Origin of the sequence: Streptomyces vinaceus, from assembly GCF_008704935.1 — a bacterium.
GTDB lineage: Bacteria > Actinomycetota > Actinomycetes > Streptomycetales > Streptomycetaceae > Streptomyces > Streptomyces vinaceus.
On record NZ_CP023692.1, the window covers coordinates 6,574,301 to 6,801,294 of the forward strand.

Annotated in this window: 200 protein-coding genes and 3 pseudogenes (2 of these 203 running past the window's edge); 114 read left to right on the forward strand and 89 right to left on the reverse strand. The window is 73.8% G+C overall.

What is annotated here, in order from left to right:
* On the forward strand, nt 1-402 hold the 3' portion of the coding sequence (locus CP980_RS29645; protein ID WP_150529472.1) for a LysR family transcriptional regulator. Its footprint begins 531 nt before the window's first position; only the last 402 of its 933 coding nucleotides appear in the window; the start codon falls outside the window, past its left edge; the stop codon is at nt 400-402.
* Nucleotides 403-509: 107 nt separating this feature from the next.
* Entirely contained in the window at nt 510-1,385 is an 876-nt protein-coding gene (locus CP980_RS29650; protein ID WP_150529473.1) for a class I SAM-dependent methyltransferase, read from the forward strand.
* An 84-nt stretch (nt 1,386-1,469) separates the two neighbouring features.
* On the opposite strand, the gene CP980_RS29655 is transcribed toward CP980_RS29650, so the two are convergent.
* Nucleotides 1,470-2,378, reverse strand: coding sequence for an alpha/beta hydrolase fold domain-containing protein (locus CP980_RS29655; RefSeq protein ID WP_167535897.1), 909 nt, complete (start codon nt 2,376-2,378; stop codon nt 1,470-1,472).
* A 215-nt stretch (nt 2,379-2,593) separates the two neighbouring features.
* Here CP980_RS29655 and tdh point away from each other — a divergent pair, with 215 nt between their 5' ends.
* The 3 genes from tdh to CP980_RS29670 all read left to right on the forward strand — a co-directional run bounded on the left by tdh (nt 2,594) and on the right by CP980_RS29670 (nt 5,939).
* Entirely contained in the window at nt 2,594-3,622 is a 1,029-nt protein-coding gene (tdh, locus tag CP980_RS29660; RefSeq protein ID WP_132758898.1) for an L-threonine 3-dehydrogenase, read from the forward strand.
* 119 nt (nt 3,623-3,741) lie between these two features.
* Complete coding sequence (locus tag CP980_RS29665) at nt 3,742-4,950, forward strand: glycine C-acetyltransferase (protein WP_150529475.1); 1,209 nt, start codon at nt 3,742-3,744, stop codon at nt 4,948-4,950.
* Nucleotides 4,951-5,024: 74 nt separating this feature from the next.
* Nucleotides 5,025-5,939 carry a LysR family transcriptional regulator gene (locus tag CP980_RS29670; protein ID WP_132758900.1) on the forward strand — a complete coding sequence of 305 codons (915 nt, stop codon included), beginning with the start codon at nt 5,025-5,027 and terminating at the stop codon, nt 5,937-5,939.
* Between the two features lie 29 nt (nt 5,940-5,968).
* On the opposite strand, the gene CP980_RS29675 is transcribed toward CP980_RS29670, so the two are convergent.
* A complete protein-coding gene (locus tag CP980_RS29675) occupies nt 5,969-6,748 on the reverse strand; it encodes a DeoR/GlpR family DNA-binding transcription regulator (RefSeq protein WP_150530404.1) in 780 nt (259 codons plus the stop codon).
* A gap of 159 nt (nt 6,749-6,907) precedes the next feature.
* On the opposite strand from CP980_RS29675, the gene CP980_RS29680 reads away from it, so the two are divergent.
* A complete protein-coding gene (locus CP980_RS29680) occupies nt 6,908-7,810 on the forward strand; it encodes an SIS domain-containing protein (protein ID WP_150529476.1) in 903 nt (300 codons plus the stop codon).
* Nucleotides 7,807-8,643: a class II fructose-bisphosphate aldolase gene (locus CP980_RS29685; protein ID WP_150529477.1), complete on the forward strand. Its 837-nt coding sequence runs from the start codon at nt 7,807-7,809 to the stop codon at nt 8,641-8,643. Before CP980_RS29680 ends, CP980_RS29685 begins: the two co-directional genes overlap by 4 nt.
* Before the next feature lie 21 nt (nt 8,644-8,664).
* On the opposite strand, the gene CP980_RS29690 is transcribed toward CP980_RS29685, so the two are convergent.
* Nucleotides 8,665-9,495, reverse strand: a complete 831-nt coding sequence (locus tag CP980_RS29690) for a hypothetical protein (RefSeq protein WP_150529478.1) — start codon at nt 9,493-9,495, stop codon at nt 8,665-8,667.
* A gap of 179 nt (nt 9,496-9,674) precedes the next feature.
* Between CP980_RS29690 and CP980_RS29695 the strand changes: the two genes are divergently transcribed.
* Entirely contained in the window at nt 9,675-10,865 is a 1,191-nt protein-coding gene (locus tag CP980_RS29695) for an acyl-CoA dehydrogenase family protein (RefSeq protein ID WP_099894132.1), read from the forward strand.
* 75 nt (nt 10,866-10,940) lie between these two features.
* Here CP980_RS29695 and CP980_RS29700 read toward each other — a convergent pair whose 3' ends face one another.
* Nucleotides 10,941-12,119: an agmatine deiminase family protein gene (locus CP980_RS29700; RefSeq protein ID WP_150529479.1), complete on the reverse strand. Its 1,179-nt coding sequence runs from the start codon at nt 12,117-12,119 to the stop codon at nt 10,941-10,943.
* 175 nt (nt 12,120-12,294) lie between these two features.
* Between CP980_RS29700 and CP980_RS29705 the strand changes: the two genes are divergently transcribed.
* Nucleotides 12,295-12,951: a TetR/AcrR family transcriptional regulator gene (locus tag CP980_RS29705; protein WP_150529480.1), complete on the forward strand. Its 657-nt coding sequence runs from the start codon at nt 12,295-12,297 to the stop codon at nt 12,949-12,951.
* 15 nt (nt 12,952-12,966) lie between these two features.
* Here CP980_RS29705 and CP980_RS29710 read toward each other — a convergent pair whose 3' ends face one another.
* From CP980_RS29710 to CP980_RS29735, 6 genes are read right to left on the reverse strand one after another with little or no spacing between them, the layout of a single operon-like run.
* Complete coding sequence (locus tag CP980_RS29710; RefSeq protein ID WP_150529481.1) at nt 12,967-13,770, reverse strand: ABC transporter ATP-binding protein; 804 nt, start codon at nt 13,768-13,770, stop codon at nt 12,967-12,969.
* Nucleotides 13,767-14,807 carry an ABC transporter ATP-binding protein gene (locus tag CP980_RS29715; RefSeq protein WP_150529482.1) on the reverse strand — a complete coding sequence of 347 codons (1,041 nt, stop codon included), beginning with the start codon at nt 14,805-14,807 and terminating at the stop codon, nt 13,767-13,769. Before CP980_RS29715 ends, CP980_RS29710 begins: the two co-directional genes overlap by 4 nt.
* Nucleotides 14,804-15,664 carry an ABC transporter permease gene (locus CP980_RS29720; protein WP_150529483.1) on the reverse strand — a complete coding sequence of 287 codons (861 nt, stop codon included), beginning with the start codon at nt 15,662-15,664 and terminating at the stop codon, nt 14,804-14,806. Before CP980_RS29720 ends, CP980_RS29715 begins: the two co-directional genes overlap by 4 nt.
* Entirely contained in the window at nt 15,661-16,620 is a 960-nt protein-coding gene (locus tag CP980_RS29725; RefSeq protein WP_150529484.1) for an ABC transporter permease, read from the reverse strand. The genes CP980_RS29720 and CP980_RS29725 overlap by 4 nt, the downstream gene beginning before the upstream one ends.
* Nucleotides 16,617-18,281 carry an ABC transporter substrate-binding protein gene (locus CP980_RS29730; RefSeq protein ID WP_150529485.1) on the reverse strand — a complete coding sequence of 555 codons (1,665 nt, stop codon included), beginning with the start codon at nt 18,279-18,281 and terminating at the stop codon, nt 16,617-16,619. Before CP980_RS29730 ends, CP980_RS29725 begins: the two co-directional genes overlap by 4 nt.
* A 27-nt stretch (nt 18,282-18,308) precedes the next feature.
* Complete coding sequence (locus CP980_RS29735; RefSeq protein WP_132758938.1) at nt 18,309-19,331, reverse strand: agmatine deiminase family protein; 1,023 nt, start codon at nt 19,329-19,331, stop codon at nt 18,309-18,311.
* Nucleotides 19,332-19,601: 270 nt separating this feature from the next.
* Between CP980_RS29735 and CP980_RS29740 the strand changes: the two genes are divergently transcribed.
* Nucleotides 19,602-20,174 carry a TetR/AcrR family transcriptional regulator gene (locus CP980_RS29740; RefSeq protein WP_132758939.1) on the forward strand — a complete coding sequence of 191 codons (573 nt, stop codon included), beginning with the start codon at nt 19,602-19,604 and terminating at the stop codon, nt 20,172-20,174.
* A 25-nt stretch (nt 20,175-20,199) separates the two neighbouring features.
* On the opposite strand, the gene CP980_RS29745 is transcribed toward CP980_RS29740, so the two are convergent.
* The 4 genes from CP980_RS29745 to CP980_RS29760 all read right to left on the reverse strand — a co-directional run bounded on the left by CP980_RS29745 (nt 20,200) and on the right by CP980_RS29760 (nt 24,527).
* Complete coding sequence (locus tag CP980_RS29745) at nt 20,200-21,963, reverse strand: urease subunit alpha (protein WP_229906989.1); 1,764 nt, start codon at nt 21,961-21,963, stop codon at nt 20,200-20,202.
* Nucleotides 21,960-22,661: an urease subunit gamma gene (gene ureA / locus CP980_RS29750; RefSeq protein ID WP_132758940.1), complete on the reverse strand. Its 702-nt coding sequence runs from the start codon at nt 22,659-22,661 to the stop codon at nt 21,960-21,962. The genes CP980_RS29745 and ureA overlap by 4 nt, the downstream gene beginning before the upstream one ends.
* Nucleotides 22,662-22,688: 27 nt before the next feature.
* On the reverse strand, nt 22,689-23,855 hold the full coding sequence (locus CP980_RS29755; RefSeq protein WP_132758941.1) for an agmatine deiminase family protein: 1,167 nt from the start codon (nt 23,853-23,855) through the stop codon (nt 22,689-22,691).
* A gap of 108 nt (nt 23,856-23,963) precedes the next feature.
* Nucleotides 23,964-24,527: a TetR/AcrR family transcriptional regulator gene (locus CP980_RS29760; RefSeq protein WP_123515795.1), complete on the reverse strand. Its 564-nt coding sequence runs from the start codon at nt 24,525-24,527 to the stop codon at nt 23,964-23,966.
* Between the two features lie 392 nt (nt 24,528-24,919).
* Between CP980_RS29760 and CP980_RS29765 the strand changes: the two genes are divergently transcribed.
* The 5 genes from CP980_RS29765 to CP980_RS29785 all read left to right on the forward strand — a co-directional run bounded on the left by CP980_RS29765 (nt 24,920) and on the right by CP980_RS29785 (nt 31,322).
* Nucleotides 24,920-26,095: an agmatine deiminase family protein gene (locus tag CP980_RS29765; protein WP_150529486.1), complete on the forward strand. Its 1,176-nt coding sequence runs from the start codon at nt 24,920-24,922 to the stop codon at nt 26,093-26,095.
* Nucleotides 26,096-26,256: 161 nt separating this feature from the next.
* A complete protein-coding gene (locus tag CP980_RS29770) occupies nt 26,257-26,622 on the forward strand; it encodes a hypothetical protein (protein WP_150529487.1) in 366 nt (121 codons plus the stop codon).
* A 105-nt stretch (nt 26,623-26,727) separates the two neighbouring features.
* Nucleotides 26,728-27,648 carry an oxygenase MpaB family protein gene (locus tag CP980_RS29775; RefSeq protein WP_150529488.1) on the forward strand — a complete coding sequence of 307 codons (921 nt, stop codon included), beginning with the start codon at nt 26,728-26,730 and terminating at the stop codon, nt 27,646-27,648.
* Nucleotides 27,649-27,681: 33 nt separating this feature from the next.
* Nucleotides 27,682-29,757 carry a serine/threonine-protein kinase gene (locus CP980_RS29780; protein ID WP_150529489.1) on the forward strand — a complete coding sequence of 692 codons (2,076 nt, stop codon included), beginning with the start codon at nt 27,682-27,684 and terminating at the stop codon, nt 29,755-29,757.
* Nucleotides 29,754-31,322 (forward strand): phytoene desaturase family protein, encoded by a 1,569-nt coding sequence (locus tag CP980_RS29785; protein ID WP_150529490.1) that lies wholly within the window; start codon nt 29,754-29,756, stop codon nt 31,320-31,322. The genes CP980_RS29780 and CP980_RS29785 overlap by 4 nt, the downstream gene beginning before the upstream one ends.
* A 6-nt stretch (nt 31,323-31,328) precedes the next feature.
* On the opposite strand, the gene CP980_RS29790 is transcribed toward CP980_RS29785, so the two are convergent.
* The gene (locus CP980_RS29790; protein WP_099894171.1) at nt 31,329-31,790 is read right to left on the reverse strand and encodes a nitroreductase family deazaflavin-dependent oxidoreductase; all 462 of its coding nucleotides are present in this window, start codon (nt 31,788-31,790) and stop codon (nt 31,329-31,331) included.
* Nucleotides 31,791-31,894: 104 nt separating this feature from the next.
* On the opposite strand from CP980_RS29790, the gene CP980_RS29795 reads away from it, so the two are divergent.
* Nucleotides 31,895-32,281 carry a VOC family protein gene (locus CP980_RS29795; RefSeq protein WP_132758947.1) on the forward strand — a complete coding sequence of 129 codons (387 nt, stop codon included), beginning with the start codon at nt 31,895-31,897 and terminating at the stop codon, nt 32,279-32,281.
* A gap of 49 nt (nt 32,282-32,330) precedes the next feature.
* Here CP980_RS29795 and CP980_RS29800 read toward each other — a convergent pair whose 3' ends face one another.
* A complete protein-coding gene (locus CP980_RS29800) occupies nt 32,331-34,160 on the reverse strand; it encodes a serine hydrolase domain-containing protein (protein ID WP_150529491.1) in 1,830 nt (609 codons plus the stop codon).
* Between the two features lie 144 nt (nt 34,161-34,304).
* Between CP980_RS29800 and CP980_RS29805 the strand changes: the two genes are divergently transcribed.
* The 3 genes from CP980_RS29805 to CP980_RS29815 all read left to right on the forward strand — a co-directional run bounded on the left by CP980_RS29805 (nt 34,305) and on the right by CP980_RS29815 (nt 38,332).
* Entirely contained in the window at nt 34,305-35,411 is a 1,107-nt protein-coding gene (locus CP980_RS29805; RefSeq protein WP_132758949.1) for a nitronate monooxygenase, read from the forward strand.
* Between the two features lie 14 nt (nt 35,412-35,425).
* Nucleotides 35,426-36,988 (forward strand): acyl-CoA synthetase, encoded by a 1,563-nt coding sequence (locus tag CP980_RS29810; RefSeq protein ID WP_150529492.1) that lies wholly within the window; start codon nt 35,426-35,428, stop codon nt 36,986-36,988.
* 192 nt (nt 36,989-37,180) lie between these two features.
* On the forward strand, nt 37,181-38,332 hold the full coding sequence (locus tag CP980_RS29815; protein WP_132758951.1) for a calcium:cation antiporter: 1,152 nt from the start codon (nt 37,181-37,183) through the stop codon (nt 38,330-38,332).
* 53 nt (nt 38,333-38,385) lie between these two features.
* Here the strand turns inward: CP980_RS29815 and CP980_RS29820 are convergent, their stop codons facing one another.
* A complete protein-coding gene (locus tag CP980_RS29820) occupies nt 38,386-40,833 on the reverse strand; it encodes a penicillin acylase family protein (RefSeq protein WP_308439353.1) in 2,448 nt (815 codons plus the stop codon).
* 175 nt (nt 40,834-41,008) lie between these two features.
* Between CP980_RS29820 and CP980_RS29825 the strand changes: the two genes are divergently transcribed.
* Entirely contained in the window at nt 41,009-42,526 is a 1,518-nt protein-coding gene (locus tag CP980_RS29825) for a fatty acyl-CoA synthetase (RefSeq protein ID WP_150529494.1), read from the forward strand.
* Nucleotides 42,527-42,701: 175 nt separating this feature from the next.
* Here CP980_RS29825 and CP980_RS29830 read toward each other — a convergent pair whose 3' ends face one another.
* The gene (locus tag CP980_RS29830; RefSeq protein WP_132758954.1) at nt 42,702-43,520 is read right to left on the reverse strand and encodes a YhjD/YihY/BrkB family envelope integrity protein; all 819 of its coding nucleotides are present in this window, start codon (nt 43,518-43,520) and stop codon (nt 42,702-42,704) included.
* An 87-nt stretch (nt 43,521-43,607) separates the two neighbouring features.
* On the reverse strand, nt 43,608-44,909 hold the full coding sequence (paaK, locus tag CP980_RS29835) for a phenylacetate--CoA ligase PaaK (RefSeq protein WP_132758955.1): 1,302 nt from the start codon (nt 44,907-44,909) through the stop codon (nt 43,608-43,610).
* A gap of 129 nt (nt 44,910-45,038) precedes the next feature.
* On the opposite strand from paaK, the gene CP980_RS29840 reads away from it, so the two are divergent.
* Complete coding sequence (locus CP980_RS29840) at nt 45,039-45,902, forward strand: alpha/beta fold hydrolase (RefSeq protein WP_150529495.1); 864 nt, start codon at nt 45,039-45,041, stop codon at nt 45,900-45,902.
* Between the two features lie 120 nt (nt 45,903-46,022).
* On the opposite strand, the gene CP980_RS29845 is transcribed toward CP980_RS29840, so the two are convergent.
* Nucleotides 46,023-47,654 carry an acyl-CoA synthetase gene (locus tag CP980_RS29845; protein WP_150529496.1) on the reverse strand — a complete coding sequence of 544 codons (1,632 nt, stop codon included), beginning with the start codon at nt 47,652-47,654 and terminating at the stop codon, nt 46,023-46,025.
* 189 nt (nt 47,655-47,843) lie between these two features.
* Here CP980_RS29845 and CP980_RS29850 point away from each other — a divergent pair, with 189 nt between their 5' ends.
* From CP980_RS29850 to CP980_RS29870, 5 genes are all read left to right on the forward strand, one after another.
* Nucleotides 47,844-48,644, forward strand: coding sequence for a crotonase/enoyl-CoA hydratase family protein (locus CP980_RS29850; RefSeq protein ID WP_132758958.1), 801 nt, complete (start codon nt 47,844-47,846; stop codon nt 48,642-48,644).
* Between the two features lie 81 nt (nt 48,645-48,725).
* Nucleotides 48,726-49,688 carry an OB-fold nucleic acid binding domain-containing protein gene (locus CP980_RS29855; RefSeq protein ID WP_150529497.1) on the forward strand — a complete coding sequence of 321 codons (963 nt, stop codon included), beginning with the start codon at nt 48,726-48,728 and terminating at the stop codon, nt 49,686-49,688.
* On the forward strand, nt 49,688-50,761 hold the full coding sequence (locus CP980_RS29860) for a thiolase domain-containing protein (protein ID WP_150529498.1): 1,074 nt from the start codon (nt 49,688-49,690) through the stop codon (nt 50,759-50,761). The genes CP980_RS29855 and CP980_RS29860 overlap by 1 nt, the downstream gene beginning before the upstream one ends.
* Nucleotides 50,758-51,933, forward strand: coding sequence for a thiolase domain-containing protein (locus tag CP980_RS29865; protein WP_132758961.1), 1,176 nt, complete (start codon nt 50,758-50,760; stop codon nt 51,931-51,933). The genes CP980_RS29860 and CP980_RS29865 overlap by 4 nt, the downstream gene beginning before the upstream one ends.
* A gap of 175 nt (nt 51,934-52,108) precedes the next feature.
* Nucleotides 52,109-52,339 carry a DUF397 domain-containing protein gene (locus CP980_RS29870; protein ID WP_099896005.1) on the forward strand — a complete coding sequence of 77 codons (231 nt, stop codon included), beginning with the start codon at nt 52,109-52,111 and terminating at the stop codon, nt 52,337-52,339.
* Nucleotides 52,340-52,484: 145 nt separating this feature from the next.
* Here the strand turns inward: CP980_RS29870 and CP980_RS29875 are convergent, their stop codons facing one another.
* The gene (locus CP980_RS29875) at nt 52,485-53,684 is read right to left on the reverse strand and encodes a low temperature requirement protein A (protein WP_150529499.1); all 1,200 of its coding nucleotides are present in this window, start codon (nt 53,682-53,684) and stop codon (nt 52,485-52,487) included.
* Between the two features lie 26 nt (nt 53,685-53,710).
* On the opposite strand from CP980_RS29875, the gene CP980_RS29880 reads away from it, so the two are divergent.
* From CP980_RS29880 to CP980_RS29895, 4 genes are all read left to right on the forward strand, one after another.
* Nucleotides 53,711-54,115: an ACT domain-containing protein gene (locus CP980_RS29880; protein ID WP_150529500.1), complete on the forward strand. Its 405-nt coding sequence runs from the start codon at nt 53,711-53,713 to the stop codon at nt 54,113-54,115.
* A 160-nt stretch (nt 54,116-54,275) separates the two neighbouring features.
* Nucleotides 54,276-57,098 (forward strand): ATP-binding protein, encoded by a 2,823-nt coding sequence (locus CP980_RS29885; RefSeq protein ID WP_229906991.1) that lies wholly within the window; start codon nt 54,276-54,278, stop codon nt 57,096-57,098.
* 34 nt (nt 57,099-57,132) lie between these two features.
* On the forward strand, nt 57,133-57,966 hold the full coding sequence (locus CP980_RS29890) for a maleylpyruvate isomerase N-terminal domain-containing protein (RefSeq protein WP_150529502.1): 834 nt from the start codon (nt 57,133-57,135) through the stop codon (nt 57,964-57,966).
* Nucleotides 57,967-58,124: 158 nt separating this feature from the next.
* Complete coding sequence (locus CP980_RS29895) at nt 58,125-58,625, forward strand: hypothetical protein (protein ID WP_132758966.1); 501 nt, start codon at nt 58,125-58,127, stop codon at nt 58,623-58,625.
* A gap of 44 nt (nt 58,626-58,669) precedes the next feature.
* Here the strand turns inward: CP980_RS29895 and kstD are convergent, their stop codons facing one another.
* Both kstD and CP980_RS29905 read right to left on the reverse strand, forming a co-directional pair.
* Nucleotides 58,670-60,394, reverse strand: coding sequence for a 3-oxosteroid 1-dehydrogenase (gene kstD, locus CP980_RS29900; RefSeq protein ID WP_208834823.1), 1,725 nt, complete (start codon nt 60,392-60,394; stop codon nt 58,670-58,672).
* A gap of 309 nt (nt 60,395-60,703) precedes the next feature.
* Nucleotides 60,704-61,828 carry an aminoglycoside phosphotransferase family protein gene (locus CP980_RS29905; protein ID WP_132758968.1) on the reverse strand — a complete coding sequence of 375 codons (1,125 nt, stop codon included), beginning with the start codon at nt 61,826-61,828 and terminating at the stop codon, nt 60,704-60,706.
* A gap of 231 nt (nt 61,829-62,059) precedes the next feature.
* On the opposite strand from CP980_RS29905, the gene CP980_RS29910 reads away from it, so the two are divergent.
* On the forward strand, nt 62,060-63,541 hold the full coding sequence (locus tag CP980_RS29910; protein ID WP_150529504.1) for a DNA-binding protein NsdB: 1,482 nt from the start codon (nt 62,060-62,062) through the stop codon (nt 63,539-63,541).
* 96 nt (nt 63,542-63,637) lie between these two features.
* Here CP980_RS29910 and CP980_RS29915 read toward each other — a convergent pair whose 3' ends face one another.
* Together CP980_RS29915 and CP980_RS29920 are read right to left on the reverse strand one after the other, a co-directional pair.
* Nucleotides 63,638-65,077: a PP2C family protein-serine/threonine phosphatase gene (locus CP980_RS29915; protein ID WP_150529505.1), complete on the reverse strand. Its 1,440-nt coding sequence runs from the start codon at nt 65,075-65,077 to the stop codon at nt 63,638-63,640.
* Nucleotides 65,078-65,285: 208 nt separating this feature from the next.
* Nucleotides 65,286-65,534: an SCO4226 family nickel-binding protein gene (locus tag CP980_RS29920; RefSeq protein WP_132758971.1), complete on the reverse strand. Its 249-nt coding sequence runs from the start codon at nt 65,532-65,534 to the stop codon at nt 65,286-65,288.
* A gap of 291 nt (nt 65,535-65,825) precedes the next feature.
* Here CP980_RS29920 and CP980_RS29925 point away from each other — a divergent pair, with 291 nt between their 5' ends.
* The 4 genes from CP980_RS29925 (at nt 65,826) to CP980_RS29940 (ending at nt 72,233) form a co-directional block, all read left to right on the forward strand.
* Nucleotides 65,826-68,036, forward strand: coding sequence for a xanthine dehydrogenase family protein molybdopterin-binding subunit (locus CP980_RS29925; RefSeq protein ID WP_150529506.1), 2,211 nt, complete (start codon nt 65,826-65,828; stop codon nt 68,034-68,036).
* A 40-nt stretch (nt 68,037-68,076) separates the two neighbouring features.
* Complete coding sequence (locus tag CP980_RS29930) at nt 68,077-68,532, forward strand: (2Fe-2S)-binding protein (RefSeq protein ID WP_132758973.1); 456 nt, start codon at nt 68,077-68,079, stop codon at nt 68,530-68,532.
* A gap of 263 nt (nt 68,533-68,795) precedes the next feature.
* Entirely contained in the window at nt 68,796-70,232 is a 1,437-nt protein-coding gene (locus CP980_RS29935) for a helix-turn-helix domain-containing protein (RefSeq protein ID WP_150529507.1), read from the forward strand.
* A 51-nt stretch (nt 70,233-70,283) separates the two neighbouring features.
* The gene (locus tag CP980_RS29940) at nt 70,284-72,233 is read left to right on the forward strand and encodes an APC family permease (protein ID WP_132758975.1); all 1,950 of its coding nucleotides are present in this window, start codon (nt 70,284-70,286) and stop codon (nt 72,231-72,233) included.
* Here the strand turns inward: CP980_RS29940 and CP980_RS29945 are convergent.
* Both CP980_RS29945 and CP980_RS29950 read right to left on the reverse strand, forming a co-directional pair.
* Nucleotides 72,142-73,422: a helix-turn-helix domain-containing protein gene (locus CP980_RS29945; RefSeq protein WP_150529508.1), complete on the reverse strand. Its 1,281-nt coding sequence runs from the start codon at nt 73,420-73,422 to the stop codon at nt 72,142-72,144. The genes CP980_RS29940 and CP980_RS29945 overlap by 92 nt on opposite strands.
* A 130-nt stretch (nt 73,423-73,552) precedes the next feature.
* Nucleotides 73,553-74,857, reverse strand: a complete 1,305-nt coding sequence (locus CP980_RS29950; RefSeq protein WP_150529509.1) for a M48 family metallopeptidase — start codon at nt 74,855-74,857, stop codon at nt 73,553-73,555.
* A gap of 214 nt (nt 74,858-75,071) precedes the next feature.
* Between CP980_RS29950 and CP980_RS36430 the strand changes: the two are divergent.
* From CP980_RS36430 to CP980_RS29985, 7 genes and pseudogenes are all read left to right on the forward strand, one after another.
* A pseudogene (locus CP980_RS36430) lies at nt 75,072-75,320 on the forward strand (helix-turn-helix domain-containing protein); the annotation flags it as partial.
* A 268-nt stretch (nt 75,321-75,588) separates the two neighbouring features.
* A complete protein-coding gene (locus tag CP980_RS29960; protein ID WP_132758978.1) occupies nt 75,589-76,008 on the forward strand; it encodes a hypothetical protein in 420 nt (139 codons plus the stop codon).
* Nucleotides 76,005-76,796, forward strand: coding sequence for a transcriptional regulator (locus CP980_RS29965; RefSeq protein WP_150529510.1), 792 nt, complete (start codon nt 76,005-76,007; stop codon nt 76,794-76,796). Before CP980_RS29960 ends, CP980_RS29965 begins: the two co-directional genes overlap by 4 nt.
* Before the next feature lie 80 nt (nt 76,797-76,876).
* A complete protein-coding gene (locus CP980_RS29970) occupies nt 76,877-77,323 on the forward strand; it encodes a roadblock/LC7 domain-containing protein (protein ID WP_229906992.1) in 447 nt (148 codons plus the stop codon).
* Nucleotides 77,324-77,433: 110 nt separating this feature from the next.
* Nucleotides 77,434-77,808: a hypothetical protein gene (locus tag CP980_RS29975; RefSeq protein ID WP_132758980.1), complete on the forward strand. Its 375-nt coding sequence runs from the start codon at nt 77,434-77,436 to the stop codon at nt 77,806-77,808.
* A gap of 179 nt (nt 77,809-77,987) precedes the next feature.
* On the forward strand, nt 77,988-81,578 hold the full coding sequence (locus tag CP980_RS29980) for a bifunctional glycosyltransferase/CDP-glycerol:glycerophosphate glycerophosphotransferase (RefSeq protein WP_150529511.1): 3,591 nt from the start codon (nt 77,988-77,990) through the stop codon (nt 81,576-81,578).
* Nucleotides 81,579-81,715: 137 nt separating this feature from the next.
* Nucleotides 81,716-82,198 (forward strand): VOC family protein, encoded by a 483-nt coding sequence (locus CP980_RS29985; protein WP_132758982.1) that lies wholly within the window; start codon nt 81,716-81,718, stop codon nt 82,196-82,198.
* A gap of 22 nt (nt 82,199-82,220) precedes the next feature.
* On the opposite strand, the gene CP980_RS29990 is transcribed toward CP980_RS29985, so the two are convergent.
* Complete coding sequence (locus tag CP980_RS29990) at nt 82,221-82,958, reverse strand: SIR2 family NAD-dependent protein deacylase (protein ID WP_150529512.1); 738 nt, start codon at nt 82,956-82,958, stop codon at nt 82,221-82,223.
* 166 nt (nt 82,959-83,124) lie between these two features.
* Here CP980_RS29990 and CP980_RS29995 point away from each other — a divergent pair, with 166 nt between their 5' ends.
* Both CP980_RS29995 and CP980_RS30000 read left to right on the forward strand, forming a co-directional pair.
* A complete protein-coding gene (locus CP980_RS29995) occupies nt 83,125-83,556 on the forward strand; it encodes a hypothetical protein (protein WP_150529513.1) in 432 nt (143 codons plus the stop codon).
* Between the two features lie 33 nt (nt 83,557-83,589).
* Nucleotides 83,590-84,465, forward strand: a complete 876-nt coding sequence (locus CP980_RS30000) for a GNAT family N-acetyltransferase (RefSeq protein ID WP_132758985.1) — start codon at nt 83,590-83,592, stop codon at nt 84,463-84,465.
* 124 nt (nt 84,466-84,589) lie between these two features.
* Here CP980_RS30000 and CP980_RS30005 read toward each other — a convergent pair whose 3' ends face one another.
* From CP980_RS30005 to CP980_RS30015, 3 genes are all read right to left on the reverse strand, one after another.
* Nucleotides 84,590-85,033: a subtilase-type protease inhibitor gene (locus tag CP980_RS30005; protein ID WP_150529514.1), complete on the reverse strand. Its 444-nt coding sequence runs from the start codon at nt 85,031-85,033 to the stop codon at nt 84,590-84,592.
* A 236-nt stretch (nt 85,034-85,269) separates the two neighbouring features.
* Nucleotides 85,270-85,728: a cyclic nucleotide-binding domain-containing protein gene (locus CP980_RS30010; RefSeq protein ID WP_189998524.1), complete on the reverse strand. Its 459-nt coding sequence runs from the start codon at nt 85,726-85,728 to the stop codon at nt 85,270-85,272.
* Between the two features lie 169 nt (nt 85,729-85,897).
* Entirely contained in the window at nt 85,898-86,200 is a 303-nt protein-coding gene (locus tag CP980_RS30015; protein WP_048478609.1) for a hypothetical protein, read from the reverse strand.
* 218 nt (nt 86,201-86,418) lie between these two features.
* Here CP980_RS30015 and CP980_RS30020 point away from each other — a divergent pair, with 218 nt between their 5' ends.
* The gene (locus CP980_RS30020) at nt 86,419-88,356 is read left to right on the forward strand and encodes a glycoside hydrolase family 5 protein (RefSeq protein WP_150529515.1); all 1,938 of its coding nucleotides are present in this window, start codon (nt 86,419-86,421) and stop codon (nt 88,354-88,356) included.
* Nucleotides 88,357-88,579: 223 nt separating this feature from the next.
* Nucleotides 88,580-91,312 carry a DNRLRE domain-containing protein gene (locus CP980_RS30025; RefSeq protein ID WP_150529516.1) on the forward strand — a complete coding sequence of 911 codons (2,733 nt, stop codon included), beginning with the start codon at nt 88,580-88,582 and terminating at the stop codon, nt 91,310-91,312.
* A 68-nt stretch (nt 91,313-91,380) separates the two neighbouring features.
* On the opposite strand, the gene CP980_RS30030 is transcribed toward CP980_RS30025, so the two are convergent.
* On the reverse strand, nt 91,381-91,785 hold the full coding sequence (locus CP980_RS30030; RefSeq protein WP_132759829.1) for a DUF3224 domain-containing protein: 405 nt from the start codon (nt 91,783-91,785) through the stop codon (nt 91,381-91,383).
* 115 nt (nt 91,786-91,900) lie between these two features.
* Here CP980_RS30030 and CP980_RS30035 point away from each other — a divergent pair, with 115 nt between their 5' ends.
* Nucleotides 91,901-92,881 carry a helix-turn-helix transcriptional regulator gene (locus CP980_RS30035; RefSeq protein WP_150529517.1) on the forward strand — a complete coding sequence of 327 codons (981 nt, stop codon included), beginning with the start codon at nt 91,901-91,903 and terminating at the stop codon, nt 92,879-92,881.
* Nucleotides 92,882-92,888: 7 nt separating this feature from the next.
* Here the strand turns inward: CP980_RS30035 and CP980_RS36590 are convergent, their stop codons facing one another.
* Together CP980_RS36590 and CP980_RS30050 are read right to left on the reverse strand one after the other, a co-directional pair.
* Nucleotides 92,889-93,767, reverse strand: a complete 879-nt coding sequence (locus CP980_RS36590) for a GNAT family N-acetyltransferase (RefSeq protein ID WP_308439354.1) — start codon at nt 93,765-93,767, stop codon at nt 92,889-92,891.
* 52 nt (nt 93,768-93,819) lie between these two features.
* A complete protein-coding gene (locus CP980_RS30050; RefSeq protein WP_150529518.1) occupies nt 93,820-94,266 on the reverse strand; it encodes a hypothetical protein in 447 nt (148 codons plus the stop codon).
* Nucleotides 94,267-94,372: 106 nt separating this feature from the next.
* Between CP980_RS30050 and CP980_RS30055 the strand changes: the two genes are divergently transcribed.
* Nucleotides 94,373-94,675, forward strand: a complete 303-nt coding sequence (locus CP980_RS30055; protein ID WP_099894213.1) for a hypothetical protein — start codon at nt 94,373-94,375, stop codon at nt 94,673-94,675.
* Between the two features lie 27 nt (nt 94,676-94,702).
* Here CP980_RS30055 and CP980_RS30060 read toward each other — a convergent pair whose 3' ends face one another.
* Nucleotides 94,703-95,542: a MerR family transcriptional regulator gene (locus CP980_RS30060; RefSeq protein ID WP_132760096.1), complete on the reverse strand. Its 840-nt coding sequence runs from the start codon at nt 95,540-95,542 to the stop codon at nt 94,703-94,705.
* A 62-nt stretch (nt 95,543-95,604) separates the two neighbouring features.
* On the reverse strand, nt 95,605-96,051 hold the full coding sequence (locus CP980_RS35300; protein ID WP_132759832.1) for a hypothetical protein: 447 nt from the start codon (nt 96,049-96,051) through the stop codon (nt 95,605-95,607).
* Between the two features lie 460 nt (nt 96,052-96,511).
* On the opposite strand from CP980_RS35300, the gene CP980_RS30065 reads away from it, so the two are divergent.
* Nucleotides 96,512-97,255: a peptidoglycan-binding domain-containing protein gene (locus CP980_RS30065; RefSeq protein WP_150529519.1), complete on the forward strand. Its 744-nt coding sequence runs from the start codon at nt 96,512-96,514 to the stop codon at nt 97,253-97,255.
* A 26-nt stretch (nt 97,256-97,281) separates the two neighbouring features.
* Here the strand turns inward: CP980_RS30065 and CP980_RS30070 are convergent, their stop codons facing one another.
* On the reverse strand, nt 97,282-98,025 hold the full coding sequence (locus CP980_RS30070; RefSeq protein ID WP_150529520.1) for an SDR family NAD(P)-dependent oxidoreductase: 744 nt from the start codon (nt 98,023-98,025) through the stop codon (nt 97,282-97,284).
* A gap of 175 nt (nt 98,026-98,200) precedes the next feature.
* On the opposite strand from CP980_RS30070, the gene CP980_RS30075 reads away from it, so the two are divergent.
* Nucleotides 98,201-99,277, forward strand: coding sequence for an RNA ligase (ATP) (locus CP980_RS30075; RefSeq protein WP_150529521.1), 1,077 nt, complete (start codon nt 98,201-98,203; stop codon nt 99,275-99,277).
* Between the two features lie 54 nt (nt 99,278-99,331).
* Here CP980_RS30075 and CP980_RS30080 read toward each other — a convergent pair whose 3' ends face one another.
* Both CP980_RS30080 and CP980_RS30085 read right to left on the reverse strand, forming a co-directional pair.
* On the reverse strand, nt 99,332-99,760 hold the full coding sequence (locus CP980_RS30080; protein ID WP_150529522.1) for a cupin domain-containing protein: 429 nt from the start codon (nt 99,758-99,760) through the stop codon (nt 99,332-99,334).
* Nucleotides 99,744-100,481, reverse strand: coding sequence for an SDR family oxidoreductase (locus CP980_RS30085; protein ID WP_150529523.1), 738 nt, complete (start codon nt 100,479-100,481; stop codon nt 99,744-99,746). Before CP980_RS30085 ends, CP980_RS30080 begins: the two co-directional genes overlap by 17 nt.
* 125 nt (nt 100,482-100,606) lie before the next feature.
* Between CP980_RS30085 and CP980_RS30090 the strand changes: the two genes are divergently transcribed.
* Nucleotides 100,607-101,485, forward strand: coding sequence for a LysR family transcriptional regulator (locus tag CP980_RS30090; RefSeq protein ID WP_132759838.1), 879 nt, complete (start codon nt 100,607-100,609; stop codon nt 101,483-101,485).
* Between the two features lie 19 nt (nt 101,486-101,504).
* On the opposite strand, the gene CP980_RS30095 is transcribed toward CP980_RS30090, so the two are convergent.
* Nucleotides 101,505-102,815 (reverse strand): ROK family transcriptional regulator, encoded by a 1,311-nt coding sequence (locus CP980_RS30095; protein ID WP_150529524.1) that lies wholly within the window; start codon nt 102,813-102,815, stop codon nt 101,505-101,507.
* Between the two features lie 215 nt (nt 102,816-103,030).
* Here CP980_RS30095 and CP980_RS30100 point away from each other — a divergent pair, with 215 nt between their 5' ends.
* From CP980_RS30100 to CP980_RS30120, 5 genes are all read left to right on the forward strand, one after another.
* Entirely contained in the window at nt 103,031-104,350 is a 1,320-nt protein-coding gene (locus CP980_RS30100) for an ABC transporter substrate-binding protein (protein WP_150529525.1), read from the forward strand.
* 10 nt (nt 104,351-104,360) lie between these two features.
* Nucleotides 104,361-105,308: a carbohydrate ABC transporter permease gene (locus CP980_RS30105; RefSeq protein WP_150529526.1), complete on the forward strand. Its 948-nt coding sequence runs from the start codon at nt 104,361-104,363 to the stop codon at nt 105,306-105,308.
* On the forward strand, nt 105,301-106,185 hold the full coding sequence (locus CP980_RS30110) for a carbohydrate ABC transporter permease (RefSeq protein WP_150529527.1): 885 nt from the start codon (nt 105,301-105,303) through the stop codon (nt 106,183-106,185). Before CP980_RS30105 ends, CP980_RS30110 begins: the two co-directional genes overlap by 8 nt.
* Before the next feature lie 19 nt (nt 106,186-106,204).
* Complete coding sequence (locus tag CP980_RS30115; RefSeq protein ID WP_150529528.1) at nt 106,205-107,602, forward strand: GH1 family beta-glucosidase; 1,398 nt, start codon at nt 106,205-106,207, stop codon at nt 107,600-107,602.
* Nucleotides 107,603-107,759: 157 nt separating this feature from the next.
* Nucleotides 107,760-108,677 carry an NADP-dependent oxidoreductase gene (locus CP980_RS30120; protein ID WP_132760097.1) on the forward strand — a complete coding sequence of 306 codons (918 nt, stop codon included), beginning with the start codon at nt 107,760-107,762 and terminating at the stop codon, nt 108,675-108,677.
* Between the two features lie 77 nt (nt 108,678-108,754).
* On the opposite strand, the gene CP980_RS30125 is transcribed toward CP980_RS30120, so the two are convergent.
* The 4 genes from CP980_RS30125 to CP980_RS30140 form a co-directional block, all read right to left on the reverse strand.
* Complete coding sequence (locus tag CP980_RS30125) at nt 108,755-110,911, reverse strand: discoidin domain-containing protein (RefSeq protein ID WP_150529529.1); 2,157 nt, start codon at nt 110,909-110,911, stop codon at nt 108,755-108,757.
* Nucleotides 110,912-111,257: 346 nt separating this feature from the next.
* Nucleotides 111,258-114,179 (reverse strand): poly(A) polymerase, encoded by a 2,922-nt coding sequence (locus tag CP980_RS30130; RefSeq protein WP_150529530.1) that lies wholly within the window; start codon nt 114,177-114,179, stop codon nt 111,258-111,260.
* Nucleotides 114,179-116,053, reverse strand: a complete 1,875-nt coding sequence (locus CP980_RS30135) for an RNA ligase family protein (RefSeq protein ID WP_150529531.1) — start codon at nt 116,051-116,053, stop codon at nt 114,179-114,181. The genes CP980_RS30130 and CP980_RS30135 overlap by 1 nt, the downstream gene beginning before the upstream one ends.
* Nucleotides 116,054-116,139: 86 nt before the next feature.
* The gene (locus tag CP980_RS30140; protein ID WP_132759847.1) at nt 116,140-116,778 is read right to left on the reverse strand and encodes a TIGR03086 family metal-binding protein; all 639 of its coding nucleotides are present in this window, start codon (nt 116,776-116,778) and stop codon (nt 116,140-116,142) included.
* A gap of 99 nt (nt 116,779-116,877) precedes the next feature.
* On the opposite strand from CP980_RS30140, the gene CP980_RS30145 reads away from it, so the two are divergent.
* A complete protein-coding gene (locus tag CP980_RS30145; RefSeq protein ID WP_150529532.1) occupies nt 116,878-117,849 on the forward strand; it encodes a helix-turn-helix transcriptional regulator in 972 nt (323 codons plus the stop codon).
* On the opposite strand, the gene CP980_RS30150 is transcribed toward CP980_RS30145, so the two are convergent.
* The 4 genes from CP980_RS30150 to CP980_RS30165 all read right to left on the reverse strand — a co-directional run bounded on the left by CP980_RS30150 (nt 117,843) and on the right by CP980_RS30165 (nt 122,182).
* A complete protein-coding gene (locus CP980_RS30150) occupies nt 117,843-118,493 on the reverse strand; it encodes an NAD(P)-dependent oxidoreductase (protein WP_150529533.1) in 651 nt (216 codons plus the stop codon). The genes CP980_RS30145 and CP980_RS30150 overlap by 7 nt on opposite strands.
* A gap of 124 nt (nt 118,494-118,617) precedes the next feature.
* Nucleotides 118,618-119,061, reverse strand: coding sequence for a hypothetical protein (locus tag CP980_RS30155; protein WP_150529534.1), 444 nt, complete (start codon nt 119,059-119,061; stop codon nt 118,618-118,620).
* A gap of 167 nt (nt 119,062-119,228) precedes the next feature.
* Complete coding sequence (locus CP980_RS30160) at nt 119,229-120,425, reverse strand: DUF418 domain-containing protein (RefSeq protein WP_150529535.1); 1,197 nt, start codon at nt 120,423-120,425, stop codon at nt 119,229-119,231.
* Complete coding sequence (locus CP980_RS30165) at nt 120,422-122,182, reverse strand: VanW family protein (protein WP_150529536.1); 1,761 nt, start codon at nt 122,180-122,182, stop codon at nt 120,422-120,424. The genes CP980_RS30160 and CP980_RS30165 overlap by 4 nt, the downstream gene beginning before the upstream one ends.
* A gap of 254 nt (nt 122,183-122,436) precedes the next feature.
* Here CP980_RS30165 and CP980_RS30170 point away from each other — a divergent pair, with 254 nt between their 5' ends.
* From CP980_RS30170 to CP980_RS30195, 6 genes are all read left to right on the forward strand, one after another.
* Nucleotides 122,437-123,462 carry an NUDIX domain-containing protein gene (locus tag CP980_RS30170; protein WP_229906994.1) on the forward strand — a complete coding sequence of 342 codons (1,026 nt, stop codon included), beginning with the start codon at nt 122,437-122,439 and terminating at the stop codon, nt 123,460-123,462.
* A 126-nt stretch (nt 123,463-123,588) separates the two neighbouring features.
* On the forward strand, nt 123,589-124,341 hold the full coding sequence (locus CP980_RS30175; RefSeq protein ID WP_150529537.1) for a VOC family protein: 753 nt from the start codon (nt 123,589-123,591) through the stop codon (nt 124,339-124,341).
* Between the two features lie 98 nt (nt 124,342-124,439).
* A complete protein-coding gene (locus CP980_RS30180) occupies nt 124,440-125,027 on the forward strand; it encodes an SDR family NAD(P)-dependent oxidoreductase (protein ID WP_150529538.1) in 588 nt (195 codons plus the stop codon).
* 21 nt (nt 125,028-125,048) lie between these two features.
* Complete coding sequence (locus CP980_RS30185; protein WP_150529539.1) at nt 125,049-125,705, forward strand: GNAT family protein; 657 nt, start codon at nt 125,049-125,051, stop codon at nt 125,703-125,705.
* A 48-nt stretch (nt 125,706-125,753) separates the two neighbouring features.
* The gene (locus tag CP980_RS30190) at nt 125,754-126,251 is read left to right on the forward strand and encodes a hypothetical protein (protein ID WP_150529540.1); all 498 of its coding nucleotides are present in this window, start codon (nt 125,754-125,756) and stop codon (nt 126,249-126,251) included.
* A 155-nt stretch (nt 126,252-126,406) separates the two neighbouring features.
* Nucleotides 126,407-127,345, forward strand: coding sequence for a class I SAM-dependent methyltransferase (locus tag CP980_RS30195; RefSeq protein ID WP_373312862.1), 939 nt, complete (start codon nt 126,407-126,409; stop codon nt 127,343-127,345).
* 77 nt (nt 127,346-127,422) lie between these two features.
* On the opposite strand, the gene CP980_RS30200 is transcribed toward CP980_RS30195, so the two are convergent.
* Both CP980_RS30200 and CP980_RS30205 read right to left on the reverse strand, forming a co-directional pair.
* On the reverse strand, nt 127,423-128,922 hold the full coding sequence (locus CP980_RS30200; RefSeq protein ID WP_132759858.1) for a DEAD/DEAH box helicase: 1,500 nt from the start codon (nt 128,920-128,922) through the stop codon (nt 127,423-127,425).
* A gap of 112 nt (nt 128,923-129,034) precedes the next feature.
* Nucleotides 129,035-129,529: a MarR family winged helix-turn-helix transcriptional regulator gene (locus CP980_RS30205; RefSeq protein WP_132759859.1), complete on the reverse strand. Its 495-nt coding sequence runs from the start codon at nt 129,527-129,529 to the stop codon at nt 129,035-129,037.
* 108 nt (nt 129,530-129,637) lie between these two features.
* Between CP980_RS30205 and CP980_RS30210 the strand changes: the two genes are divergently transcribed.
* Both CP980_RS30210 and CP980_RS30215 read left to right on the forward strand, forming a co-directional pair.
* Complete coding sequence (locus CP980_RS30210; protein WP_132759860.1) at nt 129,638-130,021, forward strand: HGxxPAAW family protein; 384 nt, start codon at nt 129,638-129,640, stop codon at nt 130,019-130,021.
* A gap of 87 nt (nt 130,022-130,108) precedes the next feature.
* Nucleotides 130,109-130,315, forward strand: a complete 207-nt coding sequence (locus tag CP980_RS30215) for a cold-shock protein (RefSeq protein ID WP_132759861.1) — start codon at nt 130,109-130,111, stop codon at nt 130,313-130,315.
* 91 nt (nt 130,316-130,406) lie between these two features.
* Here the strand turns inward: CP980_RS30215 and CP980_RS30220 are convergent, their stop codons facing one another.
* Both CP980_RS30220 and CP980_RS30225 read right to left on the reverse strand, forming a co-directional pair.
* A complete protein-coding gene (locus tag CP980_RS30220) occupies nt 130,407-130,988 on the reverse strand; it encodes a TetR/AcrR family transcriptional regulator (RefSeq protein ID WP_132759862.1) in 582 nt (193 codons plus the stop codon).
* Entirely contained in the window at nt 130,985-131,338 is a 354-nt protein-coding gene (locus tag CP980_RS30225; RefSeq protein ID WP_132759863.1) for a DUF1304 domain-containing protein, read from the reverse strand. Before CP980_RS30225 ends, CP980_RS30220 begins: the two co-directional genes overlap by 4 nt.
* 87 nt (nt 131,339-131,425) lie before the next feature.
* On the opposite strand from CP980_RS30225, the gene CP980_RS30230 reads away from it, so the two are divergent.
* Nucleotides 131,426-132,421, forward strand: coding sequence for a BtrH N-terminal domain-containing protein (locus CP980_RS30230; protein WP_132759864.1), 996 nt, complete (start codon nt 131,426-131,428; stop codon nt 132,419-132,421).
* 42 nt (nt 132,422-132,463) lie between these two features.
* Here CP980_RS30230 and CP980_RS30235 read toward each other — a convergent pair whose 3' ends face one another.
* The 3 genes from CP980_RS30235 to CP980_RS30245 all read right to left on the reverse strand — a co-directional run bounded on the left by CP980_RS30235 (nt 132,464) and on the right by CP980_RS30245 (nt 134,335).
* Nucleotides 132,464-132,667: a ferredoxin gene (locus CP980_RS30235; protein ID WP_132759865.1), complete on the reverse strand. Its 204-nt coding sequence runs from the start codon at nt 132,665-132,667 to the stop codon at nt 132,464-132,466.
* Nucleotides 132,668-132,672: 5 nt separating this feature from the next.
* Complete coding sequence (locus tag CP980_RS30240) at nt 132,673-133,860, reverse strand: cytochrome P450 (RefSeq protein ID WP_150529541.1); 1,188 nt, start codon at nt 133,858-133,860, stop codon at nt 132,673-132,675.
* Between the two features lie 136 nt (nt 133,861-133,996).
* Entirely contained in the window at nt 133,997-134,335 is a 339-nt protein-coding gene (locus CP980_RS30245) for a thioredoxin family protein (RefSeq protein WP_132759867.1), read from the reverse strand.
* Between the two features lie 286 nt (nt 134,336-134,621).
* Between CP980_RS30245 and CP980_RS30250 the strand changes: the two genes are divergently transcribed.
* Genes CP980_RS30250 through CP980_RS30260 form a run of 3 tightly spaced genes read left to right on the forward strand, consistent with a single transcriptional unit; the run spans nt 134,622 to nt 136,854 of the window.
* Nucleotides 134,622-135,248, forward strand: coding sequence for a molybdopterin-dependent oxidoreductase (locus CP980_RS30250; protein ID WP_167535898.1), 627 nt, complete (start codon nt 134,622-134,624; stop codon nt 135,246-135,248).
* Between the two features lie 2 nt (nt 135,249-135,250).
* Entirely contained in the window at nt 135,251-136,534 is a 1,284-nt protein-coding gene (locus tag CP980_RS30255) for a Dyp-type peroxidase (RefSeq protein ID WP_229907039.1), read from the forward strand.
* A gap of 50 nt (nt 136,535-136,584) precedes the next feature.
* A complete protein-coding gene (locus CP980_RS30260) occupies nt 136,585-136,854 on the forward strand; it encodes a hypothetical protein (protein ID WP_150529544.1) in 270 nt (89 codons plus the stop codon).
* A 17-nt stretch (nt 136,855-136,871) separates the two neighbouring features.
* Here CP980_RS30260 and CP980_RS30265 read toward each other — a convergent pair whose 3' ends face one another.
* On the reverse strand, nt 136,872-137,246 hold the full coding sequence (locus CP980_RS30265; RefSeq protein WP_150529545.1) for a DoxX family protein: 375 nt from the start codon (nt 137,244-137,246) through the stop codon (nt 136,872-136,874).
* A gap of 175 nt (nt 137,247-137,421) precedes the next feature.
* On the opposite strand from CP980_RS30265, the gene CP980_RS30270 reads away from it, so the two are divergent.
* Together CP980_RS30270 and CP980_RS30275 are read left to right on the forward strand one after the other, a co-directional pair.
* Nucleotides 137,422-137,781, forward strand: coding sequence for a YciI family protein (locus CP980_RS30270; RefSeq protein ID WP_099894254.1), 360 nt, complete (start codon nt 137,422-137,424; stop codon nt 137,779-137,781).
* 57 nt (nt 137,782-137,838) lie between these two features.
* Nucleotides 137,839-139,059, forward strand: a complete 1,221-nt coding sequence (locus CP980_RS30275; protein ID WP_132760098.1) for an RNA polymerase sigma factor — start codon at nt 137,839-137,841, stop codon at nt 139,057-139,059.
* Nucleotides 139,060-139,078: 19 nt separating this feature from the next.
* Here the strand turns inward: CP980_RS30275 and CP980_RS30280 are convergent, their stop codons facing one another.
* The 4 genes from CP980_RS30280 to CP980_RS30295 all read right to left on the reverse strand — a co-directional run bounded on the left by CP980_RS30280 (nt 139,079) and on the right by CP980_RS30295 (nt 147,759).
* Nucleotides 139,079-140,617 carry a condensation domain-containing protein gene (locus CP980_RS30280; RefSeq protein WP_150529546.1) on the reverse strand — a complete coding sequence of 513 codons (1,539 nt, stop codon included), beginning with the start codon at nt 140,615-140,617 and terminating at the stop codon, nt 139,079-139,081.
* A gap of 97 nt (nt 140,618-140,714) precedes the next feature.
* Nucleotides 140,715-141,683, reverse strand: coding sequence for an ABC transporter ATP-binding protein (locus CP980_RS30285; RefSeq protein WP_150530406.1), 969 nt, complete (start codon nt 141,681-141,683; stop codon nt 140,715-140,717).
* 2 nt (nt 141,684-141,685) lie between these two features.
* Nucleotides 141,686-144,469 (reverse strand): FtsX-like permease family protein, encoded by a 2,784-nt coding sequence (locus tag CP980_RS30290; RefSeq protein WP_150529547.1) that lies wholly within the window; start codon nt 144,467-144,469, stop codon nt 141,686-141,688.
* Nucleotides 144,466-147,759 (reverse strand): FtsX-like permease family protein, encoded by a 3,294-nt coding sequence (locus CP980_RS30295; protein ID WP_150529548.1) that lies wholly within the window; start codon nt 147,757-147,759, stop codon nt 144,466-144,468. Before CP980_RS30295 ends, CP980_RS30290 begins: the two co-directional genes overlap by 4 nt.
* Before the next feature lie 212 nt (nt 147,760-147,971).
* On the opposite strand from CP980_RS30295, the gene CP980_RS30300 reads away from it, so the two are divergent.
* Nucleotides 147,972-148,685, forward strand: coding sequence for an ABC transporter ATP-binding protein (locus CP980_RS30300; RefSeq protein WP_132759876.1), 714 nt, complete (start codon nt 147,972-147,974; stop codon nt 148,683-148,685).
* 64 nt (nt 148,686-148,749) lie between these two features.
* Here CP980_RS30300 and CP980_RS30305 read toward each other — a convergent pair whose 3' ends face one another.
* Nucleotides 148,750-149,496 (reverse strand): GntR family transcriptional regulator, encoded by a 747-nt coding sequence (locus CP980_RS30305; protein ID WP_132759877.1) that lies wholly within the window; start codon nt 149,494-149,496, stop codon nt 148,750-148,752.
* A 257-nt stretch (nt 149,497-149,753) separates the two neighbouring features.
* On the opposite strand from CP980_RS30305, the gene CP980_RS30310 reads away from it, so the two are divergent.
* The 5 genes from CP980_RS30310 to CP980_RS30330 are packed head-to-tail and all read left to right on the forward strand — an operon-like array spanning nt 149,754 to nt 154,609.
* The gene (locus CP980_RS30310) at nt 149,754-150,917 is read left to right on the forward strand and encodes an ABC transporter substrate-binding protein (RefSeq protein WP_150529549.1); all 1,164 of its coding nucleotides are present in this window, start codon (nt 149,754-149,756) and stop codon (nt 150,915-150,917) included.
* Nucleotides 150,917-151,828 (forward strand): ABC transporter permease, encoded by a 912-nt coding sequence (locus CP980_RS30315; RefSeq protein ID WP_132759879.1) that lies wholly within the window; start codon nt 150,917-150,919, stop codon nt 151,826-151,828. Before CP980_RS30310 ends, CP980_RS30315 begins: the two co-directional genes overlap by 1 nt.
* Nucleotides 151,825-152,775, forward strand: a complete 951-nt coding sequence (locus tag CP980_RS30320) for an ABC transporter permease (protein ID WP_132760100.1) — start codon at nt 151,825-151,827, stop codon at nt 152,773-152,775. The genes CP980_RS30315 and CP980_RS30320 overlap by 4 nt, the downstream gene beginning before the upstream one ends.
* Before the next feature lie 5 nt (nt 152,776-152,780).
* Nucleotides 152,781-153,890 (forward strand): ABC transporter ATP-binding protein, encoded by a 1,110-nt coding sequence (locus CP980_RS30325; protein WP_150529550.1) that lies wholly within the window; start codon nt 152,781-152,783, stop codon nt 153,888-153,890.
* Entirely contained in the window at nt 153,887-154,609 is a 723-nt protein-coding gene (locus CP980_RS30330) for an HAD family hydrolase (protein WP_268257413.1), read from the forward strand. Before CP980_RS30325 ends, CP980_RS30330 begins: the two co-directional genes overlap by 4 nt.
* Here the strand turns inward: CP980_RS30330 and CP980_RS30335 are convergent.
* Nucleotides 154,567-155,049, reverse strand: a complete 483-nt coding sequence (locus CP980_RS30335) for a hypothetical protein (protein WP_132759882.1) — start codon at nt 155,047-155,049, stop codon at nt 154,567-154,569. The two genes, CP980_RS30330 and CP980_RS30335, sit on opposite strands and share 43 nt — an antisense overlap.
* Before the next feature lie 139 nt (nt 155,050-155,188).
* On the opposite strand from CP980_RS30335, the gene CP980_RS30340 reads away from it, so the two are divergent.
* Both CP980_RS30340 and CP980_RS30345 read left to right on the forward strand, forming a co-directional pair.
* Entirely contained in the window at nt 155,189-156,259 is a 1,071-nt protein-coding gene (locus CP980_RS30340; RefSeq protein WP_132759883.1) for a DUF2330 domain-containing protein, read from the forward strand.
* Nucleotides 156,260-156,378: 119 nt separating this feature from the next.
* Entirely contained in the window at nt 156,379-157,119 is a 741-nt protein-coding gene (locus CP980_RS30345) for a class I SAM-dependent methyltransferase (RefSeq protein WP_150529551.1), read from the forward strand.
* Between the two features lie 94 nt (nt 157,120-157,213).
* On the opposite strand, the gene CP980_RS30350 is transcribed toward CP980_RS30345, so the two are convergent.
* The 3 genes from CP980_RS30350 to CP980_RS30360 form a co-directional block, all read right to left on the reverse strand.
* Complete coding sequence (locus CP980_RS30350; RefSeq protein ID WP_167535899.1) at nt 157,214-158,824, reverse strand: carboxylesterase/lipase family protein; 1,611 nt, start codon at nt 158,822-158,824, stop codon at nt 157,214-157,216.
* Complete coding sequence (gene surE / locus CP980_RS30355; RefSeq protein ID WP_167535900.1) at nt 158,821-159,753, reverse strand: 5'/3'-nucleotidase SurE; 933 nt, start codon at nt 159,751-159,753, stop codon at nt 158,821-158,823. Before surE ends, CP980_RS30350 begins: the two co-directional genes overlap by 4 nt.
* A 192-nt stretch (nt 159,754-159,945) precedes the next feature.
* Nucleotides 159,946-161,193: an MFS transporter gene (locus CP980_RS30360; RefSeq protein WP_150529554.1), complete on the reverse strand. Its 1,248-nt coding sequence runs from the start codon at nt 161,191-161,193 to the stop codon at nt 159,946-159,948.
* 725 nt (nt 161,194-161,918) lie between these two features.
* Between CP980_RS30360 and CP980_RS30365 the strand changes: the two genes are divergently transcribed.
* The 4 genes from CP980_RS30365 (at nt 161,919) to CP980_RS30380 (ending at nt 166,340) form a co-directional block, all read left to right on the forward strand.
* Nucleotides 161,919-162,650, forward strand: coding sequence for a phosphatase PAP2 family protein (locus CP980_RS30365; RefSeq protein ID WP_150529555.1), 732 nt, complete (start codon nt 161,919-161,921; stop codon nt 162,648-162,650).
* A gap of 126 nt (nt 162,651-162,776) precedes the next feature.
* Nucleotides 162,777-164,357 carry a carboxylesterase/lipase family protein gene (locus CP980_RS30370; protein ID WP_150529556.1) on the forward strand — a complete coding sequence of 527 codons (1,581 nt, stop codon included), beginning with the start codon at nt 162,777-162,779 and terminating at the stop codon, nt 164,355-164,357.
* Nucleotides 164,358-164,466: 109 nt separating this feature from the next.
* Complete coding sequence (locus CP980_RS30375; RefSeq protein WP_229906995.1) at nt 164,467-165,450, forward strand: LacI family DNA-binding transcriptional regulator; 984 nt, start codon at nt 164,467-164,469, stop codon at nt 165,448-165,450.
* A gap of 404 nt (nt 165,451-165,854) precedes the next feature.
* Nucleotides 165,855-166,340, forward strand: coding sequence for a hypothetical protein (locus tag CP980_RS30380; RefSeq protein ID WP_150529558.1), 486 nt, complete (start codon nt 165,855-165,857; stop codon nt 166,338-166,340).
* Between the two features lie 112 nt (nt 166,341-166,452).
* On the opposite strand, the gene CP980_RS30385 is transcribed toward CP980_RS30380, so the two are convergent.
* Nucleotides 166,453-167,175 (reverse strand): phosphatase PAP2 family protein, encoded by a 723-nt coding sequence (locus CP980_RS30385; RefSeq protein ID WP_150529559.1) that lies wholly within the window; start codon nt 167,173-167,175, stop codon nt 166,453-166,455.
* 79 nt (nt 167,176-167,254) lie between these two features.
* Nucleotides 167,255-168,217, reverse strand: a complete 963-nt coding sequence (locus CP980_RS30390) for an alpha/beta hydrolase (protein ID WP_150529560.1) — start codon at nt 168,215-168,217, stop codon at nt 167,255-167,257.
* A gap of 244 nt (nt 168,218-168,461) precedes the next feature.
* On the opposite strand from CP980_RS30390, the gene CP980_RS30395 reads away from it, so the two are divergent.
* The 10 genes and pseudogenes from CP980_RS30395 (at nt 168,462) to CP980_RS30435 (ending at nt 179,317) form a co-directional block, all read left to right on the forward strand.
* Nucleotides 168,462-168,989 (forward strand): ATP-binding protein, encoded by a 528-nt coding sequence (locus CP980_RS30395; protein WP_150529561.1) that lies wholly within the window; start codon nt 168,462-168,464, stop codon nt 168,987-168,989.
* Nucleotides 168,990-169,151: 162 nt separating this feature from the next.
* A pseudogene (locus CP980_RS30400) lies at nt 169,152-170,795 on the forward strand (benzoate-CoA ligase family protein); the annotation flags it as partial.
* Between the two features lie 75 nt (nt 170,796-170,870).
* Nucleotides 170,871-171,272: pseudogene (locus CP980_RS36025) on the forward strand (acyl-CoA thioesterase); the annotation flags it as partial.
* Nucleotides 171,273-171,324: 52 nt separating this feature from the next.
* A complete protein-coding gene (locus CP980_RS30405; RefSeq protein WP_150529562.1) occupies nt 171,325-173,634 on the forward strand; it encodes an oxidoreductase in 2,310 nt (769 codons plus the stop codon).
* A 10-nt stretch (nt 173,635-173,644) separates the two neighbouring features.
* Nucleotides 173,645-174,748: a carbon-nitrogen hydrolase family protein gene (locus CP980_RS30410; RefSeq protein WP_229906996.1), complete on the forward strand. Its 1,104-nt coding sequence runs from the start codon at nt 173,645-173,647 to the stop codon at nt 174,746-174,748.
* On the forward strand, nt 174,745-175,926 hold the full coding sequence (locus CP980_RS30415) for a cupin domain-containing protein (protein ID WP_189998528.1): 1,182 nt from the start codon (nt 174,745-174,747) through the stop codon (nt 175,924-175,926). Before CP980_RS30410 ends, CP980_RS30415 begins: the two co-directional genes overlap by 4 nt.
* A gap of 17 nt (nt 175,927-175,943) precedes the next feature.
* Nucleotides 175,944-176,858 (forward strand): fumarylacetoacetate hydrolase family protein, encoded by a 915-nt coding sequence (locus CP980_RS30420; RefSeq protein WP_150529563.1) that lies wholly within the window; start codon nt 175,944-175,946, stop codon nt 176,856-176,858.
* Nucleotides 176,859-176,997: 139 nt separating this feature from the next.
* The gene (locus CP980_RS30425; protein WP_123517273.1) at nt 176,998-177,723 is read left to right on the forward strand and encodes a maleate cis-trans isomerase family protein; all 726 of its coding nucleotides are present in this window, start codon (nt 176,998-177,000) and stop codon (nt 177,721-177,723) included.
* Nucleotides 177,724-177,775: 52 nt separating this feature from the next.
* Nucleotides 177,776-178,606: a PaaX family transcriptional regulator gene (locus CP980_RS30430; RefSeq protein WP_132759899.1), complete on the forward strand. Its 831-nt coding sequence runs from the start codon at nt 177,776-177,778 to the stop codon at nt 178,604-178,606.
* A 177-nt stretch (nt 178,607-178,783) separates the two neighbouring features.
* Nucleotides 178,784-179,317 (forward strand): DUF3291 domain-containing protein, encoded by a 534-nt coding sequence (locus CP980_RS30435; RefSeq protein ID WP_132759900.1) that lies wholly within the window; start codon nt 178,784-178,786, stop codon nt 179,315-179,317.
* On the opposite strand, the gene CP980_RS30440 is transcribed toward CP980_RS30435, so the two are convergent.
* The 6 genes from CP980_RS30440 to CP980_RS30465 form a co-directional block, all read right to left on the reverse strand.
* A complete protein-coding gene (locus tag CP980_RS30440; protein WP_132759901.1) occupies nt 179,314-180,168 on the reverse strand; it encodes a DMT family transporter in 855 nt (284 codons plus the stop codon). The two genes, CP980_RS30435 and CP980_RS30440, sit on opposite strands and share 4 nt — an antisense overlap.
* A gap of 90 nt (nt 180,169-180,258) precedes the next feature.
* The gene (locus CP980_RS30445) at nt 180,259-181,062 is read right to left on the reverse strand and encodes an ATP-grasp domain-containing protein (protein WP_150529564.1); all 804 of its coding nucleotides are present in this window, start codon (nt 181,060-181,062) and stop codon (nt 180,259-180,261) included.
* Nucleotides 181,059-182,012, reverse strand: a complete 954-nt coding sequence (locus CP980_RS30450) for an ATP-grasp domain-containing protein (RefSeq protein WP_132759903.1) — start codon at nt 182,010-182,012, stop codon at nt 181,059-181,061. Before CP980_RS30450 ends, CP980_RS30445 begins: the two co-directional genes overlap by 4 nt.
* A gap of 320 nt (nt 182,013-182,332) precedes the next feature.
* The gene (locus CP980_RS30455) at nt 182,333-183,064 is read right to left on the reverse strand and encodes a zf-HC2 domain-containing protein (RefSeq protein WP_150529565.1); all 732 of its coding nucleotides are present in this window, start codon (nt 183,062-183,064) and stop codon (nt 182,333-182,335) included.
* Nucleotides 183,061-183,666, reverse strand: coding sequence for a sigma-70 family RNA polymerase sigma factor (locus CP980_RS30460; RefSeq protein ID WP_099894280.1), 606 nt, complete (start codon nt 183,664-183,666; stop codon nt 183,061-183,063). Before CP980_RS30460 ends, CP980_RS30455 begins: the two co-directional genes overlap by 4 nt.
* A gap of 106 nt (nt 183,667-183,772) precedes the next feature.
* Entirely contained in the window at nt 183,773-184,765 is a 993-nt protein-coding gene (locus tag CP980_RS30465; RefSeq protein WP_132759905.1) for a DUF1996 domain-containing protein, read from the reverse strand.
* A 124-nt stretch (nt 184,766-184,889) separates the two neighbouring features.
* Between CP980_RS30465 and CP980_RS30470 the strand changes: the two genes are divergently transcribed.
* From CP980_RS30470 to CP980_RS30480, 3 genes are all read left to right on the forward strand, one after another.
* On the forward strand, nt 184,890-185,624 hold the full coding sequence (locus CP980_RS30470) for a DUF1838 family protein (protein ID WP_132759906.1): 735 nt from the start codon (nt 184,890-184,892) through the stop codon (nt 185,622-185,624).
* Between the two features lie 514 nt (nt 185,625-186,138).
* Nucleotides 186,139-187,923, forward strand: coding sequence for a S8 family peptidase (locus tag CP980_RS30475; RefSeq protein ID WP_150530409.1), 1,785 nt, complete (start codon nt 186,139-186,141; stop codon nt 187,921-187,923).
* Between the two features lie 197 nt (nt 187,924-188,120).
* The gene (locus tag CP980_RS30480) at nt 188,121-190,922 is read left to right on the forward strand and encodes a LuxR family transcriptional regulator (protein ID WP_229906997.1); all 2,802 of its coding nucleotides are present in this window, start codon (nt 188,121-188,123) and stop codon (nt 190,920-190,922) included.
* A gap of 37 nt (nt 190,923-190,959) precedes the next feature.
* Here the strand turns inward: CP980_RS30480 and CP980_RS30485 are convergent, their stop codons facing one another.
* The 5 genes from CP980_RS30485 to CP980_RS30505 all read right to left on the reverse strand — a co-directional run bounded on the left by CP980_RS30485 (nt 190,960) and on the right by CP980_RS30505 (nt 194,781).
* A complete protein-coding gene (locus CP980_RS30485; RefSeq protein ID WP_132759907.1) occupies nt 190,960-191,877 on the reverse strand; it encodes a glycoside hydrolase family 19 protein in 918 nt (305 codons plus the stop codon).
* Nucleotides 191,878-192,083: 206 nt separating this feature from the next.
* Nucleotides 192,084-192,497, reverse strand: a complete 414-nt coding sequence (locus CP980_RS30490) for a rodlin (RefSeq protein ID WP_132759908.1) — start codon at nt 192,495-192,497, stop codon at nt 192,084-192,086.
* 243 nt (nt 192,498-192,740) lie between these two features.
* The gene (locus CP980_RS30495) at nt 192,741-192,932 is read right to left on the reverse strand and encodes a DUF5302 domain-containing protein (protein WP_030160954.1); all 192 of its coding nucleotides are present in this window, start codon (nt 192,930-192,932) and stop codon (nt 192,741-192,743) included.
* Nucleotides 192,933-193,171: 239 nt separating this feature from the next.
* Complete coding sequence (locus CP980_RS30500) at nt 193,172-193,543, reverse strand: hypothetical protein (protein ID WP_132759909.1); 372 nt, start codon at nt 193,541-193,543, stop codon at nt 193,172-193,174.
* 317 nt (nt 193,544-193,860) lie between these two features.
* Nucleotides 193,861-194,781 (reverse strand): MurR/RpiR family transcriptional regulator, encoded by a 921-nt coding sequence (locus CP980_RS30505; protein WP_030160961.1) that lies wholly within the window; start codon nt 194,779-194,781, stop codon nt 193,861-193,863.
* Nucleotides 194,782-195,016: 235 nt separating this feature from the next.
* On the opposite strand from CP980_RS30505, the gene CP980_RS30510 reads away from it, so the two are divergent.
* Nucleotides 195,017-195,850, forward strand: coding sequence for a PP2C family protein-serine/threonine phosphatase (locus CP980_RS30510; protein ID WP_132759911.1), 834 nt, complete (start codon nt 195,017-195,019; stop codon nt 195,848-195,850).
* Between the two features lie 44 nt (nt 195,851-195,894).
* Nucleotides 195,895-196,848, forward strand: a complete 954-nt coding sequence (locus CP980_RS30515; protein ID WP_132759912.1) for an MASE1 domain-containing protein — start codon at nt 195,895-195,897, stop codon at nt 196,846-196,848.
* Nucleotides 196,849-197,168: 320 nt separating this feature from the next.
* Here CP980_RS30515 and CP980_RS30520 read toward each other — a convergent pair whose 3' ends face one another.
* On the reverse strand, nt 197,169-197,819 hold the full coding sequence (locus CP980_RS30520) for an RDD family protein (RefSeq protein WP_132759913.1): 651 nt from the start codon (nt 197,817-197,819) through the stop codon (nt 197,169-197,171).
* Between the two features lie 309 nt (nt 197,820-198,128).
* Here CP980_RS30520 and CP980_RS30525 point away from each other — a divergent pair, with 309 nt between their 5' ends.
* Complete coding sequence (locus CP980_RS30525) at nt 198,129-199,787, forward strand: phospholipase D-like domain-containing protein (RefSeq protein WP_229906998.1); 1,659 nt, start codon at nt 198,129-198,131, stop codon at nt 199,785-199,787.
* Nucleotides 199,788-199,980: 193 nt separating this feature from the next.
* On the forward strand, nt 199,981-200,823 hold the full coding sequence (ddaH, locus tag CP980_RS30530; protein WP_132759914.1) for a dimethylargininase: 843 nt from the start codon (nt 199,981-199,983) through the stop codon (nt 200,821-200,823).
* Between the two features lie 79 nt (nt 200,824-200,902).
* Here ddaH and CP980_RS30535 read toward each other — a convergent pair whose 3' ends face one another.
* The gene (locus tag CP980_RS30535; RefSeq protein WP_132759915.1) at nt 200,903-201,403 is read right to left on the reverse strand and encodes a hypothetical protein; all 501 of its coding nucleotides are present in this window, start codon (nt 201,401-201,403) and stop codon (nt 200,903-200,905) included.
* Nucleotides 201,404-201,772: 369 nt separating this feature from the next.
* Between CP980_RS30535 and CP980_RS30540 the strand changes: the two genes are divergently transcribed.
* The 3 genes from CP980_RS30540 (at nt 201,773) to CP980_RS30550 (ending at nt 204,015) form a co-directional block, all read left to right on the forward strand.
* Complete coding sequence (locus CP980_RS30540; protein WP_150529566.1) at nt 201,773-202,885, forward strand: alpha/beta hydrolase; 1,113 nt, start codon at nt 201,773-201,775, stop codon at nt 202,883-202,885.
* A 90-nt stretch (nt 202,886-202,975) separates the two neighbouring features.
* A complete protein-coding gene (locus CP980_RS30545) occupies nt 202,976-203,224 on the forward strand; it encodes a hypothetical protein (protein WP_150529567.1) in 249 nt (82 codons plus the stop codon).
* Nucleotides 203,225-203,322: 98 nt separating this feature from the next.
* Nucleotides 203,323-204,015: an RraA family protein gene (locus CP980_RS30550; protein ID WP_132759918.1), complete on the forward strand. Its 693-nt coding sequence runs from the start codon at nt 203,323-203,325 to the stop codon at nt 204,013-204,015.
* 43 nt (nt 204,016-204,058) lie between these two features.
* Here CP980_RS30550 and CP980_RS30555 read toward each other — a convergent pair whose 3' ends face one another.
* Nucleotides 204,059-205,624 carry an alpha/beta hydrolase gene (locus tag CP980_RS30555; RefSeq protein WP_150529568.1) on the reverse strand — a complete coding sequence of 522 codons (1,566 nt, stop codon included), beginning with the start codon at nt 205,622-205,624 and terminating at the stop codon, nt 204,059-204,061.
* Between the two features lie 264 nt (nt 205,625-205,888).
* Between CP980_RS30555 and CP980_RS36435 the strand changes: the two genes are divergently transcribed.
* Complete coding sequence (locus tag CP980_RS36435) at nt 205,889-207,733, forward strand: chromosomal replication initiator protein DnaA (protein WP_150529569.1); 1,845 nt, start codon at nt 205,889-205,891, stop codon at nt 207,731-207,733.
* Nucleotides 207,734-207,821: 88 nt separating this feature from the next.
* Nucleotides 207,822-209,462, forward strand: a complete 1,641-nt coding sequence (locus CP980_RS30565; protein ID WP_150529570.1) for an AMP-binding protein — start codon at nt 207,822-207,824, stop codon at nt 209,460-209,462.
* 24 nt (nt 209,463-209,486) lie between these two features.
* Here CP980_RS30565 and CP980_RS30570 read toward each other — a convergent pair whose 3' ends face one another.
* Together CP980_RS30570 and CP980_RS30575 are read right to left on the reverse strand one after the other, a co-directional pair.
* A complete protein-coding gene (locus tag CP980_RS30570; protein ID WP_099896049.1) occupies nt 209,487-209,813 on the reverse strand; it encodes a putative quinol monooxygenase in 327 nt (108 codons plus the stop codon).
* A gap of 41 nt (nt 209,814-209,854) precedes the next feature.
* Nucleotides 209,855-210,661, reverse strand: coding sequence for an IclR family transcriptional regulator (locus tag CP980_RS30575; RefSeq protein ID WP_132759922.1), 807 nt, complete (start codon nt 210,659-210,661; stop codon nt 209,855-209,857).
* A 123-nt stretch (nt 210,662-210,784) separates the two neighbouring features.
* Here CP980_RS30575 and CP980_RS30580 point away from each other — a divergent pair, with 123 nt between their 5' ends.
* The gene (locus CP980_RS30580) at nt 210,785-211,477 is read left to right on the forward strand and encodes a hemerythrin domain-containing protein (protein WP_150529571.1); all 693 of its coding nucleotides are present in this window, start codon (nt 210,785-210,787) and stop codon (nt 211,475-211,477) included.
* 10 nt (nt 211,478-211,487) lie between these two features.
* Here CP980_RS30580 and cynR read toward each other — a convergent pair whose 3' ends face one another.
* Nucleotides 211,488-212,375, reverse strand: coding sequence for a transcriptional regulator CynR (gene cynR, locus CP980_RS30585; protein ID WP_132759924.1), 888 nt, complete (start codon nt 212,373-212,375; stop codon nt 211,488-211,490).
* A 124-nt stretch (nt 212,376-212,499) separates the two neighbouring features.
* Between cynR and CP980_RS30590 the strand changes: the two genes are divergently transcribed.
* Nucleotides 212,500-213,084, forward strand: a complete 585-nt coding sequence (locus CP980_RS30590) for a carbonic anhydrase (RefSeq protein WP_132759925.1) — start codon at nt 212,500-212,502, stop codon at nt 213,082-213,084.
* A 56-nt stretch (nt 213,085-213,140) separates the two neighbouring features.
* Nucleotides 213,141-213,611 carry a cyanase gene (gene cynS / locus CP980_RS30595; protein WP_189998530.1) on the forward strand — a complete coding sequence of 157 codons (471 nt, stop codon included), beginning with the start codon at nt 213,141-213,143 and terminating at the stop codon, nt 213,609-213,611.
* Between the two features lie 446 nt (nt 213,612-214,057).
* Here the strand turns inward: cynS and CP980_RS35305 are convergent, their stop codons facing one another.
* A complete protein-coding gene (locus tag CP980_RS35305; protein WP_167535901.1) occupies nt 214,058-214,705 on the reverse strand; it encodes a hypothetical protein in 648 nt (215 codons plus the stop codon).
* 132 nt (nt 214,706-214,837) lie between these two features.
* On the opposite strand from CP980_RS35305, the gene CP980_RS30605 reads away from it, so the two are divergent.
* The 5 genes from CP980_RS30605 (at nt 214,838) to CP980_RS30625 (ending at nt 219,096) form a co-directional block, all read left to right on the forward strand.
* Nucleotides 214,838-215,515 carry a response regulator transcription factor gene (locus CP980_RS30605; RefSeq protein WP_048479473.1) on the forward strand — a complete coding sequence of 226 codons (678 nt, stop codon included), beginning with the start codon at nt 214,838-214,840 and terminating at the stop codon, nt 215,513-215,515.
* A gap of 133 nt (nt 215,516-215,648) precedes the next feature.
* A complete protein-coding gene (locus tag CP980_RS30610) occupies nt 215,649-217,022 on the forward strand; it encodes a sensor histidine kinase (protein ID WP_132760107.1) in 1,374 nt (457 codons plus the stop codon).
* A gap of 145 nt (nt 217,023-217,167) precedes the next feature.
* Nucleotides 217,168-217,395: a hypothetical protein gene (locus CP980_RS30615; RefSeq protein WP_132759927.1), complete on the forward strand. Its 228-nt coding sequence runs from the start codon at nt 217,168-217,170 to the stop codon at nt 217,393-217,395.
* On the forward strand, nt 217,392-218,318 hold the full coding sequence (locus tag CP980_RS30620; RefSeq protein ID WP_132759928.1) for a sigma-70 family RNA polymerase sigma factor: 927 nt from the start codon (nt 217,392-217,394) through the stop codon (nt 218,316-218,318). Before CP980_RS30615 ends, CP980_RS30620 begins: the two co-directional genes overlap by 4 nt.
* Nucleotides 218,302-219,096, forward strand: coding sequence for a hypothetical protein (locus CP980_RS30625; protein ID WP_132759929.1), 795 nt, complete (start codon nt 218,302-218,304; stop codon nt 219,094-219,096). The genes CP980_RS30620 and CP980_RS30625 overlap by 17 nt, the downstream gene beginning before the upstream one ends.
* A gap of 132 nt (nt 219,097-219,228) precedes the next feature.
* Here the strand turns inward: CP980_RS30625 and CP980_RS30630 are convergent, their stop codons facing one another.
* The 4 genes from CP980_RS30630 to CP980_RS30640 all read right to left on the reverse strand — a co-directional run bounded on the left by CP980_RS30630 (nt 219,229) and on the right by CP980_RS30640 (nt 225,120).
* Nucleotides 219,229-220,512, reverse strand: a complete 1,284-nt coding sequence (locus CP980_RS30630; RefSeq protein ID WP_189998550.1) for a serine hydrolase domain-containing protein — start codon at nt 220,510-220,512, stop codon at nt 219,229-219,231.
* A 136-nt stretch (nt 220,513-220,648) separates the two neighbouring features.
* Nucleotides 220,649-221,941 (reverse strand): WD40 repeat domain-containing protein, encoded by a 1,293-nt coding sequence (locus tag CP980_RS36050; RefSeq protein ID WP_244328236.1) that lies wholly within the window; start codon nt 221,939-221,941, stop codon nt 220,649-220,651.
* Entirely contained in the window at nt 221,842-224,580 is a 2,739-nt protein-coding gene (locus CP980_RS30635) for an nSTAND1 domain-containing NTPase (protein WP_244328237.1), read from the reverse strand. Before CP980_RS30635 ends, CP980_RS36050 begins: the two co-directional genes overlap by 100 nt.
* A gap of 174 nt (nt 224,581-224,754) precedes the next feature.
* Nucleotides 224,755-225,120, reverse strand: coding sequence for a hypothetical protein (locus tag CP980_RS30640; RefSeq protein ID WP_132759931.1), 366 nt, complete (start codon nt 225,118-225,120; stop codon nt 224,755-224,757).
* A 347-nt stretch (nt 225,121-225,467) separates the two neighbouring features.
* Between CP980_RS30640 and CP980_RS30645 the strand changes: the two genes are divergently transcribed.
* Nucleotides 225,468-226,994, forward strand: the 5' portion of a protein-coding gene (locus CP980_RS30645) for a SpoIIE family protein phosphatase (protein WP_150529572.1). It continues 588 nt past the right edge of the window; only the first 1,527 of its 2,115 coding nucleotides appear in the window; its start codon is at nt 225,468-225,470; the stop codon falls past the right edge of the window.

Here is a 226,994-nt window from a genome sequence, read left to right on the forward strand (position 1 = left end):
GCGGACCACCCGCTGCTGGAGGGCCCGATGACCGCCCGCCGGTTCGCGGCCGCCGAGCACCTCATCGTCTCCCGGCGCGGCCGGCTGGAGGGGCCCGTGGACGCGGCCCTCGCCCGGCAGGGGCTGTCCCGGCGGGTGGCGGGCAGCGTCGGCTCCTACCCCGCCTCCCTGTTCCTGCTGCGCGAGAGCGATCTCGTCGGCCTGATCGCCACCCAGGCCGTTCCGCTCGCCACCGAGCTGGGGCTGCGGGTCTTCGAGGTGCCCCTCGACCTGCCGGTGCTCCCTTTCGGCCTCGCCTGGCACCCGCGCCACGACGCCGACCCGGCGCACGCCTGGCTGCGGGGCTGCGCCCGCGAACTGCTCCCGGCGGTCGCCGGGCGGCCCGTACGCCCTGCGCACTGACCCGAACGCCTCCCCCGTCCGGGGGACGGGCCGCCGCTCCCCGTCCTGGCCGGGGGCGCTGCGGGGAACGATACGCACGCGTCCCACCCCGCCACGGAAGGCAGAGCATGCGGTTCCAGTACGACACCATCGGCGAGCGCTTCGTGGAGTCGAAGACCACGGCGGCCTTTGCCGCCGCCGACACCCACACCCTGCTCGGGGCGCTCGACGCGCTCGGCGGGGTGCACGGGCTCGACACCCTCGACCTGGCCTGCGGATACGGCTACAACACGCGGCTGCTGGCGCGCGGCGGGGCCCGGCGGGCCGTCGGCGTGGACATCTCGGAGGAGATGATCCGGCTGGCCCGCGCGCACGGGGTCATCGGCGGGGACGGCGTCGGCGCCCTGGAGGGAGCGGTGGGAGCCGTACGTCCGTCGGGCGCTGCGGCGGCGGCCGGGACGGCGGGTACGGAGGGCACGGCGGTTACCGAGACCACGGCCCGGGGAGCGGGCGGGGGCACCGCGACGGCCCCCGCCGTGGAGTACGTCGTCGCCGACGCGACCAAGCTGCCGCAGATGGGCCCCTTCGACCTGGCCACCGCCGTGTACCTGTTCAACCACGCCGCCGACCGGTCCGCCCTGCACGCCATGTTCCGGTCGATCCGCGCCAACCTGCGCGACGGCGGTCGGCTGCTGGCCATCGTGCCGAACGCCGGCGCCTACCCGCACGTCGACTGGTCGCCGTACGGCGTCCGCATCGTCGACCGCGTCGTGGAGGGCGACGCGCCGCTGCTCAAGGCCCAGTTCCTGACCAAGCCGCCGGCCGACTTCGAGTTCCGCGAGTGGTCGCACGCCGACTTCGCCGAAGCCGCCGTCGAGGCGGGCTTCTCCACGGTCGGCTGGCAGCCGAACCGGACCCCGCCCGCCGAGGGCGCGCGCGACGAGGAGTACTGGTCGGCCTACCGCGCCTGGCCGATCAGCTCGCTGATGACCTGCACGGCATGACGGCGCGCACGGTCTGGACGGCCCAAACGACAACGACGGGCCGCACGACAACGACGGCCCCCGCCGCGGCCCGGCGGCCCGAGGTCACTCCTCGGCGGCGGACCTGATCAGGTCGACGATCCGGTCCCGGGCCGCGCGCCCCTCCGGCACCGGCAGCAGCGGGTACCCGTGCGGCAGTCCCGGCTCCTCGTGGAACTCCACCTCGACCCCGTCCGCACGGGCCCGGCGCAGCAGCTCCCGGCTGTCGGTGGTCAGCACGTCCCGGGTGCCGGTGAACACCGTCATCGGCGCCAGCGCCGCGAACGAACCGTGCAGGGGGCTCACCCGCGGGTCGTCGGTGGCCAGGGTGCCCGCGTACAGCCGCCCCGCCTCCAGCAGCCCCGACCGGGCCTGGAACGGGTCGGCCGCCTCGATCGCCGCCTGGTCGGGGTGGCTCATGGTCAGGTCCAGCCAGGGCGAGATCAGTACGATCCGCGAGGGCTGGTCGCCCGTACGGTCGCGCAGGCGCTGGGCCGCGGCCAGCGCCAGCCCGGCTCCCGCGGCGTCCCCGATGAGCACCGTGCCGCCGGCCCCGCCGCTCGCGATCAGCCCGCTGAGCAGGTCCGCGGCGACCGGAACCGTCCGGTCGGCCGTCCCGCGCGGGGCCAGTATGTACGCCGGGACGACGACGCGGGCCCGCGCCTGCGTGACCAGGGTCCGGATCATCGACCAGTGCGGGCGGACCAGCTCGTCGATGTACCCGCCGCCGTGCACGTACAGCACCTGGGCCGCGGGCTCGATCCCGCGCGGCGAGGCGTCGTACACCGGCCAGGCGCCGACGAAGGTGCGGGAGACGTCGGCGACGCGTCCCAGCGAGCGCGGCGGCAAGTGCGAGGCCGGCCGGCGGGCCGTCTCCGCCACCCGTGCGCGTACCGCCTCGGCACTCGCGAACCGTCTTCGCCGCCCCGCCGCGATCAGCGCGACCGAAAGCGCTCTGCTGCGCAGACTCGGCACGCCCCTCACCTCCCCATTCCCTGCCCCGGCCGCGGGCCCCTGCCCAGGCCACAGCCCTTCACGTGAGGAGCATAGGCGTGAAGCTGGGCTGTCGACCCGCTTAAGAAATCCTCGATGGACTGATCACCTCCGCGCTCGGCAGATTGGTGCCTGTCGATACGTCGCACCCGCACCAGTGGTTGCCGCGTCCCCTCCGCATGCCTGGAGCCACGCCCATGAAGGCACTCGTCAAGCACAAGGCCGAGCCCGGGCTGTGGCTCATGGACGTCCCCGAGCCCGAGTACGGCCCCGGCGACGTGCTGATCAAGGTGCTGCGCACCGGCATCTGCGGCACGGACCTGCACATCCGCTCCTGGGACGGCTGGGCGCAGGGCGCCGTCAAGACCCCGCTCGTGCTCGGCCACGAGTTCGTGGGCGAAGTCGCCGCGGTCGGCGCTGACGTACGGGACATCGAGCTCGGCGCGCTGGTCAGCGGCGAGGGCCACCTGGTGTGCGGCAAGTGCCGCAACTGCCTGGCCGGGCGCCGCCACCTGTGCCGCAGCACGGTCGGCCTCGGCGTCGGGCGCGACGGCGCCTTCGCCGAGTACGTGGTGCTGCCGGCGCAGAACGTGTGGGTGCACCGGACCGCCGTGGACCTGGACGTGGCGGCGATCTTCGACCCGTTCGGCAACGCCGTGCACACGGCACTGTCGTTCCCGCTGGTCGGCGAGGACGTCCTGATCACGGGCGCTGGCCCGATCGGCATCATGGCGGCGGCCGTGGCCAAGCACGCCGGCGCGCGCAACGTGGTCATCACCGACGTCAGCCCCGAGCGTCTGGAGATCGCCCGCAAGGCCGGCGCCACGCTCGCGCTCGACGTCTCGAAGGCGACGATCGCCGACGCCCAGGCGCAGCTGGGCCTGCGCGAGGGCTTCGACATCGGCCTGGAGATGTCCGGCCGCGCCGAGGCCATGCGCGACATGATCGACAACATGACGCACGGCGGCCGGATCGCCATGCTGGGCCTGCCCGCGCAGGAGTTCCCGGTGGACTGGGCGAAGGTCGTCACCTCGATGATCACGATCAAGGGCATCTACGGCCGCGAGATGTTCGAGACCTGGTACGCGATGACGGTGCTGCTGGAGGGCGGGCTCGACCTCAGCCCGGTCATCACCGGCCGCTACTCGCACCGGGACTTCGAGGCCGCGTTCGACGAGGCGGCCACCGCCCGCAGCGGCAAGATCATCCTGGACTGGACGGCATAAGGGCGCTCCGCCCGCCTCCGTCCCACCGAACCATCTCCCTCCGGCCGGGCCCCGCCCACCCTCCCCCCTCCGCGGGGCCCGGCCCCCTTCGTCCGCCGCACAAGGAGAAGCCGAAGCCCATGTTCGAGTCCGTACGCGAAGACCTCCGCACCACCCTCGACGAGATCCGCGCCGCGGGCCTGCACAAGCCCGAGCGTGTCATCGGCACCCCGCAGAACGCGGCCGTGGCGGTCACCGCCGGCGGCGCCCCCGGCGAGGTCCTCAACTTCTGCGCCAACAACTACCTGGGCCTGGCCGACCACCCCGAGGTCGTCGCCGCGGCGAAGGACGCGCTCGACCGCTGGGGCTACGGCATGGCCTCGGTCCGCTTCATCTGCGGTACGCAGGAGGTGCACAAGGAGCTGGAGGCGCGCCTGTCCTCGTTCCTCGGCCAGGAGGACACGATCCTCTACTCCTCCTGCTTCGACGCCAACGGCGGCGTCTTCGAGACCCTGCTCGGCGCCGAGGACGCGGTGATCTCCGACGCCCTCAACCACGCGTCGATCATCGACGGCATCCGCCTCTCCAAGGCCCGCCGCTTCCGCTACGCCAACCGCGACATGGCCGAGCTCGAAGCCCGTCTGAAGGAGGCCACCGAGGGCGGGGCGCGGCGCAAGCTGATCGTCACCGACGGCGTCTTCTCGATGGACGGCTACGTGGCCCCGCTCGCCGAGATCTGCGACCTGGCCGAGCGCTACGACGCCATGGTCATGGTCGACGACTCGCACGCGGTGGGCTTCGTCGGCCCCGGCGGGCGCGGCACGCCGGAGCTGCACGGGGTCATGGACCGCGTCGACATCATCACCGGCACCCTCGGCAAGGCCCTCGGCGGCGCCTCCGGCGGCTACGTCGCGGCCCGCGCCGAGATCGTCGCGCTGCTGCGCCAGCGCTCGCGCCCGTACCTCTTCTCGAACTCCCTCGCCCCGGTCATCGCCGCCGCCTCCCTGAAGGTCCTGGACCTGCTGGAGTCGGCGGGCGACCTGCGCGAGCGGCTCGCCGCCAACACCGCGCTCTTCCGCACCAAGATGACCGAGGCCGGCTTCGAGATCCTCCCCGGCGACCACGCGATCGCGCCGGTGATGATCGGCGACGCGGCGGAGGCGGCGAAGATGGCGGAGCTGCTGCTGGAGCGCGGCGTGTACGTGATCGGCTTCTCGTACCCGGTGGTCCCGATGGGCGCGGCCCGCATCCGGGTCCAGCTCTCGGCGGCCCACTCGACGGCGGACGTGGAGCGCGCGGTCGCCGCCTTCACCGACGCCCGCGCGGCGCTGGTGGCGGCGCAGGCCTGAGGGCCGCACGGGCCGGCGGGAGCCGGCCGCCCCTGCGGGCCGGGGGGACTCGCTCCACCTGCGAGAATGGTGAGGTGATCGACCCCCGCCGGCTGCGCATCCTGCGGGCCGTGGCGGACCACCGTACGGTGACCGCCGCGGCCGCAGCCCTGTACCTCACCCCCTCCGCCGTCTCCCAGCAGCTCGCGGCGCTGGAACAGGAGACCGGGCACGCGCTGCTGACCCGCAGCGGTCGCGGCGTACGCCTGACGGCGGCGGGCGAGATCCTGCTCGTCCACGCCCACGAGGTCCTCGCCCAGCTGGAGCGCGCCGAGGCCGAACTCGCGGCCTACGCGGGAGGCGCGGCGGGCGAGGTGACGGTGGCCGCGTTCGCGACCGGCATCGCCGAGGTCCTCGCCCCCGCGATCGCCCGGCTGGCCCGCGAACGCCCGGGCATCCGCCTGCGCGTACGGGACGCGGAGGGCGACCAGAGCCTGCCGCTGCTGCTCGACGGCGAGGCCGACCTCGCGCTGGCCGTCGAGTACCGCGGCGCCCCGGGGGCGGACGACGGCCGGCTGTCGGTGCTCCCGCTGTACGCGGAGCCCTTCGACGCGGTGCTCCCCTCGGGACACCCGCTGGCCGACCTCCCCGAGGTCCCGCTGGCGGACCTCTCCGACGCGGACTGGGTGGGGCAGTACCCCGGTAACCCGTGCCACGACGTGACCCTGCTCGCCTGCGAACTGGCGGGCTTCCAGCCCCGGTTCGTGCACTCCTCGGACGATTTCCGCGCCGTGACCGCCCTCGTGGGCGCCGGGGCGGGAGTGGCCCTGGTCCCGCGCTCGGCGCTGCGCGGCATGGACCTCAAGGAGGTCCAGGTCCGCCCGGTCTCGGGCTCCACCCCCACCCGGAGGGTCTTCGCGGCCACCCGCCGCGGCGCGGAATCCCACCCCCTGATCGCCCCGATCCTGGCGGCCCTGTCGCGCGAGGCGGGGCGCCTGCCCACGCACTGACGCCTGCCCATGCACCGACGGGGCGGTCGTCACACCCTGCGCACGTCCACGCCCGCCGCGTCGAACTCGGCCGCGACCGCGTCCGACAGCGCCGTGTCCGTGACCAGGACGTCCACCGACCGGGTCGGGCAGATGCGGGCGAAGGCCCGCACCCCGAGTTTGCTGGAGTCCGCCGCGATCACCACCCGGCGGGCCCGCTCGCACAGCAGGCGGTTCATCGCGGCCTCGTCCTCGTGGCGGGTCGCCGCGCCGTCCGCCGGGTCGAACGCGTCCACGCCGACCACCGCCGTGTCCATCGTCAGCTGGCCCAGCACCTGCTGCGCCAGCGGGCCCGTCAGCTCGTACGACTGGGGGCGGGCGACCCCGCCCGTCAGGACGATCTTGAACTGCGGTCTGATGACGAGCTCGCCCGCGATGTTGAGCGCGTTGGTCACCACCGTCAGCGCGGGCGAGCCCGCCGCGAGGTCGGGGCGGCCGGCCAGCGCCCGGGCCACCTCCGTGGTCGTCGTACCGCCCGTCAGGCCGATCACCTCGCCGGGGGCGATCAGCTGCGCCACCGCCTCGCTGATCCGGTGCTTCTCGGCGGCGCGGCGCGAGGTGCGGTAGCGCAGCGGGAGTTCGTAACTGACGCCGTGCACCACCGCTCCGCCGCGCGTGCGGACCAGCAGCTGCTGCTCGGCCAGCTGGTCGAGGTCGCGGCGGATGGTCGCGGCGGAGACGCCGAGGGCCTCCGCCGTCGGCTCGACCTCCAGCTCGCCCCGCTCCACCAGCAGATCCAGCAGCGTCTGCCAGCGCTCCTTGCGGGTCATGGACCCCACGGCGATCGACCCCCTCGGGTGTGCTCCAACGGCCTACGCGTCGACATTAACCCAAGAGATCAACCCCTCTGGGTGCTTGAAGTTGCGTGAAAAGGGCCGCTACCTTGCAAGAAACTGCACCGATTGCACCCACCACGCCAGGGAGCCGGCATGAGCCACGTCGCGTACGAGTTGGGCACGCAGCCCGAGTGCTGGGAGCGGGCCGCCGAACTGGCCCCGTCCCACAGGGCGTTGCTGCCGCGGCCGGGGGAGCGTACCGCGATCGTCGGGTGCGGGACCTCGTACTACATGGCGCAGGCCGCCGCGGCCCTGCGCGAGGAGATGGGCCAGGGCGAGACCGACGCCTTCCCCGCCTCCGAGTTCCCCCTGCACCGGCGCTACGACCGGGTCGTCGCCCTCACCCGGTCCGGCACCACCACCGAGGTGCTCGACCTGCTGTCCGGGCTGCGGGACACGGGGGTGCGCACGACCGCCGTCATCGGGGATCCGGCGACCCCGGTGATGACCCTCGCCGACGAGCTCGTCGTACTCGACTTCGCCGACGAACAGTCCGTCGTGCAGACCCGCTTCGCGACCACCGCCCTGACCCTGCTGCGCGCCCACTTCGGCCTCCACACCCCCTCCGTCGTCGCCGACGCCCGCACCGCGCTCACCGAACCGCTGCCCGAACAGGCGGCGAGCCGGGGCCAGTTCACCTTCCTCGGCCGCGGCTGGAGCGTGGGTCTGGCGCACGAGGCCGCGCTGAAGATGCGCGAGGCCTCCCTGTCCTGGTCCGAGTCGTACCCCGCGATGGAGTACCGGCACGGGCCGATCAGCGTCACCGGGCCCGGCACCCTCACCTGGTCGCTCGGCGAGACCCCGGCAGGACTCGCCGAGCAGGTGCGGGCGACCGGCGGCCAGTGGGTGGGCGGGCACCTCGACCCGCTCGCCGAGCTCGTACGGGTGCACCGGCTGGCGATCGCCGTCGCGGCCCACCAAGGCCTCGATCCGGACCAGCCGCGGAACCTGACCCGCTCGGTGATCCTGACCGCCGGTGAGGAGGCGGTCCGATGAGCCTGGTCCCCGCCGGGACGCTCGTCCTCGACGCGGCCGCCGCGGGCCGCGCCGTCGCCGCGTTCAACATCATCACGCTGGAGCACGCCGAAGCCGTCGTCGCCGGGGCGGAGCGGGCGGGCCTGCCGGTCATCCTCCAACTGAGTGAGAACGCGGTGAAGTTCCGCGGCGGCCGGCTGCTGCCGATCTCGCGCGCCGCCGCCGCGTGCGCGGAGGCCGCCGGGGTCCCGGTCGGCCTGCACCTGGACCACGTCAAGAGCCCCGACCTGCTCCGGCAGGCCGCGGACGCCGGGTTCAGCTCGGTGATGTACGACGCCGCGCAGCTCCCCTACGCGGAGAACCTGGAGGCCACCCGCTCCGCGGCCGACTGGGCGCACGCCAACGGGCTGTGGATCGAGGCGGAGCTCGGCGAGGTGGGCGGCAAGAACGGCGCCGCGCCGCTGGACCCGCACGCGCCGGGGGCCCGTACGGATCCGGACGAGGCCCGGCGCTTCGTCGCCGACTCGGGGGTCGACGCGCTGGCCGTGGCGGTGGGCAGCAGTCATGCGATGACCAGCCGCACCGCCGAGCTGGACCACGCGCTGCTGGCGCGGCTGGCCAAGACGGTGGACGTACCGCTGGTGCTGCACGGCTCCTCGGGGCTGCCGGACGCGGAGCTGGCGGCGGCGGTCGCGGGCGGCATCCGGAAGGTCAACATCGGCACGGCGCTGAACCTGGCGATGACGGAGGCGATCCGCACCCACCTGACCCCGGCGGACCCCCGCCCGTACCTGACGGCGGCCCGTACGGCGATGACGGCGACGGCCGCGGCGATGATCGCGGCGCTGAACTGACCGCAGCCGGCGCCGCCGCCCTCAGCGGGGGGTGAGCCGGGCCCGGTGGCACGTGATCGCGTGCCACCGGGCCCGGTCCGGTGTCGCGCCCCGGTCCAGGGTGCGGCGGGCCTCGACCGCGGTGACGTGGCGGTCCGTGGACAGGCACAGGAGGACGAACAGGTCGGTGTGCCCGGGCTCGGCGGTCTCCTCGTAGTACCACTCGGCCGTGACCGCCCGCGGGCCGGCCAGGAAGGGGCGCTGGAGGAAGTCCTGTACGTCGAGGGGGAAGTGCCCGAGCACCCCTTGCGCATCCGGCGGGTCCAGGACCAGCCGCTCCACGGGTGCGCCGGGCCGGCCGGGCGCGGCCGCGCCGCCGCTGCCCGCCCCGCCCGTCTGCCGAGGCCGCCCGTCGAAGGAGCGGCTCACCAGCGATCCGGGCTCCACCCGGGCCCGCTCGCCCCGGTGCTCCGCCGCCCTGCCGTCCCGGTACACCGGCTCGACCCGGCACAGCCCCCGGTCTCCCAGCACCAGCGCGAACGGGGCGCGGTCGGTGTAGACCCTGGCCCACCACAGGAGGGTCCGGCCCGCCTTCTCCAGCGTCTTGGCGCGCACCTCCTGCGGCAGCAACTCCCAGGCCGCCTGGCGCAGGGGGAACGCGGGATCGACGGGCAGCGCGCCCGGCTCGTGGATCTGCGTCACGCCGGCGGGGCCCTCGTCCTGGCCGGCGGGCAGCCGGTCCCCGGGCAGCCGGTCCCCGGGCAGCCGGTCACGGGCGGCGGGGAGCTGCTCCCGGGGCCCCGGCGACCGGTCCCGGTGCTCCGGCGTCCGGTCCCGCCCGGCGAATTCCCGCTCCCAGGCCTGCTCGTCCACGTATCCCCCCGGATCCCCGAACTCTCCTGCGCCGAAGGCCCATTGTGGGTCACGAACCGCAGTCCCGCCGCCGGTCGGCGCAAACGGCGGCCCGCGAGCCTTCCCCCTTCTTGGAACACGTTCTACTCTGTGCGCCGCCACCACAGCGACCGGCTGACCGCGAGATACCCGGAGGGGCCGTGCACCTCGAATACACGCCTGAGCAGCAGCAGTTGCGCACCGAGCTGCGCGCCTACTTCGCCGAGCTGGTGCCGCAGGACGTCTACGCCCGCTACGAGGACCCCGCCGCCCAGAAGCGCTTCTACCGGGAGACCATCCGCAAGCTGGGCTCGGACGGCTGGCTCGGGGTCGGCTGGCCCAAGGAGTACGGCGGCCGGGGCATGTCGCCCATGGACCAGTTCATCTTCTTCGACGAGGCCGCGCAGGCCGTCGTACCGCTGCCGCTGATGGCGCTCAACACCGTCGGGCCGACCCTCATGCAGTTCGGCACGGACGAGCAGAAGGCGTACTTCCTCCCGCGCATCCTCGCGGGCGAGATCGACTTCGCCATCGGCTACAGCGAGCCGGACGCCGGTACCGACCTGGCCGCCCTCAAGTGCAAGGCCGTCCGCGAGGGCGACGAGGAGAGCGGCACGTACGTGGTCAACGGCCAGAAGATCTGGACCACGAACGGGGACACCGCCGACTGGGTCTGGCTCGCCGTCCGCACCGACCCGGACGCCCCCGCGCACAAGGGCATCACCATGCTCCTCGTGCCGACCGCCGACCCCGGTTACTCCTGCACCCTCATCAACACCCTCGCCTCGCACGACACCACCGCCAGCTACTACGAGGACATCCGCGTCCCGGCGAGCCGCCGCGTCGGCCAGGAGAACAAGGGCTGGCGCCTGATCACCAACCAGCTCAACCATGAGCGCGTCACCCTCGCCGCCCACGGCACCATGGCCATCCGGGCCCTGCACGACGTCCAGCGCTGGGCCGCCGCGACCAAGCTGGCCGACGGCCGCCGCGTCATCGACCTGAACTGGGTCCGCGGCCGCCTGGCCCGCACCCATGCCCGCCTCGACGCGATGAAGCTGCTCAACTGGCAGATGGTGGGTGCCGTCAAGGACGGCACGCTCACCCCCCAGGACGCCTCCGCCGTCAAGGTCTACGGCTCGGAGGCCCGCCGCGACGCGTACGCCTGGCTGATGGAGATCGTCGGCGCGGCCGGCTCCCTCAAGGACGGCTCGGCGGGCGCGGTCCTGCACGGAGAACTCGAACGCGGCTACCGCAGCGCGGTCATCTTCACCTTCGGCGGCGGCAACAACGAGATCCAGCGCGAGATCATCTCCTGGATCGGCCTGGGCATGCCCCGCGTCCGCCGCTGAGGCCGCGGGAGGCTCCTGTGGGGGAACGCAGCGGCCGGGGGCCGGTGGCGGTCCGACCGCTGCGCTTGGGGGTGGTTACGGGACGGGCTGCTGCTGGGTGACGCAGTGGATCCCGCCGCCGCCCGCGCCGAGGCTGTCGATGTCGAGCTGTTCGACCGTGCGGCCCGGGAAGAGGCGCTGGAGGGTGGACCCGGCCGCGGCGTCGGCGCGGGAGTCGCCGAACTGCGGGGCGATGACCGCGCCGTTGCACACGTAGTAGTTGGCGTACGCGGCGACGAAGTCGGGGTTCGTGGAACGGATCAGCCCGTAGTCGGGGCCCTGGAGCTTGGTGACCGAGACGGGATTGCCCTGGGCCCCGGTGGAGGTGGACAGGATCTGGTACTGCTGTCGCGCGTCGTTCGACCAGGGGTCGGTGTCGCCCGCGAGCGGCATCTGGACCAGCCCCTGGCCCGGGGCCAGGAAGCGGGACGTGGCGTCGACGTGGTCGTCGGTGATGTCCCGGCCGAGCACCCCCTTGAACCAGATCACCTTGGACGCGCCGAAGGCGGCGCACATGGCCGCCTCGATCTGTGACTGCGTCAGGCCGGGGTTGCGGTCCGGGTTGATGATGCTGCTGCGGGTGGCCATGAGGGTGCCGGCGCCGTCCGTCTCCACCGCGCCGCCCTCGCCCACGAAGGCGGCGGTGGAGAACGGGACTCCGGTGTAGGCGGCGATCCGCGAGGCGACCAGGGCGTCCTTGGCGTGGGTCTGCTGATTGCCCCAGCCGTTGAAGTTGAGGCCGACCGTGTCGAGTCCGCCCGCGCCGTTCGTACGGAACACCGGGCCGCTGTCGCGCATCCAGCAGTCGTCGACGGGGATCGACCCGATCACGGTGACGGCCGAGCCGCAGGCGCTCTTCGCCTTCGAGACGCTCGCGGAGTTGGCGCACATGGCGACCGGCTCGTACTTGGCGATGGTCTTCGCGATGAGCGCGATGTTGGCCTGGACGCCCGCCAGTTGGCGCCCCCAGATGGCCGAGCTGTCCGGCCAGGCCATCCAGGTACGGGTGTGCCGGACGGTGTCGAGCGGGACGGCGAAGCCGCCGGCGGACGCGGGCCGCGCCAAGGGGCGGGCGGCCGCGAAGGCCTCGCCGCCCACCGCCGCCAGTGCGGCGCCGGCGGCCGTGAGACCTGCCGCCGTCAGGAAGCCCCGCCGGTCCAGGGCCCGTCGTGGCGGTCTGCCGGACGGGCCCTGGGGTGCAGCGTGATCGTTCATCACTCTTCTCCGATCGGCCAGGGGTGGATCGCTCCACCGATTGGCCGGGAACGTATTACTGACCGAGCGCTCGGTCAATAATCTGAGTTACATCAACTTCCTTGTTACAGAAGGGTGTTGGCGCCACTTGATCGTTCTTGCGGCGCCGTTGACGAGGGCTCGTTAGAGTGGCGCCGTGGCAGCAGAACTGGCAGTACCAGCCGAGGACGGGCGGCCGCCGGCTCCGTCCCGTACCGCCCGGACCGCCCGTACGTCGGCGAAGGGCGAGCAGACCCGCGCGCGGCTGATCGCCGCCGCCCGCACCCTGCTCGCCGGGGAGGGCTTCGCCCGCTTCAGCACCCGCAACGTGGCCGCGCTCTGCGGGATCTCGCACGGGATGTGCCACTACCACTTCCAGGACCGATCCGCCCTGATCGTCGCCGTCGTCGAGGACATCGGCCCCGAGTGGATCGGCCCGATGGAAGCCGCGGTCGACCGCCCCGGCTCCTTCACCGAGCGCGCCGAGCGCGTGATCGCACTGCTCACGCAGCCCGAGGGCCCGGACCTCTCACGCCTGCACTCCGCCCTCCACTGGTTCGCGCTGAACGACGAACGGGTCCGGGCAGCGGTCGAAGGGGAGTACCGCCGCTGGCGGGAGTGTTTCGTACGGCTGTTCCAGGTGCTGGCCGACGAGCAGGCCGGCGCCTTCGACCCCGTTCCGCCCGCCACGGCGCTGGCCGCCGCCGCCGACGGGCTCGCCGCCCTCCAGTCCCTGGACTCCCGGGTCGACCCCGAGGCGACCGTACGCATCCTCGTCACGGGCCTCGCCGAGGCTGCCGTACGCCGCCCCTGAGCCCCCGCACGCGCCTCAGAGGGCCCGGCGGGCCGCCGCGATGCCCCGCGGATCCCAGCCCGGCCGGGGGACGGACTCCAGCAGCAGCCGGGTGTACGGATGTTCCGGCGCGGCCAGGACCTGAGCGGTCGGGCCGGCCTCGACGATCCGGCCGCGTCGCATGACCACGACGTCGTCGGTCACGCAGCGCACGACGCCGAGGTCATGGGTGATGAACAGATAGCCGATCCCGGTCTGTTCGCGGATGCCGGCGAGCAGGTTCAGGATCTGCGCCTGTACCGACACGTCCAGGGCGGCCACCGCCTCGTCGAGCACCAGAACGGCGGGCTCCACCGCCAGCGCCCGGGCGATCGCGACGCGCTGGCGCTGCCCGCCCGACAGCTGCCGGGGCAGTGCGTCCGCCTCCCGGGCCCCCAGACCCACCTGGTCGAGCAACTCGGCGATGCGCCGGCCGTGATCGGCGTCGGGGAAGTGCAGCCGCAGGGTCTCGCGCAGCGCCCCGCCCACGGTCGTGCGCGGGTCCAGGGACAGGAACGGGTCCTGGAAGACCATCTGCACCTGGCGGGCCCGCGCGAGGCGCCCGGCCTTGCCGCGCGGGCCCGCGCGGTCGCCCCGGTCCCGGCCGTGCACGAGGACCCGGCCGCCGTCCGCGTGCTCCAGGCCCACCACGATGCGGGCGGTGGTCGTCTTTCCCGAGCCCGATTCGCCGACGATGCCGAGCGAACCGCCTTCGGCCAGCCGGAACGAGACGTCGTCCACCGCCTGTACGGGGCCGTAGGCCCGCCGCAGGCCGACGGCCTCCAGCACGGTCTTCCTCATCGGTGGCCCTCCTTCGGGGCGGGGGACCGGCCGTGCTCACCCGGCGCACCGCCGAGCCGGTCGGTGTGGTGGCACGACGCGAGATGGCCCGGCAGGCCCCCCGCCGGCGGCAGCAGGGCCGGTGCCTCGCGGCCGCACAGATCGGTGGCGTACGCGCACCGCGCCGCGAACGGGCACCCCGCCACCTCCTCGCGCAGGCTCGGCGGACGCCCCTCGATCGCGGCGAGCCGCCCCCGCGGCGCGTCCAGGCGCGGGGTCGAGTCGAGCAGCGCCGCCGTGTACGGGTGGCGCGGGCGCGCGAACAGCTCCCCGGCGGGGCCCGTTTCGGCGATCCGGCCCGCGTACATGACGTACACCCGGTCGCTGATGGCCGCGGCGAGCCCGAGGTCGTGGGTGACGAAGAGCAGGCCGGTGCCGAAGCTCTCGCGCAGCTCGCCGAGGAGCGCCACCACCTCGGCCTGCGTCGTGACGTCGAGCGCCGTGGTGGGCTCGTCGGCCAGGATCAGCGCCGGATCGCCCATCAGCGCCGCCGCGATCATGACCCGTTGGAGCATGCCCCCGGAGAGCTGCCCCGGGTACTTCCGCAGTGCGGCCGCCGAGAGGCCGACCGCCTCCAGCATCCGGACCGCCCGGGCCTCCGCGGCCCCCTTCTTCATCCGGGCGTTCAGACGCAGGCTCTCGGTGAGGAAGTCCCCGACGCGGCGCAGGGGGTTGATGGCGGCCCGGGGGTCCTGGAAGATCATGGCCGCCGTGCTCGTACGCAGGATCCGCAGCCGGGCGGGGCTCATGGCGAGGACGTCGTCGCCCACCACCCGCACCGTCCCCTCCGCTTCGGCACCCGCCGGCAGCAGCCCGAGCACGCTGCGGGAGGTGAGGGTCTTGCCGGAGCCGGATTCGCCGACCAGGGCCACGGTCTCCCGCGCCTCGACGGTGAGGTCGACACCGTCGAGGACGGGCCTGGCGCTCTCCGGGAGCCGCAGCCGCAGCCCCCGGATGTCGAGGGTGGCCGGCGTGTCCGGGGCATCGGAAAGGTTCAACGGTCCCTCCTGGCGACCTTGTCGGCCTGGCGCTCGCCGACCACGTTGAAGGCGACCACGGTCAGGATGACGGCCGCGCACGGCACGATCGCCGAGAGCGGGTAGCCGGACTGGATGGCGGTCTTGCCGTCGAAGACCATGCGGCCCCAGTCGGGCGTCAGGGCGGGTACGCCCAAGCCGAGGAAGGACAGGCCGGCCAGGTCGATCAGGGCGTAGCCGAAGTTGACCGTGGACTGGGCGAGGACGACCGGGGCCACCGCGGGCACGACGTGGCGCAGGCAGATCTGGAGCCCCGAGTGCCCCTGCACCCGGTAGGCCTCCACGTACGGGCGCTCGCGCTCGGCGAGGACGAGGGAGCGGGTGAGCCGGCTGACGTACGGGAGGTACGCGATCGCCAGCGCGATCACCGGCGCCATCAGCCCCTCCCCGTAGACCGAGACGATCAGGATCGCCAGCAGCATGCCGGGGAAGGCGAAGACGAGCTCGGTACTGCGGGACAGGACGGAGTCAAGCCAGCCGCCCCGCCAGGCGGCGGCCGTCCCGACGGCCACCCCGGCCAGGGTGGAGAAGACGACCACGCCGAGCGGGCCCAGGAGCGAGGTGCGGGCACCCAGGACCAGCCGGGAGAGGGTGTCGCGCCCGGAGGCGTCGACCCCGAGGAGGTGGTCGGCGGACGGCCCGGCCAGGGCGTTGCCCAGGTCGACGGCGTTCGGATCGTACGGGGCGATGAAGGGGGCGAGCAGGGCGACGAGGACGACCACGGCGACGAAGCCCAGGCAGAGGGCGGACAGGGGTGCGCCGGCGCCGCGGATCCGGGCGAGGCCGGGCCGGCGCAGCAGGGCGGTGGCGGCGCTCATGCGGCCTGCTTCCGCGGGCCGAGGGCGACCCGGGGGTCGACCAGCGGATGGAGGAGGTCGACGCAGAGGTTCACGGTCATGAACAGGGCGACCATGATGAGGGAGATGGCCTGCACCGTGGGGAAGTCCTTGGTGGTGGTGGACAGTTCGAGCAGCTGGCCGATGCCGCCGACGCTGAACGCGGACTCGACCAGGACGGTGGTGACCAGCAGCGTGGACACGATGAGCCCGCCCGTGGTGAGCACGGTGCCCAGGGAGTTGCGGAACACGTGCCGCCGGACCACCAGGTGTTCGGCGACCCCGCGACTGCGAGCCACGGTGACGTGCTCCTGCCCCAGGACTTCGAGCATCGCGGCCCGGGTGACGCGGGCGAGCATTCCGATCAGGTAGAGCGCCAGTGCGACGGCGGGCAGCGTCAGGTGCCACAGCATCTGTCCGAGGCCCTCGCCGGTGCCCCCGGTGGGGAACCAGTGCAGTTTCACCGCGAACAGGCCCTGGAGCAGGACCGCGGCCACGAAGGACGGGGTGCCGATCGCGAAGGTGGTCGTGACCAGGATGGTGGAGTCGGCGGCGCCGCCGCGGACCGCGCCGATCCAGCCCAGCAGCAGGCCCGCCGCCAGGACCAGGACGAGCGCCATGGAGATGAGCAGCAGGGTGCTGGGCAGCCGGTCCGCCAGCAGCCGGGACACGTCGGTGCGGTACGTGATCGAGCGGCCGAAGTCGCCGTGGACCACTTGGCCGAGCCAGCGCCGGTACTGCACCGCGAACGGCTCGTCCAGGTGGTACTGGGCGTTGATCGCCCGCAGCGCCTCCGGGGAGGCCGACCGTCCGGCGAGCAGGAAGCTCGCCGGATTGCCGGGCGCCAGGTACATGGCGCCGAAGATGACGAACGAGGCGCCGAACAGGGTGGCCGCCATCTCGGCCAGCCGCCGCAGGGCGAATCTCAGGAAGCTCATCGCGCGGCCGCCCCGACGTCGGCCGCCCACGGGGAGTACAGGTACGAGATGGTGGTGGGCGCCCCGGTGATCCTCTTGTTCAGGAAGACCGCCGTGGGCCATTCGGCCACGGGGATCCACAGGACCTCGTCGGCGGCCTTCTTCTGCAGCTGGGCCGCCGCCGCCATCCGGCGGGCCGGGTCGTACTCCGCCCGGGCCTTGGTGGCGAGCTCGTCGTACGCCGCATCGCTGTACCCGGCGTAGTTCTGGAACGCCCCGGTCTGGAAGTTGCTCAGCAGGTCCATCGGGTCGGTGATGGAGTCGTAGTACGTCTCGGGGAACATGTCCAGGCCCTCGCGCGCCTGGGGGTCGGTGAACAGCGCGGTGAAGGCGTTGGGGGCGATGGTCTTCAGCCGGACGTCCAGCCCGATCCTGCTCCCCGCCGCCTGGACCGCGGTGGCCAGCAGCGATACGTCCTGGCCGATCGCGCTGGTGGCGATGGTCACCGTCTTGCCGGTGGCGCCCGCCTCCTTGATCAGCGCCTTGGCCTGCTCGATGTCCTGCTCGGGTGACGGCAGCGCGTCGAAGGCGGCCTTGCGGACGTCCTCCGGGGCCGCGGCCCAGACGGCCCTGGTGGTGAGGGAGTTGGTGGCGGTGCCCGCGCCGGCCAGGCCCGCCTTGACGAACCCGCGGCGGTCCAGCGCCATGGACAGGGCCCGGCGCACCCGTACGTCGCCGAGCGCCCCCTTCATGCTGGTGACGTTGACGTTGACCGTGCTGAGTCCCTCGCCGAAGTAGAGGGTGCCCGCGCCGCTCCTGCTCAGCCGGTCGTAGCTCTCCGTGGGGATCAGGTACCCGCCGTCGGCCTCGCCGCTCAGCATGGCGTTGGTACGGGCGGAGGGGTCGGTCAGGAAGGTGAAGACCGCCTTCGCCGACTTCGCCCGGGTGCCCCAGTAACCGTCGAAGCGCTGGAGCTCGATCGACTGGCCCTTGTTCCACGTGCCCAGCTTGAAGGGGCCGGTGCAGTCGAGGCTGCCCGAAGTGCCGTAGTCCTTGCCCGCCTTCTCGACCCCGGCCTTCGAGGCCACGACCCCGGCGGCGGTCGCCATGTACTGGGGGAACTGCGCATCGGGCTGCTTCAGCTTGACCGTGACCTGGAGCGGACCCGTCTTGGTGATCGCTTCGACGTTGGCGAAGTCGCTGTTCCAGGCCGAACCGCCCTCCGGGTCGGCCTGCCGGCCGAGGCTGAAGACCACGTCGTCGGCGGTCATCACACCGCCGTCGTGGAACTTCACGCCCGCGCGCAGGTCGTAGACCCAGGTGTTCGGATCGGGGTTGGTGGCCTTCTCGGCCAGGCCCGGAGCCATGGTGAGCTGCGGGGTCCACCGCATCAGGGACTCGCAGACGTTGGAGACGATGGTGTTCTGCGGGTAGTCGAAGGCGGAGACGTAGTCGAGCGTGGGCGGTTCGGCGTACAGCGCCCAGGTGAAGGAGTCCAGTTCGCCGGCGGCGGCCGGGGTGCCCGCGGAGAGTTGGAACGCGGCGCTCCCGGGGGCCGGTCCGCCTTTGGGCGGGCCGGAACAGGCGGCGGCCAGGGAGACGGCGGCGAGGGCGGTGAGGGCGGCGGCCGTGCGGGAGGCGACCGCGGTTCGGGCGGCGGGCCGGGTCAGGGATCTCGGCATCGGTGCTCTCTCTTCCTTGCTCGGCGCTCAGCGGGAGGCGGCGACGGGCACCGGGGAGGGCACCTGCTGGGTGATGCAGTGGACGCCGCCGCCCCCGTAAGCGATCACGCGGGTGCGGACGCCGACGACCTTGCGGCCGGGCAGCGCGGAGGCGATGACGGCGAGCGCACCCTCGTCCTCCGGGACCCCCGCGACGGGGACGACGACCCCGCCGTTGGCGATGTAGAAGTTCAGGTAGCCCACCTCGGTCTCGCGGCCGGCCACCTCGACGAAGGCGCTCTGCGGCAGGTCGACGATCTCCAGGCGGCGCCCGGCGGCGTCGGTGGCCTCCTCCAGGACGGCGCGGTTGACCCGCATCCGCTCGTGGTCGGGATGGAGCGGGTCGCTCGGCAACTGGACGACCACCTTGCCGGGGGCGACGAACGCGCAGACCCCGTCCACGTGCCCGTCGGTCTCGGTGTCCAGCAGACCCCCGTACGGCAGCCAGATCACCTTCGTGACGCCGAGGCGGGCGATCAGCTCGGCCTCGATCTCCTCCTTGCTCATCCCCGGGTTGCGGTTGGGGTGCAGCAGGCACTGCTCGGTGGTGATCAGGGTGCCCTCGCCGTCGACGGTGATCGCCCCGCCTTCGAGGATCATCGGGGAGGCGATGCGCTCCACGTCCAGGTGCTCCAGCAGGGCGCCCGCTATCTTGTCGTCGGTGTCGTACGGGTGGTGCTTGCCGCCCCAGGCGTTGAAGCGGAAGTCCACGCCCGCCCGGCGTCCGTCGGGCCCGAGCACGAAGATGGGCCCGGAGTCCCGGAACCAGGAGTCGTCGAGGGGCAGTTCCACGACCGTGACGCCCTCCCCGCACCGCTCCTGGGCCTCGGGTCCCGAGCCGGGCAGCGCCACCATGGTCACCGGTTCGAACTGCGCGATGGCGTCCGCGACCTGTGCGTACTCCGCCTTCACCTCGTCGAAGACCTCGCCCCACAGCTCCTGCCGGGTCGGCCAGGCCATCAGGCAGCCCTCGTGCTCGGTCCACTCGGCCGGCATCCGGAAATCCGTCATGGTCGCTCCTGTGTGTGAAGGGAGGGGAGGGGCGTGTGCCCCGCATCCTCCTCCGTACTGAAAATTCAGTCAATGCTTCTGGCCAAGTGCACGCTGATTCGGCCAGCCGTGTGCCCCGTGCGGGGTTCGCGGGCCCGGTCGTGCGGGGATGCGGGGGCCATCCGGGCGTTTGACCAGCGAGTATGGTCGGCCACGGAGCCGGGAAAGTGCCTGACTTTCCGATCAGGAAATGGCCCCAGGTGACCGGCTCGGCGGGTAGAGTGACACCTCGTGTCAGACCGTCGAACGGAAATACTCAGGGCCGCCACGCGGGTGATCGCGCGCCGCGGTGTACGCGGACTGCGCGTGGGAGAGCTCGCGGCCGAAGCGGGGGTGTCCACCTCGCTGATCTACTACCACTTCACCGATCGCGCCGGAATCCTGCGCCGGACCCTGGAGTTCATCAGCGACCGCGCCGACCGCTACACCGCGGAACGCGAGCCCGGGGAGGACCGCGCGGACCCGAGGGCCGAACTGTCGCAGGTGCTGCTCCTGGAACTCCAGGACACCCCGGAGGTGCGGGAGAACAGCACCGCGTGGGGAGAACTCAGAGCCAGTGCCGTCTTCGACGCCGAACTGCGCGAGGACGTGGCCAAGGCCACGCACACCTGGGTGCACGAGATCGCCGACCTGCTCGCGCACGCCCGGCCCATGGGGACCGCCCCGGCGCACGCGGCCGCGGCCGAGCGTCTGACGGCCCTGCTGGAGGGTCTCAGCGTCCGCTGGCTCAGCGGCTCGCTGCCCCTGGAACACGCCCGGCGGCTCCTCATGGACGCCATCGAGGTGGAACTGGACCACCGCTGAAGCCTGCGGTGCCCCGAGCGGCCGGCTACAGGAAGTAGAGGCGGCTGAGCGAGACCGAATCGGCGGGTGCCGAGACGAGGGGCTCGCCGTCGAGGGAGACCAGGCCCGTGCCGGGGTGCACGTCGACCGTGCCGGTACGGGCATTGCGGAGCATGTTCCCCGGCCCGATGCCCCGGGTCCCGCGGACCGCCACGCGGCGCCGGCGCGTCGGCATCCGATCGCCGTTCTGCACGGCGGCCTCCGCGACGAACGCGACCGAGATGTCGGCCGCCGTCGCCCCGTGCGCCCCGAACTGCGGTCCCAGGACCAGTGGTTCGCACCGGTCGGTGGAGGCGTTCGGATCGCCGGTGACCCCGTACGCGGGGAAACCGGACTTGAGGACCAGCTGCGGTTTGGCGCCGAAGTACTGCGGCCACCACAGCACGATGTCGGCCAGCTTGCCGACCTCGATCGAGCCGACCTCGTGCGCGAAACCGTGCGCGATGGCGGGGTTGATCGTCAGCTTGGCCATGTAGCGCAGGACGCGCTCGTTGTCGTCGCCGGCCGCCGCCGTGCCGCAGGAGCCCTCGCCGTCCAGCGGGCCGAGCTCGGCCTTCATCTTCCCGGCCATGGCGAAGGTACGGCGTACCGTTTCGCCGGCGCGGCCCATGCCCTGGGCGTCGGAGGAGGTGATGCCGATGACCCCGAGGTCGTGCAGGACGTCCTCGGCGCCCATCGTCCCGGCCCGGATGCGGTCGCGGGCCATGGCGGCGTCGCCGGGCAGGTCGACCTTGAGGTCGTGCGCCGAGACGATCATGCCGAAGTGCTCGGCCAGCGCGTCCCGTCCGAAGGGGAGGGTGGGGTTGGTGGAGGAGCCGATGACGTTCGGCACGCCCGCCATCTTGAGCACGTTGGGGACGTGTCCGCCGCCGCAGCCCTCGATGTGGAAGGCGTGGATGGTGCGGCCGTCCAGGACGCGCAGGGTGTCCTCCACGGACAGGCATTCGTTCAAACCGTCGGTGTGCAGGGCGACCTGTACGTCATGCTCCTCGGCCACCCGCAGGGCGGTGTCGAGGGCGCGGGTGTGCGCTCCCATGTCCTCGTGGACCTTGAAGCCGGAGGCGCCGCCCTCGGCCAGGGCCTCGACGAGCGGGGCCGGATCCGAGGAGGAACCGCGGGCCAGGAAGCCGATGTTGACGGGCCAGGCGTCGAAGGCGTTGAACGCGTGGCGCAGGGCCCAGGGGGAGTTGACCCCCACCGCCCAGACGGGGCCGAACTCCTGGCCGATGATCGTGGTGACGCCGGAGGCCAGCGAGGCCTCCATGATCCGCGGCGAGAGCAGGTGGACGTGCGTGTCGACGGCCCCGGCGGTGGCGATCATGCCCTCGCCGGAGACGATGGTCGTCCCGGTGCCGACCACGACCTCGACCCCGTCGAGCGTATCGGGGTTCCCCGCCCGCCCGATGGAGGCGATGCGGCCCTCCCGGATGCCGATGCTGGTCTTGCGTATGCCGAGTACGGCGTCGATGACCAGGACGTTGCTGATGACGAGGTCGCAGGTCTCGCGGACGGCGGCGGCCTTCAGGTGCAGTCCGTCGCGGGCGGTCTTCCCGAACCCGGCCAGGAACTCGTCGCCCGGCTTCTGGGAGTCGGACTCGACGCGCACGATGAGACCCGAGTCGCCCAGGCGCACCCGGTCGCCCGCCCGCGGGCCGTGCACGGCCACGTAGTCGTACGGGTCCGTGCCGTCGCCCGGGAACGCCCCGGGCCGGCCGTGACACCCGGCGGCGTCGAAGATGCTGCCACTCATGCCTGCTCCTGGTACGCGGTGAGGTAGCCCGTGGCCCGGGCCCTGGCCAGCGCGGTCTCCCGGGCGCCGGGGGCGTCCAGGGGGCCGTCGACGAGTCCGGCGAAACCGATGGCGACGCGCGCCCCGCCGATCGGCACGAGCTCGACGAAGACGGTGGACCCGGAATCGAAGCGGACCGTGGACCCCGCCGGTACGGCGAGCCTCGTGCCGTAGGCCGCCGCGCGGTCGAAGGCGAGGCGCGGGTTCGCCTCGAAGAAGTGGAAGTGCGAGGAGACGCTGACCGGCACCGTCGCGGTGTTCCGTACGGGCAGCCGCAGCGTCGGTTCGGCGCCGTGGTAGCCCTCGCCGCCCCCGGGCAGCGTCGCGCCGGGGGCAGCGAGGCCGAGTGAACCCCGCTGCCGGAACGGGTCGTCGATGACGCAGAGCCGCGTCCCGTCGTCGAACACGGCCTCGACCTGGAGGCTCGTGACCACGTCGGGCACGCCGGGCAGCACGTCGTCGGCGTCGAGGACGCCGCGTCCGGCCTCGATCGCCTCCGCGAGGCGGCGGCCGTCCCGGGCCGCCTCGCACACGGTGTCCGTGATCAGCGCCGTCGCCTCGGGGACGTTGAGCTTCACGCCCCGGCCGCGCCGGGCGCGGGCCAGTTCCGCCGCCGTGAAGATCAGCAGCCGGTCCCGCTCGGTCGGTGTCAGTCGCATACTGCCTCGTTTCCGTGCTCGGAGGTCTTACGGGAGCGGCTCGTGCATCGTGGAGCAGTGGATCCCGCCGCCACCCGCCATCAGCCGGTCGACGTCGATCTGGACGACCGCCCGGCCGGGGAAGGCCTCCGCCAGGGCGCGCCGGGCGGCCGCGTCCTTCACCGCGTCCCCGAACTGGGCAGTGATGACCGCCCCGTTGACGACGTGGAAGTTGAGGTAGGAGTCGACGAACTGGGAGTCCCTGGAGCGGACCGTGTCGGGGCCCTCCACCCGGATCACCCTCAGCTTCCGCCCCCGGGCGTCCGTGGCACTGGAGAGGACCGAGAACTGCTCGCGGGCGTCGCGCGCCCAGACGTCGTCGCGGTCCGCGGGCGGGACCTGCACCATCACCACACCGGGGCGTATGAAGCGCGAGGTCACGTCGATGTGGTCGTCGGTGATGTCCTTGCCCTTGATGCCGGGGACCCAGATCATCTTGTCCGCGCCGTACGCGTCCAGGACGGCGTCCTCGACCTCGGCCCGGCTCATGCCGCGGTTGCGGTTCTTGTTGACCAGGCTGCTCTCCGTGGCCATGAGGGTGCCGTCGCCGTCGGTCTCGATCGCCCCGCCCTCGCCGACGAAGCCGGTCCGGCTGAAGCGCAGGCGGAGGTCGTCCGCGACGAGCCGCGCTACATCGGCGTCGTAGGCGTGGGTCTGCTTGCCGCCCCACCCGTTGAAGCCGAGGCCGAGGGCGTCGAGCCCGCCGCGGCCGTCCCGGCGGAAGACCGGTGCGGTGTCGCGCATCCAGAGGTCGTCCGTGGGGATCGAGTCGAGGACGGTGACTCCCGCTCCGCACAGGGAGCGGGCCCGGGCGGCGGTGTACGCGTCGGGGGCGCACAGGACCACGGGTTCGTAGCGGGCGACGGTCCGGGCGATCAGGGCGATGTCCTCCTGTACGCCGGCGAGGCGCCGGCCGCCCCAGACGGAGGACCGGGAAGGCCAGGACATCCAGGTACGTGCGTGCGGTGCGTCGTCCCGGTCGACCCAGCGGCCCGGGACCGCCGCGCTCGCCCGCTGCGGGTCCGCGGCCAGGGAGCCCAGGGCCACCCCCGCGGCGCCGAGACCCGCGGCGCCGAGGACGCGCCTGCGGGAGGGCTGTGCGGGCCCGAACAGGCGGCTGAGGAGAGAGCGGCTGGTGTCGTGGGAGGTGCTCATGTCCCGACTCTGTCATTGACTGAAAATTCAGTCAATAGCCGAGGTGAACGGAAGCCCCCGCCCGGAGGCGGGGGCTTCAGAGGGTGGGGGAGCTGCTGCCGGGGCGGCTCAGCCGCCCGGCTGCGCCAGGTGCCGGAGTTCGGCCGCGATGGCCGTGGTCGTCAGTTCGCGCGCGTGCGCCAGGGGCAGGCTGCCGCTCAGCCAGCGCGAGCTGAGGCCCTCGACGAGGGCAGTCAGCCGCTCGGCGGCGCCGGCGAGCGCCGCGGCCCCCGCCATGGGCCGGACCCGGCCCAGCAGCTCGCCGACTTCCTGTACCCAGACGAGCGTGGCCCGGGCCAGGTCCTCGCGCAGGTCGGGATCGAAGACCGCCGTCGCCCGCAGCTCTCCCCAGGCCGTGCTGTTCTCGCGCACCTCGGGGCTGTCCTGGAATTCGAGGAGGAGGGTCTCCTCCAGCTCGCCCCGGGCGTCCAGCGGGGGAGCGTCGGGCTCCCGCTCCGTGGTGTACCGTCCCGCGCGGTCGTTGATGAACTCCAGCGTCGCGCGCAGGATTCCGGCGCGGTCCTTGAAGTGGTAGTAGATCAACGCCGTGGACACGCCCGCCTCGGCGGCGAGCTCCTCCACGCGCAGGCCGCGCACGCCGCGTCGGGCGATGACCCGCGCGGCCCCTTCCATGATTGCTGTTCGACGGTCCGCCACGCCGACACCCTACCTGGGCTCGCATGACGCCTACGCACCCCTTCCTGACCGAAATTCCAGCCGGATGGGATCCGAGGCCGCTCGGGCGACCGCACAGCCTCCGATCCGCCCTCGTCGCCGGGAGAGCCGTCATGCCCCCATCGCCACCGCCCCCGGGTAACCGCCCCGCACCACCTCCGGGCGCCGGTGGTCGCACGGCTTCGGCGCCGGCAGGAGATCCACCGGGCGGCCGTGGTCCACCTGCCTCCCGGCCGGCAGGGGCTCGCCGACCACCAGCCCGTCACGAGGTCTCCGTCGACCACTACCGCCGCGGCGCATGACTCGGTCGGCGGATTGACTGAATATTCAGTCAATGGCAGAGTGGAGGCATGACCTCCCCTTCTTCCGTGTCCCGTCGTTCCGCTCTGCGGGCCTTCGCCGGTATCGGCGGGGCGCTCGCCCTCGGGGCCGGTGCCTGCGCCCCGGCCGATTCCGGCGATGCCGGAGCCGACGCCTCGACGGCGCCGAGCCCGGGCACGATCACGGCGGCCGGCCGCAGGTTGCCCGCCGAGTGGGAGAGCCACGCACGGACCTTCATGTCCTGGCCCGCGCTGGACCGGGTCTGGTACGAACAGCTGCCGGGGGTACGGGAGGACATCGCGCGGGTGGCCCGCGCGGTCGCCGCGTACGAGCCCGTCGTGATGCTCGCCCGCCCCGACCAGCAGGCGGCGGCGCAGAGGGCGTGCGGCTCGCAGGTCGAGGTGATCCCGGTCGCGGTGGACGACCTGTGGGCGCGCGACACGGTGCCCGTCTTCGTCGAGGAGCCGGGCAAGCTGCTCGGCATCGACGTCAACTTCAGCGGGTGGGGCAACAAGCAGGAGCACCGCAACGACGCCCAGGTCGGCCGGGTCCTGCTCGCCCAGTACGGCATCGATCGCGTGCAGGCCCCGCTCGTCGCCGAGGGCGGCTCCTTCGAGACCGACGGCCAGGGCACCCTGCTGGTCACCGAGAGCTCGGTGGTCAACAAGAACCGCAACCCGGGCAAGAGCCGCGACCGGATCGAGGCCGAGCTCAAGAGCACCCTCGGCGTCAAGAAGGTGATCTGGCTCGCCGGGGTCCGCGGCCAGGACATCACGGACGCGCACGTGGACAGCCTCGTCCGGTTCACCGCCCCCGGCGTCGTCCTCCTGGACCAGGCGTTCCCCGGCACGCCGCCGGACGTCTGGTCGCGCGCGGCCGACCAGGCGAGGACGGTGTTCAAGGAGGCGACCGACGCGCGCGGCAAGCGCCTGGAGGTGGTCGACCTGCCCCAGCCCGACCTCGACAGGATCACCGGCCGGGGGGACGCGTTCGTGTCCACGTACGCGAACTTCTACGTGGCCAACGGCGCCGTCTTCATGCCGGAGTTCGGGGACGCCAAGGCGGACGACCGGGCGAAGGGGATCCTCCGGGAGCACTTCCCCCAGCGGGAGGTCGTGCCGGTGAAGATCGACACCATCGCCTCCGGCGGTGGCGGCATCCACTGCTCGACGCACGACCAGCCCGGCAAGCCGGCGGCCGAGTAGCCGTTGCCCCGCGGGGCGCTCGGGGTGGTGCGGCGGCGGGTGTGCGCGCTTCCGCGCGCCGGGGTCCAGCCCCCTGACACGCCGGTGGGCGACCGACAGAATCGGTCGCCCACAGGCCGTTTTCGGCCTGAGCCGCACACCACCGAGGGGGAATCACGCACGTGAAGTCCATCCGCACACGGCGGCTTCGGCGCTGGGGGCGCGCCGCGACCGTCGGCGCGGCCGGCGCCGTACTGGCGCTGACCGCAGCCACCCCGGCCGGGGCGGCCAATCCGCCCAAGACCAACAGCCTCACGCCCGCCTACGACAGCCCGTTCGCGCCGCAAGCCCTCATCGGCGGCATCTTCGGCGGGGTCACCGTCACCATGCGCTGCTGGCGTGACGGGGCGTGGGCCAACGGCACCAACCGCTGGTTCCTGGTCGAGGGCCCCGGATACAACCCGTACACCGGCCGCCTGAACTTCGTCCGCGGCTTCGTGTCGGCCAACAAGATCACCAACCAGGTGCGGGTCGACCGCTGCGGCTGACCCGTCGCGCACCCCTGCTCCGGCCCGCCGTGCCTCGGTAGGCTGGAGCGGAGGGGCGATCCGGGAGCCGCAGGGGAGTTACGGGCGATACGGGAGGTACCGGAAATGGCCGCGAGCCGAGGCAGCGCATCCGCGCCGACCACCCCGCCGGGCCCCGACCCCGGGCTCTACGGCCCCGCCTCCGTCACCTGGCAGTGCCACGGTGACCCCATCATGTGGATCGCCGGGGTCCGCGCCCTGTACCTCCAGGCCCTGCACCCCCGCGCCGTCCGCGGCGTCGTCGAGAACAGCGACTTCCGCTCCGACGCCTGGGGCAGGCTCCTGCGTACCGCCGACTTCGTCGGCACCGTCACGTACGGCACCACCGAGGCCGCCGAACGCGCCGGCGCCCGCGTCCGCCGGATCCACCGGAACCTGTCCGCGACCGACCCCGCCACCGGCGAGCGGTTCCCCGTGGACGACCCCGGACTGCTGCTCTGGGTGCACTGCGCGCAGATCGACAGCTTCCTGCACGTCCTGCGCCGCTCCGGGGTCCCCCTCACCGCCGCCCAGGCCGACCGCTACGTGGACGAGAACCGGGTGGGCGCCCGCCTCGTCGGCCTCGACCCGGCACGGGTCCCGGCCGACACGGCAGCCCTCGCCGCGTACTTCGAGGAGGTCCGCCCCGAGCTCGCGGCCGGACCCGACGCCCGCGCCGTGATCGCCTTCCTGCGGAGCCCGCCCACCCCTGCCCTCCTCGTCCCTGGCCGAAACCTGCTGTGGCGCCCGGTCGCGGAACTGGCCTACGGTTCCCTCCCCGGCTACGCGCACCGGCTCTACGGGAGGCCGGCGCCACCGGCCTCCGTCATCACCCGTCGCCTGCGCCTCACCGGTACCCTGCTGCGCAGCATTCCCGCAGGTCTGCGGTGGCAGCTGCCTCCAGGTCACATCTTGAAAGCGATGCGCCGCATGGGCCCCGGGAGCCGCCCCTCGGCGTACACACTGCGTACATCAGCGGCCATACTGGACCGGCCGGGGAGGGCGTAGGACGGAGCACGACAACGGGGGCGGCTTTAAGACATGGCGGAGTCCAGACTGATCCAGGGCCGTTACCGGTCACTCGATCTGATCGGGCGCGGCGGCATGGGCGAGGTGTGGCGCGCCCGGGACGAGTCGCTCGGCCGACAGGTCGCCGTGAAATGCCTCAAACCGCTCGGACCCGAGCAGGACAACCACTTCACCCAGGTCCTGCGCGAACGCTTCCGCCGCGAGGCGCGCGTCGCCGCGTCCCTCCAGCACCGCGGGGTCACCGTCGTCCACGACTTCGGCGACGACAGCGCCGCGGGCGGCCCCCTCTACCTCGTCATGGAACTCCTCGACGGCCGCAACCTCAGCCAGCTCCTCGACGACAACGAGACGCGCCCGCTCCCCGTGGACGTGGTCGTCGACACCGCCGAGCAACTGGCCGCCGCCCTGGGCTACACCCACGACCAGGGCGTCGTGCACCGCGACCTGAAACCGGCCAACATCATGCGGCTCACCGACGGCACGGTGAAGATCTGCGACTTCGGCATCGCCCGCCTCGCCCACGACATCGGCTTCACCGCCAAGCTCACCGGCGGCGCCATGGCCATGGGCACCCCGCACTACATGTCGCCCGAGCAGATCGCGGGTGGCGAGGTCGACCACCGCAGCGACCTCTACTCCCTCGGCTGCGTCCTGTACGAGATCGCCACCGGCGCCCCGCCCTTCGACCTCGGCGACTCCTGGTCGGTGCTGGTCGGCCACCGCGACAACGCACCCGTACCGCTGCGCGAGCACCGGCCCGAACTGCCCGAGTACTTCGAGCAGGTGGTCCTGGACCTGCTGGCCAAGCGTCCCGAGGACCGCCCGGGCGATGCCCGCCACCTGCACCGGCGGCTCGTCGAGGGCCGCGTCGGCCCGGGCGGCCTGCCCGGCGCCCAGGCGCCGCTGCCGGCCTGGGCCCGAGGGATGACCGCGGGCCGCAAGGCGGGCACGCAGGCACGCCCCGCGAGCGGTGCCTGGGCCGTGCTCACCGGCTCCTGGACCGCCGGGCGCCCCAGCGGCGAGCACCGGATCCTGCGCCCCGCGGCCGCCGAGGACCCGCGGCTCACCGCCCCGTACGGGATCCCGAGCCCGGCCTCGTTCGCGCCCGGCCCCGCCGAGGCGCCCGGGCCGGACGAGCTCGCCGCCGGTCACGCCCGGGCGTTCGCCCTCAGTCGTGCGGGCCGGCCCGAAGAGGCGCTGGCCGGGTACGAAGCCGTCGCCGAGGGGCGCGCCCGGGTCCTCGGCGCCGACCACCCCGACACCCTCGCGGCCCGCGAGGAGGCGGCGTACGAACTGGGCCGGCTCGGACGCCACCGCGAGGCGCACGACGTCTACCGCGCCGTGCTCGCCGCGCGGGAGCGGGCCACGGGGCCGCTGCACCCCGACACGCTGCGCTGCCGGCACAGCCTGGCCTGCGCGCTCGGCGCGCTGGGCCGGTTCGCCGACGCCCACCGCACCGCCGCCGAGGTCGCCGCCGACCGGGCGGCGGTGCTGGGCGCCGAGCACCCGGACACGCTGCTGACCCGGTACGAGGCCGCGTACGCGCTGGGCCGCCAGGGCCGCTGGCAGGAGGCCCTCGACGGGTTCCGCCACGTCGCCGCCGTACGGGAACGGGTGCTGGGCCGGGACCATCCGGACACCCTCGCCGCCCGCTACGAGGTCGGCATCGCGCTCGGCCGGACCGGCCACGCGGCCCAGGCCCTGGACCTGTTCCGGGGCCTGGTCCGCGACCGCACCCGCGCGTACGGGGCCGCGGACCCCGAGACGCTGCGCGCCCGGCACGTCCTGGGCGTCAACCTGGGCCGGCTGGAGCGCTGGGAGGAGGCGGTGGCCGAAGCCCGGCAGGTGGCCGCCGCCCGGGCCAAGGCGCTCGGCGCCGAACATCCCGACACCCTGGTCAGCCGCCGCGAACTCGCCGTCGGACTGGGCCGGCTCGGCCGCTGGGACGAGGCCCTGCCCGTGTACCGGGAACTCTCCGGCATCCGCGAGCGCTCCCTCGGCGACGACCACCCGGACACGGTCGCGGCCCACGCCGACGAGGCACACTGTCTGGAGCGGCTGGGTCAGGTGTGTTACCAAGAGCCATGACGAGCTTCGGGCACGATGTATACGACGACGTGATCGTGGGCGGCGGGCACAACGGACTGGTCGCCGCCGCGTACCTGGCCCGGGCGGGCCGTTCGGTGCTGGTCCTGGAGCGGCTCGGGAACACCGGCGGCGCCGCGATCTCCACCCGCCCCTTCGTCGGCGTCGACGCCCGGCTCTCGCGCTACTCGTACCTCGTCTCCCTGCTCCCGGCGAAGATCGTGCGGGACCTGGGGCTGGAGTTCGCGGTCCGCAAGCGCACGGTGTCCTCGTACACGCCCTTCGAGCGCGACGGGCGGGCCGGCGGACTCCTCGTCGGCGGCGGGGAGTCCCGCACCCGGGAGTCGTTCGCGCGGCTGACCGGCTCGGAGCGGGAGTACGAGAGCTGGCGCGCCTTCTACGGCCGGACCGGACGGCTCGCCGAGAAGGTGTTCCCGACGCTGACCGAACCGCTGCCCACGCGCGAGGAGCTGCGGGCCCGGATCGACGACGAGGCGGCCTGGCGGATGCTGTTCGAGGAGCCGCTCGGGCGCGCCGTCGAGGAGCACTTCGCCGACGACCTGGTGCGGGGCGTGGTGCTCACCGACGCCCTGATCGGCACGTTCGCGGACGCGCACGACGCCTCGCTCGTACAGAACCGCTGCTTCCTCTACCACGTGATCGGCGGCGGTACGGGGGACTGGGACGTTCCGGTCGGCGGGATGGGCGCGCTCACCGACGCGCTGGCGGCCGCGGCCCGGGCCGCCGGGGCCGAGATCGCGACCGGGCACGAGGTGGTCCGGATCGAGACGGACGGCCGGACGCCGGCCGAGGTGACCTTCCGTACGGCGACGGGCGAAGGGCGGGTCGTCGCGCGGACGGTGCTGGTCAACGCCTCGCCGCGGGCCCTGGGCGAACTGCTGGGGCAGGCCCCGGCGGCGGCGCCCGAGGGGGCGCAGCTCAAGGTCAACATGCTGCTGCGGCGGCTGCCGAGGCTGCGGGACACCTCGGTCGATCCCCGCGAGGCCTTCGGCGGCACCTTCCACATCGCCGAGGGGTACGAGCAGCTCGCCCGGGCCCACGCCGAGGCGGCCACCGGGGAACTGCCCTCGGTGCCGCCCTCGGAGATCTACTGCCATTCGCTGACCGACCCGACCATCCTCGGGCCGGAGCTGGTGGAGCAGGGGTACCAGACGCTGACCCTCTTCGGCCTGCACACCCCGGCCCGGCTGTTCGAGAAGGACAACCAGCAGACGCGCGAGGTGCTGCTGACCGGCACCCTCGCGCAGCTGGACGCCCACCTGGCCGAACCGATCACCGACTGCCTGGCCTTCGACGCGGACGGGCGCCCGTGCATCGAGGCGAAGACCCCGCTGGACCTGGAGCGCGAACTGCGGCTGCCCGGCGGGCACATCTTCCACCGGGACCTGTCGTGGCCGTACGAGGAGGACCGTGGTGCGGCGGCGGGCCGCTGGGGCGTGGGGACCCCGTACGCCAACGTCCTGCTGTGCGGCGCGGGCGCCGTGCGCGGAGGAGGCGTCAGCGGGGTCCCCGGCCACAACGCGGCGATGGCCGTCCTGGGGCACTGACCGCCGTTACGCGGCGGCTCCGGCGGGCTCGATGACGACGATCGGGATCTCGCGGTCCGTCTTCTTCTGGTACTCGTCGTAGTCGGCCCAGTGCTTCACCATCACGGGCCAGTACGCGGCGCGCTCCTCGGGCGTCGCCGTACGGGCCGTCCCCTGGAGCACCTTCGGGCCGACCTGGATGCGGACCTCGGGGTGGGCCGTCAGGTTCTTGTACCAGAGCGGGTGTTCGGGGTCGCCGCCCTTGGAGGCGACGATGAGGTAGCGGCCGTCGGCCTCGCCGTAGATGAGCGGGGTGCGCACGGCGTTGCCGGAGACCCGGCCCACGGTGGTGAGCAGCAGGGTCTGGGTGCCGTTCCAGTGGTGGCCCTCGGCCCCGTTCGACGCGACGTACTGCTTGACGTGGTCGAGCTGCCAGGTGCCCTGCTTGGGGTCCTTGGGGTGGTCCCAGTCGATCGCGGTGTTCGCCATGGCCTGTACCTGCCTTTGCTTGCCGAGCTGTTGGGGGTTGAACAGTCAACGAAACTCAACGACCACCAACACCGCCGGGCACGGCTTTATGCCAGGATCGGCTCGTGATCGCCGAACTTCAGTGTGTCGTGCTGGACTGCCCCGAGCCGCTGCGGCTTGCCGAGTTCTACCGGGACGTGCTGGGCGGGACCGTCAACCGGCCGGACCCGCGCTGGACGCTCGACGAGCACTGGGCGACGCTGCACGTCCCGTCGGGCCAGGTGCTCGCCTTCCAGCGGGTGGAGGACCACCGCCCGCCGCGCTGGCCGGACCCCGCCCACCCCCAGCAGTTCCACCTGGACTTCGCGGTGGCCGACCTGGACCGGGCGCAGGAGCAGGTGCTGGCCCGCGGCGCCGCCCTCCTGGACGCCCGCACCGGCGCCGTGCCCGACGACTGGCGCGTCTACGCGGACCCGGCGGGCCACCCCTTCTGCCTGATCCGCCAGGGCTGAGGAGCAGCGGCAGGCCCCGCCCGGCGCCGCGCCCCGTGCCCCCGCCGTCTCAGTCCGTGGAGCGGGTCCAGCCGACGGCGTCGATGCGGGAGGCGTCGGCGGGCCGGTCCTCCGTGAAGAGGAGGCGGCCGGGCTCGGAAACGCGCAGGACGTCGACGTACACCCCGCGGCCCACGTAACGGCCGGTCGCGGCGTATCGGACGCGGAGGTGGACCGGGCGGCCCGCCCAGGCGGTGAGGGGGGCCTCCAGGCGGTGCCAGATCCGGCCGGACCAGCCGCCGGCGCTCGCCCGCGGCCACTGTTCGGGGGCTCCGCCCGTCGAGCGCAGCGTACTGAACGGCAGCGGCTCCCAGGCCGACCCGTCGGCCGAGGCCTCCAGGTGGAAGGCGCCCTCGCCGGGGACGGTGTCCCACCACACCGCGCAGCGCAGCCGGGCCGCGGCCGTCGCCGGGGTCAGCGGGGGCAGGGTGAGGGTGCCGGAGCCCCCGGTCTCCATGCCGGAGAACCAGGCCGGGCCGCCGTGCTTCGTACGGACCGGGACGGCCCGGGCGAAGCGGTTGCCGACGGCGACGCGGGGCGCGCTGCCGGCCCGCCAGGTGCGCACGGGGTGGACGGAGTTGCCGAGCAGGACGAGGAAGGAGTCGGTGGAGGGGTCCAGGACCAGGGAGGTGCCGGTGAAGCCGGTGTGGCCGGCGGAGTGCGGGGTGGCCATGGCGCCCATGTACCAGTGCTGGTAGAGCTCGAAGCCGAGGCCGTGGTCGTCGCCGGGGAAGGCGGTGTTGAAGTCGGTGAAGAGCAGTTCGACGGAGGCGGGGCGCAGGATGCGCTTGCCGGCGTAGACCCCGCCGTCGAGGAGGGTGCGGGCGAGGACGGCCAGGTCGAACGCGGTGCCGAAGATGCCGGCGTGGCCGGCGACGCCGCCGAGGGCGTACGCGTTCTCGTCGTGGACCTCGCCCCAGACCAGTCCGCGGTCCAGTCCGGACCAGGGGGGCCGCTGGATCTCGGTGGCGGCGGTGACGCGGCGCCAGGAGAGCGGTGGGTTGTAGCGCGTGCGGTGCATCCCGAGGGGAGCGGTGATCTCGTCGTGGAGCAGGAGGTCCAAAGTGTGACCGGTGATCCGTTCCAGGAGCAGCTGGAGCGCGATGAGGTTGAGGTCCGAGTACCGGTACACCGTCCCGGGGGTGTCCTGCGGGCGCACCCCGCACAGCAGCCTCAACTGTCCCGCACGGGTGGGCTGCTGGTAGAAGGGGGCCCAGGAACGCAGCCCCGAGGTGTGCGTCAGCAGCTGGCGCACCGTGATCAGCTCCTTGCCGCCGCCGGTGAACTCGGGCAGGTACCGGTCCACCGGGGCCTCCAGCTCCAGCCGCCCCCGCTCCATCTGCTGCACGGCGAGCAGCGACGTGAACAGCTTGGTCAGCGAAGCCAGGTCGAAGACGGTGTCCTCGGCCATCGGGATGCGCTGCGCCGCCGGGAACTCCCGCACCCGGTCGGTACGGCCGTCGTAGTCCGCGTACCGCACCGCCTCGCCCATCGCGCGGTGCAGGGCGATCGTGCGGCCCCGGCCGGCGAGCAGCACGGCGCCCGCGTAATAGGGGTGCTCGGGGGAGGGGCCGAGGAAGCGCCGGGCCTCGTCGGCCGCCGCCTCCAGGTGCTTCTCCACCAGTCCCGCCTGCCGCGCGGACCCGTACCGCAGGCGCAGCCCCTGCAGCGCCCGGCGCTCGGCCGGATTGCCCGCGGCCCCCGCGGCCCCGGGCAGCGCGGCGTGCAGGAGCAGCACCCCGCCCAGCGCCAGCAGCCGCCCCCCGAGCCGCCGCCGGCTCAGCCCCGCCCGGGCAGGGGCTTTGCGGTCTGCTCCCCGGTCCCCCGTGTGCTCCTCCACCACCGGCCTCCTGTTCGCCGAACCGCCCTCACGAAGTATCTGCCCGCCGGTGCGGCGGGCCCCGCACCGACCGGCCCGTAAAGAATCTGACGAGTCATCAGAAACCTCTTCCCTCGGCTGCCGGGCTGCGGCATGCTGCCGCCCATGGAGACGGAGCTGAGCAAGAAACTGGGAGTCGAGCACGCCATCTTCGGCTTCACGCCCTTTCCGGCGGTCGCCGCGGCCATCACCCGCGCCGGCGGATTCGGCGTCCTCGGCGCCGTCCGCTACACCGCCCCCGACGACCTCAGGCGCGACCTCGACTGGATGCAGGAGCACAGCGACGGCAAGCCGTACGGCCTCGACGTCGTCATGCCGGCCAAGAAGGCCGTCGACGGCATCGGCGAGGCCGACATCGAGGCGATGATCCCGGCCGCCCACCGCGCCTTCGTACGCGACACCCTCGCCAAGCACCACGTCCCCGAGCTGGCCGAGGGCGAGGCCTCAGGCTGGCGGATCACCGGCTGGATGGAGCAGGTCGCCCGGGGCCAGCTCGACGTCGCCTTCGACTACCCCATCAAACTCCTGGCGAACGCCCTCGGTTCCCCGCCCGCCGACGTCATCGCCCGCGCCCACGACCACGGGGTCCTCGTCGCCGCCCTCGCCGGCAGCGCCAAGCACGCCCGCCGCCACGCCGAAGCCGGCATCGACATCGTCGTCGCCCAGGGCTACGAGGCCGGCGGCCACACCGGCGACATCGCCACGATGGTGCTGGTCCCCGAGATCGCCGAGGCCGTGGCCCCGCTCCCCGTCCTCGCCGCCGGCGGCATCGGCAGCGGCGAGCAGATCGCCGCCGGCCTCGCCCTCGGCGCCCAGGGCGCCTGGCTCGGCTCCCTCTGGCTGACCACCACCGAGGCCGACCTGCACTCCCGCGCCCTCACCGAGAAGCTGCTGGCCGCCGGCTCCGGCGACACCGTCCGCTCCCGCGCCCTCACCGGCAAGCCCGCCCGCCAGCTGCGCACCGAGTGGACCGACGCCTGGGACGACCCGGCCGGCCCCGGCGCACTCCCGATGCCGCTCCAGGGCCTGCTCGTCGCCGAGGCCGTCTCCCGCATCCAGAAGTACGAGGTCCGGCCGCTGCTCGGCACCCCCGTGGGCCAGATCGTCGGCCGGATGAACTCCGAACGCAGCGTCCAGGCCGTCTTCGACGACCTCACCCGCGGCTTCGAGCGCGCCATCGACCGCATCAACCGCATCGCCGGCCGGGCCTGAGAGGTGTGACCAGCATGAGTGCCACGAACGAGCAGCCCCCCAACGGTTTCTGGGCCCAGGCGGCCGCCGACCCCGGGCGCACCGTCCTCGTCACCCCGGGGGGAGAGGAGTGGAGCGCCGGGCGGCTGTACGCCGACGCCAACCGCCTCGTCCACGGCCTGCGCGCCGCCGGACTGGAGAAGGGCGACGTCTTCGCCGTCGTCCTGCCCAACGGCGTCGAGTTCCTCACCGCCTACCTCGCCGCCTCCCAGGCCGGGTTCTACCTGGTTCCGGTCAACCACCACCTCGTCGGCCCCGAGATCGCCTGGATCGTCTCCGACTCCGGCGCCAAGGTCCTCATCGCCCACGAGCGCTTCGCCGACGCCGCCACCGCCGCGGCCGACGAGGCGGGCCTGCCCGTGAGCCACCGCTACTGCGTCGGAGAGGTCGCGGGCTTCCGGCCGTACGCCGCGCTCCTCGACGGCCGGCCCGAGGCGCCGCCGGAAGGTCGCACCCTCGGCTGGGTCATGAACTACACCTCCGGCACCACCGGCCGCCCGCGCGGCATCCGCCGCCCGCTGCCCGGAAAGCTCCCCGAGGAGACGTACCTCGGCGGCTTCCTCGGCATCTTCGGCATCCGGCCGTTCGACGGCAACGTCCACCTCGTCTGCTCCCCGCTCTACCACACCGCGGTCCTGCAATTCGCGGGCGCCGCCCTGCACATCGGGCACCCGCTGGTCCTGATGGACCGCTGGAGCCCCGAGGAGATGCTGCGGCTCATCGACCACCACGCCTGCACGCACACCCACATGGTCCCGACGCAGTTCCACCGCCTCCTCGCGCTGCCGCAGGAGACGAAGGACGCGTACGACGTCACGTCGATGCGGCACGCGATCCACGGGGCCGCGCCCTGCCCGGACCACGTCAAACGGGCGATGATCGACTGGTGGGGCACGTGCGTGGAGGAGTACTACGCGGCCAGCGAGGGCGGCGGCGCGTTCGCCACCGCCGAGGACTGGCTGAAGAAGCCGGGAACGGTCGGCAAGGCCTGGCCGATCAGCGAGCTCGCCGTCTTCGACGACGACGGCAACCGGCTGTCGCCCGGCGAACTCGGCACCGTCTACCTGAAGATGAACGCCGGCGGCTTCAGCTACCACAAGGACGAGGGCAAGACGAGGAAGAACCGCATCGGCGACTTCTTCACCGTGGGCGACCTCGGGCTGATCGACGAGGACGGGTACCTCTTCCTGCGCGACCGGAAGATCGACATGATCATCGCGGGCGGGGTGAACATCTACCCGGCGGAGATCGAGTCGGCCCTGCTCACCCATCCGGCGGTCGCGGACGCCGCCGCCTTCGGGATACCGCACGCCGACTGGGGCGAGGAGGTAAAGGCCGTCGTCGAGCCGGCCGAGGGCTTCGCCGCCGGGGAGGCCCTCGCCGCGGAGATCCTGCACCACTGCGAGCGGCTGCTCGCCGGCTTCAAACGGCCCAAGTCGGTCGACTTCATCGAGACGATGCCGCGCGACCCGAACGGCAAGCTGTACAAGCGGCGGCTGCGCGACCCGTACTGGGAGGGCCGCGAGCGCGCCGTGTGAGCGCGCCGCGTGCGCCGGACCGGGATCCGGGCCCCGCGACCCGCCCCGGTCCCGGTCCCGGTCCTGGGCCCCGGCCTCCGAGTCCCCGGCCCCGGTCCGCCACGCCCGACATCGCGTGAGAAGTGCCACGTCAGAGCCCCGGATGCGCTCCATGCACCGCACATCGGGGACACTTCTGGCAAGTTGGCTGATATGAGTACGGCTACCCGCAGATTCCCCCTGACCGACTGGACCGTCGTGGTCCCCGTGGTGGCGCTCCTCGCGCTCGTCTTCAGCTGGGGACGCGATCTGCCCGGATTCGCCGTGGCCCTGGTCGCCCTCTGCCTCTGCGGCGCGGTGCTGGCCGCCGTGCACCACGCAGAGGTCGTCGCCCACCGGGTGGGCGAGCCGTTCGGCTCGCTCGTCCTGGCCGTGGCCGTCACCGTCATCGAAGTGGCCCTCATCGTCACCCTGATGGCCGACGGCGGGGACAAGACCGCCTCCCTGGCCCGGGACACCGTCTTCGCCGCCGTCATGATCACCTGCAACGGCATCGTCGGCCTGTCCCTGCTGGTCGGGGCCCTGCGCAACCGGGTCGCCGTCTTCAACCCGGAGGGCTCGGGCGCGGCCCTGGCCACCGTGGCGACCCTCGCCGTCCTCAGCCTGGTGCTGCCGACGTTCACCACCAGCAAGCCGGGGCCGGAGTTCTCCACCGCCCAGCTGACCTTCGCCGCCGTCGCCTCGCTCGCCCTGTACGGACTGTTCATCGCCGTCCAGACGGTCCGTCACCGGGACTACTTCCTGCCGGTGGACACCGGGAACGCCACGAAGCCGGCGGCCGGGGCCCCCGACGGCGAGGCGGGGGGCGACGGCGGGGACGGCGACGGAGAGCACGCCGCGCCGCCCACCTCCCGCGCCGCCCTGGTCAGCCTCGGCCTGCTGCTGGTCGCGCTCATCGCCGTGGTCGGCGACGCCAAGGCCGTCTCGCCCACCATCGAGGCGGGCGTCGCCAAGGCGGGCCTGCCCAATGCCGTCGTCGGCGTGATCATCGCCCTGCTGGTGCTGGCCCCCGAGACCCTCGCGGCCGTCCGCGCCGCCCGCCGCGACCGCGTCCAGACCAGCCTCAACCTGGGCTACGGCTCCGCCATCGCCAGCATCGGCCTGACCATCCCGGCCATCGCCCTCGCCACCATCTGGCTCTCCGGTCCGCTGCTGCTCGGCCTCGGGCCGATCCACATGGTGCTGCTCGCCCTGACCGTCGTCGTCAGCGCCCTCACCATCGCCCCCGGCCGGGCCACGCTGCTCCAGGGCGGCGTGCACCTCGTCCTGCTCGCCGCCTACCTCTTCCTCGCCGTCAGCCCCTGAGCGGCCCCCGGCGGGACCGGACCGTCCCGGTCCCGCCGCAGGCCCGCCGCGGATCAGCGGCGCTCGCGCGGCCGGACCACCTTCAGCTGCGGCGAGGTGAGGATGTCCCGCTCGCAGAACCGCGAGGTCACCCACCGCTCCTGGGAGAACAGCCGGGTCTGGTCGGCGTAGTGCGGCGAGTTCGGGTTCGACGACTGGCCGTACGTCAGCAGCGTGCGCGCCACCGGGCAGCGGGTGCCGTCCCAGCCGACCGCCTGGATGTGGCTGGAGCCGTGCACGACCTCCGGGTAGCCGCCGGCCGCCGCGTTCCACGGCGCCTCGATCTTGTTCCAGACCCCGAGCGCCTCGGTGCCGCCCGGCACCGGCAGCTTCTGCCCGCCGCGCACCACGAACTGGTGCTCGCCGAGCGGCGCGTCCAAGGCGATGCCGGCCGCCCCGAGCTCCGCGACGGTGTCCGCGAGGGCCCGGCCGATCCCGGGCGCCGCCTGGTTGAGCGTACGGGGCGTGCGTACGGGGTCGGCCGCCGAGAACGGCACCAGCCACAGGTCCTTGGCCGGGGTGCTTGCGGTCAGCTTGCGCCAGAACCGGTCGAAGAGCAGCGCGCCGCGGCTGCCGGTGTCGGCCGTCCGGTCCCAGCCCGCCAGCACCGCGCAGGCGGCCGAGACGTCCACCGACCGGCCGTCGCTCGCGGTGGCCGCGCCGCCGGGCAGGGCCGCGCAGGCCTTCGCCGCGTCCGCCGCGGCGAGATCGCCGGCCGGTACCCGGTTCGCGAACTGCTGCTTCTGCAGGTCGGCCACGGTCAGCCCGCCCCTGGCGGCCATCGCGGAGACGTCCTCCACGGCGCCCCGGGTCCGCAGCGAGCGCGGGGTGGCGAAGCTGCCCCAGACCCGCTCGTAGCCGGTCACCGGCGTCTCGGCGTTGGCCAGCCAGGCGCTGTCGTTGGAGTTCTCGGCGTACGGGGCGTCGCGCAGCGTCGGCGCCTTCGCCGGGCCGAACACCCCAGGCTGCACCGCGTCCGGGTCCGATCCGAGCGCGCAGTCACCGCGTGCGCCGTCGAGGACGGCGAGCCCGGAGGCCGGGTACGTGGCCCTGCCGAGCGGGGTGGAGCAGCGGGCGGCGAGCTCGTCGGTGATGCGGGGGAGCACCTGGGACTGGGTGAACAGCGTCCCGCCGGCTGAGTCCGCGGCGATCGTGTTGACCCAGGGCAGGCCCTGCGTGCGCTTCAGCGCGTCCTGGATCCCGGCGACGGAGCGGGCCCTGCCGACGGCGAGGGCGGTGTCGGAGCCGCGCAGGTTGGCCGCGTTCGGGTCGTTCAGCGCGTACGCCGTGCCGGCCGTCCAGGGCAGCGGCAGGCTCGGGCCGAGGCCGGTGACCACGGGTCCGTAGCGGGTCCACCACTGGGTGCGGCTGACCGGAGCGCCGCCCGCCACCTGGACGGTCACCTGGCGCCGCGTCATCTTCTCCGGCTTGCCGTCCACCAGGTAGGCGGTCGGGTCGGCCGGGTCCAGGGTGAGCTGGTGCAGGTTGACCGGGGTGCCGGTGGCCACGGTGTGGCTCCAGGCGATCTTCTCGTTGAAGCCGATGTTGATCACGGGCGTGCCCAGCAGGGAGCCGCCGGAGACGTTCAGCTCCCCGGGTATGGTCTGCTGCGACTGCCAGAACCTGCGGCCGCCCTGCCAGGGGTAGTGCGGGTTCCCGAGCAGCAGCCCGTGGCCGCCCGCGGTGGTGGAGCCGGCGAAGGCCACCGCGTTGGAGCCCATGTCGTAGCGGCCGGTGTCGAAGAAGGCCCGCGCGGCCTCCGCGGCCGCCGCCGGGTCGGTGACCGGGCCGGCGGTGAGGGAGGCTGTCCGGCCCGGCGGCTGCGCCGCGGCGATGTCGTCCACGGCGCGCCCCTGGCCGCCGATCACCGAGACGGCGAAGGCGCGGGCCGCCACGTCGACGGCGGTGACCGGGCGCACCCAGGCGGCTCCCTTGCAGGCGGGGTCGGTGACCTTGTTCTGGGCCAGCCAGGCGTTGTACCCGGCGGCCCAGCCGCGCATCAGCTCCTTGAGGTCCCGGGTGGGGCCGGCCGGGGCGGGAGTCGCGAGCAGCTTCTCGACGGTGCCGGCTTCCCGGACCCCCTTGAAGTACAGGTCGCTGGTGAGGTTCTTGCTCGCGGAGGAGAGCGAGCCGTCGGTCGGCGCGTCGGGGCCGAACCATCTCGATCGCTCGCCGGCCACGGTCACGAACCCGTCGGCCAGCACACAGGCCTGGTCGGCGGCCTGGGCCCAGCCGGTGCCGAAGCCGAGGTGCGCGTAGTCCTGGGCCAGGATGTGCGGGACGCCGTTCTCGGTGTACCGGATGACGGCCGACAGGCCGCCGCCGGCGGGGCCGTGGTCGGCGGCGTCCGTGGCCGCCGAGGCCTGTGGGGCCGCCGCGGTGGCGGCGAGCAGGGCGGCGCCGAGGAGCGCGGCGCGCCGGAGCAGCGGGCGGGTGCGACCGTGTCCGTCCGACGGGTGCAAAGTGCCTCCCAAGTTGCCTGTGGCTGGGCGGGGTTGCCCGTGGTGAAGGCCGTGCTCGTGTGCCCCCACACTCATGCAGGCGGTCTGATGATCTGTCAACATCCCGTTCGGTATCCGCGGATCCCGGTGGCCCCGGTCATTGACCCCGGCCGTGCGCGGAGACGAGGATCACGCCATGACAGCAGCGCGGGCGGTGCGGCAGAACACGGTCGACGGGCTGGTGCGCGACAGCGCGCTGCGCGTCCCGGACCGGCAGGCCGTCACCTACCGCGACCGGACCTGGACCTACGCGGAGCTCGACGCCGCCGTCTCCACCGGGGCCGCCGTCCTGCGCGAGCGGTACGGGCTGGCCGACGGCGACCGGGTCGCGACCTTCGCCCACAACTCCGACGCCTACCTGCTGGCCTTCCTCGCCTGCGCCCGCGCCGGTCTCACGCACGTCCCGGTCAACCAGAACCTCACCGGCGAGGACCTCGCGCACATCCTGGACGACTGCACGAGCGCGCTGGTCCTCGCCGACCCGGACCTGGCCGCGCGGATCCCCGAGGGCCATGCCGTACGGCCGCTGCGCGACGCGCCCGGCTCGTTCCTGGCGGAGCTCGCCGACGCGCTGCCCTTCGTACCGGACCGCGATCCGTACGCGGTGGCGCAGCTGCTCTACACCTCGGGGACCACCGCGCTGCCCAAGGGCGCGATGATGACGCACAGGGCGCTGGTCCACGAGTACGAGAGCGCGATCGAGGCGCTGGACCTGGCCGAGGAGGACCGGCCGGTGCACTCGCTGCCGCTCTACCACTCGGCGCAGATGCACGTCTTCCTGCTGCCCTACCTGGCGGTCGGCGCGCGGAACACGATCCTGGACGCCCCGGTCGCCGAGGAGGTCTTCGCCCTGGTGGAGGCGGGACGGGCGGACAGCCTGTTCGCGCCGCCCACGGTGTGGATCGGGCTCGCGAACCACCCGGACTTCGGGCGCCGCGAACTGGGCGCGCTGCGCAAGGCGTACTACGGGGCCTCGATCATGCCGGTGCCCGTGCTGGAGCGGCTGCGGGCGCGGCTGCCCGGGCTCGGGTTCTACAACTGCTTCGGCCAGAGCGAGATCGGCCCGCTGGCCACCGTGCTGGGGCCGGACGAGCACGAAGGACGGATGGAGTCCTGCGGGCGGCCCGTGCGCCACGTCGAGGCGAAGGTCGTCGACGAGGACGGCGCGGACGTGCCGGACGGCACGGCGGGCGAGGTGGTGTACCGCTCGCCCCAGCTCTGCCTGGGGTACTGGAACGATCCGGAGGCGACGGAGAAGGCCTTCCGGGACGGCTGGTTCCGCTCCGGTGACCTCGCGGTGCGGGACGCGCAGGGGTATTTCACGGTCGTGGACCGGGTGAAGGACGTCATTAACTCGGGCGGCGTGCTGGTGGCCTCACGGCAGGTCGAGGACGCGCTGTACACCCACCCGGGGGTGGCCGAGGCGGCGGTGGTGGGCTTGCCCGACGAGCGGTGGATCGAGGCGGTCACGGCCGTCGTGGTGCCGCGCGGGGAGGTCACGGAGGCGGAGCTGCTGGCGTACGCGCGGGAGAGGCTGGCCCACTTCAAGGCCCCCAAGCGGGTGCTGTTCGTGGACGCCCTCCCGCGCAACGCCAGCGGCAAGATCCTCAAGCGGAAACTGCGGGACCGCTTCGGCCGTGGCGACACCCCCTAGGAGGGCGTGTCGATCGGGCCGGATCAGGGAGCGGGCTCGGTGCCGTGGATCGCACGGCGCACGAGGGCGGGGCGGGGCGACGCGGAGTGTCGGCGACCGAGGGCAACGCGGCGAGGCGCGGTGCGGGGCGCCGCGAGCCCGGCCCGATCGGCAGGACGCCTCCTGGGCCGGCGGATCACTCGGCCAGGCCGGTGGCCCGGAGGCGGCGGAGGGTGAGGTGCTCGTGCACCAGGCGTCCGACCAGGGCGCCGCCGTAGACGACGAAGCCCACGCCGACCAGCCAGGACTGGACGACCAGCAGCGTGCCGAAGGGGCCGTACGTGACGGCGTTGGACGCGATCAGCGGGGAGAACACCAGCTGGGAGAAGAGCCGCAGCCCGAGCAGGCCCAGGCTGGTGGCCACCGCCCCCGGCAGCAGGGCCCGCCAGCGGACCCGGCCGCCGAGCAGCAGCCGCTGCGAGCCCCAGAAGAAGAGGATGGTGCCGAGCAGGTCGCCGGTGGTGCCGAGGACGGTGCCGACGGCGTCGTTCGAGGGCGCCGGGATCTCGACGAGCAGCGCGAGGTAGCAGACCAGCAGGGCGAGCCAGACGACGTGCCGCCACATCGTGTGCCAGCGCGCGGTGGGCAGGTCCCAGACCTTCTCGTACCCGGTCTGCACGGCCGAACCGAAGGTCAGGCCGAAGACGGCGAGGGCCGCGAGCCCGAACGCGGTGGTCCGCTCCAGTGCCAGGTCGGCCGCGCCGAACAGCATCTCGACCCGGGCCCGCGAGGACTCGGTGACCCCGAGGGCCTGGCCGAGCCAGCGGCCGAAGCCGGAGCCGCTGCCGGGGGCGGCGGCCGCGACGACCACCAGCAGCGGCACCAGGGTCAGGAAGCCGAGGGCGGCGAAGCCCATGGCCCGGTGCATGAGCTCCATCTCGCGCCCCCGGCTCCACGCCAGCCCGGCCGGGGAGGCCTGGAGCCGGTCGTGGAGCCGGTGGAGGATCGAGGTCACGCCTCATGGACTACCCGGACGGACCCGCCGGCTCTCGGAGGCTCCCCCGAAGTAGGCCCGAAGGGGTGGTTTCGCCGGGTGGTTCCGCTACCGCGCCTCTCTGAGGTCCTTCAGGCGCTTGATCTTGCCCACAGACCGCTCCAGGGTCTCGGGGTCGACCACCTCGACGGCCACCGAGACCCCGATGCCGTCCTTGACGGCGCGGACCACGGAGGCGGCCGCGGCCTCCCGCTGGCCGGCGTCCGCCTCGCGGCGGGCCTCCACCCGGACCGTCAGGGCGTCCATCCGGCCCTCCCGGGTGAGCCGCAGCTGGAAGTGCGGGGCCAGGGCGGGCGTGCGGAGCAGGATCTCCTCGATCTGCGTCGGATACAGGTTGACCCCGCGCAGGATGATCATGTCGTCGCTGCGGCCGGTCACCTTCTCCATCCGCCGGAAGGCGGGCCGGGCCGTACCGGGCAGGAGCCGGGTCAGGTCCCGGGTCCGGTACCGGATGATCGGCATGGCCTCCTTGGTGAGCGAGGTGAACACCAGCTCTCCGGACGCGCCCTCCGGCAGCACCTCGCCGGTGAACGGGTCCACGACCTCCGGATAGAAGTGGTCCTCCCAGACGTGCAGACCGTCCTTGGTCTCGACACACTCCTGCGCCACACCCGGGCCCATCACCTCGGACAGGCCGTAGATGTCCACCGCGTCGATGTCGAGCCGCTGCTCGATCTCCCGGCGCATCTCCTCGGTCCACGGCTCCGCGCCGAATATCCCCGTACGGAGCGAGGTGGCGCGCGGGTCGATGCCCTGGCGCTCCATCTCGTCCAGCAGCGTGAGCATGTACGAGGGAGTCACCATGATGATCTCGGGCCGGAAGTCCTGGATCAGCCGGACCTGGCGGTCGGTCATCCCGCCGGACGCGGGCACGACCGTACAGCCGAGCCGCTCCACCCCGTAGTGCGCGCCGAGGCCGCCGGTGAACAGACCGTACCCGTACGCGACGTGCACCATCTGGCCCGGTCTGCCGCCCGCCGCCCGGATGGACCGGGCCACCACGTCCGCCCAGGTGGAGAGGTCCTGGTCGGTGTACCCGACGACGGTGGGCCGGCCCGTGGTACCGCTGGAGGCGTGGATGCGGCGCACCTCGGAGCGCGGCACGGCGAACATGCCGAAGGGGTACTGGTCGCGCAGGTCGGCCTTGGTGGTGAAGGGGAAGAGGGCGAGATCGGCCAGGGAGCGGCAGTCGTCGGGGTGCACACCGGCCTTGTCGAAGGCCTGCCGGTAGTGGGGCACCCGCTCGTAGGCACGGCTCAAGGTGGCGCGCAGCCGCCGCAGCTGGAGCGCGGCCAATTCGTCGCCGCTCAGCCGCTCGCCGTCGTCGTGGAGATCCGCGTGCGCCGTCATGCCGTCACCTCATCTTGAGCCGTGAACCGGAGCCTGATCCGGGTTAACCGACCGATCATTCGGTAGATTGCCCCAGCCCGGCGGCTAAATCAATGACTCGAACGAGTGATCGCATGATGGGATGGCCCCATGCCGATCTTCACCTCTTACGACGGAACCGAGCTCGCCTACCACGTCAGGGGTGAGGGCGAGCCGCTCGTCTGCCTCCCGGGCGGCGCCATGCGGGCCTCCGCCTACCTGGGCGACCTCGGCGGGCTGACCGCCGGACGCCGGCTGGTCCTCCTCGACCTGCGGGGCACCGGCGACTCGCGGGTCCCGGCCGACGCGTCCACGTACCGCGTCGACCACCAGGTCGCCGACGTCGAGGCCCTGCGCGTCCACCTCGGCCTGGAGCGCATGGACGTACTGGCCCACTCGGCCGGCGGCAATCTCGCCCTGCTGTACGCGGCCGCGCACCCCGACCGGCTGCGCCGCCTGGCCCTGATCACCCCGACCTGCTGGGCCGTGGGCCTCGACTCCACCCCGGAGCAGCGCCTGGAGGTGATCCGCAAGCGGGCGGGCGGCGAGCCGTACGACACGGCCATCGCCGCGTACGAGCAGATACTCGGGATCCTGGCGGCCGGCGGCGCCCCCACCCCGGCGGACTGGCGCCGGGTGATGCCCCTCGCGTACGGGCGCTGGGACGAGGAGGCGCGCGCCCACGTCGAGGCGAGCGACCGGGAGAAGAACGCGGTGGCGTCCGCCGCCTTCGCGGGCCCCGGCGCCTTCGACCCGCCCGCCACCCGGGCCGCCCTGCAGCGCGTGGCGGGCGAGGTGCTGGTCCTGGCCGGGGAGCTGGACAACAACCCGACGGCCGCCCTCGCCGCCGAACTCGCGGGGCTCTTCCCGCAGGGCGTCACCGACGTCCAGCCGGGCGGAGCGCACTTCCCGTGGCTGGACGGCCCGAAGTGGTTCGCGGCCCGCGTGGAGGCATTCCTGGCCGGCGGAGCCTGAGCGGCGCGCGCACCCGGCCTCCGGCCGCCACTGCGGCCACGCGGACCACGCGCCGGTGGGCGGGACCCGAAGGGACCCGCCCACCGCCCGCTGCGCCCCGGCCCACTGAGGCTCCGCGGGTCAGCGCGCCGCGTCCGCCTCCGTCGCCACCGACTTCGCCCAGCGGTAGTCCGCCTTGCCGCTCGGCGAGCGCTGGATGGCCGGCGTCACGACCAGCTGGCGCGGGATCTTGTACCCCGCGAGCCTGGTCCGGCAGTGCCGCTGGATCTCGTCCAGGGTCGGCTCCGGCGCGCCCGCCCGCACCTGCACCACCGCCGCCACGTGGTTGCCCCACTTCGCGTCCGGCACCCCGGCGACCAGGGCGTCGTACACGTCCGGATGGGACTTCAGCGCCTGCTCGACCTCCTCCGGGTAGACCTTCTCGCCGCCCGTGTTGATGCACTGCGAGCCGCGCCCGAGAACGGTGACGATGCCCTCCTCGTCCACCGTCGCCATGTCCCCGAGCAGCACCCACCGCTCCGGGCCCTTCCGGAAGAACGTCTCGGCGGTCTTCGCCGCGTCGTTGTAGTAGCCGAGCGGGACGTGGCCGCGCTGCGCGAGCCGCCCCGGTACGCCCACCGCCACCGGCTCGTGCGTCACCGGGTCCACCACCTGCGTACGGTCGTTGACCACCAGGCGGAAGCCCTTCTCGGGGCCGGAGTCCTCGGCCGCCCTGCCGTTCGACCCGGACTCCGAGGAACCGAAGTTGTTCAGCAGCATCACGTGCGGCACCAGCCGCTGGAACTCGGCCCGCACCGTCTCCGACATGATCGCCCCGGACGAGGAGACGCTGAACAGCGAGGACAGGTCGGTCCCCTTGAGCGGCCCCTTCAGGGCGTCGATGAGCGGGCGGAGCATCGCGTCGCCCACCAGCGAGACGCTCGACACCCTCTCCTTCTCGATCGTACGGAGCACCTCCTCCGGCGCGTACTTGCGGTGGATGACCACCCGCTGGCCGTAGTTGAAGGCGATGAACGAGGTCAGCGTCGACGTGCCGTGCATCAGCGGGGGTGCGGGGAAGAAGGTCAGCCCGGCGCCCTTCGACGCGACCCGCTCGGCGAGTTCCTCGGGCCGCTTCACCGGCTCGCCCGAGGGCTCGCCGCCGAACAGCCCCGCGAAGAAGAGGTCCTCCGCACGCCACATGACGCCCTTGGGCATGCCGGTGGTGCCGCCCGTGTAGATGATGAACAGGTCGTCGGGGGAGCGGGGCGAGAAACCGCGCCCGGGCGAGCCGGCCGCCTCGGCGTCCGCGTACGCGACCGGCGCGATCGAGGGCTCCGGCGCGCCCTCGGGAGCGGACCCGACCCGGATCAGGTGGCGCAGCTGCGGTGTCTGCGGCAGGGCCGCGGCCACGCGCTCGGTGAACTCGCCCTCGAAGACGAGGGCGGCGAGGTCGGCGTCGTTGTAGAGGTAGACCAGCTCCTCCTCCACGTACCGGTAGTTGACGTTGACCGGTACGAGGCGGGCCTTGAGGCAGGCCAGGACCGTCTGGAGGTACTCGATGCCGTTGTAGAGGTGCAGTCCCAGGTGCTCGCCGGCCCTCAAGCCGCTGTCCAGCAGGTGGTGCGCGATGCGGTTCGCCGCGGTGTCCAGCTCCGCGTACGTGAGGCGGCGTTCGGCGCCGGTGCCGGGGTGGTCCACGTACACGAGCGCCTCGCGGTCCGGAACCACGTCGACGACCGACTCGAACAGGTCGGCAAGGTTGTACTCCACCGTTCCTCCTCACCCCCGAGGTTTCCCGTTGCCGGGCCGTGGCTGTCGGCCCCGCGGCGGTCATTAGAGCGCCGCTCAGCCCAAGTGGGAAGGGCGTGACCCAAGAAAACTGACTGGGTGTCAGAAAACTATTGAACTGCACCCGGCCCTCCTGCAACCTGTTCTAGGTCTTGAGACGGGAGGACGGCAATGGGTGGGACGGAACACCTGACCGTGGACCGCCACGGCGCCACGCTGGTGCTCACCATGAACCGGCCGGAGGCGAAGAACGCGCTTTCGCTGCCGCTGCTGGTGGGGCTCTACGACGGCTGGCTGGAAGCGGACGCCGACGACACGATCCGCTCGGTGGTCCTCACGGGCGCGGGCGGGGACTTCTGCGCCGGGATGGACCTGAAGGCCCTGGCCGGGAAGGGGATGGCGGGCGACCAGTACCGGGACCGGCTGAAGGCCGACCCCGACCTGCACTGGAAGGCGATGCTCCGCCACCACCGGCCGCGCAAGCCGGTGATCGCGGCGGTGGAGGGGTACTGCGTGGCCGGCGGGACCGAGATCCTGCAGGGCACGGACATCCGGGTCGCGGGCGCGGGCGCCACCTTCGGGCTGTTCGAGGTCAAGCGGGGGCTGTTCCCCATCGGCGGCTCGACGGTACGGCTGCCCCGGCAGATCCCGCGCACGCACGCCCTGGAGATGCTGCTCACCGGCCGGCCGTACTCGGCCGAGGAGGCGGCGCGGATCGGGCTGGTCGGCCAGGTCGTCCCCGAGGGGACCGCCCTGGCCAAAGCCCTGGAGATCGCCGAGCAGGTCAACGCCTGCGGGCCGCTGGCCGTCGAGGCCGTGAAGGCCTCGGTCTACGAGACCGCCGAGCTGACGGAGACGGAAGGCCTGGCCTCGGAACTGCTGCGCGGCTGGCCCGTCTTCGACACCGCGGACGCCAAGGAGGGGGCGCGCGCCTTCGCCGAGAAACGGCCCGCCGTGTACCGGCGCGAATAGCCCCCGGCACCAGCCCGTCCCAGCCCCGTCCAGCCCCGGCCAGAGCCGTCCAGAGCCGTCCAGACCATCGGAGAGACAGCCATGACATCCGCCGCGTCCCCGCCAGAGGTGCTGCGCGCGCCCCTCGTCGTCGAGTTCCCCTTCACCCGCTCCCTCGGGCCCGTCCAGAGCGCCTTCCTGACCGGACTGCGCGAACGCGTCGTCCTCGGCGTCAGGACCTCCGACGGCAAGGTGATGGTCCCGCCCGTCGAATACGACCCCGTCACCGCCGAGGAGATACGCGACCTCGTCGAGGTCGGCACCACCGGAACCGTCACCACCTGGGCCTGGAACGGCTCCCCGCGCCCCAGCCAGCCCCTCGCCACCTCCTTCGCCTGGGTCCTGGTCCGCCTCGACGGGGCCGACACCGCGATCCTGCACGCCCTCGACGCCCCCGGCCCCGAGGCGGTCCGCACCGGCATGCGGGTACGCGTGCGCTGGGCCGAGGAGCGCACCGGAGCCATCACCGACATCGCCTGCTTCGAGCCCCACGACGGCCCCGCGTCCGAAGGGGCCGCCCCGCACGACGGCCGGTTCGCCGGAGCCGTCACCGGCATCGTCGCCGCCGCCCGCCTCGACTACACGTACAGCCCCGGCCGCTCCCAGACCGCCTACATCAACGCCCTCGCCGAGCGGCGGACCGTGGGCGAGCGCTGCCCCTCCTGCCACAAGGTGTACGTCCCGCCGCGCGGCGCCTGCCCCACCTGCGGGGTCGCCACCACCGACCACGTCGAGGTCGGCCCGGCCGGCACCGTGACCACGTACTGCATCGTCAACATCAAGGCGAAGAACCTGGACATCGAAGTCCCCTACGTCTACGCGCACATCGCCCTCGACGGCGCCGACCTCGCCCTGCACGGCCGGATCGGCGGCATCCCGTACGACCAGGTCCGCATGGGCCTGCGCGTCGAACCCGTGTGGACCGAAGGCGGCCGCCACCCCGACCACTACCGCCCCACCGGCGAACCGGACGCCGACTACGACGCGTACAAGGAGCTCATCTGATGCCCACGACGAGCAGGTACGCGCGGGACGTGGCCGTCGTGGCCTTCGCGCAGAGCGACCACCGGCGCCGCAGCGACGAACTCAGCGAAGTCGAGATGGTCATGCCGGTCCTGCACCAAGTCCTGGACCGGACCGGCCTGAAGGCCGGCGAGATCGGCTTCACCTGCTCCGGATCCAGCGACTACCTCGCGGGCCGGGCCTTCTCCTTCACCATGACCCTCGACGGGGTCGGCGCCTGGCCGCCGATCTCCGAGTCGCACGTCGAGATGGACGGCGCCTGGGCCCTGTACGAGGCCTGGGTCAAGATCCAGACCGGCGAGGCCGACACCGCGCTGGTCTACTCGTACGGGAAGTCCTCGCCCGGATCCGTACGGGACGTCCTGACCCGGCAGCTCGACCCGTACTACCTGGCGCCGCTGTGGCCCGACTCGGTGGCCCTCGCCGCCCTCCAGGCCCAGGCGCTGATCGACGCGGGCGAGACCGACGAGGCCGGGCTCGCGGCCATCGGCGCCCGCAGCCGGGCCGCCGCCGGGGCCAACCCGCACGCCCAGCTCAGGGGCGACGCCGTCGCGCCGGGCGACTACCAGGTCCGGCCGCTGCGCACGGGCGACTGCCCGCCCATCGGCGACGGCGCGGCCGCCGTCGTCCTCGCCGCGGGGGACACCGCGCGCAGGCTGTGCGCACGCCCCGCCTGGATCACCGGCATCGACCACCGCATCGAGGCCCACGGCCTGGGCCTGCGCGATCTCACCGACTCCCCGTCCACCCGGATCGCGGCCGAGCACGCGGGCGTGTTCGACGCCCCGGTGGACACCGCGGAACTGCACGCGCCCTTCTCCTCCCAGGAGGTCGTGCTGCGCAAGGCGCTGCGGCTGGACGGTGAGGGCGTCGCCGTCAACCCGTCCGGCGGGGCGCTCGCCGCCAACCCGATGATGGCCGCCGGCCTCATCCGCATCGGCGAGGCCGCCGCCCGGATCCACCGCGGCGAGTCCGACCGGGCCGTCGCGCACGCCACCTCCGGCCCCTGCCTCCAGCAGAACCTGGTCGCCGTCCTGGAAGGGGAACCCGCATGACGCGTACGGGGAAGGAGCCGGTCGCCGTCGTCGGCATCGGCCAGACCAAGCACGTGGCGGCCCGCCACGACGTCTCCATCGCGGGACTCGTGCGCGAGGCCGCGGTGCGCGCCCTCGCCGACGCCGAGCTGACCTGGGCGGACATCGACGCGGTCGTCATCGGCAAGGCCCCGGACTTCTTCGAGGGCGTGATGATGCCGGAGCTGTACCTGGCGGACGCCCTCGGGGCGGTCGGCAAGCCCATGCTCCGCGTCCACACGGCCGGGTCGGTCGGCGGCTCCACCGCCCTCGTCGCCTCCAACCTGGTCGCGGCCCGGGTCCACCGCACCGTCCTGACCCTGGCGTTCGAGAAGCAGTCCGAGTCCAACGCCATGTGGGGCCTGTCGCTGCCGGTCCCCTTCCAGCAGCCGCTGCTGGCGGGGGCCGGCGGATTCTTCGCCCCGCACGTGCGCGCGTACATGCGGCGCACCGGCGCGCCGGACGCGGTGGGCTCGCTCGTGGCGTACAAGGACCGGCGCAACGCGCTGAAGAACCCCTACGCGCACCTGCACGAGCACGACATCACCCTGGAGAAGGTCCAGGCCTCGCCGATGCTGTGGGACCCGATCCGGTACTCCGAGACCTGCCCCTCCTCGGACGGGGCCTGCGCGATGGTCCTCACCGACCGGGCGGGGGCGGCCCGTTCGCAGAAACCGCCGGCCTGGGTGCACGGCGGGGCGATGCGCAGCGAGCCGACGCTGTTCGCGGGCAAGGACTTCGTCTCGCCGCAGGCGGGCAAGGACTGCGCGGCCGACGTCTACCGGCAGGCCGGGATCACCGATCCGCGCCGCGAGATCGACGCGGTGGAGATGTACGTGCCGTTCTCCTGGTACGAGCCGATGTGGCTGGAGAACCTCGGCTTCGCGCAGGAGGGCGAGGGCTGGAAGCTCACCGAGGCCGGGGTCACCGAACTCGACGGCGACCTCCCCGTGAACCCGTCGGGCGGGGTGCTGTCCACCAACCCGATCGGCGCCTCGGGCATGATCCGCTTCGCCGAGGCGGCGCTCCAGGTCCGCGGCCAGGCCGGCGAACACCAGGTCCAGGGGGCCCGCCGGGCCATGGGCCACGCGTACGGCGGCGGCGCCCAGTTCTTCGCGATGTGGCTGGTGGGAGCCGAACCACCCGCCTCCTGACGGGAACCGGGCCCCGCGGCGACCGGGCGGCCGGGCGGCGTCGGGCGGGCGGCGTGCTGCCGGACCGGGCCACGGGTGACTCACCGTGGCCTGTGCGGCACCCGCTGCGATGGTTACTCTGGCCCCCGGACGACGTACCGGGAGTACCGGGAGGAGCACGCACGTGGCCGAGAGCATGACTTCACAGCCCCTGGCAGCCGGGTGGGGCAAGCCGGACCTCGATCTCAGCGGGGCGGACTGGCAGTCGAGCAGCCGGGGAGCGGGGGACGTCCAGATCGCCTTCGTCGAGGGGTTCATCGCGATGCGCAACAGCGAGCGCCCCGAGAGCCCCTCGCTGATCTTCGCCCCGGACGAGTGGCGCAAGTTCGTACTGGGCGCGAGGGGCGGCGAGTTCGACCTGACGTAGCCTCGCCGCCGCGCGGGCCGTGCGGAGGCCCGGAGCCGCGCCGGCCGCGGCGTCCGGGCCCCGCCCGTCCCGGGCCCCCGCCGGTGGCCGACCGGTGCGGCCGCCCCCTCGCCCGGCTGGCGCCGCGGATCCACGGGGAAGTCGCCTAGGGCGACGGCGCGTGCGACGGCGGCGGCGTTCTCGGGAGCCGGTCCACCAGCACCCGCGGCCACGCCGCCGCCAGCACCAGCAGCCACACCAGTTGCACCGCCACGGCCTCCCGGTCCACCGCCCCCGTCACCAGTACGACGGCCAGCGACGGCCCCACCAGCAGCGCCGCCTCCCGCCCCCCGCGCCCCGAGGAGAGCGCCGCCACGCCCGCGATGGCCAGGTACACCGCGGCGCTCCCGCAGAGCAGCCACCGCACCGACCCCGGAACCGGGTGGTCCGTGTACTCCACCGCGTTGCCGAGCGCCGCCGCCAGCGCCGCCACCGACCCCGCGACGAAACAGTGCAGCGGCAGGACCAGCCGTACCGGAAGCACGTCCCAGGCCAGCAGCGGCACCCCGTCCGCCCCGTGCCGCAGCGACAGCGACCACAGCAGGAGCAGCAGCAGGAACGCGCCGGCGCCGACCCCGTACAGCGCCGCGTCCCACTCGGCCTCGGAGGCGGCGGCCACCACTTGGGCCACCGCCTCGCCCAGCACGATCAGCTGGAACAGGCCCAGCCGCTCCCCGAGGTGCGGCGCGTCCATCAGCACCGCCACCGGCTTCGGCGGGGAGCGCCGCCTGCGCGCCGCCTCCTCGGCGTACTGCGCCTCCATCCGGGCGGCCAGCCGCTTTCCGGACACCGTGAACATCACCGCGAGGTCGATGGCCAGCCCCAGCGCCCACAGCGCGTACCGGGCCGTCCCGTCGAACCACATCGACACGATCCAGGGGGTCAGCCCCAGCCCCCACTGCGTGATCGGCAGGTCCGGCACGTACTCGCCGCGCCGCTCCCACGCCTTGCCGGCCAGCGAGCGCACCAGGATGTAGGCCAGGGCGAACGCCCCCGCCCGGTCCTCCCGTACACCGTGCACGGAGGCGGCCATCACCGCCATGCCGAACATCCCCGCCAGCACCGTCCACGTGCGGGTCTCCTCGCCGCTGACGTTGCCGTACACCGTGAACAGCATCCAGCCCGTCCAGAAGGCGAGGAACATCACCGCGTACAGCGCCACATCGCCCGGTCCGGGGCTGCCGTGCAGCAGGTGGGCCAGCTGCGCGACGCCCGCCACCGCCGTCAGATCGAAGAACAGCTCCAGCCACGAAGCGTGCCGTTCGCCCTCCGCGGGCGCCGACGCTGCAGGCGTGGAATCGGTCATACCGGGATGATAGGTAGGGTGGCGGCATGAGCGGCGAGAGCGACCTGAGGAAACTGCTGAGCGGCATGCGCCCCGAGCTGCGGGAGGGGCGGTACGTCTTCTGCACGGTCCCCGGCGCCACTGCGCCCCCGGCCGGCACCACCCCCGTCGCCACCGTCCTGGAGGCCGAGGGGCTCACCCTGGTCCTGCCCCAAGAGGAGGCCGACGCAGCCGGTCTCGCCTACGACTACACCGCCGGGTGGATCACCCTGCGCATCCACTCCGCCCTCGACGCCGTCGGCCTCACCGGAGCCTTCGCCGCCGAGCTCGCCGCGCACGGACTCAGCTGCAACGTCATCGCCGGGTACCACCACGACCACCTCTTCGTGCCCGCCGAACGGGCCGCCGAAGCCGTGGCCGTACTGGAAGAACTGGCAACCCGTTCGATGTAATCGAGACACCGGTAAACGGCGCGGACACCCGATCCCGAACATTCCGATCTTTCTCGGCCGAACACCTTCGCCCCTGCATGCGCGGGCGTACGCTGATGCCCCCGAACCGGCCTGGGGGGTACCAGCCATGACGGAACGCCCGATCCGTATACGGCGCAAAATGTTCGAACGTGAGGCCGAACTCGCCATCGTGGACGAGGCCCTGGACCAGCTCCACGGCGCCGCGCCCGGCGAAGGACCGGGCTCCGGCCGCCGCGCCGGCGGCACGCTGCTCGCCTTCTCCGGTCCCGCCGGCCTCGGCAAGACCACCCTCCTCACCGAAGTGCGCCGCCGCGCCCTCGCCCGCGACTGCACGCTGCTGGCCGCCCGCGGCGGCGAACAGGAGCAGAGCCAGCCCTTCCACGTCGCCCGCCAGCTCATCCAGCCCCACCTGGCGGGCCGCTCCGAGGAGGAACTGCGCGCCGCCCTCGGCAGCTGGTACGCCATCGTCGGCCCCGCCCTCGGCCTGTGCGCCCCCGAACAGGGAGCCCCGCCCGACCCCCAGGGCCTGCGCGACGGCCTCGACTGGGTCCTCACCCACCTCGCGGTGCAGCGCGCGCCCGTCGCCCTCGTCCTCGACGACGCCCACTGGGCCGACCCCGAATCCCTCTCCTGGCTCGCCGCCTTCGCCCCGCGCGCCGAACACCTCCCGCTGCTCCTCGTCGTCGCGTACCGCCCGGAGGAACTCCCCTCCCACGCCGAGGCCTTCCGTACGCTGCCCGGCCGCGCGGGACACCGCCCGCTGGCCCTCGCACCGCTCACCGAGGCCGCCGTGTCGGGCCTGGTCCGCGAGGCCGTCGGCGACCACGCCGACGACGCCTTCTGCCGGGAGGCCTGGGCCGTCACCACCGGCAACCCCTTCGAGGCCGTCGAGCTCAGCGCCCGGGTCCGCGACAAGGGCCTCGACCCCACCTCGGCCAGTGCCCCGCTGCTGCGCGACCTCGCCGCCGCCCAGCGCGGCAGCGGCCTCGTCGCACGCTTCGAGCGGCTCGGCCCGTCCACCGTCCGCTTCGGCTGGGCCTGCGCCGTCCTCGGCACCGAGATCCCGCGGGAGCTGGCCGCCCGCGTCGCCGGGCTCGGCTCCGAGGAGGCCGCCGACGCCACCGCGCGGCTGCGGGAGGCCCGCATCCTGTCCGGAGCCGGCGAAGAGGACGACGCCGGGCTGGAGTTCGTCCACCCGCTCATCGCCACCGCCCTCTACCGGGCCATCCCCGACGCCCTGCGCGTCGCCCTCCACGGCCAGGCCGCCGTGGCCGTCGTCGACGCCGGACTCGGATCCTCCGCCGCCGCCCGCCACCTGCTGGAGACCCACCCCGAGAACGACCCCTGGGTGGTGCGGACCCTGCGGGAGGCCGCCGCCGAGAACCTGCGGGCCGGCGCCCCCGAGGCCGCCCGCCGCCAGCTCGCGCGCGCCCTGCGCGAACCCCCGGACTTCGGCGAGCGCGCCGCGGTGCTGTACGAGCTGGGCTGCGCCTCCCTCCTCACCGAGCCCGCCAACACCGTCAACCACCTGCGGGCCGCGCTCGCGGAACCCTTCGACGACCCCGCCCTGCGCCAGGGCATCGTCATCCGGCTCGCCCAGGTCCTCGCCCACAGCGACCGCCTCGCCGACGCCTCCGACGCCCTCGCGCGGGAGATCCCGTACACCCGCGACGTCCGCGCCCGGCTGCGCCTGCAGTCCGAGCAGTTCATGTGGGACGCCTTCGACGCCTTCGAAGGCGACTCCCCGGCGCGCTCGCGCCGGCTGGCCCGGCTCGCCGACCGGCTCACCGGCCGCGACCTCACCGAGCGGTACGTCATCGGCCTGCGCGCCTGGGACGCCTGCCTGCGCGGGGAGCCGGTGGACGTGGTCCTGCACCACGCGGTGCGGGCCCTGGGCACGGAGTTCAGCTGGGCGCACGAGGACCGGGGCTTCGAAGTGCCCGTGCTCGCCGCCATGGTCCACATGTACGCGGACCGGCCCGGCCGGGCGGAGGAGCTGTTCGAGGCGGGCACCGCCGAGTTCGAGCGCCAGGGCTGGCGCGGGGCCCACCTGTCGTTCGCGTACAGCCTGCGCGCGTACATCCGCTACCGGCGCGGGCGGCTCGCGGACGCCGAGGAACTGGCCCGGGCCGGGCTGCGGCTCGCCGAGCGGGTGGGGCGCGGCACGCCCGTCCACTGGTACGCCATCGCGATCCTCGCCACGACGCTGCTCGCGCGGGGACGGGCGGACGAGGCGTGGGAGCTGGCGCGGGAGCACGCCTTCGGGGAGTCCTTCCCGGCGGCGGTGGTCTTCCCCGACGCGCAGACCGTGTACGCGGAACTGCTGCTGTCCCGCGGCCAGACGAAGGCGGCGGCGGCCGAACTGGAGGCCGTGGACCGCCGGCTGAGCCCGCGCGGGATCCGCAACCCGTCCTGGTGCCCCTGGCAGCTGCACCTGGCCCGGGCGGTGGCGGCGCAGGAGCCCGCGCGGGCCCGTGAACTGGCCGAGGACGCGGTCCGCCGGGCCCGCGCCTTCGGCGCCCCCTCGGGCATCGGCCAGGCGCTGCGGGTCGCCGCGCAGGTGGCACCCCCGGCAGAGCGTCCGGCGCTGCTGACCGAAGCGGTGTCCCTGCTGTCCGAGTCGCCCGCGGGGTACGAGCTCGCGCTCGCCCTCGCCGCACTGGGAACCGAGCTGCGCGACACGGCCCTGCTGACCCGGGCGGCGGTGACCGCCCGCGAGTGCGGCGCCGACGGCCTGGAGCGCGGCGCGGTGGACGCCGTGCTCGCGCTCGGCGGGACGCTGCCGTGCGCCGCGGCGCCCGAGCGCGCCCTCACGGAGGAGGAGGCCGCACTGGCGCGCCGGGCCGCCGAAGGTGACCCGGCGGTGCCCGGCCCGGTCCTGTCGGCGGTCTGCCGCAAACTCGGCACGGACCGCGCCGGTCTCCGCGAGGCGCTGGAGGTGTACGCCCGCAGCTCACGGTGATACGGCCGCTGCCGGTGGGGGCAGGGTCAAGGCCATGGACCACTCGACGAGGCTCTCCCACTTCCGCAACGAGACGTCGGCCTTCGAGGAGGCCGTCCGGCGCGCGATCGACGCCGCCGGCGCCGCCCCGGTTCCGCTGGTGCCGTCCTGCCCCGGGTGGTCGGTCGCCGACCTGGTGGGGCACCTGGGCGCGGTGCACCGGTTCGTGGCCCGCATCCTGCGCGAGCGCCTCGCGCAGGCCCCCGACCACACCGATCCCACGATCTTCGAGCTTCCGCGGGACCCGGCGGTACGGGCGGCCTGGCCGAAGCCGGAGGGCGAACCGAACCGGGGGCCGGTGCCACCGGCGCTGACGCAGTGGTTCGCCCAGGGCGCGCGGCAGCTGGAAGCCCTCTTCGGGGAGCTCGGGCCGGACGTGCCGGTGTGGACGTGGTCGGCGGACTCCGGGGACCGCACGAGCGGTTTCTGGCTGCGCATGCAGACCATCGAGCTGGCCGTGCACCGGTGGGACGCCCAGTCCGCGACCGGGGTGCCGGAGCCGGTCGACGCGGCGATCGCCGCGGACGCGGTCCCGCAGAGCTTCGAGACGATGGCCCCGTTCCGGCGGGCCGCCGCCGGGGCTCCGGCCGGGGCGGGCGAGCGGTACCGCTTCCGGCGTACGGACGGCCCCGGAGCCTGGAACGTGACCTTCTCCGGGGACCTGGTCCTGGTGGAGCACGGGCCCGGCGCCGCGGCGGACGTGGAGGCCGCGGGCACGGCGTCGGACCTGATGCTGTTCCTCTGGCGGAGGATCCCGGCTTCCGCGCTGCGGGTCACGGGCGACGCGCAGCTGCTGCCGCACTACTTCACCCTGGTCCCGCCGCTGTGACCGCCGCCCGGCCCGGCGGTCCGCTCGGGCCCCGCCGCGGGAAGGGCCCCGCCGCGGGAAGGGCCCGGCGGCGGGGGGCCCGAGGGGGCGGGCGGCGCCCCGGGGCCGTGGGCCGGGGGCGGGCCCGGAAACGCGGGGCGGGCACGTACCATGGCGGCATGTCCTTCCTCCGCCGCAACCGCGCCGCCACACCCGCCGGCCCGGACTTCGACGTCCTGGCCATGGACCCGGGGGACTGGCCGGGCAATCTCGGGGCCGGGCTGCTGCCCGCGCCCGACGGCAGCTGCCAGGGCGTCTTTCTCCGCTACGACCTGTTCGGCGGACGCGGCCCCGCAATGATCATCGGAAACCTCCCCGAGGGCTCCCCGGCCCGGGACCTCACCGACGGCCAGGTCCCCTTCGAGGTCGCCCAGCTCCTCGACGCCCTTGAGAACGACGAGGACGTCGAGGTCACCGGCGTCGAGGACTGCCCCGTCATGCAGGGCGACAACCTCCTCATCGTCCGGAAGGTCAAGCTCTCCGAGGGCCGGATCAGCTGCGTCCAGTTCGATCGCAGCGACAACGTGCTGGTCACCATCGCCAGCTGGGACCGGCCCATCACCGACGACCTCTACGCGCTGCTGAAGCCGCTCCCCGCCGAGCTCTTCCAGCAGGGCTAGGTCGTGTCTTTCGGATCAGGGCCCGCCGTGATCCGAAAGACACCCTAGGCCGTGGTCCCGTCCGCGATGTCGTTCGCGGCCACGTAGCCGAACGTCATCGCGGGGCCGATCGTCGACCCCGCACCCGCGTAGCTGTGGCCCATCACGGCCGCACTCGCGTTGCCCGCCGCCCACAGGCCGCGGATCACCGAACCGTCGGGCCGCAGCGCGCGGGCCCGGGCGTCCGTGACGATGCCGCCCTTCGTGCCCAGATCGCCCGGCACGATCTTGAAGGCGTAGAACGGCGGCGCCCAGATCGGGGCGAGGCAGGAGTTCGGCTGCACCCCCGGGTCCGTGTAGTAGTGGTCGTACGCCGTGTCCCCCCGGTGGAAATCGGGGTCGGCGCCGTTCCAGGCCTGGGCGTTGAACCGGTTGAGGGTGGCGCGCAGCGCCCCCGCCGGGACTCCGATCTGGCCCGCCAGCGCGTCCCAGGTCCACGCCTTCTTCGCGGCGCCCGCCTCGTACCAGGCCTCCGGGAAGACGATCGTCGGCAGGATGTCCTTGAACAGGTACTTGTTGCGGTAGTTCTGATCGACGATCAGCCAGGCCGGGATGTGCGAGCCCGTCGCCCCCCGGTCCTTCTCGTACATCACGTGCACCACGTCGCTGTACGGTGCCGCCTCGTTGACGAACCGCGCGCCCGCCCGGTTCACGATCAGGCCGCCGGGCAGGGTGCGCTCCGCCAGGCAGAAGTACGGCTCCCCGGGCAGCGGGATCGACGGCCCCCACCAGGCGTCCTCCATCAGCGCCAGCGCCGCCCCGGCCCGCTGTCCCGCCCGGATCCCGTCGCCCGTGTTCTCCTTGGCGCCGACCGACCACTGGGTGCCGATCGGCTGCTGCTGGTACTGCGCCCGCATCTCCGCGTTGTGCTCGAAGCCGCCCGAACCGACGATCACGCCCCTGCGGGCCCGTACGACACCCCGTACGCCCTCCTTCTCCACCACCACGCCGGTGACGGCGCCGCCCTCCTGCACCAGGTCGACCAGCGGGCTGTTCAGCCACACCGGCACGCCCGCCCGCATCAGCCCGGCCCGCAGACCGGCCGCCAGCGCCTGCCCCATCGTCAGCGGCTTCTGCCCGCACAGCGCGGCCTTGGTGCCGCGCGCCAGGCACTCCGTGGAGACCGCGAGGCCCTTGGCGTTCACGGCCGCCAGGTTCAGCCACTTGTAGTCCTGGCTGAACACCACCATCCCGGCCGGCACCGGCATGTACGCCGGGTTCAGCCGGGCCAGTTCGGCGCCCAGGAGGTTGCCGTCGATCTGGTCGGGCTCGATGGACCGGCCGTTCGCCAGCCCTCCCGGCAGGTCCGGGTAGTAGTCGCTGTACCCGTCCATGTACCGGAAGCGCAGGGGGCTGTTGGCCATCACGAAGTCCAGCATCCGGGGGCCGTTGGCGAGGAAGGCCGCCTGCCGGTCCGCCGGTGAGCCGTCGCCGACGACCGCCGCCAGGTACGCCGCCGCCTTCTGCGGGGTGTCCGGGACTCCCGCCGCCAGGATCACCGAGTTGTTCGGCAGCCAGATCCCGGCCCCGGAGCGCGCCGCCGAACCACCGAACGTGGGCGCCTTCTCGACCACCAGGACGCTCAGCCCCCGTACGGCGGCGGTGAGCGCGGCGGTCATCCCGGAGGCCCCGGACCCGACCACGACGACGTCGTACTCGCCGAGCGGAACCCCCGCGCCGGACCCGTCGGCCCGCGCGGCCGCCGACGGCAGCACGGTCGCGGCGAGCATCCCCGCCCCGGCCCCGGCGAGGACCGCGCGGCGGGAAGGCGGGGAGGAGGCGGGCGCGGGAGCGGGGGCAGGGGCGGGACAGGCGGACTCGGCGCTTTCGGACATGGGCGGGCTCCAGCGGAGTGGGGAGGCGGGGAACGTCGGCGGCTCCAGCATTTCTGATGCTAAGTCAGAAAAGGTGTTCGGGGGATCATGTGATGTCAAGACATGCGCAGGGGTGGCGAGATGCCACGGAACGCACGAAATCCCGTGGTACGCACACCGGGTGCGTACGGCACGGGATTTTCGTACGGGGTGGGGCCGCCGGGGTCAGCGGGTCCCTACCGCCGCGCGTACCGCCCTGCGGGCCATGCCGCAGTCGTCGTGCAGGCGGCGCAGCAGCAGCCGCTGCTCCTCGCCGGAGGACAGCGAGCCCGCCGGGAGGGGGTGGCTCGGGGCGGTCGCCAGCATGGAGCGCTGGACCGCCGTCTCACACATCCGGATCTCCCGCGTCAGCACCAGCATCAGGTTGACCAGGAACGCGTCCCGCGAGGCCGGACCGGCCGACTGCGCGAGCCGGCTGATCTGGCTGCGGGCGGCCGGGGCGTCGCCCAGCACGGTCCACAGCGTGGCCAGGTCGTAGCCGGGCAGGTACCAGCCCGCGTGCTCCCAGTCGAGCAGCACAGGGCCCGCCGGGGACAGCAGCAGGTTCGACAGCAGCGCGTCACCGTGGTTGAACTGCCGCTGGACGCCGGACAGTTTCAGCCCGCACAGCAGCTTCTGGAGGTCACCCAGGTCCCGGTCGGTCAGCAGTCCCAGCTCGTGGTACCGCGCCACGCGCTGCCCGTAGTTCAGCGGGTCCCCGAAGAGATCGGTCGCAGGACGCCACTGGTTCACCCGGCACACCGCGCCCAGCGCGGCCCGTACGTCGGCCCGCGGCGGGGCCTCGACGGGGTGCCTCTGCAAAGCCGCGACCCGGCCCGCCATCCGTTCGACCACCAGCGTGCAGTTCTCGGGGTCCGCGGCGATGAGCCGCGGCACCCGGACCGGCGGGCGGTGCCGGACGAACGCCCGGTACGTCGCTATTTCGTGCCGGTACCGCTCGCGCCATTCCGGCGAGTGGTCCAGTAAAACCTTGGCGACCGCGGTCATCCGGCCTGTCGTCCCGACCAGGAGGACCGACCGGCCGCTGCGCCGCAGCACCTGGACCGGCGCGAACTCCGGACAGATCCGCTGCACCGAGGCCAGTGCGGTGCGCAGCTGCGCGCCCTGGGGTCCCGACAGGTCGATTCTTCCGCTGAGCGGCTGCGATCCGGCACCCGGCATCCGCCGTGCCCGTACGGCGCCCTGCGCCGGTGCCGCCTGGCGGCCGGGATCGAGGTAGGGGCCGCCGCCCGCCTGGAGCGTGCGGTGCGGCCGGACCGGGGCGGACACGGAGGACGTTGCTGCGTACATGGCGTTTACGGATCCCTTCGTGCGCCGACGAGTTGCGTACGCCACCCCGCCGGTCCCGTACTTCACCCTGGGGAGTTCCGCCCGGAGACCGGGTCGGGGAGGCGCATTCCTACCTGACACCCAGCCGTGGGTGGCGGACCACGAAGCGTGCCCTGGCGAAGCCTGGCGAATATGCACGGGGCCTCTGACGGCGGGCTACTGTCAAATCAGCCGAGAACCTGGGGGCTTGACGTGAGCAAAGGACCAAACACCCGCTTGAACGACTTGTTCGGCCTGGCCGGCTGGTCGAAGGGTGAGCTGGCGAGGATGGTCAACCGGCAGGCGGCGGCCATGGGCCACCACCAGCTGGCCACCGACACCTCGCGGGTACGGCGCTGGATCGACGTGGGGGAGACCCCGCGCGAGCCGGTGCCGACCGTACTGGCAGCCCTGTTCACCGAGCGGCTCGGTCGTGTCGTGACCATCGAGGACCTCGGGTTCGTACGGCAGCGGCGCACCACGAAACGGCAGCCGGACGGGGCGAAGGAGAACCCCGACGGAATGCCCTGGGCGCCCGAACGCACAGCCGCGGTCCTCACCGAATTCACGGGAATGGACCTCATGCTCAACCGTCGCGGTCTGATGGGCGCGGGCGTCGCGCTCACCGCCGGCTCCGCCCTCACCCACGCCATGAACGACTGGCTCCACACCGACCCCGCCCCCGTCAAGGCCCCGCAGAACTTCTCAGACTCCTACCAGGCCGATCCGATCGGCTACGACCGCTACGAAGCCGCCCCCATCGGCTCCCAGGAGATCGATGCGCTGGAGCGCTCCGTGGAGGTGTTCCGCGCCTGGGACGCCTCACGCGGCGGCGGACTCCAGCGCAAGGCCGTGGTCGGCCAGCTCAACGAGGTCGGCGGCATGCTGGCGTACCACCACCCCGACCACCTCCAGCGGAGGCTGTGGGGGGTGGCGGCCAACCTGGCGGTGCTGGCGGGCTGGATGTCCCACGACGTGGGTCTCGAACCCACCGCGCAGAAGTACTTCGTCATCGCCGCGCACGCGGCCCGCGAGGGCGGGGACCGGCCGCGGGCCGGGGAAGCGCTCTCCCGTGCCGCGCGCCAGATGGTCCACCTGGGCAAACCCAACGAAGCCCTGGACCTGATGAAGCTGGCCCAGTCCGGCTCCGGCGAGCAGACCCTGCCCCGTACCCGCGCCATGCTGCACACCATCGAGGCCTGGGCGCAGGCGGCGATGGGCAAGGGCCAGGCCATGCGCCGCACCCTCGGTGAGGCCGAGGACCTGTTCGTCTCGGACAAGGGCGACGTCCCCCCGCCGTGCTGGATGCAGAACTTCGACGAGGCGGACCTGCACGGCATGCAGGCGCTCGCCTTCCGCACCCTGGCCGACCACGACCCCTCGGTCGCCCCGATCGCCCAGCGGCACGCCCGCGAGGCGCTGCGGCTGCGCTCCGGCGGCCACCAGCGCTCGCAGATCTTCGACTACATCTCCATGGCCTCGGCCTGCTTCATCGCCGACGATCCGGAGCAGGCTGACCGCTACGCCCGGCTCGCGCTGGTCTCGATGAACGAGACCTCCTCGCACCGGACCTGGGACCGGCTGCGCGAGATGTACCGGCTGACCGGGCAGTACGCCGGGTACGCGCGGATCGAGGACCTGCGCGAGGAGATCAAGATGGCGCTGCCGAACAGCCCGTCGCAGCGGACCGTCTAGGCCTCGCCCGCCCGGATGGCACCCGTAAGGAGAAGAGAAAGGCCGCGCCGTGCGGCGCGGCCCTGAAGCGGTACCCGTCGGCCCTTCGCGGGGCGGTCAGCCCCCGACCCTGGCCACCAGGACGCAGGCGTCGTCCTCGCGTCCACCCACTCCGAACTCCTCGACCACCATCCGCACGCAGTCCTGCGCAGAGCGCGCGGCCGAGAACCGCGGCGCGAGGGCCAGCAGCCGTTCGGCACCGTCCGCGCGGCCGAACTCGATGCTGCACGGCGTCAGCGCGTCCGTGTGCAGGACGAGCACGTCGCCCGGTTCCAGCCGCTCCTCGGCCTGCCCGTACGCCGCTCCGGAGGTCGCGCCCAGCAGTACGCCCTCCGGCGGCCGCAGGGCGCGGCCCGAGCCGCCGCGGAACAGCAGGGGGGCCGGGTGGCCGGCCTGCGCCCAGGACAGCACGCGGCGCGCGGGATCGTAGCGGCAGCACACGGCGGATCCGAGCGCCGGCTGGGCCGAGGCCTCCAGGAGCTGGTTGAGCCAGCCCATCAGCGGGCCCGGGTCGATCCCGGCCATCGCCATGCCGCGCAGGGCGCCGAGCATCATCGCCATCCCGGAGGTGGCCGTCACCCCGTGCCCGGTCAGGTCCCCCACCGTCAGCAGCGAGCGGCCGTCGGGCAGTTCGAGTGCGTCGTACCAGTCACCGCCGATCAGCGCGCTCGTCGCGGCGGGCAGGTAGTGCGCGGCGACGTCGAGCGCGCCGGTGGTGTGGTGCGGGAGCCGCAGGGAGCCGCGCCACGGGGGGAGCACGGCTTCCTGCAGCTCTACCGCCAGCCGGTGCTCGGTCTGCGCGATCTCCCGCCGGCGCTGCAGCGAGTCACCGGACTCGCGTACGGCGCGCTGGCTTCGGCGCAGCTCACTCACGTCCCGGAACACGGCCCACATGGAGGCCGTGCAGCCGTCGGAGTCGAGCACCGGCTCGCCTCGCATGTGCAGCGTCCGGACGCGGCCGTCGGCCCGGACGATGCGGAACTCGCCGTCGATCGGCTTCCCGTCGACCAGACAGGCCGTCACCATCGAGGTGAGCAGCGGCTGGTCCTCGGAGAAGAGGGTGGAGCCGAGTTCGTCGAGGGGGAGCGGTCCCGCCTCGGTCGAGCGGCCGAAGATCTGGAACAGCTCCTCGGACCAGTTGACTTCGTCGGTCAGCAGATCCCATTCGGCGCTGCCGATGCGGGTCTGCCGGGCCTCGGTCGCGGCCGGGTCGACCTGGGCCGCGTCCTGCGCGGACCCGGACCCGTCGGGGGCGGGGACGGCCGGCAGGCCCTCCTTGAGCTGGTCCAGGTGCCGGCCCAGGTCGTCGAGCTGGTGGACGGCGAGGTCGCACAGTGCGCGCTGCCAGCGCCCCTGGGCGTCGTCCTCGTCGACGACCGTGTCGCGGCGCACCGCGTCCACCTCGCCGCGGAGCCGCCGGGTCTGCGAGATCAGTGCGTCCACCGACCCGGATTCGGGCGGCTGCGCGGGACGGTCCGCGAAGAGGTGGGACGGCATGAGAACTCCGATACAGGCGGCGCGGTACGGCCATGTCTGAAGGAAGGACCGGTTACGACTGTTGCACAGGCGGCCACCACCCGTAAGCCGTTTGGCAACATCCGTAAGGTCCTTGCTCCAGGCATATGCCAAGGGCCTCCCGGCCCCCCTTTCGCCCGTACGAACGTTTCCGGTCACCCCTTCCGGGGCCCGCCGGAGCCCTGCGCCGTCATACGGTGATCGGCACCGGGTGGATCTCGCTGGCCGGGTGTCCGGTCCGCTCGTGGATCCGCATCACCGCGTCCGCCGAGGGGGCCTCGGACAGGCAGTACACCGTGCCCGAAGCGGGGTCGGCCCAGGCGCGCTCGAAGTGCACCTTCTCCTCGCCCTCGATCGCCAGGTCCGCCTTGTGGGCGGCCATCAGCTCGGCTTCCGTGATGCCCTTCATACCGTGGTGGACGTCCATGTACATCGTCACCGCCGTACACCTCCTCGCGTGCTGTCGGCGTGTACCGCCATCTCTCCTCCCATGGTGCTCCCGCGGCCGGAAACCGGCGCTCCGGAGGGCGCGGTTCGATCGTACGGACGAGGTGGACGACCCTTCCGGGCGGTGGAATCCGTACACGGCCCGGATCGACGCCCCCGCGGGGGACCCCCCGAACGAAGGACCCCGTCCCGCGAAGCCCGGACGACGCCCCGCTTCCCAGCTCATCCCATGATCGCTACGCTACGCGTCGGTAATGAACGGACCGCAGGTGGGGACAGAGACATGACCGGGCAGAGCCGCCGCTCCTTCCTCACGTACCTCGTCGCCGCGCCGACGCTCGCCCTCGTCACGCGGGCCGGGGCCGACGCCCTCGCCCCGCAGCCCGCGCACGCCGTGGTCCCGAGCCTGCCCGCCCCCGCCGATCTCGTGGACCTCGGCGACCTGTTCATCCTGGCCGGCGCACCCACCTCCGCCCTGCTGGCGCTCTCCGTCGAGGCGGACGGGAGCATCCGCTTCCGGCTGCCGCGCGAGGAGGTCGGCCAAGGCCTGACCACCGCAGTGGCCATGCTCGTCGCCGAGGAGCTCGACGCGCCGCTGGCCGCCGTCCGCGTGGAACTGGACGACGCGCGGCCCGAGCTCCTGTTCAACCAGCTCACCGGGAGCTCCAACTCCATCCGCTCGCTCTACGGACCGGTCCGCCAGAGCGCCGCCACCGCCCGGGCCCGCCTGGTCGCCGCGGCCGCCCGCCGCTGGGACCTCTCCGCCTCCTCTCTGACCACCGCGGACGGCGTCGTACGTGCCCCCGACGGGCGCACGGCCGGGTACGGCGCCCTCGCCGCGGCCGCCGCCGACCCCGCCCTGATCATCCTCGGCGCCACCCCGAAGAAGACGGCGAAACACTCCCTCGTCGGCCGGCCCACCCCGCGGATCGACGCCCGCGCCATGGTGACCGGGGCCCAGCAGTACACCCTCGACCTCGACGTGCCCGGGGCCAAGCCCTGCGTGGTGCGCCGCCCGCCCAGCCTCGGCGGCACGGTCAAGGGCGTCACCAACCTCGCCGCCGTCCGGGCCATGCCCGGAGTCCTGCACGTGGTCACCATCCCGAGCGGGGTCGCCGTCGTCGCCGAGACCTTCGGCCAGGCCCTCGACGCCAAGGCCGCCCTCCAGGTCACCTGGGGACCCGGCCCGGCCGATCAGCTCTCCGACGAGCAGATCCGCGCCAAGCTGCGCGCGGCCACCCCGCCGCTGCTGGTGCCGCCGCTGCTCACCCCGTACGTGGACGCCGAGTTCGACTTCGCCTTCGTCAGCCACGCGCCGATGGAGACCAACTCCGCCGTGGCCGACGTTCGGGAGGACCGTGCCGAGATCTGGTCCGGGCTCAAGTCCCCGATCGTGGCCCGGCAGACCATCGCCGCCGATCTCGGTCTGCCGCTCGACAAGGTCACCGTGCACGTCGTCCAGGCCGGCGGCTCCTTCGGGCGGCGGCTCTTCTTCGACGCCGCCCTGGAGGCCGCCCGCGTGTCGAAGGCATGCCGCCGTCCCGTCCGGCTGATGTGGACCCGTGTCGACGACACCCGGCACGGCCGGATGCGCCCCGCCACCCACCACAAGATCCGCGCCACCCATCTGCTGGGCGAGGTGCTCTCGTTCGAGCACCGGGTGGCCGCGGCCGAGACCGACTTCCGGCACGGGCTCGGCGAGATCATCACCGCCACCGCCGCCGGCCTGCCGGCGGGCATCGGCAACGCCACCCTCGCCCAGACCCTGTTCCACACCACGATCAAATCCCCCTACCACTTCGGACTCACCACCCACGGGCTCAGCGAGGTGCCCACCGGCATCCCGACCGGCTCCTGGCGCTCGGTGTACTCCGCCAACACCCGGGGCGCCGAGGAGATCGTCGTCGACGAACTCGCCGCGCGAACCGGCAAGGACCCGTACGGGTTCCGGCGGGCCTTCCTGAAGACCGACGCCCAGCGCGCCGTGCTCGACAAGGCGGCCGCGGAGGGGGAGTGGGGGCGCGCGATGCCGGCGGGCTGCGCGCAGGGCATCGCCTTCCACGAGGAGTACAAGTCCCGTACGGCCTGCCTGGTCGAGATCGACGCCCGCGACCCGGAGCACGTCCGCGTCACCAAGGCCGTCATCGCGGTCGACGTGGGCCTGCCCGTCAACCCGCGCGGACTGGAGGCCCAGATGATCGGCGGTCTCACCGACGCGATCTCCACCACCCTGAAGGCCGGACTGCACCTGGACAGGGGGCTGCCGCTGGAAGGCAGCTACAGCCAGTTCCACTGGGCCCGCCAGCGCGACACCCCGCGGGACGTACGGGTCTTCGTGCTGCCGGCCACCGGGGATGAGCCGGGCGGGGCGGGCGAGCTGGGCGTCCCGGCGGCGGTCGGCGCGATCGCCAACGCCTGGGCCAGGGCCACCGGTTCGAAACCGCGCAGTTTCCCCCTCGACTTCGACGTCGACTTCACCCCGTATCCCCGCTAGCCGCTCGCCGGCAGCCCAGTCCAGTCCAGGAGAGTCCTCCGTGCCCTCGCACACCTTCACCGTCAACGGGCGCAGCGTCACCGTGGACGCGCCCGACGATCTGCCCCTGCTGTGGGTGCTCCGCGACATGCTGGGCGTGCGGGGCCCCAAGTACGGCTGCGGCGTGGACGTCTGCAAGGCGTGCACCAGCCATCTCGACGGGGCGGACGTCCGCCCCTGCGTGGTGCCCGTCTCCGCGTGCGCCGGCAGGACGGTGACCACCATCGAGGGACTGGCGAACGGGGACGAGCTGCACCCCGTTCAGGAGGCCTGGCTCGAACAGGACGTCGCCCAGTGCGGTTTCTGCCAGCCCGGCCAGATCATGGCGGCCGTCGCGCTGCTCAAGCGCACCGCCACGCCCACGGACGAGGACATCGACGCGATCGCCAACATCTGCCGCTGCGGCACCTACTTCCGCATCCGGGAGGCGATCCGCAGCGCGGCCGCGCGGATGTGAGCGTCCGGGCCCCGGGAATTCCCCCGTGCGTCCCGGGGCCCCGACCGCTCGGGTCAAACCTAGGCGGGCGCGGGCCGGTTCGCAGGATCCGCCCTGCACAGTGACCGGGTGGGCCGGGTATCACCGGGCACAGTGACGCCTCGCGTGGTGGACTGTGACCGCGACGGCACGACCCGGACCGAAGGGAACCTCTCATCTCGCACCCGCCCCTTTCGACCACGGCCTCGGACCGGTCCCGCAGCCGGGCCGAGGACGTCCTCAAGGTGCACCGGCTGGCGCACTCCGGCGGCTCGGCCGCCCTGTTGGAGTGGCTCTCCGCCCGGCTGGGCGGCTGGACCGGCGTGGTGGCGACCGACGCCGACGCGGCCGCCGAGGCCGCCGCTGTCGCGGGTCCCGGGCTCGCCGTCCGCGGGGCCGCGGAGCTGAGGGCCCGGGGCGTGCGTTCGGCCGTCCTGCACGGCGAGCGCTCGGCCGCGCTGCTGTTCGCGCTGGACGGGGGCCGCGCGCTGGCCGCCGTACTCGACCTGCCGCACGACCCGGCGGCGCCCGCGCTGCTCGCGGACGCCGCCGCGGCACTGGCCCTCGTCCTGCGCGCCGAGGAGGCCGAGCGGCGCGAGGAGCGGGCCGAGCTCGCCGAAGCGCGGGCCCGCGAGGCCGTCCTGCACCTGCTCATGAACGGCCGTCTCTCCACCGCCCACCAGATCGCCGAGGCGCTCGGCCCCTCGCTGCCCGACCCGCTGCGGATGTACGTCGTGGAATGCCGGGCCGGACAGCGGGGCGAGGTGGCCCGGATCTGCGCGGAGCTGACGGGCGGCCGGGCCTGGATCGTGCGCTGCCCGGTGTACGTCCGCCACCTCATCGCCCTGGTCCCGGCCGGTCCCGCCGGCGGCTGCGCCGAGCACGATCCGCTGGCGCAGGCCCTGGTGGGCGCGGCCCGCGACCGCACGGTCGGGGTCAGCGGGCGGCTGCTGCTGCGCGAGGCCCCGGCCGCGTACACCCAGGCCTTCCACGCCCTGGCCGTGGCCCGCGGCCGCGCCGGGCGCCACGCCCGCTTCGGCCCCGGACCCGAGCTGGAGCTGGCCGCGCACACGGCCGGGACCGGCTGGGCGAAGGCGCGCCTCGCGCCCCTGCACACCTACGAGCCCCGGCGGCCCCAGGACCCCGGTGCGCAGGAGCTGCGGGCCACGGCCCACGCGTGGCTGAACTTCGGCCCGCACGCGACGCGGCTGCTGAAGGTCCACCGCAACACCCTGGCCACCCGGCTCCGCCTGATCGAGTCGGTTCTCGGCGCGGACCTCGCACGGCTGCCCGCGCAGGCGGAGCTCTCGCTCGCGCTGCGGCTGACCCCGGGCGGGCCGGGCGCCTCCCCGGGAGCCCCGGCCGCCGCTCCGGCCGATCTGGACGCCGTACTGCGCCACCGGGACCTGGCGCTCTGGGCCCGTGCGCATCTGGCGCCGCTGAGTGGACCGGACGCCCCGCCCGGCGCCCGCGAGACCGTACGGGCGTGGCTGCGCCACGACGCGCACCTGGTCCCCGCCGCGGCCGCGCTCGGCATCTCGGTGCCGGGCACGCGCAAGAGGCTGGCCCGGGTCGAGGAGCTGCTGGAACGCTCGCTGCTCCGGTCGCCGAGCGCCCGCCACGACCTGTGGCTGGCCCACCGGGCCGAAGAACTGGCCGGGTTCGCGGGGTCCGGGGCATGACACAGTCCCGATAAGGGACAGGCTGCATGAAATATGCACGATCATGCAGGAATGAGGCGTATCAACCTGAAGCGCGTGCTGGTGGGTGAACCGCTCGACACCGCACGACTGGGCGAGACCCTGTTGCCCAAACGGCTCGCGCTGCCGATCTTCTGCAGCGACCCGCTCTCCTCCGTGGCCTACGCCACCGAGGAGATCCTGCTGATCCTCGCCCTCGGCGGCGTGGCGCTGCTCCACCTCGCCTGGTACGCGGCCGCCGCCATCGTCTTCCTGATGATCGTGGTCGTCGCCTCCTACCGGCAGACCTGTTACGCCTATCCCGGGGGCGGCGGCGCCTACGTCGTCAGCTCCGAGAACCTCGGCCAGACCGCCGCCCTGACGGCCGCCAGTGCCCTGCTCGTCGACTACGTCATGACCGTGGCCGTCTCCGTGGTCTCCGGCGTCGACGCCATCACCTCCGCGATCCCCTCCCTCAGCGACCACGAAGTCAGCCTGTCGGTGGGGTTCGTGGCGCTGCTGATGCTGATGAACCTGCGCGGCGTGCGGGAGTCGGGACGCATCTTCGCCATTCCGACCTACGGGTTCGTCCTCGTCATCTACGTCATGTTCGCCGTGGCGGCCGTCCGGCTCGCGACCGGCGCCACCATCCGCGCCGAATCCGCCGAGCTCCCGATCACCCCCGAGGGCACGTTCACCGGCCTGGGCCTGGTGCTCCTCGCGATGCGGGCCTTCGCCTCCGGCTGTACGGCGCTGACCGGCGTCGAGGCGATCAGCAACGGCGTCCCCGCCTTCCAGAAGCCCAAGAGCCGCAACGCCGCCAACACCCTGGCCGCGATGGGAGCCCTGTCGGTGACCATGTTCCTCGGCATCACCATCCTGGCCATGGTCTACGAGGTGCACGTCGCCGCCGACCCGACGGAACTGGGCCTGCCGCCCGGCACACCGATGTCCACCGCGCTCGCCCAGATCGGCCGCGCCACCTTCGGGAGCTGGCACTTCCTCTTCTACCTGCTCCAGGCCGTCACCGCGGGGGTGCTGATCCTCGCCGCGAACACCGCCTTCAACGGCTTCCCGATGCTCGCCTCGATCCTCGCCAAGGACCGGTACGCGCCCCGCCAGCTCTTCAACCGCGGCGACCGGCTCGTCTACTCCAACGGGATCGTGCTGCTCGCGCTCGCCGCCGTCGCCCTCATCATCGCCTTCGACGCCGAGCTGACCCGCCTCATCCAGCTCTACATCATCGGCGTCTTCGTCTCCTTCACCCTCTCCCAGGCGGGCATGGTGCGGCACTGGCGGCGCGAACTCGCCTCCCCGGCCACGCCCAGGGCGGAGCGGATCCACATCCACCGGCGGCTCGCGATCAACGCGGTCGGCGCCACCCTGACCGCCGTGGTCCTGATCATCGTCCTGCTCACCAAGTTCACGCACGGGGCCTGGCTGGTCGTCATCGCGATGCCGCTGCTCTTCTTCGGCATGAAGGGGGTCCGCCGGCACTACGACCGGGTCTCGGCGCAGGTCGCCGTCGCCGCCGGGGTCAAACCGCGCAAGCCCTCCCGCCACCACGTGGTGGTGCTCGTGGCGAACGTGCACGCCCCCACGCTGAAGGCGCTCGGCTACGCGCAGGCGCTGCGGCCGGACACGCTGACCGCCGTCACCGTCGCCGCCGACGAGGAGGACGCGCGGCGGCTGCGCGAGGCCTGGGCGGAGCACGACCCGGGCGTACCGCTGAAGATCCTGCACTCCCCGTACCGCGAGGTCGTCGGTCCCGTGCTCGCGCACGTCCAGGAGCTGGCCGCGGCGGAGGGGACGGACATCCTGTCCGTGGTGATCCCGGAGTACGTGGTGGGGCACTGGTGGGAGCAGCCCCTGCACAACCAGAACGCGTTCCGGCTGAAGGCGAGGCTGCTGTTCATGCCGGGGGTCGCGGTGATCGACGTACCGTACCTGCTGGAGTCGGCGCGGCCGGCGCAGACGGCGGAGCCTGCGCGATCGGCGCAGTGACCCGGTCGTCGGCGCGCTGGAGGACCGCCGCATGGGCAAGGGCAAGCTCCACCACGTGCGCCGGGTCGGAGAGGGTGCGGCCGGTCAGCCGCTCCAGGCGGCGCAGCCGGTTGGAGACGGTGTTGCGGTGGCAGTACAGCCGCTGGGCCGCGTAGGTCGTCGAGCCCTGGCAGGTCAGCCAGGTGCCCAGCGTCGTCAGCAGCACCCGGAGGTCCTCCGCGGGCAGCGCCAGGACCGGGCCGAGCACCACCTGCCGCAGCCGGCCCGCGAGTTCGGCCTGGGAGGCGACCAGCGCGGCGGGCAGCCGCTCGTCGAGCAGGGCGGTGCGCGGACCGCCGGACGCGGGGGCGGTGCGCAGCGCGAGCGCGGCCAGCCGGCGCGCCCGGGCCAGGTCGGCGGGGGTCTCCACGACCGGACTGACCCCGGCCCGGGCACCGGGCGGGGCGAGCGTGTCCCGTACGGACTCCAGCGGATGGTGGCCCAGCTCCACCAGGCCGGTCTCGCCTTCGGCGCGGATCCGCCACAGCACGCGCGGGCCCCCGGCGTCGAACGGGTCGGACGCGCAGAGGGGGTCGCCCGACGAGCCCGATTCACCCGATGCCCCCGACGCGCCCGGGGCGAGCACGACCACGGCGAAGCGGCCCCGTCCGGGGAGCCCCAGCTCGGCCGCGGGCCCGTCGGCCGGGCCCGCGCCGTCGAGCAGCGCGTCCAGCAGGGCCGACCGGCGCTCCCGCTCGTGGTCGCGGCGGGCGGTCTCCGTACGTCGGTACGCCTCCGACACCGCGTCCGTCAGCTGGTCCTGTACGTCCCACAGCACGGCCGCGGCCGGCAGCAGCCGGGGCAGCGCCGCCGGATCGTGCGCGGCCACCGCCTCTCCCAGGGTCTGCCACACCATGCGGCCGCCGCGCCGGCGGGTGCGCAGCAGCGAGGCGAGCGGCAGGCCCGCCCCGGCCAGGAGCGCGCCGGTGGCGCGGGCCTCGGCGAGCTCCACGGGCAGCCCGCGCAGGGCGCGGTCGAGGCCCTCGACGGACTGCCGGAGGTCGAGGCGGATCCGCTCGCGCAGCCCGGCCCTGCCGAGCAGGGCGGCGTAGACGGGATCCTCGGCCAGCGTCCGCGCGGCGAGCCGGTCCGCCGTGACGGTGATCCGGCGCGACAGGTCCTCGCGTATCTCCTCGATGATCCGCTCCATGACCGGCAGGGTGACACGGGGGAGGGGGCGCTGGGGAGGGCCGGGACCCGCCCCGTTCGCTCGCCTGTCCGAACCCTTCCCGGTCCGCCTCCGGCGGAGGACCTCGACGGAAGCGAGGCCGGGCGCCTGCTCAGCGCGCGAAATCGCGTATGACGCGGCGGGCCGCAGCGGCGCGCGCAGGCGCCAGCTCGGCCGCCACCGCCACGGCGCGGGCCCCGTCCCAGACGACCTGCGCCGGGCACGGGGCGCCCGCCGCCGCGCAGCGTCGGCGCAGATGAGTGGGCGGATGGGTGCTGTCGACCTGGTGCCCGCGCCGCGCGGCGACCCGGCGCAGCCGCTCGTACTCGTGCTCCGGAACGGCTGCGACGTGCGCGGCCAGCCGCTCCCACAGTCCGTGCTCCGCCGCCTCGCGGGCCTCGCGGCCGGCCTGGCCGCCCCGCATCTGGGCCGCCACCGACACCCGGCGCAGCTCGGAGCCGATCACGGGGGCGATCAGCAGCCGGTCCATCAGTCCCACGGTGCCCTCGGTGGATCCGGCCCTGGCCGCGCTGACGTCGGCGAGGTACTCGGCCCGCTGCGAGGCGCGCAGGGTCAAGTGGTCGAGGAGTACGAGCAGTCCGTACGCCGCCCACCGGGGCAGGAACGTCACTGCGTTCACGAACCGGTCCATCAGCCCCGTCGGTTCGGTCCGCGCCAGCACGTAGCACCACGTGTCCAGAGCGCGCAGCGCACCGTGCGTGACGAGGCCGCGCCGGGTGTCCCCGTGCGCGAAGTGCCCCAACTCGTGCCCCAGCAGGGCCACCCGCTCCTGCGGGGCGAGGACCTCCCACAGCCCGAGACCCAGCTCCATCACGCGCCGCCCTCGCAGGCCGTACGTAGTCACCGAGGCGTTGGCGCCGGGGGTGACCACCACGGCGTGCACACCGGCCGTCCCGACGGCGGCCCCCACCTCGTCGATCAGCTCGAACAGCCGGGGCGCATCGGCCCGGTACAGCACCGGGGCGTGCTTCGGCAGCCGTGCGGGCCGCGGCCGCAGCACCACCGCGAGCCCCAGCATCAGCGCACCCACCACCGGTTGGACCCCGGTGTCCCAGCCCAGGACGATCAGCAGAACCCCGGCCACCACCAGCATCACGGTCACCCCGTGCACCAGCAGCGAGAGCGCGAACGCCGCCACTGTGGCCGCGTCCCGCCCCGCGGGACCGTCCCCGACCCCGTCCCGCTCCATCTCGGCCGCGAGCTGCTCCCCGTACCCTTGCGCGAGCCTGCGCCGTGCGGCCGCGATCCTTCCGGCCACGGGCTCGGGCGCGCCCGGGTCCACGTTCCAGTCGCAGGCGGCGCACCACTGCACGTACCGCTCTTCGATGGAGATCCGGGTCCCGCACTGCGGGCACGACCGGACGGTGCCCGCCCCGACGACCGTTCTGCTTTCCACTCTTCCCTCCCCGCCGCGGACCGGCAGGATCCGCGGCGGGGGAAGGATAAGCGGTCGGAGCGGCAGGGGCGTGCTGGTTTTTGCGCGAGCCGGGGGTGCGGAGCCCGGGCGTGGTGATCTTATGTACGGGGCGTGCGCGAGTCAGCTGGGATTGTGGGCGGTGAAGGACTTTGATGGGGGTGCCAGGACTCGTACCGGAGCAGGGGGAGTATTCATGGTCACCGACGGCGGTCAGAAGGACGGCGACAGCGCACCCACCCTGAAGGACGGCGACAGCGCACCCACCCTGATCGGTTCCGTGCAGCGCGCGCTGCGCCTCGTGGAGGCGATGCACGCCGAGGGCGGGGCGACGGCGAAACGCCTCGCGCGCGTCACCGGCATTCCGCTGCCCACCGTGTACCACCTGCTGCGCACCCTCAGCCACGAGGGCTACGTCGAGCGCGAGGGCGGCGCCTTCCGGCTCGCGGAACACCTTCCGCTTGCTTCGTGAGCCCCCGGTCGAGCCGCCCTGTGAACCCCGTGCGCCCCGTGCGCCCTCTTGCGTGTTCGAGGGCCGTGATCAACATTCCTGATCAGAAGGCGATGGGTTCCGGCCACGCAGCCGCGTGGTTCTGTGCATGTTCCCGCGGAAAATGCCAGAAGCCCCTTCCGCGCTGTGGAACGTGAGTAAGTTCCCTCCTGTCGCGCCGTAGACCGTGCACCTCGCACGTCTGGCCGGGAGGGGAGCCCGCGTGCCCGGGATCGACGAATGCCTGCTCGAAGCCATGGCCCTGCCTGGTGCGCGGGGGGCCGCGCTGGTCGACTGGAGCAGCGGACTGGCGCTCGGCACCGCCGGGGAGTCGCCGGTCGGCGACCACGAGACCACCGCCGCCGAGACCGCCGAGCTGGCCCGGGCGGCCGCCGAGTACGAGTCCTTCGCCCAGCCCGCGCCGGATTCCGCACCGGGACCGGACTTCGGCGAGGCGGGCCCGGGCCTGCCCGTGGAGGACCTGATCGTCACCACCCGCACCGGCTACCACGTCCTCCGCTTCGTCGAGACCAGCTTCGACAGCAGCGTCTTCCTCCACCTGTGGCTGGACCGCACCGACGGCAACCTCGCCCTCGCCCGGCACAGACTCCGCATCCTCGCCGAGGGGCTGGTCCTCAGATGACCCCCGCCCAGGTCGGCGGCCTCGCCGCCGTCGCCGTCTCGCCCCTGCTGACCCGGCTCGCCGCCGAGCGCGCCACCGGAGCGCTGCTGCGCGACCGCGGCACCCTCTTCCTGGAGGACGGCCGCATCGTGCACGCCGAGAGCCCGGCCACCCCCGGCCTCGACGTCCTCCTCACCACCGGCGGCGGCCTCGCCCCCGAACGCTGGCGCGAGGCCGTGGACCGGGCCGGCGCCCGCCGCCAGGTCGCCCGCTTCCTCGTGGACAGCGGGGGTCTCGCCGGCGGGGAACTGGAGATCTGCCACCTCGCCGCGATATTCGACGCCGCCTTCTTCGCCCTGTCCCCGGGCACCGGGCCCTCCCGGTTCCGCCGCGGGGCCACCCACTGGATCGGCTCCGTCCGCTCGGTCCCGGCCGCCGCCGTCGAGCGCGAGACCCGGCGCCGGCGGGAACTGCTCGACGCGGTGTGGCCCTACCCGCTCCTCGACACCTCCCCCGTGGTCCCCCGGGCCGCCGCCCCCGGCCAGACCGTCACCGCCCGCCAGCGGACCCTGCTGGCCAGGGCGGACGGCGTACGGACCCCCGCGGACCTCGCGTGGGTCCTGGGCCGCCCGGCCTTCCACACGCTGCTCGACGTACGGCGCCTCGCGGCGGCCGGACTGGTCGAGACCCCCCACGCGCCGGTCCTGGCGCCGGTCGAAACATCCCTGCCCGACTGGATCACCCAGACCCAATCCCCGGACGTGGCGCTGCTCCGCCGGTTACGTGACGCACTGGAGGCAAGCCTGTGAGGCTCCCGCTGCGACCGGCTCTGCGCCCGGAGCGCGCCGACCGCTCCGAACGGAGGCAGCCCGAAAGGAGCAAGGCCGACATGAGCACGGCGATGGTGCCCCCCGAGGCCGAAGCCGAGATACTCGCCGAGCTCCGCAGGCTGCGCGCCCGGGTCCCCCAGCTCACCGGCGCCCTCGCCGGCAGCGCCGACGGCCTCGTCCTCGCGCAGGACAGCGCCGCCACCGAGGTGGAGTCCGTCGCGGCACTGACCGCGGCCGCCCTCGGCGTCGCCCAGCGGCTCAGCGACTGCACCGGCCAGGGCGGATTCCGTGAGCTGCTCGTACGGGGCGAACACGGCTACGTGGCCACGTACGCGGCCGGCGACGCGGCCGTCCTCACCCTCATCGCGGAGACCCGCGTCAACGTCGGCCGGCTCCATCTGGAGGCCCGCCGCTCCAGCCTGCGGATAGCAGAGCTCATCGACCAGGTCCTCGGGCGCCGCGGCCCCGAGGTCCCGCACGCCCAGGTCCGTACGGACCAGGCGTAGTCCGACGGATCCGGCGTGGAAAACGCCGGAAAACCGTCCGAAATCACCATGAAACCGCCTGGACTTCGCCAGAACCCAGAGCCGGAACCCAGAGAGAACAGGAGCCATTCATGGCCAATGTGGAGACCGCCCTCAAGGAAATCCTCGCCACCATCGACGGCGCGATCGGCGCCGCCCTGGTCGACTACGGCAGCGGCATGGCCCTCGGCACCATCGGCGGCGGCAAGGACCTCGACCTCACGGTGGCCGCGGCCGGCAACACGGACGTGGTCCGCGCGAAGGTCCGCACGATGGAGATGCTCGGCCTCAAGGACGAGATCGAGGACATCCTGATCACCCTCGGCACCCAGTACCACCTCATCCGGCTGATGAAGAGCCGCGACTCCAAGGGGTTCTTCCTCTACCTCGCGCTCGACCGGGGCCGTGCCAACCTCGCGATGGCCCGGCACCAGCTCATGAAGATCGAGGCGGAGCTCGAAATCTGAGCACACGTTCGGTCCGAGCCCGACGCAGAGGTGGCGGGCGGCTGAATTCTTTGCCGTCCGCCCCGGGAGCTGCGGGTCTTATGTCCAGGATGGGGGGACTTTATCATCCCGTTACCGAGTAGGATGCTCTCATCACCTGATCATCGAAATAGCTTGAAACGCTGGAGAACCCGCCACCCATGCCCCCGCGCCTGAGCATCGTCGTCCCCGTCTACAACGTCGAGCTCTATCTCGACGAGTGCCTGGAGTCCATTGCCGCCCAGACGTTCGCCGACTTCGAGTGCATCCTCGTCGACGACGGGTCCACCGACACCAGCGCCGTCATCGCCAAGGCCTTCGCCGCGCGGGACAAGCGTTTCCGGGTCGTCATGCAGGAGAACGCCGGACTCGGCGCCGCCCGCAACGTGGGAGCCCGCCACGCCGCCAAGGACAGCGAGTACCTGGCCTTCGTCGACAGTGACGACACGATGCCGGACTACGCCTACGAGCGCCTGATCGCGGCCCTCGACGAGACCGGCTCGGACTTCGCCGGCGGCAACGTGAAGCGGTTCCGCTCCGTGGGCATGCAGCAGTCCTGGGGCCACCGGGCGGCGTTCGCCAAGACGCAGCTGAAGACCCACATCTCCAAGTTCCCGGCGCTGGTCACCGACCGCACCGCGTGGAACAAGGTCTACCGGCGCAGCTTCTGGGACGAGCACGGCTTCCAGTACCCCGAGGGCATCCTCTACGAGGACGCCCCCGTCAGCATCCCCGCGCACTACTTCGCCTCCAGCGTCGACGTCATCAGCGACTGCGTCTACCACTGGCGCGTGCGCGAGACCGGCGAGCGCTCCATCACCCAGCGCTCCACCGACCCGGTCTCCCTGATCGACCGCGTCACCTCCGTCCGCCTGGTCCGCGAGGCCCTCAAGGCCAAGGAGGGCGCCAAGTACGCCCGCTACCTGCGCGACTACGACTACAACGTGCTGAGCGAGGAGCTCCCGCTCATCTACAAGTACGTGGGTGAGGGCGGAGCCGACTTCCGCGCCGCCTTCGTCAAGGAGGTCGGCGGTCTCGTCCGCGAGATCGGCACCGGCCCCTGGTCCGACCTGACCGTCGCCGACCGCCTCAAGGCGTACCTGGCCCGCGAAGGCCGCGTCGAGGACTTCATCGCGCTCACCAAGCACCAGAGCGACTACTCGTACAGCGTCCCCGTCAAGGGACTCGCCCGCCCGCAGGCCGACTACCCGTTCCTGCACGGCCGCCCGCCGGTCCCCGCCAAGATCCTCACCCTCGGCCCGCGCGAGCGCCGCGTCGTCAGCCGCCTCGAACAGGCGGTCTGGAGCGACGGCAAGCTGCTGCTGCGCGGCTACGCGCTCCCCGGCCACCTCGGCGCGGAGAGCCGCCTCGGCTCGCGCAAGATGCTCGTCTTCCGCGAGGGGGGCAAGCGCCGCCGCACCGTCGTCACCGCGCGGACGGTCGCCTCCCCGATGGCCACCGTCAACGCCCCGCACCTCGCGCTGCGGCACGCCGACTGGGCCGGCTTCACCGCCGTCGTCGACCCCACCGCCTTCCAGTCCGGAGGCAAGTGGAACGACGGCATATGGACCACCTCCGTCGCCGTCACCGGAGCCGGCGGCCTGCACCGCGCCCGCCTCAAGGGCGGCGAGTCCGACAGCGGCCAGAACCCGCCCGCCCACTGGGTGACCCCGGACGTCCGCATCGTCCCGAACTCCACCGGCGCCCTCACCATCCAGGTCGAGACCGTCCGGGCCCGCGCCCTCGACGTCCGCCCCTCCGGCGACGACGCCATCGAGGTGAGCGGAGAGCTCGCCGCCGAGATCGGCGCCGGCGCCACCCTGCGCGCCGAGCACGTCTCCACCGCCGCCGTCCTCACCTTCCCCCTGGAGACCGCCGCCGCGAGCGGCTCCGGCGGCGCCGGCCGGATCCCCTTCACCGTGCGCGTACCGCTGGCCGGGCTGGCCGCCGTACCGGACGCGGAGTGCGAGCCGGGCGAGTGGGCCCCCGAGCCGTGGAGCCTGACCGTGGTCGGCGCCGACGGCTCCGAGCACCGCCTCGCGCACGACGAGCGCGGCGGATTCGCCGGCCTGGTCGTGCCCCTGGCCGGCGGGGACACCGGCCGCGCCCTGTTCGCCAAGCGCGGCAACACCGGCCACCTGACCCTCTCCGTGCAGCCCTCGCCGCCGCTCGTGGACTCCGTCACCGGCCGGGACGGCACCCTCACGATCAAGGGCCGCTTCGTCGCGCCCACCGACGAGCCGTACGAGCTGGTCCTGCACGACGCCCACGGCGCCGAGTACAGCTACCCCGTCAGCCGGGACGGCGACCGCTTCGAATCCACCTTCGAGCCGGTCCTCCCCGAGTCCTACGCGGGCCGCACCACGCTGCCGAAGGGCCGCTGGTGGCCCACCCTGCGCCCGCTCGCCCAGGGCGGCACCACCGCGGGCCTGCTCGGCGTCGACCGCGGCGCCCCCGTGCAGTTCGCGCCCACCGCCCTGCACGACGGACCGACCGCGATCACCGTCCTGGGCCGCCGGATGCGGGTCGAGGCCCGTTTCTACGACCGCATGGTGCTCGTCTCCGACCCGCTGCTCAGCCCGCACGACCGCTCCCGGTACGCCCAGCGCGTCACCCGGTTCGAGACCTACCCGGCCCAGCGCGCCCTGCCGGTCAAGGACATCGCCGTCTACGACACCCACCAGGGCAACGGCGCGGGCGACTCGCCCCGCGCCATCCACGAGGAGCTGCTGCGCCGCGGGGAGAAGCTGGACCACGTCTGGCTCGTCCGCGACGGCCGCGCCGAGGTCCCCGCGACCGCCCGCGCCGTCCCGTACGACAGCACCGAGGCCTGGGAGCTCCTGGCCCGGGCCCGTTACTACGTCGTGAACGACAACGTGCCCCGGCGCTTCCAGCGCCGCCCCGGCCAGATCGTCGTCCAGACCTGGCACGGGACGCCGATCAAGGAGATCGGTCACGACTTCATCCACGACTACTACACGAGCCCCGAGATCCTGGAGGGGCTGGAGCACGACAGCGCCCAGTGGTCGCTGCTCGCCTCCCCGAGCTCGTACGCGACCCCGATCCTCAAGCGGGCCCTCGGCTACCACGGCGAGGTCATCGAGTCCGGCAGCCCGCGGACGGACGCGCTCGTCAAGCCCGACGCGCAGCGGATCGCCGAGGTCCGCCGCCGGCTCGGCCTGCCCGAGGGCAAGAAGGTCGTCCTCTACATGCCGACCTGGCGCGAGAACCGCGAGGGCTGGTCGGGCGGCTACAAGCTGGACCTCCAGATCGACCTGGACGCGGCGCGGCGCGAGCTCGGCGAGGACCACGTCCTGCTGGTCCGCGGCCACCACCACGTCACCGAGCAGGTACGGGACAACGTGCGCGACGGGTTCGTCGTCGACGTGTCCCGCTGGCCCGACGCGACGGACCTGCTGCTCGTCGCCGACGTCCTGATCTCGGACTACTCCTCGGCGCTGTTCGACTTCGCGCTCACCGACCGGCCGATCCTGCTCTTCACGTACGACCTGGAGCACTACCGGACCACGCTGCGCGGCTTCAACTTCGACCTGGAGGCCAAGGCCCCCGGCCCGCTGCTGGCGGACTCGGCGAGCCTGATCGAGGCCGTACGGGGCGTGGACGCGATCGGGGCGGAGTTCAAGGAGGCGCGGGCCGCGTTCCGCGCCGAGTTCTGCGACCTGGACGACGGCGGCGCCGCCGGGCGCGTCGTCGACCGCATGCTGTCGATGGCGGCCGAGCCGGCGGTGTAAGCCGTCCGGGTGCATTCAGTACGCGTTGCCGACCGGCCCCGGGCCCACCGATGAATTTCGGGCCCGGGGCCGGTCTGTACAGGAGAGGGAGGGTGAACCGCCTTCCCGCTTCGACCGGCACACGCCTGGAGGCAGTCATGACGAGCAACGGTTTCACCACGTGCCTGTGGTTCGACGGCGAGGCGGAGGCCGCCGCCGACTACTACGTGTCGCTGTTCAAGGGCGGCAAGCTGGGCCGGGTCGCCCGCTACCCCGAGACCGGGCCGGGCCGGACGGGTGCCGTGATGACCGTCGAGTTCGAGATCAACGGCCAGAGGTTCGTCGGCCTCAACGGAGGCCCCCAGTTCACCTTCAGCGAGGCGATCTCGTTCCAGATCGACTGCGACGACCAGGCCGAGGCCGACCACTACTACGCCGAGCTGACGAAGGACGGCGGCGAGGAATCCGCCTGCGGCTGGGTCAAGGACAAGTTCGGTGTGTCCTGGCAGGTCATCCCGGCCGGGTTCACCGAACTGGTCGCGGACCCCGACCCGGAGCGGGCCGCCCGCGCCATGGCGGCCATGATGAAGATGAAGCGGCTGGACGTCGCCGAGCTCCGCAGGGCGGCCGACGCCGGCTAGCGAGTGGGGCCCCGGGGCCGTCTCAGGCGGGGCCGGGGTCGCCGATGCGGGCCAGCAGGGCCGGGAGCGCGGTCCCGATCGGCTCGCGGATCACCTCGTCGGCGAGGGAGTCGTACGGGGTCTCCTCGGCGTTCACGATGACCAGGCGGGCCCCCGCCTCGGCGGCCATCCCGGCCAGCGAGGCGGCGGGCTGCACCTGGAGCGTCGTCCCGACGGCGATGAACACGTGGCAGCCCTTCGCCACGGCGACCGCCTGCGCGAGCACCTCGGGGTCGAGCCGCTCGCCGAACATCACGGTGGCCGACTTGAGGATCCCGCCGCAGGCCAGGCAGGCGGGGTCGGGCTCCCCGGCGGCGACCCGGGCCAAGGCCTCGTCCATCCCCGACCGGGCACGGCAGGCCGTGCACACCACCGCCCGCGCGGTCCCGTGCAGCTCGAACACCTTGCGCGCCGGCATCCCGGCCAGCTGGTGCAGTCCGTCCACGTTCTGCGTGATCACCCGCACCGGAGTGCCCGATCGCTCCAGCTCCGCCACGGCCAGATGCGCGGCATTCGGCTGCGCGCCGAGGGCCCCGATGTCGGCGCGCATCCGCCAGGAGCGGCGCCGGATCTCCGGATCGGCCATGTAGTACGCGTACGTCACCAGCTTCTCGGCGTCCGGATCGCGGCGCCACAACCCCTGCGGCCCCCGGTAGTCCGGAATTCCGGAATCGGTCGACATCCCGGCCCCACTGAACACTGCGACGAGCGGCTTCCCCATGTCGCGACCCTATGTACGGCCGGGCCGCAGCCGCGACCGTATTAACGGGGCCCGCGGGGCGTGCGCGTCCGAGAGGGGCGTTCCTGCGGTGAATCCCGCCCCCCACAGGAGTGAGATCCACGGCCCACCCCTGCCCGTGAACGCCCCGGGCGGTTACACATCCGGCATGAAGACCACCCCGTACAGCCTCGGTGCCCTGCTGCTGGCCCTGCTCGTGCTGCCGGCCCCGGCCACCGCCGTCGCCGCCGACCCCACCCCGGTCGCCGTCGCCCGCCACCGGCACACCGCCTCCGAGATCAGTGCCTTCCTCACCGCCTTCTACGGCCACCACGGCCCTTCCGCGCGCGACCGGGAACAGAGCATCTCGCAGCAGCTCAAGGAGAAGCAGGCGCACGCCCCGAGCACCGACGTGCTGCTCTGCGCGCAGAACGAGCCCCAGGACATCGTGGTCGGGGCGGTCACCGTCGCCCAGTCGGCCGGGATCGGCTGGGCGACGGTCACCACCCACTGGGCGGCGGACCAGACCGACACCTTCACCGCGTACGTGCGCCTCGACTCCCGGCCGATCAAGCTCGATGACGTGATCTGCGCGGGCTGATCCCGTCGTACGCCGTCTGGTACAACACCGGACATGACGGGATTCGAGATCAGCGGCGCGAGCGCCGCCGACATGGAACTGATCCGCCGCTGGGCCGACGAGGAAGGGTGGAACCCGGGGGATTCCGACCGCTTCGCCTTCGCGGTCGCCGATCCGGCCGGCTTCCTCGTCGGCCGGGTCGACGGCGAACCGGCGGCCTGCATCTCGGCCGTGCGGTACGGGTCGGACTTCGGGTTCATCGGCTTCTACATCGCCCGGCCCGCCTTCCGCGGCCAGGGCTACGGGATCCGGCTGTGGCAGGCCGGGATGGAGCGGCTCGACGGGCGGCTCGTCGGCCTGGACGGGGTGGTCGACCAGCAGGACAACTACCGCAGGTCCGGGTTCCGTTCCGCCTGGAACAACGTCCGCCACGAGGGTGTGCCGCGGCCGAACGGCTCGGGTGGCGGGGCCGGGGGTGGCGCCGGTGGTGGCGCCGCGTTCGAGGTGGTCGACGCCGCCTCGCTGCCCTTCGCCCTGCTCGCCGCCTACGACCGGCGGTTCTTCCCCGGGCCGCGCGACGCCTTCCTGTCGGCCTGGACCGGGCTGCCGGGCCGTACGGCCCTCGCCGCCGTCCGGGACGGCCGTATCGAGGGACTCGGAGTGGTCCGCCCGTGCAGCGGGGCCTCGCGGATCGGCCCGCTGTACGCCTCCACCCCGGCCGTCGCGGCCGCCCTGCTGCACCGGCTCGCGGAGCACACCCCCGACGGGGCGGTCGCCGTGGACGTGCCGGACGCGAACCCGTCGGCCACCGCGCTCGTGGCGGGCCTGGGGTTGGAGCCGACCTTCGAGGCCGCCCGGATGTACACGGGCCCGGCCCCGGAGGTCGAACTGGCCGGGATGTACGGGGTGACCAGCCTCGAACTGGGCTGACGGGCGCGGTACGGGCGACGGTACGGGGGCGGGGCGGGGGCGGGGCGCGCCGGGCGGCGCGTCCCCGCCGCGGATGCCGGGCGGCGGTCGCACGTCGCCGCCCGGCCGCTCGCGCCGTGCCGGGTCAGAAGCCGAACAGGGCGCCGCTGGTGTGCCGCAGGCCGCAGGGGTTCCCGAAGGTGTACGAGTAGCTCATCCGGCGGCCCTGCCACACCCCGTCCGCGGTCACCGTCATCGGGTTCCACTCCCGGGTACAGTCGACGCCCGGGCCGGGGGCGGCCACCGCGTCCAACTGGTGCGCGTTCGCCCGCAGTTCGGCGCAGGCGGCGGCGGGGGAGGGGTGCGTCCCGCCCGGGGTCGGCGCGCAGACGAGCGTCACGGCGCGCATCACCGTGCCGTTCGTGGCGTCCTCCCCGGCCGTGATGCCCAGGACGAGGGCGGAGGGCGCGTAGAGGCTCTCCGCTCCGGACGGTGCGGCGTCGGCAGCTCCGGGCCAGGCCAGGGCCGTGAGAGCGGTGAGCGCCATGGCGGCGGAACCGAGGCCGAGACCCTTTGCGATGGACCGCATTTCGAACTCCCTTGAGTGGTTGTGTCGGATAGCGGACAGGAGTCTTGCCGACACGGACCGTGAACGCCCGTTCGCACCTCCATATTTCGTCACCGATCGTAAGGGAATGTATGCAGACCGCAGTGGGGTGGGCGGTGCTGACCTGTGGGGGAGCGGTCCGCCGAAACGGCCGAACACACGCGCTGAAACATTCCCGGGGGCGCGTTCGGCCTCCGGGAACGGGTGTCGGAGCCGCTCTAGGCCGTCGCGATGCGCGGGGCGTAGAGGTCGATCAGCCGGGTCCGGGTCTGCTGGAGGCGCAGCGCGAGCACGCGTCCGACCCAGTGCCCGACGGCGGAGCCGAACGCGGGATCGGCGTCCATCAGCATGCGTACGGCGGTCGCGTCGAACTCGTACGAGCGCACCGGGGTCATCGCCTCGGCGCTCAGCTGCCAGGTGTACGGCGGGAAGAGCCAGGACCAGCCGACGAGCTCCCCGGGGCCGAGGTTCTCGACGGGGGCCGGCCGGCGGGCGGGCAGCGGGATCTGGAGCGTCACCGTGCCGGATCGCACGATCCAGAAGGACTCGGCGCGCGAGCCCTCCTCGAAGATCCTCGCGCCCTCGGGGAAATTGACCTCGCGGGCCTGGGACATCAGCCGTCCGCGGTATTCGGTGGAGAGGACGGCGGCGATTCGGATGGGGGAAGGTGTGCTCACGACGGCCTCCGATCAGGGCCCCCCGTTACCCCCAGTGTGACCGACACCCGGACGAAACCGGGCGCGGCGCATCACCCGATGGTCCGGTACCCCGCGAGCGGCCCCGCACACCCCTGGCGCGGCCGGGGCCGCGGACTCCCCGAGGTCGGCCGGTGGCGCCCCCGCGGGGTCAGTCCTCGGCGTTGGCCTCCAGGCAGGCCAGCTCCATCGCGTCGAGGACCGCCTCGTGGCTGCGGCGGCTCAGCTCGGCGACGTTCTCGATCTGCGCCGTGGCCCAGGCCGCCAGGGTCATGACCAGGACGCGCAGCCCGTCGGTGCCGTGCTCGGCCAAGATCGCGTCGGCGACGAGCATCGCGTCCTCGGGCACCTGCTCCGGCGGTTCCAGCCCGGCGAGCCCGCGCAGCATCGTGAGGGTGCGGCGGGAGATCTCCGGCGTCATCCTCGCCAGCCGCATGTCCTCTTCCTCGTCCATCCGCCCCGCCCTCCCGTTCGGTCCCGTCCCCCCAGGGCACGGTAGGCGCTGGCGGCCCCGCGCGGGGCCGTTTCGCCAGGGTGACCGCACGTAAGGGAACGGCCGGGGCCGCGGAGGCCGGAAAGTCGGTGCCCATGTGGGTTCCATGGTCGGCGACCGGCCGGTAACTTGGCCGCGGCATCCGCCGGTTGCCCCTCCACCCCCCTCGCAGGAGCGACATGAAGAGCCTCATCCGCGCGCTGTCCGGCGCCCTTCTGCTGCTGGCGGGAACCGTGCCGGCGGTGGCCGCGCCGGCCTCCGCCGCGGCCGCGCCCCCGACCACGACCACGGCAACGGCCGCGGCGGACGCCCGCACGGCCGAGGCGTGGACCCCGCCGCTGTCCACCCGCGGCCGCTACATCGTCGACGCGCAGGGCAACCGCTTCCGGCTGCGCTCCGGCAACTGGGACGGCGCCCAGGGATCCTGGAGCGGCAGCGGCGACCGCAGCGACCCCGCCACGCACCACGCCGGACAGAATTCCAACGGCATCCCGATCGGCCTGGACCGGGTGCCGGTGTCCACCCTGCTGGCCGACTTCCGGGCCCTCGGCCTCAACAGCGTCCGGCTGCCCTTCTCCAACGAGATGCTCCACACCACCGCACCCGTCCCGGACGCGGCCGTCGCCGCCAACCCGCAGCTGCGCGGCCGTACCCCGCTCCAGGTCTACGACGCCGTCGTCGCCGCGCTCACCGACGCCGGCTTCGCCGTCATCCTCAACAACCACACCGTCACCACCCGCTGGTGCTGCGGACTCGACGGCAACGAGCGCTGGAACAGCGGCGGGTCCACCGCCCAGTGGGCCGACGACTGGGTGTTCCTGGCGCGCCGCTACCGGGACAACCCGCGCGTGGTCGGCGCCGACCTGTACAACGAGGTCCGCCGCGACGTGCTCGACGACCCGAACTGGGGGCTCGGCGACAACCACGACTGGCAGGCGGCCGCCCAGGAGGCGGGCGACCGGATCCTCGCCGAGGCCAACCCGAACCTGCTCATCGTGGTCGAGGGCATCAACTGGACCGGCATCCCCCTGGACGGCCTCCCGCACGGCCGCCCCACCCTCACCCCCGTCCGCACCCTCTCCCACACCCTCGTCGTCTCGAACAAGCTGGTGTACTCGGCGCACTTCTACGGGTACACCGGCCCCCGGCACAGCGGCGCGACCGGCATGGGCGAGACCCACGACGCGCGCTACCAGGACATGAGCCGGGCCCAGCTCGAACAGACCCTCTACGACCAGGCCTTCTACGTCTCCGCCGAAACCGGCAACCACTTCACCGCGCCCGTCTGGGTCAGCGAGTTCGGCATCGGCGCCGACGAGACCGGCGCCCTGCCGCGGGCCTGGTTCCAGAACCTCACCGGCTACCTGAGCGCCGTCGATGCCGACTTCGCCTACTGGCCGCTCGTCGGCTGGAGCGCCACCGCCCAGGGCACCCCGGGCGGCGACAGCTGGGCGATGCTCCGCTACGACGCCTCCGGCCGCCGCTCGGGCGTACTGGACGCGGGGGACTGGCGTACGCAGCCGTGGACGGCCCTCGCCACCCCCGGGCGCACCGGCCGGATCCCCGTCACCCCCTCCTGGTACCAGCTGAGCACCGACCACCGCGACCACAACGCCTCGCTGCGCAACCGGGCCGCCGGCGACTGGGACAACGGGGCCCGCAAGGCGGTCTGCCCCGACGGCTCCGGGCTGGCCGGACTCGGCCACACGGACGGGCGGGGCCTGTGCGCCACCTCCGACCTGCGGGCCGCGACGGGCGGCAACACCGTGGTCCGCGACGAGGCGTACGTCCCGCCGGGCGGCGACTGGGCCTCCGGCTACACGAAGTTCCAGTGCCCGGCGGGCCAGTTCCTGATCGGGTACAGCGTGCGCGGCGAGCGGGTCTCGGCGGCCCTGTGCGCGCCGGCCCGTACGGCCCTCCCGGCCGGCGGGCGCACGCTCTGGTTCGACCGCGGCGACAACCGTCCGTCCGGCGGCCCCGGCGGCGAGTTCGCGTACGGGGACTACAAGGGCCAGTGCCTGCCGACCGAGTACGCGGCGGGCATCGCCTTCACCACGCGCGCGGCCTCCAGGCCGGGTCCGGCGGCCCTCCTCTGCCGCCCTCTGCCGCCCGCCTGACCCGGGGTCCGCCCTCCGGCGGACCCCGGCCGCCCCCAGCGGAAATGATCATGGCGAGAAGGCGCCGTCGGCCCCGGAGGCCGTCAATTTGGCATCCAATGCGTCAAGAGGGGTGAACGGGGGTGCGAACGGGCCTAGTGTGCGCCCGTACGCACGGTCGTGAACGGCAGCTGTACGTCTGTTTTCGGCCACCACCGCACAGTGACACCGAACTGGGGGGTTCATGCGTAGATCCAGAGGGTTCGCGGCCGCACTCGCCCTGTCCCTGGCCGGGACCGGCGCGGGCGCGGTCCTCGGCCTCGTCCCGCAGGCGGCGGCCGTCACCCCGCCCGTCGCCTTCACCGCCGACGCGCTCTCCACATGGCAGCCCAACGGCGTCGTCTGGGCCCTCGCCGAGGCGGGCGGCACCGTCTTCGCCGGCGGTACCTTCTCCGCCGTCCGCCCGCCCGACGGCTCGGGCGGCGCCGAACAGCCCGCGGTGAACTTCGCCGCACTGGACGCCGCGACCGGCGCCCCGACCTCCTGCCACCTCTCCTTCACGGTCGGCGGCGGCACCGCCACCGTCCGCGCCCTCACCCTCTCCCCGGACAAGCAGACCCTCTACGCCGGCGGCTACTTCGGCGCCGTCAACGGCACCCCCGTCTCCAGCCTCGCCGCCATCGACGTGGCGAGCTGCACCGTCAAGACCGGCTTCCGCCCCGCCTTCGCGGCCACCGTCAGGGCCCTGGCCGTCACCGGCGACACCGTCTACGCGGGCGGCGACTTCCTCACCGTCGCCGGGCAGCCGCGCCAGCGCTTCGCCGCCGTCGACGCGACCGACGGGGCGCTGCGGCCCTTCACGGCCGACGCCGACGAACCCGGCCGCGCCGTCGAGGTCACGCCCGACGGGGAGAACGTCGTCCTCGGCGGGGACTTCTTCACCGTCAACGGTACGAACACGCACGCCCTGGCCGTCGTCGACGCCACCAGCGGCACGCTCACCAAGACGTACGCCGGCTTCATCGAGACCAACTCCGTCGTCAAGGACATCGCGACCGACGCGACCGGGTTCTACACGGCCAACGAGGGCACCGGCGGCGGCGTCTTCGACGGCCGGATCGCGCTCAACCTCAGCGACTTCAACCAGCGCTGGCGCGACACCTGCCTCGGCGCCACCCAGGCCGTGCTGCCGTACCGGAACGTGCTCTACAGCGCCTCGCACGCCCACGACTGCTCCAGCGTCGGCGAGTACCCGGACGGGCAGCGCCACCACCTGCTCGCCCAGCCGACCACCAGCGTCGGCAAGCTGGGCTGGGCCCCCGACACCAACGACGGCATCGGCGAGGGCATCGGCCCGCGCGTGATGACGGTCGGCTCCCAGGGCGGCGTCCAGTACCTTTGGGTCGGCGGGGAGTTCACCACCGTCAACGGCTCGGCGCAGCAGAGCCTGACCCGCTTCGCCTCCACCGGCGACACCGGGGCGCCCACCGTGCCCGTCGCGACCGCGGCGAGCTTCCGGCCCGGCGAGGTGCAGGTACGCTGGCGCACCAGCCTCGACCTCGACGACAGCGCGCTGACGTACCGGATCTACCGGAACGGCTCGGGCACGCCGATCGCCACGGTCGCGGCGGACTCGCTGTTCTTCAAGCGTCCGCAGGCCTCCTGGACCGACACCACCGTCGCCGCCGGACAGTCGTACACGTACCGGGTCACGGCCACCGACGCGGCCGGCAACACCAGCGCCCTGTCGGCGACCGCGAGCGTGACCGTGCCGACCTCGGTCGACGCGTACCCCGACCGGGTGCGCGCGGACGGCGCCCAGCTGTTCTGGCGCTACGACGACGCCTCCCTGCCGAACGTCGCGGACTCCTCCGCGAGCGGCAACCAGAACGGAGTGCACCTGAACGCACCGGCGCTGCGCCAGACGCCGGGCGCGGTGTCGGGCGCGAGCACGGCGATCGGTTTCAACGGCACGGACACCCGCGTCTACGGGGACCAGCGCCAGACCATCGGCAGCAGCTACACCATCGAGACCTGGTTCCGGACGAACACCACCCGGGGCGGCAAGCTCTTCGGCTTCGGCAACAACCAGGTGCGCGGAAGCAGTCAGTACGACAAGCACATCTACATGACCAACGACGGGCGTCTCGTCTACGGCGTGTACACCGGAGCCACCCGCACCATCACCACCGGCGCCGCCTACAACGACGACCAGTGGCACCACGTCGTCGCCACCCAGGGGCCGGGCGGCATGGTCCTCTACGTGGACGGCGCCCAGAAGGGCACCCTCGCCGTCACCACGCACGAGAACTACGCAGGCTACTGGCATGCCGGCGGCGACAGCCTCGGCGCCTGGCCGAACCCTCCGACCAGCGAGTTCTGGGCGGGCCGGCTGGACGAGACCGCCGTCTACCCGAGCGTGCTGAGCGCGGCCCAGGTGCAGAACCACTACGCCCTGGCCACCGCCCCGGCCGACTCGGTCGTCCAGGTCCAGGCGGCCGAGGACACGTACGCCAACGCGGGTGCCCCGGACGGCAATTACGGCGGCTCGTCCTCGCTCGCCGTGCGCGGCACCTCGCTCTACACCAGCTACCTGCGCTTCAACCTGCCCGCGGCGCCCGCGGGTACGGTCCTCAAGTCGGCCTCCCTGAGCGTGAAGACGAGCACGATGAGCGGAGCCGGCACGGCCGACACGGTCTCGGTGGTCCCGGTCACCGGTGCGTGGACGGAGGCGGGAACCACCTACAACAACCGCCCCGCCACGGACGCCGCGGCCCTCGGCAGCTTCGCCGGAGTCCCGGACGGCTCGGCGGTGCACACCACCGGGCTGAACACGGCCGCCCTGGCGGGCGCGCTCGGCACGAGCTACGGCCTCGCGCTGACCAGCCCCGGTACGGACGCGCTGTGGCTGTGGTCCTCCGAGGCGGCGGCGAACGAGGGCACGCCGCAGCTGACGCTGACCTTCGGCGCACCCTAGCGGCACGGCCGCAGGGACCGGGGTCACAGGGGGCGCGGGCCGATACGGTCCGCGCCCTCCGTCGCCCGCTACGCCACGGTGTAGCGGAACTCGTACGCGACGGACGCATCGCCGTGCCGGTACGTGAACCCGCCGGACCCCGACAGCCCGGCCAGCTCGCCCGACCCGGAACCGGCGACCACCTCGAACGTGCACCGGGTGCCGCCGGCGTCGAACGTGCCGCGCTGCTCCAGGACGAACGCGCCCTCGCGGCCGTCCACGGAGCCCGACAGCAGCTCCAGGCCGGTGTAGGAGCCGGTGGCCTCCCCGGTGTACGTGATCGTGTAGCCGGCCCGGGTCGCCGCGGCCTCGATACCGCCCGCGAAGGCGTTGACGACCGTGGAGCGGGCGAGGCGCGGGGTGGCGTCGGCCGCACCGATCGGCTCCTCCCGCCAGTCGGCGAAGGTGAAACGGCCGGTGGTGGTACGGGACATGGAGGGCCTCCTGGTTCACGGCCGGGCGGTTCGTTCCCCCGGCGCGGGAACAGCCTGTCCGGCATACCTGACACCCTCTGTCATGTATGCCGGCGCCCCGGTCCACAATGGCCCCATGCGCGCCGACCGGCTCCTCTCCCTGCTCCTCCTGCTGCAGAACCGCGGCCGGATGACCGCGCCCCAACTGGCCGCCGAGCTGGAGGTGTCGGTCCGTACCGTCCACCGGGACATCGAGGCCCTCGGCGCGTCCGGCGTCCCCGTCCACGCCGACCGCGGACCGGCCGGCGGCTACCGGCTGATGGACGGCTACCGCACCCGGCTCACCGGCCTCACCGACGCCCAGGCCGGCTCCCTCTTCCTCGCCGGGGCGCCCGGGCCCGCACGGGAACTCGGGCTCGGCGCCGATCTGGCCGCCGCCCAGCTGAAGCTCCAGGCCGCGCTCCCCGCGGCCCTCGCCGAGCGGGCCCGCCGGCTCCAGGACCGTTTCCACCTGGACGCCCCGGCCTGGTTCCGCGACGCCGATCCGGTCCCGCACCTCGCGCGGATCGCCCAGGCGGTGTGGGACCAGCGCGTACTGCTGACCCACTACCGCCGCTGGAGCGGCGAGGAGCGCGCCGGGCGCCCGCTGCACCCCCTCGGCCTGGTCCTCAAGGGCGGCATCTGGTACCTGGTGGCGCGGGCCGCCGACGAGCGCGTACGCAGCTACCGGGTCTCGCGCTTCCTCGCGGTGGAGACCGCCGAGGAGGGCTTCGAGCGCCCGGCCGGCTTCGAACTCGCCGCGTACTGGACCGAGTCCGCCCGCCGGATGGAGGCGGCGACCCGCCAGGGGACCGCCCGGCTCCTGCTGTCCCCGCGCGGGCGCCGACTGCTCCCGATGCAGTTCGGCGCCGCCGGCGACCGGGCCCTGGCCGGTGCGGTCCCGGCCGGCCCCGCCGGCCCGGAGGGCTGGGTCCGGGTCGACCTGGAGATCGAGTCCGAGGCCGTCGCGGTCGGCGACCTGCTCCGGCTCGGCACCGAGGCCGAGGTCCTGGCCCCGCCGGAACTCCGCCGGGCCGTGGCCGCCACGGTCGCGGCCCTGGCCGCGCGGTACGGCTGAGCCCCGCTCAGGAACCGGTGGCGGGCGGGGGCGCGGAGCGCCGCTCCCAGCGGACCTCGCCGTCCTCGCGGTGGCGGGTCGGGGTGAAGCCGCAGGCCGCGGCGACCGCCGCCGAGGCGCGGTGGCCGGGGTGGATGTGGGCGATCAGGCGCCCGACGGGCAGTTCCTCCAGCCACGCCGTGACGGCCAGGGCGGCCTCGGTGGCGAGGCCGCGGCCCTGCCAGGCGGTTCCGATCACCCACGCCGTCTCGGCCGTGTCCCGGCCGGGCGTGACGGTGGCCTGGACGGTCCCCACCAGCGGCCCGTCCCCGCGCAGCCTCAGTACCCAGTTGCACCACACGACCGCGGGATCGGGCGACCCGGCCTCCAGCCGGGCGTAGCGTGCGCGCAGCGCATCGGTCGCGAGCGGGGCCCCGCCGGTGAACTCGTGCAGCACGGGATCGCCCAGTACGCGGGCCATCTCCGGGGCGTGTTCGACGCGCAGGGGGAGCAGGTCCATCCGGTTCGTGCTCAGCGGCTCGGCGCGCACGGCACGGACCGGCGGCCGCCGGACCTTGGCCGCCGCGCCCGGACGGGGTACGCCGTCCACGGCGAGGCAGATCCCGAAGACGCGGTCGTGGCCGGTCCAGCCGTTGACCCGGCCCCGGTTGCCGGCGATCTGCACGCGCCGGCGCGGGGCGTCCACGGCAGAGACCAGGTGCAGGTACACCGTGCCGGACACCCGGGCCAGGACGATGTCGCCGGATGCGACGAGCGCCGGGTCGACCGGGGCGACCCGGACCCGCTGCCTGCTGTGGATCAGCGGGACCATGGAGTCTCCGGTCGGCCGGAACTCCACCGTCTCACCCTCGCGGATCCGGTCCGCCACTGCGTCGAGCATGCCCATCGGGCGAGTGTGCCCGGCGCTGCCGGGTCCGGGAAACCGGATTTCGTGCCGGTCAGCGGGGAGGCTCGACCTCCAGGAAGCGCCGCCGGCGCGGGCCGCGGTAGAGCAGGCAGCTCCAGCCCAGGGGTTCCAGCGCGGCCGCGCAGGCCGTCAGCCGCTCCTGCTCCGCCTCGGCCGCGCCGCTGCCGGGCGGCCCCAGCCAGGTGACCTCCACCGTCGCGGCCCCGGACGTACCCGGCGCCACCCGGTACCCGGTCCGCGTACGGCGGCCCTGCGCGTCCACCGCCGACGGCGGGATGCCCGCAGCCTCCAGTACGAGGGCCACGGCGCGCGGCATCCGGCGCAGCTCCCACGGGGCGGGGACCGCCGCCCCCGCCGGGCCGTTCACCAGGCGGCGGATCTGCAGCATGCCCTCGTAGGCCGTGCGGACCTCGGCCTCCCGGGCCGCGGTGGGGGGCGGCTGCGGCCCGTCGCCGGTTGCGGGTTCGAAGGTCTCCATCGCCACTCCTCCCTCGGTTCCCCCGGCGCGTTCTGAGTACGTCACACCCAACGACCTGAGTATCCAACCCGATTCCCCGCCACCCCGACGCTGATCGAATGGGGGCATGACCTCCGAAGCCACCGCCCGCCCGCGCCGTATGCAGCACGTGACCATCGCCGGCTCCGCCCTGGCCGTGGCCCTGGTCCCGCTCGTCGTCGGGGTCCTGGTGGCCAAGGGCATCGCCGCCGATCCGCACGCCCCCGTCAACGCCCTGATCACCGGCGGCGGCCAGCGGGCCGGGTTGCCCCGCGCCGAGTGGCGCCGGCGCGGCCATGCCACGCTGCGCCGTCTGCGCACGGCCCGCCGCCTCACCGCCCGCCGCCGCCCCGACTCCGCCGGTCCGTGCACCTGCCGCCGCCCCGGGTGATCCGCCGGGGCGCCCGTTCTCCTTCGGTCAGACCTCCGGCGCGAGGGGTTCCTGGAGTTCCGTGACCCACTGGGCGCGGTCCTCCGGGCAGGCCAGCGTCAGCTCGCGCGCGTAACCCGCCGACCGGTGGCCGTTCGCGTCGATCCAGCGCGCGAGCGCCTGGGCGGTGGGCAGGACGCCGTCCATCGCACCGCGGTGCACCACGGTCGCCGCCCGCTCCACCCCGGGCAGCTCCACCACCCGTACCCCGCCCCCGAGGGTCTCGGCGCGCACCGAGGCCCCGACCGGCAGCCCGGCGTGGACGAGGACGGCTCCGGCCCCGGCGCCCGGCGCGTCCTCGTAGTACGCGATCCCCGGGCCGGTCGGGACCACCCCGGCGGCCTCGATCCGGCGGCACAGCTCGTCGTAGAGCGGACCGATGACCGGCCCGATGTCCTGCGGCTCGTAGCTCCCCGCGACCCCGCTCAGCTCGGCGAGCCGGACGGGCGGAAGGCTTTTGACGACGATGTCGACGGTGGACATGGATCCCTCGCTCTCGATGGTCCGGAGCCTCGTCTCGACCTGGGTCAGCCGGGCCGCCGCGGCGGCCACGGCCGACTCCAGTTCCGCCCGCCGCAGCCGCAGCATGCCGCGCAACTCCTCCGCGCCCAGCCGCTCGTCGAGGATCGACCCCACCTGGTCCAGGCTGAAGCCGAGCTCCTTGAGCGCGATGACACGGTTGAGGCGGGCGAGTTGCCCGGCCTCGTAGTAGCGGTAGCCGCTGGCGGGGTCGACACGTGCCGGGCGCAGCAGTCCGATGGCGTCGTAGTGGCGCAGCATGCGGACCGATACCCGGCCGTGCTTGGCGAAGTCTCCGATGGTGAACATGACGTCCTCCAGTGCAGGCCCTGACACGGGGGGAGGGTCAAGTCCTGGGCGATCCCTGCTGGTCAGCGGCCATACTGCCGGATGCAGAGATCCACGATGGAAGGCGGTACCGCTCCCTCGGCCGCGGCGCACAGCTCGTCGGGGCCGGGCAGGGCCGGCGCGGCCTCCTGCCGAGGGCTGCGCGGCGCAGCGGGCCCCGGTGGGCGGGCACGGTGGGGCGCCGCGGGCGGTTTCGCGCCGCGTGCGGCGGGGGGCCGCTCCGGGGCGTGCCGGACGGGCGGTGCGGCCGGCGGCTCCGGCTCCGGGAGCTCTCCCAGCGGCAGCGCCGCGGACCGCGGGGGAGGCGGCGGCAGGCCGGGGGTGGGCGGGGCATCGGCCGTTACCTCGGCGTCAGCGGGCGCCGAGGTACCGCGTTCGGGCGCCGGGGCCGCCTCCCGGCCGACGGAGACGCAGCCGGTGCTCGCGAGCAGCGCGACGAGGGACAGGGGCAGGGCCCGGCGTAACTGCATCCGCCCACCATGCCGCACCGGGGGCCGCCCGAAGGCCCGCGCTCACGCGTGCGGGTGAAGCGGCTGCGCAGTCGGCCGGAGTCGGCTACGGGGCCGCAGCGGACCTGGTCCGGCGCGGGGGTCCTCACCGTCACGGCCCGGATGCCGAGGGCTACCGGGCCGAAGAACCGGAACGGATGGATGGGGCAGTTCGGACACCCGGCTTGACCCGGGCCATCCCGGGAGGAAAGAGTGCGCCGGTCAAGCACTCAAGAACCACCGCATGAGCTGCACTTCGGAGATATCTCATATGTTCGTACCGGTCCGCGATTCGCTTGACCCCATGACGACCCGAGGCGCCCTTCAGCCGGGCGCGGCAACGGGCACGGTCCTGGTCGCGCGGCGGCGCAGGGCCTGACCGGCAGGGTGGGGGCCGACACCGCACCGCCGCGCCGGCCCCCACCCCCGCCGGGAGACCACCGTGTCCCAGCATTTCGACGAGAGCGCTGACGCGCCCGACGACCGCCTGTTCGTACGTCCTTACGTGGCCCCCTCCGGGCGGCCGGCCCGGTCGGCGACGCCCGCCTGGCCGCACACCGGGCCCGTGCCGGTGTCCTTCCGTGCGCCCGGGACCCGGGGCGAGGGCGACAGCGGTCCCGAGTCCGCCCCCGGGGCGCGGCCGGCCCCCCACACCGCCCCGGAGCGCGGGAGCCGGGTACCGCTGCCGGCCCTGGCCCTGCTCGCCCTCGCCGCGGGCGCCGGGCTGGTGTTCCTGCTGAGCGGGCCCGACCCGGAGCCCCGGCGGGCCGTGAAGCCGCCGCAGTTGTCCGTTCCGGTGCTTCCGGCGCGCAGCCCCGGAGCCGACGCCGACGCCGAGCCCTCGTCCGAAGGGTCCGTACGGGCCCCCGCGCCCACGGGGTCCGGGCCGACGTCGGAACCGGGCGGCCCCTCCGCGGGGCGGCCCCCCAAGTCGGCGCCGCCGAGCGGTCCGTCCGCAGCGCCCTCCCCGGGGGCCTCCGGGACGCTGCGGCCGGGTGACCGGGGGCCCGAGGTGCGCGCCCTCCAGGAGCGGCTCTACGGGCAGGGGTTCACGTACGTCGCGGTCACCGGGGAGTACGACAGCCGGACCGAGCGCGGGGTCGCCCAGCTCCAGCGCGACCGGGACATCAAGGGCGACCGGCCCGGGGTCTACGGCCCGGCCACGCGGGCGGCGTTCGGAGACTGACGCCCCGGACGGCACGGGCCACGCGGTCAGCGGCCGCCGGATACCCGCAGGATCGCGCCCGTCGTGTACGAGGCGTCCGGGGAGAGCAGCCAGGCCACGGCCCCGGCCACCTCCTCGGGCTGCCCCGCCCGCCCGAGCGGGATCCCGGCGGCCGCGCGAGCCGGGCGTCCGGGATCGCCCATCGCGGCGTGCATGTCGGTCTCGATGATGCCGGGAGCCACCGCGTTGACCCGGATCCCGTCCGGGCCGAGCTCCTTGGAAAGCCCCACCGTGAGGGCGTCGGTGGCGGCCTTGGTCGCCGCGTAGTGGACGTAGTCGCCGGGGCTGCCGAGGGTGGCGGCCGCCGAGGACACGTTCACGATGGCCCCGCCGCCCGCCTCCGCCATGTCCCGGGCGGCGCGGCGGCAGCACAGCAGGTACCCCAGCAGGTTCACCTCGACCACGCGCCGCAGGTCCTCGGTGGCGGCGTCGGCGAGCCGGCCGAGCGGCCCGGTCACCCCGGCGTTGTTCACCAGCCCGGTCACCGGGCCGAACTCGGCCCCGGCGATGTCGAAGAGCCGCTCCACCCCGCACTCCTCGGAGGTGTCCCCGCGTACGGTCAGACAGCGCGCGCCCGCCGCCCGTACGCGCCGGGCGACGGCCTCGGCCGCCGCGTCGTCGCGGAGGTATCCGAGCACCACGTCATGGCCGTCCGCGGCCAGGCGCAGACAGGTCGCGGCGCCGATGCCCCTGCCGCCCCCGGTGACGACGGTGACCGGACGACGTGGCACGGGGACCTCCTGGGCGGCGCCGGGCGGCGGGTTGGCGAGGGCGCGTCAGGTTAACACCGGTATTCCGGCTGGACCAGCGCAAATGCCGGACCGCACAGTGGTCGGCGTCGCGTACGAGCCACTGTCCCGAACCGCTCGGGGAGCATGTCCGTACCACGTCCGAGGAGCCGAGCACATGTCGACCTTGCGGGTCACCGCCGAAGAGCTGACCGTCCACGAGCATCCGAACGCCGACGCGCTGGAGCTGGCCCAGGTGGGCCTGTACCGGGCCGTCGTCGCCAAGGGTGCCTACCGCACCGGCGATTTCGCCGTCTACATACCCGAACAGGCCGTACTGCCCGCCGACCTGATCGAGGAGCTCGGCCTGACCGGCCGCCTCGCGGGCAGCTCCGCCGACCGGGTCAAGGCGGTCCGGCTGCGCGGCGAGCTGTCGCAGGGGCTGGTGTGCCGGCCGCGAGCGCTGGCCGATGTGGACCTGGAGCGGGCGGCCGGGGAGGGCGTGGACTTCGCCGAACTGCTCGGGATCACCAAATGGGCGCCGCCCGTACCGACGACGATGAACGGCGAGGTGGAGGCTGCGCCCGAGCTGCTGCCGTGGGTGGACATCGAGAACCTCCAGCGCTACCCGGACCTGTTCGAGCCGGGCGAGCCGGTCGTCCTGACCGAGAAACTCCACGGGACGGCCTGCCTGTTGACGTACGTCGCCGAGGACGGCCGGGTGCTGGTCTCCTCCAAGGGCTTCGGCTCCAAGGGGCTGGCCCTGCGGGAGGACGAGCGCAACCTGTACTGGCGGGCCGTACGCGCCCACGGGGTGCCCGAGGCCGCCGAGAAGCTGGCCGAGCGGCTGGGCGCCACCCGGATCGGCGTCTTCGGCGAGGTGTACGGCGCGGGCGTCCAGGACCTGTCGTACGGAACGGACGCGCGTACGGCCGCCACCGGGCCGGGATACGCCGTCTTCGACGTATCGGCGGAGATCGACGGACAGGTGCGGTGGCTGGACCCGCAGGAGCTCTTCCCGGACGGTGAACTCCCCTTGGTGCCGCGCCTGTTCGAGGGGCCGTACGCGCTGGAGACGGTGCTGGAGCTGGCCTCGGGCCGGGAGACGGTGTCCGGCCGGTCCACGCACCTGCGCGAGGGCGTGGTGATCCGCCCGGCCACGGAACGCCACAGCCCGGTGGTCGGCGGCCGCGCGATCGCCAAGGCCGTCAGCCCGGCGTACCTCACCCGCAAGGGAGGCACGGAATACGAGTGACCCCGACGCACGGGGCGGGCCCGGGCGGCCCCCCCGGTCCGGCGGGGCCGCCGTTCACGCCGGCGGCCCTCCGGGGGTGGTGAGCGACAGGGGGGTGTTGGGGCCCTGGGTGAACTCCACCGTCGTGAAGACGAGCGGGGTCGGGCCGATGTTCTCCAGGTCGGGGAGGAGGAACTCGCCGTGGCCGAAGGTGAGATGGCGGGTCTCGCCCTGTGCGTACGTGACCTCGTGGGTGGCGCCGTCGGAGGTGTGCTGGCGGCCGCGGCCGGGGGTCACCGCCGTCCAGAAGTAGTCGAGCACGTGCCGGTGCGCCGGCACCCGCTCGCCCGGTGCGAGCCGGATCTCCCAGACCCGGACCCGGTCCGTCTCGCTGAGCAGCCGCTGCCCGACGTGCCCGTTGGACGCCCCCGCCTCGAACTCCGCCCGCAGCGCGGGCGACCAGCCCTCGAAGCCCGATCCGGTGGTCTCAGACAAGGCGCGCACCTCCGTCCACGTGCAGCACGGTGCCGGTGACGAACCGGTTGCCGATCGCGTACAGCACCGCCCGCACCACGTCGTCCGGAGTGCCGCTCCTCCTGGCCGGGTTGCGGTCCGCGACCCCGCGCAGGAAGGCCGCCTTGTCCTCGCCCAGCCGGTCCCAGGCCCCGGAGTCGATGATGCCGGGGGACACGGCGTTGACCCGCAGCGGCGCCAGCTCGACGGCCAGTGCCTCCACCAGGAAGGCCAGGGCCCCGTTGGTGGTGGCCATGACCACCCGTTCCGGGGCGGGACGCCAGGCCGCGACCCCGGAGAAGAAGGTGAGGGAGCCGCCCTGCGCCATCCGCCCCGCCAGGTGCTTCGCGAGCAGCAGCGGGCCGAACACCTTCGCCGCGAACGCCCGCTGGACATCGGCGAGCACGAGAGCGGACACGGGCCCGTTGGCGGGCACGGCCGCCGTCGAGACGACGTGGTCGACCTGGCCCGCCGCTTCGGCGAGAGCGGCGATCGAGCCCTCGTCGGTGAGGTCGGTCACCTGGATGCGGGCGGGTCCGGGCAGGGCGGCCGCCGTATCGGCCAGCCGGTCCGCGTCGGGCCCGGCGAGCACGAGCTCGGCGCCGGCCGCCGACGCCGTACGGGCCAGCGTCCGCCCGATGTGCGAGCCGGCGCCGACGACGACGAGCCGCTTGCCGTCGAGGGAGTCATGGGAAAGGGGAGCGGTGGTCATGGAATGTCCTGAGTTCTGAGTGCTGGGGTCGCGGTTCCGCGTTGCGCGTTCCGTCTCCACGACTCTCCATCGGCGCAGCCCATACGTCCAAGGCATGCTTTCTACCGCTGCCATAAAATTTGCTCATGACTACCCTGCGGCAGCTCGAATACCTGGTCACCGTCGTGGACACCGGCTCCTTCACCCGGGCCGCCGAGCTCCTGCACGTCTCCCAGCCCGCCCTGTCCCACCAGGTCCGCGCCCTGGAGCGGGATGCGGGCGGACCGCTGCTGGAGCGGCTCCCGCGCGCGGTCAGGCTGACGCCGATGGGCCGCGCGATGCTCCCGCACGCCCGGGCGGCGCTCGCCGACGCCGAACGGGCCCGTACCGCGGCCCGCCGCGCCGTCGGCCTGGACGGCGGCGAGATCCAGGTGGCCGCGGTCTACTCGATCACCCTCGGGATCCTGCTCCCGGTGCTCCGCAGCTGGCATGAGCGGCATCCGCAGGTCCGCGTCCGGCTCATGGAGTTCCCGCACACCGACGCACTGCTCGCCGCGATGGCCGCGGGCCGCGCCGACCTCGCCGTCGGCCCGGCACCCCGTGAATGGGACGGCCCCGTACGGGAGTTGGGGGAGGAGGAGTTCGTACTGGCGGTTCCCGCCGACGATCCGGCGCCTGACCGGGTGCCCCTCGCGGACCTGGCGGACCGCTCATGGGTGCACTACGCCCCCGGCAACGGGCTGGCCGAGGTGGTGGACCGGGCCTGCGCGGCGGCCGGCTTCCGGCCGCGCGCCGCCGTACGGACCGAACAGACGGCGGCGGCGCCGCTGTTGGCCGCAACCGGGCTGGGCACCGCCCTGGTGCCCGAGAGCGTCGTGCCCTCCGGCTTCGCGGGCCGGGTGCTGCACCCCGAACCGCCGGTGCGCCGCATGCTGGCCGCCTACACCCGCCCGCACCCGGACCCGCTCACCACGGCCTTCCTGGACACCCTCGCCCGGTGCGCGCAGGCCGGCGGCGGCGCCTGACCCCGCCGGGGCGCCTCGCTCACGCCCGCCGGGCCGGCGCTGCGGCGCGGACCTCCAGGGAGGTGCGCCAGCCCGGCGGTTCGGGCTGCGGGGGGCGGGGCGCGGGGCGGCCGCCCGTGGCGAAGAACGCCGACAGCGGGAGGGTAGCCGCGCCCACCGTCACCGCGTCCGGCCCCAGGGAGCCCAGATCGATGGTGACGCGGTCGGCGGGGTGGCGCAGGGAGTACCGGGCCGCGTGCTCCCGTACGGCGGGCAGGATGTGCGGGCCCAGCAGCAGCCCCGCCCAGCCCCCGATCAGGATGCGCTCCGGCCGGAACAGGTTGATCACGTCCGACAGGCCCGCGCCGAGGTACTCGGCGCTCTCCTCCAGCACCTCCAGGGCCACCGGATCGGCAGCGACGGCCGCCGCGAGCAGCGCCGAGAGGGCCTCCTCCTCGTCCGCCGCCTCCCCGGCGCCGCCGCCCCGTTCCGCCCACCGCTCCAGCAGGGACTCGGCCCCCGTGTACGCCTCCAGGCAGCCCAGCGCCCCACAACGGCAGCGCCGTCCCCGTACCGAGACGGTGAGGTGTCCCCACTCCAGGGGGGTGCCCTCCGTCGTGCCCCCGTCGGGCGAGCCGTCCGTGATCAGGCTGGCGCCGACGCCCGAGCCGAACAGGACCACGACGGCGTCGCGGGCGCCGCGTCCCGCCCCGAACCACATCTCGGCCTGGCCGAGCGTGCGCGCACCGTTGTCGATGATGTACGGGACCTCCGGGGGCACGGCTCCCGTCGCGCGCAGCAGCGCCTCCAGCGGGACCGCGTCCCAGCCGATGGTCTGGCCGTGGACGACCGCCCCGTCCGGCGCCTCGCGGTCCACTATGCCCGGGACGCCCACCCCGACCCCGAGGAGCCGGTCCGTCCCGACTCGGGCCTGCGCGAGGACGGCGGCGATCCCGGTGCGGACGTGGTCCACGATCGGGCCGACGTCATAGCAGCCGCGCGGCTGCAACGGCAGCTCGGCACGCGCGAGTTCGGTCAGGGCCAGGTCGAACAGCTCGACGCGTACCCGGGTTTCGCCGACGTCGACCCCGATCATGTGGGCGCTGCCGGGCGCCACGCGCAGGAGGGTGCGCGGCCGTCCGCCGTCCGAGTCGACGACGCCGGCCTCCTCCAGGAGCCCGTCCGCGACGAGTTCGCCGACCACGTTGCTGACGGAGCCGGAGCTCAGCCCGGTCGCGGGCCCCAGCTCCTGCCGGCTCATCGGCCCGCCGAAGTACAGTCGCTGGAGCACGGCGCTGCGGTTGCCGCGCCGCAGGTCCCGCACCGTACGGCCGCCACGCCCTGTGGTCATCTGGCTCCTTCCGTCCTGCCGTCCGCCCTGTCGTCGCTCGCAACATACCCCTGCGAGACCTCTTGACGCGACCCTTTCACGAGGCTTAACTCACGTCCTGAATTAAGGCGTTGAGGCGTTGGACTCCGATGCGGCGGGTGCCGCCGGAGCATCGCCGCCCGAGCCGAGAACACCCGCCGGCCTTCCCCGACCCAGCCGAAAGGGGCCGATCCGCCATGCGCAGAACCCGAGCCGCCGCTGCCGCCGTCACCGCCTCCCTGCTCGCCGCCGCCGTCACCGCCTGCGGAGGCGGTACGGCGGACTCCGGCGCGGGCTCCAACGCCGCCCCCAAGGAGCTCACGTACTGGGCCTCCAACCAGGGCCCCGACCTCGCGGCGGACCAGGCCGTCCTGGGGCCGGAGCTGAAGAAGTTCGAGGAGCGGACGGGCATCAAGGTCAAGCTGGAAGTCGTCCCCTGGTCGGACCTGCTCAACCGGATCCTCGCCGCCACCGCCTCGGGCCAGGGCCCCGACGTCCTCAACATCGGCAACACCTGGTCCTCCTCCCTCCAGGCCACCGGCGCCCTGCTCCCGTGGAACGCCGAGAACTTCGCCGCGATCGGAGGCAAGGACCGCTTCGTGGAGTCGGCCATCGGCTCGGCGGGCGCCGCCGGCCAGGACCCGGCCGCCGTCCCGCTGTACTCCATGGCGTACGCGCTCTACTACAACAAGAAGATGTTCCAGGAAGCGGGCGTGGCCAAGCCCCCGGCCACCTGGGACGAGATGGTCACCACCGGCCGGCTGCTGTCCAAGGACGGCAAGTGGGCCCTCGGCGCCGAGGGCGGGAACCTCTCCAACAACATCCACCAGGTCTTCGTCCTCGCCAAGCAGCACGGCGCGGACTTCTTCGACGCGGCGGGCCGGCCGACCTTCGACTCCCCGGGCGCCGTCGACGCCGTGAAGCAGTACGTCGACCTGATGGCCAAGGACGAGATCATCGCGCCGGGCAACGCCGAGTACGCACAGAACCAGTCCCTCCAGGACTTCGCCAACGGCAAGACCGCCATGGTCCTGTGGCAGAGCGCCGCCTCCACCTTCAAGAGCCACGGAATGAAGGAGGGCGACTGGGGCGTGGCCCCGGTCCCGGTGCCCGCCGGCGGTGCGCCCGGCGCGGGCCGGGGCACCAACTCCATGGTCGCCGGCATCAACCTCGCCGTCTTCAAGAACACCGACAACATCGCCGGCTCGCTCAAGTTCGTGCAGTTCATGACCAGCGACGAGGAACAGAGGATCCTCAACAAGACGTACGGCTCCGTCCCGCCCGTCAAGGCCGCCCAGAGCGACGCCGCGTTCGCCACCGAGGACCTCACCGTGCTCCGCACCACCCTGGGCACCAGCGCCGCCCCGCTCCCGCAGGTCCCGCAGGAGTCCCAGTTCGAGACCGCCGTCGGCACCGCGGTCAAGGAGCTCTTCGCCGACGCCGCGGCGGGCCGCCCCGTCACCACCGAGTCGGTCAAGGCCAAGCTCGGCAAGGCCCAGCAGCAGATGGCGAGCTGAGTCCGGCCCGATGAGTACCGGAAGCCGCGTGAGCACCACGTCCCCGCGCCTGCGCCGAAGCGCCCTGCCGTACCTCCTGCTCCTGCCCGCCCTGCTCCTCGAACTGCTCATCCACCTCCTCCCGATGGTGATGGGCATCCTGATGAGCTTCCGCCGGCTGACCCAGTTCTTCATCCGCGACTGGTCCCGCGCCCCCTGGACCGGCTGGGCCAACTACGAACTCGTCCTCGACGTCGACCGGCCGGTCGGCGAAGCCCTCCTGCGCTCCTTCCTCACCACCTGCCTCTTCACCCTGCTCTCCGTCGGCCTGTGCTGGCTGCTGGGCACGGCGGCGGCGGTGTTCATGCAGGAGAGCTTCCGCGGCCGCGGCCTGCTGCGCGCCCTGTTCCTGGTCCCGTACGCCCTGCCCGTGTACGCGGCCGTCATCACCTGGGCCTTCATGTTCCAGCGGGACAACGGCCTGGTGAACCACGTCCTCCACGACCAACTGGGCCTGGGCGGGCCCGAGCACACCTTCTGGCTGCTCGGTGACAACAGCTTCTGGGCCCTGCTGACCGTCTCCGTCTGGAAGGGCTGGCCGTTCGCCTTCCTCATCGTGACCGCCGCCCTCCAGAACATCCCGGGCGAGCTGTACGAGGCCGCCGCACTGGACGGCGCCGGCATCTGGCAGCAAATCCGCCGCATCACCCTGCCCTCGGTCGGAGCCGTCAACCAGGTGCTGGTGCTGGTGCTGTTCCTGTGGACCTTCAACGACTTCAACACGCCGTTCGTCCTGTTCGGCAAATCGGCCCCGGCGGCCGCCGACCTGATCTCCCTCCACATCTACCAGTCCAGCTTCGTCACCTGGAACTTCGGCGCCGGCTCGGCCATGTCGGTCCTCCTGCTGCTCTTCCTCCTGCTGGTCACCGCCGGGTACCTGCTCGTGACGAGCCGCGGAAGGAGGAGCCGGCATGTCTGACAGCCGCGGCGGCCGCCGCGACCGACCGTCCTCTCCGCTGGCCCCGCCCCTCACCTTCCGGGTGATCCGGGCCGTCTTCCTCACCCTGCTCACCGGCTTCGTACTGCTGCCCGTCTACGTCATGGTCACCAGCTCCCTCAAACCGCTCCAGGACGTCGCGGGCCGCTTCCGCTGGCTCCCCAGCGGGCTCACCGTCCGCCCGTACATCGACATCTGGCACACCGTCCCGCTCGCCCGGTACTTCGTGAACTCCCTGATCGTGGCCGGTGCGGCCACCGCCGCCTCCGTCGTCATCGCCGTCTTCGCGGCCTACGCGGTCAGCCGCCACCGCTTCCGCGGCAAGCGCCTGTTCACCGTCACCGTGCTCTCCACGCAGATGTTCCCCGGGATCCTCTTCCTCCTCCCGCTGTTCTTGATCTTCGTGAACATCGGCAACGCCACCGGGATCGCCCTCTACGGCTCCCGCGGCGCGCTGATCCTCACGTACCTGACCTTCTCCCTCCCCTTCTCCATCTGGATGCTCATCGGCTACTTCGACGCGGTGCCCCGCGACCTCGACGAGGCCGCCACCGTCGACGGCTGCGGCCCCCTCGGCGCGCTGGTGCGCGTCGTGGTCCCGGCCGCAGTCCCCGGCATCGTCGCCGTCGCCGTGTACGCGTTCATGACCGCCTGGGGCGAAGTGCTCTTCGCCTCCGTCATGACGAACGACACCACCCGCACCCTCGCCGTCGGCCTGCAGGGCTACTCCACGCAGACCGAGGTCTACTGGAACCAGATCATGGCCGCCTCGCTCGTCGTCAGCATCCCCGTCGTCGCCGGATTCCTGCTGCTCCAGCGGTACTTGGTGGCCGGCCTCACGGCGGGAGCCGTCAAATGACCCCGGCAGGAGCCGACACATGACCCTTTCCGAAACCCGCCCCGGCCGCGGCGCGGACCTCGACGCGGAACTCGGCGCCATCGATCTCGCCGCCCTGCCCCGCGCGTTCGCCTGGGGCACCGCCACCTCCGCCTACCAGATCGAGGGCGCCGTGGCCGAGGACGGCCGCGCCCCCTCCATCTGGGACACGTTCTCCCACACCCCCGGCGCCGTCGCCGGCGGCCACACCGGCGACACCGCCTGCGACCACTACCACCGCTGGCGCGAGGACATCGCCCTGATGGGGGAGCTCGGTACCAACGCCTACCGGATGTCCGTCGCCTGGCCGCGCGTGGTCCCCGGCGGCGACGGCCCCGCCAACGCCAAGGGCCTCGCCTTCTACGACCGGCTCGTCGACGGACTCCTCGCCGCCGGGATCACCCCCTCCGTCACCCTCTACCACTGGGACCTGCCCCAGGCCCTCCAGGACCGCGGGGGCTGGCCCGAGCGGGCGACCGCCGAGCACTTCGCCGCGTACGCCGGGATCGTCGCGGCCCGTCTCGGCGACCGGGTCACCCAGTGGGCCACCCTGAACGAGCCCCTGTGCTCGGCGTGGATCGGCCACCTGGAGGGCAGGATGGCGCCGGGCTGGACCGACCTGACCGCCGCCGTCCGCGCCTCGTACCACCTGCTGCTCGGCCACGGGCTCGCCACCCAGGCCGTACGGGCCGCGGCCCCCGGCGCGCAGATCGGCATCGTCAACAACCTCTCCACCATCGAGCCCGCCACCGACGGCGAAGCCGACCGGGCGGCGGCCCGGCGCATGGACGGCCACGTCAACCGCTGGTGGCTGGACCCCGTCCACGGCCGCGGCTTCCCCGCCGACATGCGCGAGGTCTACGCCGTCGACCTGCCCGAACGCCCCGGCGACCTGGCCACCATCGCCGCCCCGCTCGACTGGACCGGCCTGAACTACTACTTCCCCCAGACCGTCACCGCCGACCCGGCCGGCCCCGCCCCGTACGCCCGCCAGATCGAACGCCCCGGCGTCCCGCGCACCGGCATGGACTGGGAGGTCGACGCGGGCGGCCTGGAGACCCTGCTCATGCGGCTGACCGAGGAGTACGGGGCCCGGCGCATCCACGTCACCGAGAACGGCTCCTCGTACGAGGACACCGTCGCCGCCGACGGCAGCGTCCACGACCCCGACCGCGCCCGCTACCTGACCGGGCACCTGGCCGCCTGCGCCCGCGCCGCCCGCCGAGGCGCGCCGCTGGCCGGCTACTACGCCTGGTCCCTCCTGGACAACTTCGAGTGGGCCTACGGCTACGACAAGCGCTTCGGTCTCGTCCGCGTCGACTACGCCACCCAGCGCCGCACGGTCAAGACCAGCGGCCGCCGCTACGCCGAGGTGATCGCCGCGCACCGGGCCCTGTGAGAGGTCGGCCCCCGCGCCGCGCCGCGCCGTGCCCGCCCCGCTTCTCGGGGCGGGCACGGCCTTTCGTGATGGGATGGGACGCGGCGCTGGAAGCGGTGCTTCCACCAGCCCACGGCTCAGGGCACACGGAGAGGTCGGGTAGATGGCCGAGGACACCATGCGGGCGATGGCCTACGAGACGTACGGCGGGACGGAGGTGCTCACCGAGACCCGGCTGCCCCTGCCCAAACTGGCCCCCGGCGAACTCCTCGTCCGGGTCAAGTGCGCCTCGGTCAACCCCGTCGACTGGAAGATCATGGCGGGCGGGCTCGACCCCCTGATGGACGTGGTGTACCCGGTCGTCCCCGGCTGGGACGTCGCCGGCACCGTGGAGCGGGTCGGCATCGACACGCCCGAGTTCGCGGTCGGCGACGAGGTCATGGCGTACGCCCGCAAGGACTACGTGCACGGCGGGACCTTCGCCGAGTACGTCAGCGTGCCCGTTCGGGCCGCGGCCGCCAAGCCCGCCTCGCTCAGCTGGCAGGAGGCGGCCGGCCTGCCGCTGGCCGGACTCACCGCGTACCAGCTGCTCACCCGCCTCGCCACCGGCAAGGACGACACCGTCCTCATCCACGGGGCCGCGGGCGGGGTCGGGTCCTTCGGGGTGCAGATCGCCCGTGCGCTGGGCGCCCGCGTCATCGGCACGGCCTCCCCGCGCAACCACGACCGGCTGCGCGAACTCGGCTGTGAGCCGGTCGAGTACGGGGAGGGCCTGGTCGACCGGGTGCGCGCGCTCGCGCCCGACGGGGTCACCGTCGCCGCGGACTTCGTGGGCGGCGTCCTCGACGTGACCCGGGCGGTCCTCGCGGAGGGCGGCCGGCACGCCTCCATCGCCGACCCCGCCGTGCTGGGCGCGGGAGGCCAGTGGATGTGGGTGCGGCCCGACGCCGAGGGCCTGGCCGAACTGGGCAGGCTCGCCGACGCCGGGCAGCTCAAGGTCACCGTCGCCAAGACGTTCCCGCTGGCGCAGCTCGCGGAGGCCTTCGAGCTCAGCCAGACGGGCCGCACCGCAGGAAAGATCGTTCTGGAGGTCTGACGCGTCCCCGAACGCGGGGGAGGCGCGGGAGGCGCGGGGCGGCCGGGGCCGCCCCGCGCCCGCGTGGAGCTCTCGGATCAGGGGAAGGAGACGACCGTGGACGGGGTCGTCGACGTTCCCGAGGTGGGTGCGCCCGTGGTGTTGATGACGTGCTCGTACTGGCCCTTGCCGCCGAGCGAGACGACGAGCAGGTCGTGGAACTTCACGCCCGGCCTCACCGGCGCCTGGAAGCCGTGGTCCTGACGGATCGTCGGGTCCACGTTGTAGTAGCAGTAGCTGCCCAGGCCCCAGCCCTCGTGGACGGTCACCGAGTCGGCCACCTTGTAGGCCGCGTAGCCCTTGGTGGAACCGTTCTGGATCGCCGCCTGGTTGGGGGCGTCGTACGCCTTCTCGTTCTGGTAGAAGACCGTGCGGCCGCGTTCGCCGTTCCACTGCACGTCGTACTTGTTGAAGTGCTCGACGAACAGCCCGGTGGCGAGTACGTCGTCACCGTTCACGCGGAACCCGTAGTCGGCGCGGTTGGTCTCCCAGCCGACCCCGTCCCCGTGGTCGGCCCGCCAGATCCAGGTGTGGTCGACGATCGTGTCGTGGTTGTTGATCACCATGCCGACGTCCGTCCTGCCGGGGCCGGCGCCGCCGACCCGGATGAACACGTCCTGCACGGTCGTCGGGTTGGCGGCGTGGTCCGTGGTGGTGCCGGCCGGGCCGACCTCCAGCAGGCTCGGCGAGTCGACCGGCCCCGCGTCGATGAGGAACCCGGCGAGCCGCACCCCGTCCACGTCGGCGACCTTCATGGCCGTCACCCCGTTGTCCGGGACGAGCGTGGCCAGGCCCAGGCCCAGGACGACCGTGTCGGCGCGGTTGACCCGCAGGGTCTGGTCGACGTGGTAGACGCCGGGGGTGAAGAGCAGGTTCAGGCCCTGGTCCAGCGCCTGGTTCATCGTGGCGGCGGTGGTGCCCGGCTTGACCACGTAGAACCGGCTCAGCGGGAGCGAGCCGCCCTGCGGCGCGCCGTTGCCCCAGGAGGTGCCGCGCGCGTTCACGCGCTTGGCCGGGACGAAGACCTTGTACTCGGACCCGTCGAGGTACAGGAAGGGCTTCTCCCGGGAGACGGGAGTGGTGTCGAGCGTGGTGTACGGCGGGTTCGGGAAGGACTGGGCGGGCGCGCCCTGGACCCCGGAGAAGACCTGGTTCCAGACGCCGTTGCCCCAGCTGCCGATCGCGCTGTCACGCGTGTACCACTGCTGCTGGGAGTAGTTGCCGACCTGGCCGTCGACCTTCGAATCGGCGATGTAGCCGCCCGAGGCCCAGCCGAACCCGTCCGGAGCGAGGTTGAGGCCGCCCTTGACGTGCATGCGGCGGAAGGGCGCGGCCTGGGACACGGCCCAGCGGTCCGTGCCGTTGACGGGGTTGAGGGCGAGGTTCTCGGCCGAACGCCAGAAGTTCTGGGTGGCGTTGCCGCCGAACCAGCCCGCGTCGACGGTCACGTCGCCGTTGATGGTGGTGTCGTCCGGGCTGAGGCCCAGACCCGAGATGGAGGTGTAGAAGCCGATCTGGGCGTTGAGGCCGTTGTACGTGCCGGGCTTGAACAGGAACTGGTAGCGGCCGGCGCCGAACTGGGCCGACTCCTGCTGCCGGAACACCTCGTCGAGCCTGCCCTGGATGTTCGGCGTCGAGGGGTCGAAGACGATGACGTTGGGGCCGAGGTCGCCGCCGCCGGGGAGGGTGGGGCCCCCGCCGGAGGTGCCGAAGACCTGGAACTCGTAGAGGGAGTAGCCCCATTCGGTGGCGCGCTGGGTGCCGTACACGCGGACGTAGCGGGCGGTGCCGGTGATGTTGTGGGTGCCGACGCCGCCGGTGGCCGTGGTCGTGGAGTACGCGGTGCTCCAGCTGGTGCCGTCGGCGGACAGCTCGATCCGGTACGCCTTCGCGTACGCGGTCTCCCAGCGCAGTACGACCTGGCTGAGCTGGGCGGGGGCGCCGAGGTCGACCTGGATCCACTGCGGGTCGGCGAACTGGCTCGACCAGCGGGTGGCGTTGTCGCCGTCGACGGCGGCGGAGGCGGGCGTGCCGCCGTTCTCCTGGCTTGAGGCGGTGACGGGTCTGCCCTGGGAGAGGAGGACGGGCGCGGCCTGCGCGGGGGCGCCCGGGAGGAGCACGAGGAGGGCCGCCATGAGCACGGCGGCGAGGGCGGCGGCCGTCAGTCGTGGCGGATGGTCCGAGAGGCGGGGCATGGGGGCTCTCCTGACGTCGTGGATCCGGGGGATCGAAGCGTGAGTGAACTGCCCGCCCAGGGGGTCGTCAAGGGTTTCGGCGTTCATGAAATGAACGCCTGAGGAGGTGTCAACTACTGGTGGGGCCTGTGAACTCGGAGTTTCTTCAATCCTTGTGAAAAGTGTTGACGAAAAAAGTCGTGCGGACTCTACTGAGGCTCGTGACCGTTCCGTACCGAGGCTCGTGACCGCTCCGTCCCACCGCGCCCGCTGGGCGGGACGGAGCACGGCCGTCTTCGGAGAGTGGTCCTGGGTGGAGGGCCGGGGCCGGGGCGTGTTCGTTACTTGGCGCCAGGGCGAGGGCGGTTCACCCGAGCGAGGGGACCGCTCCGCATTCCGCCCAGGTGACCTCGACACCGGGCAGTTCGGCGGACCAGCGGCCCGCGAGCGCGGTCAGTCCGGCCGCGTCGGGCGGGGCGGCGCCGAGCCCGATCGCGTACCGGGCCGAGACGGCGGAGCGGGCGAAGGGGCGCGGCCAGGCGTGCGCGTCCCCGACGCCGGCTTCCGCGAGGGCTCCGAGCAGGGCGCGCATCCGCCCCCGGGCCCGGCCCAGGCGCTCCTCGAACTCCCGCGGCCCGTCGGCCCGTACGGTCACCACCGCCCAGGCCGCGTGGCGCCGGTGCGGGGGCGTAGCGGCAGGGGCCACGGCACCGGACTCGCCGCCGGGGTCCCCGCCGGACCCCTCCTCCATGAGCTCCCAACTCCGGTACAGCTCCCTGACCAGGAGGTCGCGCAGACCCGGGCCGACCTGGGCCGTGCAGGTGCGGACCGGTGCGGAGGGCGTCAGGACGGTGACGGGGCCGGGGTGCGGCTCGTGGGGCGCCTCCGTCAGGGCGATCGGGTCGCGCCAGTCCCAGGCGGCCCAGGTCCCGAAGAACTCCCGGAGCAGGGCCGTGGGGGACAGGCCGTCGCCCTCGCGGACCGTGCGGGCCGCCAGTACCGCCCAGGCCAGCCCCGGCAGCCCGCCGAACGGCGCCGAGTCCAGGCCCCGAGCGCGCGCCCACGCCTTGACCTCCCGGGCCAGCGCGACGAACCGCGCATGCCGCCCGCCGCCCACGAAGTCCCGTACCGCGTCGGCGTCGGCGACCGCGCCGAGCGCGATCGCGGCCGCCTCCCCGAGCTCCGCCCGCCGCCGCACCGCCCCGGCCGGATCCACCGCCCCCGTGCCGACGACCACCAGGTCCACGTCCAGCCCGGCCGCGCGCAGCCGCAGCCCCGGCACCCGCGCGCCGACGACCTCCCGCAGCCGCTCGGCCTCCGGGAGCGCTGCCGCGACCCGCTCCCGCACCTCGGTGATCGACGGCGTGCCAGGGAGCGCGGCCACCAGATCGAGGTCGGCTCCGGGCAGGGCGCAGCCCATGCGGCGGGATCCCGCGAGGTGCACCACGCCGTCCCCCAGCGCCTCCGCGATCCGGGCGATGAGGGCGTCGGCACCGGCACCGGCACCGGCACCGGCACCGGCACCGGTCTCCGGCTCGTGGGGCAGCGGCCCTGCCGGTTCCGCGTCCGGCACCCATCGCCACGCGCCCGTGCCCAGTTCCACCGTCGCCCGCACCCGCATCGGGCCGTCCCCGCGCCGGGACAGCACCGCCAGCTCCCCGACGCGGGCCGCAGTCCCGGTCCCGGATCCGGTCCCGGATCCGCCGAGCCGCGCGGCGAACTCCGCCAGGGCCCGCTGCGGGTCCCGGCTGCGCCCGAGCGTCAGATGCGGGGTGAAGCCCTCGCGCCCCCGGCACCCCGGGAACCGCTCCGCGAGCCCTCGCCGCAGCCGCTGCCACGGCTCGTCGCCGGCCGCCGCCGGGTCCAGCCACAGCGTGGCGTCCTCACGGTGCCCGAAGCCGTGCACTCCCGCGAGCCGAGCGGTGAACGGTGCGTTCTGCGCGGCCACTTCGGCCAGCAGGGGCAGCGCTGCCTCGAACGAGGACTCCGGTACGAAGCCGAACAGCAGGTTCACGTGCGCCGGCCAGCGGCGTACGGCCGGGTCGTGCGCCCGGCGCAGCTCCTCGACCGCCGGATCGTGTGGCGGCAGCCAGGCCGCCGCCGTCCGCGCGGTCGCCCGTACCCCGAGCACCGCGCGCCCCTCGCCCGGCTCCGCGAAGTCCACCACCGCCTCCACCCCGAAGTGGTCGGAGATGAACAGCCCGTCCGGACCGGGGGAGTCGCCGCGCAACGCGGCCTCCCGCACCCGCGCCCGCGCCGAGCGCAGCAGGATCCGGTCCAGCCGGGCCGGCCGCCCCGACAGGGAACCCACCGCCGCCAGCGGATTGGCCACCGGATCGAAGGTCGGCGTGGTGTCCTGCGCCCCGTGCGCCTCGGTCCAGGCGTCCCGCATGCCCAGCGCCGCCGCCGGACCCTCCCGTCCGCAGCGGCCGTCGTTGAAGTCGCCGAGCAGCGCCACGTCCGCCTCGATGCCGCTCAATCCCTCGGCGATCCGCGCCAGTTCGGCGCCTCGCCGGTCGGACCCGTTCTCCGTGTGATCGCTCGTCAGATGGACGCAGGCCACGACGAGCGGGCCGCCCTCGGTGTCCACCGTCACCGCCGCGACCGCCTTGTGCGGACCCAGCAGATGCAGTCCCGCCTCCCGTACGGGCAGCCGGCTCAGGACCAGCAGTCCGCTCGCGGCCACGTCCTTGCCCCGGGGATCGGTGGTCACGGTGTACCCGGAGCGCACCCACGGCTGCGCCAACAACAGCTCGAGCAGGGCCGGTTCGACCTCCTGGAGGGCGATCACATCGGCATCCGCGGCCGCCAGGTCGGCCAGCAGCATCGGCCTGCGCCGGACGGTGTCGATGCGTGGGGCGTCGTACCGGTCCCACAGGGTGTTCCAGGTCAGCAGCCGTACGGGTCGCGGCTGCGGGCCCCGGCCCCGGCTCGGGTCCGTGGCCGTACGGTTCGTCCCGGCCGGGCGCCAGGCGCCGCCGTCCGCCGGATCCCACGCGTGCGGGGTCCGGGCGGTGAAGAACGGGGCCCGCAGCAGCCGCGGTTCGCGGATCCGGCCGGCGTCGGTGGAGTCGATGAGGTCCACACCGCTCGCCCGGTCCCATACGAGCTCCCCGTCCGCCTCCACGAACAGCACCCGGTGCCAGGGGATGTCGCCGCCCGGCACGAAGGAGGGCAGCGGGACCCGCTTGGGCGGCGCTCCGCGCTGGTGCAGCCCGAACACGAAGCGGGCCGGATCGAAGCGGGGGTCCCAGCGGACCTGGTGGTAGAGCTCTTCACTGGTACGCATCAGCCGTCCTCGCCCGCTGCCGCTGCCGCTGCCGCTGCCGCTGCCGCTGCCGCTGCCACTTCCCCTGCCGCGGCCGCCGGAAGCGGCAGCGTCCGCGCCGGTGCTCCGATGGTCCCCGCCGTGTCCTCGACGGTCCCGCCCGCCCCGACGTACCGGATGCGGTGCGCCGCCCCCTGCCCGGGATACGGCGGGCTGAACCGGTGCAGCTGGGTGGCCAGTACCTGCGCCGGTACGGGATGGGGCCGGACGGCATTGCGCCGGGCCAGCTCCTCCTCCTCGACCAGTACCACGACCTGGGTGACCAGCGCGTCCCGGCGCCGCGCGACCGCGGCCGCCAGCCCCCGCTGCTGTTCGGTCAGGGAGGTGGCGTCCCACACCACCGTGGACCCGGCGCCCGCCGCCAGCGCGGCGTCCAGCCGGTCCAGGCCCTCGCGCAGCACGTCCGCGTTGGCGCGCTGGTCGGCCCGGGAACCCCGCGCGGCGCGCAGATCGTCGAGAGCGATGTACGCGGCCACGCCCGGCAGACCCCGGGCGTACGTGCTCTTGCCGCTGCCCGAGGGCCCGCACAGCTGCACCAGCTTCGGGAAGTGCCCGTCGCGCCACCGCCAGGTCGCGGCGACGGCCTCCTCGGCGGTGGAGATCCCGCCCCGCCCGTACGCCTCGCGGGCCTCCGCCCAGCAGCGGTCCGCCGCGTCCGGACCGAGGTCCCCGAGGGCCTCCCGCAGCCCGGCCCGCAGCGGACCCAGCGGATCGGGGCCGAGCAGCCCGGCCTCCTCGGCGTACAGCGTGGACCACTCGACGTGTTCGCGGGCCTGCGCGTCGCCCGCCGCCGCGGCCCCCGCCAGGGCGTGCAGCACGCCGAGATCGGCGGCGCAGGCCATCCGGACCAGCCCGGCCCGCCGCCCCTCGTCCGGGAACGGCCGTTGCAGGTACGGGTACAGCCCGACCAGGTCGGCCACCCGCCGGGCGAGCGGCATCCCCAGCGGCCCCGCCGCCAGCCGCGCCGCGATCCGGGCCCGCGGCGCGCGGTGCAGCACGGCGGCCAGTACCCCGGCCAGCCGGGCCTCGCCGGTACGGCCGGACGCGTCGAGCCGGCCCGCCACCTCGGCGACGACCGGCCCGACGCCCGGGGCGTCCGCTTCGCCGTCCGCCGGGTACGGCTCGCCCCCGCCCGCGGGCCCGGAGACCGGGCCGAGGGCCGCCGCCAGCTGCGCCGCATCCGGCTCGGAACCCGAGCGCACCGCCCACAGCGGAGCCCGCGCACCGAGCCCGTTCGGCACCACCTGCGCGTACATCCAGTGCGTGTCCGTCTGTACGTGGCCGCCGCGCACCCACTTGGCGACGTACCGCCCGAACTCCGCCCGCGCGAACCCGGCCACCGTCCGTACGACGTACCCCTCCTGCCGGGTGGTGTCGAGCCGCAGCCTGCGCAGGGCGCGCTCATCGAAGACGCCCCGCCAGAGCACGCGCGGGGTGGGCACCCCCAGTCCGTGCAGGAAGCGCACGGTCCGGTCCCAGTCCAGGCAGTGCTCCCCGTCCCACACCGAGAACCCGTAGAACCAGCTGTCGAGGTCCTCGTACGGGAGCGAGTGGCGGGCGTACAGGTTCTCCCCGCACACCCGCCACCCCGCCGGAATGCCGGCGCCGATCCGGCTCTGGAGGCCCTTGACCCAGGCCCGCGAGGGGTGGTGGCCGGAGTCCGGCGAGCGCGCGTGCAGCCCGTCCGCGTACAGGGTGGTGTTCTCGCCGTCCAGCTTCTCGGTGACCACGACCTCGCGCCCGGTCAGCCCCGCGAGTCCGGCGGCCCGCACGTCGTCCGCCCCCGCCCCGGGGGACCAGGGCAGGTGCGGGGTGCGGGGGTAGTGCGTGCGCATGGCCGGCTCCAGCTCGACGACGGTTCGTCGTCACTCTAGGTATCCGGAGCCGGGCCATCCACCCAATAACCCCCGCACCGGGTCCCTCAGGGGCGGCGTCCGGCCCAGGCCACCAGCCGGTCGATCGCCGGGGCATCGGCATCGACGGGCACCACCTCGGCGAACGGGATCCGTCCGCCGCGGGTTTCGGCCGGCAGCGCGCCGCGTACGACGCCGATCACCCGCTCGATCAGGGCCGGGTCCCAGTCCGGGCTCTGTCCGGTGGCCCGGGCCAGGTCCCAGGTGTGCACGGTCAGTTCGTGGGTGTAGACGACGGCGGCGGCCACGCCCGGCAGGACGCCGATCGGCAGGCGCAGCTGCCGCCCGAGGATGGCCGGGTCCGCCCACACCTGGGCGACCTCGCGGGCGCCCGGCTCCCAGGCCGCCGCCCAGTCGCCGTCGGCGATCTCGTCGGCGAAGGACGGGACGCTGAACGGGTCCTCGCCGCGGCCGATCACCGAGATCCGCCGGACGACGGCCACGAGGTGGCTCGCCAGCCGCCGGACGTCGAACTCCTCGCAGGGGGTCGGGGCGTCGTACTGCCCGGGCCGGACGGCGGCCAGCGTACGGCCCGCCAACTCGACGGCCGCGGCGAGGTCGACCCGCGGATCGAAGGAGGAGGAGGGGGCGGCGACGGCGCCGGTGGAGTCGGAAGGGGTCGCGATGAGCTGTTCGGTCTCGTTCATGCCTCCATCCTCGAAGGCAAAGTGGCCACCTTCTGGCCAGTTTTCCGAAGAGAATGAAACGGAGACGACGAACAGGCCCACGAAGGAGGAAAAAGGCAGATGAGAGCCGACCGGCTGGTGGCGGCCTTGCTGTTCCTCCAGGAGCGCGGCCGCGTCACCGTCCCCGAAGTGGCCGCCGAGCTGGAGGTCTCGGAGCGCACCGCGCGCCGCGACCTGGAGGCGCTGGCCGCCTCCGGCATCCCCGTCTACTCGCAGCGTGGCCGTGGGGGAGGCTGGTCCCTGGTCGGCGGGGCCCGTACCGACCTCACCGGGCTGACCGCCGACGAGATCCGGGCGCTCTTCCTGGTCACCGGCCCCCTGTCCGCCACCCCCGAACTGCGCACCACCCTGCGCAAACTGGTCAGGGCCCTGCCCCCCACCCTGCGGCCGCAGGCGGAGGCCGCGACCCGCGCCGGGGTCGTCGACGCCACGGACTGGTCCCGCAACGCCCTCACCGCCGATGCCGGCCACCGCTCCGCGCTGCAGGGCGCCGTCGTGGACGGGATCCGCGTCCGCCTCGGGTACGCGGGCGTCGGCAAACCGGCCGGCGAGCGCACGGTCGACCCGCTCGGGCTCGTGGCCAAGGCGGGGGTGGACTACCTCGTCGCCGGTACGGACAAGGGCCTGCGCACCTTCCGGCTCAGCCGGGTCACCTCGGTCGAGCCGACCGGCGAACCCGTGGTCCGGCCGCCCGGCTTCGACCTCGCCACGGCGTGGCGGACGCTGTCCGGCGCCTTCCAGGACGGCATGTACACGGTGACCGCGCGCGCCCGCGTCCGCCCCGACACGCTGGCCCTGCTGCAGCGCTTCCTCGGCGGCCGGGTGCGCGTCGGCGGTCCGCTGCCCGACGGCTGGACCGAGGTGTGGGTCGACGGACCGGCGGCCAGGGCCCTGGCGGGGCATCTGGCCGGGCTCGGGGCGGGGGTGGAAGTGCTGGAGCCGCCGGAGGTACGCCAGTGGCTGGCCCGGATCGGCGCCGAACTCACGAGGACGTACGCGGGGGAGGGGGCGCCGGACGCGCCCGGTCAGTAGCCGACGGTGAACCGCTTCCCGGGATGTCCGTCGCGCTCGATCTCGTCGACCAGGGCCACGGCGTAGTCCTCCGTGGAGATCCGGCTGAGGCCGTCCTCTTCCACGACCAGGTCGTCGAGGCCCAGCCGGTAGGTGCCCGTCCGGGTACCCGGAGCGACCTGCGCGGCCGGGCTCAGGCAGGTCCAGCTCACCTCCTCGACGGGGACGGTGCGCAGGAAGTCCAGCGCCTCGGCGTGGGCCTGCATGAGGGCGCGGACCGGTTCCGGGATGCCCGGCTCGGCGCTGACCAGCGGCCCCTGGGGGGTGCGCAGCGAACCGGCCCCGCCGACGACGACCACCCGGGGGCGGGGGACGTCCGGGCCGAGCGTGCAGACGCCGCCGATCAGGGACTTGGCGGCGGTCACGAGGACGGCCGGGTCCCCGCCGCCTGGGCCGACGGCGCTGACGACCACGTCCTGGCCGGCGGCCGCCTCGGCGACGGAGTGCGGGTCGAGGACGTCGCCGAGCATCACCTCGGCTCCGGAGTCTGCGAGTTTCGCGGGGTCACGGACCACCGCGGTGACCTCGTGGCCGCGGTCGAGCGCTTCGCGCAGGACGCGGGTTCCGATGGTGCCGGTCGCGCCGAACAGGGCGATCTTCGCCATGGCGACTCCCTGGGAGTGGAGGTGGTACGGGCCTCAGGTCGGACCCGCGCCGCCCATCCAAGCGAACCGTCCCCCCGCCTCCCGGCAGCCGGGCCGAATCCACACGGATGATCCACATCAGGCCTCAGCGGCAGAGGGCGACGATCGAGGGGTGGACCGTGCCCTTGGCGGCCTCGCACAGGGCGGTCATGTCGTACGGGCGCGGCTGCGCGGGTGCCGGGTCCTGTCGTACGCGCGGGTGTGTGCGGGGCTTGGGGGCGGGGGCCGGGCGGCCGGGCCGCGCCGGCCGGGCCGGTGCGCGTTCCGCGGCCCGGGGCGGAGCCGGCCGGCTCTCCTCGGCCGCTCCCTCGGCCGGCGCGGAAGGCTCCGGCTCCGGTGGTTCCGAGGCCGGCGGCGGCTCCGGCAGCCGCCCCAGCGGCAGGGCCTCGACGACCGCTCCCGGCTCCGCGGCCGGAGCCGTACGGGCCGCCTCCGCGGGCCGGTCGGGCCGTACGGTCACGCACCCGGCGGTCAGCGCCACCGCGGCGAGGATCAAGGGCAGGGGCAGGGCCGCCCGGCGTCGCAGCATCCGCCCACCCTGCCGTACGACAGCTGCCGGAACCTACGCACGGTCACACACACGGGTGACGGACGGCGGGCTCGCAGGGGCGTTCGGCAGGGGCGCGAGAAGTCCTCACGCCCGCGACCGCCCGCCACCGGACATACCGCGAGGGACGGAAGGGGCAGGGGCGGGTCTCAGCGGCCGCCGCCCTGCGCGGCCAGCCGGAGCAGGTGTTCCAACGGGCCCCGGCGCAGCGGGCTGTGCGCCCAGAAGCGCTGCCAGGCCCAGGCCGCGGCCAGGGCGACCCCCGCGAACCCGGCCAGCGCTCCCCAGCTCCCGGCCCCGTGCGCCGGGCCGGCCAGGACCAGCGCGTGCAGGACGTACGCGCTCAGGGCCATCGCCCCGAGCGCGGCCGGCAGCCGCAGCAGCCGCGCCCCGGCCCGGCCGTGCGCGGCGAGCGCGAAGAGCCCGACGAGCGCGCAGCCCACCCCCGCGTTGCCGATCGTCTCCAGCGGCGTCTGGCTGTACGGGTCCGCCACCAGCAGCCAGTCCCACGAGGTGCTCGGCACGGCGCCGAACTGCCCGCTCAGCACCTCCCGTACGGGATCGGCCGCCCCCAGGGCCTCCGGGTGGCGGGCCGCGACCACGTCGAGCAGGCGCTCCCGGCCGCCGAGCAGATGGGCGGCCACCCAGGCGGAGCCGTAGCCGCCGGCCGCGGCGGCCGCGCCCCAGAGCGCCATCCGCCCGGCGCCCCGGCGCTCGCGCGGATCGCAGAGCCGGCCGGCCGCCAGCCCGACCAGGACGTACGGGAAGTAGGTGGCGAGCGGATACGCGCCCGTGAGCAGCAGCTCGCACAGCACCCGGCCCGGCCCGTCCCATCCGGTGAGGGAGGCTGGTACGGGGACCGCGCCGCGCCCGGAGGTCTCGTACCCGAACACCGGGCCGAGCAGGAACGACAGCAGCGGACCGGCGACCACCGAGACCCCGGCGACGGCCGTGAGCACCGGGGCGGGCAGCCGGGTGAAGGGCTCGGCGGCGAGGAAGTAGACGGCGAAGAAGGCCAGGATGACCAGGATCCCGGGGCACAGCGCGGCCAGCACCAGCCCCAGCCCGGCCAGGACCGCGCAGCGGATCAGCAGGGGCCGGTAGCGGTGCGCCCAGCCGTCCGGCCGCTCCGCGGGCGGGCGGCCGCGCTGGGCGAGGGCGAGGGAGAACCCGGCGAGGAGGGTGAACAGCGCGGGCGCCCGCCCGTCCGCCGCGACGATCAGGTACCCGGCGCCCTCGGGCCGCGGTCCGGGACCCACATGGACGGCGAACATCCCGAGGACGGCCAACCCGCGGACGGCGTCGACGGCAGTGAGCCGCCCGCTGCCGCCGCGCGTCTGCGTCATCCGCAGGTGATGCGGTCGCGCGGGGTGTACCGGGTCTTCATCGTCTCCCGCTTGACCTCCTGGCCGCCCTGCACGAAGACGCGGTCGACGGAGACGTCGAAGCCCTCCAGCGGGGACTGGGGTTCGCACGTGGGCCCGCTGTCGGTGCGGGTCGCCGGCTGCTTGACGTTCGCACGGGGGCCTTGGATCGCGCGTACCTCCTCGTACCTCCTCGTTCCGAGGAAGGTGATGGTGATGGCCGTGTCGGTCGCTTCCGCCTGGATGTAGAGCGCCTTGCCCGAGTCGTTGGCGAAGCGCAGGTCGAGGCTGCCCCAGGCGACGGTGGCCTCGCGGCCCTCCGGGTAGCGCTCGATGTAGAACGAATGGGCCCCGTACTCGACTGGTTTGACGCCCGCGAAGAACATCGCGTTGAAGACGGTGGTCGCGACGGCCGAGACCCCGCCGCCGGAAGCCCTCTCGTACCGGCCGTTGTTGATGATCAGGCCGTCGACGAAGCCGTTCTCCTTGGTGCGTTCGCCCACGGTCCGGTTGAAGCTCCAGGTCTCGTCCGGCAGCACCAGCGATCCGTCGATCAGTTCCGCGGCGCGCCCGATGTTGGTCGTCCGGTACGCGGCGGGCTCGAAGCGGACGGTGAAGGAGGACGTCTTCTCCTTGATGCCCAGCTGCCGGACCGTGTCCCGCGTGAGCCTCGGCCGGACCGGCTCGGTGGCGACCTCGCCGGTACGGGCGGCCGGGCCGCTCCCCTTCAGCAGCGGCAGCACGGCCGCGGTCAGGGCCCGCTCGGTGATCTGCCGGCCCGCGCGGCCCTCTTCGGCGACGGCGACCTGCCCCGAGGCGTCGAGCCGCAGCTTCGCCTCGGCCGGGCGGGGGACGGCCCGGCGCAGCGGGTCGGCGAAGGCCGGGTCGGCCAGCAGGGCCTTGGCGTCGAGGGCGGGGGTCAGGCGGCGGCTGCCGTCGTCCTTGAGGGAGAGGTGCCGGGCGAGGAGGGCGGGGCCGACCGGTATGCGCTCGCCTCCGGCGGTGAGCGTGACGGGGGCCGACACCGCGGGCTCGGCGAGCTCCTTCAGGGCCCGGTCGGTCTCCGCCTGTCCGATGCGGGGCTGCGTCCGGTGGACCGGGAGTTCGAGCGGGTCGCCGCCGGTACGGGGGTGGGCCTCGCGCAGCACGCCTAGGGAGCGGTCGACGTCGAGGGCCGTGCCGGTGACCGGAGGTACCGCCTTGGCCTTGCCCTTCTCGAAGGTGACGGCGCCTTCGCGGACCTCCCGGCCGGCCTTCTCGCCGATCCCGTCGAGGGCGGCGCGGGCCTTCTTCTCGTCGAGGCGGACCACGGGGCGGACATCGGGGTCGCCGGAGGCGAAGAGGCGGCCGATCACGCTGACCGGGCCGGAGCCGGAGCGGGCGGCCCGGGCGACGGTGGCGGCGGTGTCCAACGACAGGCCGAGGGCGGCCGGTTCGGCCTGCTCGGCGTGGTCGCCGACGCGCAGCCCGAGTGGGGCCGCGGCGGCCGGGCCGAGCTCCCGGTCCAGGCGCCGGACGGCTTCGGCCCGGCTCAGCCCGCCGATGTCGACTCCTCGGACCTTGGTGCCGGACGCGATGTCCTCGCCGGTCAGGAGCAGCCCCGCGGCGTACAGTCCGCCGAAGCCGAGGGCGGCGGCCCCGCCGGCCACACCCGCGACGACGGGCGCGCTCCACCGCCGGGCGGGGGCGGCCCTGTTGGCCGCGTCCGCGCCCGTGTCCTTACGGGAAGCGCGTCGCATGGTGCTGCCTCTCCTCCGTGGTGCGGCGGGTCGGTTCGTACGGGTCCGGTGCGGGCCGGTGACGTGGTCGGACCGGCGGGTTCCAAGCCGCCAGTCCGCGAGACGAACGTACCAACGAGGGTGTAACAAGGTAATAAGGAGGTATAGGGGCGGCAAAGCGATGGTCAGCGGGCGGGTGGTGGAACCGGCGTAACCCCGGGGCCGTACGGGCTGTTGCACAGGCGGAGGGTCCATCCACGGTGAACGGAGTTCCGATGCCGCAGCTGACCGACGAGGCCGTGACCGAAGACCGGGACGAGGGCGACGGAAGCCGGCCGGGCACGTGGATGACCCCGCAGGAGTACGGGGCTTCGCGGGCCGCGCTGTGGACCGGAGCCGTCGTCCTGGTCACGGACGCCCACGGCCGGGTCCTCGTCCAGAGCGTCGACTACCGCCCCGACCGGCTGCTGCCCGGCGGCGCGGTGGACGCGGGCGAGGCTCCGGCGGCCGCCGCTGCCCGGGAGGTGCGCGAGGAACTCGGGGTCGACGGCCGCTACCCGCGCGGGCTCGCCGTGGACTGGATCCCCGCCGACACCCCGGGCATCCCGCCCGAGATGGGTTTCCCGGGGGAGATCATGCACGTGTACGACGGCGGTACCTGGACCCCCGAACGGATCGACGGGATCCGCCTCCCGGCCCAGGAGATCACCGGCATCCACTTCGCCGAACCGGCCGACCTCACCGCCCTGATGGACCCCGGCGACGCCCGCCGCGCCCTGTCGGCGCTGCGCGCCCGCATCAACGGCGGCGGCCCCGCCCTCCTGGAGGACGGCCGCCCCACCCTGCCGACCGCCCTGGACCGGCTCGGGGTCCTGCGCAGCCGCCGCACCCCGCTCCACGGCACCTGGCATCCCGGCCCGGTGCCCCCGGGGCTGCCCGTACGCGAGCCCTCGGCCTGGCTGTTCGCCCCCGACGGGCGGGTCCTGCTGCTGATCTCCCGCAGCACCGGCTGCGCGCACCTGCCCTCCTCCGCCCCCGGCTCGGAGCCGCTGGGCTACCGCCACGCCGACGGGACGGCCCATCCCCGCACGGTGGGCCGCCTCCCCTCCCCGCCCCCGGCCGGGGACCCGGCGTACGCGCGTCTGCTGGCCACCCCGGAGCAGGTCCGCGAACTCGCCGACTGGGGCCCGGCCGGCCACGCCGAACTGGCCGCGGTGCACGGGGCCCGTACCCGCCTCCGCCTCCCGGACGCGCCCCGCACCCCCCTCACCGAGCTCCCGGCGGACGCCTCCGACCACTGATCGCGCGGTACGCCGGCCGTACCCGGGAAGAAACCCGGATGCGGGTGCCGCACGGCGCCCCTAGGCTGCGCCCGCGGGGCGGCCGAGGCGCCGTACCGGCCGTCGGCGAATCGGAGATGCACGGGCATGACCAGTCAGCTGTTCGCGATCTGCTTCCACGCGACCCGGCCGTCGGACCTCGCACGGTTCTGGTCCGGGCTCCTGGGCCGGGAGCCGGCCGGCGGTACGGACGACGGCATCACGCTCCTGCCCCCCGACGCCGCCGGGTTCCGCATCCGTTTCCTGCCGAGCGAGGAGCCGAAGACCGGCCGGAACCAGGCGCACTTCGACCTGACCAGCAGCTCGCCGCAGGAGCAGCGGCGGACGGTGGCCAGGGCGCTGGAACTCGGCGGACGGCACATCGACGTGGGCCAGCTCCCCGAGGAAGGCCATGTGGTGCTCGCCGATCCGGACGGCAACGAGTTCTGCGTCATCGAGGCGGGCAACACGTTCCTCGCCGGCACCGGCTTCATCGGGGCGCTGGCCTGCGACGGCTCGCAGGAGGTCGGCTACTTCTGGAGCGAGGCGCTGCGCTGGCCGCTGGTCTGGGACCAGGACCAGGAGACCGCGATCCAGTCGCCGGACGGCGGTACGAAGATCACGTGGGGTGGCCCTCCGGTGGCGCCCAAGACGGGCCCGAACCGGCTGTACTTGGAGCTGGCGCTGCCCGCCGACGCCGACCTGGAGGCCGAGATCGAGCGCCTGATCTCGCTCGGCGCGACGCGTACCGACGCCGACGCCGACGCCGGTGCCGACCCCGGTGCCGGCGGCGGCGACGACGGACGCGTGCTCCTGCTCGACCCGGACGGCAACGAGTTCTCCGTGCGCAGGCCCCGGTAGCGAAGCGGCCGTGCCGGACCGGCGCCCCCGGCCGGACGGCGGCCCGGGGCGGCTGCGATCATGCTCCGTGTAGCGACCACGGAATCCGGAGCGCAGCCATGGGGTTCGAACACCACCGCGTCGTCATCACCGCCGCGGGGCGGGACTTCGGCCGGACCCTCGCCCTCCGGTTCGCCGCCCGGGGAGCGGACGTCCACCTCTGCGCGCGGACCCTGCAAGCCGCCGAACGCGTCCGCGAGGCGGTCCTCGCGCAGGGCCACGACGCCGGCCGCGTCCACGCGTACGCGTGCGACCTCGCGGACCCCGCCTCCGTGCGGGAATTCGCGGCCGCGGTGTCCGCCCGCACCGACCGTGTCGACGTACTCCTCAACCACGGCTCCCGCTACCACCACGGACCGGACCTGCTCTCCGCCTCCGACGCGCACGACGCCTTCCACGCCGCCACATCCGCCCAGGCGGGTTCCACCGAGATCCTCTCCCGCCGGCTGCGCGAGCACGGCGTCCGCGTGATCTCCCTCTACCCGCCGGACTTCGACGACCACGACCCGCTGTCCCCGCAGTGGGAGGGGGCCCCGCGCACGGCGAAGGACCCGCGGACGGCCCAGTCGCCGGTGGACTGCATCTTCTTCGCCGTCGGCCGGCCCCGGGACTGCTTCATCAAGTCCTTCCACTTCGAACAGGTCTGACGGACAAGGGGACGTACACGCATGGGACGTACGCGCGAGACGCTCGAAGAGATCCTGGCCGCGGCCGCCGAGGGGGAGTTCCCCCCGGCCGACGGCGGGACGACGGTGGTGCCCCAGCCGAGTCCGCGCGACGCGGGCGTCATCGCCTTCACCGCGCACTCCGTCGTGTTCACCGACGAGGACCCGCGGTGGGTGCGCTCCACCCTCGCCGCCCTCGACTGCGACGCCCTGGCGGCCACCATGCACCCCCGCTTCCTCACCGCCCTGCTGGACCGCACCCGCCGCACCACCGACACCGTCGACCTGCTCACCGTCGCCGGACCGCTGCCCGGCGACCCGCCCCTGGAGCTGCGCGAGGTCGACGACCCCGGCCACCCGCGGGTGCGCCGGGCCCTGCGCCGCCGCGACGGCGTACGGGTCTGGGCGGCCGACGGGGGAGTGCTCGTACTCGGCCGCGGTGTCGCGGGCCGCTGGGAGACGGCGATCGAGGTGGACGAGGGGGTCCGCCACCGGGGCCTCGGCCGGGACCTGGCCCGCGCCGCCCGCCACCTCGTCCCCGACGGCCACCCGGTCTGGTCCCAGCAGGCAGCGGGGAACGCCCGCAGCATCCGCGCCTTCCAGGCCGCCGGGTACCGCCCGGTCGGCTCCGAGGCCCTGCTGCTGGCGCCCCCCGGCTGAGGCACCCCTGGACACCGGGTGTTCAGGGGAGTCGTGTGGAATGGGTGCATGGGGAGAAGCGAGAACCACATAGGGGCCGAGGGCACGGCCACCACCGTGCCCGAGCACTGGCGTTACGGGCGTCACCTGGAGGCCCTGGCCGCCGCGGCCACCGGAGCGGGCGAGGCCGACGCCGTGGCCGCCGTACTGCGCGACCGCGACCCGGTGATGGCCGAGAGCGCGGTGGTCACCCACCTCGACCGGCGCGCCGCCCAGCTGCTGGCCGACCCGCGGTTCCCCGGCTGGGCCCGCGCCATGGGCACCGCGATCGGCCCCCGCGCCTTCCCGGCCCGCCGGCTGCGCGAATGGACCCTGCTCAAGGCGATCGCCGACGGCGAGCCGTGGTCCGCGGCCGAGCTCACCGCCGCCTCCGACTGGTGCCAGCGCACCGCCGCCCAGTCGCTCACCTCGTACGAGGCACTCGGCCTGCTCGCCGCGACGGCCCGCACCCACCGCGTGCGCACCGTCGCCGCCGCGCGCCTGCGCCGCCGGAACGCCACGGGCTGAACCCGGAGGCGGGCAGAAGTGCGGGGGACCGGGGCCGCGGTTTTATCCGCTTCGCACAGGAGTCTCGTCACACGGCCGTTCGGGGGTTTAAGGTCTGCCTACCTGGCCGGGTATCAGCGTTGATTCCGATGCCGTTCCACTGGAGGCTGCTCTCCGTGTCGCACGTTTCCCATGCTCCCGTCACCACCCCCGACGGCGAGCCGGCCCCGCCCGCACCAACCTCGTACGACCAGGTCAAGGGTTGGTTCTCGGGCTATGACCAGGTGCTCTTCGACTGGTTCCTGTCCCGCCGCGGCGCGGAGGAGAAGCCGGGCGATCTTCTCGAACTCGGCGCTTTCATGGGGAAGAGCGCGATCTTCCTCGGGGGGTACCTGCGGGAGGGCGAGGAGTTCACCGTCTGCGACCTCTTCGACTCCCCGGCGCCGGACGACTCCAACCTCGCCGAGATGCAGGACTCGTACCCCACGCTCACCCGCCGCGGCTTCGAGACGAACTACCTGGCCTTCCGCGAAGAGCTCCCCACGATCATCCAGGCGCCGACCTCCGTCGTCGCCGAACGCGTCCGCGCGGCGAGCTGCCGGTTCGTCCACATCGACGCCTCGCACCTCTACGAGCACGTCGTCCAGGACATCGCCTCCTCGCGGGTCGTGGCCGCCCCGGGCGCCGTCGTCGTCTTCGACGACTACCGCTCGGAACACTGCCCGGGCGTCGCCGCAGCCGTCTGGGCCGCGGTGGCCACCGGCGAGCTGCACCTCATCGCCGTCTCGGCGTCGAAGCTGTACGCGACCTGGGACGACGCGGCGCCGTACCAGGCGGATCTGCTCTCCTGGCTGGAGGGCCGGGAGGACCTGTGGCACGGGGTGGACCTCGTGGCCGGCCAGTCGCTGGTCCGCATAGGCGACGAGGGGGCCGTCCCGCCCGTGCCCCCGAAGCCGCTGCGTCCGGCGCCCGAACCCGCCGCCGCGCCGCAGCCGGCGCACCAGCCCGGACCCCGCCCGCGGGTCGCCACCGCCTGGCGCAGGCTGGCCAAGGACCTGCTCCCGCCCGTGATCACGCGGGCGATCGTGGCCCGGCGGCGACGCCGCCGGGGCTGACCCGTCGATCGCCCGTCCGCGGACATCCGTACGGTGCCGGTCCCCGCACAGGGGGCCGGCACCGGTGTCTTCGGGCCTCAGCCGCCCCGGCGGACCCGGGCGGCGCGGCGCGCCTCGGCCAGCTTGCGCGCCTCCGAGGTCTTGCGGGACTCCTTGCCCGCCCCGGGCCGGCCCGGCCGGGTACCGATCCCGCGGAAGCCGAGGTCCGAGCCCGAGGGCCGGCCCTTGGCATCGGTCGGCTCGGCACCCGCCAGCGGCACACCGGACGGGGCTTTGGCCCCGGTGATCCGGCTGAGCGCGGCCTCGCCGGAGCGGACCTGGGTGATGGTCGGCCGGATCTTGGCCTCGGCCATCAGGCGGACCATGTCCCGGCGCTGGTTCGGGGTGACCAGGGTGACGACCTTGCCCGACTCGCCCGCGCGCGCGGTGCGGCCGCCGCGGTGCAGGTAGTCCTTGTGGTCGGCCGGCGGGTCCACGTTCACGACCAGGTCGAGGTCGTCGATGTGGATGCCGCGCGCCGCGACGTTCGTGGCGACGAGGACCGTGACGGCCCCGGTCTTGAACTGCGCGAGCGTGCGCGTGCGCTGCGGCTGCGACTTGCCGCTGTGCAGCCCTTCCGCCCGTACGCCCATGGCCCGCAGGTGCTTCACGAACTGGTCCACGCCGTGCTTGGTGTCCAGGAACATCAGCACCCGGCCCTCGCGCGCCGCGATCTCGGTGGCGGCGGAGTACTTGTCGGCGGAGTGGATGTGCAGCACGTGGTGGTCCATCGTGCTCACCGAGGCTGCCGACGGGTCGACGGAGTGCGCGACCGGGTCCTTCAGGTAGCTGCGCACGAGCTGGTCCACATTGCGGTCCAGGGTGGCCGAGAACAGCATCCGCTGCCCGGCGTGGTGCACCTGGTCGAGGATCTCGGTGACCTGCGGCATGAAGCCCATGTCGCACATCTGGTCGGCCTCGTCGAGGACGGTGATCCTCACCCGCTCCAGGTGGACGTCGCGCCGCCCGACCAGGTCGCTGAGCCGTCCCGGGGTCGCGACGACGACCTCGGCGCCGGTGCGCAGCGCGCTCACCTGCCGGCCGATCGACAGCCCGCCGACCACCGTGGCCATCCGCAGGTCAAGGGCCTGCGCGTACGGGGTCAGCGCCTCGGTCACCTGCTGCGCCAGCTCGCGCGTCGGTACGAGGACCAGGGCCAGCGGGCGCTTCGGATCGGCCTTGCTGCCCGCGGTGCGCGCCAGCAGGGCCAAGCCGAAGGCCAGCGTCTTGCCGGAGCCCGTGCGGCCGCGGCCGAGGATGTCGCGGCCGGCCAGGGAGTTGGGGAGGGTCGCCGCCTGGATCGGGAACGGCTGCGTCACCCCCAGGTCGGTCATCGTCGTCACCAGCTCACGGGGCAGGTCCAGCTCGGAGAACGCCTCCACCGGCGCCAGCGCCGGCAGGGCCGTCTTCGGCATCGCGTACTCGCCCCGCAGCGGAGCGGTCCGGGGGGTCTTGCCGCCCGACTTCGCACCGCCCTTGGGGCCTGCCTTGGCTCCGGCCTTGATGCCGAAACGCCCGTGAACCGACGGGTTCTTCATGCAGAACCTTCCGTGAGACGTGAAAAGTCGAATTTTACCATCGGGGCCGTGGCGCCCGGGTGCCGCCGGGGGGAGCGGTCGGCCCGCGAGGGCAGCGGCTGCGGGGCCATGGCTACGGGGCCGCGGGGCCCAGCCGTCCGCTGCGCACCTCGGCGAGGTGGGCGGTCATCTCGACGGTCGCCCGCTCGAACCAGTCGGCGATCACGGCGACCTCGTCGGGGGAGTACTGCGCGAACACCGCGCCGAGCCGGGCGTAGAGGGGCTCGTACACCGCGATGACCCGGGCGGCGGCTTCGGGTACGGCCACGACGCGCACCCGGCGCCGGTCCGCGGGGTCCGGCTGCCGACGGGCGTATCCGGCCCGCTCCAGGCGGTTGAGTACGCCGGTCACGGCCCCGGTGGTCAGGTTCGTCAGCTCGGCGAGGTCGCCGGCGCCGAGGGGGGCGTCGCAGGCGCCGAGGATGTGGCCCAGGCAGGTCAGGTCGGTGACGTTCAGCCCCAGCAGCTGCGCCACCTCCTGCTGGCCGATCAGGCTCAGCGCGACGTACCGGTCCATGCGCGACAGCGCCTCCTCGGCCGTGGCGGAGGGGCGGGGCTTGCCCTGCACGCACATACTCCTTAGTGTCTAAGTAACTTAGCTCGTGAGATGCTTATCTTGCTGACTAAGGCATCTCGCCTTTCGAGCCTACTGCCGCCCGTCCGTATGGAGAGAATCATGAGCGCGCACGGAGACGTCGACATGGGCCACACGGTGGCCGGCTGGACCGGTACCGCCCTGGCCCTGATCGGTTTCACCGGAGCAGGGGCCGCTTTGTGCGCGGCCTGGACGCCCGGTGTCTGGCTCGGTCTCGGTCTGGTCGCGGCGGCCGGGATCGTCACCTGGCTGCTGCACCTCGCCGGATGGGGCAAGCCCAGCGGCCCCCGCCCCCGCTCCGCGTGGGACTGGCGTACCCGGGACACCGTCGCGCGGACCGGGCACGCGCAGTGCCTGGGCTGCCGGGCCGGCGGACCGCGCCGGGCCGCTGCGGCGGCGCCCCGCCCGGTGCCCGCCGAATCGGCCGGTAAGGAGTTCGACCCTGCTCCGATCGGCCGCGCCTGAGGTGTGGTGGGCGGGGCGGACGGGCAGGATGGGGACGGCTGCACCGCACGTGCGGCCCGCGTGGAACGTTGAGAAGGATCAGTACTGATGGCAACAGGCACCGTGAAGTGGTTCAACTCGGAGAAGGGGTTCGGCTTCATCCAGCAGGACAGTGGCGGCCCCGACGTGTTCGTGCACTTCTCCGCCATCCAGGGCACCGGCTTCAAGGAGCTGCAGGAGAACGAGAAGGTCGAGTTCGACGTCACCCAGGGCCCCAAGGGCCCGCAGGCGGAGAACGTGGTTCCTCTTCGGTGACAACCACTGTGACGCCACTTCTGTGACGCCACTTCACGAGCCCAGCCCGTGACATGAGCCCCGCCGGTCGGTCCGGCGGGGCTCATGGCCGTTACGGGGCCGCGGGCCGCGAGCCCGCGCGGTGCAGGGCCAGCAGCAGCGGCCAGAGGTGGCCGGCCAGCTCCGCCGGGGAGCCCGGGACGCTGCCGTGCAGCCAGTCGGCGAGGATCCCGGTGAAGGCCGCGGCCACCGCCGAGGCGACCAGGTCGGCGTGGGGTGCGCCGGCCGCCGTCCGCTCGGCGCGGGCCCGGGCGCGCAGCTCCCGGTGGAGGCGCTCGCCGAGCGGGCCGCCGCCGCCCGCCAAGAGCAGGGTGCGGTACAGGGGTGCGTGCGCGGCGGCGTCGGTGAGGAAGCCGGCCAGCGCGGCCGGGGGCCGGACCGGGGCGCGCGCGCCGGGCTCGGTCTGCCAGGCGTGCAGGGCGTCGACCGCCGCGTGCACCACGTCGGCGCAGGCGTCGACGGCCAGTGCCGGGAGGTCCACGTAGTGCAGGTAGAACGTGGCGCGGCCGACCCCGGCCCGGCGGACCACGGCCGAGACGCTGACCTCTCCGAGCGGCCGGTCGGCGCACTCGGCGAGCAGGCTCTCCCGCAGCCGTGCCTTGGTGCGGGCGGTACGCGGGTCCTCGGGGCTCACGCGGCCGACAGCGCCGCGCCCAGGGCGAGCGCGCCGGGCAGGGCCTGGGCGAGGAGGATGCGCCGGTTGGCGGTCGCGCCCCCGTACAGCCCGGCGACGATCACGCAGACGAGGAAGAAGATCTGCGTGGCGAGGGAGTCGATGACCAGCGACCAGACCAGGCCGGCGGCCAGGAAGCCGTTGTAGAGGCCCTGGTTGGCGGCGAGGGGCGCGGTGCGGCGGGCCAGGTCCGCGTCGAAGCCCGACAGGGCCCGGCCGGGCGGCCGCTGCCACAGGAACATCTCCAGGACCAGGAAGTACACGTGCAGGGCGGCGACGACACCTATGAGGACCTGAGCGACCGTGTGCACGACAACCTCCAGTTGACCCGATTTCCTGGACAACTGTACAGGAAGTAGCCGTCCGGTCCATGGGCGGCGCGCGGCTAGGCTGATCGCATGACTGTGCTCGTGTACGAAGACTTCGGAACCGGACGCCATCGCGAGGCCTCCCTGATCCGCCACGCCCTGGGCAGTGCCCACGACGAGGAGCTGATCGCGGGCCTGGCCGGCGGGATCGGCTTCATGTACTTCGTGTTCGAGTACGCCGGCCGGGCGCCCATCGCGACGATCGTCGCGCAGGCCCACCCCGAGCCCTGGGTGCAGGTCGCACTGCGGCGCCTGCGGATCCCCTACGACGCCACGCGCGCCACCAAACCGCGCTGGGGCCGGGTGCGCGCCGCGCTCGACGGCGGTCAGCCCGCCTTCTGCGTCGTCGACCGGTCGTCGCTGCCCTGGCACGAGGCCGACCCGGACGCCGAGATGATCGGCGCCGACCCGTACACCGTCGTCATCGCCGGATACGACGGCGACGACCTGCTGATCGAGGACGGGGCCGAGACCCCGTACCGGATCGACCGGGAGGAGTTCGGCGCCGCCTGGACCGCGCACCGCAAGGGCCGCCACCAGCTCGTCGTGCCCACCGGCCCGGCCGAGGGCGAGCCGGACGTCGAGGGGGCCGTCGCCGCGACCGTCACCCGCCTCACCGGGCCGGTGCTCGGCAACCAGTTCGACGTCAACTTCGGCTTCTCCGGCATGGAGAAGCTGGCCGCGCAGCTGCGCGACCGGACCACGAAGACGGGCTGGGAGCGGCGGTTCGCCGGCCCGGAGGCCTTCCGGGCGGGCACCGCGCGGCTCTACGCCTGCCTGGAGGAGGAGTGGACCGCCCCCGGCGCCACCCGGCCGCTGTACGCCGACTTCCTCGACCTCGCCGGGCGGCCGGAGGCGGCCTCGCTCCTGCGGGACTCCGGCGGGCACTGGTCGCGGCTGGCGGGCCTGGCCCGTACGGCCGAGCCGGACTCCGACGCCGCCGCGCGACGGGCCCTGTTCGACGAATGCGCCGAACTCGTGGACCGCTCGCTGGAGCTGGAGCGCCGGGCCGTCGCCCTGCTCTGAGCCGTACGGGCTCCCGCGGCCCCGCCGCTCGTGGTGGCGGGGTCACTCCTCCCTGATGCTGATGGCGGCGACCGGGCAGGCCCGGGCGGCCTCGCGCAGCAGCGGGCTGCCGTTGCCGTCCTCGCGGCCCGGGATCACCTGACTGAAGCCGTCGTCGTCCTGGGTGAACACGTCAGGTGCGGTCAGGGCGCACTGTCCGGCGCCGATGCAGATGTCCGTCTTGATGTCGATGCGCTGTGGCGACATGTTCCTCACCATGCCACGGGGAGTTCGACCATGCCCTGAATGGTGTCGCCGGGCCGGAACGGGATCCGCTCCGGCTCGGCCGCCAGCCGGAGCCCGGGCAGCCGCGCGAACAGCGTGCCGAGGGCGATCTCCATCTCGGCGCGGGCCAGGTTCTGCCCGAGGCACTGGTGGATGCCGAAGCCGAACGCGACGTGGTGCCGGGCGGACCGGTGCCAGTCCAGCGCGTCCGGCTGCGCGAACACCGCGGGGTCCCGGTTGATGACGGAGGTGGAGAACACCACCCCGTCGTCCGGACGGATCGTCACCCCGCCGATCTCGATGTCGTCGGTGGCCACCCGCAGCATTCCGTCCGCGATGGACAGGAAGCGCATCAGCTCCTCCACGGCCACCGAGATCAGCGAAGGGTCGGCGCGCAGCTCGGTCAGCTGCTCCGGGTGCCGCAGCAGGGTGAACGTACCGAGCGAGATCATGTTCGCCGTCGTCTCGTGGCCCGCGACGAGCAGGATCGCGGCCAGCGCGACCAGTTCCTCCACGTCGGTCTCGCCGGTCTCCAGGCGGGTCGCGACGAGCTCGTCCAGCAGCCCGTCACCCGGTTCGGTCCGCTTGCGTTCGATCAGATCGGCGAGGTAGCCGTTGATCTGGTCCCGCGCGGCCTCGACGTCGGCGAGCTCGGGCCCGCGCAGGAGTCTGCGAGACGCCCCCTCGAAGAACTCGTGGTCCTCGTAGGGCACTCCGAGCAGGGCGCAGATCACCATCGAGGGGACGGGCAGGGCGAAGTCGCTCACGAGCTCCGCCGAAGGCCCCCTCGCGACCATCTCGTCGATCAGCCGGTCCACGGTCTCCTGGATGGCGGGCCGCAGGGCCGCGGTCCGCTTGAGGGTGAAGCTGGGGATGAGCATGCGGCGCTGGACGTTGTGCTCGGGGTCGTCCACGCCGAGCAGGGCCGTACGGCGGTACTGGAGGCCCTTGAACCGCTTGGTGGGAGTGGGGAACGCCTCGTTGCTCCGGTCGGCGGACAGCCGTCCGTCGGAGAGCAGGGCGCGCGCCTCGGCGTGCCCGGTGACCACCCAGACCGAGCGGCCGTCGAAGAGGGTCACCCGGGAGAGCGGCCTGCCCTCGCGGAGCGGGTCGTAGGCGGTCGGCGGGTGGTAGGGGCAGGTTCGGTCCTGGGGGAAGGCAACGGTCTCTGACATGCAGCACCTCGTAAGCATGGTTCCGTGGGTCCGTCTCGCCGGAATCCATTACATGCCCAAGGCACCTATCTGACCTATGCCACTTTCGGCCAGATGGACCGCTTTCGCCCGCCCGGCCGAGCGGCCTCCCGGACGCTCAGAGGTGGGCGTCCAGGAAAGCGCGGAGCTCGGCGGCGTCCATCGCTCCCGCATGGCTCGCCACGGCCTCGCCGCCCTTGACGAGGACGACGGTGGGGGCGCCGGTCACGGCGAAGCGCCTGGTCGGCTCGGGGCAGCGGGTCATGTCGGTGCGGACGGCCGTCAGGCGCGTGCCGTACTCCTCGGCCGCCTCGGCCACGAGCGCGTCCATCGCCCGGCAGGACTCCAGGGCCTTGGGCCAGGTCCCGATGAAGTAGGCGAGAACCGGCCCCTCGGTCATGCCGAGGATGAAGTCGAACTCCTGGTTCTCCAGCGGCTGGTGTACCCGACGTGCCATGGGCGGTGCTCCTGCTTCGTGTTCCGGGTGATGCGCGGGCGGGCTCCCATCATCGCCGCCGGGCCCTCCGGCCCGGAATTCCCGTCCTCGGCGGTGTTGCCACGAAGCGACCGGGGTGTTCGGCGGGGATTGCGGGCGGGCCGTTCGGCCGATGCTCCAGGGCGGTTTTCACGGGGTGGGGCAGATGCGGGAGTTCCGGTATGTTGCGCACGGCATTTTCGCCACATGGGGGCTGATCGCCTCGCATCTGCGGGGTAGTCGATCGGCGTGGCGGGAGGGGTCGTCCATGGAACGTCGCGGAAACCTTCGCAGAGCGGGCCTCGCGCTCGCGGCGGGCGTACTGGTCCTCGCGGGCTGCGGTCAGCCGGCCGAGGGCAAGGACGCGAAGACGGGTTCCGAGGCCTCCGTCCCCGCCTCCGCCTCCGCCGCGGCCTCGGCGAAGGCCTCCGCCGCGCCGCTGAAGCCGGGCGAGGTACAGGTCGGCGGCGAGGTCGCCAAGCCCTACACCCTCACCCTCGCCGACCTGCGCAAGCTGCCGCAGAGCTCGGCGCCGGTGAAGTTCACCAGCGCCAAGGGGGATCAGGAGCACACGTACGCGGGCGTGCCGCTGTACGAGGTGCTGAAGACGGCGGAGCCGCGCTTCGACCCGAGCAAGAAGAACGGCCAGCTGCGCGGGGTGGTCGCCGCGACCGGGGGAGGCGACTACCGCGCCGTGTTCGCCTGGGCCGAACTCGATCCCGGGTTCGCCAGGAGCCAGGTCCTGCTCGCGGTCTCCGAGGACGGCGTGCCGTTCGACGACGCGGCCGGGCCGCGGCTCGTCGTACCGCAGGACACCAAGGGCGGCCGGTACGTGTCCGAGCTGAACCGGATCTGGGTCGGGGTCGTCGACCCGCTGGTCGACGGGGCCAGGTGACGGTGGAGGGCCGCGCGGCCGAGGAGCCCGGCGGGCGCGGTCCGTCCGGTGACCGGTCCCGGATCGCCCGCCGGGCCCTGCTCGGGGCCGGGGGAGCGGCCGCCGCCCTGGCCGCGGGCGGCGCCGTACTGACGACCTCCGGGGCCGGGGCCCGGGGGCCGGCGGCCGTCATCCCCTTCCACGGGCCGTACCAGGCCGGGATCCTGACCAGGCGGCAGCCGTACGCGCACCTCGCCGCCCTGGACCTCGGGCCCGAGGCCGACCGGGCGCGCGCGGCCGCCCTGTTGCGCGCGTGGACCGGGGCGGCGGCCCGGATGAGCCGCGGCGAGCCGCCGGCCGCGGCCTGTCCGGGGGCGGACGGCGACACCGGCGACACCGGCGTCGCCCTCGGAGCCGGGCCCGCCTCGCTCACCGCCACCTTCGGCTTCGGAGCGGGCCTCTTCGACCGGCTCGGGCTCGCCCCGGCCCGCCCGGAGGCCCTCGCCCCGCTCCCCGACTTCCCGGACGACCGCCTCGATCCGGCCCGCTCCGGCGGCGACCTGTTCGTGCAGATCGGCGCGGACGACCCCTTCGCCGCCGTACACGCCCTGCGCACCCTCCAGCGGCTGGCCCGGGGCACGGCGCGCACCCGCTGGGTGATGTCCGGGTTCACCCGGCCGCCCGCGGGCGCGCCTTCCCCCGCCGCGTCCGGTACCCACCGCAACCCCATGGGCCAGCTCGACGGGACCGCCAACCCGGCCCCCGGTGAGGACCCCGCCCAGCGGGCCCGGATCCTGGTCACCGGCTCGGACGCGCCGCCCTGGCTGACCGGGGGCTCGTACGTGGTCGTACGCCGGATCCGGATGCTCCTCGACACCTGGGAGGGGCTGCCCGTCCACCACCGGGAGGAGGCGGTGGGGCGGCGCGTGACCGACGGGGCCCCGCTGACCGGCGGCACCGAGCGCACGCCGGTGGACCTGGAGGCCGCGCGGCCGGACGGGATCCCCGTCATCGCGGCCAACGCCCACATCCGGCTCGCCGCGCCCCGCACCAACGCCGGGGCGACGATGCTGAGGCGCGGATGGTCGTACTACGACGGCCTGCGGCCCGACGGCGCACCGGACGCGGGGCTGCTGTTCGTCGCCTGGCAGGCCGATCCCCGCACGGGCTTCGTCCCCGTCCAGCGCCGGCTGGCCCGGGGCGACGCCCTCGCCCGCTACACCGAGCACGAGGCGTCCGCGCTGTTCGCCGTGGCGGGCGGGGTCGCGCCGGGGGAGTACGTCGGGCAGCGCCTCCTCGAAGGCTGAGGAGGCGGCGCCGCGGGCCCGTTGTCAGTGGTGGCTGTGAAGCTGGGCCCATGGACGACAGGATGCTCAGGCGCCGGGTCTACGGCGCCGACCACGACGACCCCGACCCCGGCGCGCGCCCCGGCCGCCTCTACGGCGAACTCGTGGGCGGCCCGCTGGACGGGCTCCTCCTGGACATCACGGGCTGGAGCCCGCGCCAACTCGCCGAGGAGGCCCGGCTCCCCACCGAGATAGGGCGCTACGGGGCCGGCGGCCGCGCCCACTACAGCCGCCGCTCGGCCGATCCGGACCACTGGGACTGGTCGGGCGACAGCCCGTGACCCGGGCGGGCGTGCCGTCAGCTGGCGGCGCCCCGGCTCACCTTGCGGGCCCACAGGACCAGCGGGACCTGCAGCGGCAGCCGGGCGAGCGTCGCGGCCCGCACGGCGGGGGAGCGGCGCCCGGCGTCGACGGCCATCTTGACGTTCGCCGGGAAGACCCCGACGAAGAACGCCGCGGTGGCCAGCGCCGCCACCCGGCGGGTCCGCGGATGGGCGACTCCGGCGGCCAGCGCCAGCTCGGCCGCGCCGCTCGCGTACGTCCACTGCCGGGGGGTGCCGGGCAGGGCGCTCGGGACGATCGCGTCGAACTGCTTCGGCGCGAGGGCGTGCGCCACGCCCGCGGTCGCCAGCAGTCCGGCGAGCAGGAGGGGGGAAGAGGGGGTGCGCGGCATGGGAATGTCCTCTCGGAGGGGCCGGAGCCCCGCGATCCTACTCGCGAGTAGGGCTTTTCGGCCCGGAGGATTCTTTTTGAAGAAATCTCCGGGGAGCTGTCGATCCGGGCCTCTCCCGTTCGACGCAGGAGTGAGAGGCGGGGACAGCCCCCGCCCGTCCGACCGAGGAGCCACCATGCCGCGCTTCCTTTCCCTGATCCGTATCGACGAGCAGGCCCTGCCCGCGAACACCGAGTTCCCGCCGGAGTTCGGTGAGCGCATGGGCGCGCTGATGGAGGAGATCACCAAGGCCGGGGTCATGCTCGACACCGCCGGGCTGCTCCCGACCTCCGAGGGGACCCGGGTCACCTGGTCCGGCGGCAAGCTGAGCTACACCGACGGCCCCTTCACCGAGACCAAGGAGGTCGTCGGCGGCTACGCCCTCCTCCAGGCCAAGGACAAGGCCGAGGCGCTGGAGTGGACCAAGCGCTTCCTGGAGATCCACCCGGAGGAGTGGACCGTCGGCGCCGAGCTGCGCCAGATCGACGGAGGCTGACCGCGCCGCATTTGCCCTGCCTCGTCACGGCTGCTCTGATGGGTGGCCGTGACGGCAGTGAGCGCGACCCAGGCGGTCGAAACGGTGTTCCGGATCGAGTCGGCGCGGATCATCGCCGCTGTCGCGCGCATCGTGCGCGACGTCGGCATCGCCGAGGAGATCGCCCAGGACGCGCTGGTCGCCGCGCTGGAGCAGTGGCCGGAGTCGGGTGTCCCGGACAAGCCGGGCGCCTGGCTCATGGCCACCGCCAAACACCGCGCGATCGACCTCGTGCGCCGCAAGGAGACGTACGCCCGCAAGCTGGCCGAGGTCGGCCGGACCCTGGAGGACGTACCGCCTCCCGCCGAGCCGGCGGCCCCCGACGACATCGACGACGACCTGCTGCGGCTGATCTTCACCGCCTGCCATCCCGTCCTGGCCACCGAGGCCCGGATCGCCCTCACCCTGCGCCTGATGGGCGGGCTCACCACCCAGGAGATCGCCCGCGCCTTCCTCGCCCCGGAGCCGACCGTCGCCCAGCGCATCGTCCGGGCGAAGCGGGCCCTGGCCAAGGCCGGAGTGCCCTTCGAAGTCCCCTACGGAGCCGACCGCGAGCAGCGGCTCTCCTCGGTCCTGGAGGTCATCTACCTGATCTTCAACGAGGGGTACTCGGCGACCGCGGGCGACGACCTCGTCCGCCCGGCCCTGTGCGAGGACGCCCTGCGGCTGGCCCGCGTACTGGCCGCCCTGATGCCCAAGGAGCCCGAGGTCCACGGGCTGGCGGCGCTCCTGGAGTTCCAGGCCTCCCGGATCCCCGCGCGCACCGGCCCGGACGGCGAACCGGTGCTGCTCGCCGACCAGAACCGGTCCAGGTGGAACCGGATGCTGATCCACCGCGGGGCCCTGGCCATGCGGGACGCGGGGAGCGGTCCGTACTCCGTACAGGCCGCGATCGCCGGCTGCCATGCCGAGGCCGTCCGCTACGAGGACACCGACTGGGTGACGATCGCCACCCTCTACGGACGGCTCGTCGAGCTGGTCCCGTCCCCGGTCGTGGAACTCAACCGGGCGGTCGCCGTCTCGATGGCCGAGGGGCCGCAGGCCGCGCTCCCCTTGGTCGACGCCCTCGCCGGGGAGCCGGCCCTGCGCACCTACCACCTGCTGCCGAGCGTCCGCGGCGACCTGCTGGAGCGGCTGGGCCGCAGGGAGGAGGCCCGGGCGGAGTTCGAACGCGCCGCCTCGCTGACGCACAACGCGCGGGAACGGGACCTGCTGCTGGGGCGTGCCGCCCGCGTGTGAGCACGGGCGGCCGGCGTCGTCAGGAGCGCAGGGCGGAGGGGGCGTACGGAGCCGCGCCGTTCAGCGGCGTGCCGAGCGGTCGGCGCGGCGCGGTGAGGGCCACCGGCCGCCGGAAGGAACCGTGCCGGGCGATCTCCCGGACCGTGGCGCGCAGCGCCTCCTGGAAATCGTCCATCGTGCGCCGCGCGGCGGCGGTGTCCACGTAGATCGAGTTCATGTGCAGACCGGCGGTGTCCCGCTGGAACCAGGAGCAGGCACCGTTGGCCCGCGCCGACCACACGTGGGAGGTCGGCCGCCAGTCCTCGTGCCGCTCGGCGCCGGGGCACTTGCGGGTGTCGATGTACGAGAAGAAGTTCACCGGGTAGGGCCAGGAGCGGGCGGCGAACTCGGCGGGCGCCAGCAGCTGCCAGGCCCGTACGAACGGCACGTCGATGTGCCGCATCATCTCGCCGAACCCGGCCCGGACCGCCGCCATGACCTGGGCGAAGTCCCGGCCGGGCGAGGCGTCGAACTCGATCGGCATGGTGTTGACGAACCAGCCCACCGAATTGGCCCAGCCGGTCCGCCCGCGCTCGCTGACCGGCATGAAGCCCCGGTAGACCCCGGGGCCGCCGGCCTCGCGCAGACATACCGCGACGGCGGCCAGGACTCCCATGAACGGCTTGCCGTCCACCGCCCGGCAGACCTTTTCGAACACCTCCGCCTCGGCCGCGTCCAGCAGCGGCGAGGCCTCGTTGACGATCGGGTACATCCGGTCCGGCTCGACGCCGAGTTCGAGCGGGAACCGGGGGAAGAACTCCCCGCCGCCGCGTGCCATGAACGACTTCCAGTACCCGAGGCGGTCGTCACCGGCGTCGATGGAGAGGTAGCGGCGGCGCTGCTCCTCGGCGAAGTCGAGATAGCTCGGCGCGGGCGGCAGATCGATCTCCTCGCCGCGGCACAGCGCCTCGTACGCGCTCTGCACCTCGTGGACCACGATCGGCATCGACAGGCCGTCGCACACGATGTGGTCGAACGCGAGGTAGACGGTCGCGGACTCCCCGCGCAGCACGGCGCCCATGGTGAACAGCGGCCAGGACAGCGTGTCGATGCTGCGCTTGAACCGGTCGACGAGGAAGCCGCGCAGGGCCTCGGAACAGTCGAAGGCGGCCACGGGCACGGTGTCGAGGGCGAGTTCGGCGGCGGCGATCGGCTCGCACGCCAACTCGCCCGCGAGGCGGCGGAATTCACACCGCAGCACCTCGTGCCGGCGTACGAAGGCCAGCAGGGCCCCGGTCAGGGCCTGCTCGTCGAGCACTCCGGTGACCTCGAACGTGACCGCGATCCACGAGGCGACGGGGTCGTCGGCGCCGCGGCTCTCCTCGGCGACGGTGAAGTGCTTGTCCTGGTTGAACGATGCCCTCCTGCCCGCCGCGTCGGCCGGCACCCCGTCCGCAGCACCCCCCACCGGGCCGCCCGCGCCGCCGGCGTCCGCCGCCGCCCCGGCCGTGGACCGCAACCGCCACTCCACGACCCGTCCCGGTGCCATCTGGTGCATCTCCAGAGGAAACTGCCGCATTCCGTCATCCCTTCGCCCCCAGAGTCAACCCCGAGGCCCTAACGACACCCGCCCCACGGAAGTGACGCCCACCAGTTCGTCCACCGGCGGGGGCGGCTCATGCGGACGGGTCCTGCGCCGTGTCGGGGCGGACCTCGATGTGGTCCGCGGCCAGGTCGACCGCGACCCGGTGTTCCATCCCGAGGGCCTCCAGGAACTTGTGCGGGAGCTGCACGCGGCCGGTCCGGTCGAGCATCACGTACTCGCGCTCGCTCACCGACTCCGCTCCGTGCTCGTCGGTAACCGTGCGGCGCAGCACCTCGCTGCTGGTGCGGCCGTCGCGGATCGCCACGGTACGGCGGACCTCCCCGGCGACGAGCGGGTCGTGCGTCACGATGACCACGGTGGCGCCGAGCTCCCGGTTGACCGTGCGGAAGGCCTCGAAGATCGCCGCTCCGGTCTCGGAGTCGAGCTCCCCGGTGGGTTCGTCCGCCAGCAGCACCGCCGGGTCGTTGGCCATGGCCACGGCGATGGCCACCCGCTGCTGCTGACCGCCGGAGAGCTCGGCGGGGCGCCGGTCCGCGAGATCGGAGATCTCCAGCGCCTCCAGGAGGCGGGCGACCCGGTCCGCCTGCCGTCCTGCCGCGCCGCGTCCGCGCCGTCCCGTCAACTGCATCGGAAGGGCGATGTTCTGGGCCGCCGTCAGGAAGGGCAGGAGGTTGCGGGCGGTCTGCTGCCAGACGAAGCCCACCGCCTCGCGGCGGTAGCGCAGCCGGTCCTTCGCCGACATCCCGAGTAGGTCGAAGCCCTCCACGGTGGCCGAACCGGCCGTGGGGACGTCCAGCCCGGCCAGGATGTTGAGCAGGGTGGACTTGCCGCTGCCGGAGGCGCCGACCAGGGCGACCAGATCACCCCGTTCCACTGCCAGTTCCAGGCCCTGGAGCGCCTGCACCTCGACCCCGTCGGCGCTGAAGATGCGGACCAGGCGGTCGCAGGCGATGGCGGTGTCGGCGCGCCGGGTGCGCGGTTCGGCGGCGGCCAGGGCCTGCCGGCGCAGCTCTTCATAGGTCGGCTGCTCGCTGTTCAGCGTCAACGCTGGTCTCCCGCTCTCAACTCGGTGGTGATCTGGCGCCGTCCGGAGATCGCCGCCTCGGCGATCACGGCCAGGGTGACCAGGAGGGCCAGCCCCAGCGCCTGCGTCAGCACGGGCGGCGCCGTCAGGCGCAGTCCCGTGGGCACGTTGGAACCGACCAGGGCGGACAGGTCCATCGCCGGCCCCAGGAGGGCGACGGCCGAGACCGCGACGAGCGCGCCGCCGACGGTGGCGGCCAGCGCCTGAGGCAGCGCCTCGGTGAGGATCAGCCGGATGCCGTCCCGGGGTCGCAGCCCCATCGTGCGCAACCGCGCCAGCAGGGCGGCGCGTTCGGGCGCCGCCCGTACCAGCGTGAGCAGTACGGCGAGCAGGGCGAAGCCTGCGACTGCGGCCACGGAAGCCCAGAACAACCGCACGGCCGACCGCTGGAGCGGGTCGCTGCCGAGCTCGGCGGCCGTGCCGGCGCTGGTCCGTACGGTGTACTGCCCGGCGGTCCCCGCCGGGGCGGCGGCCCGTACGGCCTCGCGCAGCCGGTCCCCGTCGACCTGCCCGGTCGCGAGCCAGCGATCGGGACGACCGGTTCTGGGCAGCCGTGCGGTGGTCGGCCCGGCCGGCAGGACGACCACGGCGCCGCCCGGTCCGGGCCGGGCCGGGGTTCCCTCCACCACACCGACGGAACCGATCTGCAGTTCACCGCCGCCGAGCGACAGCCGGTAGGTACCGGCGGCCGCCAGCTTGGCCAGGTCACTGCTGAACAGCGCCGGCACGGGCGCGTCGGCGGAAGGGCCGGCCGAGAGCAGCGCGGGGTCGAACTGTCCGCGGCCGATGGTCCGGGCCAGTTCCGCGTACGCCTTCGGCTCGGCGACGACCACCGTGACCTGGGTGGATCCCTGGACCGTGCCGAACACGAACGCCTTGTCGTCCGTCCACACGCCGGCCGACGTCCGTACGCCGGGCAGCGCGGCGGCGGCCTCGGTCATCGCCGGGGGCAGGGCGCCCCCGTACGGCGCCGCGATCTGGACGTCGCCGCCGACCGCCAGGCGGGCGACCCGCAGCCGTCCGCTGTCCACCGCGTCCAGCACCGTGGCCCCGAACCCGCCCGTGGTCACAGCCAGCAGCAGCGCGATCAGCGGCAGGACCGGCGGGCGGGCCCGGCCGCCGGTGCCCCGGGCCGCGCGGGCCAGGCCGAGGAAGCCGACCAGTGCGGACGACCGTCCGGCCGCCCGGGCCAGCATCCCCACCAGGACGGGCTGGAGCCGGGCCAGTGCCAGGCCGCCGCAGAGTGCGAGCAGCAGCGGGGCGGCGACCAGCAGGGGATCCAGGCCCTCGCCGGCGGGCGCGACACCGCGTTGCCGTACTTCGAAGACGGCCGCGGCGGTGGCGGCGGCGACGAGCAGCTCGGCGACCAGCCGGCGCCGCGGGGCCGGTCCGCGGCGCCGCGCGGACAGCAGCACGGCCGCCCGCACCGGGAACGCCAGCCAGGCCAGCAACGCGACGGCCCCGGCCGCGAGCAGGGCGGCGGCCGACCGGGGAGCCGGCAGCAGCCACAGCGCGAGTGCGGTGGCCAATGCGGCGGCGGGCAGGACGGTCACGGCGCCCTCGCCGAGCAGCCGGCCGACGATGCCGCCCGGCGATCCGCCGCGGGCCAGCAGCAGCCGCAGCTCCGACTCCCGCCGGTCCCCGGTGAGGGCGGCGGCCAGGCAGAGCACGACGGCCGCCACCCCGGCCACCCCCGCCGGGCCGATCGCCGCCAGCGGCGCGACCGCCTGCTGGCGGGCCTCGGCCTGTTTGAACAGCTCCGGCAGCTGGGAGGCGATGCGCAGGTCGCTCCGCTGGGTGGTGCCCCGTAGGGCGGAGGCGGTCGGGCCGCCCACGTACGCGGCGATCTCCCGGGCGACGACGGGCAGCCGGTCGGCCCGCAGCCGGTCGGTGTCCACCGGGATCCGCCAGAAGTCCTCGGCGCCCGCGCCCCACGGTCCGAGCCGGTCGAGCCCGTCGGGCCCGACGAGGGCGGCGGTCTTCCAGTACCGCTGCGGCGGAACGGTGGAGGTGTTGCTCGCGCAGGCACGGGTGAGACAGGGCAGCCCGGTCCAGAAGACGTCGGCCTCGTCGGTGGCCCGGTAGAGACCGACCACCTCGGCGCTCATCGGGTCGGAGCTGCTCGGGACCGTCTGCAGCACCGTGCCGATCCGCACGCCCAGCGTCTGCGCGGCCTGCTGGGAGATCGCGACCGGCACGGGCCCGTCCGGGGCTCCGCCGCTCGGCCAGCGTCCCTCCACCAGCGCGGTGTGGGCGGCGGCATCGCGCAGGTAGAGCAGGTCCAGGCCGGGCGGAACGCCATCGGGGCGCGGCAGTTCGGGATTGGCGAGGCTGCGCGGCTTTGCCGCCTGGGTGCCCTGGACCGTTCCCGCGGGGGCGACGGCGAAGGCGTCGCCGGTACGGGCGAGCAGCGCGTCGCGTACGGAATCCAGGTTCTCGGGGGACTCGTTCCCGTACCGGGAGGTGGAGGTGGCGAGCAGGCTCGTCGCGGCGGGACCGCGGTCGTCCAGGAACGAGCGCAGGGCCTGATCGGCGCCCCGGTCCAGGGCGCGCGGCAGGGCGGCGGCGAGCAGTACGGCGACGAAGGCGAGGGCCGCGGCGAGCAGGGCGCTGGACGGCGCCGAGCGCAACCGGGTCCGCACCCAGGGCGCGCTCGCACGTGCGTGGCCCGGCGCTCCGTCCGTCGCGGTTTCCGGTACGCCGCCTCGCGCGCCGTCCGGCATGTCTGCGGGCCTGGTCACAGCTCCTCCACGTACCGCAGCCGGGCGGCCGCGTTCGAGACGTTCCGGTCGCGTCGGCCGCCGAGCACCGCGGACAGCAGCGGCACGGCGGCGATCGCGACGGTCAGCAGCAGCGTCGTGCCGTTCGGCAGGTCGACGATCACCTGGGGCACCGGGCGGCGCGCGGCGGGCGTCAACACCACCAGCGGCACCACCAGATGGACGATCGCGGCGCCCAGACCGACCCCGACGGCGCAGCCGAGTCCGACCAGCAGGCCGCTCTCGGCGGCCGCCGTCCGGGCCAGGGTCCGGCCGGGCGATCCGAGTGCCAGCAGCACCGCCGACTCGCGGGCCCGCTCACGGGCTCCCGCCGCCGCGGAGGCGGCGAAGCCGATCGCCGCCAGCACTGCGCAGGCCGCGGCGAGGGCGGCCAGTGCGCCCTGCGGACCCGCGCTGAGCGGGTCGTCCAGCAGCCCGGCGGCGACCTCCTCGCGCAGCCGTACCTGCTGCACCCCGGCTCCGGCCCGCAGTTCGGCGGCGGCGCGGGCCGGCGCGGTGTCGGAGGCGGACTTCGCCGGCAGCCACCACTCGGTGGGGGCCGGCAGCTCGCGTGCGCCGCCCGCCGCCAGGAGGCGACCCACACTGCCCACGTCGACGGCGAGGGCGGTGTCACCGGCCACCGGCAGGGAGCCGATGGCGGCCGTGATCCGCACCGGCACCGTGGCGCCGTCCAGCGGGACGGGCACCAGGTCCCCGACAGCCGCGCCGACCCCGGCGAGATAGGCGCGGGTGGCGATCCCGGGCACCTCGGCGGAGCCCTGCGCCCCCGGCGGCGTCAGCGCCAGCTGGATCCCGCTCTTGGCCTCGTTGCCGCCCCGGTAGCGCACCCGCAGCAGCTCGGAGCCGTCCTGCGTGCCCGGCAGCAGCTCGGCGGCGCGGGAGCCGTCGGTGAGCGCGGGCCCGGACAGCGACCACGCGCCCGCACCGGCCACCACCGGTTCGGCCCGGCCCGTCGCGGTGTCGGACACGGCCAGTCGGCGTACGGTCAACTCCGCGCCGCCGGGCGCCTTTTCCTCCGCGTCGAGGCCCGGGTACTCCTCTCCCGCGCCGTACGACACCGCGATCCCGGCCAGGGTCAGCGGGGCCGCGGCCGAACCGAGGGGGGCGCCGGTCGGCGCGCCGAGGTCCACGGAGACGGTGGAAGCCCCGGTGCCGGGCAGCTGGACCATCGGCGTCCGATAGGTCAGCCCGAAGCGGTCGCGCAGCAGCAGACCGATCCCGGGGTGCCCGCTGTCGCCGCCGGACACCCGCAGGTCCACGTCGAGGTCGACGCGCCGCGGCTTCCCGGGCAGCGCGATGTGGCCCGCCTCCGGGACGGAGGGCTTCGACAGCGGCGCGAACAGCTCCCGCATGCCCCGCCCGTCGCGCAGATCGGCACGCAGCGGCACCCGTTCGGCCACCCCGGCCGCGTCCAGTGCGAGCACCTGCGCGGCCCGCCCGCCCGGGAGCTCCTGCGGTTCGCGGATCACGGGGATCACCCCGTCACCGCCGGGCAGCGCCGCGTACCGGCCGGCCTGGCCCATCGCGGGCAGGTCGCTGCCGGAGATCCGCAGACCCCCGGCGGTGGTGAACTCGGCCTGGTCGCGCTGGGAGGCGGACCAGGCAGTGTGCTGGCCGAGGGCCAGGACCCCGCTGGACACGGCGAGTACGAGCAGCAGTACGGGCCCGGTGGCCCGTCCCGGCCGGCGCGCGAGCTGCCAGCCCACGAGAGCAGGGCCGAGCCCGCGGCCCCGGGCGGCGATCCGCCCGCCCAGCCGCGCGGCGAGCGGCAGCAGCCGCAGCACCAGCAGCGTGCCGGCGCACAGGGCCAGCGTCGGTGCGGCCACCAGCACCGGGTCCACACCGATCGTCCCGCCGCCACTGCCGGCCGCCGGCCCGGCCGTGAGCCCGTCGCCGCTGTGCTGCGACAACTGCTGGTAGGCGAGGGCGGCGAGTGCCACCAGCGCCAGGTCGGCGCCCGAGCGGACCGCCCCGGCCACCAGGGCCTGACGGCGTCCGCTGCGTCGCAGGGCCGCCGCGGCGACGCCGCGCAGCACGGCGGGCAGCGCGGCCAGCAGTACGCAGGCCAGGGCGCAGCCCGCCGCGACCGGCCACAGCAGCCAGGTCCCGGAGGTGTCGAACGGCACCCGTGCGAGCGGTCCGAACCCGCCGAGCAGCCGCAGCAGCGGCGGGGTCAGCAGCGGTGCGAGAACGGCGGCGGGCAAGGCGAGCAGCAGCGCCTCGGCCGCGCTCAGGGCGCCGAGGCGCCGGCGGGACGCGCCGCGCGCGGCGAGCAGCACGCGCTCGCCCTCCTGGCGCTCCGTCAGCAGGTGGGCCACGAGCAGCAGGGCGGCCGCGGCCAGGACGGCGAGCTGGAGGGCGCCGATGAGCAGAGTCGAGCGGGCGACCAGCTGCGCCGAGGCCAGTTCACCGAGGAAATCGGGGAGTTCGGTCCTGGCCTGGAGGGACTTGGTGCGCTTGAGCGACTCGGCGGCCGCGGCCGCGCGGTCCCGGATCGCCTCCGCGTCCGAGCCGTTGGTGGTGGCCAGGTCCGGGGTGAGGAGCGAGGCACGGTTGTTCTGTACCAGCCCGCCCGCGGTGAAGGCCGTGTCGTCCACGAGCAGCGGGCCGTACGTGGTGAAGCTGCCGACCTGGAGCTCGCGGCCGCCGAGCGGGTCGAGCCGCCAGTAGGGCGCCTCGGGTTCGGCCGCCCGGTAGACCCCGGTGACCAGCACGGTCAGCGGGGAGCCGCCGTAGCGGTCGTCGAGCCGCACCTCGGCGGGCAGCGCCTCGGGGCTCAGCCCGAGCCGGGTCAGCGCCGCCCGGGGCACGGCCACCGGCACCCGGCCGCCGGGAGCGCCGACCGGCTCGGGCCACGAGCCGGCGAGCAGGCGTACGTTGCGGTGGTCGAAGGCGGCCAGCAGGGTCAGGTCGGCGTCCCGGCCGGGGGTGCGCGCGCCGGGCAGCCCGTACGAACGGCTGCGCGCCACGTTCTCGACGGCGACGGGCAGCCGGCCGAACAGCTCGCCGGCGAAGGCGCGTACGGCCTCGTCGTCCGAGCCGCGGTCGGGCGCGGCGTGTTCGCCGGTCACCAGGACGGTGGTCCGCGCCCGGTCGGGTCCCTGCAGGGCCTGGCGCAGTCCGGCCTCGCCCACGCCGCGGGTGAACGCGGACAGTGCGGTCAGCACGGTCGTGGTGATCAGTACGGTCAGCAGCACGGCGGCGGCGAGCGGCACTCGCCCGCGCAGCCGGCGCACGACGAAGCCGAGCATGTGCCGTTTTCCTCCCCCATCCGGACCGATGGCACCGGATAGCGGACGATGCTGTCAGATTCGAACGCGCGACGGAAGGGGCTTGCGCGAAGGGTGGGGCGGATGAACAAATTCGAAACGAAGCGATTGAGGGCGAACGAGGCGATGGCAACGGCCGATGCGGCGTGGCCCGCGGCGGTGATCGTCGGCAGATTCCAGGGGGAGTCCACACCATGACGCAGAACCAGGTCGACACGGCGCAGACGCCCATGGTCGTGGCCCACGGTCTCCGGCGCAGTTTCGGCAGCGGCGACCGCGAGGTACACGCGCTGCGCGGGGTGTCGTTCGAGGTGGAACGCGGGCGGCTGACCGCTCTCAAGGGCCGCTCGGGCTCCGGCAAGACGAGCCTGCTGAACCTGGTCGGAGGCCTTGACACCCCGACGGGGGGCCATGTCGTCCTCGACGGTACCGACCTCGCCGGTCTGGACGAAGAGGGCCTGCTCGCGCTGCGCCGCGACCGGATCGGCTTCGTGTTCCAGTCCTTCGGGCTGATCCCCGTCCTGACCGCGCTGGAGAACGTCGGCGTCCCGATGCGGATGCGGAAGATGCCGGCCAAGCAGCGCGAGGAGCGTGCCCGCACCCTGCTGGCGCTGGTCGGCTTGGCCGAGCACGCCGGGCAGCGGCCCGGCGAACTCTCCGGCGGCCAGCAGCAGCGGGTGGCCGTGGCCCGCGCCCTGGCCAACGAGCCGGCCCTGATCATCGCCGACGAACCCACCGGCCAGCTCGACTCCGAGACCGGCCGCTCCATCATGCAGCTGCTGCGCGCGGTGGTGCGCAGCGAAGGCGTCACCGTTCTCGTCGCCACCCACGACCCGGCCCTCATCGAACTCGCGGACCGCGTGCTGGAGCTGCGCGACGGCGCGATCGTCGGCGTCGCGGACGCCTGAGCCGCCCGCGGCCGAGGACGGTCCGCCCTGCGCGCGGCGGCCGCCGTGTTCGCGCACCGGGCCGTCAGCCCTCGCCCGTCCGCCGCTCCAGGGGAGTGGCTACCGCCGAGTTGCTCACACTGAAGGTGACGCTGCCCGCACGGTAGCGGTCGTCGGTCCACTCGATCGGGCGGCCCGTGGCGGTGGCGGACACGTGCCGCTGGCGCAGCAGCGGGCTGCCGCGCCGGACCCCCAGCAGCCGGGCGTCCTCGCTGCCGGCGGAGAGCGCGTCGATGAGGTGCTCGCCGTAATGGGCCACGATCCCGGAGTCGTTCGCGAGACGGTCCATCACCGAGCGGACGTCCTGCGGCATCGCCTCGACCGCGGCGGCGACCCAGTCGGCGAACGCGGTCCGCTCCACCATCGTGGGCTCCCCGTCGAGGAGCCGCAGCCGCAGCACGGACAGGATCTCGGTGCCCGGCGCGAGGGCGAGCCGCTCCGCCTCCTCGGCGGTGGCCGGCCGTCGGACCCGGGTGAGGAAGCGGCTGGTGACCTCCTGGCCGAGCCCCTCGGCCCACTGGGCGAAGCTGTTGAGTTCGCCGAAGCTGTGCCGCCGCTCGTGGCGCAGAACGATCCTCCGGGCGCCCTGCCGGGAGCCGATCAGCCCCTCCGCGGCGAGCGTGGCCACCGCCTGGCGGACGGTTCCGCGCGAGGCGGACCAGCGGGCGGCCAGATCGCTCTCCGAGGGGAGCTGGGCGCCCACCGCGTACTCGCCGGAGAGGATCGCCGTGCGCAGCGCTTCGGCGATCTCCAGATACCGGATCGTGCCCATGGCCGCCCCGCCCCCTCGCTGCCCTTGTCGTCGTCACCGGATGCCGTCGACCGTATCCCGACGAGCCCCCCGACCCGGGATTCGAAGATCATTGAAGCCTCCCTGTCACGGCTTCTTTCGGTCAATCTCGTCTCTTCCTCGACTCGTGCCCCGCGGTCCAGCCCCCGTTCACCGTCCGTACAGCGGGGCCGGGCGAACTGGAGCCAACTTGTTCAGACAAGTCGACCCCCGTCAGGAACCCGTCTCCGGGAGAGACCGTGCTCAGTTCCTCCGCCCGCCGCGGTGCAGCCGTACTGCTCAGCGCCGCTGTCCTCACCACGCTCAGCGCGTGTGGCGCCGCTCCGGACAAGGCCGCCGGTACCGCCGGCGACGGCAAGTCCAAGGTCCAGCCGGGCGCCGCCGCCTCGGCGGCCGACCTCGGCGGCATGGACGCCCTCGTCGCGGCCGCCCAGAAGGAAGGCAAGCTGAACGTCATCGCGCTGCCGCCGGACTGGGCGAACTACGGCGCGATCATCAAGGCCTTCGAGGCCAAGTACAAGATCAAGGTCAACAGCGAGAACCCCGACGCCTCCAGCGCCGACGAGATCGCCGCCGTGAAGTCCCGCAAGGGCCAGGACCGGGCCCCCGACGTCATGGACCTCGGCATCGCCTTCGCGCGCAGCGGGGCCGCCGAGAACCTGTTCGCCCCGTACAAGGTCACCGCCTGGGACAAGATCCCGGCCGGCCAGAAGGACGCCGACGCCCGCTGGTACAACGACTACGGCGGCTACGTCTCCATCGGCTGCGACGCGGCCAAGATCCCGAACTGCCCGACGACCTTCGCCGACCTGCTGAAGCCCGAGTACAAGGGCAAGGTCGCCCTCAACGGCAACCCGACCAAGTCCGGCTCCGCCTTCGGCGGCGTCTACGCGGCCGCGCTCGCCAACAAGGGCTCCTTCGCCGACATCCAGCCCGGCATCGACTTCTTCGGACAGCTGCGCAAGAGCGGCAACTTCATCCCGGTCGAGTCCACCCCGGCCACGGTGGAGAAGGGCGAGACGCCCATCTCCATCGACTGGGACTACCTGAACGCCGGCTACGCCGAGCAGTTCAAGGGCAAGGGCGTCGACTGGAAGGTCGCCGTCCCCACCGATGGCGTCTACGCCCAGTACTACTCGCAGGCCGTCAACAAGGAGGCCCCGAACCCGGCGGCCGCCCGCCTGTGGATGGAGTTCCTCTACAGCGCCGAGGGCCAGAACCTGTACCTGGGGGGCCACGCCCGCGCGGTCCTGCTCCCGGTGATGACCCAGGACGGCACCGTCGACAAGGACGCCGCCGCCAAGCTCCCGCAGATCCAGGGCACCCCGGCCTTCCCCGCCTCCGCGGAGCTGGACAAGGCCAAGGCCACCCTCGCCGAGAAGTGGGACAAGGCCCTCTCCTGATGTCCCCCTCCACCCCCACCTCCCACCCGGAGGGGACCGCCGGCGGCAGCACCACCAGCCGCCGCCGGCGGCGCGGCCCGCGCACCTGGCTGGCCGCCCTCCCCCTCCTCGCCTTCACCGGGCTCTGCTTCGGCATCCCGCTTGGCGCCATCGCCTTCGGCGCGGTCACCCGCACCGACCCCTCGACCGGCGCCACGCAGCTGACCGGCGAGCACCTCGCGCGCTCGCTCCAGGGCCCGTACCTCGGCTCGCTCATCGGCAGCGTCCAGCTCTCCGCCCTGACCGCCCTGATCGGCGGCGTGCTGGGGGTCCTGATCGCACAGGCCGTGGTCACCTCCCGGTCGCAGGCGCTGCGCAGCGCCGCCCTGACCGCGTCCGGCGTGCTCGCCAACTTCGGCGGGGTACCGCTCGCGTTCGCGTTCATCGCCACCGTGGGCATCTCCGGAGTCGTCACCCAGCTCGCCGATCTCACCGGATTCGGCTGGAACCTGTACTCCTTCACCGGCCTGACCGTGGTCTACCTGTACTTCCTCATCCCGCTCATGGTGCTCGTGATCGCCCCGGCGCTGGACGGACTGCGCCCTCAGTGGCGCGAGGCCGCCCAGAACAACGGGGCCACCGGACGGCAGTTCTGGCGCCACGTCGGACTGCCGGTCCTGGCTCCCTCGCTGCTCGGCGGGTTCGTGCTGCTCTTCGGCACCGCCTTCGCCGCGCACGCCACCGCCGCGGCCCTGGTCGGCGGCTCCGTACCGCTGGTCACGCTCAAGATCGCCGACGCGCTGTCCGGCAACGTGCTGACCGGCCAGGAGAACGTGGCGCTCGCCCTCGGGCTCGACATGATCCTGATCGCCGGCCTCGTCATGGCGGTCTACCTGCCCCTCCAGCGACGGAGCGCCCGATGGCTGCGATGACCCCGACGCCCGCACCGACCGCCCCGGACACCGAGGGCGCCACCCCGCACACCGGGGCGGCGCCGGCCGGATCCACGGCGAAGACCCGTGCCCCGCGCCGTCGCCCCCGCCCGCGCGTCTGGCGCGGAGCCGTCCTCCTGCTGGCGGGCGCGTACTTCCTCGTACCGCTCATCGCCTCCTTCGTCTTCACCGTGCACGTCCCCGGCCAGGGCGTCAGCTTCGAGGCGTACACCCAGCTCCTCGCCGCCGACGGGTTCACCGAGAGCATGCTGCTCTCCCTCGGGCTGGCCGCCGCCACGATCGCGGTGTCGCTCCTGCTCGCCGTGCCCGCGCTGGTGGCCGTGCGCCTCGGCTCGCCGCGGCTGCGCCCGGTCGTCGAGGTGATGTGCATGCTGCCGCTGGTGGTCCCGCCGATCGCGCTGGTCACGGGCATCACCACCGTGTTGCGCTGGGGCCCCGAGCACCTGTCGCGGACCCCGCTGTACCAGACCTTCCTGGCCGTACAAGACGAGCGGTTCCCCGTCGTGCTCGTCCTCGCCTACACGGTGCTGGCGCTGCCCTTCGTCTACCGCTCGCTCGACGCGGGCATGCGCGCCATCGACGTGCCGACGCTGGTCGAGGCCGCCCGCAGCTGCGGCGCCGGCTGGCCGTACGTGGTCCTGCGCGTGCTGCTGCCCAATCTGCGGGCCTCGCTCGCCGGGGCCGCGTTCCTCACGCTGGCCCTGGTCCTCGGCGAGTTCACCATCGCCTCGCTGCTGGGCTTCAGGCCCTTCGCCGTGTGGATCGTCACCATCTCCGGGGCCCACGCCCGGATGTCGGTCGCCGTCTCCGTCCTCAGCCTCCTCATCACCTGGCTGCTGCTGCTCGTCCTCTCGCGGGCCGGGACCAACCCCGCCACGGTGTCCTCCGCCCCCAGTTCGTCCCCCACCTCCCGCAAGGAGTCCTGACCCCCATGTCCACCACCCTTCCCGCGGCCCGGCAGTCCGAGGGCTCCGATGACCGCACGGCCTCCGCGCCGGGCGCGCGCGTCGAATTCCGCGGACTGCGGCGGGCGTTCGGCTCCACCGTCGCCCTCGACGGGCTCGACCTGACCATCGAGCCGGGCGAACTCGTCGCCCTGCTCGGCCCGTCGGGCTGCGGAAAGACCACCGCCCTGCGCGTGGTCGCGGGCTTCGAGCAGCCCGACTCCGGTGAAGTCCTGGTCGACGGCGAGGACATCACCCGCGTGCCGGCCAACCGGCGTGACGCCGGAATGGTCTTCCAGTCGTACAGCCTCTTCCCGAACCTCAGCGCCCGCGACAACGTGGCCTTCGGCCTGCGCGTCCGCAAGGTCGGGGCCGCCCAGCGCCGCGAGCGCGCCGCCGAACTCCTCGACCTGGTCGGCCTGCCCGACCACGGCGACCGCTACCCGCACCAGATGTCCGGCGGTCAGCAGCAGCGCGTGGCCCTCGCCCGCGCCCTGGCCCTGCGCCCCCGCGTCCTGCTGCTCGACGAGCCGCTCTCCGCGCTCGACGCCAAGGTACGGGCCAACCTGCGCGACGAGATCCGCCGGCTCCAGCTCTCCCTCGGCATCACCACCGTGTTCGTCACGCACGACCAGGAGGAGGCGCTGTCGATGGCCGACCGGGTCGCCGTCCTGAACGCAGGCCGCCTGGAGCAGTGCGCGGCCCCCGCCGAGCTGTACGAGCGCCCCGCGACGCCGTTCGTCGCCGAGTTCGTCGGCACCATGAACCGGCTGCCCGGACGGATCACCGACTCCGGCCTGGTGGAGGTGGCCGGCGCGCGGCTGCCCGTCGACGGGCCCGTCCCGACGGCCACGCGGGAGGTGGAGGTACTGGTCCGGCCCGAGAACGTCACCGCCGCCGCCGACCCCGAGGGCACGGCGACCGTGGTCTCCGCGTCCTTCTTCGGCGCCGTGACCCGGCTCCACATCGACCTGCCCGGCGGCACCTCCGTCAAGGCGGACCTGCCCTCGCGGGACGCGGGGGAGCTGGCGCCGGGCGCGCGGGCCCGCGTGGGCCTGGCCGAGCGGCCGATGCTCGTCGTGGCCCGGTCCGCGTGAACGGCCTCGCCGCCGTCCTGTTCGACATGGACGGCACCCTCGTCGACACCGAGGTCCTGTGGTGGCGGTCCACGGAACGGATCGCGCGGGGCCTCGGCCACGAACTCACCGACGCGGACGCCCCGGAGGTCGTGGGGCGCGCGGTCGAGGACACCGCCGCCCACCTCGTACGGGTCTCGGGAGGGGGAGACCCGTCCGAGGTGGCGCGCGGGCTGACCGCGGACTTCTTCCGCGCCGTGGAGGCGGGGGCGCCGATGCGGCCCGGCGCCCAGCGGCTGCTGACCGCCCTCGAAGCGCAGGGCGTGCCCTTCGCCCTGGTCAGTGCCTCGCCGCGGCTGGTCGTCGACTCGGTCGTCGGCGGTTCACTGGCCCACGTCCCGTTCGCGTTCACGCTGTCCGCCGACGACACGGACCGGACCAAGCCGCACCCGGACCCCTACCGGAGCGCCGCCGAGCGGTTCGGCGCCGACGTACGGGACTGCGTGGCGGTGGAGGACTCGCCCGACGGCGCGGCCTCCGCGGAGGCCGCAGGGTGCCGGGTCCTGGTGGTCCCGTCGCTGCTGGAGGTGCCGCCCTCGCCGGTACGCACCTTCGCCCGGTCGCTGGAGGAGGTCACCCCGGAGCTGCTGCGCGCCTGCCTCCGCGGTGGCGTCCCGCGGCAGGACCGCCCGGGGTCTCAGGCGGCCAGGCCGAGCAGCTCCACGACGCCGTCCACGTAGGCGGCCGTCGGCGTGCCCGGCGCGGCGGCCGCCGCGTGGCGCAGCGAAGGCAGTCCCGCGCGGACGAACGCCGCGCACTGCCCGTACAGCCCGGCCTCGTGCGAGGACCCGTCGTCCTCGGTGCCGAGCAGGGACAGCAGGGTCCACAGCAGAGCCTCGCGGGTGGCCAGCCGCGGCGGCCCCGCCGACCAGACGGCCATGAGCACCCCGCACACCGCCGGAGCGGGCGGGTGCAGGCGGCCGGAGAGGAAGGCGTGGCCCTCCAGGGCGCGGAACGCGGCGGGATGACCCTCGGCCGCCGCCCACAGGGTGTCCACGAGGTGCCCCGCGCCGCGGCCGCAGCCGCAGGTGATCGCCTCCCAGTCGTGCCGGCCGATCTCCGCCCCCACCGCGTCGGGCACCAGGGGGCTGGTGCGCGGCGTGTTCTCCGTCCCTCTCATGCGAGCAGTATGGGGATCGGGAACCGGCCTGACCAGGGGGTTCCGCGAGTCGGAACGGGCCTGTGACCAGGGCCCGGTTCCGGCCGCGGATCTTGGCCGGAACCGGATCACGGGGGTCCTCGTCTGAGACCCCGTGTGGATGAAACGAAGAATCGCCGCCCTCCTGCTGGCCCTGCTCGCGACCCAGCTGGGATCCCTGATCAGCCCGGCGTACGCGTGCGGCTGCGGGGCGATGATCCCCGAGGGCTACGCCCGGATCGGCGTCGAACGCGAGACCTCCGTCGTGCGCTTCGACGGGCGGACCGAACAGATCGTGATGCGGTTCGTCGTCCGCGGTGACGCCCAGCGGGCGGCGTGGATCATGCCGGTGCCGGGGCGGGCGACGGTGGAGCTGGGCGACGCGGAGATGTTCCGCCAGCTGACCTGGCTGACCCGGCCCGAGTACAAGACGCGCGGCTATTTCTGGCCGCGCGACCGGGACTGGCCGTTCTCCGCCACCACGGGCGACTCGGTGGGAGCCGCACTCCCCGGCGCGGCGGATTCCGCGGTCGGCGTCGTCGGCCGCGAGCAGCTCGGCGACTTCGACGTCGCCCGCCTGACCGCGACCGACCCGGACGCGCTGCGCACCTGGCTGGAGACCAACGGCTTCAAGCTGCCCGACGGCCTGTCCGCCGAACTGAAGCCGTACGTGGACCAGAAGTGGGAGTACGTCGCCGTACGCCTCGCCCCCCGCGAGCCCGGCAAGCCCCTGAGGGGCGCCCTCGACCCGCTGAGGATCCGCTTCGACAGCGACCGGCCGGTCTACCCGATGCGGCTCTCCCGGCTGGCCAAGACCCCGCAGTCGCTCGGCCTCTACATCCTCGCCGACCACCGGATGGAGCCCGCCTCCCCGATCGGCGGCGCCGAGCCGAAGGTCACCTTCGCGGGCGAGGTCACCCCGGAGGGCGGCCTCGCCGCGCTCACCGGCGGCAAGCCGGCGTTCCTGACCGCGATCGACCAGGAGTTCCCGGAGCCGGCCCGCATCGACGGCGACCACGAACTGCGCGCCACGGCCGCCGACACCCCGTACCGCAAGGTGATCTACCACGGGGAGCTGCTCACCGTCGGGGGGATCCCGGCCTGGCTGCTGACCGTCGCAGCCCTCCTCGTCGCCCTCGCGGCGGCCCTGTTCACCCTCCGCCGCCGCAGGTCCCGCACCGGGAGCGCCTGAGGCCCGCCCGTACGGGAAGCCGGGAGGCGGTCCGGATCTTTGTGCGTTCTGCCCGTACGACGGCCCGTCAGGATTCGGTGAGACTGCCGACCAGGACGAACCACGGGGAGGACGGCACGATGAGCGGACAGCAGTACGACGGGATCGGCGAGGCGTTCGAGGGGTTCAAGTCCCTGCCGATGATCCGGTACGGGGAGGTACCCAGCTTCCTGGGCCTGGTCGGGGAGGTCAGCGGCAGGTCGGTCCTCGACCTGGCGTGCGGAACCGGTTTCTACAGCCGGGAGTTCAAGCGGCGCGGCGCCGCCGACGTCCTCGGCGTCGACATCTCCGGCGAGATGATCGCCGCCGCGCGCGAGATCGAACGGCGCGAACCGCTGGGCGTGCGCTACGAGGTCGGTGACGTAGCCGAACTCCCGCTCCTCGAAGCACGCTTCGACATCGCGCTGGGGGTGCAGTGCCTCAACTACGCCGAGGACCTCGCCACGATGGAGCGGATGTGCCGCAACATCCACCGCAACCTCGTCCCGGGCGGGGAGTTCTTCGTCCTCGCGCAGAACCCCGACTACCGGTTCGACTGCCCGTCCCTGGAGACGTACGGGTTCCGCTGCGAGCCGGCCGGCGAGATCGAGACGGGCCGGCGGGTGCGGGTCACCGCCCTCCTCGACCCGCAGCCCCTCACCATCGTCTCCTCGGCCCCGCACCGCGAGGCCTACGAGACGTCCCTCGGGGCGGCCGGGTTCGGCGAGATCACCTGGGTCCCGCTGGAGGTCTCCGACGCGGGCCTCCGCGAGTTCGGCAAGGAGTACTGGGCGGACCTGCTCGCGTACCCGCCGCTCGCGATGCTCCGCTGCCGCGCCTGATCCGGCGCCTGACCCCGCGCCTGCCCGCGCCACGGGGCGACGGGCCCGCGGCCCGGGACCGTACGGATCCCGGGCCGCGGCCGTCCCCGGCCGGTCAGAGCGGCCGGGGCGGCTGGGACCGCCAGAACGCGCACTGGTGGTCCGAACCGAACGAAGTGCCCGTCCGGGTGGCCGAGGGGTTCAGCGTGAGGACCGTCGCCCCGGAACCGGCCGCCGGCCACGCCGTCTGCCCCGGTACCACGGGGGTCCCGTAGCGCGCGAAGGCACCCCAGTACCGCTTCATCCGTGTCGCGAGAGCCACCTGAGCGGACGTCAGCGGGCGCTCGGCCATGGTGAAGTCGTGCAGGTACGCCAACTCCGCACTGTGCGCGTTCGACTCGTCGAGGCCGGGCACCTGCGCCCCGCGCAGCGTCGGCGAGTCCGGGTCGTCGAACTCGTAGACGTACGTGGGAACCTGGGCGGCCAGCAGCTGCGCCGTCCACGCCGTCTGGCAGGCGAACGTCGAGTCCGTCGTCAACGCCGACAGCGCGAGGTACGGCGACCCGTACGCCGACACCGGATAGCGGGCCAGCACCTCGGGCCCGGCGGCCCCGTACCCCGCCAGGACCTGCGCCGTGTACTGCTCCTGCGTCAGGTACGGCTGGGTCAGCGCGACGAACAGGCGTGCCTCGGACCGGGTGCTCCCGATCATCACCGGCACCTTGTTCCAGTGCCCGCTCCCGATGGCCGTCGCAGGATCGACCGGCAGCAGCCCGTCACCCGACGCCGGGCCCGAGGTGGGCACCGTACGGGCCGCCTCGACCAGCGCCGTACCCGAGGCGGACCGCAGGCACGCGGCCAGCGCGGCCGCGTCCGTACAGCCCGCGCCCGCGGCGAAGGTCCGCGCCTCGGACTCGGCCCGCGCGCCGTCCGGCGTACGGAGCAGGGTGCAGGGCCCGCTCTGCAGTACGGCCCGGTGGAACAGGCCGGCCGCGGACGGCGCGGCGAGCAGCGCGCACACCGAACCGCTGCCCGCCGACTGACCCGAGACCGTGACGTTCCCCGGGTTCCCGCCGAACGCGGCGATGTTCTGCCGGGTCCAGCGCAGCGCCGCCATCTGGTCCATCAGCCCGAAGGAGCCGGAGCGCTGCGGGTTCTGCCCGGTTATCTCCGGCAGCCCCAGGTAACCGAGCTGGCCCAGGCGGTAGTTGATGCTGACGACGACACTGCCGGTGAGTTCCGCCATGGTGCCGCCGCCGAACTGCGTGCCCGTGCCCTGGCTGTACGCACCCCCGTGCAGCCACACGATCACCGGCAGCCGGGCTCCGGCGCGGGCGGCGGCGGGCCGGTACACGTCGAGGTACAGGCAGTCCTCGCTGACGGCCGCCGGATCGCTCAGCCCGAACGGCGAGAACTGCAGACAGGCCGGGGCCTGGCGGACGGCCTCGCGGACGCCGGTCCAGGGGCGCGGCTCCTGCGGCGGGCGCAGCCGGGCGTCGCCGACCGGGGGAGCGGCGTAGGGGACGCCGAGGAACTCCTGGGCCCCGGACCCCTCGACGGCCCGGCCCCGCACCACGCCCTGCGCGACGGCGGCCTGGGGACGGGGGGATCCGCCGGGCGGGGCCTTCGCCGCGGCCGCGGCGGGGAGCGCGGAGGTGAGCAGGGCCGCGACCGCGCACGCGGCGGCGAGCAGCGACCGCACCCCGCCCGTACGCGCCCGGGTCACGGGCGGACTCCGGCGACCAGGGCCGCCGTGACGGCGAAGTCGGCCGGTCCGGTGTTCCAGTCGGCGTTCATCGGGCTGACGGCGATCTTGTTCGCGCCCACCGCCTCCACGTCACCCCCCTTGGCGGGGGGCTGCGGGCGGAACCGTACGTCCACCTTCCAGGTGCCGTCCCCGGAGTCGGTGAAGTCCGGCTGGAGCGGGGCCTGCGGGTCCTGGAAGGTCGCGGCCACCCCGGCGGCGGTGCCCTTGCCGTCCGCGCCGACGACCGGGTGGTTGACGTTCAGGCCGACGCCCTTGGGCAGCAGCGGTCCGGACTTCGCCCGGGTGCGCAGGCGGTCGATCAGCTTGACCGCGAAGTCCATGGTGGGGCCCATCGCGTTGACGGTGGCGGCGGGGTCGGGGACGGCCATGCCGCCGGTGCTCAGCGCGATGGCCGGGACGCCGCTCTCCAGGGCGGCGACGGCGCCGCCGACCGTACCGGAGTGGGTGGCGAGGCCGGCGACGTTCGGGCCGAAGTTGGTGCCGGAGACCACCAGGTCGGGGGCGCGGCCCTCGAAGACCTCGGACAGGCCGAAGAGCACGCAGTCCCCGGGGGTGCCGTCGACGGCCCACACCTTCGGCTCGGGGTGCTTCACCGCGAGGGTGGGGGCGCTCATCATCTTCGTGCCGGTGCCGCTCTGGTTGGTGAGCGGGGCGACGATCGTGACGTCGTACCCGGCGGCGGTCAGGCGCTCGAACGCCTTGCGGATGCCGGGTGCGTTGTAGCCGTCGTCGTTCGTCAGCAGGATGCGCAGCGGCGCTGCGGGAGGTGCCGTCGTCCGCGCGGGGGCGGTCGCGGTGAGCGGGGAGGCGACCGCGGGGGCCGTACCCGCGAGGGCGGCCGTGCACAGGATGAGCACGGTCGGCGGCAGGACTCGCTTGCGTCTCACAGAGGGCTCCTTGGAAAGGGAGGGGAGGAGGCGGAAGTGCGCTGGGGGTGGGGGTGCCGGGGGTGTGGGGTGGGGACCGGCGGGCGCACGACCCTCGGCATGCGCCCGCCGGAACTCGTGGGCCGGAGCGGCGCCGGATGCGGTGGGCGGCGGCACTTCGGGCGGGGGACCGGGCGGGGGACCGGCGTGTGGTCAGCGCACGCTGCGGATGGGGAGGATGGCGAGCGCGCCGATCAGGGAGAGGGCTCCGCCGACGAGGAAGAGCGGGGTGTACCCGCCGAGGGCGGTCACGACGGCCGAGGCCACGAAGGGCGCGATGATCTGCGGTCCGGCGTTCGCGATGTTGAGGACGCCCATGTCGCGGGCGGCGTCCTCGGCCCGCGGCAGGACCAGCGTGACCAGCGCGGTGTCGACGGCCATGAAGCAGCCGAACGCGAGCCCGTTGAGCGCGCTGAAGACGAGCATGCCGGTCCAGGTGGGGCTGATCACGGGGACCACCATGACGAGCCCGGCGAGCGCGGCCGAGACTCCGACGAACACCTTGCGCCGGTCCCACCGGTCGGAGAGCATCCCGCCGACCACGGTGGAGAGGGCCATCGCGATCATCGACACGGGGGTCAGCACCGCCATCGCGGCGGGCGGGGTCAGCCCGTCGGGCAGGCTGATGTGGTCGTCCAGGATGTACAGCTGGTACCCGACGACGGAGAAGTAGCCGAGGACCATCAGGGCCCGTCCGATGAACGCCCACCGGAAGTCGTGGTTGGCCAATGCCGAGAGGAAGGCTGCGAGTTGGGCCCTCTTCGAGACGGGGGCCGGGGCCGGTCCGGTGCGCGGGACGTCCCGGCACAGGGTGGTGAGCAGCAGCGCCGAGCCGGCGACGATCGCACCGAACACCAAGTACCCGGTGGTGAGGTGCTCCGCGGTCGAGGAGGCGATCAGCACCCCGACCGTGCCGCCGATCGGCAGGCCCAGTCCGACCAGCGCGGACGCGGTGCCGCGCCGGGCGACGGGGACCCGGTCGGGGACGATCGCGGTGACCGCGGCCTGGTAGACGTTCATGGTCGCCTGGACGAGGCACCAGCCGATGCCGACGACCAGGGCGGTGGTCGCGTACCCGAGGAAGGCGAGTGCGGCGAGCGAGGCGAGGGCACCGCCGAGGATCCAGGGGTTGCGGCGGCCGCTGCGGTCGGAGAGGGCTCCGGCGATCGGGTTGAAGGCGGTCGCGAAGACCGCGCTGATCCCGCCGATCACACCGAGTACGGCGACCTTGTTCTCGGGGTCGATCTCCGCGATCTGGGTGGGCAGCAGGATCGATCCGACGCCCATGTAGACCGCGAGGAGAGCGGAGTTGGCGACCAGCAGCAGGGGCAGGAGCGCGCGCTGGCGGGGAGGTTCCGGATCCGCCTGGGCGGGCGGGTCGATGGTTTCGTTCTGGGCCATGACGACTCCTCGGGGGACGGAGCGAGAAGGGGGGTGCGGAGGTGCGGCGCGGGGGGAAGGGGCGCAACCTGCGGCTTCGGCGGGTGTGACGGGGCCAGGGGTCGCCCGGCAGGCGATGGAGATTCACGTGATGTTGTTACACGTGTCACCTTCGGCGCTTGGACACTGTGTAGCACCCAATCCAGGGGCTCGCTAGAGGTTGCGGGCGAGCGGTGTGCGGATCGTGATCGAGGTTCGATAGGCCTTGCGAGTACGTGTAACCACCATTGCGCGGCCACTGAGCTGGGCTGATGTGTCCGGAATCCCTCTTGCACTTGTGGCGGCGGTCACGCATCCGCAATACTCCGTGCCGCACCGCGACGACTCCCGCCGCCGCCGCTCGGCGAAGGGCCCGCGGCCGACGTGCCCGACCGGCTCCGGATCCGTCGCCCGCGACCGGTGTCCCCGACCGGCCTCGGCCCTCGCGTCCGCGACCGGTCCGGGCTCTTGCGTCCGTGGCCGGTGTCCCCCTCCGGTCCGGGCTCTTGCGTCCGTGGCCGGTGTTCCCCTCCGGTCCGGGCTCCGTCTTCCGAGGCCGGCGTTCCCGTTCGGTCCGGGCGTCCGAGGCCGGCGTTCCCGTTCGGCCCCGGCCCGTGTCCCCGCACCCGTGAAGCCCTTCCCGCCCGCGTCTGCCTGCTCCCCGCGTGCCCCCACCGCTCCGGGAGGTCACCGTTGAAAGGCCCGTCATGCCGCGTCCCCCGTACGGCCCCCCGCCCGCGCACCGCGCGTCCCGCTCCCTGATCCCCGCTCCCCGGCACCCCCTCCCGGCGGCTCCGCCCCGCCATGCGGTCGCCGTCGGCGTCGCCCTCCTCCTGGGCTCGCTGCTGATCGGCCTCACGGTCTCGGTCGGCGAACGCCCCTTCTTCCAGGGGCTGGACGACGGCTGGGCCGCGTCCGTGAGCGGCTCGCCCGGCGACGCCCTCACCGGCTTCGCCATGGTCCTCGACCGGCTCGGCGGCCCGTTCGGTACGGTCCTGCCGCTCGGCCTGATCGGCTGCCTCTGCGTCTACGGGCGCTGGCGGTCGGGGCTGTTCGCGCTCGCCGCCGCCGTCGTGGCGAACGTGTGCGTGGTGCTCCCGCTCAAGCAGCTCGTCGACCGCCCCCGCCCGCCGCACCCGTGGGTCCTGGTCAACGACGGCTCGTTCCCCTCCGGCCAGGTGTTCAACGCCGTGGCGCTGGTGATGGTGACCGCCGTGCTCGTCTTCCCCCCGCGCGCCCGACGCTGGTGGTGGCTCCTGGGTGCGCTGTACGCCCTCGCCATGATGGGCAGCCGGACCTGGCTGCACGCCCAGTGGCTCAGCGACACCGTGGCCGGGGCGCTGGCCGCGGCCGGCAGCTGCATGCTGCTGTGGAGGGCGTTCGAACCGCTGCTGAGGGTCGAGGCCGAGCGGATGGCGGCCGACAGTCTGTGGCGCTGAGCGTGCGGGACCTCGTACATATCGAGAATCATTGACGGTCGTCCAATATTCGCCATACTCTCGTGACCGGGGCCGGCGTGCGCCCACCGCACCCGCCGACCCCCGGAACGACGAAGGAAGGGCCCCATGGCACACACCGAGCACCGCACCCCGCCGCCCGTGGTCGACCTCCCCGCGGGGCGACTGCGCGGGGCCGTCGAAGACGGGCTCTGCGTCTTCCGCGCCGTCCCGTACGCCGCACCCCCGGTCGGTGACCTGCGCTGGCGGCCCGCGCGGCCGCATCCCGGCTGGAGCGGTACGCGCGAGGCGGGCGCCGACGGCCCCAGCGCCCCGCAGATGTACCGGGAAGGCGGCGACCCGGTCCTCGGCGGCCACGGATCACCCCCCTTCGACGAGGACTGCCTCACCCTCAACGTCTGGACCCCCGCGGCCGACGGCGCCGGGCGCCCGGTGCTGGTGTGGATCCACGGCGGGGGCTTCGTCTCCGGGTCGGGCTCGCTGCCCGGCTACGGCGGCGCGAGCTTCGCGCGCGACGGAGACCTGGTCTTCGTCGCCGTCAACTACCGCATCGGACCGCTCGGTTACTTCTCACCCGACGAGGACGACGAGGCGGCCAACCCCTGGCTCTCCGACCAGCTCGCCGCCCTGCACTGGGTGCGGGACAACATCGCCTCCTTCGGCGGCGACCCCGGGAACATCACCGTCGCCGGCCAGTCCGGCGGCGCCGTCTCGACCGCCGCGCTCGCCGGACACCCGCAGGCCGAGGGGCTGATCCGCCGGGTGATCCTGCAGAGCCCGCCCTTCGGGCTGGACCTGCCCGACCCCGACACCTACCGCGAGCGCACCGCCGTCTTCCGGGAGCTGGCCGGCGCCAGGACCGCGCAAGAGCTGCGCGACCTGCCCTGGCCGGCCCTGATCGGCGCGACGGGCGGGCTGTTCGCCCGTACGGCGCGCTGGGGCTACTGGCCGACGCCGTTCCTGCCCGTCGTCGACGGGGTCACCCTCGCGCGCCACCCGGTGGAGGCCCTGCTGCACGGCTCCGCGGCCGGCGTGGACGTCATGATCGGCTGGACCCGGGAGGAGGCCAACTTCGGCTTCGCCCTCGACGAGGGGTACGCGGGCGCCACCCGGGAGCAGGTGACCGACCGGATCGCGCACACCTTCGGGGCCGAGGCCGCCCCCGGGGTCTACGCCGCGTACGAGGCGGCCCGCCCCGGCGCCCGCCCGGCCGACGTCCTCATGGACCTGATCACCGACGAGCTCTTCCGTGTTCCCTCCGTCGGGCTGGCCGAGGCCCGCGCCGACTCGGAACACCCCGTCTGGGCCTTCCAGTTCGACCTCCAGGCCGCCGCGTACGACGGTCGGCTCGGCGCCGCGCACTGCCTCGAACTCCCCTTCGTCTTCGACAACTTCGAGCAGTGGTCGCCCGCACCCTTCCTCGACGGGCTCAATCCCGCCGTACGCGACGGCCTCGCCCGCACCATGCACCGGGCGTGGATCGCGTTCGTCCGCACCGGCGACCCGAACCACCCCGGCATGCCGCAGTGGCCCCCGTACGAGGCCCGGACGCGGACCACGATGCGCTTCGACGCGGCCGTCACCGCCCTCGACGACCTCGCCGGGGCCTCGCGCCGCCTGCACGAAGGCCGCCTGCGCGATGGCCGCCTGGGTGAAGGCCGCCTGCGTGATGGCCGCCGGGCCGAATGATCTGACTCGTGTAACCTGGGGAGAAAGGCGGTGACGGTCTACCCGAGGAGCACCGAGGACCATGCCCAGGGAGCCCAGGACCAGGGTGGCGAGCAGTCCCGTGCCGCCCGTGTCGATCACCAGTGCGGACGTGGCCAGGCTGGCCGGGGTGTCACGCGCCACCGTCTCCTTCGTACTCAACGACACCCCCGGCCACCGGGTGAGCGAGAGCACCCGCACCCGGGTGCTCGACGCGGCCCGGCAGCTCGGCTACGTACCGCACGCCGCGGCCCGGTCCCTGCGCGCCGGGCGCAGCAACCTCGTCCTGATGCCCGCCTCGATCTCCGCGATCGGCCGGCTCGTCAGCGACTGGGTCGACGACCTGCACAGCGAGCTCGACCGGCACGGCTACACGGCCGTCCTGCACGCGGGCCGCTTCGCCGACCCCCTCGACGCCGCCCGCGCCTGGGCCGAGCTGCGCCCGGCCGCCGTCATCGCCCTCGACGGGGACCGCTTCACCGCCCAGGCCGCCGACCTGCTGGGCCGCGCCGGGGTGCGCGGCCTGCTCGCGTTCGCCGCCCGTCCGGTGCCAGGCGTCCACACCATCGGCTTCGACCACGCGGACATCGGCGCCGCCGCCGCCGAGCACCTCATCTCCCGGGGCCGCAAGCGCATCGGCGTGGTCCTGCCCCAGGAACGCGGCCTCGGCACCCTCGCCCTCCCGCGTCTGGCCGGGGCCGAGTCAGTCGCGGCCCGGCACATGGCGACGGTGGCCCCGGTGGAGCTCGCGTACACCAGGGAGTCCGCGACCTCCCTCGCCCGGCGCTGGCCGAGCCTGGGCCTGGACGCCGTCTTCGCGTACAACGACGAGTACGCGGCGCTGCTGCTGCACGCGCTCCGGGCCGAAGGCGTCGCGGTGCCGGACGAGGTCGCGATCGTCGGCTCCGACGACCTGGTCCTCTCCGCCCTCCAGGAGCCGCCCCTCACCACGGTCCGCCTGGACCTGCCCTCCCCGGCGCGCGTGGCCGCATCCCTCCACGAGCTGATCGAGACGGGGACGACGCCCCCGCTCCCCGCCGTGGAGGCCCTGCTCATCCACCGCGCCACCTCCTGAGGCCTCGGCCGGCCCGCCGGCGCCGCGCCCCGTCCCCACTGCGCGCCCACACGCGTCCCGGCGCCGGACCCGTGGCGCGCCGCCGTCCCCGACTCGTCGCACGGCGCCGGCCCGACTCGCGGCACGGCGCCGGCCCCGACTCGCGGCACGGCGCCGGCCCCGACTCGTGGCACGGCGCCGGCTCCGACCCGTGGCACGGCGCCGGACACGCCCCGGGGCACGGCGCCGGACACGCCCCGGGGCACGGCGCCGGCTCCGACCCGTGGCGCGCCGCCGGCCCCGACCCGCGGCACGCCGACGGGGACGCTTCGAGGGAGGGTGCGTAGGCCGTCCCGGCGCGGCCGGGGCCGGGGCAGGGCGTGTGGCGCCCGCCGGGCCCGGGCCCGCTGCCACCCTCGTGGTCCATGGATGTCAGTGCTTTCTACGCCCTCTTCTCCGCCACCTGCTTCACCTTGGTCGGCCTGTGGTGGAACGTCGTCCAGAGCCATGCGGCCTGGATGAGCGACCCCGCGCTGCGGCGCGTCGTCGGCGGGATCTACCTCTCCTTCCTGCTGCCCGCCCTGATGGGTCTCTTCGCCCAGATCGGCGGTACCGAGCAGCCGCAGATCTGGCGGGCGGCGTTCGTCGCGCTCTCCTTGGTCGGCTGCGCGTGCACCCTGCGGCTGCTGGCCCGCTCCCGGGGAGACCGCTTCGTCACCCGGCAGCAGGCCGGCGCCGCACTGTTCTACGTCCTGATCGCCGTCGTCGGTGCCCGTCCCGAACTCGCCGGCCACATCGGCCTGCGCCCCATCCAGGCCGAAGCCCTGCTGCTGATCGGACTGATCGTCCTGGGACACGCCCTGGTCTGGCGGTTCATGGCCGGAGAGGGCCGCGCCGAGAGCGCGGAGTAGAGGGTGTCTTGTCGGCCGGGCCGGGCCGGGCCGGGCTCGCGGCGCCCGGCACCGCGCCTCGCCGCGTCACCGGACCCCGCTCCCTCATCCGGCCCGATCGACAACACACCCCCTAGGACCGACGGGCCGGGCGGTCCGAGTGGGCCGGGCGGTCGCGTTCGCGGGCGAGCGCGGGGGAGAAGGCCCACCAGGCCAGGAGCGCGGCGCCGGCACCGGCCGCCGCGCCCGCCACGGTGTCGCTGAGCCAATGGGCGTGCAGCCAGGTACGGCTCCACATCATGGCCAGCGTGAACACCGCGCCCCCGATCCACCAGGCCCGCCTCCGCGCGGCCGGGACCAGCAGTACCCCGACCAGGACGACGAGCAGGGCCGCCCCCGCCGCGTGGCCCGACGGGAACGAGCCGTGGTCGACCCGGACCATCGGGTCCGCCGGGCGCGGGCGGTCCACCAGGTGCTTGAGCCCCTGCACCACGGCCGTACTGCCCACCAGGTAGACCCCGAACAGGAAGGCCGCCGAGGCCCAGCGTCTTCGGACGAGCAGGAAGACCAGCAGCGCGAGCGGTACGACGACGCCCAGCGGGCCGCCGAACCAGTTCAGCGGGGCCGCTACGGCTGCGGGGAACCCCTCGTGCGGCCCTCCCATCCAGGCCAGCCACCGCTCGTCCGCTCCCTGGAAGGGCGGGTCCACGACGTCCGCGCGGACGGTCAGGGCCAGGGCCGCGGCCGCGCCGAGCAGCAGCACGGCCAGGAGCAGGACACCGGGACCGCGGCGTCGCTCCGCCGCCTCCTGTGGGGCCGCGGCGGAGGCGGCCGGGGCAAGCGTGTGCCGGGACATGAATGCCTTTCGAACGTACGCGTGGGGGCGCGGCCGGGCCGCGCCCCCACGGTGGGACATCGGTGGAATCGGGTGGGGATCAGGCCCCCGCGCCCAGGTGGCGGGCCAGGAAGGCCACGCTCTCCGCGACGATGGCGGGGACGTCGGGGGAGCCGAGGAAGATGTGGTCGGCGTCCGCCACCGGCTTGAGCGTCACCTCGCCGCCCGCGTCCTTCAGCGCCTCGGCCAGGATCTCGCTCTGGCTGTACGGGACGAGACCGTCCGCGGTGCCGTGGACCAGCAGGAACGGCGGCGGGTTCGCGCCGGGGACCGCGTACGTGACCGGGCTGGCCACCCGGGCCGGCTCCGCCTGCTCGGCCGCGGGAACGCCCAGCAGGGCGTCGTACGGGTTGGGGAACTCGGCGCCGGTCGGCATCGGCAGCGGGTGCGCGGCCAGGGCGGGCAGGTCGTGGACCCCGTACCAGTCGACGACGGCCAGGACGCCGGTGTCGCCCGAGCCGACGCCGTGGGACCCCTCCAGCGCCGCGAGCGTGTCGGCGTCCGTACTGCCCGGCCGGACGAGGCCGGCCAGCGCGGCCAGGTGGCCGCCCGCCGACTCCCCCCAGACGCCGATCCGGGCCGGGTCGATGCCGAGGGTGGGCGCGAACCGCCGCACGTAGCGGATCGCGGCCTTGACGTCGTGCAGCTGGGCCGGGAAGGGCGCTTCCAGGCTGTGCCGGTAGTCGATGGAGACGAGCGCGAGCCCGGCGCCGAGGACGGCACCGTGCAGCAGCGCGGCGGGCACGGTCGGCGGCGGGTAGCGGCGGTCGCCGTCCAGCCAGCCGCCGCCGTGGATCCAGACGACCGCCGGGAACGGGCCCTCGCCCGCCGGGAGCTGTACGTCGAGCAGGCGCGGGCGGTAGCCGGGGGTGGTGGCGTACGTGACCCCGTCGAAGCGGCGTGTGCCGTCCGCGCCGGTCACGGGCGGGACGGGCTGCTGGTACGGCGGGGGCGGCCAGGTCATGTCGGCGGTGTCGAACTCGGCCGGGGGAGATTGCGTCATTGAGCTCTTCCCAATTCGGTGTGCGGCCTCGGCGGCCGGCGGGTCCGGTGCGGGCGGCCCGGGCTTCGTAACGTTTTGTCCGAAATGCTTGCGCGGGCACCGGGAGAGGCTTAGCGTGTTACACGTGTAATCACGACTCTAGCGACGCGTTTCCGCTGACCACAAGCCCACGGGGCAGCTGAGTTCCCAGGCAGTTACACGAGATACTCGCAGCGGCGTCGCCTTCCCCCTCCGGGAGCACGTCATGCTCACCACCGCCACCTTCCCCGCCGAAGCGGCCGCCGCGGGCGCCCCCGCCCCGAGCCGCCCGGCCGTCGGTGCCCCCTCGGGTCCCCTGGACCTCGGCGCCCCGGCTCCGCCCCGCGCCCGCACCTTCGCCCACTGGGCGGCGGAGCCCGTTCCGGCCGCCGTTCCGATCCTGCGGGCCCGCGTCCGGGCCGTCCTGGCGGGCTGGCCGGTCTCCGCCGAGGTGACGGACGTACTGCTGCTGGCCGTGAGCGAGCTCGCGGGCAACGTCGTACAGCACGCCGCCGCCGGTGGTCGGATGCGGGTCGGACTGGCCTTCGGCGGGGGGCGGCTGCGGCTGGAGGTCGCCGACCAGGGGGTCCGGCTGCCCCGGCTGCCGGATCCCGCCGAGGAGGTCGACCCGGCGGCCGAGAGCGGCCGCGGTCTGCTGATCGTCCAGCTGCTGGTGGATGAGGCCGGCGGCGAGCTCTCCGTCGTGACAGGGGAGTTCGGCGCCGCGGTGCGGGTGCTCCTGCCGGCTTCCTGACCCCTTCCGCAGGGGGCTCCGGAGTCGGTCCGGTGATGGTCCGGCGTGGGCTCGGCGGCGACCCCGGGTCCATCAAAATATCGAGCAATGTTGACGGGCGCAAAAATATCGAGATAGCTTCCGTGTGTCTCCCCCGCTGCTCCCTGATTGAGGTGCCGCCCCATGGAGCTCTCCCCTTCCGCGCATGCCGACTCCTTCTGCAGAGACCGGCTGCCGGCCTTCTCCCTCTGGCCCGAACTCCACTTCGACCTTCCCGAGTTGGACTACCCGGACCGCCTCAACTGCGCCGCACGCCTGCTCGACGACGCCGTCGAGCGGTGGGGCCCCGACCGCCCGTGCCTCCTCACCCCGACCGAGCGCTGGACGTACGGCGAGCTCCGCCGGCGCGCCAACCAGGTCGCCCAGGTGCTCACCGAGGACTTCGGCCTCGTGCCGGGCAACCGCGTCCTGCTGCGCGCCCCCAACAACCCCTGGCTCGTGGCCGCCTGGTTCGGCGTGCTCAAGGCGGGCGGGGTCGCCGTCACGACGATGCCGCTGCTGCGCGCCGCCGAACTCGCCGAGCTCTGCGAGATCAGCCGCCCCGCCGTCGCCCTCTGCGACCACCGCTACGTGGACGAGCTCGCCGCGGCGGTCGCCCAGGCCCCCGCCGACCTGCCCGTCCTCGCGTACGGCGGTCCCGGCGTGATGGACCTGACCGCCCGCTGCGCGGCCAAGAGCGGGGTGTTCACCACCGTTCCCACCGCCGCGGACGACGTGGCGCTGATCGCCTTCACCTCCGGTACGACCGGACGGCCCAAGGCGACCCTGCACTTCCACCGGGACGTCCTCGCGAACGCCGACACGTTCTCGCGGCACGTGCTCAAGCCCCGCGCCGACGACGTCTTCACGGGGACGCCGCCGCTCGCCTTCACCTTCGGCCTCGGCGGGCTCGTGGTCTTCCCCCTGCACGTCGGGGCCGCGACCCTGCTCATCGAGCAGGCGACGCCGGAGCAACTGGCCGACCTGGTCGCCGCGCACGGCGTGACCGTCCTGTTCACGGCCCCGACCGCCTATCGCGCGATCTTGGCCGCCGGCGCGGTGGACCGGCTGTCCGGGCTGCGCCGGTGCGTGTCCGCCGGGGAGGCGCTGCCCGCCGCGGTGTGGGAGGAGTTCCACGCCGCCACCGGGTTGCGCATCATCGACGGCATCGGGGCCACCGAGATGCTGCACGTCTTCATCTCCGCCGCCGACGAGGACATCCGGCCGGGCGCCACGGGCCGGCCCGTGCCCGGGTTCCGCGCCGCCGTGGTCGACCAGTACGGCGACCCCGTCCCCGACGGGCAGCCCGGCCTGCTGGCGGTCACCGGTCCCACCGGCTGCCGCTACCTCGCCGATCCGCGCCAGACGGAGTACGTCAGGAACGGCTGGAACGTCACCGGCGACACCTACATCCGTGATGCGGACGGCTACTTCTGGTACGTGGCCCGCAGTGACGACATGATCGTCTCCTCCGGCTACAACATCGCGGGCCCGGAGGTCGAGAAGGCCCTCGCCGCCCACCCCTACGTCGAGGAGTGCGGGGTCGTCGGCGCCCCCGACGAGCGGCGCGGCATGCTCGTCAAGGCGTACGTCGTGCTCGCCGCCGGGGTCCCGGCGGACGGGGCGACGGCCCGGGAGCTCCAGACCCACGTCAAGGGGGCCATCGCCCCGTACAAGTACCCCCGCGCCGTGGAGTTCGTCGAGCAGCTCCCGCGCACCGGCACCGGGAAGCTCCGGCGCGGCGAACTGCGGGCGTGGGCCGGCTCCTCCGCCGGGGAGGACCCCGGCTGCGCCGCGGGCTGCCCCGAGGCCCTCGTCCCGCACCTCCCCAGCGTGGTCGTCGAACGCCGCGTCGAATGGCCCGACACCGACGCCGCCGGGCACTACCACCACTCCACCGTCGTGCGCTGGGTCGAGGCGGCGGAAGCCGTACTGCTGCGCCGCCTGGGCCTCGCGCACCTCTTCGGCAGCACGCCCCGCGTCCACTTCGAGGCCGACTACCGGGCCCGCCTGTGGTTCGGCGAGGCCGTGCGGATCGAGCTGGGCGTCGCCAAGGTCGGCTCCAGCTCCCTGACGTACGTGTTCACGGTCCACGGCGAGGAGGGAGTGGAGGCCGCCTCCGGGCGGATGGTCATCGCCCACTCCGCCGCCCGCGCGACCGGGACCACTCCCTGGCCCGCCGACGTGCGCGAGGTGCTGACGAAATCGGGTCCGCAGGCGCCCGAGCTCCTCACCCTCCCCACGAGAGATGTAGAGCATTGTTGACGGTCGCTAAATCTGCGCCATATGTTGTTCCGGAACCACGAGGAGGTACGCCGTGCGCGTAGCAGTCATCGGAGGAGGGCCCGGCGGGCTGTACTTCGCAGCCCTGGCCAAGCAGCTCTCCCCCCACTGGGACGTCACCGTCTGGGAGCGGGGCGCCCCCGACGACACGTTCGGCTTCGGGGTCGTCTTCTCCGACGAGACCCTCGACGGCATCGCGCAGGCCGATCCCGAGATCTACGCGGCCATGTCGGCGGAGTTCGCCCGCTGGAGCGACATCGACGTCACCCACCGCGGCCGGACCCTGACCTCCGGCGGCCACGGCTTCGCCGCCATCGGCCGCCGCCGGCTGCTGGGGATCCTCCAGGAGCGCTGCGCCGCGCTCGCCGTGGACGTCCGCTACCGCACGCAGTCCCCGCCCGCCTCCGAGCTGGCGGCCTCGTACGACCTCGTCGTCGCCTGCGACGGCGTACGCTCCGCCACCCGCGCCGCCTACGCCGACACCTTCGGGCCCGACCTGGACGAACGCTCCGGCCGCTACATGTGGCTGGGCACGGACAAGGTCTTCGAGGCCTTCACCTTCCTCGTGGAGGAGCGGGACTTCGGCACCCTCCAGGTGCACGCCTACCCGTACGACTCCACCCGCTCCACCTTCATCGTGGAGATGGACGAGGCCGCCTGGCGGCGCGCCGGATTCGCGGAGTTCGCGGACCACGACCACCCGCCCGGCACCAGCGACCTCGACAGCATCGGCCGCTGCGAGGAGCTGCTCGCCGCCCACCTCGACGGGCACCGGCTGCTGCCCAACAACTCCAAGTGGCTGCGCTTCACCACCGTGCGCAACCGCACCTGGCGGCACGAGAACGTGGTCCTGCTCGGCGACGCCGCCCACACGGCCCACTTCTCCATCGGCTCCGGCACCAAGCTGGCCATGGAGGACGCCCTCGCCCTGGCCGCCTGCCTGCACGAACACCCGGACGTGCCGGGCGCGCTCGCCGCGTACGAGGACGAGCGGCGCCCGGTGGTGGAGTCCACCCAGCGCGCCGCCCAGGCCAGCCTCGAATGGTTCGAGAACATCGGCCGCTACACGGCCCAGGAGCCGCCGCAGTTCGCGTTCAACCTGCTGACCCGCAGCCGCCGCGTCACCTACGACAACCTGCGCGTGCGCGACGAGGAGTTCACGGCCGCAGTCAACTCCACCGCCCCCGTGCCGCCGATGTTCCGCCCCTTCCCCCTGGGCGGACTGCTGCTGCGCAACCGGGTCGTGGTCCCGCCCACCGCCCTCGGCACGGCCCGCGCAGGCGTCCCCGGCGACTTCGACCTCGTCCACCTCAGCACCCAGGCCCTCGGCGGCTCCGGCCTGGTCCTCGCCGGGATGACCGCCGTCAGCGCCGGGGGCCGGGCCACCGCCGGCTGCCCGGGGCTCTACACCGACGAGCAGGAGGCCGCCTGGCGGCGGATCACCGACTTCGTCCACGGCCAGTCCGACGCCTGCCTCGGCATCCAGCTCACCCACGCCGGCCGCCGCGCCGCCGCCGGCCCCGGCGAAGCCCCGCCGGTCGCCGCCTCCGCCGTGGCCTGGGACGAGCGCAGCCCCGTCCCGCGCGAGGCCACCGCGGCCGATCTGGACCTCGTCGTACGGGACTTCGTACGGGCGGCCCGGCGCGCCGACCGGGCCGGGTTCGACGCACTGGAACTCCAGTACGGGCACGGGCAGTTGCTCTCCGGCTTCCTCTCGCCGCTGACCAACCTGCGCACCGACGGGTACGGCGGCGACCTCGCCGGGCGGCTGCGCTTCCCGCTCGAAGTGCTGCACGCCGTACGGGAGGTGTGGCCCGCCGGGAAGGCGCTGCTCGTGCGGATCTCCGCGGCCGACTGGGCCGAGGGAGGACTGAGCGAGGCCGACGCCGTGGCGATCGCCCGGGCCCTCGCCGACGCGGGCGCCGACGGGATCGACGTCTCCACCGGCGAGGTCGTCGCCCACGAGCGGCCCCGCTACGGCCGCAGCTACCAGACCCCGTACGCCGACCTGATCCGCAACGCCACCGGGGTGCCCACCATCGCCGTCGGCGCGATCTCCACGTACGACGACGTGAACTCGATCGTCCTGGCCGGCCGGGCCGACCTCTGCGGGGTGGGCCGCGCCCAGCTCCACGACCCCCTGTGGACCCTGCACGCCGCGGCCGCCCAGGGCTACCGCGGACCCGCCGCGCCCTGGGCCCCCGGCTGGCAGGCGGGCAGCGGCAGACCGCCCGCCGCCCGTACCGACCGGGTCCCGCCGCGCCTGGAGCTGCTGCGGCAGCCCGCCGCGCCGGTGCACCAGCGCTGGCTGCCGCGCCTGGCCGCCGCAGCGGCGTCCCACTGAGGAGACCCCGATGGAAACCCCGATGGAGACCCCGATCGAAACCCCGATCGAAACCCCGCCGGACACGGCGCCCCCGAAGGGACCGGCCCCCGGCCGCCCGCCCCTGCCCCTGAGCCACCTGCCGCGCTTCACGGCGGCGGCGGTCCAGGCCTCACCCGTCTACCTCGACCCCGCCGCCACCGTCGACAAGGCCGTCGCCCTCATCGCCGAGGCGGCCGGGAACGGAGCCGGACTCGTCGTCTTCCCCGAGGTGTTCGTCCCCGGCTACCCCTACTGGAACTGGACGATGAACCCGGTCCAGGGCTCGCCCTGGTTCGAGCGCCTCCAGCGGGCCTCGGTCGACGTCCCCGGCCCGTACGTCGACGCCCTGCGCGCGGCGGCCCGCCAGTACGGGGTCGTCCTCGTCATCGGCGTCAACGAGCGCGCCGCGCACAGCCTCGGAGTCCTCTACAACACCCTGCTCACCATCGGCTCCGACGGCGCGCTCCTCGGCGTGCACCGCAAACTGGTGCCCACCTGGGCCGAGAAGCTCACCTGGACCGGCGGCGACGGCAGCTCCCTGCGCGTCCACCCCACCGCCGTGGGCCCGCTCGGCGCCCTCGCCTGCGGCGAGAACACCAACACGCTGGCCCGGTTCACCCTCCTCGCGCAGGGCGAACTCGTCCACGCCTCCTGCTACATCGCCCTGCCCGTGGCCCCGGCCGACTACGACATGGCCGACGCCATCGCCGTCCGTACCGCCGCCCACAGCTTCGAGGGCAAGGTCTTCTCCGTCGTCGCCTGCTCCACCGTCTCCCCGGAGATCGTGGAGCTGCTCGCCGGGGACGACGAGGAGCTGCGCGCCCTGTTCCAGCGGCCCCGCAGCGCCCTGTCCGGGATCTTCGGCCCCGACGGCCGCCCGGTCACCGAACCGCTCGTCGACGACGAGGGCATCGTCTACGGCGAGATCGACCTCGGCCGGTGCATCCAGCCCAAGCAGATGCACGACATCACGGGGCACTACAACCGCTTCGACATCTTCCGCCTCGAAGTCGACAACCGCCCCCGCCTGCCGGTGACCTTCACCGCGCCGCCGGCGGGCCCCCAGATCACCACGCCTGAGGAGGACGCATGACCATCGAGCAGGACGACACCATGCTCGGCCGGGCCCGGGTCTCCGACACCCCCGAGCTCACCGCGTACTACGGCGAGCTCGAAGCCCTGGACGCCGGCGCCCTGTGGACCGTCGCCAACGACATCGAGCCCTGGTACCCGCAGCCCAAGTCCGTCCCCGTGCTGTGGCGGTACGAGGAGCTGCGGCCCCTCGTCCACAAGGCCCTCGGCATGGTCAAGGCCGACGACGCGGGCCGCCGGGTCGTGATGCTCGTCAACCCCGGCCGCAAGGACGTCAGCGCCGCCGCCGGGCTCCTCTACACCGGGCTCCAGATCATGGGCCCGGGCGAGGCGATGACCGCCCACCGCCACCAGGCCGCCGCCCTGCGCTTCGTCCACGAGGGCACCGGCGCCTGGACCGTCGTCGACGGCCAGAAGCTGAAGGTAGGCCCGCGCGACTTCGCGATCACCCCCAACGGAACCTGGCACGAGCACGGCAACGACGGCGAGGACGGGCCGGTCATCTGGCAGGACGGCCTCGACATCCCGCTCGTCAACGCGCTGGACGCCGGGTTCTACGAGGTCCACCCCGAGCTCCACCAGACGCCCGGCAAGGTGGTCAATTCCTCCGTGCTCCAGTACGCCGCGAACCTGCTCCCGTACGGCTCGGAGCGCTGGAGCCGGCCCTACTCGCCGCTGCTCGCCTACCCGTGGGAGCCGACGTACGAGGCCCTGCTCGGCCTGGCCGAGGCGAGCGAGGGCTCTCCGTACGACGGGATCATCGCCGAGTACACCAATCCGGTCACCGGCGGCTCCGTGATGCCCACCATGGGCGCCCACATGCAGCTGCTGCGCCCGGGCCAGGCCACCCGCGCCCACCGGCACACCGGCTCGGTGATCTACACGGCGGCCAAGGGGCACGGGGTCTCGGTCATCGCCGGACAGCGCTTCGCGTGGCGCCAGGGCGACATCTTCTGCGTCCCCTCCTGGGCCTGGCACGAGCACCACAACCTCGATCAGTCCGAGGACGCCTGCCTGTTCTCCTTCAACGACTTCCCGGTGATGCGCTCGCTCGGCTTCCACCGCGAGGAGGCGTACCCGGACCACGACGGCCACCAGCCGATGCCGGCCGCCACCGGGGCCGCCGCCACCGGGGCCGCTGCCACCGGGGCCGCCGCCGTCCCGACCGCGACCGCCTGACCCCGAGGAAACCCACCATGCGTCTGCTCACCTTCACCACCCCCGGCGCCGGAGATCGCGCCCCCCGCCTCGGCGCCGACGTCGACGGCCTCGTCCTCGACCTCGGGGTCCTCGCCGACCACGCCGGGGCCGACCTCCCGCGCGACCTCCTCTCGTTCATCCAGGCGGGCCCCGCCGCGCAGGAGACCGCCCGCCGCCTGATCGAGGCCGATCCGGCCGCCCGCCCCGCCGGCGCCGCCCACCGGCTCGAAGACGTCACCCCGGCCGCGCCACTGCGCCCCGGCAAGATCATCGGAGTCGGCCTCAACTACGTCGAACACGTCGAGGAGTCCAGCCGCAGCCTGGACACCGACAAGGAACTCCCGCCCCGCCCCGTCCTGTTCAGCAAGCCCGCCACCGCCGTCACCGGCCCCGGCGCGCCGATCCTGCACAACGGCGACCTCACGCAGCAGCTCGACTGGGAGTGCGAACTGGCCGTCGTCATCGGCCGCACCGCGTTCCGCGTGAGCGAGGGGGAGGCGTACGAGCACATCTTCGGTTTCAGCATCGTCAACGACATCAGCGCCCGCGACCAGCGCCGCTCCGGCCAGTGGTTCTTCTCCAAGGGGCAGGACTCGTACGCCCCCTTCGGCCCGGTGGTGGTCACGGCGGACGAGATCCCCGACCCGATGGCCCTGGACCTCTCCCTGCGCGTCAACGGGGTCACCAAGCAGAAGTCGAACACCCGGCACATGCTCTTCCCGATCGCCCGCCTCATCGCCGACATCAGCTCCGGCGTGACCCTGGAGCCCGGCGACGTCATCGCGACGGGGTCTCCGTCCGGGGTCGGGGCCGGCATGGTGCCGCCGGAGTTCCTGGTTCCGGGCGACACGGTCGAGGCGACCGTCGAGGGCATCGGCACCCTGGCCAACCCGGTCGTCGACGCCCGCTGATCCCGGTACGCCGCCGATCCCGGTACGCCGCCGATCACCGTACGCCGCCGATCACCGCACGCCCAGCAAGCACCGAGGAGCACCCGTGCCGCCCCGCACCTACCGCATCGGCCAGATCGTGCCGAGCTCGAACGTGACCATGGAGACCGAGGTCCCCGCCATCCTGCGCGCCCGCCAGGAGGTCCTGCCCGACGAGAGGTTCACCTTCCACTCCAGCCGGATGCGCATGACGCATGTGACCCCGGAACAGCTCAAGGCCATGGACGCCGACTCCGACCGCTGCGCGGTGGAACTGTCCGACGCCCGCGTCGACGTGCTCGGATACGCCTGCCTGGTCGCGATCATGAGCATGGGCCTGGGCTACCACCGCACGTCGGAGCAGCGGCTGCACACCCGTACGGTCGAGAACGGCGCCCCCGCACCCGTCGTCACCAGCGCGGGCGCCCTCGTCCACGGACTGCACACCATGGGCGCCCGCAAGATCGCCCTGCTCGCCCCGTACATGCGGCCGCTGACGCGGACCGTCGTGGACTACCTCACCCACGAGGGCATCGAGGTCCTCGACTACGAGGCCCTGGAGATCCCGGACAACCTCGACGTGGCCGCCCACGACCCGGCGAAGCTGCCCGCCCTCGCCCGCGCGCTGGAGTACGCGGACGCCGACGCGGTCGTCCTGTCGGCCTGCGTGCAGATGCCCTCGCTCGGCGCCATCGAGGAGGCGGAACAGCTGCTGGGCAAGCCGGTGGTGTCGGCGGCCGTCTGCACCGCCCACCAGATGATGCGCGCCCTCGGCCTGCCGGCGGTGGCCCCGGGCGCGGGCCACCTGCTCTCGGGGGCGTACGCGCAGACGCCGCTGCCGCGGTAGGCGTGGGGGAGGGGCTGGATATGATCGCGACCGCGCACTACGGAAGGCGATCATGTCGGACAGCCCCCTCAGGCCCAGCTCGTTGATCAACACGGTCTACGGAGCGTTCCTGCGCCGCCTCGGCGGCTGGATCTCCATCGCGGACCTGATCACGCTGATGGGCGAGCTGGACGTGGACGGCCCGGCGGTGCGGTCGGCGATCTCGCGCCTGAAGAAGCGCGGGGTCCTCGAACCGGAGCGCCGGGGCGCCACCGGATACCGGCTCAGCCCGGCCGCGCACCCCGTCTTCGACGAGGGCGACCGCCGCATCTTCGCCAGCCTCGAACCCGCCGACCTGGCCGACGGCTGGGCCATGGCGGTGTTCTCCGTACCGGAGTCCGAGCGCTCCCACCGCTACCAGCTGCGCACCCGGCTGACCTGGCTCGGCTTCGGCAACATCGCGCCGGGTGTGTGGCTGGCGCCCGGGCGGCTGCTCGACGACGCCCGGGCGATGCTCGTACGGCTCGGCCTCAGCGAGTACGTCCACCTGTTCGCCGCCGACTACGCCGCCTTCAGCGACCTGGCGCAGACCGTCAGCGACTGGTGGGACTTCCCGGCGATCCAGACCCAGTACGCGGCCTTCACCGACACCTACGCCCCCGTCGCCGAGCGCCTCGCGGCGGAGGGGGAGCCCGATCCGGCCGAGGCGTTCCGCCACTACGTCCCCCTGCTCACCCAGTGGCGCCGCCTCCCGTACCTCGACCCGGGTCTGCCGACGGAGCTCCTGCCGCCCGACTGGAACGCGGTCGCGGCCCGACAGCTCTTCCAGCGGCTCCACGCGGTCCTGCTCGATCCGAGCCTGCACCACGTCCGCACGGTCACGGGCCTGGAGGACACGGCCTGAGCGGTCCCCGTCGCGTGCGGCGGGGCCATGTGAACGGGTAGAACGCAACTTCGACAGGGGCCGCAGGGGCGGCTACCTTCACCTGGTCTTCGGCGATCGCCCACGGTCGCACCGGAGTTCCTCCGGGCCGAGCCGCGCGCCCGCCCACACCAGGCACCCCCGACCAGGGAGAGACGCATGCCCCGTCTTGCGCTGTACACGTTCGGCGTCCTGAAGTCGCCCCTCGCCGATCCCGCGCCTCTCACGCGGGAGTTCTACGACATCGGTGAGGCCGTCTACCGGAAGATCAGCCAGTACCCCGGGTACCTCGCGCGCGCCGAAGCGGCGGGCGGTGAACCGGGCGTGCTCTTCGAGGCGGACTGGCGCGCGTGGGGCGAGTTCGACGTACCGGCGTGGTACGACAAGGGCCGCACGGTGGAAACCACCGCCCTGGCCACGACCCTCTCCCTCTGGACCGACCTGCGCCCCGCCTTCGAAGCCGTCTACAGCGGTCTGCACCGCGAGGCGCTGAACAGGCGCTACGACTGGTTCGAGAGGACAGGACACCCGAACTATGTGTTCTGGTGGGTCCCCGACGGCGCGATACCCACCTGGCAGGACGGGGTCTCCAGGCTGGAACACCTCCACGACCACGGCTCCGCGCCGCACGCCTTCACCTTCCACCACCCGTTCGCCCCGGAAGGAACTCCGGTACGGAGAGCCGCACTCTAGGGCGCGCCCGTACCGGCCCGCGCGAGTGCGACGACACCCACGCAGACCAGTGCCACGCCCAGCAGCTGGGGCAGCACCCACCAGCCCGACCGCAGGTGCTCCTCGTACAGCACCACGCCCAGCGCGACGCTGACGCTCGCGTCGCCCAGCGTCAGCGCGGGCTGCGAGGCGACCAGCGGCCCGCCCTGCATGGCGTGTTCGAGGAGCAGAAGGGCGCAGATGCCGGTCGCCCCGAAGGCGTACGTCTGCCACGCGGTGAGGAAGCCGACGATGCCGCTCTCGGTCAGCACGTAGACGGAGTGCTTCATCAGGGCGGCCGTGATGGCGTAGCAGACGGCGGTGGCCGCGCCGAGGCAGCCGGCCCGGGCGCGCCCCGGCGGGCGGCGCAGCCCGGCCACCGCCAGCAGCGCCACGACGGCCGCGCACGCCACGAGGGCCGGGATCCAGCGGTCGGCCGGCACGTGCGTCCGGTTACCGCTGGGGGAGGCCGCGGCCATGGCGACCCCCAGCCCGGCCACGACCCCCGCCACGGCCAGCCACAGCGCGGCGGGCAGCCGCTGCCGCGTCACGAGCGAGGCGATCAGCAGGGCGAGCGGCAGCTCCAGCACGAACAACGGCTGTACGAGGACCAGCGCGCCCGTGGCGAGCGCCGCGGCCTGCCCCACCCCGGCGGCGATCACCGCCAGGATCCCGGCGACCCAGACGGGCCGCCGCAGCAGGTCGAGGACCAGGCCGAAGCGGAAGCCCTCGCTCTGCGGCACGGTGAGCGCGGCCCGCCGCTGGAGCACGGTGGCCAGCGCGTTGCTGAGCGCCGCGAACAGCGCGAAGAGGACCGGCAGTACGACGCCCATCCGCCGATCCTCGGGGCGCCCGACGCGGGCCCGGGCCGCCGACACGCGCAGCGGCGCGGATTGCGCCTGTCCGGTCCCCGGACGGCGGGATCAGCGTGCGGCCGCGGCCCGGTCCAGGGCCAGCGCCGCCAGGGCCTCGGGGGCGCCGGCCTGGCCCCGGACGCCGGGGAAGGCGTTGACGTCGACGATGAGCGGGGCGCCGTCGCCCGTGTCGATCAGGTCCACCCCGTACACGTCGAGCGAGAACGCCTCGCCGGTGCGGCGGACCAGGTCCGCCCAGCCGGGCGGCAGTTCGGCCAGGGCGAGCGGCCGCGCCGGACCCCGGCCCTGCGGGGCCAGTTCCGAGCGGCGCAGGGCGGCGAAGACCCGGCCCCCGATGGCCCACAGCTTGTGGTCCCACCCGCTGTTCGGCGCGAACTCCTGGACCACGACCGGCTCCTGGGACCAGGCCCGCGCGAGTTCGCGCAGCCCCTCCGCGTCGTCGACCCGGGCCACCAGGTCGGCCCGGCGGCTGTGCCGGCTCTTGACCACCAGGGGCGGGCCCTCGAACGGCGCGCCGGCCGCCCAGTCCGCGAGCGAGCCGTACGTACGGGTGGCGGCGAACGGCAGCCCGGCGCGCAGGGCCAGCTCCGCCATCCGCGTGCGGTCCTGGCAGAGCGCGGTGGCCGCCGCCGAGTTCAGCACGGGCGCCCCGCGCCGCTCCAGCTCCCGCGCGAGCTCCAGCGCCCGCGGCGTCCGCGCCTTCAGCAGGTACACATCCGCGAGGCCGTCCGCGGCCGCGCCCGGCGCAGCCGGATCCAGCGACTCCACCCGGTGGCCGGCAGCTTCGAGGCACACCCTCGCGGCAGCCAGCAGCGGATGGCCGGGCTCCGGGGTGACGAGGCAGATCCTCACAGCGCGGCCTCGCCGGCCCGTGCGGAGGCGGGTGCCGCGCAGGCCTGCTCGGGGGAGGCCTGCGCCAGGGAGGTCTGCGCCGGGATCGACAGCGGAAGTCCGTGCGCCGGCGGGCGGCAGGCGGAGGCCGCCGCCGGACTGCCCGTCCGGGCCAGCCCCAGTACCGCACGCCCCACCCGGGCCGCCGCGTCCGGGACCTGACGGAAGCTGGGGAAGTCGTTCACGTCCACCACCACCGGACCGTCCGGGCCCAGCAGCACGTCCACCCCGTACAGGTCGAGCCCGTACACCGCCCCCACCTGCGCGGCGATCGCGGCCACCTCCGCCGACAGCGGAACCCGCCGCTCCCGCACCGCGGGATCCGGGTGCAGCGGCGAGCAGCGTTCGGTTGCGAAGAGTTCCCCGCCCACCGCGTACACCTTGATGTCGGTGCCCGAGTTGGCCACGTACGGCTGCGCGATGAGCATGTGCTCGTCCGCCAGCTCCGGGAGCAGCGCTTCGAGCTCCCCGGGCGAGGACACCAGGTGCACGGCCCGACCGGAGCTGCCGTCCGCGGGCTTGACGACGAGCGGGTACTGCGCCAGCGGTATCTCCCGCAGCAGTTCCGGCCGGGCCACGGCGTACGTGGGCGGCATCGGGAGCCCCCGGGTCCGGCCGATGGCGGCGGCCAGCGCCTTGTCCCGTACGCCCCGGATCGAGCGGGCGTCGTTGACGGTGGTCATACCGGCCGCCGCGGCGGCTTCGAGCAGCGTCAGCCCGGGCCCGCCCGACACGGTCTTGAGCACCCACGCGTCGTGCGCGCCCGAGCCGATCACCTCGTCCATGCGCAGCAGCGAGCCGCCCGGCCGCACCACATCCACCTGGTGGCCCCAGGCGGTGAGCTGCCGGATCACCTCGTTCGGCATGCCGTCGTGGCGGTAGTGCTCCTCCACCAGGAAGCAGAGCCTCATCGACCTTCCCCATATTCCCCGGACGTCCGCCGATCCCGTCCGGCGAGTTGTGACGTCACAGGATGTCATGGAGCGCAATGTGATGATCGGTCCGGATGGTGACGGGACCGGTGACGCGGAGCACGCCGCTCGTTGCGGCCCCGCCCGGCCGCCTCGTCCAGTACGCCTTCCAGTTCGCCGGTACGGGCGAGGTCGCGGGCGGTGGTGGAGAGCAGCCGCAGCCGGTCGGCGTGCGGGAGCGGATCGGGCGCGGGGAACGCCGGGCCCGGGCGGCCCCCGTACGGCCGCCCGGGCTCAGGTGTGCGCCGCGGCGCACCGGCTCACACCGGCATGGGCGCCGAGACGAACCGCGTGCCGGACTCGTTCTCGACCACGACCTCCTTGACGTTGGACGGGTCCACCGCCGCCGAGCCGTCCAGCGAAGCTCCCTTGCCCTCGCCGTTCTGACTGCCGACGACCCAGCTGCCGGCGGTGGTGCGCTTGCCGTCCTTCCCGACCACGATCAGCAGGCAGCGCTCGCCCGGCGGGATCCCCGCCACGGCCGCGTGCACCCGCACCCACTTGGCCGCGGGCGTCACCTGCACGGTCATCCGCGCGTTCGTGCGCGCGTCGGTCGCCGAGGCCACCTTCGTGCCCGCCGGCGGCGGCGAAGGCTGCGCGGAGACCGACGGTGAGGGCGGCGCCGGCAGGGCCACCTGCCCGCCGTCCGCCGAGCCCAGCTGCGCCCCGGCCCAGAACACCGCGGCCAGCGAGGCCGCGGCCGCGAGTCCCGCGACACCCCATCGTCGGCGGCGTTCGCCCGCCGCCTCGCTCCGCACCTGCCGCAGCGTGCGCTGGAGCAGCAGATCGCCGCCCTGGGGCGGTCCGTCGAGGAAGGCCTCCGCAGGCACCTCGCCCAACGCCGCTTCCATCTCGCGCAACGCGTTCACCTCCTCACGGCATTGCACGCAGCCGCTGATGTGCTCCTCGACCCAGCGGAGCTCCTCTCCGTCCAGGACGCCGAGAACGTACGGGCCGAGCAGTTCCTCCTCCTCGTGCCGCTGCCGGTTCATGCCACCACCTCCTGCAGTCCGGCGCCCTGCCGGGGCGGCCTGCCCATTCGTCTGCCCGCTCGGCCCTCCGTGGTCCCGCCTTGGCGGAACACCTCGCGCAGTGCCTTGAGCGCGTAGTGCGCCCGTGATTTGACCGTGCCCGCCGGGATGCCGAGGCTGTCGGCCGCCTCGGCCACGCTCAGCTGGCGGTAGTACAGCTCCTTCAACACGTCCCGGTGCTCCGGGGACAGCTGGTCGAGGGCCCCCAGGACGGTCATCGTGTCCACGATGGAGTCCGCGTGGTCCTGCTCCACCGGGGGAGCGGCCACCTCCCCGGACACCTCGGCGGGGCGCGCGGCCTTGGCCCGGTAGCGGTCGGTGATGATGTTGCGGGCCACCGTCAGCAGCCAGCCGCGCACCGATCCCTTCCCGTTGACCAGGATCTCGGAATGCCGCCAGGCGCGGATGAGCGTCTCCTGGACGACGTCCTCGGCGGCGGCCCGGTCCCCGGTCAGCCGGGTGGCGTACGCGAGCAGGGCGTGGCCGTGCTCCTCGTACACCGACCTGATCAGTGCCTCATCGGTCGAGCCCCGCCGTGTACGGGGCCACAGTGGTCCGGCCATCTCACCCTCTCCGTCTTCCTCGCCCATCTGGTGCGGTCAGAACACGCGGCCCGACGGAGGACGGTTCATGTGACCCCCGTCACTCCGCAACAGCGTGCCGGCGCTCTCAGGCGCGGCAGCCGCGTCCCTCGTTGAGGCAGTCGACGACGGCGGCCATCTGCGCGTCCGTCATGGCGTCCACGAACATCGCGTGGTCCGTCTTCGGGCTGTGCCGCTGCTCGGGGAAGGAGTCGACGGCGACCGGCACCCCCGGCGGCACGTCGTACGCGAGGGAGAGGCGCAGCTGGGGCACGGCGAACGTGCCCTGCGGGCAGACGCCGTTGGCCGCGGGGAAGACGAGGTGCGAGCGGTGGCCCGGGCTCTCGGTGTCCAGCCCGTTCCAGCAGCTGGGGAAGGTGAGCGTACGGGTGAGGCGCTCGCCGGCGGGGCAGCGCGGGTAGCGGGTGGTGGAGCGGTCCGGGGAGCCGGAACAGCCCCAGCGGGCGCGGACGTCGGCGTCGCTCGCCGCGGTGGCCGCCACCGCGTCGCCGGTCATCGCCCGCAGGAAGCGCGGCATCGGCACCACCTTGCCCACCGGGCTGCCGCGGAACTCCACCGAGACCGCCGCCTCGGGCAGGATCTCGCCCGTGTTGCCGTGCCCGGCCGAGCTCTCGTGGGGGTGGCTGCCCGCCCGGTCCGTGCGGCGCAGGACCGGCCAGTAGTACGTGGAGCGGTCGCCGCCGCGGCAACTCGTCGCGGCGGCGGCCAGGGAGGCGTCGGTCGACATCGCGTCGGTGGACAGGTTCCCGACGTACGCGTGGGTGTGGTGGGCGCCCGAGCGCAGGCCCGGGGACACCACCAGGTTGTCCTCGTTGTAGTGGCGCTCCTCGTTGCGCCCGCAGTCCACCGTCACGGTGCCCGTCGAGGCGTCGGGTCCGGGGGCCGGATCGCGAGGGCCGGGCGGTACGTCCTGTATGTCCACGTAGTCCCGGGAGTTGATCCCGGAATGCGAGCTCCCGTCGGGGCCCGAGGCCCGGGTGGCGCCCAGCACGGCCGCCGTCAGCCCGATGCCGAGCACCAGGCAGACGAGCAGTGTGAGCATTCGGCGTTCGTTCCGCATGCGGGTCACGGTCGCCGCTGCGCGTCGCAGCGTCAACCTGGCGTCCCGCATGCCGGCCGGAGCCCGCCGCCGGGTGGCCCCGCGTGCTTGCCGAGCCGCCGGAGCACCGCGCACAGTGACCGGCATGACACCCGCTGAGCTCCTGCACGCGTTCGCCCGCACCCGCGCCCGTCTCGACGGCGGCGAGGTGACCTTCTGGTGGTCCGGGGACATCTACTCCTGGGCCCCGGACCAGCCCTACCGGCGCCTCTTCGGCTTCGAAGGCCTCAACGTCGCGCGGCTCGTCCCGGACGCGGAGAGCGGCGGCTTCCAACTGCTGACCAGGGAGGCCGCGTTCTACCTGGATCCGCAGACCCGGGAGATCCTGGAGACCTGGGAGGACAAGCCGGTCATCCACGTCTGGAACGATCCGGCCAATCTGCGGCTGCGGCCCTTCCCGGTCCCGCTGACCGAGCTCGGGGACCAGGTCTGCTTCAGCCTGGAGATCCCGCTCGCCTATCCCTCGCCGCTGCCGGTCGCCGACTACCCGCTCAACTCCGCCGACGACACCTACCGGGCGCTGGAGCTCTTCCAGTTCTTCGCGCCGGCCACGGTGCTGACCACCGACGAGCCGAGCGTCCCGTCCACCATGACCTGGACGCGGATGTCACCGTGGCTGCCGTGGATGGAACAGGGGCAGAGCCCGGGCGGTCTCACCTTCCACTGCCGCGGCCGCAAGCTGGCCTCGTACGCCGAGGTCCCGGAGCGCACCCGCGCCTACATCGCGGCCCGCCACCCGGAGTACGCCCACGCCCCGGACAAATGGACCGAACCCAACGAGACGAGCTGGACCTACTTCCGCACCCACGGCCGCCCCTGACGCCCACCGGCCGATTCGGGGGGTTCGTCCGGGGTTGTGGCGTGAGGGTGGGGCGGGGGGTTCGGGTGGGGGATGCGGGGTGGTGGAGAGCGGGGGACCTGGGAGTCGGGGGCGTCCGGGCGGGGGGTAGGGTCCGGGGGAGGTGTAGGGGGGGCGGCAGGGGTGCGGACAAGGGTTTTCCCTGTATCGGGTTCATCCTCGCGTTGCCTACTGTCTGCCCACCGGCGATCTCTCCCGTCCCGAACGGACCCCGCGCCAACCCCACATGGTGCGAAGCCGTCCGGGCGGGTGGATCGCCCGCACCGCCGTTGCCCCAGCCCCGCCGAAGCGGCCGGGACAACGCGGCGAGCAGCGGTGGCCGGGACGGGCTTGACCGACCCGTCCCCGGCCCCGTAGTCGCCGGTTCACCTCCCACACTGCTCCAACCGCCCGCTCCGGCCTGCCCGGAACCGGGCCCGCGAAAGGGAACACCGTGCACGCAACGAGACGTAGCAGGCTCATATCCGTGGTGGCGATGTCCGTCACGCTCCTCGCCGGCTCCGCCACCGCTTCCGTGGCTCTCGCCGCCTCGGAGCCCGCGCCGGCCCCGGCCGCCGCCTCCACCCTGCCGGCCGCGGGGGCGCCGGCCGCTCCGGACGCCGCGCCGGTGCAGAACCTGATCGTCGGCTACAAGTCCTCGGCCACCGAGGCCAGCTCCAACAAGGCCGCCGCCGACGACGCGGCCGCCAAGGGCAAGAAGGCCGGCAAGAAGGCGAAGTTCGACCGCCGCCTCGGCACCGGTGCCGCCCTCGTCAACCTGGGCGGATCCGTCGCCCCGGCCGCCGCGGCCGACGTGATGGCCCAGTTCCGCGCCGACCCGGACGTCGCCTACGTCGAGGCGGACTCCCGCGCCTACGCGATGGCCACCCCGAACGACACCGAGTACGGCAAGCAGTGGGACCTCTTCGAGCCCACCGGCGGCATGAACGTTCCTGCCGCCTGGGACAAGACCACCGGCTCCGGCGTCACCGTCGCCGTGATCGACACTGGCTACGTGGCCCACTCGGACGTCGCCCCGAACATCGTCGCGGGCTACGACTTCATCTCCGACGCCGCCGGCGCCCGTGACGGCAACGGCCGCGACAACGACCCCGCCGACGCGGGCGACTGGAGCGCGGCCGGCGAGTGCGGCACCGGCTCCTCTGCCAGCGGCTCCTCCTGGCACGGCACCCACGTCGCGGGCACCATCGCCGCCGCCACCAACAACGCCAAGGGCGTCGCGGGCATCGCGTACAACGCGAAGATCCAGCCCGTCCGCGTGCTCGGCAAGTGCGGCGGCACCACCTCCGACATCGTCGACGCCATCACCTGGGCCTCCGGCGGCACCGTCGCGGGCATCCCGGCGAACGCCACCCCCGCCAAGGTCATCAACATGAGCCTCGGCGGCTCCGGCGCCTGCACCTCCAGCTACCAGAACGCCATCAACGCGGCCGTCGCCCGTGGCACCACCGTCGTGGTCGCCGCCGGCAACAGCAACGCGGACGCGGCCGGCTTCTCGCCCGCCAGCTGCAACAACGTGGTCTCCGTGGCCGCCACCAACCGCACCGGCGACCGTTCGTTCTACTCGAACTACGGCAGCCGCGTCGACGTCTCCGCCCCGGGCGGTGAGACCCGCCGCGCCACCGACACGCCCGGCACCGTCACCACCCCGGAGAACGGCATCCTCTCCACGCTGAACAACGGCGCCACCACCCCGGGCTCGGAGATCTACAAGCCGTACCAGGGCACCAGCATGGCCGCCCCGCACATCGCGGGCCTCGCCGCCCTCGTCGTCGCCGCCAAGCCCTCGCTGACCCCGGCGCAGGTCGAGTCGGCCATCAAGGCCAACGCCCGCCCGCTGCCCGGCACCTGCACCGGCGGCTGCGGCACCGGCATCGCCGACGCCGCCGCGACCATCACCGCCGTCACCTCGGCGCCCGCCCCGGGCTTCGAGAACGGTACGAACGTGAACATTCTCGACAACACCACCGTCGAGAGCCCGATCACCGTCAGCGGAGTCGCGGGCAACGCCCCGGCCGCGCTCAAGGTGAACGTGAACATCGTGCACACGTACATCGGTGACCTGAAGGTCGACCTCGTCGCCCCGGACGGCTCCGTCTACAACCTGCACAACCGCGCGGGCGGCGGCACCGCCAACATCAACCAGCAGTACACCGTGAACGCCTCCTCGGAGGTCGCCAACGGCACCTGGAAGCTCCGCGTGAACGACAACGCGGGCGGCGACACCGGCTTCATCGACTTCTGGAGCCTCGGCTTCTGAGGACCTGAGGGCCGCGCCGGCCGGCACCACCCGGCCGGCCGCCCCAGTACGGACCAATGAGCCCGCGGACCTGCCGATACACCTCGTATCCGCAGGTCCGCAGCCGTTTCCCCAGAGCTGACTGAATTCTGCGTCACAATCCGGGTCCACCCGGCATCCGACCTCGTATTGTCGCGTCTCACAGGAGATGCACAGAAGTGGGGACGAGAGGCTGGTGGCTGTGCGTGGTGGCGGCGACGGGGAACGCTGACACGACCGTCGGACACGGTGAACTGATCAAGGAGGTCGAACGCGCGCTGACCGCGCACGGGCGGGCCCTCCTCACCGGACCCGCCGGCGCGGGCAAGACCGAGGTCGCCGGCGCCGTCGCGACCGCGGCCGAGGCCCGGCACGAGACCGTGCTGCGCCTCGCCCCCGAGGCCGCCGACCAGTGGATACCGGAAGCCTCGGCCGCCGCTCTCCTCGCCTCCGTGCCCTGCTTCGCCCTGGACCGCCTCTCGGGACCCCAGCGCACCGCCATCGCCCTCCTGCGCCGGGAGGCCGACGCACCGCGCGCCGGCCGCGACCACGTCGCGCTGCGCCTGGCCGTGGTCGAGGTGCTGCGCACCATCGCCGCCCGCACCCCCGTCCTGCTCGTCCTCGACAACGCTCAGTGGCTGGACGCGGAAAGCACCGATCTGCTCCGTTTCGCCCTGCGGCTGACCCCGCCCGGCGTACGGGTCCTCGTGGCCGAATGCGTCCAGGGCGGCGCCCCCGTCGGCGGCCCCCTCTGCGGCCCGGGCACCCCCGCGATACGGGTGCCCCCGCTCGGCGCCGACGAGATAGCCGAACTCCTCGCCCGCCACGGCCTCCCCGCCCGTCTCGCCGGCCGCATCCACCAGGCCAGCGGCGGAAACCCGCGCCTCGCCCTCGCCCTCGGCCACTCCCTCGCCGAAGCCGCCGAGGCCCGCGACGCCAGCGCCCACCACGCCGACCCCCTGCCCCTGTCCGGCCGGGCCCGGGAGGTCGCCCGCCGGCTCCTCGCCGAAGCCCCGGCCCCCGCCCGCCGCACCCTGCTCCTCGCCGCCCTCGCGGCCCGGCCGACCACCGCCCTGCTGCGCCGGGCCGGCCGCCCCGACGCCGAGGCCGAACTCGCCGAAGCCGAACGGGCCGCGCTGGTCACCGTGGGGGAGGACGGGGCGGTCGCCTTCACCGCCGGGGCCCTGCCCATGGCCCTGGCCGCCGACGCCGGCTGGCCCGAACGCGCCGCCGGACACTCCGCGCTCGCCGCCGCCGTCGACGACCCCGTCCAGGCCGTGCGCCACCGGGCGCTGGCCGTGGACACCCCCGACGAACGGCTCGCCGCCGAGATCACCGAGGCCGCCGCGGCCTGCCGCAGACGCGGCCAGCGCGCCCTGGCCGCCGAACTCGGGCTGCTCGCCGCCGAACGTACGCCGACCAACCGGCCCGGGGACGAACTGGCCCGCCTCGTCTGCGCCGCCGAGGACGCCGGCTGGGCCGGCCGCGCCGACCTCGCCCGCCGCGCCACCCGCGCCGTACTGGCCCGCGACGCCTCGCCCGCCGACCGGGTACGGGCCCGGCTCGCCGTGATCGACGCCGCCGGACAGGCCCTCGCCGCGCTCGACGAGACCTTCGCGTACGCCATGGACGACGCCGCCGGGGACCCCGCCCTCCAGGCGGCCGTACAGCTGCGTATCGCCACCAAGTACAACCTCAGCGACGGCGACCCCGTACGCTCCCGCGACGCCGCGGCCGAGGCCGGCGCGCTCGCCGCCCTCGGCGGCGACCAGGTCGCCGAGGCCATGGCCCTGACCGTACGGGCCCGCATGGGCCGCATCCTCGGGGATCCGGACGCCGAGGACATCCTCGCCGAGGCGCTGGCCCTGCCGGCCCCCGAGGTGCCGCTCGGGATGCGCAACGCGCCCCAGTACCTCGCCGTACGGCACGCCCTGTTCGACGACCGCGTCGACGACGCCCGCAGCCAGCTCCTCGTCCTGCTCCCCGCCGTGCGGCGCACCGGATCCGCCGAGGACGTCTTCGAGGTCCTGCGCAGCCTCACGGAGGTGGAACTGCGCCGCGGCCGGTGCACGTCCGCCTCCGCGCACGCCCGCCGCGCCCTCGAACTCACCATCGAGGCGGGCCTCTCGCCCGGCCCCGCCTGGTACGCCTCCGCGATGGCGGAGGCGATGGGCGGCAGCTTCGCGCGCGCCGCCGCGTACGCCCGGCGCGGCATCCAGGCCTCCGAGGAGGAACACGACCAGGTGTTCCTCTCGCGCAGCTTGTACGCGCTCGGCCTGACCGAGCTGGCGACGGGCGAGGCCGCCAGGGCCGTGGCCACCCTGCGCCGCGTGGCCGAACTGGAAGAGGCCCAGCAGGTCGTCGACCCCTCGATCCTGCGCTGGCACGGGGAGCTGGCCGAGGCCCTGGTGGCCGCCGACGCGCCCGACGAGGCCGCCGAACTGATCGGCGCCGTCCGTACGGTGGCCCTCCGACTGGGCCGCACCGCCGTGGTCGCCGCCCTGGACCGGGCCCGCGGCCTGTGCCTGTCCGCGCAGGGCGAGGCCGACGCCGCCGTGGACCTGCTGGAGGCCACGGCCCGGCGGTTCGTCTCGCTGGAGCTGCCGCTGGAGCGCGGCCGTACGCTGCTCGCCCTGGCCCGGGTGGAACGGCGCCGACGCCGTCGCGCCCCGGCCCGCGCCGCGCTGCGGGCCGCCGCGGAGGTGTTCACCGCGGCCGGGGCGAAGCCCTGGGCCGAACTCGCCGCGGAGAACCGGGAGGGGGCCCCCGCCCCGGGCGGCGGCGCGGCCGTGGCCCTGGCGGCGCTGACGGAGGCCGAGATCCGGCTCGCGCTGCTCGTCGCGGGGGGCGCCAGCAACCAGGAGGCCGCCGCGAAGCTGTTCGTCAGCGTCAAGACGGTCGAGGCCCGGCTGACCCGGATCTATCAGAAGCTCGACGTACGTTCCCGGGCCCAGCTGGCCACCACCCTGCGCGCCCACTGAGGGCGCGCGGAGTGGCGGCCGGGCCGGCGGGCGGGGTTCAGCAGCCGAGGTTGCCGCCCGGGCTCACGCCCAGGATCTGCGTGAACGACTGATAGGCGTTGATCCGGCTCTGCACCTGGGCGGGGTTGCCGCCGTTGCACTCCAGGGAGCCGTTGATGGAGCGGATCGTCTCGCCGAATCCGGCCCCGTTGACCATGGCGGCGTGCGCGGTCATGGTGCCCGGGCCGTTCTGGGTGTTCCAGTACCACAGGGCGGTCTTCATGGCGACGGCCGGATCCTGCTCCACGAGGTACGGGTTGGCGAGCAGGTTGATGCCGAGGGCGTCCCCGGCCGCCTTGTAGTTGAAGTTCCAGCTGAGCTGGATCGGGCCGCGGCCGTAGTAGGCGGCCTGCCCGGCGGGACAGCCGTACGGCTGGCTCTGGTCGCAGTAGTGGGGGTAGTTCGCGGTGTTCTGCTCGACGATGTACACGAGCCCGCCCGTCTCGTGCGAGACGTTGGCCAGGAACGCCGCCGCCTCGCGCCGCTTGACGGTGTCGTCACCGGTGTGGGCGAAGCCGGGGTACGCCGACAGCGCGGCGACCAGGCCGTTGTACGTGTAGAAGGAGTTCCGGTTCGGGAACATCTGGTTGAACTGGGCCTCGGACACCACGAATCCGGACGGGTTGCCGGGGTCGGGGTCCTGGCCGCCGCCACCGCCGCAGGTGCCGAGGTCGGACCAGACGCCCCACTGCCCGGTGGTGCCGGGCGTCTCGCCCTGCGTCCACCACTTGGCCTGCCAGTTGTGGCCGCTGTACGAGGCGTTCATACCCCCGGTGTAGACGGCGGAGGAGGACCAGGGGGAGGCGCAGGCCGCGGCCGCGGAGGCGGGCGAGGCCGGGAGGGCGACCGCGAGGCCGATGGTGGCGGCGGCCGCGGCGGCCAGGGCGAGGGCGCGGCGGCGAAGCGCACGTATCACGTAACTGCTCCTTCAGTGGGGGGAATTGCCGTGGGGGGCATTCCTGGCCACTGAAGCGAAGCTGGTCTGGACCTGTCAAGGTCTAGACCAGTATTCATCCGTTTCGGACAACACCCGGGCCGCCCGCTCCCGCAAACGGGCGGGGCCCGTACGCGCCTTCGCGCATACGGGCCCCGTCACTGGTCCTGCCGCTGGTCCTGCCGAGGTCAGCTGCCGGCGGAGAGGTTGCCGGAGAGGACCGGGATGTTGCTCAGGATGTGCGAGGCCGAGTCGTCGCCCTTGGCCTGGGTGGAGTTCTCGGTGCACTGCTGGTTCATGGGGTTGTGCAGGACGTTGATGTCCTGGACGCCGACGTTGGCGATGACGGCCACCAGCGACTGGGCGTTGACCTTCGCGGGCAGGCCGACGCAGAGCTTGTTGAGGGAGCCCTGGACCAGGCTGAGCTGCGGGCTCTGCGCGCCCTTGGTCTCCTGGTTGCCGTAGATCTGCGCGGCGTCGTTGCCGTTGACCGTGTTGACGCCGTTGTCGTTGCCGATCGCCATCGCCGGGGCGGCAACCGCGGCACCGAGGCCCAGCACGGAGGCGGTGACCGCAGTGGTGGCCATGATCTTCTTGAACATGAGGAGGTTCCTTCTGTCGCTCTGTTGCATGTGATGGCTGCCCCCGGCGGGACGAGCTGATCAACTGCAATCCGCCCGCTTGGTTATCGGCTGTCACCCGGGTGGCCCAGTGCGTCGGCTGTGACCAGGCCCGCGAAAGCTGTTACCAGGCGCGCGAAAGGGGCCGCCTCCGGCTCTGTGAGCTGGAGACGGCCCCTCCGTCCGACATCTTCAGGGCATCGCCGTGGAGACGGCCGCGGGCGGTCAGCCCGTCTTGCGGCGGGTCTTCTTGTTCTTGCCGCCCGCGCCTCCGCTGGCGCCCTGGATCTTCGCCCGGCTCTGGTGGGCCTGCTGTGCGTGGGCACTGCGGGCATTGCGGTCGAGGGCCTCCCGGAACTTGCGCTTGGCCTCCTCGGCCGGCGATTCGTCCTGCGGGGTGTCCGACTCTTGTGCCATGTGTCCTCCTGGTCGACCTGAAGCCGCCCCAGTCTGTCACCCGCCGTCACCCCTGACCAGCGAGTTCCGCCCAGGAGGCGCCGAGCCGGGCGGGCGCCCGGGTCCGGGCAAGCGAAATCCCGGGCCTCGCGGGGAGACCCGGGACTTCACTGGTGCACTTCGCTTGACCGCCGTGTTCAACGACGCAGTGCCCGGCAGGTCACGCCCCGGAGGCCGGGCGGCGGGCCCGGGGGACCGCGTCAGCTCTGCGTGACCCGCAGCGCGTCGCCCACCAGGCGTACCGCGCGGGAGAGCCGGCCGAGCTGCTGGAGCTCGACGGCGTACATCCGGATCGAGCTCTCGATGACGGTCTCGGCCACGCCCATCGCGGGCAGTTCGGCCCGGCTGGTCTCCAGGGCCACCCGCACCGCGCGCATCTCGTGCTGGAGCTGGAGCTGGGCGTGCCGGGCGAGGAGGACGGGGCTGCGGGTCAGCGTCGAGTAGCTGCCGTAGCGGGCCGGGAGCAGATCCCGCAGCCACCGCATGGCCGTGCGTTCCCAGTCGTGGGTGCCGGGGGTCTTGACCTGGCAGGGCCAGTCCGGGCTGAGCGTGGTGGAGGCCGTCTGGCGCATTCTCGTCGCTTCCGAATGGTGTCGAACTCTGATCGAGACGTTGGTGGGGCGGCCTCGGCCCAGGGGTTGACCGAGGCCGCCACAAGCGCTCTGGTGGATACCGGCGCCGGGAACGGGCACCCGGCGCGGGGCAGGAGGAGGAGCTGCCCCGCGCGGGTGTCCGTTCTGAGAGGGCGTGGGGTCGCCCTCCTTGGCGTCCGTGGATCCGGCGCGCTGCTCAGTAAACATATATACCGTCGAGTAGACAAGAGAATGAAAAATTACATACGCCTACAGGGCGTGAAAGTGGACTGCCTCGTACCGGTTCAAAATCGGGCTTACAGGAAGAATCCGTGCTGGTCGGCGACCTGCTCGTACCCTTCGAGCCGCGCCTGCGTACGCTCCGGATCCGCGTCGGCCATCGCCTGCAGCAGGGCCGCGGAGAGCATCCCGGGGGCCGCGTACGAGTCGAACACCAGTCGCGCCCCGGTCCCGGCGGTCAGCGCCACGTCCGCCTCGTCGACCAGCGGGCCCAGGGTGGTGTCGGTGATCAGCGCGATCTTCAGTCCGGCGCTGCGGGCCGCCCGGAGCGCCGACAGGGTCTCCTTGGCGTGCCGGGGCATCGCGAAGGCCAGCGCCCAGGTCCCGCCCGCCTCCCGGGACTGGAGCAGGGCGTCGTAGGCGACGCTGCCTCCACGTGTCACCAGCCGGACATCGGGGTGGATGCGCCGTGCCGCGTACGCGAAGTACTCCGCGAGCGAGACCGAGATCCGCAGGCCCAGCACCGTCAGCGGCACCGAGCGGGCCAGCTCCCGGCCGATGTCGAGCACCTGGTCGGTGTCGGCGAGCAGGCGCCTTACGTTCTCCAGGTTCACGATCTCGGCGTCCACGGCCGCCTGGAGCTCGTTGCGGCGGAACTGCTCGCGGCTCTCCGGGGAGCCGGCGACCGCACTGAGCGCCATCGGCTGCAGGGCGTCGCGCAGGGCCGGATACCCGCTGAACCCGAGGGAGGTGGCGAAACGTGTCACCGACGGCTGGCTGACGCCCACCCGCTCCGCGAGCTCGGTGATCGAAAGGAACGCGGCCTCGGTGAGGTGGTCGACCAGGTACTGGGCGATCCGGCGCTGCCCCGGGGAGAGCCGGTGGCCGTCGAAGAGGGCGCGCACCCGGTCTCCGGGGGCCCGCTCATGGACCGGCGGCGCCTGCCCACTCGGCGTGATCGCAGCCGCCTGTGCGCGTGCCTGCTGCCCCGATGACACCGATGGGCCTCCCTCTCATGTCACTCGTCTTCAAACATAGCTCACGCCCTGTGGTCGGGCCGGGCCGGTGCCGGGGGGGGCGGAGCTCCGGCCCGGGCCGCATCTCTCGCGACCCCCGGATGGCGGAAATATGATGTGCTCGGATCTTGAGCGCAGCGCGCACACGAAAGCCGGGGGCCCAGTGCCGAGAGCAGGGACATAAGCAGGGACCTATGGATGCACCCGGGAGCGGTCCATGACCCCGCGCCGAGCCCCGAAGTCGGTGAGCGCCGCCGACCTCCTGGGCACCTTGGGACGGCTCACCGCCCGGGCGCGCGCCGGGGCGGAACTGCAGCTGGCCAGGGTGGAACTCGCCGAGGCCCTCCAGCGCGAGATGCTGCCGGGCTCCCTGCCCGCCCTGCCCGGGCTGCGCAGCGCGGCCCGCTACGCCCCCGCCCGGCACGGCCTGGACATCGGCGGTGACTGGTACGACGGTTTCCGGCTGGCCGAGGGCGGCCTCGCCTTCTCCATCGGCGACGTCCAGGGGCACGACGTGGAGGCCGCCGCCTTCATGGGGCAGGTCCGCGTCGGCGTGCGCGCGGTGTCCACCGTCGTGGTGGACCCGGGCGAGGTGCTCAGCCGCGCCAACGACGTCCTGCTCTCGATGGACTGCGAGCTGTTCGCGACCTGCACCCTGCTCCGCTTCGACCCCGGGACCTGGACGCTGGAGAGCGCCCGGGCCGGACACGTGCCCTCCGTGTGGGCCACGGTCGACGGCAGCTACGGCATCAGCGACGACGAGGGCGGCCTGCCGCTCGGAGTGGAGCCCGGCGCCCGGTACACGGTGACCCGGCGCAGGCTGGACCGGGCGGGCTCCATCGTCCTGCTCACCGACGGAGTGGTCGAGGGGCCCTCCTTCCCGATCGACGTCGGGCTGGAGCGGGTGGCCCGCGTGGTCCGGGAGGCGGCGGGCGCCGACCCCGACGAGATAGCCGCCGAAATCATGAAGGTGGCCGATTCCACCGGCCACGCGGACGACGCGGCGGTGCTCGTCCTCAGCCACGACGCCGCAGGACCCCCGCGCCGGTAGCGCGTGTCACGGCCGCCCCGGGCGGGCGGTTGTTGTCTGATGCTGTGGTGCGCACCGAGGAATGGCGACGTTTCCGCGGAACTCTTCTCGGGATCCTGATCGTCGCCACCGCCTACTACGCCTCAGGACGGATCGGCCTCCTGCTGCGCGTGGTGGTCGAGGGCGCGGTGGTGACCCCGCTGTGGCTGCCCACCGGCATCGCGGTCGCCGCCCTGCTGTGGTTCGGACCGCGCATCTGGCCGGGCATCGCCCTCGGGACGTTCTTCGCCATCGAACACCTCGCCAGCTTCCAGCTCGCCGACGTCGGCATCATCGTGGGCAACACCCTCGCGCCGCTGTGCGCGTACGTACTGCTGCGCCGCGTGGGCTTCCGCATCGAGATCGACCGGCTGCGGGACGGCCTGGCCCTCGTCTTCCTGGGCGGGCTGGTGCCGATGCTGCTCAGCGCGTCCATCGGCACGGGGGTGCTGGTGGCCACCGGGGACCTGGCCCCCGCCGCGTTCTGGCCGGTGTGGTCGGCGTGGTGGGCGGGCGACGCGATGGGGGTGCTGGTGCTGACCCCGTTGCTGCTCGTCGTGCCCCGGGTGCGCGTGCCGCAGGACGCCTACCGGGTGGCCGAGGGGGTGGGGCTGACCGTCGCCGCCGGCTGCGTCGCCCTCGTCGCCACCCGGAGTTCGCTGTCGCTGCTCTTCCTCGTCTTCCCGCTGCTGATCTGGTCGGCCGTACGCTTCCAGCTGGCCGGCAGCGCACCCTGCGTCCTGCTCGTGTCCGTCCTCGCGATCTCGGCGGCGACCGACGAGGTCGGACCGTTCGCCGACCACTCCCTCTTCGAGATCATGGTCAACCTCCAGGCGCTCAACGGCTCGGCGGCCCTGACGGCCCTGCTGCTGTCCGCCATGGTCACCGAGCAGAACAACATCCGCGCGGAGATCGAGCGGGTGTGCGAGGACCTGGCCGAGGTCGTCGAACGGCTGGCCCCGGGCCGGCCGGGAGACTGACCGGCCCCACCTGACGCCCGCTCAGAGCGAGCAGGGCGGGCAGCGCGGCTCGGCGGCGGGCCGGTCGGCGCCGGTCGGACCGTGGCATCGGGGTCCTCCGGGGCGGCGTCCCTGCGGGGCGGCGGCCCGATGACGCCGCAGGCGGCGAGAGGTGACGGGCCGTCGGCCGGGTGTCGCCCGTACCGGTGCCGCCGTACCGCCGCGCCGGCTCCTCCCGTCCCGCTGCCGGACGTTCCTCCCGCCACGCAACGCACCCACCCGGCAGCGGAGGAGCTCCGCTGCCGGGTGGGTGGGGGGAGAGTGGGGGGAGAGGGGCGGCCTCAGCCCTTGGGGACCTGGATGACGACGGTGTTGCACACCTTGTCGGCGAAGGTCTGCTTCTTCTCGTCCCACAGCGGCCACAGGAAGCCGACGTAGCAGGGGAGGCCGTCGAGGATGTGGGCCAGCTTGCGGACGAAGGCCATGCCGAAGCCGATGAAGGCGCCGTCGGCCTCGCGGCGCAGGCTGATGCCCAGGACCTTCTTGCCGATGGTCTGGCCCGTGGTGCCTTCCTTGTGGAGCTGGAAGATGCCCATGCCCAGCGCGTACAGCCAGCCGATCATGAAGAACACCCCGGGGCCGCCGTTCGCGGGGTCGCTGCTGGCGGCCAGGTCGATGAAGCCGAGGGCGTACATCGGACCGGCGATGATGAGCGCGTCGAGCAGGTACGCGCCGAAGCGCTGGCCCCAGTGGGCGAGCGGCGGCATGCCCGAGCCCGGCATGCCCGGCACGGCGGGCGCCGGGTAGGCGCCGTACGGCGGCGGGGTCTGCTGCGGGGGCTGGGGGTAGCCGTACTGCGGCTGGGCGCCCTGCGGGGGCTGCTGCGGGTAGCCGTACTGCGGGGGCACGCCCTGGGGGGCCTGCTGCGGGTAGCCGGGCTGACCCTGCGGGGGCTGCTGGCCGTACGGGTTGTTCGGGTCGCCGAAGCTCATGGCGAAATCTCTCCGGTGTCGGAAACGGGGACGTAGCGGATGGATCGGAGGAACATCACCATGTATCCGGTTTGCCCCCCTGAGCTGCCGCGATCTAGCGCGCATCATCGTGGTCGGTCCATCGGGCACTTGTCCAATCCGGCCATCCGGCTTCATTTCGGTCCCGCCCCGCGCGCCGGGCGGCGGGACGGTGGCCGAATCCGATATGTGCGAATTCCCCGCCCTTCCAACCCGGTGGTAACTTCCGGGAGTTGATCTTGCCGGTCGCCCCTTCGCGGCGATGGCGATCCCTCCTGCAAGGAAGTCACAGTGCACCGCCCTACCCAGTCCCGCCCGTCAGTTCACCGTCCGTCAGCCCTCTACGCGCGCGCGGCGGTCCCCGCGGCCCTGCTGGCCCTGTTCACCGCGGTCCCGGCCTCCGCGGCCCCGGCGCCCGGCTCGGGGCCGGCCGCCCCGGCGCCCCACCTCGACGCGGTGGAGCAGACGCTCCGCCAGGTTTCCCCCGGCCTCGAAGGCCGGGTCTGGGAGCGCACCGGCGGCAACGTCCTCGACGCCTCGACGCCCGGGAGTGGCGACTGGCTGCTGCAGACCCCCGGTTGCTGGGGCGACGCCACGTGCGGCGCGCGCCCCGGAACCGAGCGGCTGCTCGCGAAGATGACGGAGAACGTCTCCCGGGCGACGCGCACCGTCGACATATCGACCCTGGCGCCGTTCCCCAACGGCGCGTTCCAGGACGCGATCGTCGCGGGCCTCAAGTCCTCCGCCGCGCGCGGGAACAAGCTCAAGGTGCGGGTGCTCGTCGGCGCCGCCCCCGTCTACCACCTGAACGTCCTGCCCTCGAAGTACCGGGACGAGCTCGTGGCCAAGCTGGGCGCGGACGCCCGCAACGTCGACCTCAACGTCGCCTCGATGACGACCTCGAAGACGGCGTTCTCCTGGAACCACTCCAAGCTGCTCGTGGTCGACGGCCAGTCCGTGATCACCGGCGGCATCAACGACTGGAAGGACGACTACCTGGAGACCGCCCACCCGGTCGCCGACGTCGACCTCGCCCTGCGTGGGCCGGCCGCCGCCTCCGCGGGCCGCTACCTGGACGAGCTGTGGTCCTGGACCTGCCAGAACAAGAGCAACATCGCCAGCGTCTGGTTCGCCTCCTCCAACGGCGCCGCCTGCATGCCCGCGATGGCCAAGGACACCGCCCCCGCCACGCCCGCGGCCGCCCCCGGCGACGTACCGGCCGTCGCCGTGGGCGGACTCGGCGTCGGCATCAAGCAGAGCGACCCGTCCTCCGCCTTCCGGCCCACCCTCCCCAGCGCCCCCGACACGAAGTGCGTCGTCGGTCTGCACGACAACACCAACGCCGACCGCGACTACGACACCGTCAACCCGGAGGAGAGCGCCCTGCGGACGCTGATCTCCAGCGCGAAGGGGCACATCGAGATCTCCCAGCAGGACGTCAACGCGACCTGCCCGCCCCTGCCCCGCTACGACATCCGCGTCTACGACGCCCTCGCCGCCCGCATGGCGGCCGGGGTCAAGGTGCGCATCGTCGTCAGCGACCCCGCCAACCGCGGGGCCGTGGGCAGCGGCGGCTACTCGCAGATCAAGTCGCTCTCGGAGATCAGCGACACCCTGCGCGACCGCCTCGCCCTGCTGACCGGCGACCAGGGCGCGGCGAAGGCCACGATGTGCTCGAACCTCCAGCTGGCCACCTTCCGCAGCTCCCAGAGCCCGGCCTGGGCCGACGGCCACCCGTACGCGCAGCACCACAAGGTGGTCTCCGTCGACGACTCGGCCTTCTACATCGGCTCCAAGAACCTCTACCCGGCGTGGCTCCAGGACTTCGGCTACGTGGTGGAGAGTCCGGCGGCGGCCGCCCAGCTCAACGCCCAGCTCCTGGCCCCGCAGTGGCAGTACTCCCGGGCGACCGCCACGGTCGACCACGAACGCTCCCTCTGCCAGGCCTGAGCACCCTCCGACGACTGCACGCCCCCGCCCCCGGCCCGCACCGCCGGGGGCGGTCCCCGCGACCGAACTGCTCGCGCGGTGCGCCCCCGGTGGCCGTACCCGCTTCATCCGGCGTTCGCCCGCCGCGCCCAAGCTGCTGCCCGGAACGACCCCTCATACCGGCCACCGCCGTGGCCCCCGCCCGGGAGCGACCATGACCTCTGCCCCGACGCCCTCCGCCCGGCCGCGCGAACAGCGTCCGCGCCGGTACCTGATGTGCCGCCCCTCCCACTTCGAGGTGGTGTACGCGATCAACCCCTGGATGGACCCCGGGAAGCCGGTCGACGCGGGCCTCGCCGTCCTCCAGTGGGAGCGGCTGCGCGACCTGTACCGCGAGCTCGGGCACACCGTCGAGCTGATCGAGCCGGTGCCCGGCCTGCCCGACATGGTGTACGCGGCCAACGGGGCCACCGTCGTCGACGGCCGCGTCCTCGGAGCCCGCTTCCGCAACGCCGAGCGCCTCGCCGAGGGTCCCGCGTACCTGGACTGGTTCCGGGAGAACGGCTTCACCACGCTGCACGACCCGGAGTACGTCAACGAGGGCGAGGGCGACTTCCTCGTCACCGCCGGCCACGTCCTGGCCGGACACGGGTTCCGCAGCGACGAGCGCGGCCACCGGGAGGCGGAGGCCTTCTTCGGCCGGCCCGTGATCAGTCTGGAGCTGGTCGACCCGCGCTACTACCACCTCGACACGGCGCTCGCCGTGCTCGACGGCGACGAGATCATGTACCACCCGGAGGCCTTCGCCCCCGGCAGCCGCGCCCTCCTGGAGACGCTCTTCCCCGACGCGCTGCTCGTCTCCGCGCAGGATGCCGCCGTGTTCGGGCTGAACGCCGTCAGCGACGGTCTGAACGTGGTGCTCCCCGAGGCCGCCGAGGGGCTCGCTGGGCAGCTGCGCGAGCGCGGCTTCCACCCCATCGGCATGGACCTGTCCGAACTGCTCAAGGGCGGCGGCAGCGTCAAGTGCTGCACCCTGGAGATCCGGCCCCGGCCCTGACCGTTCCCGCACCTCGCGGGTGTGCCGCGGCCCCCGGCGGGGCCGCGGCACACGGTGCGTGCGGATGCGCGGATGCGGCTCAGTGGAACAGCATCGAGGCGTCGCCGGCCGGCGTCGTGACCGAGCCGGGGCACAGGAAGCTGCCGGAGGTCCTGGTCGCGGTGAAGGCCTGGTTGAGGTACTTGCGGGTGGCTCCGTCACGGTTCCACGTGATGTTCGTGGCCTTGTAGCGGCAGGAGATGAAGCTCATCTTGCCCGTGATGTCGATGGCGTCGGTCCTGGCGAGGCCGGCGGCGTCGTCGAAGGTGAACGCGGGGTTGTTGTTGAGGGAGGCGGTGATGCCGCCGCTGCAGCCGAGGTTGCCGCCGGGCGTGTTGATGGTGGTCCGGTCGACGGTCAGCGCGCTCGGGGGGTTGGCGCTGGTGCGTGCGTTGGTCCAGGTACAGGTGTTGCCGGCGACGACGATGACGCCGTCGAGCTGCTGGTCCGCGGTGGGGCCGAGGGCCGTCGCCGACGTCGCCGCGCCGACGATCACGGTCGCTGCCAGTACGGCCGCGCCCGGCCAGGTCGAGATCTTCATGCTGTCGCTCCTCTTCGCCACGTCCTCGTGGGGTGTGAAGCGGGGCCTTGGGGGGCCTCGCCGGCGTGCGCCCGGCCTGACGGAGGCGGTTTCCGTACCGGCGCGGGGAGAGAGCTTTCGAGACGCGCCAGGGAACGTCCCACAGGGACCTTGAAATGTCAGGCCCATGTCAAGCGATTGGCTGGAGTTCGCCCCCGGCCGGGACGGCGCGCAGCGGGCGCGAGCGCGTCGGCGGCTTCCGCTTTCCGCTGCGCGCGGTGTGGAACGGATCGGGGCCCGATGCGGTCTAGCCTTGTGCGCCGGCACAGGCGGCGCCGCCGGACCGCGGGTCCGTGCCGAACCGGCCAGCGCAGAGAGTTCCCCTGATCCGTGAGTCTCACCAGCAGTACGCTCCTGATCCTCGTCCTCCTCGCCACGGTGCTGGCCTTCTCCGCCGCCGTGTGGCTCTGGCCGCGCCTCGGCCGCCGGGGCGCGCGGCCGGTGCTCGGCCGGGTCGGTGTCGTCCTGACGCTCCAGGTGCTGCTGCTCGCCTCCGTCGGCCTCGCCGCCAACCGGACCTTCCTGCTCTACGGGACCTGGGCGGACCTCGCCGGGACGCACAAGGCGGCGCCCTCCGCGGGCGAGGACCTGCCCGGCGGCGCGGCGGTCCGCGTCCTCGGCCGGCAGCCGACGGACGTGCCCGGCGGCGCGACGCCCCGCATCGGCGGTGAGATCGAGAAGATCACGGTGCGGGGCGAGGGGTCCAAGTCCGTCGTCCAGGCCTACGTGTACCTGCCCCCCGAGTACTTCCAGAAGGGGAAGGAGGACGCGAAGTTCCCCGCCACCGTGGTCCTGACCGGCTTCCCGGGGATGGCCGAGAACCTGCTCAAAGGGCTGGACTACCCGAGGACGGCGTGGAGGCTCGCCAAGCAGAAGAAGATGCCGCCGATGATCCTGGTGATGATGCAGCCCTCGGTGATACCGACCCGCAACAGCCAGTGCGTCGACGTGCCGGGCGGACCGCTCAGCGAGACCTTCTTCGGTACGGACCTGCCCAAGGCGATCTCCGGCGCCTACCGCGTCGGCACCTCGCCCTCGAACTGGGCCATCATGGGGGACTCCACCGGGGGTTACTGCGCCCTGAAGACGGCCTTGCAGCATCCGGAGCACTACGCGGCCGGAGTGGGCCTGTCGACGGACTACAAGCCCGAGCTCGACGCGGACTCGGGTGATCTCTTCCGTGGGAACGCCGCCGAGGAGAAACGATCCGACCTGCTGTGGAGCCTGGACAACCTGCCGCAGGGCACGTCCTCCTTCCTGGTGGCGAGCTCGAAGCAGGGCGAGCCGAACTACAAGGACACGCAGAAGTTCATCGCGAAGGTGAAGTCCCCGGCCCGCGTCTCGTCGATCACGCTCGACAGCGGCGGCCACGGGTTCAACACCTGGCGGCGGGAGATCCCGCCCGCACTGGAGTGGCTCGGGGGCCGCATCGGCGCCGAGTGACCCTCCGGGGAGTACGGGCCCCTCACCCGCGCGGCGCACGGCCGCGTACCGCGGATTGCGGCCCCGGCCCTCCCGGCGGAGGCTGGGGCCATGCACCACGCGCCGATCCTCGTCCACCCGCTCGCCCCGGCCGGCGGCCGCCGCGTCTCCCTGCGCGCCGAGGGCCAGGACACCGTCCTCGGCCTGGCCTTCGACGACGCCGACGTGATCGAGTTCCTGCGCCGGGCCGGGGTGCCCGACCCCGACGACGCGGTCCTCGGCGACTCGGAGCTCGTCGAATGGCAGGGCGAGGGGCCGCACCTCTACGCAGCGGAGCCGTCGGACACCGACATCCCGTGACTTCCCGCCCCGAACCCCCGCGCCCGGGCCGCCGGGCGGGCACCATGGGGGGCGGTGGCTGACCCAGCCGTCCGTTCGGGAGAAGAAGGGGAGACGGCATGCTGAAGGCCTTCACCGACCTGTCCACGCCGCTCGTGGCCGATGCCTGCCTGCGTACCGGAGTGCCGGTGCGCGTGGCACCGCCCGGCATCCGCACGGTACTGCCCGGCCACCGGGTGGCCGGCCGCGCGTTGCCGGTGCGCCACTACGGCAGCGTCGACGTGTTCCTGGAGGCGTACGGATCCGCCGAGCCCGGTGACGTCCTGGTCATCGACAACGGCGGCCGGACGGACGAGGCCTGCGTCGGCGACCTCGCGGCCCTCGAAGCCGAGAGCGCCGGTGTGAGCGGCCTCGTCGTCTGGGGGCTGCACCGCGACACGCCCGAGCTGGCCGAGATCGGCCTGCCCGTCTTCAGCTACGGAAGCCACCCGCCCGGGCCGGTACGGCTGGACGAACGCGAGCCCGAGGCGCTGGTCACCGCCCGGTTCGGCCCGCACCTCGTCGGCGGCTGGGACTTCGTCTTCGGCGACGCCGACGGGGTGCTGTTCGTACCCGCCGACCGGGTCGAAGAGGTGCTGGACGCCGCGCTCGGGATCCGGGGGACCGAGCGCGAACAGGCCCGCCGCATCCGCGCGGGCGAATCCCTGCGCACCCAGACGGCCTTCGCCGACTACCTGGTCCTGCGCGAGGCCGACCCCTCGTACACCTTCCGCCGGCACCTGCGCCGGATGGGCGGCGCCGTCGAGGAGTGACGGCGCCGTCGGGGGTGACGGCGCCGCCGGGCGTCCGGCCGGATCACCGCCGAGGTGCCGGGCACCCGGTGTCGCCGGCCGGCAGGGCGCCGTCCAGCAGGTAGTCCTCGACGTACGCGTCGACGCACGCGTTGCCGTTCTGGAACTGGCCGTGGTCGCCGCCCTCCACGGTCACCAGCCGGGATCCGGCCAGCCCGCGGTGGGCGCGCACAGCGGCCTCGTAGTACGTCGCGGGGTCGTTCTTCGAGTTGAGCATCAGCACCGGCGGCAGCCCCTCGCCGGTGACCTTGACGCGCGGGGCCTTCGAGCGCGGCCAGTTCGCGCAGACCGAGGCGTACGTCAACTCCCGCGCACCGGCCAGCGGATGGGCGCGGGTGGCCTCGGCGCTCTCCCGGACCCAGTATCGGCCGTCGCGGTTCCACGGGGTGTCCCCGCAGGTGACCGCGGAGAAGTCGGCGATGAACTCCGCGCCCATGGGGTGCCGCAGCCTGTCGGCGACGGCCTTCCGCGTCTGCGCCGACGCCTGTCCGGGATGGTCCAGGAAGCCGAGGAGGGCGGCGAGGTCCGCGAACTGCCTCTCGTTGTACAGGGCGTTGGTGGCCGCCGTGTCGAGGTGGCTGGGCGTGACGAGCGTGCCCTCGACGTCCAGCGGCCGGTCGCGCAGGGCGGCACGCAACCGCTCGTAGGAGGCCTTCGCCTCCTCGGGGGTGCGCCCCTGGTGGTACGTGGCGTCGTTGGCCGCCAGCCACGGCAGGAAGTCCTGGTCGAAGCGGCGCTGGAAGCTCATCGGCTGCCCGGTCAGGAAGGACTGCCAGTCCCCGGTGAAGTCGATGTTGCTGTCGAGGACGATCCGCTCCACGCGGCGCGGGAACCCGGTCGCGTAGTACGCCCCGAGGAAGGTGGCGTACGAGGGGCCGTAGTACGAGATCCTCTCCGCCCCGAGCAGCTCCCGGTACAGGTCCATGTCGTGCACGGCCTGGTCGGTGGTGATGTACGGCAGCAGGGCGCCCGAGGCGCGCTCGCAGTCCCGTACGAACTCCCGCGCGCGGTCGAAGGTCCGCCGGACGGCGGCCGCCGAACGGTCGCGCGGGTCGTCGGCGCCGCCGAACATGGCGTCGACCTCGTCCTGGTCCGAACAGACGACCTTCGTGCTCGCGCCCACGCCCCGCTGGTCGAAGGAGACGATGTCGTACGCGGCCGCCAGCTTCGGACTGTACGAGGCGAGACGGGCCGGCCGGGGGAGCCCCGAGGCGCCGGGGCCGCCCGCCGCCATCATGAGCACGCCCCGCCGCTTCGCCGGATCGGCCGCGCGGTGCCGGGAGACGGCGACGGTCAGGTCCGGCCCGGCGTCCGGGTGGTACCAGTCCCGGGGCACGGACATCGAGGCGCACTCCAGTGAACCGCCCGCGCAGGGCTGCCAGTCGAGCAGCTGCCGGCGGTATCGGTCCGGCACCGGCGCGATCGCGGGGCCGGCCGCCGAGCGGCCCGCCGCGCCCGCGGCGCTCGCAGTGCCCGCGGCGCTCGCCGGGCCGGTGGGCAGGGCCGCTGCGGCGAGCAGTGTGCAGGCGGCGGCCGTGAGCCAACGCCCGGGCCTCTTGAACACGTGCATGTCTGAACTCCCCCTGGGATACGGCTGGTCCCCTTGATCGTCCCGCGCGGGCCACCGCGCGCTCGATATCCCGGTCACCCGTATCCGTGGTGGTGCCAGTGCCACCGTTCGACCTGTGCGAAGGGCTTTGCCCGGGGGAGGGGAGTCCGTAGCAGAACCGATACTTCAGGCCTCTGTGACGCGTATCGCACGCAGCGCTACATTGCCCACGCCCCGCTGCTGCGGGGAGGCGCGGGCCGTACGGCCGGGGGAGGGGCATCGACGATGGGCTCTGGAGTCTTCGCGAAGCTGGGGAGCGCGATCACGGTCAAGACGGCCGCCGTGGCCGCCGCGGGCGCCCTGGTCGTGACCGGCGCGGTGGGGGCCGGTGTATGGGCGCTGGGGGGCGGCCCGCACCTGGCGGTCGTCCAGCGCAGCGTCTCCGTACCGGTGGCGGCGGGAGGCGAGCAGTCCGCCGTCGCCGCCTGCCAGAGCCACGAGAAGGCGCTCGGCGGCGGGTACGCCATCACCGGGACGGGCTTCGCCACGAGCAGCCTCTTCGTGGGCGACGCCTGGCTGGCGGCCGCGTACAACCCGGACGCCGCACCCGCCACCCTCACCTCGTATGCGCTGTGCGTCAACGCGAAACCGGAGTTCCGCGCCGGCGCCGCCTGGTCCGAGCAGGTGCACGCCTTCCAGGACCGGGGCAACAAGATGCTCGCCGCCAGCGGCGGCGGGACGATCCACGACCTCACGACCGACGGGCCGTTCGTGGACGCGGCCAAGCACGGCTCCGCCTCGCCGTCCTGCCCCGGCGACTTCACCTCGCTGGGCACCGAGTTCCGGTCGGCCCGCACCGTGACGGGCCGCGGCGTCGCGCCGGTCCCGCTCGACAGCCTGACCACGAAGTCGGCGTACACCGACGCCGCCAAGTCCGTCCCGTACGTCAGGCTCAACCCGGGCACCCGGCTGAGCGGCGCCGTCTTCCCGGTCCACACCTCCGAGTTCATCACGCACCAGACCCGGATCGAGGACCCGCAGCCGGCTGAGGCGAACTACGCGGTCAGCGTGCGGCCGATCTGCGTGCGGCTGGCGAGCGTGTCCGTGGCCACCGTCCGGGTGGCGGTGGCCGCGGGCGGCAGTGCGGACGCGGCCGTGTCCTGCCCCAAGGGGAAGCTGGTCGTCGGCGGCGGCTTCCAGTTCCCCGCCCTCAACGAGACGGCCGGCTCGGACGCTCCGACGCGTTTCTTCGGCGACGGCTGGCTGTACGCGCCGTCCGACGCCCCGGCCGCGTCCGGCGAGCCCTCGGGCCACAAGGTGACGGCCTGGCACGTCACCGGCAGGAACCAGCAGAAGGCAGGTCTCGACTACCACAACTCGGTCTGGATCGAGCACAGCGACCGGGAGACACTCACCGGCAACGGCTACTTCGACTCGCACCGCCGCGGCCCGGACGACCAGGAACTGAACGTCTCGCCGGTGCCGGACAGCCAGGAACTGGTCGCCACCGCCGTGTGCGCCACGATCGACGCCGAGCCCACCGAGCCGGCCGAGGCCCCCGTCCCGCCCACCGTCTCCCGCCCCGAACTGCCGCACGCGCTCGATCCGGGGCCCGGCACGCCGGACGGCAAGGCATCCGAGCCGCCCTCGTCCTCGCCCTCCGCCCCGGCTGCCGGTGCTTCGCCGTCCACGAGCCCGTCCGCCGCGCCCGGTACGACTCCCACGCCCGGCGGCCCCAACAGCCCCGGAACCCCGACCCAGGGCGGCCCGAGCCGGCCGGGCACCCCGTCGCAGAGCGGTCCGCCGACCCGGCAGCAGCCGCAGGCCCCGGCGGTGGCCATCCGGCAGCCGTCGGCCGACGGCCAACTGCGCCGGGGCTGCGAGGAGTCGTTCGCCGCGACGGCCCGGACCCGCCCGGACGACCGGCCCCTCACCGACCCGCAGTACACGAGCTGGCGGATCGCCGGGCCGAACGGGCCGGTGACGCTGGGCGCGGGCGCGTCGGGCCGCTTCCTGGTCCCGCTGCTCCCCGACGGGACGTACGAGCTGGTGTTCACCGCGACCGATCCGGCGGCCGGCGTCACCGGCAGCGCGGAGGTCTCCGTCAGGATCGTCGGCTGCATCCGCTGACGGGGTGGCCGGGGCCCGGGACGAAGAGGATCATGAGGGGGCGCCGGGCCGCCGGGCCCCGCCCCGCCACCGATTCCAGGAGGTACGTGTGTCTGCCGCGTCGAGCACAGCGTCGAGTTACGCATCCGGGGTCTTCGAAGTACCGCTGCTGGGCGACACGATCGGCGAGAACCTGGACCGCACCGTCCGCCGCTTCCCCGACCGCGACGCCCTCGTCGACCTGGCCGCCGGACGCCGTTGGACGTACGCGGAGTTCGCCGCCGACGTCGACGCCCTCGCGCTCGGCCTGCTGGACCTGGGCATCGCCAAGGGGGACCGGGTCGGGATCTGGGCCCCCAACCGCGGCGAGTGGACGCTGGTGCAGTACGCCACCGCCAAGATCGGGGCGATCCTCGTCACCGTCAACCCGGCGTACCGCTCGCACGAGGTGGAGTACGTCCTGCGCCAGGCCGGGATCCGGCTGCTCGTCGCGGCGGAGCGCTTCAAGTCCTCCGACTACGCCGGGATGATCGAGGAGGTCGCGCCGGGCTGCCCGGACCTGGAGTTCACCGTCCTGCTGGAGTCGCCGCAGTGGACCTCACTCCTGGAGCGGGGCCGCGGCGGCGACCCGGCCGACCTCGTACGGGCGGCGGCGGAGCTGAGCGCCGACGACCCGGTCAACATCCAGTACACCTCGGGGACGACGGGCTTCCCCAAGGGGGCGACCCTCTCGCACCACAACATCCTCAACAACGGTTTCTTCGTCGGGGAGTTGTGCCACTACACGGAACAGGACCGGGTCTGCATCCCGGTGCCCTTCTACCACTGCTTCGGGATGGTGATGGGCAACCTCGCCTGCACCAGCCACGGGGCGGCCATGGTCATCCCGGCGCCCGCCTTCGACCCGCGGGCCACCCTCGCCGCGGTCGAGGCCGAGTCCTGCACCTCCCTGTACGGGGTCCCCACGATGTTCATCGCCGAGCTCGCCGCGCCCGGATTCGACGCGTACGACCTGTCCAGCCTGCGTACGGGCATCATGGCGGGCTCTCCCTGCCCGGTCGAGGTGATGAAGGAGGTCATCGACCGCATGGGCATGCGCGAGGTGTCCATCTGCTACGGGATGACGGAGACCTCGCCGGTGTCCACGCAGACCCGCGCCGACGACTCGGTCGAGCGCAGGGTCTCCACGGTGGGCCGCGTCGGCCCCCACCTGGAGGTCAAGGTGGTCGATCCGCAGTCGGGGCGGACCGTACGGCGCGGGGAGCCCGGGGAGCTGTGCACCCGCGGCTACTCGGTGATGCTCGGCTACTGGGGCGAGCCGGAGCGCACCGCCGAGGCCGTCGACGCCGCCCGCTGGATGCACACCGGCGACTTGGCGGTGATGGACGAGGACGGCTACCTGAGCATCACGGGCCGCATCAAGGACATGGTGATCCGGGGCGGGGAGAACGTGTACCCGCGTGAGGTCGAGGAGTTCCTCCACGGCCATCCGGACGTCCTGGACGTGCAGGTCATCGGGGTCCCCGACGCCAAGTACGGGGAGGAGCTGATGGCATGGGTGCGGATGCGCGAGGGGGCACCGCCGCTGACCGCGGAAGCCGTCCGCGCGTACTGTGACGGACGGCTGGCCCACTTCAAGATCCCGCGGTACGTGCACGTCGTGGAGGAGTTCCCGATGACCGTGACCGGCAAGGTCCGCAAGGTCGAGATGCGCGAGACGGCGGCCCGCCTGCTGGGGCCCTCCTCGTAGAGGCGGGGCCGCCGGCCGGGCGGTTCAGTTGCGCGGGGAGAGCTCGGCCATGGCGCTCCAGCCCTGGCCGGGCACCTCGACGTGGATGATCTCCGGGGTGCTCGCGATGGCGCCGGCGAGGGTCTCCATACCGGCCTTGAAGTGGTCGGACGCGACGTGCGCCGCGCCCGCCTCGGCGTCGGTGAAGGCTTCCAGGAGGGTGTACTTGGTGGGGTCGTCGACGCTGCGCGACCAGTCGTAGAAGAGGTTTCCGGGCTCGTTGCGGGTGGCCCGGGTGAACTCGTCGACGAGCGTGAGCCAGTTGTCGCTGTGCTCCGGACGGACGTCGAACCTGACGGCGATGAAGATCATGCCGACCAGCCTGGCACTCCGGCCGGGCCCGCGCATCCCCATCACACCGTATTTCCGGCAGCGTCGGAAAACGGCCCCGGAGGATCCCCCGGCCGGTCTCGGCCGCACTCCGCCGCGGCCCGCGCGAGCGCGGCGCGGATCTCCCGCGGGCCTCGCCGGAACTCCTCGGTCGGCAGGGACACCGACAGGGCGTGCACCGCGTCGCCGTCGTGGTTCTGGTCGCGGCCGCGCGGCAGGGGTACGGCCAGGCAGGTGTACGCGGGATCGGCCTCGCCGACCGACACGGCGAAACCCTGCCCGCGGACCCGGGAGAGCTCCGCCTCCAGCAGCTCCGCGCTGGTGATGGTGGCCCCGGTCAGGCGGGCCATCCCGTGCTCGGCCAGGTACCGCCGCCGCAGCGGCCGGGGCAGCTCGGCGAGCAGCGCCTTGCCGTGCGCGGTGGCGTGCGCCCGGGTCTCGCGGCCGGGGGCGAACGGATGCGCCGCGTCCGTGACCGGAGCCGTGGTGTCGACGACCGTGATCAGGCCGCCCCGGTACGCGGTGTGGTACGCCTCGGCGCCGGTGCGGCGGCGCAGCCGGGCCAGCAGGTCCGCCATGCGCGGCGCGGGCTCCAGACGGCGCAGCAGGCTCCGGTGCAGCCCCGGGATCCGCGGCCCGAGCTCGTACCCCCGCGGGGTGCGCAGGAGGTAGCCGCGCTCGGTGAGCGGGGCCAGGAGGTGGTAGGCCGTGGACAGCGAGCATCCCAGCCGCCGGGCCAGGGCCTTGGCGCCGAGCGGCCCGGGCGCGTCGGCGACGGCGTCGAGGATCGCGAGCGCGCGGTCGACGGACTGCGGACCGGTGGGCGGCATGGTGCGGATCTCCAGGATCTCCGGGGGAGGGGGGCGGACGTACCCCGAGCCTATGACGCAGTGGACGGACGGCGTTCATCGAACGTTGACCCGACGCTGACACGGGGCGCGCACAGTCTCCGTATGGACAGCGAACACGTCGCCCCCGCGAGGCCGTACGGCCCGGCCGCCGCCGATCTCACCGGCGTCCGGGTCGCCCATCGCGCGATCCTGGCCGACATCGAGCGCCTGGCCGGGCTGCTCGCCGCTCTCGCCGCGGCGGCCGAGCCGGCCGGTCCCGCGCGGGCCGGGGCCATCGCCGGGTACGTGCACCGCTTCAACGACGCGGTACGCGGGCACCACCGCGAGGACCGGACCCTGTGGCCGGTCGTCCTGGACGCGGTGCCCGACGCCGCCGAGGCGGCGGCCGGTCTCGCCGGCTTCGTCGCCGACCACGAGGCGCTCGACGCGGTCCAGGCCGACTGCGACGCGGCCGCGGCACGTTTCGCCGCCGAGCCCGGGCGCCACGCGGGACGGCTGGCCGGGCTGCTCGCCGCCCAGCGGGACCTGCTGGCCGCGCACATCGAAGCCGAGGAGCGGCACGTCCTGCCGGTCATCGCCCGCCGGGTGCCCGGCGCCGCCTACGCCGCCGCGCAGGCCCGCGTCCGCCGGGCCGACCGCTCGGCGGACCCGGCGTGGTCGCGGGCCTGGCTGCTGAGCCACGCCACCGAGGACGAGACCCGGCGCCTGCTCGCGGCGGTCGGCGCGGGCCCGGCCGCCGTGGAGCCGGAGCTGCGCGAGTACGCCGCCGAGGCGTCGGCGGTGTTCGCGGGCTGACCGGCCGGGTTCAGGACGGGGCCCACTGCCGGGCGAGCGCGGTGAAGGCGCGGACGGCGGCGCTCTCGTACGCGCTCTCGCGGCGCAGCAGGACCACGGTCCGCGCGGGGAGGGCGGGGGCGAGCGGGACGGGGTGCAACGGCGTGTCGCCACGGGTGAGCGCGTCGGGGAGCACGGTGGCCAGCCCGGTGCGGCGGACGATCTCGGTGAGGGCGCTGATGGAGTCGGCCTCGACGGCGATCCGCGGCGCGACGCGGTGGCGGCGGAAATGGGCGTCGACGTGCTCCCGTGTGGCGAAGTCCTCGCTGAGCAACGCGAGGGGGCATGCGGGGAGTTCGGACACCGGCAGGGGCTCGGTGCGGCCGGCGTGCGGGTGCTCGGGGCCGACGACCAGGCCGAGGGTCTCGGTGAACAGGTCGGTGGCGCCGATGCCGGGCAGGTGGGCTCCCCGAAAGGCGATGCCGAGGTCGACGGCGTCGGCCAGCAGCGCCGCTTCCAGCTGACCCTGCGTCATTTCTTTGACGTTCAGGGTGATTCCGGGGTGCCGGGCGTGGAGCCGCGCGGCGAGCGGGCCCAGCAGGTACGCGGTGAAGGTCGGGGTCATGGCGAGGCGCAGGCTGCCGCGGGAGAGGTCCGCCACGTCCAGTACGGCCCGCTCGGCGGTGGCCAGCTCCTGGAGCGCGCGGCGCGCGTACGGGACGAAGGTCGCGCCGGCGTCGGTCAGGCGTACGGCCCGCCCCGTACGGTCCAGCAGCTGGACGCCCACGGTCCGCTCCAGCTGCTTGATCTGCTGGGACAGCGTGGGCTGCGAGATGTGCAGCTCCTCGGCGGCGCGGGTGAAGCTGCCGTGCTCGGCCACGGCCAGCAGATAGCGGAGATGGCGCAGTTCCAGGGGCATGGAGTGAAGTATAGATGCGACCAATAAGGATCATGCGCAGCATGTCTTGGACACTATAGATGCAGGTCATGCATGGTGGATCTCGTCAGCCCGACCGGGGCCGACCCCACCGAAGGGAGTGACCGTGCACGACCTCGCCGAGGGCCTCGCACACTTTCAGCAGGACGTCTTCCCGGCTAAGGCGGAGCTCTTCGCCCGCCTGGCGACCGACCACCGGCCGCGGACGCTCTTCATCGGCTGCTCCGACGCCCGCGTCGTCCCGGAGCTGATCACCCAGCGGGAGCCGGGCGAGCTGTTCGTGATCCGGACCGCCGGCAATCTCGTACCGGCCCACCCGGGTGCCGTGGACGGCGCCGACGGCGTCTGCGCCAGCATCGAGTACGCGGTCGCCGTCCTCGGCGTCGCGGACATCGTGGTCTGCGGGCACTCCGCCTGCGGCGCCATGACCGCGCTCGCCGAAGGCCGGGACCTCGCGGAACTGCCCGCCGTGGCCGGCTGGCTGCGCCACGCGGCCCCGGCCGCCGACGCGGCGCGGCGCGAGCCGGGGGCCCTGATCCGGGCCAACGTCGCCGCACAGCTCACGAACCTCGCCACCCACCCGGCCGTGGCCCGCGCCCTGGGCGCCGGGGTCCTCACCCTGCACGGCTGGGTCTACGACATCCCCACCGGCGCGGTCGAGCGGGTCGAACCAGCCGCCCTCGCGGCCTGAGCCCGTACCGAAACCCTCGATCCTCCCCACCACCCCATCCCCGAAGGGAACCTCTCGTGATCCACGCCCAGTTCGACCCCTCCGCCCGCCAGGCCCTCGCCGTCGCCGCCGTCGACGCCAAGATCCGCAAGGACCTCTCCTGGCAGCAGATCGCCGACGCGGCCGGCCTGTCCGTCGCCTTCGTCACCGCCGCGGTGCTCGGCCAGCACCCGCTGCCGGCCGCCTCCGCCGAGGCGGTCGCCGAGCTCCTCGGCCTCGACACCGACGCGGCGCGTCTCCTGCGGACCATCCCGACCCGCGGCTCGATCCCCGGCGGCATCCCGACCGACCCGACGATCTACCGCTTCCACGAGATGCTCCAGGTGTACGGCACCACCCTCAAGGCCCTGGTCCACGAGCAGCTGGGCGACGGCATCATCAGCGCGATCAACTTCAAGCTGGACGTGAAGAAGGTCGCCGACCCCGAGGGCGGGGAGCGCGCCGTCATCACCCTCGACGGCAAGTACCTCCCCACCAAGCCCTTCTAGGGCTCCCCGGCACGATCGGGGCCCCCTTCGAGGCCCAGGGCGTACTGGTCACGCCCCACGCCCCCGCGGTACTGGTGGCCCTGGGCGCGTCCGGCCGGGGCGGGGAGAGCGCCGACGGGCTGGGCTGGGTGGAGCACCTGTTCCACCACCGCCGCCCTCAACGTCGCCGGCACGCCCGCGATGTCGGCGGTCTGCGGGTCCGAGGGGGGCGCGGGCGGCGCCGAACGCGAGGAGGTGCTCGCCGTGGCGCGCGCCCACGGGATCGGCGCCGCGGAGGTCCGGCCGGCCCGGACCCTGCACCAGGGGCCGCACGTTTCGGCCGTCCCCGGCACCGGGAACCCGGACCACCTCCCGCCAACGTGGCCGCGGGCTCCCTGCGCCTGTCCGCCGGGGACCTCGCCCTCCGGGGCCAGGTCAGCCGGACCGCCCGACGGCCGGGTGCGCGGTCAGCGGGGACCGGCGGACCCGTTCCCGACGACGGTGTTGCCGGTGACCGCGCCGTCGGCGCCGGCCAGCGTCACGGCGTGCCGGACCCCGTCCGTCCCCAGGACGACGGCCAGCCAGGCGCTGCCGCCGCCCTGCTGGGCCACCGCCCGCAGCGACTCCAGCTTGCCGCCCTCCACGGCGGCGGTCGCCTTCTCCACGGCCTGGGCCGCCGCCAGCGAGGGCAGCGGCGCCGGGGCGGCCTTGGCGGAGCCGCCCGCCCGTCCGCCGCCGCCCGGACCGCGACCCGCCGCCCCCTTGCCACCGGGGAAAGCGCGGTCGCCGTCGACGACCTCGGGCTCGCCGCCCTTGCGCGCCATCGGGCCCGGCCGGCCCTCCATCGGCCCCTCCCCGGGGCCGTGCGCGCGGACCTTGGCGGCGAAACCGCCCCGCACGTGCTCGTGGTGGTCGTGCTCGGCCACCGCCACCGCGGCCAGCCCGCCGCCGATCACCACGACCGCCCCGAGGGCCACCCATCTCGTACGCCCCTCACGGGCCAGCCGGACCAGACGGCCGCGACGGCCCGCCGCGGGGCCGCCCGCGTCGGCCGCGGTCTTGGCCCCGCCCGGGTCGGCGGCCGGCTCGGCGGGCTGGGGACTGGACTGAGTCATCGACATGCTCCTCGTGTTCCGCGGGCACGCTGCCCGGCTGGGCAGATCGTGCGCGCCGGATGCTGAAGCCCTGCTGAAGCAGGCTGAAGACCTCTTCAGCAAGCGCCCGGCGCGACCTGAGAACCTGTCCCCATGCGCGTACTGGTGGTCGAGGACGAACGGCGGCTCGCCGCTGCCCTCCAGCGGGGCCTGCGGGCCGAGGGCTTCACGGTGGACGTGGCCCACGACGGCCCCCAGGGCCTGTGGCTGGCGGGCGAGCACGACTACGACGCCATCGTGCTCGACATCATGCTGCCCGGACTCAACGGCTACCGCGTGTGCGCCCGGCTGCGCGCGAGCGGCTGCGAGTCGGGGATCTTGATGCTCACCGCCAAGGACGGCGAGTACGACGAGGCCGAGGCCCTCGACACGGGCGCGGACGACTTCCTCTCGAAGCCGTTCTCCTACGTCGTCCTCGTCGCCCGGCTGCGCGCCCTCATCCGGCGCACCGGCCGCCGCAGCCCGCAGATCATGGAGTTCGGCGATCTGGTGATCGACCCGGCCGGACAGCGGTGCACGCGCGCCGGGACCGAAGCCCGGCTGACCTCGCGCGAGTTCGCGGTCCTCGTGTACCTGGCCCGGCGGGCCGGGGAGGTCGTCCCCAAGCGGGAGATACTGGAGCACGTCTGGGACGCGGCGTACGAGGGCGACCTCAACGTCGTCGAGGTGCACGTCAGCGCCCTGCGCCGGAAGATCGACGCGCCCTTCGGCCGGGCCGCCGTGGAGACCGTCCGCGGCGCGGGCTACCGGCTGGCGGCCGACGGTGGCTGACCGGAGGACCGGCGGCGCCGCCTCCCGTGTCCTCGGCCGCGTCCTCGGCCGTCTCGGGCCGCGCGCCGACGCCCGGATCCGCGAACGCGTACGGGGGCCGCGCCCCAGGGCCGTACGCGGCCTCGCCCGGCGCCTGCGCCCGCGGTCCGTGCGGGCCAGGGCCACGCTCGGGGCCTCCGCCGTGGTGGCACTGGCCCTCGGGGCCGCCTCCTTCGCCCTGCTCGGGATCCTGGACGGCAACCTGATGCGGGACGCCCAGGCCGCCGCCGAGCGCGAGGCCCTGTCCACCGCGGGCCTGGTGGCCGCGGGCCGGTTCGACACCGTCGTGACCCCCGGGCGCGGCACCGACTTCGTCCAGATCGTCGATGCCCAGGGACGGGTCCTGGCGGCGAGCCCCAACCTGGCCGGCCGCCCGGCCCTCTCCCCGGCCCGCCCGGGCCGGCCCGGCACGGTCCGGGACACCTGGAAGGAGGGCCCGGCGCGCGGGGACCGCCGCCACCGCGTCGTCCAGGTCACCACCGTCACCGCGGACGGCCTCGTCACCGTGTACGCCGGGACCTCCCTGCGGGAGGCCGACACGGCCGACGACGTCATCACCGGCGTGCTCGCGGTCGTGGTGCCGCTGCTCGTGCTCACCGTGGCGTTGGTCACCTGGCGGGTGACCGGCTGGGCGCTGCGGCCCGTCGAGGCGATCCGCGCCGAGGTCGCCGCGATCAGCGACCGCGACCTGCACCGCCGGGTCCCGGTGCCGCGCAGCCAGGACGAGATCGCCCGGCTCGCCGTCACGATGAACGCCACCCTGGACCGGCTCGAAGCCGCGGGGATCCGCCAGCGCCGGTTCATCGCGGACGCCTCGCACGAGCTCCGCAGTCCCATCACCGTGCTCCGCACCCAGCTGGAGGTCGCCCAGGCCCATCCGGATCCGGCGCTGTGGGGCGAGCTGGTCAGCGGGGCGCTGGAGGACACCGTACGGTTGCAGGACCTCGCCGCCGACCTGCTCCTGCTGGCCCGCCTGGACACCGGGGAGGCGCCGCCGGACGCCCGGGTCGACCTGGCGGACGTGGCCCGGGAGGCCGCCCGTTCGCGGCGCCGGGACCGGGTCCCCGTGGACATGGACATCGCTCCCGCGGCCGTCGTGCGCGGCAGCACCCTGTGGCTCTCCCGGCTCGTCACCAACCTGCTGGACAACGCCCAGCGCCACGCCGAGCGTCGGGTCCGGCTCGTCCTGCGCGCCGACGGGCCCGGGCGCACCGCCGTACTGGAGGTCCGCGACGACGGGCCGGGCATCGCGCCCGCCGACCGGGAGCGGGTCTTCGAACGGTTCACCCGTCTCGACGACGCCCGCAGCCGCGACGAGGGGGGCACGGGTCTGGGCCTGGCCATAGCCCGTGACATCGCCACCCGCCTGGGCGGGTCCCTCACGGTCGAGGACGCGCCGGCCGGTGCCCGGTTGGTGGCCAGGCTCCCCCTCGAACCTGACGCAAGCGGGGCGGACACCGGGTTCTGATTGTTCCCCGTTCTGCTTTTTTCGCACCTGTCCAACTCTGTTCACTCCATGCTTGCTTCGGCTCCTGAAGGGGGGCGTGGCAACGCCATGAGCCGCATCCCGGACAGACACCAACCAGGCGCAAAAGCAGCCAGAGGACGGCGCGATGAAGAACAACCGGATGATCGTCACCGTGGTGGCGCTCTTAGCGATCTTCGCCTTCAGTGTGGTGATGGTGGTGGCGGGACAGCCCGTCGCCGCGATCACCGCCCTGATCCCGTCGGTCGCACTCGGCGTGCAGCAGATCGTGCAGGCGGGCACCGGGGTGGCCGAGGGCCGCCGCGAGCGGACCGCCGCGCAGGTGCCCGACCGGGAAGAGGGGCCGCGGGGATGAACCTCCACTCGGCACCCCAGGACCTCCCCCAGGGCCGGCGCGGCAAGCCCGGCCGGCCGCTGGGCCCCATCGCCGAAGGCACCGGACCGGCGCACCGCGCCTGGCTGGAACCCCTGCGCGACGCCATCCACGGCAGGGGAGTGACCCTGGACGAGCTCCAGGCGCGCACCGGCCGGGACAAGGGGCACATATCCGAACTGCTGCGGGCCGTCGGACGCTACCCGCGCTGGGTGTTCGTCCGTACGGTGCTCCTCGCGCTGGACCGGCCGGGCCTGCCGTACGACTCGATGCGGCTCCGCTGGGTGATCGCCGCCCAGGACATCGGCAAGCGCACCTCGTGGATCAAGGACTGCCTCCACGAGGGCGGCGCCCGCCACCGCACCGCCAGCGCCTCGGCCCCGCTCGACTTCCGGGCCTTCCAGCAGATGCACCGGCCGCACTACACCAGCTACGCCTCGGCCTTCCTGCGCCGGGACGGCCTCGTCGAGAAGGCCGTCGACGACGTCTTCACGCTCCTGCTGATGCTGTGGCACGACGCGCTCGCCAGCGAGAACCCCGAGCGGTTCGCCTGGCCGATGCTGCGCCGGACCGTGCTCGAACGCGCCCCGAAGGACAACGGCCGGCCCTCCCTCGTCGAGTCCGCCTTCGACACGGTCGCCCTCGACTTCGCCCCCGACCCGGTCGGGCAGGTCGAGGAGTCCATGGCCTTGTTCCGGGCCGTCGGGGGCCTCGCCCCCATGCAGCGGGACGTCATCGTCCTGCTCCACCTGTGCGGACTGGGGGAGACCCGGGTGGCGGACGAACTCGGGGTCTCCCTGGCCTCCGTACGCTCCACCGCACGGCACGCCAAACGCAATCTGCACGCCGTCCTGTACCCGGACACGACCACCGAGGAGGAGGTCCCCGGTGACCTCGACGATTGACCAGCTGCTGGCCCGTGCCCGCCTCCACACCGCCCCGCACGCACCCGCCGACATCGCGGACACCGGCGGCGCGCCACACCCCGCGCCGGGACCCCGGTCGCCCGGCGCGGCGCCCGGCGAACCGCAGAAGGACATGCGCGGAGCCGCCCGCGACCTCCGGGCCCTGTGCGAGACGGCCGTCACGGGCACCGCCGTCGCCGCGCTCGGGGACTTCCTCACGCACCAACTGCCCCAGCCCTCCGGGGCCCGCGTCCTGGGCTGCATCCTGCTGCTCACCGACGCCGAGGACTCCGCCCGCTTCTGGTGGCAGTACGCCGCCGGCGCCGGGGACTCGATCGCCTCGTACTGCCTCTACCTCCACCACCTCGCACTCGGGGAGAACCACGAGGCCGTCTGGTGGCGGCGCCAGACGGCGCCGACCGCCGCGGGAGGGCTGGCGGACATACCGGCCGCCATGGACGCACCGGACACCTCCACCGTGGTCTTCGACGGCGCGGAGCGCGATCTCGCCGCCGACGCGAGCCTGCCCACCACCCTGCGCGTCCTGCGGGCGCTGCGCCCCGGCGGAGCCGGGTCCGGGCGCGGCGCGGGCACCGTCAAGGCCGTCATGGAGTACGTCTCGGCCGCGGTCAGCTACGTCGACGACGACCTCGAACTCCCGCTGCCCGACCCGGACTTCACCGAACGCATCCGCGATCTGACCGCCGCCCCCGGCCGCAGGCCGAAAGCCGGGCGGCCCGCCCCGCCCTCCCTCCCGGCGCGCCTGCGGACCACCTGACCCGGGGCCGACGAGACCCCGTCGCGGGGAGGCGATGTGACGGACCGTGACCCCGCGCCACCTCGTTCCACGAAGGCATCAGTGGAACGAGGCAGGCGCTTGATCGACCGGGAGGGCCGTCCGTCACCGGGTTCAGCGCGAGCCGTGCTCCGGGAGGTCCTGCTCGGCCGGGGCCGCCGTCAGCGCCGGCAGCAGGGCGAAGCCGCGCTGCGAGGGCGCGGCCGCCGGCCCCGCCGCCGGGGTCTTCTTCCCGCAGAACGCACCTTCGAGCGTGCCGCCCAGGGCGGTGTTCGCCTCGCCCTTGTTCGAGGTGTTCGCCACCGCCGCCAGGCTGCGCTTGCCGTCACGCGTGGCGAAGGCGTACGTGTAGAAGCCCTGGACCGTGCCGGTGTGCCCGTACACCGAGGTACCGCACGACAGGTCGTAGCGGCGCAGCCCCAGGCCGTAGAACCGGCTGTTCGCGGCGTCCGTCGGAGTCATGGTGAGCATGGCGTCCAGCATGGCCGGCTTCAGCAGCTTGCCGCCGAGCAGCGCCGACATGAAGGTGTTCAGGTCGGCCGCGTTCGAGATCATCGCACCGGCGGACTGCGCCCAGGACACCGTCTGCTCGGTGGAGTCGACCAGCGGCGCCCCCGCCTCGTCCGGGTGCAGGTAGCCGTGCAGGTGGGCGCCCTTGATCTGCGTCGAGGGGTGGACGTACGAGGTGTTCTTCAGCTTCAGCGGCTTGATGATGCGCTTCTCGTACTCCGTGGCCACGCCGTGCCCCGTGGCCTTCTCGATGAGCATGCCGACGACCACGAAGTTGGTGTTGGAGTACTGGTACGAGACGCCCGGCTCGGCCGTGCGCGGCTCGCGCAGCGAGAGGGCGACCAGCTCCTGGTAGGTGAAGACCTTGTTGCGGACCGCCTCGAAGCCGGGCACGGTCTTGTCGAACATCGCGTTCGTGTAGTCGGACAACCCGCTGCGGTGGGTCATCAGGTGACGGACCGTGATGCGGTCGTCCGGCAGCAGGCCGGGCAGGTACTGGTTGACCGGGGTGTCCAGGCTGATCTTGCCCTCGTCGACCAGCTGGAGCAGGACGACGCTGGAGAACGTCTTGGTGACGCTGCCGATCCGGAAGCGGCTGTTCAGGTCCATGGCCGCGCCCGTGGTCCGGTCCTGGACGCCGACCGCACTGGTGAGCGGCGCGCCGGAGCCGGTGATGCGGACCATCGCGCCGGGAGCCCCGACCGCGGTGGTGTTCTTCAACGCCTGCGTCACGGCCTCCATGTCGGGCTTCGGGGCGGGCGCGACGCCGGTCTGCGCCGCCGGTGCGGCGAACGGATGCGCGGCCGCGTGGGCGGCGGTCGCCGGCACCACGCCGGCCACGACGGCGAGCAGGGCGGCACTGAGAGTCAGGCGTCGGTCGAGAGGCAGGCGCACGGTGTTCCTCAACTACGGGATGACGGAAAGGATGTGACTGTCGCAGTCGCGAACTCGCCGCCGCGGGGCGGTCAAGTCCGCGGGCTGTGATCGTACGTGCCCCGCAGGTCCGGCCCGTGCAACTGCCGCCTCAGAACGTGCAGGCAGGAGCGTTTTTCGGCCACTCCGTACCCGCGCCGGGCCGGCAGATCTCGGCCAGCCGGGCCTGCGGATCCGGGTTCCACAGCCGCACCGTGCCGTCGTTGCTGCTGCTCGCCACCGTCCGCCCGTCGGGCGAGAAGACCACGCCCCACACCGCGCTCGTGTGGCCCGTCAGGGCGGCCCACGGCCGTCGCCCGGCCACCTCCCAGAGCCGCACCGTACGGTCGTTGCCGCTGCTGGCCAGCCACTTGCCGTCGGGGGAGAAGGCGATGGCGCGCACCGCTCCGGTATGGCCGGACAGCACGGCCCCGGACGTGGCCGCGGCCCATGAGCGGCGGGCGTCCCACAGGCGTACGGTGCCGTCGTTGCCGCTGCTCGCCAGGGTCCGCCCGTCCGGGCCGAAGGCGACCGCCCGTACCGCGCCCGCGTGGCCGGTGAGCGTGGCGAGCGGCCGCCGCCCGGGCACGTCCCACAGACGTACGGTCAGATCGTCGCCCGCGCTCGCCAGCGTGCGCCCGTCCGGGCTGAACGCCACGTCGTTCGCGAAGTCGGTGTGCCCGGTGAGCGTGGACAGGGCGGTACGGGAGGCCACGTCCCAGAGCCGGACCGTCCGGTCGGAACCGGCCGAGGCCAGCAGCCGCCCGTCGGGGGAGAAGGCCACCGCGTACACGATCCCGCCGTGCCCGGTGAGCGTGGACAGGGCGGTACGGGAGGCCACGTCCCAGAGCCGGACCGTCCCGTCCGAACCCGCCGAGGCCAGCAGCCGTCCGTCGGGGGAGAAGGCCACCGAGAACACCGACTCGGTGTGCCCCGCGAGCGAGGCGGCCACCCGCCGCCCGGCCACCTCCCACAGCCGCACCGTGTGATCGGCGTCCGCGGTGGCCAGCAGCTTCCCGTCCGGGCTGTACGCCGCCTGCCAGATCTCCGTGAAGGGGCGCGCGGTGAGCACGGGACCGCGCAGGTCCCAGAGCACCACCGACTGGTCGAAGGCCGCGGTGGCCAGCAGAGCGCCGCCGGGGTCCACGGCGACCCCGAGCACGTAGTCGGTGTGTCCGGCGAGCGTGGCGAGGGCCCGGCCGCCGCGCACGTCCCACAGCCGGGTGGTGCCGTCCCCGCCCGCGCTGACGAGCGTGGTGCCGTCCGGGGTGTAGGCGACCGCGTTGATGTCGTCGTTGTGCCCCGTCAGCGCCATCGACGTACGGCCCCCGGCCACGTCCCACAGCCGCAGGGTCCGGTCGACGCCCCCCGAGGCCACCGTCCGCCCGTCCGGCGCGAACGCCACCCCAGCACCTCGGCGGTGTGCCCGGCGAGCACGGCGGTCTGACGGGCCGCCACCGGGTCCCACAGCCGTACGGTCCCGTCGGCGCCCCCCGACACCAGCGCCCCGCCGTCCGGCGCGTACGCCAGGGAGTCGACCCTCCCGGTGTGCCCCGCCAGCTCCACCACGGGCGCCCCGCCGTCCGCGGGATCGCAGAGCCGTACCGTCCCGTCGGTGCCCGCGACGGCGAGGGTGCGCCCGTCGGGTGCGAAGGCCACGGCCCGGGCGTCCGCCGTCCGCGCCGGGAGCACCGCGAGGAGGCGCCCGTCCGTGTCCCACACCCGGACCGGGCCCTCCGTCGACGTCGCGGCCAGGGTCCGCCCGCCCGGCCCGAACGCGATCGCGCGCACCCGGCCCGCCATCGTCAAGGTGACCGTCGTCCGCCGGTCCGGGACCCGCCGCAGCAGCACCTTCCCGTCGGAGCCGGCGCTCGCCAGCAGCCCGCCGTCCGGCGCGAACGCCACCGCGTTGACCGGTCCGCCGTGCCCGCCGAGCCGGGCGAGGAACGGCTGGGACTGCGTGCTCAGCAGCGCACCCCGCGCCTCGGGGTTCGCCTCCGTGCGGTACGCCTCCCGCGCGAGCCGCATCGAGTCCTCGGGCCGGCCGGCGGCGAGGGAGGCGGACCTGGCGGCGAGGGCCTGCGAACGGGCGGTGCGCTCCTGGCGGAGCGCGCCCGACCGCTGCTGGTGGGCGACGGCGCCCGCGGTCAGGGCCAGCACCAGCAGGACGCCGAGCAGGGCCAGCATCCCCTGCCGGAGCCGGACCTGGCGCCGGGCCTGCGTGCGCCGCGCGTCCTGCGCGTCCCGGCTCGCGCTCAGGAAGGCCGCCTCCCGGGGGCCGAGCCGGCCCCTGCCGTCGAGCTCGTCGGCCCGGGCGAGGGCGGCGGCCAGCCGGCTCCCGCGGTACAGGACGGACGGATCGCGCCCCTCGCGCTCCCATTCCTCGGCGGCGTGGGCCAGTTGCCGGTGGACCAGCAGCCCGTCCCGGTCGGCGTGGATCCAGCCGCGCAGCCGTGGCCACGCGTGCAGCAGGGCCTCGTGGGTGATCTCGACGGTGTCGCTGTCCATCGTGACCAGCCGGGCCCGGACGAACGCGTCGAGGGCGGCCCCGGCCCGGTCGGCGTCGGCGAGCTGCTCCATCAGCTCGGCCCGGGACGCGCGCCGCCGCGTCGCCCCGGCGCCGTCGGCGACGTGGACCAGGGCCACCAGCGCGCGGCGGATCGCCCGCTGCTCCTGCGGGTACAGGCGGGCGAACACGGTCTCGGCCGTGTGCGCGACCGCGCCCTGGATGCCGCCGCTCTCCTCGTACCCCGCGACGGTCAGGGTGGACCCGGAGCGCCGCTGCCAGGTGGCCATCAAGGCGTGGGAGACCAGCGGCAGCGCACCCGACGGCGTGTCGCCGGGTCCGGCGGTCGGGGTGTCGGCGCCCTCCGCGGGTCCCTCGCGCAAGCCCGCGTCGCGCAGCAGCAGTTGGACCAGGCCCGGTTCGAGGGTGAGCCCGGCGAGCTCGGCGGGGCGGGTGATGGACTCGCGCAGCTCGGCCACGGACATCGGGGGGAGGACGAACAGCCCGTCGGTGCAGGCAGCGGCCAGTTCGGGCAGGTCCAGACAGCTGCCGGTGAAGTCGGCCCGTACGCCGAGCACCACGACGGCCGGGTCATGGGCCGTCGCACCCGGTCCCGCCGTGGCCAGGGTGCACAGGACGTGGGCGAAGCCGCGCCGCTCGTCCTCGTCGGAGCAGAGGGTGAACAGCTCTTCGAACTGGTCGACGAGCAACACCGGCCGTACGGAGGGGGGCCGGGTCTGACCGGTCGCATCGTGAGAGCGGGGCGCCAGTGCGCGGACGGCTTCCAGCAGGCGCCGCGGCCGCTCGCGCAGCTCCCGTACGGTGATCCCGACATCGCCGCCCAGCACCTTGGCGGTGGAGTCCAGGAGCTCCTGGAGGGGATGCGCGGTCGGGGTGAACCGTACGACCGGCCACCCGTCGGCGCCCGCCATCGGGAATCCGCCGCTTCGCCGCAGGGCCGGTACCAGACCCGCGCTGAGCAGGGAGGACTTTCCGGCGCCCGACCGGCCGACGAGCACCAGCGGACCGCCGCCGATCCGGTCGAAGACCCGCTCGACCAGGGCGGCGGTCACCCGGTCTCGGCCGAAGAACCAGCCCGCGTCGCGCGGGGTGAACGCGGCGAGGCCGCGGTAGGGGCACTCGCCGGCGGACTGCGGCTGCGGATGCGACGGCGACGGCCCGGCGGTCGTGGGGGATGGGGCGGGCGTGGCGGGCGGGCAGCCACGGGGCTTCGGCACCTCGGCCTCCGGGAGCAGTTGGAGGAGCGTGCCCCCGGCCTCCAGCACCCGGTCGCAGCGCAGCGCGACGTCGTGGGTGACGCGCTTGGCTCCGGTCTCGATCTTGCTCAGGTAGCCCTTGCTGTAGTGCGTACGGCGGGCCAGATCGGCCAGCGACAGACCGCGCTGCACCCGCAGCCGGCGCAACTGGGCGGGAAAGGCCGCAGCGGCCGCGGCCGCTCCGGGCTCGTGATCGGTGTGGTGATCGGTGTGGTGATCGGTGTGGTGATCGGTGTCGCGTCCGCGGTCCGGGTCCCCCACGGCATCCCCCATGGCACAGCGCGCCCAGGTTGTGAGATGGAACGTCCCAGGCTACCGCGGGGGTCGGACGGCGGAACGCGTGTCGGGCCGGCGTGGCGCGCGGCGCACGGCGCTGCGGCCCTCGGGGTCCGCCGGGGGAGCGGCGGACCCGGAGGGCCACGAACCGGTGCCCCGTTACGGGCGGTTGAGGGTGATGGAGTTGATCGGCCCGAGGTCCGCGTAGACACCCCTGCCCTCGGCGATGGGGGATCCGCAGTTCGTGCCGCCGTAGCCGGTGCACAGGCTCGCGGTGGCCCCGCCGTACTGGTTGTTGAGGACCCAGTGGCGGCCGTACTGGTTGCTCAGGTTGTGGGCTCCGTAGCTGGTGAAGATGTGGGTCGGCTTGACGGCCGGGTTCTGGTCCTGCGGGTAGATGCAGACCGACCCGTACGGACAGCCGGCCCAGTCGTCGGCGGGCCTGGCGTCGGCCGGGCCGCTCAGTGCCACGACGGCCGCCGCGGCGGTGGCGAGCGCGGCGGCGCCGCGGATCATCTTGCGCATCATGTCCCCCTGTTGGGTGTGCGTCGGTGTTGACGCCGGGACGTGGGGGAGGTCTGCCTCCCCGGCGTCCCGGCCCTGCTGACGTCTTCAGCCTTGCCCGCGGCCCCCCGCGGGTCGACGGGTTTCCCGTTGCCCGTCGCGGGCCGGGACCGGGAAACCCTCCCTGACCTGCGCCGCGGCGCGACGGCGGGCAACCCGTCACCCCGGGTGAGCGGCCGGCTCCCGTCCGGCGCCGTGATGTCCTGTGCCCCGAGGGCGGGCAGAATTGAGGGGGCGCCCCGTGCCCGCAGCGCGGGCGCCGGTCAGCCACGCACGCGGGGAAGACGCGCGCAGAAGGGGGCCTGCCGATGCCATCGGACCGGCTGGGGGGCGCGGACGGCCCCGGCCCGATCCGGTCCGAACCGGGGTCCTTGCTGGAACACGTGGTGGTGGCCGTCTTCGGCATCGACGAAGAGGACCGGATCTGCTACTGGGGCCCCGGCGCGCAGAACCTCTTCGGTCACGAAGCCGGCTCGGTACTGACCCGCCCCGCCGCCGCCCTCTTCCCCGAGCCGGCCCCGGACGAGGGCCCCGGCCCCGCCGCGCACCTCGCCGAGCGCGCCCGCGCCCTCGGCTACTGGCGCGTACGGCTACCGGCGCTGCACCGGGACGGCTCGGTGTTCGACTGCGGCTTCCGGGTCTTCCCGATGACCGGGGCCACCGGCGCCTCCGTGGTCATCGGGCTGGCCAGCCGGGGCGACGAGCTGGACCGGGTCAAGACCAACCTGTCCTTCCTCGACTCCCTCTTCGAGACCTGCCCGATCGGCCTGGTCATGCTGGACGAGGAGCTGCGCTACGTCCACCTCAACCAGGCCATGGCCGACATGGACGGCATCCCGCTCGACGAGCACCTGGGCCGCCGGATGGCCGACATCATGATCACCTCCGACGAGGGGGAGTACCAGCGCATGCTGCGCTCCGTGGCCGACGAGGGCCGGACGGTGATCGGCACCCTCGTGGGCCTGCGCACGCCCGGCCACCCGGACCGCGACCAGGTGCGCTCGGTCAGCTTCTTCCCGCTCACCGGCGCGGGCGACACCCGGCGCGGGCTGGGCGGCCTGCTGCTGGACGTCACCGACCGCGAGCAGGCCATCCTGGAGGCCACCGCCGCCCGCCGGCGGCTGGCCCTGCTGGACCGGGCGGCCGCGAGCATCGGCACGACCCTGGACCTCGACACCACCGCGCGCGAGCTGGTCGGCGCGGTGGTTCCGGAGTTCTGCGACGCCTCCGTCGTGGAACTCGTGGAGTGGATGGACGAGACCGAGGCGTTCGACCCCGAGCTGCCGGTGGCCACCCGCCGCATCGCCTCCGGCACCACCCTCCCCGGGCCGGCGGTCGAACTCGTGAGCGGCCTGCGGGAGGTCACGTACCCGCCGGGATCCAACACCCACCAGATGCTGAGTACGGGCCGCCCGCTCTGCTTCACGGTCGACGAGGACTTCGCGACCCGGACCGTCGTCCACCAGGAGCGCGCGCAGCTGCTGCTGGACAGCGGCCTGACCTGCATCCTCATGGCCCCGCTCATCGCCCGCGGCACGGTGCAGGGCATCGCCATGTTCGGCCGCTCCGCCGCCCGCCCGGCCTTCGCCGAGGAGGACCTCGGGCTCGCCGGCGAACTGGCCTCCCGGGCCGCCCTGTGCCTGGACAACGCCCGGCTGTACGGCAAGGTCCGGGACATCGCGCTCACCCTCCAGCGGGCCCTGCTGCCCAGCGCCCCCGCGGCGGGCCCGTACGTGGACATCAGCCACCGCTACCTGCCCGGCAGCCGCGGCACCGAGGTCGGCGGCGACTGGTACGACGCGATCACCTTGCCCGACGACCGGGTGGCGCTCGTC

Bases quoted from the DNA above. Each gene is read 5' to 3' on its own strand.
- kstD (WP_208834823.1), bottom strand. From the start codon at position 60,394: ATGCTCGCCGCGACCGTGCTGCCGTCGGCGGCCGCGCGGGCCGACGGG.
- CP980_RS30280 (WP_150529546.1), bottom strand. From the start codon at position 140,617: ATGCGGCAGTTTCCTCTGGAGATGCACCAGATGGCACCGGGACGGGTC.
- CP980_RS30370 (WP_150529556.1), top strand. From the start codon at position 162,777: ATGGCACACACCGAGCACCGCACCCCGCCGCCCGTGGTCGACCTCCCC.
- CP980_RS30185 (WP_150529539.1), top strand. From the start codon at position 125,049: ATGGGACGTACGCGCGAGACGCTCGAAGAGATCCTGGCCGCGGCCGCC.
- CP980_RS29965 (WP_150529510.1), top strand. From the start codon at position 76,005: ATGACCCCCGCCCAGGTCGGCGGCCTCGCCGCCGTCGCCGTCTCGCCC.
- CP980_RS30075 (WP_150529521.1), top strand. From the start codon at position 98,201: ATGTCGACCTTGCGGGTCACCGCCGAAGAGCTGACCGTCCACGAGCAT.
- CP980_RS36435 (WP_150529569.1), top strand. From the start codon at position 205,889: ATGGGCTCTGGAGTCTTCGCGAAGCTGGGGAGCGCGATCACGGTCAAG.
- CP980_RS30410 (WP_229906996.1), top strand. From the start codon at position 173,645: ATGGAAACCCCGATGGAGACCCCGATCGAAACCCCGATCGAAACCCCG.
- CP980_RS30555 (WP_150529568.1), bottom strand. From the start codon at position 205,624: ATGCACGTGTTCAAGAGGCCCGGGCGTTGGCTCACGGCCGCCGCCTGC.
- CP980_RS29905 (WP_132758968.1), bottom strand. From the start codon at position 61,828: ATGTACGCAGCAACGTCCTCCGTGTCCGCCCCGGTCCGGCCGCACCGC.
- CP980_RS30200 (WP_132759858.1), bottom strand. From the start codon at position 128,922: ATGAAGAACCCGTCGGTTCACGGGCGTTTCGGCATCAAGGCCGGAGCC.
- CP980_RS30425 (WP_123517273.1), top strand. From the start codon at position 176,998: ATGGAGACCGAGGTCCCCGCCATCCTGCGCGCCCGCCAGGAGGTCCTG.
- CP980_RS30140 (WP_132759847.1), bottom strand. From the start codon at position 116,778: ATGAACGAGACCGAACAGCTCATCGCGACCCCTTCCGACTCCACCGGC.
- CP980_RS30455 (WP_150529565.1), bottom strand. From the start codon at position 183,064: ATGAACCGGCAGCGGCACGAGGAGGAGGAACTGCTCGGCCCGTACGTT.
- CP980_RS30270 (WP_099894254.1), top strand. From the start codon at position 137,422: ATGCCGCGCTTCCTTTCCCTGATCCGTATCGACGAGCAGGCCCTGCCC.
- CP980_RS30135 (WP_150529531.1), bottom strand. From the start codon at position 116,053: ATGCGCACGCACTACCCCCGCACCCCGCACCTGCCCTGGTCCCCCGGG.
- CP980_RS29810 (WP_150529492.1), top strand. From the start codon at position 35,426: ATGAGTGCCACGAACGAGCAGCCCCCCAACGGTTTCTGGGCCCAGGCG.
- CP980_RS30145 (WP_150529532.1), top strand. From the start codon at position 116,878: ATGAGAGCCGACCGGCTGGTGGCGGCCTTGCTGTTCCTCCAGGAGCGC.
- CP980_RS30430 (WP_132759899.1), top strand. From the start codon at position 177,776: ATGTCGGACAGCCCCCTCAGGCCCAGCTCGTTGATCAACACGGTCTAC.
- tdh (WP_132758898.1), top strand. From the start codon at position 2,594: ATGAAGGCACTCGTCAAGCACAAGGCCGAGCCCGGGCTGTGGCTCATG.
- CP980_RS30570 (WP_099896049.1), bottom strand. From the start codon at position 209,813: ATGATCTTCATCGCCGTCAGGTTCGACGTCCGTCCGGAGCACAGCGAC.
- CP980_RS29775 (WP_150529488.1), top strand. From the start codon at position 26,728: ATGGCCGCGAGCCGAGGCAGCGCATCCGCGCCGACCACCCCGCCGGGC.
- cynR (WP_132759924.1), bottom strand. From the start codon at position 212,375: ATGCCCCTGGAACTGCGCCATCTCCGCTATCTGCTGGCCGTGGCCGAG.
- CP980_RS29730 (WP_150529485.1), bottom strand. From the start codon at position 18,281: ATGCCGAGATCCCTGACCCGGCCCGCCGCCCGAACCGCGGTCGCCTCC.
- CP980_RS29805 (WP_132758949.1), top strand. From the start codon at position 34,305: ATGGAGACGGAGCTGAGCAAGAAACTGGGAGTCGAGCACGCCATCTTC.
- CP980_RS30250 (WP_167535898.1), top strand. From the start codon at position 134,622: ATGGAACGTCGCGGAAACCTTCGCAGAGCGGGCCTCGCGCTCGCGGCG.
- CP980_RS29780 (WP_150529489.1), top strand. From the start codon at position 27,682: ATGGCGGAGTCCAGACTGATCCAGGGCCGTTACCGGTCACTCGATCTG.
- CP980_RS30130 (WP_150529530.1), bottom strand. From the start codon at position 114,179: ATGCGTACCAGTGAAGAGCTCTACCACCAGGTCCGCTGGGACCCCCGC.
- CP980_RS36590 (WP_308439354.1), bottom strand. From the start codon at position 93,767: ATGGGCATGCTCGACGCAGTGGCGGACCGGATCCGCGAGGGTGAGACG.
- ureA (WP_132758940.1), bottom strand. From the start codon at position 22,661: ATGCGACTGACACCGACCGAGCGGGACCGGCTGCTGATCTTCACGGCG.
- CP980_RS30020 (WP_150529515.1), top strand. From the start codon at position 86,419: ATGAAGAGCCTCATCCGCGCGCTGTCCGGCGCCCTTCTGCTGCTGGCG.
- CP980_RS29840 (WP_150529495.1), top strand. From the start codon at position 45,039: ATGCCGATCTTCACCTCTTACGACGGAACCGAGCTCGCCTACCACGTC.
- CP980_RS30495 (WP_030160954.1), bottom strand. From the start codon at position 192,932: ATGGCACAAGAGTCGGACACCCCGCAGGACGAATCGCCGGCCGAGGAG.
- CP980_RS30170 (WP_229906994.1), top strand. From the start codon at position 122,437: ATGCCGCAGCTGACCGACGAGGCCGTGACCGAAGACCGGGACGAGGGC.
- CP980_RS30415 (WP_189998528.1), top strand. From the start codon at position 174,745: ATGACCATCGAGCAGGACGACACCATGCTCGGCCGGGCCCGGGTCTCC.
- CP980_RS30215 (WP_132759861.1), top strand. From the start codon at position 130,109: ATGGCAACAGGCACCGTGAAGTGGTTCAACTCGGAGAAGGGGTTCGGC.
- CP980_RS29680 (WP_150529476.1), top strand. From the start codon at position 6,908: ATGAGCCACGTCGCGTACGAGTTGGGCACGCAGCCCGAGTGCTGGGAG.
- CP980_RS29790 (WP_099894171.1), bottom strand. From the start codon at position 31,790: ATGGCGAACACCGCGATCGACTGGGACCACCCCAAGGACCCCAAGCAG.
- CP980_RS29760 (WP_123515795.1), bottom strand. From the start codon at position 24,527: ATGGAAGGGGCCGCGCGGGTCATCGCCCGACGCGGCGTGCGCGGCCTG.
- CP980_RS30030 (WP_132759829.1), bottom strand. From the start codon at position 91,785: ATGTCCCGTACCACCACCGGCCGTTTCACCTTCGCCGACTGGCGGGAG.
- CP980_RS30605 (WP_048479473.1), top strand. From the start codon at position 214,838: ATGCGCGTACTGGTGGTCGAGGACGAACGGCGGCTCGCCGCTGCCCTC.
- CP980_RS30435 (WP_132759900.1), top strand. From the start codon at position 178,784: ATGCCCCGTCTTGCGCTGTACACGTTCGGCGTCCTGAAGTCGCCCCTC.
- CP980_RS35300 (WP_132759832.1), bottom strand. From the start codon at position 96,051: ATGCAGTTACGCCGGGCCCTGCCCCTGTCCCTCGTCGCGCTGCTCGCG.
- CP980_RS30380 (WP_150529558.1), top strand. From the start codon at position 165,855: ATGGATGTCAGTGCTTTCTACGCCCTCTTCTCCGCCACCTGCTTCACC.
- CP980_RS30385 (WP_150529559.1), bottom strand. From the start codon at position 167,175: ATGTCCCGGCACACGCTTGCCCCGGCCGCCTCCGCCGCGGCCCCACAG.
- CP980_RS30360 (WP_150529554.1), bottom strand. From the start codon at position 161,193: ATGGCCCAGAACGAAACCATCGACCCGCCCGCCCAGGCGGATCCGGAA.
- CP980_RS29970 (WP_229906992.1), top strand. From the start codon at position 76,877: ATGAGCACGGCGATGGTGCCCCCCGAGGCCGAAGCCGAGATACTCGCC.
- CP980_RS29985 (WP_132758982.1), top strand. From the start codon at position 81,716: ATGACGAGCAACGGTTTCACCACGTGCCTGTGGTTCGACGGCGAGGCG.
- CP980_RS30005 (WP_150529514.1), bottom strand. From the start codon at position 85,033: ATGCGGTCCATCGCAAAGGGTCTCGGCCTCGGTTCCGCCGCCATGGCG.
- CP980_RS30450 (WP_132759903.1), bottom strand. From the start codon at position 182,012: ATGAGGCTCTGCTTCCTGGTGGAGGAGCACTACCGCCACGACGGCATG.
- CP980_RS30015 (WP_048478609.1), bottom strand. From the start codon at position 86,200: ATGGACGAGGAAGAGGACATGCGGCTGGCGAGGATGACGCCGGAGATC.
- CP980_RS30440 (WP_132759901.1), bottom strand. From the start codon at position 180,168: ATGGGCGTCGTACTGCCGGTCCTCTTCGCGCTGTTCGCGGCGCTCAGC.
- CP980_RS30620 (WP_132759928.1), top strand. From the start codon at position 217,392: ATGAACCTCCACTCGGCACCCCAGGACCTCCCCCAGGGCCGGCGCGGC.
- CP980_RS30470 (WP_132759906.1), top strand. From the start codon at position 184,890: ATGACACCCGCTGAGCTCCTGCACGCGTTCGCCCGCACCCGCGCCCGT.
- CP980_RS30520 (WP_132759913.1), bottom strand. From the start codon at position 197,819: ATGAGCTTCGGCGACCCGAACAACCCGTACGGCCAGCAGCCCCCGCAG.
- CP980_RS30155 (WP_150529534.1), bottom strand. From the start codon at position 119,061: ATGCTGCGACGCCGGGCGGCCCTGCCCCTGCCCTTGATCCTCGCCGCG.
- CP980_RS30105 (WP_150529526.1), top strand. From the start codon at position 104,361: ATGAGTACCGGAAGCCGCGTGAGCACCACGTCCCCGCGCCTGCGCCGA.
- CP980_RS30175 (WP_150529537.1), top strand. From the start codon at position 123,589: ATGACCAGTCAGCTGTTCGCGATCTGCTTCCACGCGACCCGGCCGTCG.
- CP980_RS29915 (WP_150529505.1), bottom strand. From the start codon at position 65,077: ATGCCGTCCCACCTCTTCGCGGACCGTCCCGCGCAGCCGCCCGAATCC.
- CP980_RS29675 (WP_150530404.1), bottom strand. From the start codon at position 6,748: ATGACCCGCAAGGAGCGCTGGCAGACGCTGCTGGATCTGCTGGTGGAG.
- CP980_RS30575 (WP_132759922.1), bottom strand. From the start codon at position 210,661: ATGCCGCCCACCGGTCCGCAGTCCGTCGACCGCGCGCTCGCGATCCTC.
- CP980_RS29890 (WP_150529502.1), top strand. From the start codon at position 57,133: ATGGACCACTCGACGAGGCTCTCCCACTTCCGCAACGAGACGTCGGCC.
- CP980_RS30460 (WP_099894280.1), bottom strand. From the start codon at position 183,666: ATGGCCGGACCACTGTGGCCCCGTACACGGCGGGGCTCGACCGATGAG.
- CP980_RS30320 (WP_132760100.1), top strand. From the start codon at position 151,825: ATGACCCCGACGCCCGCACCGACCGCCCCGGACACCGAGGGCGCCACC.
- CP980_RS29860 (WP_150529498.1), top strand. From the start codon at position 49,688: ATGCCCACGACGAGCAGGTACGCGCGGGACGTGGCCGTCGTGGCCTTC.
- CP980_RS29650 (WP_150529473.1), top strand. From the start codon at position 510: ATGCGGTTCCAGTACGACACCATCGGCGAGCGCTTCGTGGAGTCGAAG.
- CP980_RS30390 (WP_150529560.1), bottom strand. From the start codon at position 168,217: ATGACGCAATCTCCCCCGGCCGAGTTCGACACCGCCGACATGACCTGG.
- CP980_RS30490 (WP_132759908.1), bottom strand. From the start codon at position 192,497: ATGTTCAAGAAGATCATGGCCACCACTGCGGTCACCGCCTCCGTGCTG.
- CP980_RS30150 (WP_150529533.1), bottom strand. From the start codon at position 118,493: ATGGCGAAGATCGCCCTGTTCGGCGCGACCGGCACCATCGGAACCCGC.
- CP980_RS30420 (WP_150529563.1), top strand. From the start codon at position 175,944: ATGCGTCTGCTCACCTTCACCACCCCCGGCGCCGGAGATCGCGCCCCC.
- CP980_RS29755 (WP_132758941.1), bottom strand. From the start codon at position 23,855: ATGAGCACCTCCCACGACACCAGCCGCTCTCTCCTCAGCCGCCTGTTC.
- CP980_RS30535 (WP_132759915.1), bottom strand. From the start codon at position 201,403: ATGAAGATCTCGACCTGGCCGGGCGCGGCCGTACTGGCAGCGACCGTG.
- CP980_RS29735 (WP_132758938.1), bottom strand. From the start codon at position 19,331: ATGACGGATTTCCGGATGCCGGCCGAGTGGACCGAGCACGAGGGCTGC.
- CP980_RS29720 (WP_150529483.1), bottom strand. From the start codon at position 15,664: ATGAGCGCCGCCACCGCCCTGCTGCGCCGGCCCGGCCTCGCCCGGATC.
- CP980_RS30120 (WP_132760097.1), top strand. From the start codon at position 107,760: ATGCGGGCGATGGCCTACGAGACGTACGGCGGGACGGAGGTGCTCACC.
- CP980_RS29765 (WP_150529486.1), top strand. From the start codon at position 24,920: ATGACCTCCCCTTCTTCCGTGTCCCGTCGTTCCGCTCTGCGGGCCTTC.
- CP980_RS30210 (WP_132759860.1), top strand. From the start codon at position 129,638: ATGAGCGCGCACGGAGACGTCGACATGGGCCACACGGTGGCCGGCTGG.
- CP980_RS30100 (WP_150529525.1), top strand. From the start codon at position 103,031: ATGCGCAGAACCCGAGCCGCCGCTGCCGCCGTCACCGCCTCCCTGCTC.
- CP980_RS30095 (WP_150529524.1), bottom strand. From the start codon at position 102,815: ATGACCACAGGGCGTGGCGGCCGTACGGTGCGGGACCTGCGGCGCGGC.
- CP980_RS30300 (WP_132759876.1), top strand. From the start codon at position 147,972: ATGACGCAGAACCAGGTCGACACGGCGCAGACGCCCATGGTCGTGGCC.
- CP980_RS30180 (WP_150529538.1), top strand. From the start codon at position 124,440: ATGGGGTTCGAACACCACCGCGTCGTCATCACCGCCGCGGGGCGGGAC.
- CP980_RS30165 (WP_150529536.1), bottom strand. From the start codon at position 122,182: ATGCGACGCGCTTCCCGTAAGGACACGGGCGCGGACGCGGCCAACAGG.
- CP980_RS29685 (WP_150529477.1), top strand. From the start codon at position 7,807: ATGAGCCTGGTCCCCGCCGGGACGCTCGTCCTCGACGCGGCCGCCGCG.
- CP980_RS29875 (WP_150529499.1), bottom strand. From the start codon at position 53,684: ATGACCGATTCCACGCCTGCAGCGTCGGCGCCCGCGGAGGGCGAACGG.
- CP980_RS29945 (WP_150529508.1), bottom strand. From the start codon at position 73,422: ATGGAGCGGATCATCGAGGAGATACGCGAGGACCTGTCGCGCCGGATC.
- CP980_RS29925 (WP_150529506.1), top strand. From the start codon at position 65,826: ATGACCGGGCAGAGCCGCCGCTCCTTCCTCACGTACCTCGTCGCCGCG.
- CP980_RS30000 (WP_132758985.1), top strand. From the start codon at position 83,590: ATGACGGGATTCGAGATCAGCGGCGCGAGCGCCGCCGACATGGAACTG.
- CP980_RS29995 (WP_150529513.1), top strand. From the start codon at position 83,125: ATGAAGACCACCCCGTACAGCCTCGGTGCCCTGCTGCTGGCCCTGCTC.
- CP980_RS30085 (WP_150529523.1), bottom strand. From the start codon at position 100,481: ATGACCACCGCTCCCCTTTCCCATGACTCCCTCGACGGCAAGCGGCTC.
- CP980_RS29665 (WP_150529475.1), top strand. From the start codon at position 3,742: ATGTTCGAGTCCGTACGCGAAGACCTCCGCACCACCCTCGACGAGATC.
- CP980_RS30160 (WP_150529535.1), bottom strand. From the start codon at position 120,425: ATGACGCAGACGCGCGGCGGCAGCGGGCGGCTCACTGCCGTCGACGCC.
- CP980_RS30090 (WP_132759838.1), top strand. From the start codon at position 100,607: ATGACTACCCTGCGGCAGCTCGAATACCTGGTCACCGTCGTGGACACC.
- CP980_RS30395 (WP_150529561.1), top strand. From the start codon at position 168,462: ATGCTCACCACCGCCACCTTCCCCGCCGAAGCGGCCGCCGCGGGCGCC.
- CP980_RS30580 (WP_150529571.1), top strand. From the start codon at position 210,785: ATGGACAGCGAACACGTCGCCCCCGCGAGGCCGTACGGCCCGGCCGCC.
- CP980_RS30265 (WP_150529545.1), bottom strand. From the start codon at position 137,246: ATGCCGCGCACCCCCTCTTCCCCCCTCCTGCTCGCCGGACTGCTGGCG.
- CP980_RS29980 (WP_150529511.1), top strand. From the start codon at position 77,988: ATGCCCCCGCGCCTGAGCATCGTCGTCCCCGTCTACAACGTCGAGCTC.
- CP980_RS29880 (WP_150529500.1), top strand. From the start codon at position 53,711: ATGAGCGGCGAGAGCGACCTGAGGAAACTGCTGAGCGGCATGCGCCCC.
- CP980_RS30550 (WP_132759918.1), top strand. From the start codon at position 203,323: ATGCTGAAGGCCTTCACCGACCTGTCCACGCCGCTCGTGGCCGATGCC.
- CP980_RS29895 (WP_132758966.1), top strand. From the start codon at position 58,125: ATGTCCTTCCTCCGCCGCAACCGCGCCGCCACACCCGCCGGCCCGGAC.
- CP980_RS30190 (WP_150529540.1), top strand. From the start codon at position 125,754: ATGGGGAGAAGCGAGAACCACATAGGGGCCGAGGGCACGGCCACCACC.
- CP980_RS30615 (WP_132759927.1), top strand. From the start codon at position 217,168: ATGAAGAACAACCGGATGATCGTCACCGTGGTGGCGCTCTTAGCGATC.
- CP980_RS29870 (WP_099896005.1), top strand. From the start codon at position 52,109: ATGACTTCACAGCCCCTGGCAGCCGGGTGGGGCAAGCCGGACCTCGAT.
- CP980_RS30510 (WP_132759911.1), top strand. From the start codon at position 195,017: ATGACCCCGCGCCGAGCCCCGAAGTCGGTGAGCGCCGCCGACCTCCTG.
- CP980_RS30500 (WP_132759909.1), bottom strand. From the start codon at position 193,543: ATGCGCCAGACGGCCTCCACCACGCTCAGCCCGGACTGGCCCTGCCAG.
- CP980_RS29940 (WP_132758975.1), top strand. From the start codon at position 70,284: ATGAGGCGTATCAACCTGAAGCGCGTGCTGGTGGGTGAACCGCTCGAC.
- CP980_RS30545 (WP_150529567.1), top strand. From the start codon at position 202,976: ATGCACCACGCGCCGATCCTCGTCCACCCGCTCGCCCCGGCCGGCGGC.
- CP980_RS29725 (WP_150529484.1), bottom strand. From the start codon at position 16,620: ATGAGCTTCCTGAGATTCGCCCTGCGGCGGCTGGCCGAGATGGCGGCC.
- CP980_RS29700 (WP_150529479.1), bottom strand. From the start codon at position 12,119: ATGAACGATCACGCTGCACCCCAGGGCCCGTCCGGCAGACCGCCACGA.
- CP980_RS29815 (WP_132758951.1), top strand. From the start codon at position 37,181: ATGAGTACGGCTACCCGCAGATTCCCCCTGACCGACTGGACCGTCGTG.
- CP980_RS29975 (WP_132758980.1), top strand. From the start codon at position 77,434: ATGGCCAATGTGGAGACCGCCCTCAAGGAAATCCTCGCCACCATCGAC.
- CP980_RS30465 (WP_132759905.1), bottom strand. From the start codon at position 184,765: ATGCGGAACGAACGCCGAATGCTCACACTGCTCGTCTGCCTGGTGCTC.
- CP980_RS30025 (WP_150529516.1), top strand. From the start codon at position 88,580: ATGCGTAGATCCAGAGGGTTCGCGGCCGCACTCGCCCTGTCCCTGGCC.
- CP980_RS30335 (WP_132759882.1), bottom strand. From the start codon at position 155,049: ATGAGAGGGACGGAGAACACGCCGCGCACCAGCCCCCTGGTGCCCGAC.
- CP980_RS30340 (WP_132759883.1), top strand. From the start codon at position 155,189: ATGAAACGAAGAATCGCCGCCCTCCTGCTGGCCCTGCTCGCGACCCAG.
- CP980_RS30245 (WP_132759867.1), bottom strand. From the start codon at position 134,335: ATGGCACGTCGGGTACACCAGCCGCTGGAGAACCAGGAGTTCGACTTC.
- CP980_RS30240 (WP_150529541.1), bottom strand. From the start codon at position 133,860: ATGTCAGAGACCGTTGCCTTCCCCCAGGACCGAACCTGCCCCTACCAC.
- CP980_RS29865 (WP_132758961.1), top strand. From the start codon at position 50,758: ATGACGCGTACGGGGAAGGAGCCGGTCGCCGTCGTCGGCATCGGCCAG.
- CP980_RS30315 (WP_132759879.1), top strand. From the start codon at position 150,917: ATGTCCCCCTCCACCCCCACCTCCCACCCGGAGGGGACCGCCGGCGGC.
- CP980_RS29785 (WP_150529490.1), top strand. From the start codon at position 29,754: ATGACGAGCTTCGGGCACGATGTATACGACGACGTGATCGTGGGCGGC.
- paaK (WP_132758955.1), bottom strand. From the start codon at position 44,909: ATGACGGCGCACGCGGATCTCCACGACGACGGCGAGCGGCTGAGCGGC.
- CP980_RS30230 (WP_132759864.1), top strand. From the start codon at position 131,426: ATGACTGTGCTCGTGTACGAAGACTTCGGAACCGGACGCCATCGCGAG.
- CP980_RS29825 (WP_150529494.1), top strand. From the start codon at position 41,009: ATGACAGCAGCGCGGGCGGTGCGGCAGAACACGGTCGACGGGCTGGTG.
- CP980_RS29710 (WP_150529481.1), bottom strand. From the start codon at position 13,770: ATGAGGAAGACCGTGCTGGAGGCCGTCGGCCTGCGGCGGGCCTACGGC.
- CP980_RS30365 (WP_150529555.1), top strand. From the start codon at position 161,919: ATGCCGCGTCCCCCGTACGGCCCCCCGCCCGCGCACCGCGCGTCCCGC.
- CP980_RS30115 (WP_150529528.1), top strand. From the start codon at position 106,205: ATGACCCTTTCCGAAACCCGCCCCGGCCGCGGCGCGGACCTCGACGCG.
- ddaH (WP_132759914.1), top strand. From the start codon at position 199,981: ATGACCTCTGCCCCGACGCCCTCCGCCCGGCCGCGCGAACAGCGTCCG.
- CP980_RS30295 (WP_150529548.1), bottom strand. From the start codon at position 147,759: ATGCTCGGCTTCGTCGTGCGCCGGCTGCGCGGGCGAGTGCCGCTCGCC.
- CP980_RS30035 (WP_150529517.1), top strand. From the start codon at position 91,901: ATGCGCGCCGACCGGCTCCTCTCCCTGCTCCTCCTGCTGCAGAACCGC.
- CP980_RS30640 (WP_132759931.1), bottom strand. From the start codon at position 225,120: ATGCGCAAGATGATCCGCGGCGCCGCCGCGCTCGCCACCGCCGCGGCG.
- CP980_RS30110 (WP_150529527.1), top strand. From the start codon at position 105,301: ATGTCTGACAGCCGCGGCGGCCGCCGCGACCGACCGTCCTCTCCGCTG.
- CP980_RS30235 (WP_132759865.1), bottom strand. From the start codon at position 132,667: ATGTCGCCACAGCGCATCGACATCAAGACGGACATCTGCATCGGCGCC.
- CP980_RS30125 (WP_150529529.1), bottom strand. From the start codon at position 110,911: ATGCCCCGCCTCTCGGACCATCCGCCACGACTGACGGCCGCCGCCCTC.
- CP980_RS29990 (WP_150529512.1), bottom strand. From the start codon at position 82,958: ATGGGGAAGCCGCTCGTCGCAGTGTTCAGTGGGGCCGGGATGTCGACC.
- CP980_RS29885 (WP_229906991.1), top strand. From the start codon at position 54,276: ATGTTCGAACGTGAGGCCGAACTCGCCATCGTGGACGAGGCCCTGGAC.
- CP980_RS30325 (WP_150529550.1), top strand. From the start codon at position 152,781: ATGTCCACCACCCTTCCCGCGGCCCGGCAGTCCGAGGGCTCCGATGAC.
- CP980_RS29850 (WP_132758958.1), top strand. From the start codon at position 47,844: ATGGGTGGGACGGAACACCTGACCGTGGACCGCCACGGCGCCACGCTG.
- CP980_RS30055 (WP_099894213.1), top strand. From the start codon at position 94,373: ATGACCTCCGAAGCCACCGCCCGCCCGCGCCGTATGCAGCACGTGACC.
- CP980_RS29745 (WP_229906989.1), bottom strand. From the start codon at position 21,963: ATGAGTGGCAGCATCTTCGACGCCGCCGGGTGTCACGGCCGGCCCGGG.
- CP980_RS29855 (WP_150529497.1), top strand. From the start codon at position 48,726: ATGACATCCGCCGCGTCCCCGCCAGAGGTGCTGCGCGCGCCCCTCGTC.
- CP980_RS30050 (WP_150529518.1), bottom strand. From the start codon at position 94,266: ATGGAGACCTTCGAACCCGCAACCGGCGACGGGCCGCAGCCGCCCCCC.
- CP980_RS30475 (WP_150530409.1), top strand. From the start codon at position 186,139: ATGTCCGTCACGCTCCTCGCCGGCTCCGCCACCGCTTCCGTGGCTCTC.
- CP980_RS35305 (WP_167535901.1), bottom strand. From the start codon at position 214,705: ATGACTCAGTCCAGTCCCCAGCCCGCCGAGCCGGCCGCCGACCCGGGC.
- CP980_RS30060 (WP_132760096.1), bottom strand. From the start codon at position 95,542: ATGTTCACCATCGGAGACTTCGCCAAGCACGGCCGGGTATCGGTCCGC.
- CP980_RS30305 (WP_132759877.1), bottom strand. From the start codon at position 149,496: ATGGGCACGATCCGGTATCTGGAGATCGCCGAAGCGCTGCGCACGGCG.
- CP980_RS30345 (WP_150529551.1), top strand. From the start codon at position 156,379: ATGAGCGGACAGCAGTACGACGGGATCGGCGAGGCGTTCGAGGGGTTC.
- CP980_RS30260 (WP_150529544.1), top strand. From the start codon at position 136,585: ATGGACGACAGGATGCTCAGGCGCCGGGTCTACGGCGCCGACCACGAC.